Annotated in this window: 194 protein-coding genes and 9 pseudogenes (2 of these 203 running past the window's edge); 119 read left to right on the top strand and 84 right to left on the bottom strand. The window is 62.1% G+C overall.

Features of this window, described 5'->3' with window-relative positions:
• Positions 1-622, top strand: the final stretch of a protein-coding gene (locus tag IWY39_RS20105; protein ID WP_229380835.1) for a hybrid sensor histidine kinase/response regulator. The gene continues 1,277 nt to the left of window position 1, outside the view; 622 of the gene's 1,899 nt are visible here — the last part of the coding sequence; its start codon lies off the left edge, out of view; it ends in the stop codon at positions 620-622.
• Between the two features lie 76 nt (positions 623-698).
• On the opposite strand, the pseudogene IWY39_RS20100 reads toward IWY39_RS20105, so the two are convergent.
• From IWY39_RS20100 to IWY39_RS20085, 3 genes and pseudogenes are all read right to left on the bottom strand, one after another.
• Positions 699-1,969, bottom strand: a pseudogene (locus IWY39_RS20100) (DUF2254 domain-containing protein).
• A gap of 402 nt (positions 1,970-2,371) precedes the next feature.
• Entirely contained in the window at positions 2,372-4,231 is a 1,860-nt protein-coding gene (locus tag IWY39_RS20090) for a response regulator (RefSeq protein ID WP_107126588.1), read from the bottom strand.
• The gene (locus tag IWY39_RS20085; protein ID WP_196871310.1) at positions 4,216-4,500 is read right to left on the bottom strand and encodes a hypothetical protein; all 285 of its coding nucleotides are present in this window, start codon (positions 4,498-4,500) and stop codon (positions 4,216-4,218) included. Before IWY39_RS20085 ends, IWY39_RS20090 begins: the two co-directional genes overlap by 16 nt.
• Positions 4,501-4,605: 105 nt before the next feature.
• On the opposite strand from IWY39_RS20085, the gene IWY39_RS20080 reads away from it, so the two are divergent.
• On the top strand, positions 4,606-5,982 hold the full coding sequence (locus IWY39_RS20080) for an IS701 family transposase (RefSeq protein ID WP_196871309.1): 1,377 nt from the start codon (positions 4,606-4,608) through the stop codon (positions 5,980-5,982).
• 35 nt (positions 5,983-6,017) lie between these two features.
• On the opposite strand, the gene IWY39_RS20075 is transcribed toward IWY39_RS20080, so the two are convergent.
• Positions 6,018-7,394, bottom strand: a complete 1,377-nt coding sequence (locus IWY39_RS20075) for an IS701 family transposase (protein ID WP_145170003.1) — start codon at positions 7,392-7,394, stop codon at positions 6,018-6,020.
• Positions 7,395-7,499: 105 nt separating this feature from the next.
• Between IWY39_RS20075 and IWY39_RS20070 the strand changes: the two genes are divergently transcribed.
• Positions 7,500-7,784 (top strand): hypothetical protein, encoded by a 285-nt coding sequence (locus tag IWY39_RS20070; protein WP_107124883.1) that lies wholly within the window; start codon positions 7,500-7,502, stop codon positions 7,782-7,784.
• Positions 7,785-7,824: 40 nt separating this feature from the next.
• On the opposite strand, the gene IWY39_RS20065 is transcribed toward IWY39_RS20070, so the two are convergent.
• The 4 genes from IWY39_RS20065 to IWY39_RS20050 form a co-directional block, all read right to left on the bottom strand.
• Positions 7,825-8,661, bottom strand: a complete 837-nt coding sequence (locus IWY39_RS20065) for an IS5 family transposase (protein WP_107125139.1) — start codon at positions 8,659-8,661, stop codon at positions 7,825-7,827.
• 83 nt (positions 8,662-8,744) lie between these two features.
• Positions 8,745-10,058, bottom strand: a complete 1,314-nt coding sequence (locus IWY39_RS20060; RefSeq protein ID WP_196871696.1) for a GAF domain-containing protein — start codon at positions 10,056-10,058, stop codon at positions 8,745-8,747.
• A 92-nt stretch (positions 10,059-10,150) separates the two neighbouring features.
• On the bottom strand, positions 10,151-10,513 hold the full coding sequence (locus IWY39_RS20055; protein WP_107126203.1) for a response regulator: 363 nt from the start codon (positions 10,511-10,513) through the stop codon (positions 10,151-10,153).
• Positions 10,510-12,687, bottom strand: a complete 2,178-nt coding sequence (locus IWY39_RS20050) for a PAS domain-containing sensor histidine kinase (protein WP_196871695.1) — start codon at positions 12,685-12,687, stop codon at positions 10,510-10,512. Before IWY39_RS20050 ends, IWY39_RS20055 begins: the two co-directional genes overlap by 4 nt.
• Positions 12,688-12,970: 283 nt before the next feature.
• Here IWY39_RS20050 and IWY39_RS20045 point away from each other — a divergent pair, with 283 nt between their 5' ends.
• A complete protein-coding gene (locus IWY39_RS20045) occupies positions 12,971-13,507 on the top strand; it encodes a DUF305 domain-containing protein (RefSeq protein WP_107126205.1) in 537 nt (178 codons plus the stop codon).
• A gap of 219 nt (positions 13,508-13,726) precedes the next feature.
• On the opposite strand, the gene IWY39_RS20040 is transcribed toward IWY39_RS20045, so the two are convergent.
• Positions 13,727-14,389 (bottom strand): hypothetical protein, encoded by a 663-nt coding sequence (locus IWY39_RS20040; protein WP_181316850.1) that lies wholly within the window; start codon positions 14,387-14,389, stop codon positions 13,727-13,729.
• Positions 14,390-14,511: 122 nt separating this feature from the next.
• Positions 14,512-15,411 carry a S8 family serine peptidase gene (locus IWY39_RS24165; RefSeq protein WP_331274489.1) on the bottom strand — a complete coding sequence of 300 codons (900 nt, stop codon included), beginning with the start codon at positions 15,409-15,411 and terminating at the stop codon, positions 14,512-14,514.
• On the opposite strand from IWY39_RS24165, the gene IWY39_RS24160 reads away from it, so the two are divergent.
• From IWY39_RS24160 to IWY39_RS20015, 5 genes are all read left to right on the top strand, one after another.
• Positions 15,412-15,762 (top strand): hypothetical protein, encoded by a 351-nt coding sequence (locus IWY39_RS24160; protein ID WP_229380781.1) that lies wholly within the window; start codon positions 15,412-15,414, stop codon positions 15,760-15,762.
• Between the two features lie 141 nt (positions 15,763-15,903).
• A complete protein-coding gene (locus IWY39_RS20030; protein WP_107126206.1) occupies positions 15,904-16,392 on the top strand; it encodes an RNA polymerase sigma factor in 489 nt (162 codons plus the stop codon).
• A gap of 4 nt (positions 16,393-16,396) precedes the next feature.
• Positions 16,397-17,119, top strand: coding sequence for an anti-sigma factor family protein (locus IWY39_RS20025; protein ID WP_107126207.1), 723 nt, complete (start codon positions 16,397-16,399; stop codon positions 17,117-17,119).
• Between the two features lie 218 nt (positions 17,120-17,337).
• Complete coding sequence (locus IWY39_RS20020) at positions 17,338-18,072, top strand: alpha/beta fold hydrolase (protein WP_196871694.1); 735 nt, start codon at positions 17,338-17,340, stop codon at positions 18,070-18,072.
• On the top strand, positions 18,065-19,201 hold the full coding sequence (locus IWY39_RS20015; protein ID WP_229380782.1) for a PAS domain-containing sensor histidine kinase: 1,137 nt from the start codon (positions 18,065-18,067) through the stop codon (positions 19,199-19,201). Before IWY39_RS20020 ends, IWY39_RS20015 begins: the two co-directional genes overlap by 8 nt.
• A 303-nt stretch (positions 19,202-19,504) precedes the next feature.
• Here the strand turns inward: IWY39_RS20015 and IWY39_RS20010 are convergent, their stop codons facing one another.
• Positions 19,505-19,816: a hypothetical protein gene (locus IWY39_RS20010; RefSeq protein ID WP_145169831.1), complete on the bottom strand. Its 312-nt coding sequence runs from the start codon at positions 19,814-19,816 to the stop codon at positions 19,505-19,507.
• 405 nt (positions 19,817-20,221) lie between these two features.
• On the opposite strand from IWY39_RS20010, the pseudogene IWY39_RS20005 reads away from it, so the two are divergent.
• Positions 20,222-20,886 (top strand): annotated as a pseudogene (locus IWY39_RS20005) (transposase); the annotation flags it as partial.
• 264 nt (positions 20,887-21,150) lie between these two features.
• The gene (locus IWY39_RS20000; protein ID WP_229380785.1) at positions 21,151-22,320 is read left to right on the top strand and encodes a tyrosine-type recombinase/integrase; all 1,170 of its coding nucleotides are present in this window, start codon (positions 21,151-21,153) and stop codon (positions 22,318-22,320) included.
• Positions 22,321-22,425: 105 nt separating this feature from the next.
• On the opposite strand, the pseudogene IWY39_RS19995 reads toward IWY39_RS20000, so the two are convergent.
• The 4 genes and pseudogenes from IWY39_RS19995 to IWY39_RS19980 all read right to left on the bottom strand — a co-directional run.
• Positions 22,426-22,590 (bottom strand): annotated as a pseudogene (locus tag IWY39_RS19995) (transposase); the annotation flags it as partial.
• 154 nt (positions 22,591-22,744) lie between these two features.
• On the bottom strand, positions 22,745-23,623 hold the full coding sequence (locus IWY39_RS19990; protein WP_107126211.1) for an alpha/beta fold hydrolase: 879 nt from the start codon (positions 23,621-23,623) through the stop codon (positions 22,745-22,747).
• An 18-nt stretch (positions 23,624-23,641) separates the two neighbouring features.
• The gene (locus IWY39_RS19985; protein ID WP_107126212.1) at positions 23,642-24,343 is read right to left on the bottom strand and encodes a nitroreductase; all 702 of its coding nucleotides are present in this window, start codon (positions 24,341-24,343) and stop codon (positions 23,642-23,644) included.
• Positions 24,344-24,606: 263 nt separating this feature from the next.
• Positions 24,607-25,851: an MFS transporter gene (locus IWY39_RS19980; protein ID WP_107126213.1), complete on the bottom strand. Its 1,245-nt coding sequence runs from the start codon at positions 25,849-25,851 to the stop codon at positions 24,607-24,609.
• Between the two features lie 156 nt (positions 25,852-26,007).
• Here IWY39_RS19980 and IWY39_RS19975 point away from each other — a divergent pair, with 156 nt between their 5' ends.
• From IWY39_RS19975 to IWY39_RS19960, 4 genes are all read left to right on the top strand, one after another.
• Positions 26,008-27,885 carry a bifunctional sugar phosphate isomerase/epimerase/4-hydroxyphenylpyruvate dioxygenase family protein gene (locus IWY39_RS19975; RefSeq protein WP_107126214.1) on the top strand — a complete coding sequence of 626 codons (1,878 nt, stop codon included), beginning with the start codon at positions 26,008-26,010 and terminating at the stop codon, positions 27,883-27,885.
• A 10-nt stretch (positions 27,886-27,895) separates the two neighbouring features.
• The gene (locus IWY39_RS19970) at positions 27,896-28,867 is read left to right on the top strand and encodes an alpha/beta hydrolase (protein WP_107126215.1); all 972 of its coding nucleotides are present in this window, start codon (positions 27,896-27,898) and stop codon (positions 28,865-28,867) included.
• Between the two features lie 34 nt (positions 28,868-28,901).
• Positions 28,902-29,732 (top strand): shikimate dehydrogenase, encoded by an 831-nt coding sequence (gene aroE, locus IWY39_RS19965; RefSeq protein ID WP_107126216.1) that lies wholly within the window; start codon positions 28,902-28,904, stop codon positions 29,730-29,732.
• Between the two features lie 95 nt (positions 29,733-29,827).
• Positions 29,828-31,519, top strand: a complete 1,692-nt coding sequence (locus tag IWY39_RS19960) for a carboxylesterase/lipase family protein (protein WP_107126217.1) — start codon at positions 29,828-29,830, stop codon at positions 31,517-31,519.
• Positions 31,520-31,613: 94 nt separating this feature from the next.
• On the opposite strand, the gene IWY39_RS19955 is transcribed toward IWY39_RS19960, so the two are convergent.
• Complete coding sequence (locus IWY39_RS19955) at positions 31,614-32,408, bottom strand: SDR family NAD(P)-dependent oxidoreductase (RefSeq protein ID WP_231377803.1); 795 nt, start codon at positions 32,406-32,408, stop codon at positions 31,614-31,616.
• A gap of 186 nt (positions 32,409-32,594) precedes the next feature.
• Here IWY39_RS19955 and IWY39_RS19950 point away from each other — a divergent pair, with 186 nt between their 5' ends.
• The 6 genes from IWY39_RS19950 to IWY39_RS19925 all read left to right on the top strand — a co-directional run bounded on the left by IWY39_RS19950 (position 32,595) and on the right by IWY39_RS19925 (position 38,124).
• Positions 32,595-33,449: a p-hydroxycinnamoyl CoA hydratase/lyase gene (locus IWY39_RS19950; protein ID WP_107126219.1), complete on the top strand. Its 855-nt coding sequence runs from the start codon at positions 32,595-32,597 to the stop codon at positions 33,447-33,449.
• 132 nt (positions 33,450-33,581) lie between these two features.
• The gene (locus IWY39_RS19945; protein ID WP_107126220.1) at positions 33,582-34,247 is read left to right on the top strand and encodes an RraA family protein; all 666 of its coding nucleotides are present in this window, start codon (positions 33,582-33,584) and stop codon (positions 34,245-34,247) included.
• A gap of 31 nt (positions 34,248-34,278) precedes the next feature.
• On the top strand, positions 34,279-34,602 hold the full coding sequence (locus tag IWY39_RS19940) for a DUF4286 family protein (RefSeq protein ID WP_107126221.1): 324 nt from the start codon (positions 34,279-34,281) through the stop codon (positions 34,600-34,602).
• 75 nt (positions 34,603-34,677) lie between these two features.
• Entirely contained in the window at positions 34,678-36,072 is a 1,395-nt protein-coding gene (locus tag IWY39_RS19935; protein WP_181316851.1) for a CoA transferase, read from the top strand.
• Positions 36,073-36,115: 43 nt separating this feature from the next.
• Positions 36,116-37,126, top strand: a complete 1,011-nt coding sequence (locus tag IWY39_RS19930) for an amidohydrolase family protein (protein ID WP_107126233.1) — start codon at positions 36,116-36,118, stop codon at positions 37,124-37,126.
• A 2-nt stretch (positions 37,127-37,128) separates the two neighbouring features.
• Positions 37,129-38,124 (top strand): protocatechuate 3,4-dioxygenase, encoded by a 996-nt coding sequence (locus IWY39_RS19925; protein WP_107126223.1) that lies wholly within the window; start codon positions 37,129-37,131, stop codon positions 38,122-38,124.
• Between the two features lie 45 nt (positions 38,125-38,169).
• Here IWY39_RS19925 and IWY39_RS19920 read toward each other — a convergent pair whose 3' ends face one another.
• The 3 genes from IWY39_RS19920 to IWY39_RS19910 all read right to left on the bottom strand — a co-directional run bounded on the left by IWY39_RS19920 (position 38,170) and on the right by IWY39_RS19910 (position 39,381).
• Entirely contained in the window at positions 38,170-38,460 is a 291-nt protein-coding gene (locus IWY39_RS19920; RefSeq protein WP_107126224.1) for a YciI family protein, read from the bottom strand.
• Positions 38,461-38,522: 62 nt separating this feature from the next.
• Complete coding sequence (locus tag IWY39_RS19915) at positions 38,523-39,158, bottom strand: RraA family protein (RefSeq protein WP_231377802.1); 636 nt, start codon at positions 39,156-39,158, stop codon at positions 38,523-38,525.
• Positions 39,145-39,381, bottom strand: coding sequence for a hypothetical protein (locus IWY39_RS19910; protein ID WP_186441908.1), 237 nt, complete (start codon positions 39,379-39,381; stop codon positions 39,145-39,147). Before IWY39_RS19910 ends, IWY39_RS19915 begins: the two co-directional genes overlap by 14 nt.
• A 157-nt stretch (positions 39,382-39,538) precedes the next feature.
• Here IWY39_RS19910 and IWY39_RS19905 point away from each other — a divergent pair, with 157 nt between their 5' ends.
• From IWY39_RS19905 to IWY39_RS19895, 3 genes are all read left to right on the top strand, one after another.
• On the top strand, positions 39,539-42,478 hold the full coding sequence (locus IWY39_RS19905) for a TonB-dependent receptor plug domain-containing protein (protein ID WP_196871693.1): 2,940 nt from the start codon (positions 39,539-39,541) through the stop codon (positions 42,476-42,478).
• 238 nt (positions 42,479-42,716) lie between these two features.
• Complete coding sequence (locus IWY39_RS19900; RefSeq protein WP_181316852.1) at positions 42,717-44,384, top strand: alpha/beta hydrolase; 1,668 nt, start codon at positions 42,717-42,719, stop codon at positions 44,382-44,384.
• A gap of 41 nt (positions 44,385-44,425) precedes the next feature.
• Positions 44,426-46,666 (top strand): beta-glucosidase family protein, encoded by a 2,241-nt coding sequence (locus tag IWY39_RS19895; RefSeq protein ID WP_229380784.1) that lies wholly within the window; start codon positions 44,426-44,428, stop codon positions 46,664-46,666.
• Positions 46,667-46,763: 97 nt separating this feature from the next.
• Here IWY39_RS19895 and IWY39_RS19890 read toward each other — a convergent pair whose 3' ends face one another.
• From IWY39_RS19890 to IWY39_RS19880, 3 genes are read right to left on the bottom strand one after another with little or no spacing between them, the layout of a single operon-like run.
• Complete coding sequence (locus IWY39_RS19890; RefSeq protein ID WP_107126228.1) at positions 46,764-48,359, bottom strand: carboxylesterase/lipase family protein; 1,596 nt, start codon at positions 48,357-48,359, stop codon at positions 46,764-46,766.
• 39 nt (positions 48,360-48,398) lie between these two features.
• Entirely contained in the window at positions 48,399-49,727 is a 1,329-nt protein-coding gene (locus IWY39_RS19885; protein WP_107126229.1) for a spinster family MFS transporter, read from the bottom strand.
• Positions 49,728-49,782: 55 nt separating this feature from the next.
• Positions 49,783-50,841, bottom strand: a complete 1,059-nt coding sequence (locus IWY39_RS19880; protein WP_196871692.1) for an aromatic ring-hydroxylating dioxygenase subunit alpha — start codon at positions 50,839-50,841, stop codon at positions 49,783-49,785.
• 384 nt (positions 50,842-51,225) lie between these two features.
• Here IWY39_RS19880 and IWY39_RS19875 point away from each other — a divergent pair, with 384 nt between their 5' ends.
• Positions 51,226-53,340 (top strand): acetate--CoA ligase family protein, encoded by a 2,115-nt coding sequence (locus IWY39_RS19875; RefSeq protein ID WP_186441906.1) that lies wholly within the window; start codon positions 51,226-51,228, stop codon positions 53,338-53,340.
• Positions 53,341-53,386: 46 nt separating this feature from the next.
• On the opposite strand, the gene IWY39_RS19870 is transcribed toward IWY39_RS19875, so the two are convergent.
• Positions 53,387-54,271 carry a LysR family transcriptional regulator gene (locus IWY39_RS19870; RefSeq protein WP_107126325.1) on the bottom strand — a complete coding sequence of 295 codons (885 nt, stop codon included), beginning with the start codon at positions 54,269-54,271 and terminating at the stop codon, positions 53,387-53,389.
• A 94-nt stretch (positions 54,272-54,365) separates the two neighbouring features.
• Between IWY39_RS19870 and IWY39_RS19865 the strand changes: the two genes are divergently transcribed.
• On the top strand, positions 54,366-55,865 hold the full coding sequence (locus IWY39_RS19865) for a CoA-acylating methylmalonate-semialdehyde dehydrogenase (RefSeq protein ID WP_107126331.1): 1,500 nt from the start codon (positions 54,366-54,368) through the stop codon (positions 55,863-55,865).
• Positions 55,866-55,992: 127 nt separating this feature from the next.
• On the opposite strand, the gene IWY39_RS19860 is transcribed toward IWY39_RS19865, so the two are convergent.
• Positions 55,993-56,433: a MarR family winged helix-turn-helix transcriptional regulator gene (locus tag IWY39_RS19860; RefSeq protein ID WP_107126324.1), complete on the bottom strand. Its 441-nt coding sequence runs from the start codon at positions 56,431-56,433 to the stop codon at positions 55,993-55,995.
• A gap of 257 nt (positions 56,434-56,690) precedes the next feature.
• On the opposite strand from IWY39_RS19860, the gene IWY39_RS19855 reads away from it, so the two are divergent.
• From IWY39_RS19855 to IWY39_RS19845, 3 genes are all read left to right on the top strand, one after another.
• Entirely contained in the window at positions 56,691-57,125 is a 435-nt protein-coding gene (locus IWY39_RS19855) for a GFA family protein (protein ID WP_107126323.1), read from the top strand.
• 31 nt (positions 57,126-57,156) lie between these two features.
• Positions 57,157-57,828 (top strand): 4-carboxy-4-hydroxy-2-oxoadipate aldolase/oxaloacetate decarboxylase, encoded by a 672-nt coding sequence (locus IWY39_RS19850; protein WP_107126322.1) that lies wholly within the window; start codon positions 57,157-57,159, stop codon positions 57,826-57,828.
• A 159-nt stretch (positions 57,829-57,987) separates the two neighbouring features.
• Entirely contained in the window at positions 57,988-59,403 is a 1,416-nt protein-coding gene (locus IWY39_RS19845) for an aldehyde dehydrogenase family protein (protein ID WP_107126321.1), read from the top strand.
• Between the two features lie 204 nt (positions 59,404-59,607).
• On the opposite strand, the gene IWY39_RS19840 is transcribed toward IWY39_RS19845, so the two are convergent.
• Positions 59,608-59,919 carry a VOC family protein gene (locus IWY39_RS19840; protein WP_107126320.1) on the bottom strand — a complete coding sequence of 104 codons (312 nt, stop codon included), beginning with the start codon at positions 59,917-59,919 and terminating at the stop codon, positions 59,608-59,610.
• Between the two features lie 98 nt (positions 59,920-60,017).
• Between IWY39_RS19840 and IWY39_RS19835 the strand changes: the two genes are divergently transcribed.
• Positions 60,018-60,749 (top strand): helix-turn-helix transcriptional regulator, encoded by a 732-nt coding sequence (locus IWY39_RS19835; RefSeq protein ID WP_107126319.1) that lies wholly within the window; start codon positions 60,018-60,020, stop codon positions 60,747-60,749.
• A 2-nt stretch (positions 60,750-60,751) separates the two neighbouring features.
• Here the strand turns inward: IWY39_RS19835 and IWY39_RS24155 are convergent.
• Positions 60,752-61,006: pseudogene (locus IWY39_RS24155) on the bottom strand (integrase); the annotation flags it as partial.
• Positions 61,007-61,207: 201 nt separating this feature from the next.
• Between IWY39_RS24155 and IWY39_RS19830 the strand changes: the two are divergent.
• A complete protein-coding gene (locus IWY39_RS19830; RefSeq protein WP_107126317.1) occupies positions 61,208-63,511 on the top strand; it encodes a TonB-dependent receptor in 2,304 nt (767 codons plus the stop codon).
• The gene (locus IWY39_RS19825; RefSeq protein ID WP_410000752.1) at positions 63,512-65,629 is read left to right on the top strand and encodes a PQQ-dependent dehydrogenase, methanol/ethanol family; all 2,118 of its coding nucleotides are present in this window, start codon (positions 63,512-63,514) and stop codon (positions 65,627-65,629) included.
• Positions 65,630-65,661: 32 nt separating this feature from the next.
• On the opposite strand, the gene IWY39_RS19820 is transcribed toward IWY39_RS19825, so the two are convergent.
• On the bottom strand, positions 65,662-65,844 hold the full coding sequence (locus IWY39_RS19820; protein ID WP_145169835.1) for a hypothetical protein: 183 nt from the start codon (positions 65,842-65,844) through the stop codon (positions 65,662-65,664).
• 435 nt (positions 65,845-66,279) lie between these two features.
• On the opposite strand from IWY39_RS19820, the gene IWY39_RS19815 reads away from it, so the two are divergent.
• The 4 genes from IWY39_RS19815 to IWY39_RS19800 are packed head-to-tail and all read left to right on the top strand — an operon-like array spanning position 66,280 to position 71,902.
• Entirely contained in the window at positions 66,280-67,995 is a 1,716-nt protein-coding gene (locus IWY39_RS19815) for an FAD-dependent monooxygenase (RefSeq protein WP_107126315.1), read from the top strand.
• Positions 67,992-69,137 carry an acyl-CoA dehydrogenase family protein gene (locus IWY39_RS19810; RefSeq protein WP_107126314.1) on the top strand — a complete coding sequence of 382 codons (1,146 nt, stop codon included), beginning with the start codon at positions 67,992-67,994 and terminating at the stop codon, positions 69,135-69,137. Before IWY39_RS19815 ends, IWY39_RS19810 begins: the two co-directional genes overlap by 4 nt.
• A gap of 31 nt (positions 69,138-69,168) precedes the next feature.
• Positions 69,169-71,220, top strand: a complete 2,052-nt coding sequence (locus IWY39_RS19805; RefSeq protein WP_107126313.1) for a 3-hydroxyacyl-CoA dehydrogenase NAD-binding domain-containing protein — start codon at positions 69,169-69,171, stop codon at positions 71,218-71,220.
• A gap of 28 nt (positions 71,221-71,248) precedes the next feature.
• Positions 71,249-71,902 (top strand): glutathione S-transferase family protein, encoded by a 654-nt coding sequence (locus tag IWY39_RS19800; protein ID WP_107126312.1) that lies wholly within the window; start codon positions 71,249-71,251, stop codon positions 71,900-71,902.
• Between the two features lie 22 nt (positions 71,903-71,924).
• Here IWY39_RS19800 and IWY39_RS19795 read toward each other — a convergent pair whose 3' ends face one another.
• From IWY39_RS19795 to IWY39_RS19755, 9 genes are all read right to left on the bottom strand, one after another.
• The gene (locus IWY39_RS19795; RefSeq protein WP_107126311.1) at positions 71,925-72,563 is read right to left on the bottom strand and encodes a 3-oxoacid CoA-transferase subunit B; all 639 of its coding nucleotides are present in this window, start codon (positions 72,561-72,563) and stop codon (positions 71,925-71,927) included.
• Positions 72,560-73,273 (bottom strand): 3-oxoacid CoA-transferase subunit A, encoded by a 714-nt coding sequence (locus IWY39_RS19790; protein WP_107126310.1) that lies wholly within the window; start codon positions 73,271-73,273, stop codon positions 72,560-72,562. The genes IWY39_RS19795 and IWY39_RS19790 overlap by 4 nt, the downstream gene beginning before the upstream one ends.
• 1 nt (position 73,274) lies before the next feature.
• Positions 73,275-73,802, bottom strand: coding sequence for a VOC family protein (locus tag IWY39_RS19785; protein WP_181316866.1), 528 nt, complete (start codon positions 73,800-73,802; stop codon positions 73,275-73,277).
• Entirely contained in the window at positions 73,799-74,647 is an 849-nt protein-coding gene (locus IWY39_RS19780; RefSeq protein WP_107126309.1) for a fumarylacetoacetate hydrolase family protein, read from the bottom strand. Before IWY39_RS19780 ends, IWY39_RS19785 begins: the two co-directional genes overlap by 4 nt.
• Positions 74,648-74,652: 5 nt before the next feature.
• Complete coding sequence (locus IWY39_RS19775) at positions 74,653-76,017, bottom strand: MFS transporter (protein ID WP_181316865.1); 1,365 nt, start codon at positions 76,015-76,017, stop codon at positions 74,653-74,655.
• 1 nt (position 76,018) lies between these two features.
• Entirely contained in the window at positions 76,019-77,032 is a 1,014-nt protein-coding gene (locus IWY39_RS19770) for an NAD(P)H-quinone oxidoreductase (RefSeq protein WP_196871691.1), read from the bottom strand.
• The gene (locus IWY39_RS19765) at positions 77,029-78,750 is read right to left on the bottom strand and encodes an FAD-dependent monooxygenase (RefSeq protein ID WP_107126307.1); all 1,722 of its coding nucleotides are present in this window, start codon (positions 78,748-78,750) and stop codon (positions 77,029-77,031) included. Before IWY39_RS19765 ends, IWY39_RS19770 begins: the two co-directional genes overlap by 4 nt.
• On the bottom strand, positions 78,740-79,480 hold the full coding sequence (locus tag IWY39_RS19760) for a GntR family transcriptional regulator (RefSeq protein WP_107126306.1): 741 nt from the start codon (positions 79,478-79,480) through the stop codon (positions 78,740-78,742). Before IWY39_RS19760 ends, IWY39_RS19765 begins: the two co-directional genes overlap by 11 nt.
• A gap of 68 nt (positions 79,481-79,548) precedes the next feature.
• Positions 79,549-81,861, bottom strand: a complete 2,313-nt coding sequence (locus tag IWY39_RS19755) for a TonB-dependent receptor (protein ID WP_107126305.1) — start codon at positions 81,859-81,861, stop codon at positions 79,549-79,551.
• A gap of 154 nt (positions 81,862-82,015) precedes the next feature.
• On the opposite strand from IWY39_RS19755, the pseudogene IWY39_RS24620 reads away from it, so the two are divergent.
• The 11 genes and pseudogenes from IWY39_RS24620 to istB (IWY39_RS19705) all read left to right on the top strand — a co-directional run.
• Positions 82,016-82,252 (top strand): annotated as a pseudogene (locus tag IWY39_RS24620) (Rieske 2Fe-2S domain-containing protein); the annotation flags it as partial.
• Positions 82,253-82,342: 90 nt separating this feature from the next.
• Complete coding sequence (locus IWY39_RS19750) at positions 82,343-83,086, top strand: hypothetical protein (RefSeq protein WP_231377801.1); 744 nt, start codon at positions 82,343-82,345, stop codon at positions 83,084-83,086.
• Between the two features lie 78 nt (positions 83,087-83,164).
• Complete coding sequence (locus tag IWY39_RS19745; protein ID WP_229380797.1) at positions 83,165-84,340, top strand: acyl-CoA dehydrogenase; 1,176 nt, start codon at positions 83,165-83,167, stop codon at positions 84,338-84,340.
• A 27-nt stretch (positions 84,341-84,367) separates the two neighbouring features.
• Entirely contained in the window at positions 84,368-85,564 is a 1,197-nt protein-coding gene (locus tag IWY39_RS19740) for an acetyl-CoA C-acyltransferase (RefSeq protein ID WP_107126303.1), read from the top strand.
• 38 nt (positions 85,565-85,602) lie between these two features.
• A complete protein-coding gene (locus tag IWY39_RS19735) occupies positions 85,603-87,951 on the top strand; it encodes a transketolase (RefSeq protein WP_107126302.1) in 2,349 nt (782 codons plus the stop codon).
• A gap of 2 nt (positions 87,952-87,953) precedes the next feature.
• A complete protein-coding gene (locus tag IWY39_RS19730) occupies positions 87,954-89,210 on the top strand; it encodes a dihydrolipoamide acetyltransferase family protein (RefSeq protein WP_107126301.1) in 1,257 nt (418 codons plus the stop codon).
• A 98-nt stretch (positions 89,211-89,308) separates the two neighbouring features.
• Positions 89,309-90,480, top strand: a protein-coding gene (locus IWY39_RS19725; RefSeq protein ID WP_107124077.1) for an IS3 family transposase whose coding sequence is annotated in 2 segments (ribosomal slippage) — positions 89,309-89,573 and positions 89,573-90,480 — 1,173 coding nt in all. Because the reading frame shifts where the segments join, the coding sequence is not laid out codon by codon here.
• Positions 90,481-90,624: 144 nt separating this feature from the next.
• Positions 90,625-90,771: a hypothetical protein gene (locus tag IWY39_RS19720; protein WP_196871690.1), complete on the top strand. Its 147-nt coding sequence runs from the start codon at positions 90,625-90,627 to the stop codon at positions 90,769-90,771.
• A gap of 80 nt (positions 90,772-90,851) precedes the next feature.
• Positions 90,852-91,019 carry a DUF6771 family protein gene (locus IWY39_RS19715; RefSeq protein ID WP_315850624.1) on the top strand — a complete coding sequence of 56 codons (168 nt, stop codon included), beginning with the start codon at positions 90,852-90,854 and terminating at the stop codon, positions 91,017-91,019.
• A gap of 187 nt (positions 91,020-91,206) precedes the next feature.
• Positions 91,207-92,700, top strand: a complete 1,494-nt coding sequence (gene istA, locus IWY39_RS19710; RefSeq protein ID WP_196871689.1) for an IS21 family transposase — start codon at positions 91,207-91,209, stop codon at positions 92,698-92,700.
• Positions 92,697-93,464, top strand: a complete 768-nt coding sequence (gene istB, locus IWY39_RS19705; protein ID WP_145170006.1) for an IS21-like element ISSsp5 family helper ATPase IstB — start codon at positions 92,697-92,699, stop codon at positions 93,462-93,464. Before istA (IWY39_RS19710) ends, istB (IWY39_RS19705) begins: the two co-directional genes overlap by 4 nt.
• Before the next feature lie 83 nt (positions 93,465-93,547).
• Here istB (IWY39_RS19705) and IWY39_RS19700 read toward each other — a convergent pair whose 3' ends face one another.
• The 3 genes from IWY39_RS19700 to IWY39_RS19690 form a co-directional block, all read right to left on the bottom strand.
• Entirely contained in the window at positions 93,548-94,900 is a 1,353-nt protein-coding gene (locus IWY39_RS19700; RefSeq protein WP_231377800.1) for a TonB-dependent receptor plug domain-containing protein, read from the bottom strand.
• Positions 94,901-94,974: 74 nt separating this feature from the next.
• Positions 94,975-95,976 (bottom strand): FecR family protein, encoded by a 1,002-nt coding sequence (locus IWY39_RS19695; protein ID WP_107126376.1) that lies wholly within the window; start codon positions 95,974-95,976, stop codon positions 94,975-94,977.
• Positions 95,969-96,535 carry an RNA polymerase sigma factor gene (locus IWY39_RS19690; protein WP_107126375.1) on the bottom strand — a complete coding sequence of 189 codons (567 nt, stop codon included), beginning with the start codon at positions 96,533-96,535 and terminating at the stop codon, positions 95,969-95,971. Before IWY39_RS19690 ends, IWY39_RS19695 begins: the two co-directional genes overlap by 8 nt.
• 572 nt (positions 96,536-97,107) lie before the next feature.
• On the opposite strand from IWY39_RS19690, the gene IWY39_RS19685 reads away from it, so the two are divergent.
• Positions 97,108-97,455: a sigma factor-like helix-turn-helix DNA-binding protein gene (locus IWY39_RS19685; protein WP_107126374.1), complete on the top strand. Its 348-nt coding sequence runs from the start codon at positions 97,108-97,110 to the stop codon at positions 97,453-97,455.
• Between the two features lie 300 nt (positions 97,456-97,755).
• On the opposite strand, the gene IWY39_RS19680 is transcribed toward IWY39_RS19685, so the two are convergent.
• The 4 genes from IWY39_RS19680 to IWY39_RS19665 form a co-directional block, all read right to left on the bottom strand.
• A complete protein-coding gene (locus IWY39_RS19680; protein WP_107126373.1) occupies positions 97,756-100,380 on the bottom strand; it encodes an AAA family ATPase in 2,625 nt (874 codons plus the stop codon).
• A complete protein-coding gene (locus IWY39_RS19675; protein ID WP_107126372.1) occupies positions 100,377-101,501 on the bottom strand; it encodes a metallophosphoesterase family protein in 1,125 nt (374 codons plus the stop codon). Before IWY39_RS19675 ends, IWY39_RS19680 begins: the two co-directional genes overlap by 4 nt.
• Before the next feature lie 2 nt (positions 101,502-101,503).
• Complete coding sequence (locus tag IWY39_RS19670; protein WP_107126371.1) at positions 101,504-107,512, bottom strand: DUF3320 domain-containing protein; 6,009 nt, start codon at positions 107,510-107,512, stop codon at positions 101,504-101,506.
• 301 nt (positions 107,513-107,813) lie between these two features.
• Positions 107,814-108,440, bottom strand: coding sequence for a PilZ domain-containing protein (locus IWY39_RS19665; RefSeq protein ID WP_196871688.1), 627 nt, complete (start codon positions 108,438-108,440; stop codon positions 107,814-107,816).
• Positions 108,441-108,671: 231 nt separating this feature from the next.
• Between IWY39_RS19665 and IWY39_RS19660 the strand changes: the two genes are divergently transcribed.
• Positions 108,672-111,194: a PAS domain-containing protein gene (locus IWY39_RS19660; RefSeq protein WP_196871687.1), complete on the top strand. Its 2,523-nt coding sequence runs from the start codon at positions 108,672-108,674 to the stop codon at positions 111,192-111,194.
• Between the two features lie 627 nt (positions 111,195-111,821).
• Here the strand turns inward: IWY39_RS19660 and IWY39_RS19655 are convergent.
• The 4 genes from IWY39_RS19655 to IWY39_RS19640 all read right to left on the bottom strand — a co-directional run bounded on the left by IWY39_RS19655 (position 111,822) and on the right by IWY39_RS19640 (position 115,925).
• Positions 111,822-112,511: a hypothetical protein gene (locus IWY39_RS19655; RefSeq protein WP_107126368.1), complete on the bottom strand. Its 690-nt coding sequence runs from the start codon at positions 112,509-112,511 to the stop codon at positions 111,822-111,824.
• Complete coding sequence (locus tag IWY39_RS19650) at positions 112,508-113,905, bottom strand: Mov34/MPN/PAD-1 family protein (RefSeq protein WP_181316872.1); 1,398 nt, start codon at positions 113,903-113,905, stop codon at positions 112,508-112,510. The genes IWY39_RS19655 and IWY39_RS19650 overlap by 4 nt, the downstream gene beginning before the upstream one ends.
• On the bottom strand, positions 113,839-114,690 hold the full coding sequence (locus tag IWY39_RS19645; protein ID WP_324618474.1) for a hypothetical protein: 852 nt from the start codon (positions 114,688-114,690) through the stop codon (positions 113,839-113,841). Before IWY39_RS19645 ends, IWY39_RS19650 begins: the two co-directional genes overlap by 67 nt.
• 92 nt (positions 114,691-114,782) lie before the next feature.
• Entirely contained in the window at positions 114,783-115,925 is a 1,143-nt protein-coding gene (locus IWY39_RS19640; protein ID WP_107126365.1) for a metallohydrolase, read from the bottom strand.
• Positions 115,926-116,294: 369 nt separating this feature from the next.
• On the opposite strand from IWY39_RS19640, the pseudogene IWY39_RS19635 reads away from it, so the two are divergent.
• The 4 genes and pseudogenes from IWY39_RS19635 to IWY39_RS19620 all read left to right on the top strand — a co-directional run.
• Positions 116,295-117,266 (top strand): annotated as a pseudogene (locus IWY39_RS19635) (IS256 family transposase); the annotation flags it as partial.
• 151 nt (positions 117,267-117,417) lie between these two features.
• Positions 117,418-118,971 carry an IS21 family transposase gene (gene istA, locus IWY39_RS19630; RefSeq protein ID WP_107126060.1) on the top strand — a complete coding sequence of 518 codons (1,554 nt, stop codon included), beginning with the start codon at positions 117,418-117,420 and terminating at the stop codon, positions 118,969-118,971.
• Between the two features lie 42 nt (positions 118,972-119,013).
• Positions 119,014-119,763, top strand: coding sequence for an IS21-like element helper ATPase IstB (gene istB, locus IWY39_RS19625; RefSeq protein WP_231377638.1), 750 nt, complete (start codon positions 119,014-119,016; stop codon positions 119,761-119,763).
• Between the two features lie 103 nt (positions 119,764-119,866).
• Positions 119,867-120,028: pseudogene (locus IWY39_RS19620) on the top strand (transposase); the annotation flags it as partial.
• Between the two features lie 261 nt (positions 120,029-120,289).
• On the opposite strand, the gene IWY39_RS19615 reads toward IWY39_RS19620, so the two are convergent.
• Positions 120,290-121,324 carry an IS110 family transposase gene (locus IWY39_RS19615; RefSeq protein WP_107126479.1) on the bottom strand — a complete coding sequence of 345 codons (1,035 nt, stop codon included), beginning with the start codon at positions 121,322-121,324 and terminating at the stop codon, positions 120,290-120,292.
• 188 nt (positions 121,325-121,512) lie between these two features.
• Here IWY39_RS19615 and IWY39_RS19610 point away from each other — a divergent pair, with 188 nt between their 5' ends.
• The 4 genes from IWY39_RS19610 to IWY39_RS19595 all read left to right on the top strand — a co-directional run bounded on the left by IWY39_RS19610 (position 121,513) and on the right by IWY39_RS19595 (position 125,805).
• A complete protein-coding gene (locus tag IWY39_RS19610) occupies positions 121,513-123,051 on the top strand; it encodes an integrase catalytic domain-containing protein (protein WP_107124880.1) in 1,539 nt (512 codons plus the stop codon).
• 273 nt (positions 123,052-123,324) lie between these two features.
• Positions 123,325-124,287 (top strand): DUF1998 domain-containing protein, encoded by a 963-nt coding sequence (gene drmB, locus IWY39_RS19605; protein WP_107123784.1) that lies wholly within the window; start codon positions 123,325-123,327, stop codon positions 124,285-124,287.
• Positions 124,284-125,048 (top strand): DISARM system phospholipase D-like protein DrmC, encoded by a 765-nt coding sequence (drmC, locus tag IWY39_RS19600; RefSeq protein WP_196871686.1) that lies wholly within the window; start codon positions 124,284-124,286, stop codon positions 125,046-125,048. Before drmB ends, drmC begins: the two co-directional genes overlap by 4 nt.
• A gap of 205 nt (positions 125,049-125,253) precedes the next feature.
• On the top strand, positions 125,254-125,805 hold the full coding sequence (locus IWY39_RS19595; protein ID WP_107123785.1) for a hypothetical protein: 552 nt from the start codon (positions 125,254-125,256) through the stop codon (positions 125,803-125,805).
• On the opposite strand, the pseudogene IWY39_RS19590 reads toward IWY39_RS19595, so the two are convergent.
• From IWY39_RS19590 to IWY39_RS19555, 8 genes and pseudogenes are all read right to left on the bottom strand, one after another.
• Positions 125,799-127,026: pseudogene (locus tag IWY39_RS19590) on the bottom strand (replication initiator protein A). The gene IWY39_RS19595 and the pseudogene IWY39_RS19590 sit on opposite strands and share 7 nt — an antisense overlap.
• A 280-nt stretch (positions 127,027-127,306) precedes the next feature.
• The gene (locus IWY39_RS19585) at positions 127,307-128,422 is read right to left on the bottom strand and encodes a ParB/RepB/Spo0J family partition protein (RefSeq protein ID WP_107123786.1); all 1,116 of its coding nucleotides are present in this window, start codon (positions 128,420-128,422) and stop codon (positions 127,307-127,309) included.
• Positions 128,423-128,496: 74 nt separating this feature from the next.
• Complete coding sequence (locus IWY39_RS19580) at positions 128,497-129,696, bottom strand: AAA family ATPase (RefSeq protein WP_107123787.1); 1,200 nt, start codon at positions 129,694-129,696, stop codon at positions 128,497-128,499.
• Positions 129,697-129,831: 135 nt separating this feature from the next.
• Positions 129,832-130,530 carry an SDR family NAD(P)-dependent oxidoreductase gene (locus tag IWY39_RS19575; protein WP_107123788.1) on the bottom strand — a complete coding sequence of 233 codons (699 nt, stop codon included), beginning with the start codon at positions 130,528-130,530 and terminating at the stop codon, positions 129,832-129,834.
• A gap of 54 nt (positions 130,531-130,584) precedes the next feature.
• On the bottom strand, positions 130,585-131,586 hold the full coding sequence (locus tag IWY39_RS19570; RefSeq protein ID WP_107123789.1) for a hypothetical protein: 1,002 nt from the start codon (positions 131,584-131,586) through the stop codon (positions 130,585-130,587).
• 121 nt (positions 131,587-131,707) lie between these two features.
• Complete coding sequence (locus IWY39_RS19565; RefSeq protein WP_107123790.1) at positions 131,708-133,111, bottom strand: aldehyde dehydrogenase family protein; 1,404 nt, start codon at positions 133,109-133,111, stop codon at positions 131,708-131,710.
• A gap of 112 nt (positions 133,112-133,223) precedes the next feature.
• Positions 133,224-134,270, bottom strand: coding sequence for a hypothetical protein (locus tag IWY39_RS19560; RefSeq protein ID WP_107123791.1), 1,047 nt, complete (start codon positions 134,268-134,270; stop codon positions 133,224-133,226).
• The gene (locus IWY39_RS19555; RefSeq protein WP_107123792.1) at positions 134,267-134,893 is read right to left on the bottom strand and encodes a UGSC family (seleno)protein; all 627 of its coding nucleotides are present in this window, start codon (positions 134,891-134,893) and stop codon (positions 134,267-134,269) included. The genes IWY39_RS19560 and IWY39_RS19555 overlap by 4 nt, the downstream gene beginning before the upstream one ends.
• A gap of 116 nt (positions 134,894-135,009) precedes the next feature.
• Between IWY39_RS19555 and IWY39_RS19550 the strand changes: the two genes are divergently transcribed.
• Together IWY39_RS19550 and IWY39_RS19545 are read left to right on the top strand one after the other, a co-directional pair.
• Positions 135,010-135,894 carry an amidohydrolase family protein gene (locus IWY39_RS19550; protein ID WP_107123793.1) on the top strand — a complete coding sequence of 295 codons (885 nt, stop codon included), beginning with the start codon at positions 135,010-135,012 and terminating at the stop codon, positions 135,892-135,894.
• Positions 135,891-136,859 (top strand): 2-hydroxyacid dehydrogenase, encoded by a 969-nt coding sequence (locus tag IWY39_RS19545; RefSeq protein ID WP_181316593.1) that lies wholly within the window; start codon positions 135,891-135,893, stop codon positions 136,857-136,859. The genes IWY39_RS19550 and IWY39_RS19545 overlap by 4 nt, the downstream gene beginning before the upstream one ends.
• A gap of 9 nt (positions 136,860-136,868) precedes the next feature.
• On the opposite strand, the gene IWY39_RS19540 is transcribed toward IWY39_RS19545, so the two are convergent.
• Together IWY39_RS19540 and IWY39_RS19535 are read right to left on the bottom strand one after the other, a co-directional pair.
• On the bottom strand, positions 136,869-137,612 hold the full coding sequence (locus tag IWY39_RS19540; RefSeq protein ID WP_181316594.1) for an NUDIX hydrolase: 744 nt from the start codon (positions 137,610-137,612) through the stop codon (positions 136,869-136,871).
• 49 nt (positions 137,613-137,661) lie between these two features.
• Positions 137,662-138,306 (bottom strand): TetR/AcrR family transcriptional regulator, encoded by a 645-nt coding sequence (locus IWY39_RS19535; protein ID WP_107123796.1) that lies wholly within the window; start codon positions 138,304-138,306, stop codon positions 137,662-137,664.
• An 82-nt stretch (positions 138,307-138,388) separates the two neighbouring features.
• On the opposite strand from IWY39_RS19535, the gene IWY39_RS19530 reads away from it, so the two are divergent.
• From IWY39_RS19530 to IWY39_RS19485, 10 genes are all read left to right on the top strand, one after another.
• Positions 138,389-139,612, top strand: a complete 1,224-nt coding sequence (locus tag IWY39_RS19530) for an amidohydrolase family protein (protein WP_107123797.1) — start codon at positions 138,389-138,391, stop codon at positions 139,610-139,612.
• An 89-nt stretch (positions 139,613-139,701) separates the two neighbouring features.
• Positions 139,702-140,607, top strand: a complete 906-nt coding sequence (locus tag IWY39_RS19525) for a crotonase/enoyl-CoA hydratase family protein (RefSeq protein WP_107123798.1) — start codon at positions 139,702-139,704, stop codon at positions 140,605-140,607.
• A gap of 88 nt (positions 140,608-140,695) precedes the next feature.
• Positions 140,696-142,225 carry a class I adenylate-forming enzyme family protein gene (locus IWY39_RS19520; protein ID WP_107123799.1) on the top strand — a complete coding sequence of 510 codons (1,530 nt, stop codon included), beginning with the start codon at positions 140,696-140,698 and terminating at the stop codon, positions 142,223-142,225.
• Positions 142,225-143,031, top strand: coding sequence for an SDR family oxidoreductase (locus tag IWY39_RS19515; RefSeq protein WP_107123800.1), 807 nt, complete (start codon positions 142,225-142,227; stop codon positions 143,029-143,031). The genes IWY39_RS19520 and IWY39_RS19515 overlap by 1 nt, the downstream gene beginning before the upstream one ends.
• A gap of 316 nt (positions 143,032-143,347) precedes the next feature.
• Entirely contained in the window at positions 143,348-144,559 is a 1,212-nt protein-coding gene (locus tag IWY39_RS19510) for an MFS transporter (protein ID WP_181316596.1), read from the top strand.
• A complete protein-coding gene (locus tag IWY39_RS19505) occupies positions 144,556-145,815 on the top strand; it encodes a cytochrome P450 (RefSeq protein WP_229380580.1) in 1,260 nt (419 codons plus the stop codon). Before IWY39_RS19510 ends, IWY39_RS19505 begins: the two co-directional genes overlap by 4 nt.
• A complete protein-coding gene (locus tag IWY39_RS19500) occupies positions 145,812-146,285 on the top strand; it encodes a VOC family protein (RefSeq protein WP_181316598.1) in 474 nt (157 codons plus the stop codon). The genes IWY39_RS19505 and IWY39_RS19500 overlap by 4 nt, the downstream gene beginning before the upstream one ends.
• 9 nt (positions 146,286-146,294) lie before the next feature.
• Positions 146,295-147,074 (top strand): SDR family NAD(P)-dependent oxidoreductase, encoded by a 780-nt coding sequence (locus tag IWY39_RS19495; RefSeq protein WP_196871685.1) that lies wholly within the window; start codon positions 146,295-146,297, stop codon positions 147,072-147,074.
• A 12-nt stretch (positions 147,075-147,086) separates the two neighbouring features.
• Positions 147,087-147,893 (top strand): SDR family NAD(P)-dependent oxidoreductase, encoded by an 807-nt coding sequence (locus IWY39_RS19490; RefSeq protein WP_107123802.1) that lies wholly within the window; start codon positions 147,087-147,089, stop codon positions 147,891-147,893.
• A gap of 53 nt (positions 147,894-147,946) precedes the next feature.
• Positions 147,947-148,624, top strand: a complete 678-nt coding sequence (locus IWY39_RS19485; protein ID WP_107124036.1) for a TetR/AcrR family transcriptional regulator — start codon at positions 147,947-147,949, stop codon at positions 148,622-148,624.
• On the opposite strand, the gene IWY39_RS19480 is transcribed toward IWY39_RS19485, so the two are convergent.
• Positions 148,611-149,393: an enoyl-CoA hydratase gene (locus IWY39_RS19480; protein ID WP_107123803.1), complete on the bottom strand. Its 783-nt coding sequence runs from the start codon at positions 149,391-149,393 to the stop codon at positions 148,611-148,613. The genes IWY39_RS19485 and IWY39_RS19480 overlap by 14 nt on opposite strands.
• Before the next feature lie 143 nt (positions 149,394-149,536).
• Between IWY39_RS19480 and IWY39_RS19475 the strand changes: the two genes are divergently transcribed.
• The 5 genes from IWY39_RS19475 to IWY39_RS19455 are packed head-to-tail and all read left to right on the top strand — an operon-like array spanning position 149,537 to position 153,796.
• Positions 149,537-150,688 (top strand): thiolase domain-containing protein, encoded by a 1,152-nt coding sequence (locus IWY39_RS19475; RefSeq protein WP_107124037.1) that lies wholly within the window; start codon positions 149,537-149,539, stop codon positions 150,686-150,688.
• Positions 150,689-150,690: 2 nt separating this feature from the next.
• Positions 150,691-151,065 carry a Zn-ribbon domain-containing OB-fold protein gene (locus IWY39_RS19470; RefSeq protein WP_107123804.1) on the top strand — a complete coding sequence of 125 codons (375 nt, stop codon included), beginning with the start codon at positions 150,691-150,693 and terminating at the stop codon, positions 151,063-151,065.
• 31 nt (positions 151,066-151,096) lie between these two features.
• The gene (locus IWY39_RS19465; protein WP_107123805.1) at positions 151,097-151,996 is read left to right on the top strand and encodes an alpha/beta fold hydrolase; all 900 of its coding nucleotides are present in this window, start codon (positions 151,097-151,099) and stop codon (positions 151,994-151,996) included.
• Between the two features lies 1 nt (position 151,997).
• Positions 151,998-152,801, top strand: a complete 804-nt coding sequence (locus tag IWY39_RS19460; RefSeq protein WP_181316600.1) for an IclR family transcriptional regulator — start codon at positions 151,998-152,000, stop codon at positions 152,799-152,801.
• Between the two features lie 38 nt (positions 152,802-152,839).
• A complete protein-coding gene (locus IWY39_RS19455) occupies positions 152,840-153,796 on the top strand; it encodes an aldo/keto reductase (protein WP_107123807.1) in 957 nt (318 codons plus the stop codon).
• A gap of 11 nt (positions 153,797-153,807) precedes the next feature.
• Here IWY39_RS19455 and IWY39_RS19450 read toward each other — a convergent pair whose 3' ends face one another.
• Positions 153,808-154,488 (bottom strand): nitroreductase, encoded by a 681-nt coding sequence (locus tag IWY39_RS19450; RefSeq protein WP_196871684.1) that lies wholly within the window; start codon positions 154,486-154,488, stop codon positions 153,808-153,810.
• A 152-nt stretch (positions 154,489-154,640) separates the two neighbouring features.
• On the opposite strand from IWY39_RS19450, the gene IWY39_RS19445 reads away from it, so the two are divergent.
• Positions 154,641-156,323, top strand: a complete 1,683-nt coding sequence (locus IWY39_RS19445; RefSeq protein WP_107123808.1) for a GMC family oxidoreductase — start codon at positions 154,641-154,643, stop codon at positions 156,321-156,323.
• Between the two features lie 82 nt (positions 156,324-156,405).
• Complete coding sequence (locus IWY39_RS19440) at positions 156,406-157,353, top strand: SDR family NAD(P)-dependent oxidoreductase (protein ID WP_107123809.1); 948 nt, start codon at positions 156,406-156,408, stop codon at positions 157,351-157,353.
• Between the two features lie 82 nt (positions 157,354-157,435).
• On the opposite strand, the gene IWY39_RS19435 is transcribed toward IWY39_RS19440, so the two are convergent.
• Together IWY39_RS19435 and IWY39_RS19430 are read right to left on the bottom strand one after the other, a co-directional pair.
• Positions 157,436-158,485 carry an NAD(P)H-dependent flavin oxidoreductase gene (locus IWY39_RS19435; protein WP_107123810.1) on the bottom strand — a complete coding sequence of 350 codons (1,050 nt, stop codon included), beginning with the start codon at positions 158,483-158,485 and terminating at the stop codon, positions 157,436-157,438.
• A 41-nt stretch (positions 158,486-158,526) separates the two neighbouring features.
• Positions 158,527-159,417, bottom strand: coding sequence for a crotonase/enoyl-CoA hydratase family protein (locus IWY39_RS19430; RefSeq protein WP_107124039.1), 891 nt, complete (start codon positions 159,415-159,417; stop codon positions 158,527-158,529).
• A gap of 230 nt (positions 159,418-159,647) precedes the next feature.
• Here IWY39_RS19430 and IWY39_RS19425 point away from each other — a divergent pair, with 230 nt between their 5' ends.
• Entirely contained in the window at positions 159,648-161,741 is a 2,094-nt protein-coding gene (locus tag IWY39_RS19425) for a 3-hydroxyacyl-CoA dehydrogenase NAD-binding domain-containing protein (RefSeq protein ID WP_107123811.1), read from the top strand.
• A 45-nt stretch (positions 161,742-161,786) separates the two neighbouring features.
• Positions 161,787-162,782, top strand: a complete 996-nt coding sequence (locus IWY39_RS19420; protein WP_107123812.1) for an NAD(P)H-dependent flavin oxidoreductase — start codon at positions 161,787-161,789, stop codon at positions 162,780-162,782.
• A 16-nt stretch (positions 162,783-162,798) separates the two neighbouring features.
• Here IWY39_RS19420 and IWY39_RS19415 read toward each other — a convergent pair whose 3' ends face one another.
• Positions 162,799-163,617, bottom strand: coding sequence for an enoyl-CoA hydratase/isomerase family protein (locus IWY39_RS19415; RefSeq protein ID WP_107124040.1), 819 nt, complete (start codon positions 163,615-163,617; stop codon positions 162,799-162,801).
• Positions 163,618-163,842: 225 nt separating this feature from the next.
• Here IWY39_RS19415 and IWY39_RS19410 point away from each other — a divergent pair, with 225 nt between their 5' ends.
• The 5 genes from IWY39_RS19410 to IWY39_RS19390 all read left to right on the top strand — a co-directional run bounded on the left by IWY39_RS19410 (position 163,843) and on the right by IWY39_RS19390 (position 169,320).
• Positions 163,843-165,039: an acetyl-CoA C-acetyltransferase gene (locus IWY39_RS19410; RefSeq protein ID WP_107123813.1), complete on the top strand. Its 1,197-nt coding sequence runs from the start codon at positions 163,843-163,845 to the stop codon at positions 165,037-165,039.
• Positions 165,039-165,764: a hypothetical protein gene (locus IWY39_RS19405; protein ID WP_107123814.1), complete on the top strand. Its 726-nt coding sequence runs from the start codon at positions 165,039-165,041 to the stop codon at positions 165,762-165,764. The genes IWY39_RS19410 and IWY39_RS19405 overlap by 1 nt, the downstream gene beginning before the upstream one ends.
• A 111-nt stretch (positions 165,765-165,875) precedes the next feature.
• Positions 165,876-167,105: a CaiB/BaiF CoA transferase family protein gene (locus IWY39_RS19400; protein WP_107123815.1), complete on the top strand. Its 1,230-nt coding sequence runs from the start codon at positions 165,876-165,878 to the stop codon at positions 167,103-167,105.
• Between the two features lie 43 nt (positions 167,106-167,148).
• The gene (locus tag IWY39_RS19395) at positions 167,149-168,354 is read left to right on the top strand and encodes a CaiB/BaiF CoA transferase family protein (protein ID WP_181316602.1); all 1,206 of its coding nucleotides are present in this window, start codon (positions 167,149-167,151) and stop codon (positions 168,352-168,354) included.
• A 42-nt stretch (positions 168,355-168,396) separates the two neighbouring features.
• Positions 168,397-169,320: an NAD-dependent epimerase/dehydratase family protein gene (locus IWY39_RS19390; protein ID WP_107123817.1), complete on the top strand. Its 924-nt coding sequence runs from the start codon at positions 168,397-168,399 to the stop codon at positions 169,318-169,320.
• A 25-nt stretch (positions 169,321-169,345) separates the two neighbouring features.
• Here IWY39_RS19390 and IWY39_RS19385 read toward each other — a convergent pair whose 3' ends face one another.
• The 3 genes from IWY39_RS19385 to IWY39_RS19375 form a co-directional block, all read right to left on the bottom strand.
• Positions 169,346-170,200: an IclR family transcriptional regulator gene (locus IWY39_RS19385; protein WP_107123818.1), complete on the bottom strand. Its 855-nt coding sequence runs from the start codon at positions 170,198-170,200 to the stop codon at positions 169,346-169,348.
• Positions 170,201-170,405: 205 nt separating this feature from the next.
• Entirely contained in the window at positions 170,406-171,320 is a 915-nt protein-coding gene (locus IWY39_RS19380) for a DMT family transporter (RefSeq protein ID WP_107123819.1), read from the bottom strand.
• 20 nt (positions 171,321-171,340) lie between these two features.
• Positions 171,341-172,675 carry an MFS transporter gene (locus tag IWY39_RS19375; protein ID WP_196871683.1) on the bottom strand — a complete coding sequence of 445 codons (1,335 nt, stop codon included), beginning with the start codon at positions 172,673-172,675 and terminating at the stop codon, positions 171,341-171,343.
• A gap of 149 nt (positions 172,676-172,824) precedes the next feature.
• Here IWY39_RS19375 and IWY39_RS19370 point away from each other — a divergent pair, with 149 nt between their 5' ends.
• Positions 172,825-173,628, top strand: a complete 804-nt coding sequence (locus tag IWY39_RS19370; protein ID WP_107124041.1) for an enoyl-CoA hydratase/isomerase family protein — start codon at positions 172,825-172,827, stop codon at positions 173,626-173,628.
• 34 nt (positions 173,629-173,662) lie between these two features.
• On the opposite strand, the gene IWY39_RS19365 is transcribed toward IWY39_RS19370, so the two are convergent.
• Positions 173,663-174,484, bottom strand: a complete 822-nt coding sequence (locus IWY39_RS19365) for an SDR family NAD(P)-dependent oxidoreductase (RefSeq protein WP_107123821.1) — start codon at positions 174,482-174,484, stop codon at positions 173,663-173,665.
• 192 nt (positions 174,485-174,676) lie between these two features.
• Between IWY39_RS19365 and IWY39_RS19360 the strand changes: the two genes are divergently transcribed.
• Positions 174,677-175,906 (top strand): cytochrome P450, encoded by a 1,230-nt coding sequence (locus tag IWY39_RS19360; RefSeq protein ID WP_181316607.1) that lies wholly within the window; start codon positions 174,677-174,679, stop codon positions 175,904-175,906.
• Between the two features lie 6 nt (positions 175,907-175,912).
• Here IWY39_RS19360 and IWY39_RS19355 read toward each other — a convergent pair whose 3' ends face one another.
• On the bottom strand, positions 175,913-176,686 hold the full coding sequence (locus IWY39_RS19355) for a thioesterase family protein (RefSeq protein ID WP_107123823.1): 774 nt from the start codon (positions 176,684-176,686) through the stop codon (positions 175,913-175,915).
• A 187-nt stretch (positions 176,687-176,873) separates the two neighbouring features.
• On the opposite strand from IWY39_RS19355, the gene IWY39_RS19350 reads away from it, so the two are divergent.
• From IWY39_RS19350 to IWY39_RS19340, 3 genes and pseudogenes are all read left to right on the top strand, one after another.
• Complete coding sequence (locus IWY39_RS19350) at positions 176,874-177,623, top strand: electron transfer flavoprotein subunit beta/FixA family protein (protein WP_107124042.1); 750 nt, start codon at positions 176,874-176,876, stop codon at positions 177,621-177,623.
• On the top strand, positions 177,620-178,549 hold the full coding sequence (locus IWY39_RS19345) for an electron transfer flavoprotein subunit alpha/FixB family protein (RefSeq protein WP_107123824.1): 930 nt from the start codon (positions 177,620-177,622) through the stop codon (positions 178,547-178,549). The genes IWY39_RS19350 and IWY39_RS19345 overlap by 4 nt, the downstream gene beginning before the upstream one ends.
• Before the next feature lie 49 nt (positions 178,550-178,598).
• Positions 178,599-179,341, top strand: a pseudogene (locus tag IWY39_RS19340) (2-oxo acid dehydrogenase subunit E2).
• Positions 179,342-179,348: 7 nt separating this feature from the next.
• On the opposite strand, the gene IWY39_RS19335 reads toward IWY39_RS19340, so the two are convergent.
• The 5 genes from IWY39_RS19335 to IWY39_RS19315 form a co-directional block, all read right to left on the bottom strand.
• Complete coding sequence (locus IWY39_RS19335; protein ID WP_107123825.1) at positions 179,349-180,296, bottom strand: FecR family protein; 948 nt, start codon at positions 180,294-180,296, stop codon at positions 179,349-179,351.
• Between the two features lies 1 nt (position 180,297).
• A complete protein-coding gene (locus tag IWY39_RS19330; protein ID WP_229380581.1) occupies positions 180,298-180,819 on the bottom strand; it encodes an RNA polymerase sigma factor in 522 nt (173 codons plus the stop codon).
• The gene (locus tag IWY39_RS19325; RefSeq protein WP_107123826.1) at positions 180,819-182,168 is read right to left on the bottom strand and encodes an MFS transporter; all 1,350 of its coding nucleotides are present in this window, start codon (positions 182,166-182,168) and stop codon (positions 180,819-180,821) included. The genes IWY39_RS19330 and IWY39_RS19325 overlap by 1 nt, the downstream gene beginning before the upstream one ends.
• On the bottom strand, positions 182,165-184,696 hold the full coding sequence (locus tag IWY39_RS19320) for a TonB-dependent receptor (protein ID WP_107123827.1): 2,532 nt from the start codon (positions 184,694-184,696) through the stop codon (positions 182,165-182,167). Before IWY39_RS19320 ends, IWY39_RS19325 begins: the two co-directional genes overlap by 4 nt.
• Positions 184,697-184,846: 150 nt before the next feature.
• A complete protein-coding gene (locus IWY39_RS19315; RefSeq protein WP_107123828.1) occupies positions 184,847-185,839 on the bottom strand; it encodes an amidohydrolase family protein in 993 nt (330 codons plus the stop codon).
• 216 nt (positions 185,840-186,055) lie between these two features.
• Here IWY39_RS19315 and IWY39_RS19310 point away from each other — a divergent pair, with 216 nt between their 5' ends.
• The 5 genes from IWY39_RS19310 to IWY39_RS19290 all read left to right on the top strand — a co-directional run bounded on the left by IWY39_RS19310 (position 186,056) and on the right by IWY39_RS19290 (position 189,806).
• Positions 186,056-186,442 carry a hypothetical protein gene (locus IWY39_RS19310; RefSeq protein ID WP_145169779.1) on the top strand — a complete coding sequence of 129 codons (387 nt, stop codon included), beginning with the start codon at positions 186,056-186,058 and terminating at the stop codon, positions 186,440-186,442.
• Positions 186,439-186,711: an alpha/beta fold hydrolase gene (locus tag IWY39_RS24385; protein WP_107123830.1), complete on the top strand. Its 273-nt coding sequence runs from the start codon at positions 186,439-186,441 to the stop codon at positions 186,709-186,711. The genes IWY39_RS19310 and IWY39_RS24385 overlap by 4 nt, the downstream gene beginning before the upstream one ends.
• Positions 186,708-187,334: an alpha/beta hydrolase gene (locus tag IWY39_RS19300; RefSeq protein WP_107123831.1), complete on the top strand. Its 627-nt coding sequence runs from the start codon at positions 186,708-186,710 to the stop codon at positions 187,332-187,334. Before IWY39_RS24385 ends, IWY39_RS19300 begins: the two co-directional genes overlap by 4 nt.
• 141 nt (positions 187,335-187,475) lie before the next feature.
• Positions 187,476-188,756 (top strand): hypothetical protein, encoded by a 1,281-nt coding sequence (locus tag IWY39_RS19295; protein ID WP_145169780.1) that lies wholly within the window; start codon positions 187,476-187,478, stop codon positions 188,754-188,756.
• 66 nt (positions 188,757-188,822) lie between these two features.
• Positions 188,823-189,806, top strand: a complete 984-nt coding sequence (locus IWY39_RS19290; protein WP_107123833.1) for a LysR family transcriptional regulator — start codon at positions 188,823-188,825, stop codon at positions 189,804-189,806.
• A gap of 8 nt (positions 189,807-189,814) precedes the next feature.
• On the opposite strand, the gene IWY39_RS19285 is transcribed toward IWY39_RS19290, so the two are convergent.
• Both IWY39_RS19285 and IWY39_RS19280 read right to left on the bottom strand, forming a co-directional pair.
• Positions 189,815-190,777: an SDR family NAD(P)-dependent oxidoreductase gene (locus IWY39_RS19285; protein ID WP_107123834.1), complete on the bottom strand. Its 963-nt coding sequence runs from the start codon at positions 190,775-190,777 to the stop codon at positions 189,815-189,817.
• A 100-nt stretch (positions 190,778-190,877) separates the two neighbouring features.
• Entirely contained in the window at positions 190,878-191,525 is a 648-nt protein-coding gene (locus tag IWY39_RS19280; protein ID WP_181316609.1) for a TetR/AcrR family transcriptional regulator, read from the bottom strand.
• A 102-nt stretch (positions 191,526-191,627) separates the two neighbouring features.
• Here IWY39_RS19280 and IWY39_RS19275 point away from each other — a divergent pair, with 102 nt between their 5' ends.
• Both IWY39_RS19275 and IWY39_RS19270 read left to right on the top strand, forming a co-directional pair.
• Positions 191,628-192,830 carry a cytochrome P450 gene (locus IWY39_RS19275; protein WP_107124044.1) on the top strand — a complete coding sequence of 401 codons (1,203 nt, stop codon included), beginning with the start codon at positions 191,628-191,630 and terminating at the stop codon, positions 192,828-192,830.
• Between the two features lie 34 nt (positions 192,831-192,864).
• Complete coding sequence (locus IWY39_RS19270) at positions 192,865-193,665, top strand: SDR family NAD(P)-dependent oxidoreductase (RefSeq protein ID WP_107123836.1); 801 nt, start codon at positions 192,865-192,867, stop codon at positions 193,663-193,665.
• A 26-nt stretch (positions 193,666-193,691) separates the two neighbouring features.
• Here the strand turns inward: IWY39_RS19270 and IWY39_RS19265 are convergent, their stop codons facing one another.
• On the bottom strand, positions 193,692-195,368 hold the full coding sequence (locus IWY39_RS19265) for an MFS transporter (RefSeq protein WP_107123837.1): 1,677 nt from the start codon (positions 195,366-195,368) through the stop codon (positions 193,692-193,694).
• Between the two features lie 341 nt (positions 195,369-195,709).
• Here IWY39_RS19265 and IWY39_RS19260 point away from each other — a divergent pair, with 341 nt between their 5' ends.
• The 5 genes from IWY39_RS19260 to IWY39_RS19240 all read left to right on the top strand — a co-directional run bounded on the left by IWY39_RS19260 (position 195,710) and on the right by IWY39_RS19240 (position 202,053).
• The gene (locus IWY39_RS19260; protein WP_107123838.1) at positions 195,710-196,891 is read left to right on the top strand and encodes a DUF1214 domain-containing protein; all 1,182 of its coding nucleotides are present in this window, start codon (positions 195,710-195,712) and stop codon (positions 196,889-196,891) included.
• 150 nt (positions 196,892-197,041) lie between these two features.
• Positions 197,042-199,315 (top strand): acyl-CoA dehydrogenase family protein, encoded by a 2,274-nt coding sequence (locus IWY39_RS19255; protein ID WP_107123839.1) that lies wholly within the window; start codon positions 197,042-197,044, stop codon positions 199,313-199,315.
• Between the two features lie 31 nt (positions 199,316-199,346).
• Positions 199,347-200,528, top strand: coding sequence for an acyl-CoA dehydrogenase family protein (locus IWY39_RS19250; RefSeq protein ID WP_107123840.1), 1,182 nt, complete (start codon positions 199,347-199,349; stop codon positions 200,526-200,528).
• Complete coding sequence (locus IWY39_RS19245; protein WP_107123841.1) at positions 200,525-201,298, top strand: enoyl-CoA hydratase/isomerase family protein; 774 nt, start codon at positions 200,525-200,527, stop codon at positions 201,296-201,298. Before IWY39_RS19250 ends, IWY39_RS19245 begins: the two co-directional genes overlap by 4 nt.
• A gap of 2 nt (positions 201,299-201,300) precedes the next feature.
• The gene (locus IWY39_RS19240; RefSeq protein WP_107123842.1) at positions 201,301-202,053 is read left to right on the top strand and encodes an enoyl-CoA hydratase/isomerase family protein; all 753 of its coding nucleotides are present in this window, start codon (positions 201,301-201,303) and stop codon (positions 202,051-202,053) included.
• 12 nt (positions 202,054-202,065) lie between these two features.
• Here IWY39_RS19240 and IWY39_RS19235 read toward each other — a convergent pair whose 3' ends face one another.
• Positions 202,066-203,223: a thiolase gene (locus IWY39_RS19235; RefSeq protein ID WP_107123843.1), complete on the bottom strand. Its 1,158-nt coding sequence runs from the start codon at positions 203,221-203,223 to the stop codon at positions 202,066-202,068.
• Positions 203,220-203,591 carry a Zn-ribbon domain-containing OB-fold protein gene (locus IWY39_RS19230; protein WP_107123844.1) on the bottom strand — a complete coding sequence of 124 codons (372 nt, stop codon included), beginning with the start codon at positions 203,589-203,591 and terminating at the stop codon, positions 203,220-203,222. Before IWY39_RS19230 ends, IWY39_RS19235 begins: the two co-directional genes overlap by 4 nt.
• Before the next feature lie 172 nt (positions 203,592-203,763).
• Here IWY39_RS19230 and IWY39_RS19225 point away from each other — a divergent pair, with 172 nt between their 5' ends.
• The 7 genes from IWY39_RS19225 to IWY39_RS19195 all read left to right on the top strand — a co-directional run bounded on the left by IWY39_RS19225 (position 203,764) and on the right by IWY39_RS19195 (position 211,059).
• Entirely contained in the window at positions 203,764-204,942 is a 1,179-nt protein-coding gene (locus IWY39_RS19225) for an acetyl-CoA C-acyltransferase (RefSeq protein ID WP_107124045.1), read from the top strand.
• An 11-nt stretch (positions 204,943-204,953) separates the two neighbouring features.
• Positions 204,954-206,141, top strand: a complete 1,188-nt coding sequence (locus tag IWY39_RS19220) for an acyl-CoA dehydrogenase family protein (protein ID WP_107123845.1) — start codon at positions 204,954-204,956, stop codon at positions 206,139-206,141.
• Between the two features lie 3 nt (positions 206,142-206,144).
• Positions 206,145-207,266: an acyl-CoA dehydrogenase family protein gene (locus IWY39_RS19215; RefSeq protein ID WP_107123846.1), complete on the top strand. Its 1,122-nt coding sequence runs from the start codon at positions 206,145-206,147 to the stop codon at positions 207,264-207,266.
• Positions 207,267-207,298: 32 nt separating this feature from the next.
• Complete coding sequence (locus tag IWY39_RS19210; protein ID WP_145169784.1) at positions 207,299-207,622, top strand: DUF4286 family protein; 324 nt, start codon at positions 207,299-207,301, stop codon at positions 207,620-207,622.
• Positions 207,623-207,700: 78 nt separating this feature from the next.
• Complete coding sequence (locus IWY39_RS19205) at positions 207,701-208,399, top strand: TetR/AcrR family transcriptional regulator (RefSeq protein WP_186443240.1); 699 nt, start codon at positions 207,701-207,703, stop codon at positions 208,397-208,399.
• A gap of 227 nt (positions 208,400-208,626) precedes the next feature.
• On the top strand, positions 208,627-209,967 hold the full coding sequence (locus tag IWY39_RS19200) for an MFS transporter (protein WP_107123849.1): 1,341 nt from the start codon (positions 208,627-208,629) through the stop codon (positions 209,965-209,967).
• Positions 209,968-210,048: 81 nt separating this feature from the next.
• Entirely contained in the window at positions 210,049-211,059 is a 1,011-nt protein-coding gene (locus IWY39_RS19195) for an aldo/keto reductase (protein ID WP_196871682.1), read from the top strand.
• A gap of 103 nt (positions 211,060-211,162) precedes the next feature.
• Here IWY39_RS19195 and IWY39_RS19190 read toward each other — a convergent pair whose 3' ends face one another.
• Positions 211,163-211,972, bottom strand: coding sequence for an enoyl-CoA hydratase/isomerase family protein (locus IWY39_RS19190; protein ID WP_107123850.1), 810 nt, complete (start codon positions 211,970-211,972; stop codon positions 211,163-211,165).
• A 169-nt stretch (positions 211,973-212,141) separates the two neighbouring features.
• On the opposite strand from IWY39_RS19190, the gene IWY39_RS19185 reads away from it, so the two are divergent.
• From IWY39_RS19185 to IWY39_RS19155, 7 genes are all read left to right on the top strand, one after another.
• Positions 212,142-212,912, top strand: coding sequence for an SDR family NAD(P)-dependent oxidoreductase (locus IWY39_RS19185; RefSeq protein ID WP_107124046.1), 771 nt, complete (start codon positions 212,142-212,144; stop codon positions 212,910-212,912).
• Between the two features lie 3 nt (positions 212,913-212,915).
• A complete protein-coding gene (locus IWY39_RS19180) occupies positions 212,916-213,965 on the top strand; it encodes an acyl-CoA dehydrogenase family protein (RefSeq protein ID WP_145169786.1) in 1,050 nt (349 codons plus the stop codon).
• Positions 213,962-216,097, top strand: coding sequence for an acetate--CoA ligase family protein (locus IWY39_RS19175; RefSeq protein ID WP_181316614.1), 2,136 nt, complete (start codon positions 213,962-213,964; stop codon positions 216,095-216,097). Before IWY39_RS19180 ends, IWY39_RS19175 begins: the two co-directional genes overlap by 4 nt.
• The gene (locus IWY39_RS19170) at positions 216,094-217,257 is read left to right on the top strand and encodes an acyl-CoA dehydrogenase family protein (RefSeq protein WP_107123852.1); all 1,164 of its coding nucleotides are present in this window, start codon (positions 216,094-216,096) and stop codon (positions 217,255-217,257) included. Before IWY39_RS19175 ends, IWY39_RS19170 begins: the two co-directional genes overlap by 4 nt.
• Entirely contained in the window at positions 217,254-218,291 is a 1,038-nt protein-coding gene (locus IWY39_RS19165; RefSeq protein ID WP_107123853.1) for an acyl-CoA dehydrogenase family protein, read from the top strand. The genes IWY39_RS19170 and IWY39_RS19165 overlap by 4 nt, the downstream gene beginning before the upstream one ends.
• Positions 218,291-219,526: an acyl-CoA dehydrogenase family protein gene (locus tag IWY39_RS19160; RefSeq protein WP_107123854.1), complete on the top strand. Its 1,236-nt coding sequence runs from the start codon at positions 218,291-218,293 to the stop codon at positions 219,524-219,526. Before IWY39_RS19165 ends, IWY39_RS19160 begins: the two co-directional genes overlap by 1 nt.
• A 72-nt stretch (positions 219,527-219,598) precedes the next feature.
• Positions 219,599-220,159, top strand: coding sequence for a carboxymuconolactone decarboxylase family protein (locus tag IWY39_RS19155; protein ID WP_107123855.1), 561 nt, complete (start codon positions 219,599-219,601; stop codon positions 220,157-220,159).
• 47 nt (positions 220,160-220,206) lie between these two features.
• Here the strand turns inward: IWY39_RS19155 and IWY39_RS19150 are convergent, their stop codons facing one another.
• Positions 220,207-221,373, bottom strand: coding sequence for an acyl-CoA dehydrogenase family protein (locus tag IWY39_RS19150; RefSeq protein WP_107123856.1), 1,167 nt, complete (start codon positions 221,371-221,373; stop codon positions 220,207-220,209).
• Positions 221,374-221,385: 12 nt separating this feature from the next.
• The gene (locus IWY39_RS19145) at positions 221,386-222,141 is read right to left on the bottom strand and encodes an SDR family oxidoreductase (protein WP_107124048.1); all 756 of its coding nucleotides are present in this window, start codon (positions 222,139-222,141) and stop codon (positions 221,386-221,388) included.
• A 221-nt stretch (positions 222,142-222,362) separates the two neighbouring features.
• Between IWY39_RS19145 and IWY39_RS19140 the strand changes: the two genes are divergently transcribed.
• Positions 222,363-223,427, top strand: a complete 1,065-nt coding sequence (locus IWY39_RS19140; RefSeq protein WP_107123857.1) for an acyl-CoA dehydrogenase family protein — start codon at positions 222,363-222,365, stop codon at positions 223,425-223,427.
• An 18-nt stretch (positions 223,428-223,445) separates the two neighbouring features.
• Here IWY39_RS19140 and IWY39_RS19135 read toward each other — a convergent pair whose 3' ends face one another.
• On the bottom strand, positions 223,446-223,952 hold the full coding sequence (locus tag IWY39_RS19135; protein WP_181316616.1) for a VOC family protein: 507 nt from the start codon (positions 223,950-223,952) through the stop codon (positions 223,446-223,448).
• Between the two features lie 195 nt (positions 223,953-224,147).
• Between IWY39_RS19135 and IWY39_RS19130 the strand changes: the two genes are divergently transcribed.
• From IWY39_RS19130 to IWY39_RS19115, 4 genes are all read left to right on the top strand, one after another.
• Entirely contained in the window at positions 224,148-225,305 is a 1,158-nt protein-coding gene (locus IWY39_RS19130; RefSeq protein ID WP_229380582.1) for a sulfotransferase family protein, read from the top strand.
• A 137-nt stretch (positions 225,306-225,442) separates the two neighbouring features.
• Entirely contained in the window at positions 225,443-226,225 is a 783-nt protein-coding gene (locus IWY39_RS19125) for an SDR family oxidoreductase (protein ID WP_107123859.1), read from the top strand.
• A 25-nt stretch (positions 226,226-226,250) separates the two neighbouring features.
• Positions 226,251-227,045, top strand: a complete 795-nt coding sequence (locus IWY39_RS19120; protein ID WP_181316617.1) for an SDR family NAD(P)-dependent oxidoreductase — start codon at positions 226,251-226,253, stop codon at positions 227,043-227,045.
• Positions 227,046-227,084: 39 nt separating this feature from the next.
• Positions 227,085-227,969 (top strand): TauD/TfdA dioxygenase family protein, encoded by an 885-nt coding sequence (locus IWY39_RS19115; protein WP_107123861.1) that lies wholly within the window; start codon positions 227,085-227,087, stop codon positions 227,967-227,969.
• A gap of 8 nt (positions 227,970-227,977) precedes the next feature.
• Here IWY39_RS19115 and IWY39_RS19110 read toward each other — a convergent pair whose 3' ends face one another.
• Both IWY39_RS19110 and IWY39_RS19105 read right to left on the bottom strand, forming a co-directional pair.
• Positions 227,978-230,119: a molybdopterin-containing oxidoreductase family protein gene (locus IWY39_RS19110; protein ID WP_107123862.1), complete on the bottom strand. Its 2,142-nt coding sequence runs from the start codon at positions 230,117-230,119 to the stop codon at positions 227,978-227,980.
• Positions 230,116-230,686 carry the end of a cytochrome P450 gene (locus IWY39_RS19105; RefSeq protein WP_107123863.1) on the bottom strand. The gene runs 656 nt beyond the window's last position, so only the last 571 of its 1,227 coding nucleotides appear in the window; the start codon falls outside the window, past its right edge — the gene reads right to left on this strand; its stop codon occupies positions 230,116-230,118. Before IWY39_RS19105 ends, IWY39_RS19110 begins: the two co-directional genes overlap by 4 nt.

Raw genomic sequence — 230,686 nt, 5'->3', positions numbered from 1 at the left:
CGCTCTGACGATTTCCGATACGGGCCAGGGTATCCCGCAGGATTTGCTCGACCGCATATTTGAGCCGTTCTTTACAACCAAGCCCGAGGGTAAGGGGACGGGTCTTGGTCTCAGCCAGATTCATGGGTTCGCGGCGCAAACGGGTGGACGGACGACGATTGCGTCCCAGGTGGGCGTCGGAACAACGATTACGCTCATCCTGCCACGCGCGAGGGCAATGCCGGCGGATCGGATGAAAAGCGCTGCGACGCAGGTCCGCCGTGACCAACTCGATGTCCTGTTGGTTGAGGACAACGACCAGGTGCGCGAGTTCGCGCGTTCGCTCCTGGAAGATATCGGCGCGCGGGTGACGGAGGCGGATTGCGCCGAGGCGGCCGCTGTCGTTGCCGCGGACCATGATTTCGATCTGGTCTTTTCCGATATCGTCATGCCCGGCAAAAGCGGCCTTGATCTGGCTCAGGAACTGCGCGAGCGGCGGCCGGGCCAGCGTGTGCTGCTGGCGACAGGATTCAGCAGTGAGGTTGCACAGGGCGTTCCTTCCGGCATTCCGGTGATTCAGAAGCCCTATGGAGCAACGGCGCTGGCGGCGGCGATCGACGAGACCCTGACGGGCTCGATCTAGCCACAATGGAATCTCGACCGTTCTTGCGTATCCTTCCTATTCGCTTACCGGCGCGAAATCCGCGCATAGGCTTTGCCTAGCCCCCGAGGAGTGCTTCAGCTTGGCCGACGACAAGCGCCCGGTCGTGCTCCATAGCAAGCGATCGCCGGGCCTGCTCGGCAACAAACCCTGCATGACGCGATGCCGCCGCCCCAAACAGGGTCGGACTTCGGCCCGCGAGCGCTTCCAGAACTGCCAGTACACGCAGTTGCACCTCCGCCAAGGCCGCGCCGTCACGCGTGATCGGGTTGAAGAAGCTAAGGAACAGGTCGTGGACGTCCAGATCGGGCGCATGCACATGGCCGAACGGACAATAATCCGGCTCCTCGTCTGCGTCGGCGAAGGCAAGGAACACGCGCAGCCCTGCGCCGAGCACCTCGATCGCTGTCCCTGGATCGTTCACCGCCGGCGAGAGCGCGCGAGAGGCGATCTCGGAGAGGACGATGACGCCAAAGCATGGATCCTGCTCGAATTCGCGGTCATCCTCGACCGTCACGCAGGAGCGCAGATGTTCCGGCACGCCGTCCGCGGCCATCGGGTGCACGTGCATGATAGGGCGACTCGGATGCACCAGAGATCCGGGCATCGCACTTAGATGAATGGCGAGGTTGTTCTCCTTGGCGATCTCGTCCAGCCTGGCCACATCGATGTGTACAATGATGCCGCATCGCTCGGCATAGATCGGTCCCGCCTCAATGGATTTCGCGACCAGAGGTCGGGCACCGAGCCGGGGCAGCTTTCCAGCCTGCCGAAAGGCCGGCAGGGTCGCCTGCTCGACCCGGCGGATCGTATCACCGACCCGTCCGAATTTTCCCAGCTGCTCTATCCAGCGTAGCAAGGTCGCAACGATAACGAACAAGACGACCAGCGTTGCGAAGAACAGGATGATGCGGCCCTTGCCGCCATAGATACCCGCCGCGAGACCAATCACGCCGACAATGCTGAACAGGAAGCGCCGACGAAGGTTGCCAGCGTGTTCTGCGCTGCCGAATCGGTGAGCAACAACTTGGTCGAGCGCGGCGTCACGTTCGAGGTCGCGGCGGAATAGGCCGCGACCATGATGGAAAGCGAAAAGGTGGTCACAGCCAGCATGCTGGAAGCGAGGATGTTGAGGATATGATCGACCGATCCGGCGGCGAGCGTGAGGTTCGGATCGTAAGGAAGATAGGGCCCGATAAGGGCCGCTAGCAATGCGACTATGACCGCCGCGCCGCTGAACAGCGAAGCACGTACCCAAATCTGCTTCCTGAACTGGCGCAGCAGCCATGCCGTTCCACCCAGCAACGATGCACGCTCATACTTTCCCATGCTCAGCCTCGGTGTTTGCTACGGCCCTTGGAGCCAGAGGATTATCGCCCGCCGGCCAGCCCTCGCGCTGATGCCGTCGGTTGCCATCGGTCGCTTCGGACTGATCGGGGAACAGCAGAACCTGCGTTGGGAACGGCAGGTCGATACCTACGGGCAACTCGTCCCGGCGCGTCTCATACGCCGTGATGACCACGTCCGGCGAAGTACAGATGTCGCAGTTGAAGAGGACCACCCGGCGCCCGCCATAAAATTGATCAGCCTTACTCCTCTCCGGGCGCGGACATTACGTGGCACGCGATGACGAGCAGATCGCGCCTCAATAAACGACAGCGTCTATTGGAATGCTTCTCCGCTAGCCAATGGTGAATGGACCCTCACTGACCAGATCGCATCGACCAATAATCATTCCTCTGCTGTATCATGTGACGGCGCGCATTTGCCGGCGAGCGTGCCGATACCTTCCAGCAGCATCGTCGATGAGAAGGGCTTTCCAAGAATTCTGGTGCAGTCGTCGCTTGCAAAGAGTGCGTCAAGTCGTTCGACATCACTCGTGGACGCGAGCAAGATAGGCAGATCAAGGTGCAGCGCGCGAATTTCGGATGCCACGGCCTGCCCCGTCCGATCCGGAAGATTGTTGTCGAGTACGACCAAATCGTAACGGCCTTGAGCCGAGCGGATTTTCCCCAGTGCCTCGCTACCCGTTGCGGCCTCCTCGCAGGCATAGCCAGCTCCGGAAAGCGCGTCCATCGTCAGCATCCGGATCGTGGGATCAGGGTCGACGACCAGGATGCGCCCTGTGCTCCCGGCATCGAGAACATCCCGGATCTTCTGGGCCAGCGCCGCATAGGTAAACGGCTTGGCGATCATTTCGACCCCAGAGTCGAGCCGGCCGCCATGAACAATCGCATTGCGCGTATATCCCGATGTGTAGAGGATCTTCAATCTGGGTTGGCGTTCGCGCGCCAGATCAGCCAGTTCTGCGCCAGACATACCCGGCATCACCACGTCCGTGAATAGAAGTGCAATAGGATCATCCTGGCGCTCAAGCAGACGCAGCGCGGACGGTCCGTCATGGGCTTCAAGGACGCGGTAGCCCAGCTCACGCAGGCAGTCGACGGTATAGGCGCGCACATCGTCGTCATCCTCGACAACCAATATTGTCTCCCGCTTTTGGCTGATCTCGACGCCCGGAGTGACTGCAGCCGCTTCATTGTCGGCGTATGCTGCTTCGTTCATCAATCTGGGTAGATAGATCTTGATCGTCGTACCCTGGCCTTCTTCGGAATAGACATTTACATGCCCGCCCGATTGCTTGACGAACCCATAAACCATGGAAAGCCCAAGTCCCGTTCCCTTGCCGACTTCCTTGGTGGTGAAGAAGGGCTCGAACACGCGCGCAACGGTATCGCGCGGCATGCCATGGCCTGTATCGGTGACCGAAATCACCACATATTGTCCCGGAGCCACTTCGGCATGGGCGGCAGCATATTGTTCATCGAGGCGGGCGTTAGCGGTTTCGATCACGAGGCGGCCGCCCTGCGGCATCGCATCGCGGGCGTTGACCGCCAGGTTCACCACCGCGGACTCTAGCTGATTGGGATCGGCTTCCACCCGCCACAGACCAGGCGACGTGACAACCTCCAGGCTGATCGTCTCGCCGAGCGACCGGTGCAGGAGATCGGACATGCCCTGCACGAGTTTGTCCACGTCCAGCGGCTTGGGCGTTAGTGGTTGCCGTCTGGAGAAGGCGAGCAAGCGCTGGGTGAGCGCAGCGGCCCGCTCCGCGCCCTTCATGGCATTTTCCAGAGCGCGCCGGGATCGAGCGTCGGCGACACCGGCGGCGTCGAGTGCGCGGGTCGCCATGTCGATGTTGCCGGTGACCACCGTCAGCAAATTGTTGAAGTCGTGTGCCACGCCACCGGTCAACTGGCCGACGGCTTCCATCTTCTGAGCCTGGCGCAGCGCCTCGTGCGCAGTTTCGACTTCGGCGGTCCGCTGCCGTACGCGCTCCTCGAGCTGGTCCTTCGCTCGCTCGGCCGCCTGGAACAGCCGCGCATTGTCGATCGCCACTGCCGCCTGCGCGGCCAACCCAGCCATGAGCCGCTCGGCACGCTCCCCAAATATTCCCGTCTCAGGGTGACCGAAGAACAATCCTCCGATCACTTCACCGGATCGGGACACTACGGGAACCGCGAGATAGCTTCGAACAGGAAGGTGCCCCTTAGCTCGACTTTGTACGTTTTTGGTCAGGTCCAGGTCCAGAAGATGCTGTTTTCAGCGATGTGGTCGAGGGCTTGATCGAGTGGCAAGACGCATCCGCCCATATCGTCGATATCTTCCCATTTCCGCCGGTGTGACCAGTAGCCGAGCCTGACTTCGTCGCGCGAGCCGACAGGCTTGAGGCGGGCGACCGGTGCCTCGGTTTCCAGCAGATAGAGATGGTAAGCGCCCTTGTCCTCATACCATCCGACGCCGCCGCCGTTGGCCGCGTCGAACGTCTCGATGCGCAGAATGATTTCCTCGTCTTTCATGGTGCATCCATAGCTGCCGTCGGGTCACAGCATATTCGAGTCACCTCGCCGCATGGCAACAGCCTAAGCGTTGCAACGTGCTTCAGTCAGGATTCGAAGCATGGAATGCTGGACCAGAACAAGGCCGTTATCGGCGATCCCGTCCCCCAGATCCTGCGCCAATGGCTGCAGGCATGGCGTCCCTGCTTTACGGCTCCCAGCTGGGAGCATGTCCTTGTTCTTGTGATGGGCGGCCTGCTGGCCACGGGCAAACGGACCGTTACGACTTGCCTGCGTGTGACCGGCCGAGCCGATGCTGCCAACTTTGCAACCTATCACCAGATCCTCAATCGCGCCCGCTGGAGTTCGCGTGCCGTTGCCAGGCGTTTATTGGGCATTGTGGTCGAACGGCTCGTGCCCGATGGTCCTGTGGTCATTGGTATGGACGACACCATTGAGCGGCGATGGGGGCGCCGGATCACCGCACGGGGTATCTACCGCGACCCGGTCCGCTCCAGTCACGGCCATTTCGTCAAAGCCAGCGGACTGCGCTGGCTCAGCTTCATGGTGCTCACCCCGGTGTCATGGACCCGCCTGATCAAGGCACTGCCAGTCTTGACGTTGCTCGCTCCTTCGGAACGATCGAACCGTCAACGCGGCTGTCGTCACAAATTGCTGACGGACTGGGCCCGGCAGGGCGCGCTGCAGCTGTCTCGCTGGCTGCCGGGTCGGCGGATCATTTTCATTGGCGACAGCAGCTTTGCTGTCCACGAACTGGCGCATGCGATCGTCCGCCGGGCCACACTCATCAGCCGACTGCGGCTCGACGCCAACTTGTTTGCTCAGCCTGCGGGGCGAACGGCACGCACGATGGGGCGACCGGCGCAGAAAGGGCGAGCATTATCAAAACTCAAGACCCTGCTCGCCAACCCGGCGACACGCTGGACCAGTATTCTCGTCTCTGCCTGGTATGGCCATCTCAACGGCAAGACGCTCGAGATCACATCTGACATCGCCTTATGGTACAGGCCCGGCACTCCGGTCTTGCCGGTCCGCTGGGTCCTGGTTCGCGATCCTGACGGAAAGCGCGGCCCGCAGGCCTTCTTCAGTACCGACATCAGCCTCGAGCCCGCCGAGATAATCGCCCTCTACGTCCGCCGATGGCAGATCGAGGTCACCTTTGCCGAAACCCGCGCGCACCTGGGTGTCGAGACACAGCGCCAATGGACCGACAAAGCCATAGCGCGAACCACGCCGGCTCTGCTCGGATTATACAGCCTCATCTCGCTCTGGGCCTGTGATCTTCTCAACAGTACCAGTACACCCTATGCGGCCGCGTGGTATCGGAAAACCAGCCTGACATTTAGCGACGCCATCGGCGCAATCCGACTCCAACTTTGGGTCGGCGACATTAACTCACACTCCCCGCCCCGCCGGAAACCGCAATATATTCCAACAACCCGCATCGTACGTATGGCCCAAGCGCTATGCTTCACTACCTAATCGTACAAAGTCGAGCTGAGCTCGGCTTTGTACGTTTAGGTGGCGAAGCACAGCGCGTTTGCCATGCGGACCAGGCGAGCGGGAGGAATTATCCGCGGTTCCCGGTGCGGCGGGGAATGCGAATTAATGTCACCGACCCAGAGCTGAAGCCGGACGGCGCCGATGGCGTCGGTGAATGTCAGGCTGGTTTTTCGATACCACGCGGCTGCGTAAGGCGTGCTTGAGGAAGTGAGAAGATCACCAGCCCACAGCGAGATAAGGCTGTAGAATCCGAGAAGTGCCGGCGTGGTTCGAGCGATAGCTTTGTCGGTCCATTGACGCTGTGTCTCGACGCCCAGGTGAGCGCGCGTTTCGGCGAATGTGACTTCGATTTGCCATCGGCGGACGTACAGGGCGATGATATCGGCGGGCTCGATGGCGATGTCTGTGCTGAAGAAGGCTTGCGGATCGCGCTTTTCGTCGGGGTCGCGAACCAGCACCCATCGGACCGGCAACACCGGGGTGCCCGGCCTGTACCACAAGGCGATCCCGGATGTGATATCGAGTGCTTTGCCGCTGACATGGCCATACCAGGCGGACACGAAGATCCTCGTCCAGCGTGTCGCTGGGTTGGACAGCAGGGTCTTGAGTTTCGGCAGCGCCAAGCCTTTCTGCGCGGGTCGTCCCATCGTGCGCGACGTTCGCTCTGCGGGCGGTGCAAACAGGTTCGCATCCAGCCGTAGGCGGCTGATGAGCGTTGCCCGCCGTACGATGGCATGGGCCAGTTCATGGACAGCGAAGCTGCTGTCGCCGATGAAGATGATCTGACGACCTGGCAGCCAGCGCGACAGTTGCAGTGCGCCTTGCCGGGCCCAGTCCGTCAGCACTTTGTGACGACAGCCGCGAGCTCGATTCGATCGCTCCGAAGGGGCGAGCAGCGTCAGGACCGGCAACGCCTTGATCAGGCTGGTCCATGAAACCGGAGTGAGCACCATGAAGCTCAGCCAGCGCAGCCCGCTGGCTTTGACGAAATGGCCGTGGCTAGAGCGCACCGGGTCCCGGTATATTCCCCGCGCGCTGATCCGGCGTCCCCATCGGCGTTCAATGGTGTCGTCCATACCGATGACCACAGGGCCGTCGGGCACAAGGCGATCGACGACAATGCCCAGCAGCCGTCTGGCAACAGCGCGGGAGCTCCAGCGGGCACGGTTGAGGATCTGGTGATAGCTGGCAAAGTTGGAGGCTTGGGCCCTGCCGGTCACACGCAGGCACGAGGTAACGGTTCGCTTGCCTGTTGCCAGCACGGCACCCATCACCAGAACGAGCACGTGCTCCCAACTGGGCGCGGTGAAACAGGGCCGCAACGGCTGCAGCCAACGGCGCAGTATCAGGGGAACGGGGTCGCCGATAACGGCCTTGTCTGGATCCAGCATCCCATGCTTCGAATCCCGACTGGCACGGGTTGCAATGCTATGATTGTTGCCATGCGGCGAGCTGAATCGGATACGCTCTGACCCGAAGGCAGCTATGGTTGCGCCATGAAAGACGACGAAATCGCACGGCAGATCGAAGCGTTCGACGCAGCCAATGGCGGCGGCGTCGGCTGGTACGAGGACAAAGGCGCCTACCACCTTTACCTGCTGACAACCGAGGCGCCGATCGCGCGCCTGAAGCCGGTCGGTATGGGTGACGACGTTAGGCTCGGCTACTGGTCACATCGACGGCGTTGGGAAGATATCGACGACATGGGCGGATGCGTCTTGCCACTCGATCAGGCACTCGACCACATCGCTAACAACAGCATTTTCTGGACCTGGACCTGACGAAAAACGTACAAAGTCGAGCTGAGAGCCTGATTCAAAATTATCGGGCGTGATTTGATGGCCTTGCGATGCGGCGTGCGAAGAGCTGGATCGAGGCGATGAAGAGCCATGCGGTAGCCGATGCGATGGTCTGTTCAAAGTCCTTGGCGAGGCGGCGATTGCGGTTCAGCCAGGCGAGGGTTCGCTCGACGACCCAGCGTCGCGGGAGAATGACAAACCCCTTTGCGGCATCCGACCGTTTGACGATCTCGATGGTCCATTTGCCGATCCGGCGCAGCGCGTCCCTGAGTTTGTCACCGGCATAGCCACCATCGGCGAAGACATGGCGCAGCCACGGGAAGCGCCTGATGATCTCGGCCAGCACCAGCGGAGCGCCGTCACGGTCTTGGATGTCGGCGGTGTGGACTACGGCATGGACGAGATTGCCGTCGGTATCCGTCAGGATATGGCGCTTGCGCCCCTTTGTCTTCTTGCCCGCGTCATAACCCCGTGGCCCGCCGCTTTCCGTGGTTTTGACGCTCTGGCTGTCGATCACGCCGGCGCTGGGCGAGCCCTGGCGGCCTGCAGCTTCGCGCCCGATCAGCAGCAGGGTATGGTTTAACGACAACCACAGCCTGCTGTCCCGCCACAGATAGAACCAACGCCGCACCGTCGAGACCGGCGGAAAACACGGCGGAAGCATCCGCCACGGGAGGCCGCCACGCAACAGATACAGGATCGCCTCGACAATCCGCCTGAGCGGCCACTTGCGCGGACGCCCTACATGCGAGGGCGGCGGAAAGAACGGCTCGAGCAGCGCCCATTCGGCATCGGTCAAATCGCTTGGCAAAGCCAAGTCCGCACGGGCATACTGCGCCCGAGTGGTGTCGGTCCACATCGTTGATTTCCTTTGGTTTGTCGCAAAACCGCTGAATCAACGACAGGGCACGCCGTCAAGCTAACCCGCTGATACCACTCAACTTAATTTCGGATCAGGCTCTTAGGCATCCCCGCATTGGGGCTGTTGCGTCCGTATCGCGCATCCCGCGTGATATCGTCCGATCTGACGACGCCCTCGCCCTGGAATGTGGGCGCGAACACCGCGGTTGCTCGCGGCATGCCGAACTTTTCGAAATCGCCGATATCCGCACCCGCAAGGGAATAGAGCATCAGCCGCTCGCCCTGGTCGTCCTCGACATTGTAGAAGAAGGCCCCAAATTCGGCTCCGGACAGCTCGACGCCGGCATCGACCACCAGCTGCACCAGATTGCCGAGATCAAGTTCTGCGGCTAGTTCCGCACCAGTGCTGTTCAGCACTTCCAGCGCACGGCTTTCGCTGGCGAGACGATCAAGGCTTTCGCGCAGCGCGGCTTCCGCAGCCTTGCGTTCGGAAATGTCCTGGACCTCTATAATCGTACCGATAGTGTTCGAAGTCTCGTCCTGAATCGGACTTGCGGTGAAGGCAACTGGATAAAAGTGCCCGTCCTTGTGGACGAACACCTCCTCGCCTTGGCTGTTCTTGCGCTCCGGAAACGCCCGGTCGATCGGGCATTCCGCAAGCGGAAAAGGGCTGCCGTCCGGGCGGGTATGATGGATGACGTCATGGAGCGGACGGCCCTGCGTCTCCGCGAACGTGAAGCCGGTCAGGCGCTCGGCGGCAGCGTTCATGTAGGAACATTGCTGCCGGTCATCCATCAGCATGACGGCGACGGAAGCGTTGTCGAGAACCGCAGCCAGCTTGCGTTCGGTGTCCCTTAAAAGCTGGGCCTGGGCATCGCGCTCCGCTGCGATCCGCGTCATCTCGGCGACGACCTCGCGAGCCTCTCGGCGCAATTCCATCTGGTCCATCACCAGAGCGCCCAATTCGGTCAGCTGGCGTATCTCCTCATCGTTGACGGGACGAGGCTCCCGATCGATCACGCAGAGGGTGCCGAGGTTGAAGCCGTCATGGGTCCGCAGGGGAACGCCAGCGTAGAAACGGAGCCCGAACTCACCGGCCACCAAAGGATTGGCGAGCGCCCGGGGATCGGTACTGGCATCGGTCAAGACCCAGGCATCATCCTGCAGGATAGCAGAGGCGCACAGGCCCGGCTCGCGATCGATCTGGGTTACATCAAGACCGTGGTGCGCCTTGAACCAGATCCGATCGTGATCGACCAGACTGATGATCGCGATCGGAACATCAAACAGCCTCGCTGCCATCGCGGCAATGCGGTCGAAGGCTCCATCTGGCGGCGTATCAAGAATGTCGTATCTGCGAACTGCGGCGAGGCGGCTATCTTCGCGCGCCTCCAATTGGATATTCGGGGAGTCAGCTGTCATTGTCGTATGTACTGGCCTTGAAGGACGCCACGCGCCTGGAGATTGAGAGAGGAGCGAAGGCCGGGCTAGCGAACGACGGCGAGGGATACCGCGTCGGCTAGTTGCTGGAGCTGAAATGGCTTGCCGATGAACGGCTTGTCTTCGAACCCCTCCGGCAACCCGTCACCGCCGTAACCTGTGGCAAATGCGAACGGTACATTCCGTTCGGCGAGCGCCGCCGCAACTGGAAGGACCCGCTCACCGGCGAGATTCACGTCGAGCAGTGCGAAGTCCGGACGTATGTCGGGAAGCAGACGAAGTGCATCCGCCACGCTTCCCGCAGAGGCCAGGATCTCGCACCCCAGATCCTCGAACATATCCTCGATGAGCATCGCGACCATGCTTTCGTCCTCGACGATGAGGACCTTAAGTCCAGCAAGTTCCGTCATACGGTCTCCGGCACAGGAATAGAAATCGAGCAGGTGATCCCGGCGGCGGCGAAGGTGAGGTCAAACTCGCCTCCGAGGTCTCGCTCGATGCACCGTTCCATCAATCGGGAGCCGAGGCCGCGCCGCGTCGGTGGTGATACGGGCGGTCCTCCCGACTCCCGCCAGTTCAGAATGAGCCTTGGTGCATCCGCTTGCGAGCGAATGTTCCAACAAAGCGCGACACTGCCCGCATCGTTCGAAAGAGCGCCATATTTCGTTGCATTCGTGGCAAGTTCGTTCAGCACCATCGTCAGATTTAGCGCAACCCTGGTGCTGACGTTCACCGGCACTCCATCAAATGTAATCCGGTCGGACGCCCCGCCGGCAAGCGGAAGCAACACTTCACGAACGAGGGAATCGAGAGGAGCATCCTCCCAATGGCGCTGCGTAAGCAGGTCGTGCGCCCGCGACAGCGCCATCAATCGCGCCTCGAGGCGACGATGGAGATCGTCGGCGTTCTTCGCATGCCGGGCTGTTTGAGCAGCGAGTGACTGCACGGTGGCAAGCGTGTTTTTCACTCGGTGGTTGAGCTCGTCGATCAGCGTCTTCTGCCGGTTCTCCGCCTGCTTGCGCTCCGTGATGTCCACGAGCATGTTGATCGCGCCGATGAGATTGCCCTCGGCATCGTGCAGCGGCGTGGGATAGGGAATGAACGGTACGCGGGTTCCATCCGGCCGCTCGGCTATAGCTTCCGCGCCCCGGACTGGACGGTTCTCCTTCAATGCGATCGCCATGGGACATTGATCATGGGGTAGCGGAGTTCCGTCCGGATTGAACAGTCGCCAGGTAACGCACCACAGGTCCCCCTGTTGCGGCGTCCGTCCCGCCATCTCGACCGCGGCGCGGTTGAAGAAGGTGACGTGCCCTTCTGCGTCGGTCGTGTAGACGGCGGCCGGCATCGCTTCGAGCAGGTTTCGCAGATGCCGCTCGCCCTCGCGGAGGCGGTCCTCGAGAAGCTTTGCCGTCGTAACGTCCTGGATTACGCGCACGCCGTACCGGAACCCGGAAGCGTCGTTCACAGACGAACTGTGGATGTCGAGATAGATCGTCGTGCCATCCCCCTTGATGGCGCGCTTGCGCAATATGTAGCTATCAAGCTCGCCGGCGACTTGCCGGGCATATAGGGCCGCATCCTCATTGGCGTCCTCGGGGTGCGTATAATCGAAGAAGGTCATATCCAGGAGTTGGTCGCGCGACCGTCCCAGCATCTCACAGATCGCATCGTTCACGCGGAGCAGGCGTCCATCGGCGCCAGCTTCGGCAATCCCGATCGTCGCCGCCTCATAGGTCGCCGAAAGCCGCTCGTCGCTTTCCCGCTTGGCCGCCTCAGCTTCACGAAGGCTGGTGAGGTCGACAGTGAAACACCGCGTGTTGACCAGCCTATCCTCGTTGAAGCGTCCATTCGACGTGATCACTACATGCTTGATGGAATCGTCTTTTGCGCGCAGGCGAGCCGGGTAGCTTTCGAGCTTCTCTCCTGAGGACAGCCGGTGGAGGATGTCCCCGATAACAGGCGCGTCGACGTGGAACTCCGCGATGTGCCGCCCAATATATTCATCGGCTCCGTAGCCGAGCAGCGACAGCTCTGCCTCATTAGCCCGGACGATGATGCCCTCGCCGTTGACGATGTGGAGCCCAACGGCGCTGTTGTTGAAAAAATCGTCAAGATCCTCGTTCCTGCGCTGAAGTTCCTCAGCCGTCGCGTGGTAGGCTGAAATATCCTGGAAACAGTTGATTGCCCCTTCGATGGCGCCATTCCTGTCTTTGAGCGCACGGATGTTAACCAGGGCAACGAAGCGCGATCCATCCTGACGCTCCATGATCACTTCGGCGTTGCGGGTCGCTTCTCCGGTTCGCAAGGCCGTAGCCATTGGGCAGTCTTCAAAGGCGAGAGGTGTACCGTCGGTGAGGAACAGGCGGTGCGATCCGCATATCCGGATCCCGTTCTTGCCGACCGGTGGTGTTCTGGCCCAAAGTTCTGCGGCCTCGCTGTTGTAGCGGACGAGGCAGCCTTCGTGATCGCAGAGGTATACCGCGCCCGGAATCGCGTCGAGCGCCGTGGGTGACGCGGCGACCAAACTTTCGAACTCGCTCGACGCGCGCGCTGATCTAGGAAAGTCCTCGACATTTGACATCGGCAGCCCCCAAGCCCCTTGCACGAAGCGCAACGTCGGAGAACGTCGTGAACGGGCGATTAGTTCCCGCGCCAAGAGGACTCATTTTCCGATGCCCGTGCGGCATATGGTGCTCGGCGCCGGAGGTGACGGTGGCACTTGATTACGTGATCTGTGCTTCGCTGGGCCCACTTGATTACGACGTGTGGACGTCGTCCTTTGAGCGAACGGTAGCGGTATCCTGCAACGGTCCGGTTGCGAGTGCGTTTCCAGAGTAGAAAATCAGACGCGAGGACATGATGCGATGAAGATGAGCTGGAGCCGATTCGTTGCGATGATCGCCGTTTCGACGACCGTGATGTTCCCGCTCATGTACCAGCTCATCTATGTTCCCGATCACGCAACCTTCAGCCCGACCCGATTGGTCTCGTCGATCGTCATGGGCAGCGCCATGACGGTTATCATGCTCAGCTTCATGTGGAAGATGTATGAGGGCCAAAAGACAAAGATCGCGGTGCTGGTCGGCGCGGTCGTGGTTGGAGCCGTCGCCCTGGGGATCAATAGAGAGCAAGCGCTCATTGGAGACGTGGATTTCATGAAGTCGATGATCCCGCACCATTCTATCGCTATCAACAACGCCCGGAAAGCTGCTATCCGCGATCCACGCGTGCGCAAGCTGGCGGATGGCATCATCAGAGCCCAGGTGAAGGAAATCGCCGAGATGAAGCTTTTGATCGCCAATATTGAGGAAAATGGCGCACGCGGTAACATCCCCTTGCCGCCCCGCACCACCGAGATAACGCAGGACATGCACCCGGAAATCGAGGCTGCGCTCAAGTGAGCCTGCGAAGAGCCTGTTGCTAGGTCCTGCTAGCGCTGGTTTGATGGACATTTTGGATGAAGCTGGGCATTGGGATCGACCGCTTCGTAAAAAGCGGCGAAACTTTTTTTGCAAATCCACGACGGCGCGGAGAGCGACACGCGCGAAACCGCGCGATCGTCTCCGGCGTGTGGTCGGATATGGGCGCCCCTCCCGACGAAGGAGGAGCGCGATGTAAGGTTATTGCGGCGAATTGCCCGCTCCTGCCGCTCCTCGGCCGGAAGCGGAGCCGCTGCCCGAAGCGTTTCCGTTAAGCGAAGGCGACGGCATGCGGCCTGTCGAATTACCGGCCAGCGATCCCGCGCCCGAAAGAGCGCCCTGGCCGGAGCCCTGGGTCTCGCGGCTGGTCTGTCCCGCTGCCGTCGCGGCGCCATTCGCGCTACCCTGAGCCATTCCCGAAGCTTGTCCCGCAAGAGCGCCGACCGCATCGGTTCCCACGCCTTGAGCGCCGACGCTGGCGCTCTTGTTCACCGACTGACTGCCGGAAGCCGAACCGCTGCCCGCAAGCGAATTACCCAGAACGTTCCCCGACGTCGCGCCATTCACCGCGCCGGTCACCGTACCGGCGAGGCCAGCGTCGGCTTTGGCTGAGCCGGACTTGGTATCGACCGACTTGCTCGCCGTGGCGCTGCCGGAGCCGGTCACCGAGCCGGTGACGCTCTGCGTGGCAGATCCGACGGATCCCAAAGTGCCACCGAGCGAACCGGCTCCGCCCAACGTGCCGTTAAGCGTTCCGCCCACGGTTCCGCCGAGACCACCTCCTCCCAGGAGCTGGGCCTGGGCAGGGGATGCCGCGGCCAAGGCGGCCAGGATTAGCGTGTTGGCAATGATCAGCTTCTTCATGTCGTCGCTCCTCAGAATCGGAAGCTTCCGATGCTTCCTTCATTGAAGCAAACGATGCCTTTGGATGCTTTCATCCAGACGCCCGAAAATTTTTGATATCGCGCGGGCAGGCGCAAATTTCTCTATTGCTTGGCCCCAACCTCGCGGGGCGCAACACGGCACGTTCCACACACCACGCCTCTGCCGACTCTGCCGCGACCGCTCACCGCCTCACGCGAAACCGTTTCGATCGCGGATCCGCCGCCACCGGCGATAACAAGTCGCGCCGTGACCAACGGCGCCGCGAACGAAGTGCCGCGAACCGTGGCGTAGCCGCTTCCCGGCAGGGCGGCCGCCATGTCCGCGCCGGGGGCGGCAAAATCGAGATGAAGCGCCTTGCCGGCCTCAGGGAGCGCGCGGTTGCGGGCATCGACGCCTGTAACCGCTATCACACCTGGATAGGATGCCGGAAAGGATGGCGGCGCTGCCGGGCCGTCATTGCCGACCGGGGCGACGACCAATATGCCGCGCGCCCGTGCCGCCGTGACGGCACGCTCGAGCAGGGGATTGGCGGGCCCTATCAGGCTTATGTTGATCACGCGAACGCCGCGCGCCGACAGCCACCCTAGCGCGCGAGCGATGGTAAGGGCAGAACCCTCAGTGGGGTCGCCCCCATAGACATCGGCCACCAGCAGGGAAACGCCCCGGGCCGCGCCCTGGAAACGACCATCGGAACCGACGATCAGCGATGCGACGGCAGTGCCGTGACCGCTCGGTCTGGGACCCTGCGCGGCAAACCCGCGCTGCTCAATCGATGCATTTCTTAGCGAAGGATGGGCCGAAACCCCGCCGTCGATCATGCCAACTGCCGCTTGACTTCGGGGAGGCGTCGCCGCCGCGGCAGACCCGCCCAGCGCAAGCGGTGCCATACCGGCCGGTTCAAAGACGTGGTCGTAGTCGGACACAGTCTGGGGCGCAATCCGGCGCAGTCGCGCCAGGCCTTCACGCGTGTCATCACCGGCGGGAGGAGCAAGGGTTACCACGTGCAGCTCGAGACCCTCGATGCGTTCGTCGCGCAGAATGCGGAAGCCGGCGCCGCGTGCGCGCGTCATTGCCTCTGGCGAGGGGGCGATGGCGATAATTTCGCCCCTGCGGACGGGATTGCCGTCGCGATCCGCATCGAGAACGCGGCGGTGATCGCGGATCAGTCCGCGAAGGCGCGCGCGGCGCAGATCGAGCAGGCCTGCGGTGTCCGCGGTCGCCGTGCCGGCAATATCGTCGAGACGGTCGATCACTGGCGCGACAATTGGAGTATTGCCCGGCGAACCGAGAACGCCTCCGACCACCTGACCCGGAACGCCGCCCAGAGAGGGGAGCAATTGCGCGTTGGCTGAGGACGCTGCAAGAAGGGCCGCACTGCAGGTTATGATGGTGCGCAGGCTGAGGCGGATCACGGCTATTCCTTCTTTATTGTGTCTCGGGGGATTAAACGTGCGGACTATGTCGTTTCATCCGCATGAACACGGGAAAACCATTTGAGCGAATTCGAGAAGGGGTTGGAGGCTCTCCTGCCGCGCCTGCGGCGGTTCGCGCATGGCCTGACGGCCAACCGCGCCGATGCCGACGATCTGACCCAGGTGACGGTCGAGCGCGCGCTGCGCGCCAGGATGCAATGGCAGGAAGGCACCCGGCTCGACGCATGGCTCTACCGTATCATGCGCAATTGCTGGATCGACACGGTCCGAGCGCGATCGCGGACCGGCAAGGTTCTGGCCCCCGAGGAAGCAGGCGAGCATGTCGGGCACGACCCGACCGCGCAGATGGATGCCAGGATCGACCTCGAGCGGCTGATGCAGGCCATGGAAAAGCTGCCGGCCGAGCAGCGCGAGGTTGTCGCGCTGGTGCTGGTCGAAGGATTTGGCTATCGCGAGACGGCCGAACTGCTCGATCTGCCGATAGGAACCGTATCCAGTCGTCTGGTCCGTGGTCGCACGGCGCTTCTCGCTCTGGTCAGGGAGGTTTGAACCAATGACCGATGAAGAGGCCATCTTCGCTTATATCGATGGAGAGCTCGATGGCGAGGAGTGCGTCCGGATCGAAGGCATGATCGAGGCGGATCCAGCGCTGCAGGCGATGGTTGCCGAGCATCGCGCCTTGGCGGGCCGACTGCAGAGCGGGTTTTCGACTATCCTGGAAGCGCCGATCCCCGCCGCCCTTCTGGCGCCACCGTCGGGGGGAGCGGAGGTCAGTTCGCTAGCGGCAGCGCGTACCCGCCGCGAACAACGCCGGGCTGCCTGGAATATGTCCCACTGGGGAGCGATGGCCGCCACCCTCGTCGCGGGTGTGATCGGCGGCGCCATTTTCACGGGCGGCCGCGAAGGGCCGGTAGTCGAACAAGGCCGGAAGCTGGTCGCTTCGGGCCGACTGGAGCACGCGCTGGATACGCAACTGGCCAGCACGCAAGGCGCCAACGCGCCGGTGCGGATTGCGCTGACCTTCAAGAATCACGGCGGTGCGATCTGCCGGTCCTTTACCGGCGAAGCCGCTCAAGGCGTGGCCTGTCGTGAGGGAAAGGCTTGGCAACTGCAAGGCCGGCTGGCGCCAGAGAATGGCCGCACCGGTGACTATCGCATGGCGGCGAGCTCCGGAACCGCAGAGCTCGTTGACAGGCTCATCGCTGGAGACGCGTTCGATCAGGCACAAGAACGGGCCGCACTGGCTGCAAAATGGGCACCGCCGAAGGCGCGCTGAGCTTTTTTGCCATGGGCTGCGACCGAGTGCTCCAGTCGCATGTGCCGAGGGGAATAGATAGCGAGATCAGTGGTGATCGCGGAGCAATCCGACCGAGAGGACGCCCGTCGCTATCCGCACTGGCGAAGGAGCGTTTTGCTCTATAGTCTTGTGGGCGGAGGCCTATGTCCGTTCTGACGCGAAACAATGTCAAGCTGGGTGGCGCCGGGAGCCGCGCGATGATTTTCGCGCACGGGTTCGGCTGCGATCAGCACATGTGGCGCCATGTCGCTTCCGCATTCGAGCAGGGCTTTCGCACGATATTGTTCGACCATGTCGGCGCCGGTGGCTCCGATCTGGCGGCCTATGATCGTCGCAAATATGATACGCTTGCAGGTTATGCCGACGATGTGATCGAGATTGGCCAGGCGCTCGGCCTGAATCAAGCCGTGTTCGTCGGTCATTCTGTCAGCGCGATGATTGGCGTCCTCGCCTCCCTGAAAGCGCCCGACCTGTTCGAGAGTTTGGTCATGGTCGGTCCCTCACCGCGCTATATTGACGACGATGGCTATGTCGGCGGGTTCGCTGCGGATCAGATCGAGGAAATGCTCGGCTTCCTCGTCGAGAATCATCTTGGCTGGTCGGCCCAGATGGCGCCCGTCATCATGGGCAATGCGGACCGGCCCGAACTGGGGGACGAACTGACCAACAGCTTCTGCAGAACCGATCCCGATATCGCCAAGCATTTTGCGCGCGTAACATTCATGTCCGACAACCGGTCGGACCTGCCGCACGTGGCGGTCCGCACGCTGATACTCCAGTGCAGTGAGGATATCATAGCGCCACCTGAGGTCGGACAATATGTGCGGGATCGAATTCCCGGTAGTGAGCTAGTGATGCTCGATGCCACGGGCCATTGTCCTAACCTCAGCGCGCCTGAAGAGGTCGTTGCCGCGATCAAAGCATTTGTCTGATCCGGGCAAAGATGTTCCGAGCGACCTGCCGATCGAGGATCTGGAGGATTTGTACGAGAACGCGCCGTGCGGCTACCTGTCGGTCGCTCCCAATGGCCGGATCGTGAAGGCCAATCGGACGCTGGGGGCCTGGACCGGCTTTGATGGCGCGGAGTTGGTCGGCAAACACTTCTACGACCTTTTGAACATCGCCGGGCGAATTTTCTACGAGACCCATCTCGCACCGCTGCTGCGAATGCAGGGGTTCGTCAACGAGGTCGCCCTGGACGTCACGGCCAAGGATGGCCGCAAGATCCCAGTATTGGCTAACGCCGCGGAAAAGCGCCGTAATGATGGCCGGCTGCTGTTCACTCGTCTGACCGTATTCCCTGCGAATGATCGTCGCCGATATGAGCGCGATCTGCTTTCGGCACGCGATACCGCTAACGAAACGATACGAACCGAACGAGAAACCTCCGAATTGCGGGAGCAGTTCATCGCGGTGCTGGGCCATGATCTCCGCAATCCGCTGGCGTCCATCGCCAGTGGGGTGAGGATGCTGGAACCGGAGACGCTCAGCGAGCGGGGTCGCCGCATACTCGGGCTGATGCAGGGCAGTGTGGTTCGCGCCTCTTCACTTATCGACGATGTCCTCGATTTCGCGCGCGGCCGACTCGGGAACGGTATCGCTCTTTCTCTCCAACGTGATGACGCACTGCAGTCGCTTCTTGAACAGGTAGTCGCCGAACTGCGGTCGGTAACGCCCCATCGAGCTATCGAGGCCGATATAGCAATCGAGCAGACGGTGACGTGCGATTCGGTTCGCATCGGACAGCTGCTTTCGAACCTGCTGGGCAATGCAATCACCCATGGATCCGCGGATCAGCCTGTTCGTGTCGAAGCGCATTCCGATAGTGACAGGCTCGCAATCGCGGTGAGCAATGGCGGCGCTGCCATTCCGCCGCATACTATGGAGCGCCTTTTTCAGCCATTCTTCCGTGGCGAAGTCCGCGGCAGCCAGAATGGGCTCGGTCTAGGTCTGTTCATCGCTTCACAAATCGCCAAGGCCCATGGCGGCGATTTGTCAGTGACTTCGACAATTAAGGAAACCCGGTTTACCTTTTCCATGCCAGCATCCGCAGCGGTGTGAGACTGCTTCCGTTCAACGAATGATTGAGCTTTTGAAGGTGGTCTCACTAAGGGCAACAGAGGAGTACGAGCAGCCTCGGAAGCGTCACCACCATGATCGCCACGAGCGACACTCCGGTGCGGGTGTAATCTGCAAACCGGTAATTACCGGCAGACATGATCAGCATGTTGGTCTGCTGAGCGACCAGCGTCGCACAAAGGTACCAGCCGAACAGGACGGCCAGGACCAGAGGTCGACCTGGATAGCCAGCTGGCGGCCAAGGCTTAGCGCGATTGGCGTACCAACAGCGGCGGCCGTTGTGTTCTACGCAAGATTGGTGAGCACCGTTACGAACAGCATCACGGCGGCCAGCACGCAAGCAAGCGGCAGGAACTGCAGTCCCGGCGTAATGAGCTCGCTCAGCCACGTTGCCTCGAGCTCTCCGGAACTATGAGGCCGATCGCGATGCTGGCTGCAACCGACATGACGAACTTCGCCGAATGCGGACGGCCAATCCGATCGAAGTGGAGGTAACCGGTGACCACCGATTGCGATCGCCCCACCGAGCGCGGAGATCGCGATCGGTACGAGCCCGGTGTTCGAGGGTACCACCGCGCCCGTCATGATCGCCAGCAAGCGACGCCTTGGACGTACGGGGCAGTTCCGTGGGCGCCTTCAAGGGCCAGGATAATCTCGGCCAACGACATGCGTTCAATGCTGCCCAGAGCGCCTGCAAGGAGCAAGATGTCGAGCGCCGCTTGTCTAAGCGGCGCTAATTCGTTCCCTAGGCGGCGGCCTGCAACACGCGACCGATCAAGACAGTAGCGTCATGGACCGCACTCCGATGGTCGCCGCGATGCCTGCTACCAATCTGGGACCTCGCATCTCCGCGCGGCATTCCGGACAACCTAGAGAGGCGCATGCTTGCGCGATTTTGCGCGGACGATCGGCAGTGTCTGGTCGATGCTGTTGAAAAAGTCGGTCTTGCACTCGCGGCGAGCGTCTGATTCAGCATCTGGATGCTGAAGGATGCCAAGCGATGAGGCGAATACGGCGGTGCGCCAGGCGGAGGTCACCGCAGCCCAGCGGATGATCGAGCAGGCGGCAGACCGCCATGGCCTATGGCCGCGCAAGCTGATCGGCGACACCGGCTACGGCTCTGCCGGCGTGCTCGCCTGGCTCGTGCACGAGCGTGGCATTGAGCCGCACGTGCCCGTCTTCGACAAGTCTGCCAGGAGCGATGGCGCTTTCGAGCGCAGCGACTTCACGCTCGATTACGAGGATGACAGCTACACCTGCCCGGCCGGCAAGCGCCTGCGTCCACGCAACCGCAACTTTGCCTCGCCACGAAGAGGCCGACAAGGACGGCTTCATCCGCTACCGAGCCCGCAGCAGGACTGCAGCGGTTGCGCTCGCAAGCCGCGATGCACACCCATCCAGCCGTCTCGCAAGTTGACCCGGTCGATCCACGAAGGCGCACGCGATCTGGCTCGGACCCTATCGCAAGAAGACGCATGGGTCGCCTCGCGCCGCGAGCGCTAGAAGGTCGAGATGCTGTTTGCTCACCTGAAGCGGATTATGCGGCTCGACCGGCTGCGATTACGCGGACCAAACGGTGCCCGGGATGGATTCCACCTCGCTGCCGCCACCAAAACCTGCGCAAGCTCGTCAAGATCAGCCTCGCCGGGCAGCCGGCGATGACATGAGGTCCGGCATCTGCGCTGGTCCGCTTCAATCAGCAACAATCGCATCGACCAAAAAGCGACTTTTCAACGGCATCGGTCGTAAGCTGATGCACGGTCGTGGTCTAAAAGTCGCCCGCGAATTCACAGACGCATATCGAGATAATACAGTTATCACATGTCCGTATTTGACCTTTCTTTATAAGGTGAGGTACAGCTGTGCCCATGGAGCACGCCGCCCCGATCGATAAAGACGCCCTGACAGCGGGGGAAACGGCGCTAGCGCCGATGGCGTCGGCCGACGATCTGTCGTGGGCGGTTGTCAAGATGCGCGCCGGTGAGCGCATCGTCGTCAACGAGGCGCTGATCGCGGCATACCAGGCTGCCTCGTCACCGCACAGCATCCGCGCGCTCAAGTCTGACCTCGAGGCGTTCGACCTCTGGTGCCGTCGCCACAATCGGATATCGCTGCCGGCAACTCCGGAGACCGTGGCAGACTATCTCGATGCGCGCGCTGCGAAAGGAAGCAGGCCGGCCTCGCTCGGCCGCTACAAAGCATCGATCGCCAAGATCCACCTGCTGCTGGATCTGAAGGATCCGACGTCGGCCTCTCTGGTGAAGTTGCGGTTGCAGGTGATCCGTCGGCGGCTTGGCACAGCGCAGAAGCAGGCGCGGCCGCTGCGGTTCAAGGGGCCGGTAAGGAATGTCGAGCGCGACAAACCCCGCGGGCTGAATGTTCGGGCGTTGCTGGAAAGCTGCGCGGAGGATTTGCCTGGCCTGCGCGATCGAGCATTGCTCTCGGCCGGCTATGACACCGGGCTGCGTGCCTCGGAGCTGGTGGCGATTGAGGTCGAGCATATCATCGAGGCGATTGATCCCGATGCGCGGCTGCTCAGCATCCCACGCAGCAAGGGTGATCAGGAAGGGGAGGGGGCGACTGCTTATCTCAGCCCCCGAACCGTTCGGGCCATCGCGGCTTGGCTCGACGCCGCTGGTATCGAAACGGGGGCGGTGTTTCGGCGCGTGAACGTGCGACGATACAAGGCGAAGCCAGCAGTGCGCGGGCGGTCGATCGATAGCATCTCCGGGCGCGAAACATGGGACCTGCGTAAGACGTTGCCGAAGCGGGCCGTGCCGGCGCGGATCGAATTTGATGTGGGGCAGGGGGCGCTCCATCCCGCGTCGGTCGGGCCGATCTATCGCTCCATGATCCAGCGGGCATTCGATTGCGGCGCGCTGGCGGATTTGACGACGGACGACTTTGCCCGGCTGCTCAAGGGGATCAGCGCGCATTCGACGCGAGTAGGGCTCAATCAGGACCTTTTCACAAGCGGCGAAGACCTGGCCGGCATTATGGACGCGCTACGCTGGAAGTCGCCACGGATGCCGCTTGCCTATAATCGCAACTTAGCGGCGGAGCAGGGTGCGGCAGGGCGTCTGATGGCAAAACTACGTTGATACCTCTGAAAACGGTGAACAGCGTGATTGAGTGTGGATAAGCGTCAAAGCGGTACGGGAACCTCAAGCGGCCTGTTCCGCGGTCTTCCCGCCACGCGAACATTTCTTGAAGTTGGCAGGATCCTCAATGGCACTGCTGAACGCTGTAGCCGTTACGTCACCGACGCCTGGGATCGACATGAGAAGTCGGCATGCGTGGCTCTGCCTCGCATCAGTAAGGATCTTAAGTCCAAGCTTTGCAGCTCAAACTCGGACGCCGCGCCACGCCTCAGCCCCATCGACTTCAAACGGGAAGCTGGTGTAGCTTGAATGCGCTTATCTTGGTTTCCGCCAGACCGGCTGCAGTTCAGTATGCTATCTCGCCGGCGCAGACGGGCGGCATAGGGCAGGCCATAATGAAAGGGACGGTTAACCGCGCGGACGATTATAGAAAGGCGCGCAGCGCCGCGATAAACCGGTCGAACTGGTCGTGGTGTAACCAGTGACCGGCATTGTCGAACGTCTGGACAGACGCGTTATGAAATCGCGTGGCAAAGCCGGTTTCCAGGGGGTTTTCTGCCCAGCTGTCTTGGCCCCAGCACAGCAGGATCGGACAGGTGATGTTCCCCCACAGGGCGTGGAGTTCCGCCGGGCTGATATCGACTGGCGGGCCGGGCCGCATGTAATCGTCGAACTTCCAGCTAAAGCTGCCGTCCTCGTTGCGGGCGACGCCATGGATGGTCAGGTGCCGCGCCTGTGCCTCGGTCAAATGCGGATTTTCTCCTTGCATGCGGGCCAGTGCCTCTTCGACCGAGGCGTAGCGGCGTGGTTGCCGGGTAGCGAGGCTGCGCCGCTCTTCGATCCAGTCGCGCCACAGCGTACCGAAAGATTTTTCGACGCCCATGCCGCTCGTGGCTGAGGGCAGTCCAACGCCTTCGATCGCCACCAGCTTGCGCACCCGTTCTGGGTACAGCCCTGCATAGCGCAGCGATATCGCGCCACCCAGCGAATGGGCGACGATCGTAACCGGTGCCTCATCCTGCTGGTGGATCAGTTGCGCCAGGTCGCAGATGAAATAGGGGATGGTATAGGCCCCGTCGGGGGACCAGGCGCTGTCGCCATGACCGCGCAGGTCCGGACAGATGACGTGCCAGTCTTCGCGCAATGCAAGTGCCACCTGATCCCAGCTTCGCGCGTGGTCCCGACCGCCGTGGATCAGGATCAGCGTCGGCGCCTGCGCATTGCCCCAATCCAGATAGTTCAGGCGCAGCCGTTGTGATACGAAGCTGCGCGACGTGGGACCAAGAGGTTCCGGGAAGGGCATGGCGGTGTTCCTGAAAATTCAGTGGTGCAGAATGACGGTTTCGGAAAGCGGTGCCCGCCCGGTGACAGCGGCGGTCGATGGATGATCGTCGTCGGGGTATCCGAAGCTGAGACCAAAAAGGCATATTAGATCGTCCGGCACGCCCAGCACCTGTTTGACTACGCCGGCATAGTGGCTGATCGCCCCTTGCGCGCATGACCCTAACCCATGCGCTGTCAGGGCAAGCATCAGCGTCTGAGCATACATGCCGACATCGGCGGCCTCGCGCAGACCGAAATAGCGCGGCATGAAGAAAAAGGCGGCATGCGGCGCATCGAACAACTGGAAGTTGCGCAGGAAAGAGGCCTGCCGCGCCGCGCTATCATCGCGGCCGATGCCGGTCGCTTCGAACAGCGCCACGGCGGCCCCGATCCGTCGCGCCTTATACTGGTCGACATAGTGGGACGTCAGCGGCACGTCGGGATCGAGCTGTCCGGCCTGCGCTTGCGTGATGAGCGTCGCGCTGATGCGCTTGAGCGTTTCGCCGGATACGACATGCGTTATCCAGGGCTGCGCATTGCAGTTGGACGGCGCCTGACCGGCCACCGTGAACAGTCGCTCGATCAAGGCCGGGTCGAGCGGGGTCGGCAGGAAGGCCCGGACAGACCGGCGGTCCGCGACGATCCCGTCATAGATGTCGGCACGGCTAACGGCCGCGAGCGTGTCAACGACGTCGTTCATAACATCTCCGGAATTTTCCAACCAATCGCATTCGCACATTTCTGCGCCAACGCCCGGTGCCGGGCAAGACAGTGGGGATCGCGCGGGAGGGTTACGATCCGTTCGCGCCCAGCGGACGTAAAACTATCTTTTGTGTGGACCCCGGCTTGCCGCCGAGGCCGTCCCCGCACGATCAGGAATCAGGAGAAGCGGTGCTTCAAGTATAAGGTCCTCGGTGAACATCTAGCAAATCAGCCCGCTGCCATTTGCCTTGCTCTCTCTAATCATGTGTTTGGCAGCGCATGGCGGCGTAGGCGATCCACCGCAAACACGCACGCTGCGCAAAGCAGCAGCGGAACGCAGTAGGCACCGAACAGAAGCGGCAGTGACGCGTTCGCGGCGATCAGATAGCCGCCGAGCATTGGCCCGATAATGGCCCCGCTGCGGCCGACACCGATCGCCCATCCCAGGCCCGTAGCCCGACGATCGGCAGGATAGACCGATGCAGCCAATGGCCATATGCCGTTATATCCGCCCTGCAGAAACACCCCGATCAGAAACGCCACCAGCAAGGTCGTCGGCGCACTCATCGTCATCGAACCGAACACCAGCATAGCAACGCCTGCTATGACCAACATCGTCGGGACGAGCCGCCCCAGCGGCACCCGGACCGCCAAAACGCTCATTGCCATCGTGCCGACGAACGCGCCGAAATTATAGAGCGCGCCGGCATAGATGCCGTTCGTTTCGGACAGCCCGGCCTGTATGGCCAGCTTGGGAATCCAGCTGACGATGAAGTAGAGTACCATCAGCCCGAAGAAAGCTGCGCCCCATAGCGTAATTGTCCGGGCACGGTAATTTGGCGACAAGAGCGCGCCAATGCGAATAGCATCTACGCGGCCCGTCAGAGCCGCAGGAGCCGAAGAGCGGGGCAGGATCAGCAACGCGATCGGGATCAGGATCAGGGTCACCAGCCCGGCGCCGAACAGCATCGCCGCCCATCCGTAAACCGGCAATAGTTGCGCTACGATCAGCCCCGTGAATACCGCCGCAAAGGGATAGCCAGCCTGCACTACGCCCACCGCGAGGTTGCGGTGTTGTTCAGGCGCACTTTCGGCGGCCAGGGCGGCCATTGTTGCTAACACCGTACCGATGCCGGCACCGACCACCACACGCAGGGCAAACAACTGCGACACGCTTTGAGCAAGGCCGCTTGCGAGCATGCCGACGCTCATCAGGACCAGAGCGGCGAGGATGAGCTTGCGCCGCCCCAGGCGGTCTGCGGTCGGGGCGATCAACATCCCGCCAATCGCCATGCCGAGCAGGCCCGCGCTGAACAGATTGCCCATTACATTGGCGCCGATCCCCCAATCCTGCTGAAGTCGGGGAGCGATGAACGACAGGATCGTCACATCTACCCCATCGGCCATGTTGATCGCGAAGCACAACGCAACTGTTGCCAACCCCTGCCGCGTCCAAGACTTGGGTGTCGATCCCGCAGGTGCTTCGGTTAACTTGGCAATGGCCATAGATTAGGTCGCTTTCGTAACGGGCCTGCAAGGAAAGGCAGGATTGGCGAACAGGGGACATCTTCAAAAAGCCTCTTTCGCCATTCTGCGGCTAGTGGTAGCAACATATCAGGGCTCCTTCAATATGTCGGGGCTGAAAGGGTTGTGCAAGCGGTCATGAAAACATCGATTGCGACGGTTTCGATAAGCGGCGCGCTTGATGCCAAGCTGCATGCGATTGCAGCAGCTGGCTTTGGCGGCGTTGAAATTTTTGAGAACGATTTGCTATCAAGTCACCTGTCATCTCGCCAGATCGGTGCGTTGATGGGCAATCTTGGCCTTGCCTGCACAATGTTCCAACCGTTTCGCGATTTGGAGGGCCTGCCAGATCCGCTCCGCCAGCGCGCATTCGACCGGCTTGAACGCAAGTTTGATGTCATGGCCGAACTGGACACTGACCTGCTGCTTGCGTGCTCAAGTTGCTCGCCCGAGGCTGGCGGCGATCGCCAACGCCTGATCGCCGACTTGCACGAAGCGGGCGAGCGTGCCGCCCGGCGTGGTCTCCGTATCGGTTATGAGGCGCTCGCCTGGGGCCGACATGTCAACGACCATCGCGACGCATGGGGTCTGGTTCGCGATGCCGATCATCCCGGGCTGGGTCTGGTCCTCGACAGCTTCCATTCGCTCGCGCGGGCTATCCCTTCGTCGAGCATCCGAGACATTCGCCCCGAGAAATTGTTCCTTGTTCAGGTCGCCGACGCACCTTTGCTCGACATGGACCCCCTTCAATGGAGCCGTCACTTCCGCTGCATGCCCGGTCAGGGCGACTTGCCGCTTGACGACTGGGCAGATGCCATTCGCCATATCGGCTACGATGGCTGGTGGAGCCTTGAGATTTTTAACGACCGTTTCCGCGCCGGGTCAGCGAGCAGTGTTGCGCTCGACGGCTATCGGTCGCTTCAGTTGATCGAAAGCGGAGTGGCGCGGCCTGCAGTCCCTGCCACGCACACATCGCCACGGGTCCGACCGTCGACCGTAGAGTTCGTGGAGTTCGCTGTCAGCCACGAAGAAGCTGAGGCTTTGGGCACCATGCTGCGCCCATTGGGCTTCCGCCCGACTGCACGCCACCGCTGCAAGGACGTAACCCGTTGGAGCCAAGGCAGCATCAATCTGGTGGTCAATTGCGAACCCGAAGGCCTCGGCCATAGCTTTGCCATCGTCCATGGTGCCTCGGTCTGCGCGATCGGGCTGGCGGTTGTTGATTCGGCTGCGGCACTCGCTCGGGCAGATACGCTCCGGATCCCGCGCTTCGCGCATGCGGCTGCCCCTGATGAATGGCCGATGCCCAGTGTGCGCGGGATGGGCGGCAGTCTAATCTACTTCGTCGATGAAGGCAGCCGTGACGCGATGTGGACGCACGAGTTTCCGCATCCTCTGGAACCGTCTTTGACAGCGCCATTGCTGACCGGGATCGACCACATCGCCCATACCATGCAGTATGAGGAGTTTCTCAGCTGGCTCCTGTTCTACGTCGCGTTGCTCGACGTACGGAAGACCCCGCAGCTGGAGATTGCCGATCCGATGGGGCTGGTCCAGAGCCAGGCGGTCGAAACCGCCGACGCCAACGTGTGCTTCACCCTCAATGGGTCGCTTGCCGCGCAATCGCTGTCGTCACGGTTCGTCCAGAATTACTTCGGGGCAGGGGTCCAGCACCTCGCCTTTGCAACGTCCGACATTTTTGCAGCGGCTGAGGCCGCCACCGCAGCAGGCCTGTCTCGGCTTGAGATACCGGCAAACTATTATGAAGACGTCGCGGCGCGTTTCGGGCTGGATCAAGAGCTGATTGATCGGCTCTCGCGCGGCAATATCCTTTATGACCGAGCTAGGGACGCGGACGGCGTCGAGACGGAGTATTTCCAGTTCTACAGCCGTGCGTTCGCCAGCCGCGTGTTCTTCGAAGTCGTCGAACGTCGTGGCTATCATGGCTACGGTGCGGCGAATGCGCCGATCCGGCTCGCGGCCCAGGCGCGCCATAAAGACAAATATGTTGATTGAGAGGAATGTCATGAAGCTCGCATCCGCGCTTGCCGCCGTTATCGCCGCGCTGTCCGTTTCAGCGAGCGCGGCGCCATCGCGAGACTTTGCAGTTGCCGCCGCGCCGGTGCCCGAAGACAATTTTCCGGCACAGCCAGTGATGTTTCCGGGCGGGGTCAAGGCATGGCACGATGTCGTCTATCAACAGGTGGAGGGGTTTACCCCGCAGATTGTCGATATCTACGTCCCGGAGGGCAAAGGACCGCACCCGCTGGTTCTTTATATACACGGCGGACGATGGGCGGTGGGGCATACCCGCCATCTGGCGGCGTTCCAGAATTTTCCCGCGGTGTTGGCGTCGCTTGCCGCCGAGGGATTCACCGTGGCTAGCCTAGAATATCGCTTGTCGGGCGAAGCCAGATTCCCCGCCCAGCTTCAGGATGCGAAGGCGGCCCTGCGCTTTCTCGGCAAGCATGCGGTGGAATACAAGATCGATCCCAAGCGGGTCGGCGTCCTGGGCGCTTCGGCGGGTGGACAACTGGCTGCGCTGACTGCCTTGACATGCCACGATACGGGGCTTGATCCTGCTGCTGCCGACGACGTGTGTCCAACCGCTGCGGCGATCTGGTACGGGGCGTTCGACTACGCCGGGGTGACCGTTTCTCCAGCGGGCAAAGCTGGTGCGACCCTGTTGCTCGGCTGCGACGGCGTCTGTTCCGCCGAGCGCATTCGAACGGCGAGCCCGATCACATATATGGATGCGAAGGATCCTCCATTCCTGCTCATCCACGGTGAAAGCGACAAGCTGATATCGGTCCAGCAGTCGCGCGAAGGCGAAGCTGCGCTGCGCAAGGCCGGGGTGCCGGTCGAAGCGATCTATGTTCCCGGGGTCGATCACAGCTTTATTGGAGCCAATCCAGCGGCAACCCGCGAGGCAAACCTCAAGGCGATCAACGCGACTTTTGATTTCTTCCACGCCAAGCTTGGCGTGCCGGGGAAATAGGGTTGATTTTACTATTGATTTGGAAGGTAGAGCGATGCTCGCTGGTTTGATTGGCCATGGAATAGGCGCGTCTCTGAGTCCGAAGATCCATGAAGCCGAAGCCAAGAATTGCGGGTTCGATCTTGAGTACCGGCTCTACGACCTTCCGGTCGACGCCTCCAAACAAGACCTTAGTCGGCTTCTCGCGGAGATCGAGGGCTATGGTACTCTCGGCGTCAACGTCACGCATCCCTTTAAGCGGACCATCATGGAGTTCCTTGATGAGGTATCGCAAGATGCTCAGGCGATCGGGGCCGTTAACACCATTGCGTTCCGCAACGGGCGACGCATCGGTTACAACACCGATTGGTCGGGTTTCCTCGATAGTCTGCGCCGCGATCTACCGGGGGTCGACACCACGTGCGTATCGCAGGTTGGGGCAGGGGGTGCCGGTTCGGCAACGGCTTTCGGTCTGCTGCAAGGAGGGGTGCGTACCCTCTACATCAACGATGTGAACGCCAAACTGGCTGGGCAACTCGTCGCTCAACTGCAACGGCTTTTTCCGGATCGGATTATCGAACCGGTCTCGGATGCCAACACCATGCTGGCGAATGTGAGCGGCATTGTTCAGGCGACGCCGGTCGGGATGACCGGGCATGAGGGGATGCCTATTTCTCCCGACTTCCTCAAGCCCGAGCATTGGCTGATCGACATTATCTATCACCCCCGGGAAACGCTCCTTCTGCGGGAGGCCAGGGAACGAGGCTGCCAGACCATGAACGGGCTTGGCATGGTGGTTGCGCAAGCCGCTTTGGCCTTTGAGATCATTACCGGCCACGTGCCCGACGTCGATCGTATGAGGTCCCATCTTCGCTCCATCGCTTAGCACTGCCGCTCAGAACAGGTCCTTGGATTGCGGATGGATGGGTCACTCTGGTCCCGTTCGACAGAAGGTCCGAATGGCAATGACAGGAAACAGATATGAAACCCGCCAAAGCGATCTTGGCTTTACCCATTCTCGGCTGCGTCGGCCTTATGACCGTCGCGCTGACGGCGTCATCTGGCCAGGCACAACCTGATGAAGTGGCTCCCACAGTCGTCCATGCCATGCAGCCGATCGGAACGGACCCGGTGTCCACCCGCTCCGGCAGGATTGCTGGCACAAGCCTGCCGAGCGGCATCCGTACTTACCTCGGTATTCCTTTCGCTGCGCCGCCAGTGGGCGCGCGGCGATGGGCCGCGCCTCAGCCGGCCTCATGGACAGGCATCGTCAATGCCGACCGCCCCGGCCCTGAGTGCATTCAGGTGCTTCGGCGTCATGACATCAATCATTATTTCGGCGAGGAGCCGACCTCGGAAGACTGCCTGTACATGAACATCTGGGCGCCAAAGGCCAAGCCCAGCGCCAAATTGCCCGTCGTCGTGTTCATTTATGGCGGGGCCTTCACCATCGGCTCCTCCGGCATGCCCAATTACGGTGGTGAAGCGATGGCGCAACGCGGTGCGGTGTTCGTCAATTTCAACTATCGCGTAGGCGCTTTCGGCTTCCTTGCGCATCCGGAGCTTAGCCGCGAGCAGGGCGGGCATTCTGGAAATTATGCTTTGATGGATCAGATCGCCGCGCTGCGATGGGTTCGCGATAATATCGCCGCTTTCGGTGGCGATCCCGATCAGGTCACGATCATCGGCCAGTCAGCGGGTGGCATGTCCGTCGCATCCCTCATTTTCTCGCCGGAGGCCAAGGGGCTGTTTCGCAGCGCCGCGATATCAAGCTGGTGCATCTATCGTGACCCAATGCCCACGCTGAGCGACGCAGAGGCGATCGGCCTTGCGGCCCAAAGGCGCCTTAAGGCGCCATCGCTGGCCGCCATGCGCGATCTGCCTGCCGACCAGATACTTGCCATCCAGAGTGAAAATCAGGTCGGGGCTCAAGCGGATGGCATCCGCATCGGCGGTCCAATCGCCGATGGTTACATCCTGCCGGACCAGAAACCTGCTCTGCTCGCGGCGGGGAAGATCAATCGCGTTCCGATCATCACCAGCTCGAACACGGATGATCTCGATATTGTGATGAGCCCGTTCGGGAAGGTGAAGACACTCGACCAATATCGGGCGGCAGCGACGGCTGTTTATGGAGACAAGGCAGCGGAATTTCTCAAGCGATTTCCCGCATCAACCGATGCGCAGGCCCGCGAAAAGGCGCGGCATGTCGCGCATTTGGCGGGGTTCGAGCTTGCATCGCGGCAATGCGCGGTCGATCAGGCGAAGGTCGGTCAGAAAACATATATTGCGCAGTTTTCCCGCAAGCATCCTTACACAGCGGGCGTTCGGTTTGCGGATCATGATCCGATGACGATCGGAGCCTACCACACGGGTGATGTGCCTTACTGGTTCGGCACGTTCGATGTCTATAATGCGCGCCGCCAGACGCGTGATTGGACGCCCTATGACCGTAAGCTTTCCGAGACGATGATGGATCATCTGATCGCCTTTGCCCGAGACGGAGCGCCGGGCGGCGGCTGGCAGGCATGGACAGCACGCAACCAGACCGAGCGCAGCTTCGGCGACAGAATCGCGCAACAACGCCTGGAAAGCGAAAATCTGGACTGGCTCGAAGCCAATCGCGTGCCGGCGGCAGCCCGTCGGCCCCGTGCGACGTCACCCCGCGACTGAGAACATCTGTATCATGGTGGCCAGGGCAAATAGATCGAAAGCATAGCCGACCTGACAAACGGCTATGCCCCCGCCATCGCGCTACGCCATCGCGCTATGCAGCGACATGCCCCCCGTCGACTGCCAGAGCATGACCGGTCACATAAGACGCCGCATCGGAGCAGAGCCATATTGCGGCCTCGGCGATTTCCTCAGGGGCGGCTCTACGGCCCATGGGTATTCCAGCCATCGCCTTGTCGTCCCCGCCACGCCGCTCTCTCGCCATGGCTGTCATGGCCGTATCGGTGGCGCCTGGACAGACTGCGTTTATCCTGATGCCCTGCTTGGCATATTGAAGCGCCGCGGCTTTCGTCATTCCAACCACGGCATGCTTGCTCGCCACATAGGCAACAGCGCCAGGTATCCCCACCAGGCCCGCACTTGATGCCGTGTTTACAATGGCGCCGTATCCCGCCGCCTGCATCACGCGCAGCTCATGCTTCATACACCGCATGACACCAGCCGCGTTAATGTCCATTAAAGTGCTGAAGTGCTCGACATCCCATTCCGCCTCACGCGTAGGGAGCACGATTCCGGCATTGTTGAACCCATAGTCCAGCTTGCCCTGTTCGCGTACAATTCTGTCGATCAGGTCGGCGACGTCCTGTTCGGAACGGACATCAAGCGTGACCGGAATTATCAGTGGAGAAGGCTCGTCCGTCTCCAATTCGGCAAGTATGTCCGCTGCATAGACGATAGCGCCCCGTGCAGCAAAAGCACTGGCGGTCGCAAGGCCGATCCCCCGGGCGGCGCCTGTGCATAAAACAACTTTTCCGGCCATGGATGAATTTACAGTCATATTCACTCTCCAAGATGATCCGCAATCGCACGAATGCAGGCCCATCGCCATATATCAGGACACCTGATACCATTTTGCTTTTTGCCGTCAACATCGTATGAATTTATCCCTTGTTTTCAGTAACTATAAACACCCGCATGAAGGTTCTTAGGTCATTCAATCTGCCTGTTACGGATTGACTGACGCTCTTCACTGAGTTATCAAGGCCCCTGACATATATCATGGGGATAGCAAAGCATGGCTGATTCAGATCCAAAGACGAGCGATTACGTGTACGAGAACGTGAAAATCGAGTTTGATGACGGGATCGCCTGGGTCAGCCTTAATCGCCCCGAAAAGCGTAACGCGATGAGCCCTGCGCTCAATGCCGAGATGGTCGAGGTCTTGCGACGCCTGGAAGTGGATGACCGGTGTGGCGTTCTCGTCCTCACTGGCGCGGGCGAAGCGTTTTCTGCCGGCATGGACCTGAAGGAATATTTTCGGAACTTGGAAGGTGCATCGCGGCCTGAAGTGTTGGCTACCAAGCGGGACGCCTATCAGTGGCAGTGGCGCCACTTGAAGACTTTCTTCAAGCCGACAATCGCCATGGTGAACGGCTGGTGCTTCGGTGGCGCCTTTACGCCGCTGGTGTCCTGCGATCTCTCGCTGGCTGCTGAAGAAGCCACCTTCGGCCTGTCTGAAATCAATTGGGGCATTGTCCCTGGGGGCAACGTGATGAAAGCTGTTGCGTCCAAGATGCGGCAGAGTGACGGGCTTTATTATGTGCTGACGGGCGAAGTCTTTGATGGTCGCAAAGCTGCAGAGATGGGACTTGTGAACGAAGCTGTGCCTCTTGCAAATCTCCGGGCCAGAACAGAAGAGCTCGCTCGGAAGCTGCTCAAGATCAATCCTATTCTCCTGCACGGCGCGAAGGAATGTTACCACGGCGTGACCAACATGGATTGGGCCATGGCGGAGGACTACAACAACGCGAAGGTTGAGCAGGCCATCCTGCATGACAAAGAACGCGGCATGAAAAAGGGTCTCGATCAGTTTCTGGAAGCAAAGACCTTCCGCCCAGGCCTTGGGTCATATGACCGCACCGAAGGCTGACCCGCGTTAAGGCACGTCTGCTGCTCAATCGCGAGCGAGTGTGCGTGCCTTGACCCCAAAAGGCCTGTGATCAGCGGTCGTGACCGCATTTCTACCGGACCCAAAGCGCGCGACGTGCCGCTGGAGAGAAGTATGACTGAGTTGGACCCGAACGTCGTAAAGGCTGCTGGTCTTGAGACGGCGACGATAAGCGATGCCCTGGATCGCCTCGGCATTGTCGGCCAATGCTATCGCATCGAGGGGCGGGATCCGCGCTTTAAGCTGTGCGGGCGCGCGTTTACTTTGTTGTTCGGCCCGGCCGGCAGGCCTGCGGGAACGGTCGGTGATTTTATCGACGATGTTCCTCCCGGCCACATCGTTGTCATCGACAATGGTGGTCGAGACGATGCCACGATCTGGGGCGATATCCTGACCGAAGTCGCCTCCCGCCGCGGGGTCGGCGGGACCGTGATCGACGGCATCTGTCGCGACGTTCAATGTTGCCGCGACTTTCAATATCCGATCTTTTCCAAAGGGCACTGGATGCGCACGGGTAAGGATCGCGTGCAATTGGAGGCGACCAATGTGCCCGTGACAATCGGCGGCGCGCGCGTGGCGCCTGGAGACATCATCGTCGGCGATGCAGATGGCGTGATCGTTATTCCGCATGAACATGAGAATGCCGTTCTTGCCGCAGCAACCGAGATTTTCGAGACGGAAGCCGCCATTCGCAAAGCGTGCAGTCAGGGATCGAGCCTCCGCGATGCCAGAGCCCAGCTTGGTTACCATAAGCTGCAGACGCGCCGGACCGATGATTGACGATCGCAAGAACTTGCCGAGAGGGAGCGACGTGCCTGAAGTTCAAAAGACCCTCTATCTCGTCTTCTCCAACTGGGCGCCGGGGAGGGAGGCGGAATTTCATGCATGGTATGCAGAGCATGTTGCGCAAATCCTCGCCGTTGAGGGATTTGAATCTGCTCGGCGCATGACGCGTAGGGAGATCGAAGGTCGACCGTCGCCGGAATATGCGCATGTCGTCGCCTATGAAATTTCGGGCGATGCCGACGAGGCCTTTCGGAGATTGCAGGCCGCCCGAAGCGCAGGGCTCCTCTCCCCATTGGATCCCGAAGTGGTGACGGCGTTCAAAGGCGTGGTTTATGGCCTGCCTGAATGACGACCGGTCGCGCGCCACATTCCAAATACCCGCGCCATAGCTTTAGGGAACGGTTCGATGCGGTTTGATCCAGGCTTGACCGATATCACGGAAGCCGATGTTCGGTATGTTATCAGCGAAATTGGTCTTTCGGACTTCGATCTCCCGGCGAGCGTAACGATAAACGGAACGCCGCCGAATTTGAATAGCCCCCTCAGGGTAATGGATGCCGGCGCAATTGCCCTTGCGGCGCAAGCGATTGCTGTCGCGTCGCTGGCTCAGGCGCGCTCCGGCCCGGCCGAAGATATGACCATAGATGCGCGGCAGATTGTCTTTAACTTCCGGCCATTCTTCCACACGCTGCTTGATGGTAGCCCCACTGGTGACTGGACGGGCCTCGCGGATGCCGCCCCATGTATGGGCCATTTCAAGTGCGCGGATGGGCGTGTAGTTTACATGTGCAATCTCGTCCCCAAACTGCGCGACGATACGCTGCGCTTCCTCAATTGCGCCGGAAATCGGGAAGCGGTGGCGGCGGAAATTGCCAAATGGAATGCCGACCCGCTTGAAACGGCGATGACCGCGCAAGGTATACCGGTCGCTGTCGTGCGCGAGAATGAGGAATGGCTGGGCACCGAACAGGGAATCGCGCTTGGCTCCAGTCCCCTGATCCATATCGACCGGGTAGGGGATGCGCCGCCGATCGCGCTGGAGAAAGCCAGCAGGCCGTTCGCCGGGATCAAGGTGGTCGATATGACCCACGTTCTCGCCGGGCCCATGATCACGCGCGGCCTTGCCGAATATGGCGCCGATGTTCTGCATCTCCGCTCTGCAAATCCCGATCTCGACGATCCCAAGGCGGTCAGCACGGAGTTTCGGCTTGGCAAGAGTACGGCTACGCTTGAACTTTCGGATCCCGCCCACCGGGACAGGCTGACGCAACTGCTGAAAGACGCCGATGTCTTCGTACACTCGTGGCGACCCGGCGTGTTTGAACGATACGGCTTTGGCCCTGAACACATCGCGGCACTCAAACCGGGCATCATCCAGATCGCCGTGAGTTGTTACGGGCCTGTTGGACCGTGGTCCAAACGGGGCGGGTTCGACGGCCTCGCTTTGGCATCAACTGGAGCCACGGCGATCGAGGCCCGTTATGATCGCCCGAAGGTGTCGCCGCCGGGGGTCGTCACCGATGCGCTGGTCGGTTTCCTGGGCACTGCAGTTGTCGCGTCGCTGATGCAGCGCCGCGCGAACGAAGGTGGCAGCTACCGGGCTGAGCTGTCGCTGGCTCGGATTGCCATGTGGCTGCTCGGCTTGGGTCTGGATGCGGTCGACCCGACCACGTCTTCAGATATTGGCGAGCCGCGCATGCGGCAATTGTCGACTCCGCTGGGGCAAATCGATCTCGTCGCGCCGGCGATTTCCTTTTCCACCACCCAGAGCCAACTGCCTTTTGCGGGCGCGATGCCCAAGCCGGGTTGGCCACAGTAAATGATTGAAAACGCAATATGTCCGTTCAGCGGAGGAGAAGCTGGTGATTATTGATTGTCATGGCCATGTCAGTGCGCCCGCCGAGCTATGGGTCTACAAAACGCTGTTACTGTCGCATCGCGGCGAACACGGACGGAAGTTTCCCGAACTGACCGATGAAGAGATTCTCGCCTACACCAACAAGCGCGAGATGGCCCCATGCGGCCATCTCGACATGCTCGACCGTGTCGGCACCGATCTCCAACTGCTCTCGCCACGACCATTCCAGCAGATGCATTCCGAAAAACCCGGCAAGCTCGTTCACTGGTTCACCGAAGAGACGAACAATATCATCGCCCGTCAGGTGCAGCTTCTGCCGAACAAGTTCGTCGGCATAGCCGGGCTACCGCAGGTTGCAGGCGATCCGGTCGAAGTGGTGCTGCCAGAACTCGAACGCGCGATCACCCGGTTGGGCTTCAAGGGTTGCCTGCTCAACCCCGATCCCTACGAGAACAGCGGGATCGAGCCGCCGCCGCTGGGCGATCGCTACTGGTACCCGCTCTATGAGAAATTGTGCGAACTAGACGTACCGGCGCACATTCATGCGGGCAGTTCGCGGTCAACGCGCGCGCCCTACACGCTCAATTTCCTGCTTGAGGAGACGATGGCGGTCTATGGGCTGCTCGAATCCGACGTGTTCAAGGATTTCCCGAACCTCAAGATCGTCATCAGCCACGGCGGCGGCGCAATTCCCTATCATATCGGTCGGTTCCGTTCGTCGGCGGCCCGGCGGGGATTCGAATTCCTCGATTCCATGCGCAACCTCTATTACGACACGGTGCTCTATTCGGAGGAAGCGCTGCGGCTGCTGATCAAAACGGTCGGCCCTGATCGCTGCCTGTTCGGCGCTGAATGTCCGGGCGTGGGTTCGTCGATCAATCCCGACACGGGGACCACGTTCGACGATATCGCGCCCTTCATCAAAGGGTTCGAGTGGCTGTCGGATGCCGACAAGACCGCGATCTTTGAAGGCAATTCACGCAGCCTGTTCAAGCTCGACAAGGCGGAGATTTAACTATGGCAGAGATCGTACTCGGTATCGGCACCAGCCATGGGCCGATGCTCGTCACCGAAACCGAACTGTGGGGCGCGCGGCTGCCTGCGGATCGGGCGGCCATGCATGCCTGGCGTGGTGGACGTTGGAGCTTCGATGACCTCGTGGCCGCGCGTAGCGGTGAGGGGCTGGCGGAGCAGATTACCGAGGCGGCATGGGACGAGCGTCAGCAACGCTGCCAGGCCGCGATCGAGCAGCTGGCCGATGTGTTCGCGGCGGCAAAGCCCGACGTTGCGGTGATTATCGGCAACGACCAGATGGAGATATTCGACGAGCGGTTGATCCCCGCCTTCAGCGTCTTCTACGGTGACGCGATCACCAACTTCGAATTTTCGGCGGAACGGATGGCCAAGCTGCCGGTAGGCATCGCCGAATCCATTCCAGGATATATCCCCCCCGGCGGCGAGACATCGGCGGGCCACCCGGAACTGGCGCTGAAGATCATCGAGGGCGCCATGGAAGACGAATTCGACGTTGCGGCAATGAAGATGTTGCCCAAGCCGGAGACGCCCCATGCCTTCGGGTTCGTATTCCGCCGGATCATGCGTGACAGGCCGATCCCCACCGTGCCGGTGCTCATCAACACATTCTATCCGCCCAACCAGCCGACTGTGGGGCGCTGTCATGCGTTCGGCAAATCGATCTTGCGCGCTATCCAGGCATGGCCCAGCGACCTGCGGGTCGCGATCATAGCATCGGGCGGCTTGACGCATTTCGTCATCGACGAGGCGTTGGATGCGATGTTCCTTGATTCCCTGCGTTCTGGCGACATGGCACGTGTCACTGAACTGGGTGAGGGGGTATTCCAGGACGGTACATCGGAAATTAAAAACTGGGTGCCCGTCGCGGGCGCGATGGCGGAATTGGGACTGACGCCGCATGTCGTCGACTATGTGCCGTGCTATCGCAGCGAAGCGGGCACAGGTAACGCCATGGGCTTTGTGTATTGGCAGGCGTGATCGGCTGCCACATCGCTTTCGCGTACGTAGTGGGGTGAAATCAACTCAGGATTGAGGGGGCTTCATCGCCGCGATCCGGTAGCCGCGCACCGATGACACCTGCAAAACGCCCGCAGAAACATATGGATCACTGGCCGCCAGCCGCCCAGCTGCGGCGCGGTCGTCAGCTTCCAGGATCACAAGGCTTCCAACAGCGATGCCGGCGTCATCGAGGATCGGCCCCGCCAGCCGCATCGTATCGCCCAAGCCTTTGCGATAAGCGATATGCTCGCCGCGATGTTTCTCACGCGCTTCGGCGCTACCAATGTCGCTATATTCGACTAGAAAATGCGCCATGCGGTCTCTCCTGCACTTGCGTATTCGTTAAATTGTACCGCGTCTGCACGGTGCCTGCCCCGTCAATCGCGCTCCAGCATGTGCTCGTAGTTTCCGCCAAGCACCTCGCTCATCCGCACATCCTTGTCGATTTCCAAGATCATCAGTGCCTCACGCGCCACGATAGCCTCTGCGGCTTCGAGCACCGCGTCCACTTGGTCCGGCGCGATCACGATGACGGCGCTACCGTCGGCAATTACATAGTCGCCCGGCGAGACCGTGATGTCGCCAATCTGCACCGGGACATTGGTCGCTTTCTCGACCACGCGCCCGCGCGCAGTCAGGCAAGTCAGTCGATTGGTAAATATGGGAAAGTCGAGTTCACGGGCTTCATCGATGTCGCGCACGGGCCCGTCGGCGACGACCGCGCGCACATTGGCATGGATCGCACCGCGGGTCAGCATCCCGCCCCAGCATCCCGCCTCGACACCGGTACGCTGTTCGACGACGATGATCGTGCTGTCGTCTGCTGCCTCAATGGCTTTAGTGCCAAGATGCGTAGCCTTGCCCGCTGGCGGTGCACCTGTTCCCAGCTTCACCGTCACAGCAACCCCGGCCACCCGCCCTTGGCCGGATTCGCGACGCAGACTAGTGACTTGTCCGGCAAGTCCCAATTTGTCGAGCGCATCGGACAAGGCACAGGTGTCAATGGCGCCCAAGCGAGCGAGTAGTGTGTTTACGGCTGTCATTGAAAAATCCCATGGCGCTGACGGTCTTCGTGCCGTGGACGCTGGCTGTAGGCGAGCCGTCACGAACACGATGCACTTTAACATCAGGCTCCTTGATAAATAGCGGCAAGTTGCGTGTCAACGCACTCTCGTAATTCAGGGCGCTTCCGACGGCTGTTGCCCTAAGCCGTTTTACCAGAAATATTTCCAGCATTTTCTACGCTTTTCGGCATCTATGGTCTCCAAAGTTTCATACAAGCTGGGACGATTTACGTATTGAGACATTTGCGGATTGACGCTTTCAGGGTCACGTTGTATCAGGGTCCTTGATATATGATACGTCGGTGTCAATACAAGTTGGGGAGGAAGTCATGCGCTTGAATTCAGGTCCGAAAATTCGCGAGCAAAACGCGCGTCAGAAGTTCGTCCGTCGCGGCCTGATGGGCGCCACCGCGCTGAGCATGCTGTCGATGGGCGCACCAGCAATGGCGCAGGACGCGCCCGGCCCAGACGCCTCTGCTCAAGGTGCTCCCGTTCAGGATACCCCCGCTGAAGGTGCGCCTGCTCAAGATATTATCGTGACGGCCTCGCGCGTCAATCGCACGGGCTTCACCGCACCTACGCCCACGACGGTGTTGAATGCCACTGAGTTGCAGCGTCGCGCGCCTAACAACGTGTCTGAAGTTCTCAACGAACTGCCGTCGTTTCGCGGAGGCAGCTCGCCCAATAACCAGTCGCTTAGCCTTTCCCTGAGCGGCCAGACCTACCTGGACCTGCGCGGGATAGGGAACCAGCGCACTCTGGTTCTGGTCAACGGTCGCCGTGTAACGCCCTCGTCACTGGCGGGTCAGGTGGATGTCAATGTCATTCCCTCAAGTCTCGTCGAGAACATCGAAATCGTCACCGGGGGCGCCTCTGCTTCCTGGGGTTCTGACGCGGTAGCCGGCGTCGCCAACATCATCCTGAAAAAGAAGGTTCAGGGCGTCGAAGCATCGGCCCAGTATGGCATCTCCGAAAGGGGCGATAGCGAGAATTACACGTTCAGCGGCGCTGCCGGCACGGGATTTATGGGCGGTCGCGGCCACATCACTATCGGCGGCGAATATAGCAGGGATAAAGGCATTGGTTACGAAGGCGTTCTGAAGCGCCAGGACTGGATCAAGAACCGCGGCGCCGTTGCCAATGGCGCTTGTGCGACAAATGGTCTGCCCTGCACGATCTATACCGAAGATCTCCAATATGCCGACCAGGCACCAGGCGGCCTGATTAATCGTCCTGTTTTGCTTGGTGGAGCCGCGAACGCGGCCGCGGACGCGGCTACCACTTTGGCCTTCAACAACTCTGGTCTGCGGGGAACCACCTTCAACGCCGACGGGAGCACCGGGCGTCTGCAATATGGCCAGGTTTTCGGCGGCTTCATGATCGGCGGCGGCCAGCCCGGAAATAACCCCGTAGCGTACCAGCCGTACCGGGCGCCAGTCGAGCGCTGGAACGTGCTGGCTCGCCTGGACTTTGAGGTCACCGACGGGTTGAACTTCAATATCGAGGCTTCCGATGCCCACTCCACAGCCGAATATGTGGCTGTGCCGCCCCGAGATACGTCGCTGGTCGCCCGGGTCGACAATCCGTTCCTGCCGGCGTCCGTTCGGGCCACCATGCTGAGTTTCGGCCTGAACGCCGTGATCATGGGCCGCGATGGTTATGACCTCGACGGCAACATCGAAAACATTGAACGCGTCCGTTCCGCTAACCACAATCAACGCATAACAGTAGGATTGGATGGTGAGCTTGGCATCGGCAACTGGAAATGGGACGCCTATTATCAATACGGTCGTAATACAGTCGATGAGACGCGGTCCGGCAATAACCGGATCATGGCGAAGTACCGGCAAGCGATCGATGTCGTCGCTGGCCCGAACGGTCCGATCTGCCGATCGACCCTGACGAATCCTGCCGATGGGTGTGTGCCATTCAATATGTTCGGCGTTGGCGCACCTTCGGCTGCGGCGCTCGCCTACACCACAGGTGTTGGCAAACTCGACAGCAAATATATTCAGCAGGTGGCTTCGGCGAGCGTCACGGGCGATTTGTTCAACCTGCCCGCCGGTCCGATTTCTGCGGCCCTGGGCGCGGAGTATCGCAAGGAACGCGCTAACCAAGTGGTTGATGCGGTCAGTCAGGCCTTTGGCTTTGAATTCGCCAATCAGCAGCCTTTGAAGGGTGGTTTCTCCGTCAAGGAAGCCTTTGGCGAACTCGTCTTGCCGATCCTGAAGGATTCGCGCTTCGGGCGTGCAATGGATCTTCAGCTTGCCGGTCGATACACAGACTATTCGACATCAGGCTCGGTGGCGACTTGGAAGGCAGGTCTCACCTGGGACGTGAACGACCAGTTCAAGCTGCGCGGTGCGGTTTCGCGGGATATTCGGGCTGGCAACATCAACGAACTGTTCACGCTCCAGGCCGCGTCGCCCTTCCAGCCGGTCGATCGGGTCCTGAATATCCCGACGGGGCCGATCTCGTCTATCGCCGGTGGCAATCCCAATCTCGATCCGGAACGCGCGACGACCTTTACGGTGGGGATGGTGCTGAGGCCTGAATGGCTGCCCGGCTTCCGGTTCTCGGTGGACTATTTCAACATCAGCATCGACGACGTGATCGCGCGGGTCGATGGTCAGACGATCATCAACCGGTGTGCGGAAGGTTTGACGGAATATTGCAATCAGATCGACCGCAACCCGGACAGGAGTCTTCGCCAAGTCCGCAGCCCATTCCTTAACCTGAATAGTTTTCAGACGAACGGACTGGACTTCGAAATGGTCTATGCCCGGCCCGCCGCGTTTCTGCCCTGGGGCGGCGACTTCGTCCTGCGGGCACTGGCCACCTACACGAATGAACTTTCGACGACCGATCCCGTCACTACCATCGACCGGGCAGGCCAGCTTGGCAGCGCCTTTGGCGGCGCCAACGTGCCCCATTGGTTGGGCAGTGCCACACTCACGTACAACCTGAAGAACTTTTCGACCTCTCTTCAGGGCCGGTATATCGATGGTGGCAATATCGATAATCTCGCCATTCCGGGAACCCGTACGAGTGCCAACATCTATACCGTACCGGCCAAAACGATCTGGAGCCTCGCAGTGTCCTATGACATCGTGAATTCCGGGGGGCGGAAAGTTCAGATTTTCGGCAATATCAACAATCTGTTTGACTCAAATCCGCCGTTCCCACTCCAGCCTTCTTCGGCTCTTACCGGGCCCTATTATGACGGGATCGGTCGGGCATTTCGCTTCGGCATTCGCGTGAAGGGGTAATCCGACGGGCAAGTTTTGGTGATCGTAGAAAATGGTCACCAAGTTTGCCTGCCGAAGGGTTGCATATGACAGGAACGTTGCGTGCCGCCCGGATCCTTTCGGAAATCCGCCGTCGCCTTGCTAAGAAGGGACGGCGGATTTGTTTGGATCAACGGCGAACGATCCGCGCTTGGCCGTCGCCTCCAAACGATGTGGGATTGGGAACATGGCGTTTGCATCTATGAGAAGGTCGACTGCTTTGGGCGTCACTGCCGTGGCGTTCGCTTTCTCAACGACCTTTTGTCAGGCGAGCCAAGCTCAGACCCCGACGCTGCCTGCCAGCGCAACGCCCACCGAGGGGCCACGTCAACAACCCGGCCCAGAGTTGAAGATAAGCCTGGACCTCGTCTATTCGCGCGACGGCGACAAGGCTCTCGGCCTTGACCTCTACCGGATCGAGCCTGCCCCTGCGAAGCCACCTGTCGTCATCTGGATCCACGGGGAAGGGGCACCCGGTGGCAAGATCGCCTCGCCTGCGGTGGGCATGATGCGGCCCGGCGGCATCGCGGTGGCGAGCATCGATTATCGCAGCGGCCCCGGCGTCACGCTTGCAATGCAACTGGACGACGTGAAGGCGGCGGTTCGCTGGCTGCGCGCCAACGCCGCCGACTATGATCTCGATCCAGCCCAAATTGCTGTAATGGGCTTTGGTGTGGGCGGGCAACTCGCCGCCCTTGCCGGAACCACTGGCGATCGGGCTTCCCTGAACCGCGAATTTGACTCGGCTGTTTCAAGCCGTGTGCAAGCCGTGGTCGACCTCGCCGGACCGGTGGCGAGCGGAGGACTGGATGCGATCCGCTATGTCACTGCCGACGATGCGCCTTTTCTCATCGTGCATGGCACGGCGGATCGTGACGTTTCGACCCGTCAGAGCCAGATGCTGATTTCGGCGCTCAAAGTCGCGAATGTCGATTCAACGCTGACGTTGCCGATGGCGGCTTCTCATGATCTGGCCGACCTGCTCTCGCCGATAGTTGTTCAGTCGATCTCCCGCTTTTTCGATCAGTATCTGCTGCAGCAGCCTGCTCCGGCAAGCCTCTCCGCCTTTGTGACGACCCCGCGCGACAACTTCGTCGATCCGGTGGCCCTGTCTCTTGGCGGAACAGAATATCAGCTGTATCCGACCCCCGCGCGTGGGGAAGGGAGCTTCGGCAGCTACCGTATTTACCTGCCGCCGGGTTACAGCGCGGAACCCAGGCGCCGCTATCCGGTGATTTACTTCCTGCACGGCATGAACGTCGATTCAAAGCGCGCGATTACCAGCGAATATATCTCCCGCGCGGACGCAGCGATCCGCAGCGGCGTCATGCCGCCTGCGATTATCGTTTTGGCAGAGAGCCCTAACACCGGATGGTATCTGGACCGGGAGGACGGGGGGCGGCCAGTTGAAACTGTCCTGATCGAAAATTTGATCCCCTATGTGGACGGCCATTACCGCACGATCGCGTCCGCAAAAGGTCGCGCCATCGAGGGGCATTCGATGGGTGGGTATGGCGCTCTTCGGCTGGGCTTCAAATATGCTGACATGTTCGCCGCCGTGACCGGTAACGCTCCCGCTATCTTCGATAAGCCTGCAAAGGGTATCTCGCAGACCTATTGGGACGCCCAGTCCATCGCGCACTTTGCCATGACCAATTTTGCTGCGCTGAAGCATAAGAAGCTCCGAATTATCGTCGGAGACCGGGACAGTCTGTTTTCAGCGGCGACCAAAACCCATGAATTCCTGAACGGCCTCGGCTTGCCGCATGCGTTCATTACCGTGCCCGGTGCCCCGCACAATTTCGATCAAATACTTCAGTACGAACCCTTCGACACAATGGCGTTCTACGGAAGAGTATTCAGCGGAACTAAGGCAAAAACCCAATAAAAACAGAATTATAACCGTATAGAGCAGGGGGTTCGCTCATTATGTTTGGTAGCAAGGAACGTCTCTTGGCAAATCGAAAACTGCGCGTCCTGACCTTTGCGCTGATGATCGGCTGTGCCGAGCCGTCCTTAGGCCAGAATGCGGTCTTCCCTTGGTCAGATCCTGCCCTGTCGCCGGATAAGCGTGCCGAGCTTGTGCTTTCGCAGATGACGCCTGATGAGAAGATCGCGTTGGTGCACGGCCATAGTCCGAGCAAGGTGGACAAGGTGCCGACCGGGGTGATCTCCTCAGCAGGCTATGTCGCCGGAATACCGCGCCTTGGCATTCTAATGCTCAAGGAAACCGATGCGTCTCTCGGCGTTTCCAATGCGCGGCGTACAGGTGACGACGCGATTGCCTTACCCTCGGGCATGGCGCTGGCCGCAACCTGGAACCCGGATACTGCTTTCGCCGGTGGGGCCATGATTGCAAAGGAGGCGCGGCATAAGGGCTTCAACGTCCTGCTGGCCGGCGGCGTAAATCTGGCGCGCGATCCGTTCAACGGTCGCAATTTCGAGTATCTGGGCGAAGACCCGCTGCTAACGGGCGCTATGGGAGGGTCTTCAATCCGCGGTGTCCAGTCGCAACATATCGTCTCCACCGTCAAACATCTCGTGCTCAACGCGCAGGAAACGGGCCGTAAAATTCTTGATGCCCGAATTTCGAATACCGCCCTTCATGAATCGGATCTGCTCGCCTTTGAGCTTGCCATAGAAAAGGGTGATCCGGGCGCGTTAATGTGCGCCTACAACAAGCTTAATGGCAGCTACGCGTGTGAAAATCAGCATTTGCTGACGGACGTGCTGAAGAAGGATTGGGGCTTTAAGGGCTGGGTCATGTCCGACTGGGGCGCGGTGCATAGCGTGGACACCGCCACTGCCGGCCTTGATCAGCAGTCAGGCGCAGAGCATGACACGGAAATCTTTTTCGATCGACCCCTGCGTCAGGCGCTGGCTGACGGACGGGTGAGCGAAAGCCGCGTCGACGACATGGTTCGCCGCATCCTTAGGAGCATGTTCGCCAACGGGCTGATGGACCCTCAACACGCGCCCGGCCCTTGGGACCCGCAGGCTGAGGCTGCAGTCGCGCAGCAGGTGGCCGAATCCGGTATCGTTCTTCTGAAGAACGAGGGCAATGTTTTGCCACTGGCCGCGACCGCAAAGCGCATCGCCGTCATCGGTGGGCACGCCGATATTGGGGTTTTGTCAGGCGGTGGCTCGTCTCAGGTCGTTCCAAAAGGCTCGTTAGTGCTTCCGTCGCCGGCGGGCGTGCCCAGCTGGATTGAAGGTGTGGTCTATCACCCTTCCCCGCCGTTGCAGGCCATCCGCGTCCGCGCACCAAAAGCCGACGTCACTTTTGACAAAGGCGATGACATTGCGGCCGCAGTGGCCCGCGCTAAAGCGGCTGATGTCGCCATATTGTTCGTAGAGCAATGGACGACAGAGGCCGTCGATGCATCGCTTCGTCTGTCCGAACATCAAGAAAATCTCATTCGCGCCGTGGGTGCGGCCAATCCGCAGACCATCGTAGTGCTGGAAACGGGAGGCCCGGTGCTCATGCCTTGGATCGATTCGGTGAAAGGCGTCGTGGAAGCCTGGTATGCCGGCAGCCGCGGGGGCGTAGCGATCGCAAGGATACTGTTTGGAGAGGTCAATCCTTCCGGTCGCCTTCCGGTCACTTTCGCGCGGAGCGCCGATCAGTTGGTCAGATCATCGCCAGCTTGCTTGATCACTCCGGGACAGGAAGAGCTCAAGGCAGGGTCAGAAAAGGTCTGCACGGTGGACTATATCGAAGGCTCGTCCATCGGTTACCGCTGGTTCGCCGCAAAACGAACAAAGCCGCTTTTCCCGTTTGGCTATGGGCTGTCCTATGCTCGGTTTCGCTATGGCACCATGAAACTGACCGGCGAAGCAGGGCTGACCGCGACAATCACAATTACCAATACCGGCTCGCGAGCCGGTCTGGAAACCGCGCAACTCTATCTGCGCAAGGGGCCGACGCGGAACGAGCAGCGTTTGCTTGGCTGGGTGCAGGTCGCCTTGCAGCCGGGGGAAAGCAAGACTGTCGCTATTTCGGCCGAGCCAAGGCTGTTGGCCAACTGGGACGAAAACGGTCGCGTCTGGCGCATCGATGCCGGGACCTATGAAGTCGTTGTCGGTTCGGACGCTTCAACGGTCGCTGCCCAAGGGCATACAATGATACAAGCTGCCGAGTTCAAGCCCACAACATCGCCCGTTAACTGAATGCAATAATGTGGTGTGAGAAACGCAGGTCGTCGGCGCGATAGCAGATAGGCGCTCAACGGTGGGGTTCAGTACCTTGCCGATGTTGTACGGAATGTTACTGTGATCGCCGGAAAGGCTCGGCAGCGGTTTCGGTCAGATCCAGCCGCGCCTTTAGCGGGTCTGCAATGGCCTGCGGGCCGCTTGGACTGAAATTGAGGATCAGATCGCGCGCGACGTCGTAGCGCGGCCATTTGGGTAAGTCGGGCCTGTTCGGATCACCATTTTTCGCAAAATTGGCCCAGTACGTGTTTGTCGCCCGTGCAGTCGCGGCGTCTCGCTCCGTGAGTGCCTCGCCATATTTGGCTTTCAAAGTGTCGAAAACATACGGCAGTTCGCTCGCATGGGGTGCGCCAAGCGGCCATGCTTCGCGCTTGGACTCTGCGACGTAGGAGAAGCGAAACTCATAGGCTGGCATGCTGCGACCGGCGAAAGTCTTTGCCGTGAAGCGGGCCGGTTCGATCATCGTCGCATCCATGGCAGCCCTGGATGCGACGGTTCGGAAATTCCCTGCGCCATCCGGATCATACACTTTCCGGGCTTCGGTCGCACGCGGGCCAAAGGGCGCGAATACGTCATCCATCGTACGGGCGGTGACAAAGCCGATGTCAGCGCTGGTAGCGCCGGTCATGACTGGCACCTTGGCGACACGGCCTGCCAGGTAAGCCGCATAGGGTGACTCGACGACGATCGCGCCGTCCTGCAGTGGACCGCCGACATAGGTTGCGGCAGCGGCGGAGCCCAGGCTCGCCATGTTCAGGCCATCGACCAGCTTCTCCGCAGGCAAGGCGCGCAACGCCGCCAGCGCGTCTGGCCCATCCCCTTCGATGCCGTTCGCCTTCGCAAAGGCGAAGCCGATGCTATGGCCTGTCGGCACCCCCGGTTCACCTTCCGCAATCTTGCGCATCGGGTTTTGCGGACTTGGACCATAGCCGGATTGGACAATGGCCTTCTGAAACAGCCCCCGGGCGGCGGGGGACGTCAGCAAACTGAGTACCGAAGCGCCACCAGCTGACTCGCCGAAGACGGTGACATTGCGCGGATTGCCGCCGAAAGCAGCGATGTTTCGTTGCACCCACTTCAGCGCGGCGATCTGGTCCATGTACGCATAGTTGCCAAGCGGCTCGCCGGCCGGTTTGGCTTTGGTCAACGCCGGATGCGCGAAGAAGCCGAAGCGGCCCAGCCTGTAATTGAAGCTGACGAGGATCACATCCTTGCGCGCAAACTGGCTGCCGTCGTAAATGGCCGACGAGGAACCGCCGTTGACGAAACCGCCGCCGTAGATCCAGACCATGACAGGCAGATTCCTGGCCTTGGTGTTGGCAGGGTGCCAGACATTGAGCACCAGACAATCCTCGGCTGGGCCAGTTCCCAAAGGCGCTGCGTCACTCGGGAAAGGCTTTTGCATGCAGTCGTGACCGAAGGTGGTCGAGGCCCGAATACCCGACCATTTCGGCGCGGGCTGAGGCGCACGCCAGCGCAGGGGGCCCAATGGTGGGGCGGCGTAAGGAATGCCTTTGAACGAAAGGATGCCGTCCTCCACCGCGCCGGCGACCGTACCGCTCTCAATCCGCACTTCAGTGGCCGGTTTCGCGAAGACTGGCGTGACAAAGACTGCTCCAGTGGCTGCCGCGATGGCCATTCTTCCGATCATTTTATGTCTCCATTGCCATCGCCTGGATCGTCAGGACCTCTAGCGGGCTGCTTTAAGAGCGCGCAGCATAGGTGCTCGGCCCAGATTGAGCAGCGTGAATGCCAAAACCCCTCCGATGCCAATAAGCGTGGCGACTGACCACCCGACTTTGGCGCGGTCATAGAAAATAAAATCCGTGATAGCCCCGACCGCTACCGGACCGACCGACAACCCAACCAGCGAAACAACGAATAGATAGATTGCCGAGACCTGGCCGCGAAATTCATTCGGCGTGATGAGCTGAAGCGCACCGACGCCTGGCCCGGTAAAGAACATCAGGAAAAAGTTCATGATGCACAAGAACGCCACCGAATACATCGGTGAGTGCGACAGAAACGCCGCGATCCCAAATGGCGTGGCGCAGGCAATCGACCAGGCGACGACATGCAGATGCGCGTTCTCTACACCGCGACGCACGAACATATCTACGAGCCGGCCGCCGACAAGCGCGCCCAACGTACCGAAAACGCCCGTGTAGGTCGCCAGTGCAATGCCGATCTGAAAAGGAGTCCATCCGAATTGCCGACCATAGAAAGCCGGTGCCCAGCTGCTAACGGAAAATGCCATCAGACCGATCGCTGAAAAGCCTCCGAAGTGGCAAATCAGGAAACTGCGGCGCTCGACCATGAATTTCAGCACTGCTCCACGTTCCGGACCCGCCTTGTCCTTTTGTGATAGCCCCATCCGGCGGGGTTCGGGGATGGTGAAAACCAGAAGTGACAACAGCAGCCCTGGCAGACCGACGATGACAAAGGCAATTTGCCATGCGTGAAAAGAGCCGAACCACCCCAGGTTGATTGCGTCGGCCGCCGCAACGAGCGTGATGATTGATCCGCCCATGAGGAAAGCAAAACTGCTGCCGATGGAGACGCCCAGCCCGTAAACAGACAGGGCCGTCGACAATTTTCCCTTGGGGAACAAATCACTTATCATCGAATAGGATGCGGGGCTGAGCGTTGCTTCACCAACACCAATGCTCATTCTCGCGACAAAAAGCGCCGCGAAGTTCTGGGCAAAACCGGACAGTGCGGTTGCAAGAGACCAGAAAGTGACGCCGATATACATGATCAACCGACGCGGATAGCGATCTATAAGTCGCCCGATCGGAATGCCGGCAAGGGCGTAAAGCAGCGAAAAGGCAAAACCCTGCAACAACCCAAACTGGAAGTCGGATATTTTCAGATCATTCTGAATTGGAATGATCATTAACGACAGTATTTTTCGGTCGGCATAGGAAAGAATGTAAAGGATAGTAAATATCGTAACAGCGCGCCACCCCACCGAGGAAGGCGGATAAACGGATGCATCTTCTGCCTTCTCGATAGTCATCTGAAATATCCTATTACTTCGCAGTTCGCGTGGTCAATGCCAGATAAATCGTATATCAAGACAAATCGGAGGCGCTGTTCGTAAGGTTTTCGCGGTCGATAATCTTCTTCAGTAAGATACGCGACCTGACCCCGCCAGAATCGACGCTGAAAGCGCGCAGCTTTCTATCGGCTAACAGCTCGATGTTCCGCTGCTGGGCTTCCAGAATCTCCACGTCTTCCATGAAGACTGCGCGTTGCTGAGCCGTCGCGGAGCGAATTTGCTCTTCGTTGGAAAGGTCCCCGATCCGGGCAGCCCCCCAGAAGTAATGGCAAGTGTTCTCGGTCTCGGGCGTAATGAAGTCGAGCACGAAGCCCCGAATGCCTCCCTGATCGTGTTTTTCCAACGTAGCGCCAAGCGCGACAGGGGTGACACCAACATCGATCACGATGCCGCTGGGCGGTATGAAGCGACATATCTGCCATCGGTCGACGAGCCCCGAAGTTCCCTCAAGCGTGTTGCCCAAAGCCGCCCGGTACATCGGAGCGGGCTCGATTGCGGGCATCCAGCGTTGGGTGATAACCTCACCGTCCACTACCGTCGTCTCGATGGGGAAATCGTGGATCTCCTTTTGACCGATGGAGCTGGCGTGCACGTAGGTCTCATGCGAAAGATCCATCAGATTATCGATCACCAGACGATAGTCGCATTTGACATGCAGGACACCGCCGTCCGCGCGCCAATCGGGGTGCTCGTTCATCCACAGGTTCGGCAAGGAGGCTTCATCGCTCAGCGCGGGGTCGCCCATCCAGACCCATACAAAACGGTATCGTTCCACCACGGGGTAAGCGCGCGCTTTGACGTTTGCGTTGATCGGATCGCCTCCTGGCATTTCACGGCACCGCCCACCGCCGTCCACAAGAAGACCATGATAGCGGCAACGGATCGCGTCGCCTTCTAGGGTGCCCAGCGAAAGCGGCACTAATCGGTGTGGGCACACGTCCTCAAGCGCGGCAACGCGGCCTTCGGTATCGCGAAACACGACCACGGGTTCACCACAGATCATGCGGGCGAGTGGCTTTTGCTCCACTTCGAAATCCCAGGCCACGACATACCATTGGTTTTTTGCAAACATATCAAGCTCCCTGACATTCATTACAACTGCGGTTGGATCTATGCAACCGTCCATGACGTCCGATCTTCAGGGGATGCGCAATTTCGTGGCTCCAGACCGAATAAGCCTTTGTCGCAATGACCTAACTGGTTGATGCGAAATATTGTTAAGGGTCGTCGCAAGCGCATCATTGAACCGTTCGTCTTTTTGACGCCGACAATGTCCGCATCGCCCGAATCTCGGCATTGACGTGTCGACAGGATTTGTTATCAAGACCCCTGATATATGTCTATACGGTCTATGCCAAGAGGTGCTGTGCAGTACCGGCTATTGGGAGGCCGCATAGGCGCGCCCTGCTCGCGCGGTTGCGAGATGCGGTGTTCCAATTTTGATGGCCGGGAGACCATGATGACCGATCAAGCTACAAATGTCGAACTCCTGCTTCGCCCAACATCGGTGGCTGTCGTCGGCATTAGTTCGGCGGGAGGGTCGATGGCGGAACGCACGCTCATGAACCTTATCAGATTTGGTTTCCCGGGTACTCTTTATGGGGTCTCGAAAAGCCGCACCGATGTCGCTGGCGTGCCCTGCGTTCCGACCATTTCCGACTTGCCTCTCGGTATCGAAACCGCTGTTCTTTCGGTCCCGCGGGAGGGAGTGGAAGCAGCCATCGCGGCGTGCGTCGATCGTGGCATAAAAGCGGCGGTCATCTATTCCGCAGGATTTGCCGAGGAGGGCGACGAGGGCAAGGCAGATCAGGAACGTATCGCGGAATTCGCGCGGCGCAACGATATTACACTCGCGGGGCCAAACTGCCTTGGGCTGATCAACTATGTCGATAACGTCCCGCTCTCATTCGGGCCGTTGAAGCCTGAGCCATTGGAAGGACGACCGGCCGTCGCCATCATATCGCAGAGTGGCGCGATGATGGCGAATGCCATGATTTCGCTCCATGCGCGTGGAGTGGCCGTCAGCTACGCCGTTTCTACCGGGAACGAGGGGAGTGTTTCCATTGTCGATTACATGGACGCCCTCGCGCGCGATCCCCATACGAAAGTGTTCTGCATCTGCGCGGAGCTTATTCGACAATCCCAACAGTTCATCGCCGCGATCCGCGCGATTTCAGACGCCGGCAAGACGATCGTCTTGCTGCATCCGGGCCGGGGGGTGGCCGCGCGTGAAGCCGCGATGTCGCACACCGGCGCGCTTGCGGGCGATTATGACGTGATGTCTGCGATATTGGCGCATGAGCCACTCCACCATGTAGAGACGATGGAGGAGTTTATTGACGTTGCTGAACTCCTGGTGCGTAACGAACCACTTTCGACCGGTGGCCTCGCTATTCTGACAGACTCAGGCGCGGCTAAGGCGCTCATGCTTGATTATTGCGAAAAGCTGGGCCTGCCCCTCACCAAATGCACGTCCGAAACGGATGCCCGCCTGCATAAGTTGCTTCCTCCCTTTGCATCGATCAGCAATCCGCTTGACGTCACGGCGATAATTCTTCGCGACGATGCCCTCCTTGGTGAAATTGCCTCCGTCATGATTGCTGATCCGGGCGTGGCTGCATCGCTGATTTCAGTGATGCCGGATCCGGTGGGCTATCCACTCTTCAAGACCGAGGGCGCTGCTGCCGCCGCAACGAAAGAGGGTAAGACATTAGCCTACGCTGTCGTGGGGGGTGAAGCGGCATTGAGTGACGGGTTCGAGGAGGCGGTCCGATCGGCGAAAGGGTCCTTCAACCGGTCTCCTGAGCGGGCGCTGCGTGCCTTATCCATATTGTTCCAACGGCGTGATCAGGCGCAGCAGGCTGGCGCGCGGGGCGTGCCGGTGGGCGGCGTGCTTACCGCCGACGACCTGGCCTACGAGGCGTCTCTCAAGGCAGCGTTAAGCCGCCTCGGCATCGTTGTGCCGGAGGGCAGTTTTGTGCGCACGGTTGAAGAGGCGCGCCAGACTGCAGAGCGGATTGGGTATCCTGTGGTCCTGAAAGTGCAATCGTCCGCCATTCAGCACAAAACCGAGGTCGGCGGCGTGAAGGTCGGCATTGCTGACTCCGATGCCCTTGCGGTGGCTTGGACGACGATGGGCGAAAGCCTTGCGGCGCGGGCTGCGGGGCTGCCGATCGACGGTTATCTGGTCGAAAAGATGGGACGCTCAGGCATCGAACTCGTTGTTGGTGCGAAGCGTGACCCCGATTGGGGGGTGACGATGATGGTGGGGCTGGGCGGCGTCTGGCTCGAAGTTATGCGCGACCGGCGATTGTTTCCTTCGGACCTTGGGCGTGCTAGCATCCGGGCTGAACTTGAGAAGCTCAAGGCGGCGCCGATGCTGCACGGAACGAGGGGCCAGCCCGGGTGTGACATCGACAGCCTGATTGATGTCGTCATGGCACTCGCTGGGCTCATGGAGGCCAACACGCAAATCCGCGAATTTGAAATCAATCCGCTGGTTCTCTACCCCGAAGGGCTTGGACACGCAGCCCTTGACGCATTGGCTATTGTCGAAGCTGACGAAGGATAAGTTCCCAACCCCCCGCTGCAAACTGCGTCCTCGATGACTCAGTCGTTCAAAGGCGCGTGCGGTATCTGGCCAGCAGGTCGTCGATGAAGTCGATGACGGCGCGGGTGCGGGGAGACTTCTGGTGCTCAGGGCGCAGGACGAGCCAGTAGCTGCGGGTGATTTCCACTTGCTCGGGCAGGATGCGGACAAGGCCCGGTTCGCTGTCGGCGGAAAAGCGGTGGAGCAAACCCAGGCCTACGCCGGATGCCACCGCCTTTTGCTGGGCGACGATCGAACTGGAGCGGAACACAGGGCGTGTCTCATCCGCCACTTCGGACAGGTAGCGCAGGCCATGCATGTCGATCATCTGGTCGATATAGCCTACAAAGGGCTGCGCAGCGACGTCCCGCGCGTCGCGAATAGGCGGGTGAGAGGCGAGATAATCAGCCGAAGCGTAAAGGCTGAGCCGATAATCGCATAATTTGCGCACCACCAGCTTGCCCCGTGGCGGTCGATCGACCGTGATGGCGATGTCGGCTTCGCGGTTAGCGAGGCTGACGGCGCGGGATTCCGGCATCAGTTCCAGTAGCAAATCGGGATAGCGGGTGCGGAAATCGGCGATGTTGGGCGCGACGATATAGGTGCCGAAGGCTTCGGGCGTAGCGAGGCGGACTTCGCCCGCGATCGCTTCGGCCCGGCCCGACAGGGCGGCGGCGGCGGCATCGAACTCGCGTTCGGCGCGCTCGGCATGGTCGAGCAGCAGCGCGCCCGCCGCGGTCATCGCGACCCCGCGCGAGGTCCGGTCGAACAGGCGCGCGCCAAGCGCCTCCTCCAGCGCGGTCAGGCGTCGGGCGACGGTGGTGTGGTTGACGCCGAGCGCCTGCCCGGCGCTGGTCAAGCGTCCGGCGCGGGAGACGGCGAGGAACAGGCGAAGATCATCCCAGTGAAGCATATGCACCCATGCACAACAGATACGCAGATATGATCATTTTTGCGCTCGACGCCATAGGCTAATGGCCGCGTCAGGCATTTATCGCGAGGGCATCATGCGCATCATCGACAATTTCATCGGCGGCCAACATCAGGCATCGGCATCCACCCGGCTGGGCGACGTGTTCGATCCCGCAACCGGCAAGGTGCAGGCGCAGGTCCGCCTGTCCGATCCCGCCGAGCTGGACGCCGCCGTCGCCAATGCACAGGCGGCGCAGCCTGCCTGGGCAGCGATGAACCCGCAGCGCCGCGCGCGGGTGATGTTCAATCTCAAGGCCCTGATCGAAACGCATATGGATGAACTGGCCGAAATGCTGTCGGCCGAACATGGCAAGGTGCATTCGGATTCCAAGGGCGATATTCAGCGCGGCCTCGATGTGGTCGAATTTGCCTGTGGCATCCCCCATCTTTTGAAAGGCGAATATACGGAAGGGGCAGGGCCGGGGATCGATGTGTATTCGATGCGTCAGCCGATCGGGATTGCGGCCGGTATTACCCCGTTCAACTTTCCGGCCATGATCCCGCTTTGGATGTTCGCACCCGCGATCGCGTGCGGCAATGCGTTCATCCTGAAGCCGTCCGAGCGCAATCCTTCCGTGCCCGTGCGGCTGGCTGAACTCGCCATGAAGGCGGGGCTGCCGGCGGGTATCCTCAACGTCGTCCATGGCGATAAGCAGGTCGTGGACGCTATCCTCGACAATCCTGCGATCCGCGCGGTCAGCTTTGTCGGATCGTCCGATATCGCCCAATATGTCTATGGACGGGGCGCATCGAACGGCAAGCGGATGCAGTGCATGGGCGGGGCCAAGAATCATGGCATCGTCATGCCCGACGCCGATCTCGATCAGGCGGTCGCCGACATTCTGGGCGCTGCCTATGGCTCGGCGGGCGAACGGTGCATGGCGTTGCCGGTGGTCGTACCGGTTGGCGAGGCGACCGCGGTGGCGCTGCGGGCAAAGCTGGAGACCGGCATCGCGGGCTTGCGTGTCGGCGTGCCGAGCGATCCTGACGCCCATTACGGCCCGGTGGTCAGTTCGGCGCACAAGGCGCGGATCGAAAACTATATCCAGCTGGCGGTCGATGAAGGGTCCGAATTGGTTGTCGACGGACGCGGTTTCGCACTCCAAGGCTATGAGGATGGCTTCTTTCTGGCGCCCACGCTGCTCGACCATGTGAAGCCGGACATGCACAGCTATAATGAAGAGATTTTCGGCCCGGTGTTGCAGATGGTGCGGGCGCAGACGTTCGAAGAAGCCCTGAGCTATCCGACGAAGCATCAATATGGCAACGGCGTGGCGATCTTCACTCGCAACGGTGATTATGCGCGGAAATTCTGCGCCAATGTCGAAGTCGGCATGGTCGGCATCAACGTGCCGATCCCGGTGCCGGTAAGCTATCACAGCTTTGGCGGATGGAAGCGGTCGGGCTTTGGCGACATGAACCAATATGGCATGGACGGCGTGCGTTTCTACACCCGGGTCAAGACGATCACGCAGCGTTGGCCCAGCGGTGGCGCGGTGATGGACCAAAGCTTTGTCATTCCGACCATGGGTTGAACACCGAATATATAAAGGGCGTTCGCGCCTTTTTGGGGTGCATATGGTCGATACCGTTGGCCGCGCGCTAATGCGCGGGGCCAACGAATGGCCGGACATAGAGACAACAAGATCAAATCAGCGCGATCTACAGCGGGCCTTCAGATAGACGATTGAGAAGTGCGATCATCGATGACCGGATGATGTTCACCTCGGTGGGGGTGATAACAGAGAGCAGCGAATCTTCGAGGCGGTCTATCTCTGCCTCTATTGTTGCAAGTGTTTCAATGCCTTGCACCGTCAGCGCGATCCGCTTCACGCGCGGATTTTTGTCCACTGCCTCACGGACTATCATGCCCTTTTTCTCGATCGCCAACACCAGCTCGTTCATGGACTGGGCACTCACGCCTGTTTTGCGGGCGAGTTCCGCAGCAGAATACTGATGCTTGCTGCGCAGATGGCTGAGGGCGATGTATTGGCCCGGCGTCATGTTGAACGCAGAAAGAGCATTCTCCATGTCCCGTTGAAGGCGGACGTTCATTTGCCAAAACAGATAGATCGTTCGCGTTCTTCGGTACATATCCATCATTCTTATCCCTGGGGCGAACCCAAAACAGGCGCCAAGTGCCGTGATAGCGCCTCGGTCGTACTCCGCAACGCCCCTTTCTCATATATCAAGGGACATGTCAGGGTGGTTGACATATAAGCACGCGCTTCTTAATGATAGAATGATCGGCAGCGTAACTGCGTCCTCGTCTGGCGACGAGTCTGGAAGATGGCCAATGCGCGGCACGTTGCACTATCGCCCGATGGGTTGGCTCCGCGTGAGAATGAAGAGGATTCATCATGGTCGCTGAAGGAATTAAGCTGGAAGGCGGATGCCTGTGCGGCACGATCCGGTACGTGTTGACCGGTCCCAGCCTGCTCGTCTGCCAGTGCTGCTGCAGGGATTGCCAGAAGGCGACCGGGACTGGCCACACGACAATTATTGGCATCCACAAGAGGCAACTTGAGGTGCAGGGAGAGACAACTTCGTTCACAAACAGCGGTGATACTGGCGGCAAGGTAACGCGGCATTTCTGCAGCACGTGCGGGGGCAGGATCTATACATCCGGTGATCTGCCCGGCGATGTGGTCATGGTGCAGGCGGGATCGCTCGACGATCCGAATGCGATCCGGCCGGAGCGTGTGATATACTTCAAGGACGCGCCGGACTGGGATCGTTTTGACGAAACCCTGCCAAAGTTCGACGCAGGACGCGAGCGAGCGCCCCTCGCTTAAAAACGCGCTTCTTGAAGGGAGATTGCACGCTATGGCCAGGGTGGTCACGCAATTTGAACGCGCCGATGCGGCGCTGATCGACGGCCTCGGCGCAGCGGGTGTCGCCACCGTTCACGAGGCGCAGGGGCGCATCGGACTGCTCGCCAGCCGGATGCGGCCGATCTACGCCGGTGTGCGGATTGCCGGGTCCGCCGTTACGATCTCCGCTCCGCCAGGCGACAATTGGATGATACATGTCGCGATCGAACAGCTTCAGGCCGGGGACATTCTTGTCCTCGCGCCATCCTCGCCGTGTGAAGATGGCTATTTCGGCGATCTGCTGGCGACCGCAGCCATGGCGCGCGGTTGCCGCGGCCTTGTCATCGACGCCGGCGTGCGAGACGTGCGGGACCTGACAAAAATGGGCTTTCCCGTCTGGTCAAGGGCGGTCTTTGCGCAGGGGACTGTCAAGGCAACGCTGGGCTCGGTCAACGTGCCGATCGTCTGCGCAGGCGCAGCGATCGATCCAGGCGACGTGATCATCGCAGACGACGATGGCGTATGCGTGGTTAAACGCGACGATGCTGCCGATGTGTTGCAGAAAGCGCAGGCGCGAGAGGCGTTTGAGGAAGCAAAGCGTCAGCGGCTCGCTGCGGGTGAACACAGCCTCGACATCTTCGACTTGCGCGGCAGGTTGGTAGAAATGGGTCTGCGTTATGAATAAACGTTTCACGCCGCGAATGTGGTGCATTGTAACGCATCAAATCTAGCAATTGCGCTCCTTCTACTTACGAAGGCGACCAAAATATCGAGGTCAACATCGCAGTATCCTGAGCGCTGGATTGTCAATTTCAGGATCGTTTGGCCAGCATAAGAGGATAATATGGCACATAACTTCAACATGCTGATTAACGGGCGGTTCGAAAGTGGTCCTGCGTCGTTCGATGTCATCAATCCCGCCACCGGCGAGGCCTTTGCAAGTTGCCCCCGGGCTGACCTGTCACTCCTCAATGAGGCAGTCGCTGCTGCCAAAATGGCTTTTCCGGCGTGGGCAGCGACGCCCATCAACGAGCGCGCGGCGCTGGTTGCAAAGCTTGCCGACGCGCTTGAAGCGCGGGTCGATGAGTTTGCCCGGATCTTGACCGCAGAGCAAGGCAAGCCGATTCATCAGGCCGCTTATGAGGTCATGGGCAGCGTCTTCACTCTTCGCGCGTTTGTCGGCATGCGGCCTGAGCAGCGAATTTTGCGCGAGGACGGCGAAAGCCGGGTCATTGAGCATCGCACGCCACTTGGCGTGGTCGCAGCTATCACGCCCTGGAATTTCCCACTCATTCTGCTGATGAACAAGCTTGGGCCTGCGCTCGTCGCTGGCAACACGATGGTGGCCAAGCCAGCGCCGACGACACCGCTGACGACACTTTTGTTCGGCGAAATCTGTCGCGAGATTCTGCCTGCTGGCGTCGTCAACATAATCTGCGATCAGAATGATCTGGGGCCTGCGCTCACCGGCCACCCGGACGTTGCGAAGGTAACGTTTACCGGGTCCACCGCGACGGGTAAGAAAGTCATGCAATCGGCGGCCGGGACGGTCAAGCGCGTGACGCTGGAGCTGGGCGGCAACGACGCGGCGATCGTACTGGACGATGTCGATCCCAAGGCAATTGCCAAACGCGTATACGAAGGCGCGATGTTGAACGCGGGCCAGATCTGCGTGGCAGTCAAGCGCGCCTATGTCCCGGCGACGATGTACGATGAATTCTGCGACGAACTCGCGACGCTGGCTAAGGCAGCGGTCGTTGACGAAGGAACCAAGCAGGGCGCGCAGATCGGTCCCGTCCAGAACCTCGCTCAATTCGAAAAGGTGAAGGAATTCCTGGCCGATGCGCGGGAGAATGGCACGATCTTGGCTGGCGGCGATCCACTCGACCGTCCGGGTTATTTTATTCCGCCAACGATCGTGCGCGATCTGCTCGACGATGCGCGGCTGGTGCGCGAGGAACAATTCGGGCCTGTCCTGCCCGTGTTGAAGTATACCAACATTGAAGACGTGATAACGCGCGCGAATGATTCAGAGTTCGGGCTGGCGGGGAGTGTATGGGGTCGCGACCTGGTGCGTGCGACGGATGTCGCCATGCGGATTGATTCCGGCACAATTTGGGTGAACCAACATCTTGCGATTGATGCGACCATTCCGTTTCGAGGCGCCAAGCAGTCGGGCTTCGGCGGCGAACTCGGCCTCGACGGGCTTCATGAGTATACGCAAGCACATATCGTCAACGTTGTGCCGCTATCCAATTAATGTAGCTTTTGAAATCTAGATTCCTGCGTGAGATTCGGCGCCGCAACGGACCCTTGCCTTGGTGTAACGCAACTATCTGAAAAGACATGGTGAAGGGGATATTGGCGGGGTCCTTATCCGCGCCTATCAGGACCCCGGCTCCGGATATTTTCTTATTGAAATACAATGGTATGGAAATAATTCGAAGGGGGTTCGCTTCGGCGCCTATCCACAGCCCCAAGGCATCGTCTTGACATCGTGCACCACGTCCACCCTGTCCTTCAGTCGCTCGAATTCAGCGTCAATGTCTTCAACCTGGAATTCCAGAAAGGCGGTGCGGTTTGCCCCTGCTTCTCCGCTTCCCTCTTTCCAAAGGGCGACGGTTTCAGATGCGCCGATTGCCAGCGTTGCGCCGGGCGTAACGATTTCGGCAAACACCGGGGCGAGCCATTCGGCCTTGAGGTCGAGAATCATCTCATAAAAAGTGACCATTTGGCTGATATCGGCAGCGATAAGGCGGACTGATGCGAGTTTCATTTCATTCCCGTTTTATAAGAGCTGTTTTCCTGTAGTCTTGATAATGGGCTTGTCGCACAACGCTGTTGCCACCGTTATGGCAGCAGGAGTCAGTGGCGATGCGTCGAGCGGACCGTTTGTTTCAGATCATCCAGATATTGCGTCGTTCACAGCAGTCGGTGACAGCCGCCGCGATCGCTGAGGAACTGGAGGTCTCGAAGCGTACGGTCTACCGCGATATCAACGACCTTGTCGGTCAGCAGGTGCCGATCGATGGTGAAGCAGGTTTCGGTTACGTGCTTGATCGAAGCTATGACATGCCACCGCTCATGCTGACCGCTGATGAAATCGAGGCGGCGGTATTGGGCGCGCAATGGGTGTCCGCCCATTCCGAGCGCCCGCTTGCCAATGCCGCGCGCGACTTGGTCGCGAAAATTGCCGCGTCGATCCCTGAAGATCTGCGGCCCTTCATTGTCGAACCAAGCGTCACCGCGAGACAGCCATTGCGAACCGAACCTTCGGACACGCTTGCCACCACTCTTCGACAATCCATTCGCGATGGGCACAAGCTGCGGCTCATCTACTGTTCTGCGGAAAAACAGACGACGGAACGAGTGGTTTGGCCGGTCACCCTGGGTTATGCAGAGACCAGCCGGCTGCTCATTGGCTGGTGCGAACTTCGCCAGGCATTTCGTCATTTTCGCAGTGACAGAATCCAGTTCGCAGAGATTGTTGATGAGCCGATCGGGCTGCGTCCAGGTGAACTTCGGCGGCGCTGGCAGCGTTGGCGCGAGGAGGAGTTGGCATCGCTCCAAGCTGAACCGTCCTTCAAGCCTTGGAATGAACTCTGAAGCTCGAGCCATTTGAGCAGGCTCGCACCAGCATCGTCCATCAGTTCAAATTGAACAGGTCTGCCTGTCCTTTACGACAGCGGCTCGGGTCCAAATTTTTGATCGGAAACGATATCGCTAATCTTGATCTTCAACAAGTCACAGCCACGCAGCTTGCTATCGATTGCGAGATCGAAAAGCGCACGATTCCGGAGCCGTGATTTTGATCTCGATCGTGAGGGTCGAGATTCTGCCGCATTGGCGGCGAAGTGAAACAAACCTGTCTCCAAACCTACGTTTCTCGATACCACCAAATCCATGACGGCATGCCATATATCCATTATCTCTCAATAATCTTGTAAAAATACGAGTTGAATCTTAATATGGCATGCCATATTGTTGACGAGTCGAAACGTTGGCCGGCAATCAGATCACCGGACACAACAAGATTTCTTGCATAAGCAAGATATGGAGGGGAAATGATCAGCTATTCTCGCGCCCGAACGCTCGCGATATTTTTAGCCAGTGCCAGCATCTATGCAAGCGGCGCCTCTGCGCAAATCGCCCCGGTGGCGAATGTATCCGCTGCGGATCAAAACGTATCGGGTGGCGCGGAAATTTCTGACATCATCGTCACAGCTCAGCGGCGTGAGCAGAACCTTCAAAAAGCATCGCTGACGATCCAGGTGCTTGGTGGTGGTGACCTGGAAAAAGCTGGCGTAACGGATGTGGCTGCCCTGCAAAAGCTTGCGCCGGGCGTTAGCATCAGTAATGGGGGAGGCAATGGGCAGATCTACATTCGCGGCGTTGGTGACTACTCGGTAAGCCCGCTTTCGAGTCCTGGCGTAGCCTTTAACGTCGATGGCGTTTATGTAGGGCGACCCGACGGGTTGAACGGCAATTTCTATGACCTTGCCCGCATCGAGGTCTTAAAGGGTCCGCAAGGTACGCTCTATGGCCGCAATGCGAACGGCGGTTCGGTAAACGTCATCACTAACGACGCCAAGTTGGGCGCGCGCACATTCGACCTTAACCTTCAAGTCGGCAATTATGACATGCGCCAGGCGAGCGGCGCGGTGAATCTGCCGATCGGCCGGACGGCGGCGCTGAGAGGTGCATTCAACGTCGTTCACCGGAACGGTTATATTTCCGATGGATCCAACGACGATATTCAGCAATCCGGTCGTTTGCGCTTTTACTGGGAGCCATCTCCCGATGTTTCGCTCCGGCTTAATGGTGACTACTCCCACCTTGGCGGCAAGGGAAACAATGCCGTGTACCTGCCAAGGCGTCCTGGCTCCAGCCCGTACGAGGCGCAATCTTCAGCTGCGGCGAATGCATATCTTGATTCATTTGGTCCTCTTGGCCCCCTTCTGAAGGACATAGCCCCAGACACATACCGAGATACAACATTATATAATGTAAGCGCACAGCTCGACTGGAACTTGCCGTTCGCGACTCTGACCGTCCTGCCGGCCTATCGCTATCTCGACTCCAATTATGCCAACCATTTCGCGGAACGTTATGAATCGCAGGTTGTTACTCGGCAGCGCTCGCTTGAAGCGCGTTTTGGGAATTCGTCCAGCGCTCTGACGTGGGTGGTTGGCGGATACTATTTCAACGAAAGTTCATCGGACGGCCTTATTCTTGTAGATGGGGGAAACATACTCCAAAACTACCGGATCATTTATTCGCCCAAGAGCATTTCTTATGCGGCATTCGGGCAGACTACTATTTCTGTTACTGACGCATTGCGCATCATTGGCGGGATTCGCTACACGCATGAAAAACGATCGCTCAGCGGATCGATAACGGATCAAGCGCAGCAGCCACCGGCACTATTGGAAAATTTCGGCGGCCGGAAATCCTTCAGCGGCGCGACCTACAAATTGGGTGCTGAGTTCGATCTCAGCCCGCAAAACATGCTGTATGTCACCTATAGCACCGGGTTCAAATCGGGCGGATTTTCACAAACTATAGAGCCGCTCAACGTGTACAAGCCCGAGAAGCTTGGCGCGTTCGAGATCGGGTCGCGCAACCGCTTTCTCGACAACCGCCTGCAGGTCAATGTCAGCGCATTTCACTGGACATATAAGGCCATTCAGGATTCCCGTGTCAATTTCGACGCGCTGAACAACGTAAACTTCATTACCTTTAATTCCGGCGACGCGACGCTGTACGGGGGCACATTCGATATCGTGGCGCGCCCGACCGAAGCCGATACGATCAGCCTGACCGGCGAATATGTCCACAGTCGTTACGACAGCTTCTTCTTCAGGACCCCAGTCCCGTTTCTTCAGCCTGGGAGCACGGGATGTCCACTAAGTGGGCCCTATGCGCCCGGCGCAACCCTTCCCTACGCAGATCCCAGTGGAAGCACGACCAACAACGGCCCACTTCCCGTTATCGTCGGCGATTGCAAAGGGTTCCAGGTTGCGCGCGTCCCGAAATTCACGGGCGCAGCTTCCTATCAGCATGCTTTCACGATGCCTAACGATGCAAGCCTGACTGTCGGTGGCACGCTCACCTATTCCACTGGAAAATGGCTGAGCATCGATTTCATTAAGGCGGCTCGGCAGAGTAGCTACGCAGTCGTCGATGCAGACCTCACCTATCGGGCTGCAGGCGATCGCTGGTCTATCGGCGTCTTCGCTCGCAACCTCACCAAGACAGTCTATTATAATGGTGGAATACAAGCGAGCTTTGTCGGCGGCCTCTTCACAGCCGATATCGCCGCACCCCGCACATATGGCGTCCGGGCGAACTTCCGGTTCGGATCCTGAATGGCCATGCGTGACCGTCCAGACGCCAATAGCATGCCGTCTGATCGATCCGGGGCAGCAAAGCAGTCGAGAAAGGCGAAGGCGGCTCTGATCATTTTGATGATATGGGTGTCGGCCTGCGGGAGCGATGGAGGCGATAGTGATTGGGCGGAACATGGACGCACGGCCGACGAGCAGCGCTATAGCCCATTGAGTGACATTAATGCCCATACTGTCGGGCATCTGGGGCTGGACTGGTATGCCGACCTCGACAGTGATCGGGGGCAGGAAGCGACGCCAGTTGTGGTGAGCGGCAAGCTCTATGTCTCGACCGCATGGAGCATGGTCAAAGCCTATGACGGCGCGTCGGGTAAGCTGCTTTGGAGTTACGATCCCAAAGTCCCGCGCGAATGGGCGGTCAACGCCTGTTGCGATGTCGTGAACCGGGGCGTGGCCGTCGCAGATGGGCGTGTGTTCGTCGGCACGCTCGATGGACGACTTGTCGCCCTCGATGCCGCGACGGGTCGTCCGCTCTGGTCCGTGCTGACCATCGACCCGACCAAACCATACACTATTACCGGAGCGCCCCGCGTCATAAAGGGCAGGGTCATCATTGGCAATGGCGGCGCGGAATATGGCGTGCGCGGCTATGTATCAGCCTACGACGCCAAGACCGGCGAACGCGCTTGGCGCTTCTACACCGTACCTGGCGATCCATCCAAGCCATTTGAAGCGCCGATACTGGCGAAGGCCGCGAAAAGCTGGTTCGGTCAGTGGTGGAAGCTGGGCGGGGGCGGCACCGTCTGGGATTCCATGGCCTATGATCCCGTTCTCGACCTGCTGTATATCGGCACGGGCAATGGATCGCCGTGGAACCGTAAGCTGCGCAGCGCAGGTAAGGGCGACAATCTGTTCCTGTCGTCGATCGTGGCTCTGCGGCCGAGCACGGGGGCCTATGTTTGGCATTATCAGGTAACACCGGGCGATGAATGGGATTTCACCGCGACCCAGCCCATTATCCTGGCCGACATCAAGATCGACGGCAAAGACCGAAAAGTCCTGATGCAGGCGCCCAAGAACGGGTTCTTCTATGTGCTCGATCGGGCGACGGGAAAGCTGCTTTCCGCCAAGGCCTTTGCGCCGACCAGTTGGGCGAGCGGCATCGACCTGAAATCGGGGCGTCCAATCGAAAATCCTGCGGCCCGGTACAGCGAAACTGGCAAGCCATTCCTGCAGGTGCCCGGTCCGCTCGGCGCACATAGCTGGTATCCGATGTCATACAGCCCCAAGACGGGGCTCGTGTATCTGCCCACGCAGAACTTTCCGTTTTTGTACGCTCCCGACGGTGCGTTCCGTTATCATCGCCGCGGCTGGAATGTGGGCGTATCGATGGGCAGCCCGCCCCTACCCGACGATCCTGAGAGCCTGGCCGCCATCCGATCCTCGATCAAGGGCTCGCTGGTAGCCTGGGATCCAGTGCGACAAAAGGCGGTATGGCGCGTCAATTTCGGTGAAGCGTTCAATGGCGGCACGCTGGCCACGGCTGGTGATCTGGTCTTTCAGGGCAATGCATCCGGTCATATCGTTGCCTATCGTGCCGACAATGGAGCGAAGCTGTGGGCGTTTGACGCACAAAGTCCGATCATGGCCGCACCGATCAGCTATGCAATCAAGGGGAGGCAATATGTAGCGGTGATGGTCGGCTATGGCGGGGTGGCGGCCTTTGGTCCGGGCGCGTTGACGAATGCCGATCGCAAGAAGCGCAATATCAGCCGGTTGATGGTGTTTAGCCTCAATGGAAAGGCTGCATTGCCTCCGGTCTCCCCCCTTCCCGCGCTTTCCCTGCCAAATCCGCCTACCGATGCGCCGATCGGACCCGGCATAGAGCAAGGCCGCCAACTTTATGAGCGCAGTTGTGCGACCTGCCACGGGACAGGTGCGGTGACGGCCGGCATCGCGCCTGATCTGCGGCACAGCCAGGCGCTTTCCAGGGATGTGTTTTGGGCGATCGTGCTGGATGGGGCTCTGAAAGGCGCGGGGATGGCCGGGTTCGCCGGAACGCTCTCACCCGACGAGGTGGAGGATATTCGCGGTTATCTGGGCCAGCGAGCGCGACAGGCCCTCGCCGCTGGGAGTTGAGGATCAGCGACAAACTGAAGGATTGTGCGAGGTCATTCAAACTGCATATCAATGGCGATCTGATCGATGGCGTGGGGACGATCCCGACGCTCGATCTGGCGACGGGCAACGTCTTCGCATATGGCCCGACGGCTCACGGCGCAGCGGAACCCGGCCGTGGCCGGCGCCAAAGCCATCTTTCTCAATTGGGCGGAGAGCGGCGTCGAGGTCAACATGACCTGCTCTTGGGGGATCGCCCGCGCGATTGGGGCAGAAATCGGGTCATTGCCACGCTGCTGACCCACGGGCAGGGGCCGCATCGCTAGGGGAACGCGATGTCGAACGCGTCTGCGAAGTCGCACCTCTACTTGCGTGCGGCACCGTCTGGGTCAACCAGCACATTGCGATGGTTCTGTCGATCCTGTTCCGCAGGGCGAAACAATCGGGGCTGGAAGGCGCGTTGGGAATATATGCGGGCCTGGTCGCCAATCCGCTGCGTGCGCCCTCGACGGAGGCCACCATCTGACGCCCTTGTTATGGCATGCCATTCATAAATATATTGCATTTATCCGCAGAAATATCTTGATATAATCGCATATGGCATGCCATCTATCTTGCAACAGGTCGTGCGGCGGGGACCGTAGCGACGTTGGCAACGTTAAGGAATAGACATGTCTATGGAGAGCCTGGATCTTCTCATCGTTGGTGCTGGTCCGGCCGGGCTGCTTGCTTCCTCCATTGCATCGACCATCGGACTGAAGCATCTGGTTATCGAGCAAAGGCCGGGATTGCACACCGAGCCATCTGCGCATGTCCTCAAGACACATACGATGGAAGTCTATGGACGCATCGGCGCGGCCGAGGAAATTTTCAAGCTTTGTACGCCGCCCGAACTCCAGACCAGCATCTCCTGGTGCGAGAGCATAGGCGGGCTGACCTATGGCCGGCTCGATCTGACCGGCAGGCGGGGTAAGACGCCGCGTTTCATGAATATCAGCACCGTCCATTCGGCCAACCTGCCGCAGAATATCGTCGAGCCTATCCTGCATGAACGGGCGACGATTTTGGCGGGGCATGATCCAATATCGTTCGACACATCCTTTGTCGATTTCGATCAGGACGATGATGGCGTCACCGTCACGATCGGCGCAGGCGCCGCACAGCGACAGGTGCGCACGCGATACCTGATCGGCGCCGACGGCGCGGCTAGCCTAGTACGACGAAGCGCAGGCTTGCGAATGGAAGGGCCGCAGGCGCTGGCCCATTTCCTGGCCATTCATATCAAATCGGACATGATGCCGTTTCTGGCGCGCAACCCCGCGCTGATCTTCTTCATCCGGTCCACGTCCTTCGAAGGCTTCTTCATCGTCCACCAGCCGTCTGGGTCGCAGGTATTCATGATGCGATACGACCCCGAAGCGACGCCCTATGAAAGCTTCGACGAAGCAACCTGCCGCGGCATCATGGAGCAGGTGTTCGGACGCCCTCACGATTTTTCCCTCGCGGCGATCGATCGATGGGCCATGTCGGCCCAAGTCGCGTCCGGCTATCGTAACGAACGGGTCTTTTTGGTGGGGGATGCCGGTCATCGTTTTCCGCCGACGGGGGGACTGGGTCTCAATACCGGGGTTGAGGATGTCGAGAATCTAATCTGGAAATTGGGCGCGGTCTTACGCGGCGAGGCGAGTGACGCCTTGCTCGACAGTTACGAACTGGAATGCCGCCCGACCGCCGTGCGCAATACCAATCAGTCCGTATCGAACCATTCCCGGATGAGCGAAGTCGACAAGGCGATAGGCTGCGATGGGGACAGGGCGCAATTTCAGGCAACCATCGACGCGCTGAAGGCAGACCCCGATCATCCCCGCTTTGCGCAGATCCAGAGGGCCATCAACAACCAGATGCCGCATTTCTCATTCCTGAAGCTGGAAGTGGCCGCGTCGCCGGAGGCGGGCGCGTTCCTGCCGCCCGCGCGCATGATCGCCTGCCCCGTTCCACCGAACGAAGGCTATATGCCCAGCCTGCAACCGGGAGGGCATATTCCCCATGTCTGGATCGATGCGGATCTTGCCTCGATCGATATGTTGCGGTTCGATGGCATGACATTGTTCGCGCCGCGCGAAGACCTCGCGTCGTGGCAGGCGGCGGTGGATGCGCTGCCGTGCAATCGCATAGCGGTACATATCGTTCCGGTCGATCCGCAGATGCGCAGCCCGGTTGCCAGCATGGGCGATTTCTGGGGTGGCACGCCCTTCGCCGTCCTTGTACGGCCCGACGGGCGGATCGCGTGGGTCGAGCCTGAGCATGTCTGTGACCGGATTTCCGCGTTGGCGGAGGCGATCGATCAGGTGATGGGCTGGCGGGTCGGCGAGACGATGGCGTCATGAGCTTGGACGCGGAAACATTTGGCCTGCTGCTCGACACGGTCCAGCGCTTTGTTGACGAACGACTGCGCCCGCTGGAGGCGGAGGTGGAGGAGCGGGACTCCGTTCCCGAGGCGATCGTTGCCGAGATGCAGGCCATGGGCCTGTTTGGCCTGTCGATCGGACAAGAATATGGCGGGCTGGGCCTCACCATGGTCGAGGAGGCACATCTTGCCATTGCGTTCGGGCATACGACGCCCGCCTTCCGATCGGTGTTCGGTACTAATGTCGGTATCGGCAGTCAGGGTCTGGTTATGGCCGGGTCCGACGCGCAGAAGGCGCTATGGCTACCTCAAATTGCCAGCGGCGAGATCATCACCAGCTTTGCGCTGACCGAACCGGATGTGGGATCGGATTCCGGTTCCGTCAAAACCGTCGCGCGGCGGGAGGGCGACCTATATCGCCTGACCGGTACGAAGCGATTTATCACCAATGCTGACAAGGCATCGCTGTTCACCGTAATGGCCCGGACGAGCGAAACCCCCGGAGGACGTGGGGTTTCGGCCTTTCTGGTGCCGCGAGACATGCCAGGCGTGTCAGTGGGCGAGCCGGAACGGAAAATGGGCCAGCGTGGTGCGAAGGTCGCCGATGTCATATTCGATGACGTGCTCGTGCCTGTCGCGAACCGGCTGGGCGAGGAAGGGGAGGGCTTCAAGATCGCGATGCGGGTGCTTGATCGCGGGCGATTACACATTGCCGCACTCTCGGTCGGCATCGCCCAGCGATTGATCAAAGACAGCGTCACTTATGCGACCCATCGCCAACAGTTCGGCAAGTCCATTGCGGAGCACCAGCTGGTCCAGGCCATGATTGCCGACTCCAAGACGGAGGCATTGGCTGCACGGGCATTGGTGCTGGAGACTGCTGCGTTGAAGGATGCAGGGTGTGAGCTGACATTGGAAAGCGCCGCCGCCAAGCTGTTCGCCACGGAAATGGTCGGGCGTGTCGCCGACCGCGCCATGCAGATATTCGGCGGAGCCGGTTATATCGCCGATTATGGCATCGAAAGACTGTATCGAGACGTCCGCCTGTTGCGCCTGTATGAAGGAACGAGCCAGATCCAGCAGCTGATCATCGCGCGCGAGACGGTGCGTCGTGGCGGCTGATATGACGCACCGCCCCGCTGCTGCCCCAGCCATGATGTCGCCTGTGCTGTACGCATGCGATGGTGCCGTGGCGATTGTGTCGATCGACAATCCGCCCGTGAACGCCCTTTCGCTGCCTGTCCGCAGAGGCCTGCGCGAGGCCCTGGGAAGAGCGGTGGCAGACCCCGCCGTCAAGGCGATCCTGATCGTTGGGACCGGCAGGATATTTTGCGGCGGCGCGGATATCCGCGAGTTCGATCGTGCCGCAGCTGCGCCATCGCTGACCGATGTGCTTGATGCGATCGAAGCATCGCGCAAGCCTGTGGTCGCCGCAGTTCATGGTGCTGCGCTGGGCGGCGGGCTGGAACTGGCGATGGCGTGCCATGGCCGCCTGTGCGCGACTGGCACCAGATTGGCGCTGCCCGAGGTGACGCTGGGGCTGATACCCGGTGCAGGCGGCACGCAACGCCTGCCGCGCCTGATCCCGCTTCGCGATGCGTTGCCGATGATCGTCATGGGTAAGCCGATCGATGCTGCGCAGGCCGACCGGTTGGAACTGGTCGATCAGGTGGTCGCACCGGATGCCCTGATAGACAGCGCGCGCGATTATGCGCTGGGTCTGGCGGACCGGGAGGTGCATCCGGTGCGGTCGCGTCCTGTGAACGCCGATGGCGACGCATTGGCGATCATCGACGGATTCGCGCAGGAGCATCGAGCCCGCATCCTGGGGCAGGAAGCGCCTGCCGCAGCGCTGGACGCGCTGCGCAACGCTATACGGATCGGGTTCGATGAGGCGGTCGCGAACGAACGGACCGTGTCCCTCAAATTGCGCACTGGTCCCCAGTCCGTGGCCTTGCGCCATCTGCATTTTGCCGAACGAGAGGTGTTCAAGCTTCCCGGACTGGACGGCGTCGCGGCGCGGCGGATGGAACGGGTAGGCATCGTTGGTGCTGGAACGATGGGGACGGGGATTGCCCTTGCGATGCTGTCGGCCGGGCTATCAGTTATGCTTGTCGAGCAGCAGCCCGCCGTCCTGTGCAGAGCGCGCGATGCGATCGAAGCCCGGCTGGTGCGCGATGTTGCCAAGGGGAGCATGGCCCGGGCCCAGGCGGACACCGCATTGCGGCAGCTTGAACTATCCGATGCCTATCAAGATTTGGGCGAGGCGGATCTGATCATCGAGGCCGCCTATGAATCGATGGGAGTGAAGCAGGATATTTTCGCCATGCTGGATCAGGTCGCACGGACAGGCGCGATCCTTGCATCCAACACATCCTATCTGGACATCGACGCGATCGCCGCTGCTACGCGACGCCCACAGGACGTAATGGGGCTGCATTTCTTTTCGCCAGCCAATATCATGAGATTGCTGGAGGTCGTGCGGGGCAGGGAATCGGCACCCGACATCATCGCTAGCGGGCTTTCGCTGGCGCGCAAGATCGGGAAGGTGCCAGTAGTAGCGGGCAATTGCCATGGGTTTATCGGCAATCGCATGCTGGCCGTTCGCCGGATTGAGGCCGAAGCGATGCTGGCCGAAGGCGCGACCCCACAGGCGATTGACAGGATCATCGAAGCTTTCGGTTTTCCCATGGGGCCATTTCGCATGGCTGATCTTGCGGGATTGGATCTCGGGTGGAGCGCGACGACGTCGAGTGGCGCAACAATTCGGGAACGGTTGAACGAAGCAGGCCGTCATGGGCAGAAGGCGGGTGCGGGCTTTTACGATTACGACATAGCAGGCAAAGCCGTACCCTCCCTCGCTGCGGACGCCATCGTCCGGCGCTACGCACAGGATCATGGTATCGCCCAGCGGCTGATCGACAGCGAAGAGATGCATGACCGGCTGTTCCTGCCGATGATCGACGAGGGCATACGCATTCTGGCGGAGGGCGTGGCGCTCCGGCCGGGTGACATCGATGTCGTGTGGGTCAACGGTTATGGCTGGCCGCGTCACACCGGCGGCCCGATGCATTTCGCGCGGGCTATGGGGCTGGGCAACCTGGCCGACGGCCTGCGCTCCATCGGGGTGGCGCCGTCCCCGGCCCTGCAGAAGCTGGTTGCGAGCGGGGCATCACTGGACACGCTGGCACAGAGTATCGGCTGACAGCATCGAAAAACCGCGGAGACACAGCATGACGATCACCCTCTATCATTTTCCCGCGGCTTGTTCGCGCGTCACCATGAATGCGCTCGAAGAGATCGGCCTCTCCTACGATGATGTCAGCGTGAACATGCGCGCGCTGGGCCAGAAGGCGCCCGAATATCTGGTCGTTAATCCCAAGGGCAAGGTGCCCGCGATCGACTTCAAGGGCCATATCATGACCGAAAATGCCGCGATCCTCTGGTTCCTGCATAGCCAATATCCCGCTGCATCCTTGTTGCCAGCGCAGGACGATCCTTTGCAGGCGTACCAGGGTTTGTCGGATCTAGTCTGGTGTTCGGGCACGATCCATCCGATCGTGCGCCAGATCCGCATGCCAGCGAAATGGACCAGCGGCGATCCCGAGGGCGTGCGGGCCGACGGAATCGACAAAATGTTGCAGGAGTGTATCACATTATCCGAGCGGATCGCGCAGGGCTGGTGGTACGGCCCCTCCTGGTCCATCATCGACACCTATCTCTACTGGGCGTTCAGCACGGCGGAAAAGGGCGGATTTCCGCTCGACCAATTCCCTGTCTTGGTCGCTCATGCGGAGCGGGTCCGCGCCCGGCCGTCCTTCGCGCGCGTCCTGGCGCGAGAGCAGGCAGCGCTCGATGCCATGGGCATCGCGGATATTGTTCTTTAAGCGCCCACCCTGCCGGTGACGATCAGCTTGCGATCATCACCGGTGCGTCGGTCATCGCGCAGAGACGGTCCGCGGTGACGCCCGGGGCGAGTTCGATCAGGCGGAAACGATCGCCCGCTGTGTCGAGCACGGCCAGATCGGTGTAGATCCTGTCGATGACACCACGCCCGGTCGCCGGGAGCGTCAGTTGCGCCAGCAGTTTCGGTTCGCCCTTGCGCGTGACATGCGAGGTGATGACACGCAGACTTTTTGCGCCCGCCGCAAGATCCATGGCCCCGCCGACCGCAGGCACGCCCCCCGAACCGCTAGACCAGTTGGCGATGTCGCCATTGCACGCGACTTCGAACGCGCCAAGAATGCAGACGTCCACATGGCCGCCCCGTATCATGGCGAAACTGTCCGCATGATGAAAATATGCGCCGCCAGCTACAAGCGTTACTGGCTTCTTTCCGGCATTGATGAGGTCCATGTCCTCCTCCTCTTCCGAGGGCCTGGCACCCATCCCCAATATGCCGTTTTCGCTATGCAGGATCACTTCCCGGTCGGCCGGAATATGATCGGCCACCCGTTCGGGCTGGCCGATGCCGAGATTGACGAACGCGCCATCTTCAATGTCCTGTGCAGCGCGCGCGGCGATCTGGTCCAGCGTCCATCCGATCATGCCCGTTCCCTTTCCAATTGTCGCAGATAGTCACGCTCGCTGATGGGGTTGGGCACGCAGACAATCCTTTTGACAAAGATTGACGGCGTCACGACCGTTTCCGGGTCGATTTCCCCGAGTGCCCGGAAATGACGGACCTGCGCGATCGTGCGATCGGCGGCCATGGCCATGACCGGCCCGAAATTGCGTGCGGCCTTGCGATAGACCAGATTGCCCCAGCGGTCGCCTGCCTCCGCCTTGATCAGGGCGATGTCGCCGCGAATGGCGCGCTCCATCAGGAAGGCGCGGCCGTCAAATTCGCGCACTTCCTTGCCCTGCGCCAGGTCGGTGCCGACTGCGGTCGGTGTGTAAAAGGCCGGGATGCCCGCGCCGCCTGCCCGGATTCGTTCGGCCAGTGTGCCCTGCGGGACGACCTCCAACTCGATTTGCCTCGCGCGGTACAGATCGTCAAAGACATAACCAAGCGGGCTGCGCGGGTAGCTGCATATCAGTTTGCGCACCCTCCTCTGCTGGATCAGGCGCGCCAAGCCGACATCGCCATTACCTGCATTGTTGTTGACGACCGTCAGGTCGCGCGCGCCCTGATCGATGAGCGCGTGAATGAGTTCGGTAGGATTGCCCGCTTCGCCGAAGCCGCTTATCAATATCGTCGCGCCATCGGCTATGCCTGCCAGCGCAGCCTGCACGTCGTCGCAGCGTTTGTCGATCATATCACCCCTCGTCCGCGCGACGCATGATGGAGTCGAAGGCTTCGCCCGATTCCAGACGCCGTCGGATGTCGACCGGGTCGATTTCCATGCCAATGGGATTGTTGGAGAAGGCCTCCCCCATCATCCATTGCTGCGCGTCGAGCGCGTCGGCAAAGCGATCCACCTGAAGTTCCACATCGTTGCCGTCCGGGTCGGCATAATAGAAGGACATTGTCGGGCCGTGATTGATGGTGCGCCAGGGCTTGATGTCCTTCGCGAGCAACCGGTCATAGGTATCAAGCAGTTCCTGCAATCCCGCATAAGTGAAGGCAGCATGGTAAAAGCCGACAGTCTTGACCAGCGGGGGCGGCGCGAAGGGTTCAGTCGCGATCAGGGCGATGCGATGATGTTCCTCATCATAGGTGATGAAGGCGATATGCGCGTTGCCGAATACGACATGGGCATCGAGCACATCGCAATACCATTTCTGCATGGCGGGCAGATCGTTGGTGCGAAATACGATGTGCGCCAGTCTTATGGGAGAGGTCATGCCGCATCCTCCTCCTGGGCGATCGGGTTGGACAGGGTGCCAAGCCTGTCGATGGCGACTTCCACCCGGTCGCCCGGCTTCATCCACAATGGCGGTTCGCGCCGGGCGCCGACGCCGCCGGTGGTCCCCGTCGCGATGACATCGCCGGGCTGGAGTTCCCAAATCTGGGACATGTAAGCGATCAGCGCTTCTACGCCAAACAACAGGTCATTGAGGCCGGTTTGCTGGACGATTTCGCCGTTGAGGGTCGTCCTTAACTGCAGCGCGTTAACATCACCCGCTTCATCCGGCGTCACGAGCCAGGGGCCAAAGCTGCCCGAGCGATCGAAATTCTTGCCCGCCATGAATTGCGAGGTATGTTTCTGAAAGTCGCGGATCGATCCGTCATTGAAGCAGGCATAGCCAGCGACATGATCAAGCGCGCTCTCTGCCGCGATATGGCGGCCAGGACGCCCGATCACGACCGCCAGTTCACCTTCGAAATCAAACCGTTCCGACAGCTTGGGCCTGATCAGCGGCGCGCCGTCGGCCACCAGCGAGGAAGGATAGCGGGGAAACAATATGGGATATTGCGGCGTATCGCTTCCGGTTTCCGCGATGTGCGACTTGTAGTTGAGGCCGATGCAGACGATCCGGCCCGAGTTGGGAATGGGGGGAAGCAGCGTCACGTCCGCCAGCGCCATGTCGGCGGGCAGGTCAGCCAAGTGCCTCAGCGGTGTGACATCGGCGAGCAGCGAGGCCAGATCGGGATAGTCTGGCAGGCGCTTCGCCGCATCGACGATCCCGTCGTCTTTCAGGATGCCGTAACCAGCTTTACGATGCTGTGTGTAACTGACGAGTTTCATGACCGCTATTCTCCCTCACAAGGCTTGTTCGATAGATGGATCGCCGCGTAGCGGCGCGCATAGGCGGGACGACCCGCGAGAAAGAGGATGATCGACAGGATCGCGACGACGCATATCGTGAGCATCAGCGCCTCCCCGATGCGCGTGGGCGAATGGAGGATATGATCGCTGATCAGCGGGGGGGCGACGGGTCCGATGGTCAATCCCGCTAGCGAGATGGAGACGAGATAAAAAGCCGATACCTGGCCACGATAGCGGTTGGGGACGACCAGTTGCAGGGCAGCAGACGCCGGCCCGATCGGCAAGGCGACGAAGACCATCGTCACGCCAAACGCCCATGCGGCCGCCTGCGGACTGCCAGCCGAAAGGGTGAAGGCGGCGCCGATGGCGATGCCGACTGCGCTCACGATAGCGACGATGAGCGGCGCGTCGCAGCGGCCAGACTGAAACAGCCGATCGCTCAGCAGGCCTCCCAGAACCAGGCCGACCCCTCCGCCTGTCATGGTGGAAAGGCCCAGCATCAACCCGACGTCTGCTGGCGCAAGGTAATAATGCCGGCCCAAAAAGGCCGGTATCCAGCTCAGCAGCGCGTAAAGGGACGTGTTGTGACAGGCGAAACCGAGAATGAGCCCAGCGAATAACTTGCGTTCCGATGCGATGAATCGCACTGTTTCCATGACGGTGGGCATGGCCTTATCGGCCCTGGCGTCGAAATGCGTCCGCGCTGGTTCGCTCAAGAGTGACATCAGCAACGCCATGATGAGACCCGGCGCTCCGACGCACAGGAAAACCATGCGCCAGGGGTGCGGTGAAGCAAGAGGCAGGCCTGACAAATTCATCGTGGAGAGCCATTTGAGCAAAGCGCCGCCGGCCAGCAACGCCGCGCCTGATCCGAGGTAAACGCCCATATTGTAAACGCCGAGCGCCAGTGAGAGTCGGCGCTTGGGCACGGCGTCGGTAATCATTGAATAGGCCGCCGGCGATAAGGCAGCCTCGCCGATGCCGACGCCTGCGCGCCAGGCAAAAAGCGAGACAAAAGAGGTGGCCGTGCCGCAGGCGATCGTCATCACGCTCCACATGATGATGCCGAATATGATGAGATTGCGCCGGTTGCCCCGATCCGCCTGCCGCCCGAGCGGGATGCCGAAGCCAATATAGAAAAGGGCAAACGCCACGCCCTGCAAAACGCCAAAGCGAGTGTCGCTCAGGCCCAGTTCGCACTTTATCGGGTCGATCAGCAGGGCCAATATCTGCCGATCAACAAACGAAAGCGCGAGCGCGAGCATGAGCGTGATGACCAGCAGGCTGGCGCGCAGGGCCGTAATTGCAGACGGCGTAGGGGCTGTTGGTACAGGAATATGGTTGGCCATGTCAGTTGTCGCTGACGAGCAGAGCGACTTTGCCGACATGATGGCGTTGTTCCAGACATGCGATCGCAGCGGCTGCGTCCGCCAATGGAAAGGTGCGATCCAGCATGGGCTGGATCTGACCGGATGCTACGAGCGGCCAGATCCGTTCTTCCAGCGCAGCAGCGACCTGCGCCTTGAAAGCGTCGCTCCGGGGCCGCAGCAGGCTGCCCCCGATGCGCAGGCGTTTGCGCATCAGCTGGCGCAGATCGATTTCCGATCGAAAGCCCCGCGCGCCGCCGATAAAGACCAGCCGTCCGCCTTCGGCAAGAGCAGCGATGTCCTTCTCCAGATAGTCGCCCGCCACGATGTCCAGGATGACGTCCACCCCCCGGCCGCCCGTCTGCGCCATGATCACATCGGCGAAATTCTCGCTCTCATAATCGATGCCACGCACGGCACCCAGCGCTTCGCAGATGGCGGCCTTTTTCGCGCCCCGCGCGGTCGCGAAAACCTTGTGACCCAGAGTGGACGCTATCTGGATTGCCGCGACACCGATGCCGCTCGTGCCGCCATTCATCAGGAAGCTTTCGCCGGATGCAAGACCGGCATCGACGAAAATATTGCTCCAGACGGTGAAAAAGGTTTCCGGGAGGACCGCCGCCTGTGCCCAATCGAGATTGGCGGGGATCGGCAGGCAATTGCCTTGGGGCGCTACCGCATATTCGGCATAACCCCCGCCGCGCAGCAAAGCGGTGACGCGATCGCCGATGGTCCACCGGACCACATCCTTGCCCAAGGCGATGATCGTACCGGCGACCTCGAGCCCGGGCAGGTCGGTTTCACCCGGTTTGATGGGATGCCCGCCATTGTGGATTTGATGCAGGTCATGGCCGTTGACCCCGGCGGCGCGCACTGCGATCAGCACTTCATTGGGCTGGGGCTGGGGGACTGGCCTGCGTGTCGGCGACAGACCGAAATGGCCCTCCTTCTCAACGATCTCGACGGCATGCATATCTGTATCGATCTGGTCGGTCATACCGCCTCCACGATGTTGGTGACGGTGCCCGACAAGAGCGATGTCAGCGCCTGAGCGAGTTCAGTTTGAGCGCTCTTCATATTGTCCGGCTCTACCCAGCCTATCCGGCCATCGGGCCGGACGAGAAAGGCGAAAGGGGTATCGCCCCAATAGTCCTGAGCGCTCGCACGCGGCGAGCAGGCACGTTCGTCCAACGGCACGACTGTGGTGCGCATGGTGCCGGGCGGCAAGGCTGCGATGGCCCGGTCCCATATATCAACGGCATTTTTGGGCACGAATAGCGTGAATCCATCGAATGACAGGCAGTCGAGCGTGGACCGGCCCGGCTCCAGCCAAAGATGTGGGACGTGATGACCAGGGCGAAGACAGGGTTGGTAGCCTTCCTCGCTGGGCACCGGCAATGGGATGCTTCGTTCAGCCTCGATGAACACACCGCTTGTGGCTACGGCAGCCATCTCCAGTTCCAAAAAGGCGAAATGCCGAATTTGGGCATTGATCGCTGACTGCACTTCTGCGTGACGCATGTGCGTTGGCGAAGAGGCCAACTGGTCGATCGTCGCCTGAAAGGCGTCATTGCCGTCCTCAACTCCCAGCGCCCGTTCGACTTCTTTGGTGCGGCTGTGGTTCCTGACCGATTGTTCGCTGTTGCGGATCGCAATGGGTCGGCATTCCAGTTCGTAGCTGTCTAGAAGGGCGTCAGCGGCCTGCCCACGCAGAACCGCACCCAGCTTCCATATGAGATTTTCGACATCCTCGACGCCGGTATTGAGGCCAAGTCCGCCGGTCGGCGGAAAGCGGTGCCCGGCGTCGCCGATCAGAAATACGCGCCCCTCGCGATAGCGCGCCGCAATCTGCGCCGACATTGCCCATGTGTCGATGGCGGCCAGTTCGTAGCGGTGCGGTGCGCCCATGACTTCGTCCATGATGGCCGTGCAGCTTGCTTCATCAAAGCTGTCGAAGGGCGTCACGGCGGGATCGTGGCGCATCATGAACACCTGCGATCCGACCGGCTGGTGCATGATGAAGAAGCCTTCGCGCTTGACCGAGCGAATGAAGAAGACCACGCCGGGATTGCGCGCGAGAAAGGGGCGCATGTCGGATTTGATGTGGATTGCCAGAAACTGGGCAATAAGTTGTGGCCCCTCCATCGCGATCCCTGCTGCCCGACGAACGCCACTTGAAGCGCCATCAGCACCAATCAGATAGCGCGCACGAATGTGGGCTTCCTTGCCATGGGACGAGACGGTTGCGGTAACCTTGGTCCCATCGTCGCAATAGGATTGAAATGTGGTGTCGAAGGACACTGGATCGACACCCCCTGCCAGTTCCTTCGCCCGCGCGTGCAGCAGCGGCTCGAGTAGGCTTTGCGGCAGATTTTCCGAATGGACGGGACTGATGTCAGTGAAACGGGCGACCCGTCCTTTTTTGCCCGTCAGGTCAAGGCGGCCATAAGTAAGCCCCCCGATCGTTTCGCACCAGGCGATGCAGCGTTGCAGTTCGACCGGCGTGCCCAATGGGGAAATCCTGTCCGCCGCGCCGATGCGGCGGTAGACTTCCATCGCATGCGTTTTAAGGACATGTGCAGATGGTTCGGTGTGAAGCCCGGGCCGCTGCTCTATGACCCTGTGGGTGAGCCCGAGCTGGGACGCGATACAGGACGCAAGAAGGCCGGCAGGGCCAGCTCCGGTAATGAGCAGATCCAGCGTTTCATTCGACATCGTTCTTGTGTTTCCTCAATCGTCTCCGCTTGGGGGCGGGGGCTTCTGGCGTAGCGGCAGATTTCAGCAATCGAGCCAGGTGATCGCGCGACCTGTGCGCATGTTCGCGCATCAGATATTCAGCCCGGCTGGCTTCACGCGCCTTGATAGCGGTCAGTATGTGGACATGATCGCTATGGGCGTCGACCATGCGGGCATACGCATCATCATGCTTGTCACTGGTGAACAGGATCGCAATTGGCGCCACGAGCGGCATTCGGCCCATGAACGCATGAACGCTTTCGAGCGCGCGAAGACCTGCTGCCTCGATGATGGCGCGGTGAAATTCCCCGTTGGCGACGGACCATCTGCGCATGTCCTCGACATTGCAAAGGCCGGTAGCGACCAATTGATCGCCCTCGTCGACGCAACGCTGCAACGTCGCCAGCGTATCTTCACTGATCCCGCCTTCCACGGCGGTGCGCACCGCCAATCCTTCCAACGCCCCGCGCACATCGAACCCCGACAGAACATCCTCGACGCTGAATTCATTGACGACGAACCCCTTGTTCGGTTCACCCCGGACGAGCCCTTCGGCTTCCAATATGCCAAGTGCAACACGAACCGGGGTCCGCGACACGCCCAGCGCGGCGGCGATATCTCGTTCCGGGACGCGCGACCCAGATGGCAATTGGCGATTGACGATCATTTCCCGCAACTGCAACGTAACTGCCTCGACGCGCGTAGACATAACTTCACTCCTGTCATGATCATCCAATATGGATGACCATGACGTCTCTAGCGGAGGAAAGTGCAGGCTCAAAACTTCCCCGACAGTTGCACGCCGACCCGCCGTTGCGCTTCGTAGGCTGGCAGTTGGTAGAAGCTGTTGAAGTTCTGTCGAACGCGCGACACGAATTGTTCCTTGAACAGATTTCGAGCGTACAGGCTTACTGTCCAACCTTCGTCCAGCGCACCTGCGCCGACTGACAGGTTGAAGAAGCCATATCCATCCTGCACTTCGCCGGGATTGCGATTGGCCTCGTAAACGGTCCGGCTCCTGTACGAATAATTGCCACCGATGAAGGCTTTCAAATCTTCCCCGATCGGCGCTTCATACCGGGCTGAGATATTAAAGCTCCACTTGGGCGACTGGGCGAGCGGGAATCCGTTCATGGTCTGTACGCCACCCACGCAGAAGCCGGGTTGCAGCGGACTACCTACCGGCAGCGTCGGTTGCGTAGGGTAACAGGCCGCATTGTTGAAGTCGGTATAACGCGCGTCTACATAGGCGCCGTTGATGCCAAAGCTGAGACCCGTCACCGGACGCGCAGTGATTTCAAATTCCACACCGGTCGATTTCAATTCTCCCGCATTCTGGATGACGAAGACCTGCGGCGTTACCGGCAGCCCCACCGTTGTCTGGAAGTTACTGAAGATGGAATTGAAGGCCGTGACATTCACGGTCAGGCGACGATCGAAAAATTGCGACTTGATGCCGATTTCGTAGGACTTGGCGATTTCCGCATTGACGCGGGTGTCGTTGACGACGGTTCCTGCTGCGAGCGTCTGAGTGAGATTGAAGCCGGGCGCCTTATAGCCGCGCGATGCCGTCGCATAGAGCATCACATCGCGCGCCAGATCCATCTGTGCGCCGAAGCGGTAGGACAGAGCGTCATATTTGATGCGCTTGGGCGTGTAGGCGAAGACCGCATTGCTGGCTGGCACCACGCCATTGTCGATCCCGGCCAGGGCACGATCGAAAGACCCCGAGGTGCGGTCATTCGACACCCGGATGCCGCCGATGACCCGGATGGCAGGGGTGATGCGGTAGGTGGCTTCACCGAAAGCTGCGATATTGCGCAGTGTGTTGGTGACAGTGTTGCGGCGCGCGTATCGCGAACTTCCAGGCACCGGAACCCCGAAGAATTCCTGCACCTGTACGTCCTTCACGTTGAAATCATAGTAGAACAATCCCGCGACGAAACTCAGCGGCTGGTCAATGGGCGACGCCACGCGCAATTCCTGCGTGAACTGGTCATATCTCTCCTCGTCGGAAAGCTGAAGCAGGCGGACCAGCGGCGAAGTCGAAAGAAATGGGTCCATCTGCCCTGACGTATGGACCTTGCGATAGGAGGTCACGGACGAGAGCGTATACCCTCCACCCAGCTCAAGGTCAGCCAAGCCGGTCAGATAATGATTGGATGCGAAAGCGCGCGGCCTGGGGCCGGGATCCGCAACCAGATTATCCTTCGAGGGCACAATTCCCCGCGAGGTTTCCCATGCCTCAACGATCGATCCAAAGGGCGGCGTGCCGTTAAACTTGCGATAAGTGAAAGCGGTGCCGTTTTCGTCACGGCCGTCGAATTGGCCCATCACGGTTATCCGCAAAGCCTCGGTCGGCTCCACAGTTAGCCCGATACGCCCGCCATAACTGTTCTTGTCGACATAATCGCGCCCGTCCAGTCCCTTGACAAATCCGTCGTGGCCAAAGCGCCAGCCCGTTATGCGCAGTGCAGCCGTCTCGCCCAAGGCGATATTGACCGCTGCATCGACATTGATTTCGTTGAAGGAACCATAAGACAGGTTCACCTGCCCACCATTGACCCCCAGTTCAGCCCGACGCGATACGACGTTGATAAGACCGGCCGTAGCATTCTTACCAAACAACATGCCCTGCGGCCCTTTGAGAACCTCTACGCGCTCGAGGTCTACGAGATCGGAAATGCTGCCGCCGACCCGCGCCAGTGGCACGCCATCGACGGCGACGCCCACGGACGATTCCAGCGTCGACGCGAGCGCATAGGTGCCTACTCCGCGCACATAGAAACTGTTGAGTTTGGCTTCGCCCGACGGAGAAAAGGAGATGCCCGGCACCGTTTGCTGAAGCTGGATCGTGCTGACCACGCCGGTTTGCCGGAGCAGTTCCGGCGCAACGGCGACGACCGAAATCGGTACCTTCTGTATGCTTTCCGAGCGCTTATTGGCGGTTACGACAATATCTGCTGTCGACGCGCCCGGCGCCGGTTCGGCGTCACTATTTGCCCAGGCAATCCCCTGGCAGCTTCCTATCCAGGCCGATCCGGCCATCAGCAAGCAGAGCGCGCGCGCAACCGACCGTTTCGTTGCCATTGTCCCATCCCTCCAAATATTGCCTCGCCTCTACGGGCGATGGACCTATATGGCATGCCATTTGACGATTAAGCAATAAAAATCTTGCATTAATTCGGAATATATCAAAATATGGCATGCCGAACGAGGCGCCTGGTGGTTTGGGAGAGCAGGAATGTACATAATGAATGCTTGGTATTGCGCAGCATTTGCCAGTGAACTTATCAGGCCAATCGCCCGTCGGATCCTCGACCAACCCATCATGCTGTTGCGGGACGCTAATGGCATGCCCCATGCGATGGGCGATCGTTGCCCGCACCGCTTCGCACCGCTGCATAAAGGTAGACTAGCCGACGACCGGATCGAATGCCCCTATCATGGCCTGCAATTCGGCATGGACGGGCGATGTGTGCACAATCCTCATGGGGACGGACATATTCCCGCCGCCGCCCATGTTCGGACCTATGGCGTAGCAGAGCGCGGCGCGCTGATCTGGATCTGGATGGGCAATCGCGCCGACGCCGATCCGTCTCTCATACCTGACCTGCTTTTGCTGGATCAGGCGGGGGGCTCTCTGGTCGCCGGGCATATCATGATGGATGTCGATTATCGTCTGGTACTCGATAACCTGATGGACCTTAGTCATGCCGCCTATATCCACGCTGGCACGCTTTCGCCCTCCCGCGCAAAACGCGATTCCACTTATGAAGCACGCGACCGCTCGGTGGCCGTGCATACCGTTATGCGGAATGTACCGACGCCATCCAGTCAGGCATTGTATTTCGACGGAATGACGGGGGATTATCATTCCGATATCGAGTGGATGGCACCAGGAACAGTCCGCCAACGATTGGCCATGACGGAACATGGCACAGACCCTGATTCAGGAGCAGTCACCCGGAACGCGCATCTAATCACGCCGGCCACAGCGACATCGACCCATTATTTCTGGATTCATACACGCAACCGACGGATGGATGATCACGCGATCGACGAACAGACCAAGGCGATCCTCACCAATGCGTTCCTGACCGAGGATGAGCCGATGATGGCGGCCTGTCAGGATCATATGGAGGGTCGGGAGTTTTTCTCGTTGAAGCCGCTTTATCTTCAGACCGATTTTGCTGGCACGCGATGCCGTCGTATCGTCGAAAGGCTGATCGCGGATGAAACCGGCCATGGCCAGGAGCACGCGGTCCTGGATGGTGAAAATATGAGCGCCAAAGCAGTGTTTTCACAGGTCTGAGGTCGCGCGCATCTGGCGGCCTTTACATGTTTGCGGTGTTTGCCGCCATTTCCTCCTTGTTAAAGGAACGATATTCACGTGTTTGACTTTGACCATGACGACGCTCTTTTGCTCGATGATCAGTTGAGCGACGTTGAAAAGATGATCCGTGACACGGCGCGCGCTTACGCGTCCGAAAAGCTGGCGCCGCGCATTGTCGACGCCTTTCAGGCGGAACAGACCGACCCTGCGATATTTCGGGAAATGGGTGCTTTGGGACTGTTGGGTCCGACACTGCCCGCAGAATATGGAGGTGTAGGCGCGAACTATATATCATACGGACTGATCGCGCGCGAGGTGGAGCGGATCGATAGCGGTTATCGTTCGATGATGAGTGTGCAGTCGAGCCTCGTCATGCACCCCATCTACGCTTATGGCTCGGAAGCGCAGCGGCTCGCCTATCTGCCGAAACTGGCGTCCGGAGAATGGATCGGCTGCTTTGGCCTGACCGAACCCGAGGCTGGTTCCGATCCCGGAGGCATGACTGCCCGCGCCGGGAAAATCGATGGCGGCTACATCTTGTCGGGCAGCAAGACCTGGATTTCCAACGCGCCGATCGCCGATATCTTCGTCGTGTGGGCGAGGTCCGACGCGCATGGCGGCGCGATCCGCGGATTCCTGCTGGAAAAGGGGACGAAGGGCCTGTCAGCTCCGAAGATCGAAGGCAAATTGTCCTTGCGCGCGTCAATTACCGGAATGATCGTTCTGGACGATGTGGAGGTCGGGGAAGACGCGCTTCTGCCTAATGTTCAGGGTCTTAAAGGTCCTTTCGGCTGCTTGAACCGGGCGCGCTACGGCATAAGCTGGGGCGCTATGGGAGCCGCCGAATTTTGCTATGGGGCTGCACGCCAATATGGACTGGATCGCCACCAGTTTGGCCGGCCGCTGGCAGCAACCCAGTTGTATCAGAAAAAGCTGGCCGACATGGCCACCGAAATTGCCCTTGGCCTGCAGGCCTGCCTGCGCGTGGGCCGACTGATGGACGAAGATTGCGCCGCGCCAGCGATGATTTCGCTCATCAAGCGCAACAATGTGGGCAAGGCGCTCGACATCGCGCGGATGAGCCGCGACATGCATGGCGGCAATGGCATTTCGGCCGGATATCAGGTGATGCGTCACCTGATGAACCTGGAAACAGTCAATACCTATGAAGGGGCGCATGACGTGCATGCGCTTATCCTGGGCCGCGCGATCACAGGCATCGCAGCTTTCTGAGGCCATAACCGGAATTGGAGTTGTTTCATGCGGGAAGCCGTTATCGTTTCCACCGCCCGTACCGGAATCGGAAAGGCCAATCGAGGATATTTCAAAAACACCGAGGCTCCTGTTCTAGGCGGACACGTCATGAAGGCGGCCATAGAAAGAGCCGGGATAGACCCCGAGCGCATTGATGACATATTCTATGGTGCTGGCAATCAATGGGGCACACAAGGCACGAATATTGCCCGCATGTGTGTGTTCGCAGCCGGCCTGCCAATCCAGTTGCCCGCGTTCAGCCTGGATCGCAAATGTGGTTCGGGCCTTACTGCCCTCGCAATGGCAGCGCGCGGAATCATGGCCGACGACATCGATGTCGCGTTGGCAGGAGGCATGGAATCGATCACGCTCACCGCTTTGCAGGGACCCAAGGCCTATCAGAACAGGTCCGTGACCGAGCAGAAACCCTATGCCTATATGCCGATGATCGAAACGGCCGAAGTCGTTGCTCGCCGCTATGGCATCAGCCGGGCGGCACAGGACGAATTTGCCGCGATGAGCCAGCAGCGCGCCTATGCTGGTCTGCAAAAGGGAGCCTTTACAGAGGAGATCGTGCCGATAACGGTTGAAAAGATAATCCATGACAAAGAGGGCAACCAGGCGGGCACAGAGCAGGTTACGGTAACACAGGACGAGGGTATCAGAGGGGGCACGACAGCCGAAATCCTCTCGACCCTGCGCCCCGTTTTTAAGGACGGGATGGTCGTGAAGGAGGGCCAATATGTCACCGCAGGCAATGCCAGCCAGCTTTCCGACGGCGCATCGGCCCAGATCGTGATGGAACGCCGCACAGCGGAGGCTGAGGGCAAGGAGATATTGGGCATCTATCGCGGCTTTCAGGCGGCAGGCTGCGAGCCGGATGAAATGGGGATCGGCCCGGTGTTCGCGATCCCCAAGCTTCTCAAGCGCGCAGGCTTGAGGATCGAGGACATCGGGCTATGGGAACTGAACGAAGCCTTTGCCAGCCAATGCCTCTACTGCCGCGACCATCTCGGCATTGATCCTGAAAAATACAATGTGAATGGCGGCGCGATCGCTGTCGGGCATCCTTTTGGCATGACCGGCAGCAGGCTGGTGGGTCATGCGCTGATCGAGGGTCGCAGACGCGGGGTCCGATATGTCGTCATTTCGATGTGTACGGCGGGCGGCATGGGGGCTGCGGGGCTGTTCGAAATTCCCTGAAGCCAGAGGGACAACAGGAACAATTTTGGAGAGATTTCATGCCGAAAGCCGTCGTTTCCGGTCCTGAGCAGGACATTGTTCACGCGCTGGAGAAACTGGACAGGCAGTTGCGGTGGCTTTCGTCCTGGACGGTGCACAATGCCAATCATGTGCGCGAGAAGCGCGACGGTATGAAGGTCGGCGGGCATCAGGCCAGTTGCGCATCGATGACGACCATCATGGCCGCGCTCTATGGCCACGCGCTACGCCCGCAGGACAAGGTGGCGGTCAAGCCTCATGCAGGCCCGGTGCTGCACGCGATCCATTACATGCTTGGTAATCAGAGCCTAGACCAGTTGCAGCGCTTTCGCGGGCTGGGCGGCATGCAAAGCTATCCTTCGCGCACGAAGGACCAGATCCCGGTCGATTTCTCGACGGGGTCTGTGGGCCTTGGCGTCGCGATCACGGCCTTCGCCAGTCTGGTGCAGGACTATCTGATCGCGCACGGGCAACTTGCAGAGGCCGATAGGGGCCGCATGATCGCGCTGATGGGCGACGCGGAACTGGATGAAGGCAATGTCTACGAATGCCTGATCGAAGGCTATAAGCACGACATCCGCAATTGCTGGTGGATCGTTGACTATAACCGCCAGTCCCTCGACCACACCACCGCCGATCGCATGTTCCGCCGGTTTGACGATATTTTCGAGACCTGCGGATGGCGCGTCCTGACGCTGAAATATGGCAAGCTGCAACGCGCCGCTTTCAAACGGCCCGGCGGCAAGAGCTTGGAGGAATGGATTGACAATTGCCCCAACGCTGACTTCGCCGCGTTGACCTATCAGGGTGGTGCAGCGTGGCGCAAGCGGCTGATGGCCGACATCGGTGACAAGCCACACACCGCCAAATTGCTCGAAAGCCTGGACGATGAAGCTCTGGCCGCGTTGATGACCAATCTGGGCGGGCATTGTGTCGAGACGCTCACGCAGGCATTCGACAGCGCATCGGGCGACGATGTTCCCACCTTGTTCATCGCCTATACGATCAAGGGCTACGGCCTGCCGCTGGCGGGGCATAAGGACAATCATTCGGGCATGATGAACGCCCCGCAGATCGCGGAACTACGCAACAGCCTGGGCATATCGCCAGGCGATGAATGGAATCCCTATGCCGGGCTTGGCGATAACGTCGCCGCCGAACTGGACGCTTTCCTAAAACAAAGCGCCTTCGCCGCGACGCCGCCCGAACGGTTGGGCGAAGCGGTCCCGATCCCATCCCGTCTCCCCGTGCTCGATGGTGCGGAGCAATCGACCCAGTCCGCGTTCGGTCGCATCCTGATGGATCTGGCCCAGTCCGGTAACCCGATCGGCGACCGGATCGTCACGACCGCGCCGGACGTAACGCAAACCACCAACCTTGGCGGCTTCGTCAACCGGCGGGGGCTGTTCCGCCGACAGGAACTGGCCGACATATTCCATGCCGCCAAAATCCCCTCCGCCCAGAAATGGTCCGGCCATGCGGCAGGCCAGCATGTCGAACTGGGGATAGCGGAAAACAATTTTTTCTTGATGCTGGCGGCGCTGGGGCTGGCGGCGTCGCAATTTGGCACGCGATTATTGCCGATCGGCACCGTCTATGATCCGTTCATCGCGCGCGGCCTCGATGCGCTAAACTATGGCTGCTATCAGGATGCGCGCTTCCTGCTGGTGGGTACGCCATCGGGCCTGACCCTCGCGCCTGAGGGCGGAGCCCACCAGTCAATCAACACGCCCCTGATCGGCATGGGCCAGCCCAACCTCACCTATTTCGAGCCGGCCTTTGCGGACGAAGTGGCGCTGACCATGGCCTATGCTTTAGATCATATGCAAAAGCCCGACGGCAGCTCGGTCTATCTGCGGCTATCGACCCGCACGATCGCGCAGGTTGAGCGCGCCGATGACGATTGGGAAGAAGATGCTCTGAAAGGGGGTTACTGGCTGCGCAAGCCCGATCCCAATGCCGAGATCGCGATCATATTTACAGGCGCAATCGCGCCTGAAGCGATGGCTGCGTGGGAGCAACTGGCCGAGGACGTGCCAGGTCTTGGCCTGCTCAACGTCACTTCACCTGACCTGTTGCATCGCGGCTGGTCGGCCCAAAGGTCAGCGCGCTGGACTGGAGGCATAGCAGTGCCATGTCATGCCGAGCAGCTCCTTTCGGCGCTTGCGCCAGGTACGTCGTTGGTCACGGTCATCGATGGAGCGCCCGGTGCGTTGTCCTGGCTGGGCGGGGTAATGGGCATGCGGGTCAGCCCTCTGGGCATCGACCGTTTCGGCCAGACCGGCGACCTGCCAGACCTCTATCGTACATATAGGCTCGACGCTGACGCCATCGTCGAAGCTGCCGCCGAACTCTTCGTTGGGATCTGAACATGGCAATCGAACTGAAAATGCCCGCTCTGTCGCCCGCAATGGAGAAGGGCACGCTGGCGAAATGGCTGGTGAGGGAAGGGGATGCGGTAAAGCCTGGAGACCTGATCGCCGAGATTGAGACCGACAAGGCGACGCTGGATTTCGAAGTCACCGACGAGGGCGTGATCGCGTCGATCACTGTGCCCGCAGGGACAGAGGATGTCACGGTCGGCACGGTCATCGCAATAATTGCCGCGCCCGGCGAGGCGAACGCGCTCCCCTTGGTGGAAATGGCGGATGCCGCACCTCTCGCAGCGCCCGCGACGCCTATGACGTTTTGTGAATTTACCGTCTCAGCACCCGATGCAGTGGCCAAGGCTGAGGAAGGCGACATCACGGCAACCCCCTTGGTGCGCCGTATAGCGACGGCCAAGGGGCTGTCGCTGCTGGGGATTTATGGCACTGGTGTGCGTGGCAGGATCGTCAAGGCGGACCTTGGACTCCCGCCGCCAACGGCCGCCCCGGTGGTGGAACGGGGCGTGGCCGGCATACCGGCGGTCGCGACCGTGCATGCGCCGCCTGTCGGCCTGCCAATGGAAAAGGTAAAGCTCGGCAGCATGCGCAAGACGATTGCTCGCCGAATGAGCGAAGCCAAGCAGACGGTGCCGCATTTCTATCTGACTGCCCATTGCCGCATCGACGCGCTGCTCGCGCTCCGCCACGATTTAAACGCCAATCTTTTCGCGCGTGACGTTAAACTGTCGGTCAATGATTTGGTGATCAAAGCCATGGCGATCGCAATGACGCGCGAGCCGGACGTCAATGTGCAGTTTGCAGACGAGTACATGTATCGCTTCAGCCAGGTCGACATCGCGATGGCGGTGGCGATCGATGGCGGTCTGATCACGCCGATCATTCGCGACGTAGCGACCCTGTCGCTATCGGCGGTGGCGCAGCAGAGCCGGCAGCTTGCCGCCAGGGCGCGCGCGGGCAAACTATCACCCGAGGAATATCAGGGCGGCACGGCGTCCATATCCAACCTTGGCATGTATGGGATCGATGAAATGATACCGGTCATCAACCTACCACAGGCTCTGGTCCTGGGCATCGGGACGGGGATCGAGAAGCCTTGGAAAGTCGATGGACAACTGGGCCTGGCAACGATCATGACCGCCACGGCCAGCTTCGATCATCGCGCCATCGATGGCGCTGCCGCGGCGCGCTTCATGGCGGCATTTCGAAATGCTCTGGAAGAACCTCTCCAGATCATTTGTTAAGGTGCGAAACCCGATGAAAAGAAAGTTTGGGCTGGTGATCTGCCCCCTGCTGAGTGGCCCAGAGACTATGATAGTCTGGACCACGAAGGGGAAAATGAATGCCGAGCAAGAAGCACAAGCCGGAAGAGATTATCGGCAAGCTGCGTGAAGTTGAGATTGTGCTGGCGCAGGGGGCCTCGACAGCGGAGGCCTGCCGGCGGATCGCGGTCAGCGAGCAGACCTATTATCGCTGGCGGAAGGAATATGGCGGGCTGAAGACCGACCAGGCGCGGCGGATGAAGGATTTGGAGAAAGAGAACCAGCGTCTTCGCCGGGCGATTTCGGACCTGACGCTGGACAAGTTGATCCTGCAGGAGGCTGCCAAGGGAAACTTCTGAGCCCTGCGCGGCGGCGGCGCTGCATCGATCATTTGCGACAAGAGCTTCCGGTGTCCGAGCGACGGATATGCCGGGTGCTGGGTCAGCATCGATCGACACAGCGCAAGGTGCCGCGCGGGGCGGATGACGAACAGGCACTGACAGAGGATATCATCGCTTTGGCGAAGCAATATGGTCGCTATGGCTACCGCCGGGTGACGGCATTGCTGTGCCATGCGGGATGGACGGTGAACCATAAACGCGTTGAGCGGATCTGGCGGCGTGAGGGGCTGAAGGTTCCGCTGCGCCAGCCAAAGCGCGGACGCCTATGGCTCAACGACGGATCCTGTATCCGCCTGCGGCCCGAATATCCAGGTCATGTATGGGCCTACGACTTCGTCGAAGGGCGCACGCATGACGGGCGCAAGTTCCGCATTTTGACGATCATCGACGAGGCCAGCAGGGAGTGCCTGGCGCTCATCGTCGCGCGGCAGCTCAAGCATGAGGATGTTCTGGCAGCGCTCGCCGACCTGTTCATCTCGCGCGGGCCACCGGCGCATATACGGTCCGATAATGGCAGCGAATTTATCGCGACTGCCGTCCAGAAATGGTTGGGGCAGATCGGCGTGAAGACGCTCTACATCACGCCGGGTTCACCATGGGAGAATGGCTATAACGAAAGCTTCAACGGGTCGCTTCGCGACGAACTGCTCAACGGCGAGATCTTCTACAGCCTTGCCGAGGCCAAAGTGCTGATCGAAGCCTGGCGGCGGCATTACAACACCGTCCGCCCGCATAGCAGCCTGGGCTATCGACCACCGGCCCCGGAAACGGCGACACCGCCATATCCGGCCTCCGGTTCCGCTTCGCTCCACCTCCACCCGGATATGGCGGCGATGAGCTTAATGCACTAACAAACCAATCGGTCCACTCGGTGGGGGCAGATCAATACCTTGGCCCTGTTGCCCGACCATCCACCGGTTCACTTTGTGTGGCGCGGCATACGTCGGAAGGTGAAGCGCGCGGACGGGCCCGAGCGTATTTATGGCGAATGGCATGTGAGCGAGGAGGAGTGGCTGAGCGTCCGCGATTATTTCCTCCTCGAGGATGAGACCGGGACGCGATACTGGGTGTTCCGTCAGGGCGATGGCATGGACAGCGCGACCGGTAGCCAGGGCTGGTTCCTGCACGGGTTGTTCGCCTGACAACCAACGGCGTTTATAGCCGGAGCTGGGCGCTGCAGCTCGATTGCGCTGCCAGGCCCAGGCAGTCATAGACTGCACGCATGGACGAAAACATGAATTTGACCATTCTGCGTGTCATCGAACGTGCGCCGCAATGGCTTCGGCACGATCTGGAGGCCAAGGAGGCGGTCGTACGGGCACGGGCAGAAGAGACGCTGGCCGCGATGATAGTCGATGCTTTGGCGTCAAACGCCCCATCGTCAGACTGAGCCTGGGAGGCCGCTGAGCAAGCTGCGATGCTACGCTGCTGATCTCGCACGATTTTGGGTGAAGCAGGTGAGAACGGCGGTGGAATACTCGGCCACGGTAGCGGCGGGATAGGTCCGCTGCGGGCGGCGTAAAAGTCGTCCACCTTGAAGCCTTTCTGCTTGGCAGGGAGGACTGGGGATTTTCAGCGTGGAACTCTATCTGAAGGTACGTCTGGCTTGTGCGGAAGGGCTGAGCCAGCGGAGCGCTGCAAAGCGTTTCAATGTGTCGCGCGACACGGTGCGCAAGATGTTGTCTTACTCGTCGCCCCCGGGTTACCGGCGCCAGACGACGCCTGCCCGTCCAAAGCTGGACGGGTTCATCGCGACCATCGATGGCTGGCTTGATGGGGACCGTGGCGTTCCGCGCAAGCAGCACCATACGGCGAAGCGGGTTTTCGACCGCCTGCGCCAAGAGCATGGGTTCACCGGCGGCTATACGATCATCAAGGATTACATCCGGGAGCGAGAGCAGCGCAGCCGGGAGATGTTCGTGCCGCTGGCCCACCCGGCGGGCGATGCGCAGGCCGATTTCGGGGAAGCGTTGGTGGAGATTGGCGGGGTTACGCAGAAGGCGCACTTCTTCGTGCTGGATCTGCCGCACAGTGACGGGTGCTACGTCCGGGCGTATCCGGCTGCCGTGGCCGAAGCCTGGGTCGACGGTCACGTCCATGCTTTCGCCTTTTTCGGCGCGGTACCCCGCTCAATCGTCTACGATAACGACCGCTGCCTGGTGGCGAAGATCCTGCCCGACGGTACGCGCAAGCGCGCATCGCTGTTCAGCGGGTTCCTGTCTCATTACCTGATCCGCGATCGCTACGCGCGCCCAGGCAAGGGGAACGAGAAAGGCAATGTGGAAGGGCTGGTCGGCTATTGCCGGCGCAACTTCATGGTGCCGATCCCGAAGTTTGAGACCTGGGAGGCGTTCAACCTGTGGCTCGAGGAGCAGTGCCGCAAACGCCAGAGCGACAAGCTGCGCGGGGAGAGCGAGACGATCGGCGAACGCCTGGTGCGTGATCTGGCCGCGATGCAGCCCCTTCCAGCTTCGCCCTTCGAGGCTTGCGACCAGACCAGCGGACGTGTCTCGTCACAGTCCCTGGTGCGTTACAAGACCAACGACTACTCGGTGCCGGTGGCTTGGGGGCATCAGGAAGTCTGGGTCCGGGGTTATGTCGATGAGGTGGTGATCGGCTGCCGCAGCGAGGTCATCGCCCGGCATCCTCGTTGCTGGCAGCGCGAGGAGGTCATCTTCCAAGCACTCCATTATCTCCCGCTGATCGAGCAAAAGATCAATGCGCTGGATCAGGCGGCGCCGCTACAGGGATGGCAATTACCCGAGGTGTTCGAGACGCTGCGCCGATTGATGGAAGCGCGCATGCACAAGCACGGCAAGCGCGAGTATGTGCAGGTGCTGCGCCTGCTGGAGAGCTTCGATATCGCCGATCTCCAGGCGGCCGTTGAGCACGCCGTCGATCTGGGCGCCATCAGCTTCGATGCCGTCAAGCACCTGGTCCTGTGCCGGGTGGAGCGTATACCGCCCAGGCTGGACCTGGACATCTATCCCTTCCTCCCCAGGGCAAAGGTCGAGAAGACTATTGCCAGAGCCTATCTGACCCTGCTGTCTGACGGGCAGAAGGCAGCATGAGCGGCCAGCCTCCCGAGATCCTGCTCGCCCACCATCTCAAGGCGCTCAAGCTGCCCACCTGCCTTCGTGAGCATGAGAAGCTGGCCCGGCAATGCGCCGCCGAAGGCGTCGACCATATCCGCTTCCTCGCCCGGCTCATCGAGATGGAGATGATCGACAGGGAGCGTCGCATGGTGGAGCGGCGCATCAAGGCGGCGCGCTTCCCCGCCGTCAAAAGCCTCGACAGCTTCGACTTCACCGCCATCCCCAGGCTCAACAAAATGCAGGTGCTCGAGATGGCGCGATGCGAATGGATCGAGCGCCGTGAGAACGGCATCGCTCTGGGTCCATCGGGCACGGGCAAAACGCATATCGCTATTGGGCTCGGATTGGCAGCATGCCAGAAGGGGCTGTCCGTCGGCTTCACCACTGCGGCCGCCCTGGTCAGCGAGATGATGGAGGCCCGTGACGAGCGACGCCTCCTGCGCTTCCAGAAACAGATGGCGGGATACAAGCTGCTCATCATCGACGAACTCGGCTTCGTGCCACTCTCCAAAACCGGCGCTGAATTGCTGTTCGAGCTGATCTCACAGCGCTACGAACGCGGCTCGACTTTCATCACCAGCAACCTGCCCTTTGACGAATGGACCGAGACCTTCGGATCCGAGCGTCTTACCGGCGCGCTGCTGGACCGGCTAACCCATCACGTCAGCATTCTGGAGATGAATGGCGAGAGCTACCGTCTCGCCCATAGCCGCGCCCGCAAGGCCAAAAGCAACCCCTGAAAATCAGGCCAACGCCCGGGGGAGTGGCCCTCGGGCTACGCCCTCACGCCACTCCCCCGGGCGCGCGCCACAATGGCCTGGTTTTACTCCGCCCCGTGGCCGACTTTTGCGCCGCCGTTGACAGCTGACCAAAGGTCATTTCTATAACGGACATGATTGACGGCCGATCGCGAACCGCCCGAGTAGATTTCAGCGATGATATGGCTGTCGCTGACGGCGCGTGTGGCCCTTGCTTCAACTTGCCATCCACCCGGGAGCTTGAACTCTATCGTGGGGCTGATGGAATAGGCTTCAATATCAGGACGGCTGATCGTCCCGAGCTGCGTCACATCGCCCGTCGCGGTGAAGGGCAGGGCGGCAACTGACTTATGACGGTTGTAATGCGCGTCAATTCCAAATTCGACGACATCTCCCAGCGCTTGATCTGCGGCAAGGACCGCGCTGGCCTGACGCTGTGAGGGCAGAAGCGTCATGCTGCCCTGACGCGAACGCATATAGGAACGCTGCGAAGCCGTAATGTCCGTCGCTCTGTTATAGTCGCCCGCGATCATGAATCCGCCGTCCGACCAGCGCCTGCCGGTCACGGCGCTGAACTGATGTTGAACATCGCCTCCATCTGTGGCGGCGCCCAAGCGTGCGGTCGCCAGGAGGCCATCATAGTCGCGCCGGAGCAGGATGTTGGCGACGCCGCCCACAGCGTCCGAGCCGTACAGTGCAGACGATCCGTCAGCGACGACCTCGACACGTTCGATGGCAGCAAGCGGGATGGCCGAGATGTCGATCCCCTGGCTCACTGCATCATAGGCGACCCTATGCCCGTTCAGCAGGGTCATGGTGGCATCAGCGCCGAGGCCGCGGAGGTTGAGGGCCGACGATGAGGTCGTGTTTTCGGATCCGGTCTGAAGGCTGGAGATGACACCAGGATTTTGGCCGCCGCTGAAATTCTGCGGGATATTGCGGACGTAGGATCCCAGGTCGCTATGTCCCAGTTCACGAATTTTTTCGCGCGAGGCGGCGATTACTGGCGAGGTGGGTTGCGCCCCGCGTATGCGTGAGCCTGTTACGAACAGTTGATTGTCCGCCGCGCTGTCTACCTCTTCCGAGCGCGACGGTGCAACTCGCCCCCGCAAGATGATGGTTTGCCCCCTGACCTCAGCCTCAAGGCCGGATCGCGCTAGAAGCGCAGTGATCGCCTCTTCCGGCGTAAACTCCCCATTGATGGCTGGCGAGCGGCGGCCTTCCAGGGCTCTGGGGTCTGCGACCAGCTGATAGTCGTTGGCCTGGGCGATTGCGCGCAACCCTTCGCCCAACGACTGCGCAGGCAATTCATAGTGGCGTCTTGTATTCTGCGCCGCCACCGGCATTGCAGCCGCGCACATGCATAGTGCGGCGCTGCCGAGAAATACGTTCCTAGCCAAACCCATGTCTGCCCCCATCTTTCAAACCGCCCCTTTTCGAGGTTCGGTCGGGAAAGACAGGGCAGGAGCGATTTGAAGCTAACGGCCCGAGATTATTTTTTAGAGGTGAGGATTAGCCTGTGCTTTTGCGAACGATCGATGGAGAGGTCGAGATAGAAGCTGATCGCGTCGGCGACCCGTTCAATATCCCTGATGTCGATCTCGCCGAAAATCTCTCGCTCGCCAAGGCTGATCGGCACGAGTTCGATCTTGGTATCGCTATAGCCGTTCGCCTCGGCGATCACTTCCCTGATCGGCACATTGTCAAAGCTCTTCACGCCGCTCACCCACTGCTGGTCTGACCGTCGTGCAGGAATGACAACAGATTGCGGCCCTTGTCCATGGCGCAGCGCCAGAATCTGACCGGGCTTGAGGGCGATAGTCTTTGGCGGCTGTGCGGCGTTCGCCGAAACCTGGACCACTACGCTACCTTCTATCAGATGCACCGCGACATTGTCGCGAAACAGAACGTCAAAGACGGTGCCGGTTGCATGCACCTGAATGCCGCCCGCTCGAACATAGAAGGGGCGTCCGTTGTCATGGGCCACGATGAAGCGTGCCCGGCCGCGTTTGAGGCTGATAGTCCTGCTGTCGGCTGCCATGGACACTCCGATGACCGTGTCGGTATCAAGGATCGCGCGGCTTCCGTCGGCCAAGTGGACTGTACGCACTTCGCCCAGCTTTGTGACAAAGGTGGGGGTAGGGCCGGCTTCTTGCACCTGTGGGGCGACTTGAGGTGGGGTCCGCCATACCATTGAGGCCGAAGCCAGCAGGCCCAGGATGGATGCTGCAGCCAGTACTGGAATAGGCTTGGTCCACCAAGGGCGTTGCCGCTGGCGAGAGGGCTGGGCTTGGGTTTGAAACGAGGCGGCCGCATGTCCAGCGGCCTGAACATCATCCATAAAGTCGGCATAAAGGGCTCGCCGGGTCGGTTTTTGCGCGATCCAGTCGGCGAGGGCCTCGGCATGGAGGTCGGGTTCATCCAGCATGCGCAGCACCCAGATCTGGGCGTCCTGCTTGTCCTGCGCCGTGATTTGTTCATGGACGTCAGTCATTGTCCGCCTCCTTATGGGCGGTGATCAGGCGAATGGCCTTCAACATATGTTTCTGAATGACCCAAAGGGGCTCCTCAAGATCGGTCGCGATCTGGCGATAGCTAAAGCCCTCGACGCGATTGAGAAGAAAAATTTCCAGCGTTCGGGGCGGGAGTTGCTGGAGGATCGCCGTCCAATGGGCAAGTTCTTGGCGAGCCTGCAGTTCGCGATGCGGGTCGATCCGGGAAACGCCGTGCACGCCGTCGTCCAGTTCAGTTGATCGGCGCGACATGCGTGTCGAGCCGCGCGCGGCGTGATTGCGTAAGAGATTGGTGGCTATTCGTGTGAGATAGGCGCGGGGGCTGACTAGGTCTGGGTGAGGGGCTGCTCTCACGAAGCGTGTCAGCGTTTCCTGGCTGAGGTCGTCGGCATCCGCCGTGTTGCCGAGCTGGCGATTGAAGAAGCGCAACAGGCGCGGCTTCTCTCGTCGGTAGAAATCGGAGAAGCTGAACCGCTCGCCGCTGTCTTTACTCGTGATCTGAAGATCGATCCTTCGACCTTCGCGCTCGCCTTGGCCCATTCGTCGCACCTATGTCCACTCGGGGCGACGGCCAAAGCCGGATGTTGAGAACCTGTTCACCACAGGCGCATGCGCCTTTACCGTTGCCGGCTGGACATGCGCGCATGCCACCCGGCCCCAGTGAAACTGCGACCGAGCTAATGGTGAAGGGGTTCTCACGCCCCACTTCCGGGCTTTTTCCGGAAGCGGTTCCATTGTGCCGGAATGTCGGGGGAGCGCAACCCTAAAGAACGGATTTGTGACATATTTGGGCATGCGCTCTGGGAGATTTGGAAAGAAGCAGAAGGGGTGGGTGGGCTGCCCGCTGTGGCGGCATCGCGCTCTGGCTTGCTTGGTGTGCCGCTGCACAGGCCAGGCTCGGCTTCGCCGGTCTCGGCCCTTCGGGCTGTGATCGCTGCCGCGAAACGACATGCTGCGAAGGGTTGGAGATGTGATGGCGTCAGTCGTGCAAACACATGCTGCTGCATCGCAGATCACGGGTGCGACATCTCTCTCAACTGCGCCATTCGGACGAAGCGAAAGGGAGGGGAGGATTGGAGAGGGAAAGAAATCCCTTTCAAGGAGTGTCCGTCATGTCCATCTTCCAGCATGCCAGCCGGTTTGCCGCTTATGTGGTTATTGAGTTACGAAACCTGGCTGGCGACGAGCGCTGTGCAGCGCGGATCGACCGATATCTTGCACGCTGCGTTCCGAGGGAGATAGCCGAGCCGATCGGGCTGGGAGGCGGCAAGGCAGGCGCGCGGGTAAGGCAAGCCTTGGCGAAGATGCCGCCGTTGACCCGGGCTGTCCTGGCAGTAGTGGTCGGCCGCAAAATGACCGTGAAGCAGGTCTCGCGCAGGTTTGGTATAAGTGAGGAGCGGGTCTGCTGGCATTTTCGTCGTGCGGTCTCGATGGTGGCAGAACATCGAGATATGAGCTGAGCTGCTCTTGGAGGGGCCGGTACGGATCGACGGCACATAAACGAGCGCGGCCCACGCCTCTCTTTTATTTTCAATTGGGGGCTAGGTGGGCTTGTCTAAATTCGGCAAAGACTGGGACATTTGAGACGGTCAGCTTCGGAGCAACAATGTTAGGATATTTGCCATCCCGGGCTTCCGGCGCGGGCGTCGGTGGTCGCCAAAATTGCCGACGGTCACCGTTCCGAAGCTTGTCGTTCAGACCTGCGGTCATTCATCAAACTAATAATGACAGGCTAGGCAATCGGATACTCCTGCGCCCATTCACGGCTGCCAGTCCGTCATTTTCAGCACATTCCCGCCGAGGGCCTGAAACGCACGCTGGCGACAGGAGAAAACGATGATCTGCTGATCGCGCGCCTGCTGGTGCAGGGCGTCGAACATGCGTTCAATCCGGTCGTCGTCCGAGTAGACAAGTGCGTCGTCCAGGATCACGGGAGCAGGTCGCCCATCCCGCGCCAGCAGACGTGCAAAGGCTAATCGCGTAAGGACCGACAGCTGTTCGCGCATGCCACCGCTCAGCCGATCGACATCCTCCTGCAGCCCGGCGCGTACGATGGTCTGCGGTAGCAGTGTCTTGTCGTCGAAGGTGATAGTGACATCGGAAAAAAGCATGCCGAGCAGTGGGCGCAGCTCGTTCATAACTGGCTTCAGGTACAGGTCGCGCGCGCCCGAACGCGCCGCTTCTAACGCCTGCTTTAACCGCGTAAGTACCGCGACCTCCCGTTCGAATGCCTTGATGCGATCCTCGGCCGCAGAAAGCGCATCGACGGTCTCGCGCCATTCCTCCTCGACCGCCTCGTCCGATCGAGCGGTGATGCCGGCGTTCAATCCGGCGATCATCTCCCGAAGCTGCTGTATCTCAGTTGCGGCTGCCTCCTCGACCGAACGCACACGGCGTAGCTTCGCATCCGCAGCGTCCATGTCTAGCGATTCGGCGCGCCGTGCCTCAAGCGTCAGCTGAGCGTCCTTCAGCACGGCTTCGCGTTCAGCGAGGTGGGCGGCCAACCGTTCACCCTTTGTCTGCCGCTCTTGGACCGGACCAAGTATCGCTACGATCTGCTCCTCGCGTGTCTGTAGTCTCGCCAGGGCGGTTTCGGCCTTGATGAAGGCCTCGTTGGCCAAGTCGCGAGTAGGTTCGACCGCGCGGACCGCCAGTGCAGCCTCGCGCCGCGTCTGCTCGGCAGTATCGCGGCCGGCGCGTGCTTCGTCCAGATCTATCGTAGGCTCTGTCGCGGATGGGCCCGCCCCCGCCAGTGCGGCCACGGCTCGGCGCAGCGCGTCCAGGCCATCCGGCGCGATTACCTTGAGTTGAGCACGCGCCTCGTTGGCCTGAGCTTCGATTGCCTGCGTCTGGACCTGCTGGGCCCGGGCCGCCGCCAGATCGGGCACTCCCATAGAAGCAAGCAAGGCCTCCCGCTGCGCCTCCGCAGCTGCGAGCCGACCGTCCTCGACGCCAGCGGTATTCGATCGAAGCGTGATCGTGCCGATGCCGGGCGCGACGAGTTGCACATGTCCGATATAGCCGCGCTCCTCGCCATCACCGAGCATAGAGCCGCCCATCGTTATACGTGCGGCAGCGTAGGCATCATAGGCGACTTGCACAGAAGGACGTGCAGCGTCCTGTACAGCGCGAATGCGGGCGATCTCCACGTCCAGCTCACCAAGCTCGTCGATGGCGCCACCGGGCAACCTCAAACCGGCAAGCTGCGCTTCACAGGTTTCGATCGTGCTGCGAACTGCCTCGGCGTCATCGAGCCGACCCTCCCACTCAGCGCGTCGCTCCGCCGCCTCGCGAGCCTTGGTCGACGCCTCAATGAGGACAAGCAGCCCGCGAGCCTTCGTCTCATCGCCTTCGGCAGTCTCAAGCTCGACCTGCGCTCGAGCTATCGCCTCGCCAGCACCGCGACGCCGCTCCACCGCTTCATCGCGGCGGCGACTTGCATCGCGGGTGTCATCAGCCAACTGTCGCGCCTCGGCCAGCGTCTCAACGAACTTTTCATGTTCGCGCAAGGCTGTCTCGCGCTGTTCACGCGCAAGACCGAGTTCGGCCTGAATCGCCTTCAACTGCTCGGCCTGCGCGCGCGCTGCATCGAAGGATAACTGCGCCGCTTCAACCGCCTGCCTGCGGGCATCACGAGCATCTGCGTCCTCCAGCTCGGCAAGCCGACGGAGGGACTCGCCGCGCTGATCAAGCGCAATGCGCAGGGTGGACACCTCCCCCGCCAACCGCTGCTCTTCAGCCGCCAGCCGATCACGAGTATCTATGGCAATGGCATACCGACCGCCTGTCTTGGGTCGTCCGCTCGCGGTGACAAGCTCTCCGGCCGCCTGCACGATAGCGTCCATGATCTCGGCCATGCGCCTGCCACCGGTCATCGCCTCGACCTCGCCCTGCACCGATTCCAACAGACTGGTGCGGACCTGCCGATCGCTGTCCTCCTCGGACTTGCTGCGCTGCTCGATGCCCGTGATGCCCTGCCGAACCCAAAGAAGCCCCGCCGGGCCGCCGGCGCCGCCATGTATCAGCTTGGCGATGAAGTTCTCCGCTTCATCCGCCTGCGCGATGAGACGTCCGGACCCTGTATCCAGCACCTTGGCGAACTTCCCCGAATAGAATTGCTTGGTGATCCGGTAGCGAGCGTCGCCGACCTGGATATCCGCCTCGATTAAAGGATTGCCACCACTATAGGGGCGCAAAGCCCGTACGCCCCCCGCCGTGCTGGAATGCGATTGGAAGAAGAGCCCGTGCAACGCCTCGAAACTAGTCGACTTTCCGAATTCGTTTGCGGCGCAAAGCACGTTCACGCCGTCACCTATGCCTTCGATCGCGACACCGCGCCCAGCGAACCGCTTGACGTTGTGGAAGCGGAGCGCTGCTACCTTCATTGTGATACCCTCTCCGCATAGCCATAGAGCCGCGCCAGGGCGGACATGGCAATCTCCCTTTCTAGGGATGAACGACCTGCATCCTCGCCTTCGGCGAGGAGGACGTCGGCCGCGTCCCGGAGGGCGCCGGCACGATCGATCCGATCGAGATCCCCGATCTCGCACTCCGTTGCCAACGCTTCATCGTTAAGGTGAAGCCAGGCGAAATCGGGAGCTGACCGCTCAATGCCGGCAATGAGCGCCGTACGGGCAGCGAGCCCGGCACGACCAGTGGCCACCACCCGGGCGAGCGTGTGCCTGCGATCCCTCAGGTCCGGCAGCAGCGTCTCCAGCCCCACGTCCGGATCATCTTCCGCCAGTAGATGAAGATCAAGCGTGCGCCAGGCAAAGGTTCCCGTGGGGACGGACGTCACCGACGGCACCGCGCCGGCTCCCGAGATGTCGACCAGCAATGCCGTGCCGGATCGATCATGCTTGAACCGATCCTGCTCGGGAGAGCCACTGTAGTGCGTGCGGGAATCTACCTCTATCGCGCCATGCCAGTCGCCCAGCGCGAGATAGTCCAGGCCGGCGCGGCGCGCCCGATCAGGGGCGATCACCTCAGCGCCGACCGAATCCTCTGAGAAGCTCTGGATTGCACCATGGGCGAGGCCGATGCGGATAGCGCCGTCGGTGGTCGTCGCACCGTCCATCCATTCGCTGAGATCTCGACCTGGTCGCCTCGAGGTGCACGGCGCAGGGAGCAGGACTGCACTGCCCGTCAACTCGATCGGTTCCGTCCGGGTCGCGAGCACTACATTGTCAGGTGATTCGCTGCCCAACAGATTCCATAGCTCTGTAGCCTGCAGAGAATCGTGGTTGCCTGGCAGGATTACCCAACGGAGTGGTGCGTGATGGGCCATCTCGGTGAGCGCCTGTCGGCGGACATCGGCTGCGGGCGTCTCGGTGTCGAACGTGTCACCGGCTAGCAGGATCGTGTCCACGCCATTCAGTCGCGCCTGTTCGGCCAACTTGCCGAGCACCGCGTGGCGCGCTTCGCGCAGCCGGCCCGGAAGGTCACCGGAGAAGTTCCCAAAGCGCTTGCCGAGATGTAGGTCGCTGGAATGGATGAAACGCACCATGCTTACTGCACTCCCGGCATTGCGGCATCGTTCGGCACTGATGCGCCCTCTCCCCGACCGCGAGCGATCGCCTCATCGAGCCGGGCTCGTGATCCGGCCGCCAACCTTTCGACGCCGAGCATCCGCGCAAGCTCGCGGGCTGGATCAGGCTCGTCGAGCAGACCTGGATGGTCCCCGACAACTGCGGATAGTTCCGCAAGCGGGATGTCCGGGATCGCCCGCCGCCCTTCATCTCCGTGTGGGGGGCGATAGGGATGCAAATCCGCAATGGCTCCTGCCTTCCAGATAAATTCGCCGCTCGACTCCTGCGTACGGCCATAGTCACGCAGGTGCATGTCGATGCGATCTCGGATCTTGCCGCCCGTGCGCAGCCAGCCATGCGCGCGAGCGACACGCTGGCATAAAATATCGGTGCGCAGCGGGCTCTCGGTTTCGATGACGGCAGCCACCATTGAACGCAGAGTATCCCGATACGCGAAGTCGTAGAACTGGTCCGGATCTGCCGCGAACCCTGTCAGATCCGTGATGCAATACCGGCCCTGGCTTTCGCCCGGCACTGCAGACGCGGAAACAGGAGCTTGGATCGCGTCGGCTGCCCGAACGGGCATAAGGGGGGCAGAGACGTCCGCAGAGACCAACTCGATGTCCATTGGCACAGGTGCTGGAGCTACCTCGTCCGTGTGTGCTGCCGCCTGATCGTCGCGGATGCCTTCGATCCCTTCGACCTCGTGTCCCATGTCCCAATGTGCGGTCCCGCCAACGGCCGGTTGGGCCGCGCGGCTCGCCTCCAAGAGGGTTTCCAGCGCTCCATGAAGCCGATCGGCGCAACCAGCGGCATCGTACCACCAGTCGGTGGACCAGACGCGCAGCATGTTCCAGCCGAGCCCCCTCAGCACCTGCTCGCGCACCTTGTCGCGGTCCCGCGCGGTCGCTGCGCTGTGATAGGATGCGCCGTCGCACTCGACACCTGCGAGATACGCTCCCGGCAGATCAGGATGACGGACGCCCAGATCAATCCTGAAACCGGAGATGCCGACCTGCGGCACAATCTGCCACCCCCGATGCTCGAGCTGCGCAGCCACCGCCTCCTCGAATGGAGACTCGAAGCCACCGACCGAGCCCGCCGTCTGAGCCGGTAATGCGATCGCGCCCCGCTCCGCATAATCGAGGAAGGTCTTGAGATGATGCACCGCCAGCGCCTTGGTGCGCGTCGGATCGATCTGATCGGCGGTGAAGCCAGAGAAGACGATGAGCTCCTGACGTGCGCGGGTTACCGCGACATTCAGCCGTCGCTCGCCGCCGTCACGGTTGAGGGCGCCGAAGTCCATTGTCAGCTTGCCCGCCGCATCCTTCCAGAAGGTGATCGAGAACAAGATGACGTCACGCTCGTCGCCCTGCACATTCTCCAGGTTCTTCACGATGGTCGCTTCGACCCGTTCGTCTGCAAAGAACCATTCGAGGGCAGGCTCGTCACGCCGCGCAACGTCCAGCAGATCCAGGATCAGCGACTGCTGCTGCGCATTGAAGGTAATGATGCCCAGGGTTGGTCGACTCTTCTCGGGCAGGTCTAGCCAAGCCTGCATGCGAGCAACCGCCTCGTCAGCGACGGCCTGCGCTTCGATCCGATTGGTCCGGCTCTTGCCACGGTCATAGACGCCGCTCGGTACCTTACGCAGCCTCACCGCCCTGTCGTCCACCTGGGGCGAAGGGAAGGTCACGAGCCGGTTCTGATAGTAATGGCTGTTCGAGAAGGCGATCAGCGACTCGCTGCGGCTGCGGTAATGCCAGCGCAGGTCGCGCACGGGGATGCCGGAAGCTTTCGCCTCGTCGAGGATGCTTTCCATGTCCCGCTCGTGGTCGGCTACATCCTCGTCATCGTCGTTGCTGCCGAAGAAGTTTGTCGGCGGCAGCTGCTTGGGATCGCCGACGATGATCGTCTGCCGCCCGCGGGCGATTGCGCCGACTGCATCCCAGGTAGTGATCTGGGACGCTTCGTCGAAGATCACGACATCGAACAAGGCCTGATTGGGCGGAAGATACTGCGCAATCGACAGCGGAGACATCAGCATGCAGGGAGCGAGCTTCGAGAACGTCTCGGGCATCTTGCCGATCATGTCGCGGATCGACTGGCTGGGGCGCTGCAGCTCCATCTGGTACCGAAGCAGACCAAGTTCGGAATTCCGCGGCACGCTCTGAACGGGAGGCAGATTGTGGGCGAGCGCACCGATGACGTGGGCCGTCGCATGGGTGCGGACAAGATCGTCGATCTCCCGGAACTCGGCGATAGAATTCTCATGCTGGAAGCGTCGGAATTCGCGCAGCACCGGATCGCCATCCAGCACCATGGGCAGCCACCAGCGTGCATAACCCACTCGGAACGCTTTTCGCGCCTGATCCGGAGAGACGTCCCCCACCTCGATCCGCTCGACAAGCGCACCAAGCCCGGAGGCAATCGCCCGCTTGCGCACGCGGCACCAGGCCGACCAGTCCCGCAATAAGTGACGCGCGTCCACGAGCTCCGTCAGGGATGCCGAGAGTGTGCCCAGCGCATCTGGCGCGGCTTCGAGCACGACTTCCCGGTCTGCCGCCTTGGCGAAGCGGCTACGGGCGTCTTCGTAGCCCTGACGCGCCGCCAGCAGCTTGGCAGCAGCCTGCCAGATACGATCACCTTGATCACGTTCTTGGATTGTTGAGGCGACACGCCGGGTGGCGGTCTCCACCGCATCCGCGTCGCGGCCACCTAGACGCAGCGCCGAACGCAACCGCTCTGCACGTGCCAGGATGTCGGAAATGGCATGCACATCGGTGTCGAGGCCAGCGAGCGGGAGTTGCCGCCCTGCCAACGGTGTCTGATCGATCTTCGCCAAGTGCTCCTTCATCCTACGGAGCTGAGGCAGGTCGCTTTCGGGGTCTGCCGTGCCGCCGCTGGCATAGGTCTGTAGTAGACGCGACACCTTGCGCTTGCCGATCGCCGAGAGCGGCCAGAGCGATGAGGCCGCCTCACGCCATTGCCGATCGAGCGTATCGGTGTCGATCGCGCGCGCGTTCTCGATAGGATACGAAGCCGAAAGCTGCCCTTCGGCATTCCGGTAGCTGCCTATCGCGGCGGTGAAGGCGGCCAGGTCGCTTGCAGCCCGGACGAACCCCGGATCGAAGGCGATCGAGATGTCGCGGTCGCGTCCGGCCTCCATCGCCTCAGCCAGGGCGGTGAACGTCTCAATCTCGACACTCACCGGCTGCTCGTCGGCGCTCAGCCCGATGGGGGTCCGAAACCCATCTAGCGCGGCGATCAGGAGGTCGGCGGCGTTGCGAAGAGACTGGGCAGCAGAAATTAGCTCGTCCTGCCGTGCCGTCCCAGGTTCCTCGATGTCGACAAGATCCAGTGCTGGCCGCCTCTCGACCGACGCGAAGACCACACCAACCTCGCCGGACAGTTCCTCGAGCGAGGCCAATGTCTGCATGTCGTGCATCTGGTTGCGGGGCCAGTCGAAGTCGGGTGCCGGGGCGTCGGCTTCTCGCAGGGCAACGCCCAAGGCAAGATAGGGCGTCCAGCCGCTGGGCGATGGCCTGTGGAGCGCCTCCACATAGGCGTTGAGGGTATCTCGGCGCAGCCTCAGCCGTTCGTTGACGGTGATCCATTCGGCAGGGTCGACCCGCTCGCTATGCTCCCATGCAGCCTTGAGCTGCGCCAGGAAATGACGGCGATCGGCCTTGCTGGAATGCAGCTCGATGCACTGGTCGCCAAGCCCATGTTCACGCAACCGGCGATAGACGACATCTAGCGCGGCCGTCTTCTCCGCCACGAACAGCACCGTCTTCCCGACACCCAGGCAGTTGGCGATCATGTTCGCGATGGTCTGGCTCTTGCCCGTCCCGGGGGGGCCCACGATCACGAAATCCCGGCCCTCCGCCGCGGCCAGGCTTGCGGCGGTCTGGGATGAGTCGGATGGTAGAAGGCTTATGATGTCCGCCGGCGCGTAGACGCGATCAAGTTCACGCTCGTCATGGATCGGCGGCTCGCCACCATCCGAACCGAACGGCCTGTCGGGCGTATCGATGAGATGGCGGACCACCCGGTTCTCGCGCAGTGCCTCCGTCCGCTCCACCAGATCCTTCCACATCAGGAACTTGGCGAAGTTGAAAGTCGAAAGGGCGGTGTCGTCCACGACCTCCATGCCGGGTACGTCCCGCACCGCCTGCCGCATCATCGCCAGAACCCGCGGCACGTCGACGCCGCTGTCGTCAAGCGGCAGATCACCGGCGAATTGAGGTAGCTTCAGATCGAAATCGCGTTCGAGAAACTGAAGGAGCGTCGCGTTGAAGCGCGGCTCATCTTCGTGGAAGCGCAGGCGGAAGGGAGCGCTCGCGCTACGCCGCTCCAGCTTCACGGGCACCAGCAGCAACGGTGCGCGATAGCTGCGTTCGTCCTCCGGCTTCTTCTTCCAACGCAGGAAACCCACGGCAAGGAACAGGGTATTGGCCCCGCCTTCGGCAAAATCGTTGCGCACCTGGCGATGGAGGTCGATCAGGCGAGCCTCGAGCTGGGGGCCGTCCAGCGGCGATGGCAGCTCATCCCGCTGCAGGGCCTCAGCGGCGAAGCCGCGCTGGAGATCACGGCCATGCACCTCGCGATACAAGGCCGCGTCACGCTCACCGAGTGGGTTCTGCTGGGGCAATGAAACGATCTGGATGGCGGCACCGTCCGCCAACCTGTCCTCCACATATGCGACATCGGTGCATAGGAACGGTATCGTTTTCTTCGATTCCGGGAAGTTGAGCAGCCGGTTGCGGAGCGTCAGGTCCAGCAGCTTCTTCTGCCACCGATCTATGCGGCCTGCCGCGGTCGTGGGCTTCTCATCGACTTTAAGGTCTGGAAGCTCGTTGAACGAAGGGGCTGCAGGCAATGAAAGCGCCGTTGCCTCAACGCCGCTGTCATCTTCCGGAGCTTCATGTCGGGAGGCGGCGTGCGACGCTAGCGGGGTAATGCCGCCGCTGCGGGCTCGGCGCACGTCTATCGCCGCCACAAAGGCGTGTGCCTCCTCCTCGCTCATGCGATGATCCAGAGCGCGCTGAGCGGCGTCCAATGCCATCGGCGGCCGATGTGTGACGCCGGTCGTCTCGAACACGATCAGTTCGCGCGATGCTAGCGCCTTGCGGACCTCCATTTGGTCGGTCTCGATCGTGTTCCCCAGCGTTCTCTTCGTCAGCCAGACTCCGACTGCAGCATGTCCATGGAACATCAGGATGACGGGATAGAGCCCGGCCCCTTCAAGGGCGGCAGCGATTAGAAGGGTCGTGTCGAGGCAAGTGCCGAGCCGCTCCTCCGCGATCGTGGCAGGCCGCCGCACCTTCTGGCCGCGATCTTCGAAGCTGGCGGGCGGTTCTGCGTAATGGATCGCCATCGAAGCCACAGCGGAATAAATCGCCGCAGCGAGCATGTAGCTGCGCTGGGGATCTCCCGACTGATAGCCATCAAGCCCGCTGGAGTGCCCATGCTCAGCCAGCGTATCCGCCGCGCTACGAAGGATGCGGGCGACCGCCGGGTCGTTCGGCATGACGAACGCCGGCAGCAGTTGTGCCATGTCGGCGACACCGCCCCATTCATCGCGTGCAAGCAAGCGGACCGGAAAGCGTTGCTCATTGAGGATCGCGTCACCAGTCGACAGCCTCAGCGTGATCTCTCCACGCTCGGCCTCGTTCAGCCCAGACAGATAGTCAGCATCGAGATCGACCTTGCGATCGCCCAGTGGGAGGTTGTCACCGGGCGCAAGGCGATCGATGGTCCAGGACTTGGCGCGAAGAAACGCAGGCGACGAGGTAAGATCGACGCGGATGCTCTCATGATGCCGTCCGTCGGCATTCTCTATCAGGATGGAGCGTATTACGGGTATCGCGTTCTGGTAAGAAGCGTAGGTAAAGCTTGCCGCGATGTCCGCAACAATCTTGGGATAGCTCATACTCGCGTGATTGAGTTGAACGTCATTGGCATTTTGGTCATCGGAATCGTGCATGAAGCCCCCAGTCGAAAGGCAGGCTAGCGAAGCACGCACGCTAAAAATAGATAGAATTATAGCCTATACGATTCAATCATTTCTTGAGGCAAGGGGCAGCGCCTGCTTAGCAGGCCGTTGGCGCGGTGCATTCAGTACGGGATAGCTTTTGCATCGTGACGACCGGACAGCGGACGGTCTGCACCTGGGGAGCGAAGTGCGAGTGCTGAACGTCTGCGTTGGGTCGATTTTGCTCCGGCTGCATTCTCATCCTACCCTAAAAGACCTGGGCTCAAGGCTGACGGTCGGCCGACGACGGGCTTCAGTTCATACCTCTGCCAAGCTCACTAATAGCACCTAATTCATTGACGGACAGGATATCAATCAACTCCAGTCCAGCAAAGTCGTCTTTTGCCCATCGCACCACACCTCGGCACTCGCGTCCATTTGGCAGCTGGACCCAGACGCGCAGCCCTTCCTGGAACGACCCGTTATGTCGAACCATCATGCCGCGCTGCGAAATGTTGCCAAGTTCAAGTTGGTGAAGGCCGTTCGTGCTGCGTCCCACCGCCGGCGTGGCTGGGGTCGTTAGACGCAAGGGCCGCGCCCGAGCGGAACGCGCTTCCGCGACCAATTCCCGCAGCAACTCGGCGCAGTCGATCTGATGCTGAAACAGCAGTGTATGTCGACCGTTATCGCTTGCGACGACGGTCGCGCGCTTTGAAATTGTTTCCGAGAGATCGACCTGGATTATGTGCCCGATCTGCAAAATCATGATCGACGAGAGTTCTACTGCGGCATTTGATAGTCTGTGCAGTCTGGCGAGGCCTGTCTCCCCATCTACGACCAGGCGCGCAACGCGGTTCACGGTGGCAAGTCTGGCATCGCAAACCTGATCAACGCGCCGCACGTCCGTCCGTCCCAGCCCGGTATTCATGTTCGTTGCCATGCGCCGCTCCCTTGGTTGTTTGACCCAAGGTGCGCATGGAGCAGCTCGACGTGCAATTCGTAGCGGTTACGGGCGCCAACGTAAGAAGCTGTTTACGCTAACGCGGTCGATAGCCCACGCAGGGTTGGTTGCATCGGCCTTTGCCGGGCCGTACCGGGTAACTACGGTATGTCCATTAATCGAACATCAGACGAAGACCGGCTAAAGGCCGTCTGTTCCAGTTAGGTGATCATGTTGCCCCTAGTCCATATTGTCGACGACGACGTCCATGTGCGCGCTGCCACCAGCTACCTCCTTGCAAGTCATGGATTTCCGACCGAAGTCTACGCAAGCGCCGAGGAGTTTCTGGATCAAGCCAATCTGGAGCGCGGCTGCGTCCTGTTGGACCTGCGCATGCCAGGGCTTGACGGTCTTGGCACCATGGTACGGCTTGCGGCTCGGCGCGTCACGATCCCGACGATCATGATGACCGGGCATGGGGACCTCGGTACGGCCGTGCAGGCCATGAAGCTTGGTGCCATCGATTTCATCGAGAAACCCTATCAGGAAGAGCAACTGCTCGCCGCCATCACCCGAGCGCTTGATCTGCGAGCCCAGGAACGCCGCCGTACGGAAGGCCGTTCGGACGCGCTGGCTCGGACTGCAAAGCTCTCTCCGCGCGAACTTCAGGTCCTGCAAGGGCTGGTGGGCGGCCTCAGCAACAAGGGGATTGCGCGTCGCCTGGAGCTCAGTCCCAGGACAGTGGAAATGCACAGAGCGCGCATGATGGAGGATTTGGGCTGCGGAAGCCTGTCCGAGGCGGTCCGCATTGCCATTGACGCCGGCCTCTCGCCACTCGGCGCAAAATGTTCAGAGCCCGCCGGCATCAGGGCCGCTATGCTTCCACCGCCAGGAGACCCTTGCCCTAAGCTCAGCACGATCGAACCCGTGCCCCCGGCCGAAGAATTGCTTGAAGGAGCGATCGACTGCATCTTCCTGCTCGATGACGCGTGGCGCTTCACCTATCTGAACAGGAACGCGGTGGAGAAAATCGGCCGCGGTCGGGATTTGCGCGGCACCATCATTTGGGACAGTTTTCCGCTCGCGATCGACACGCTCGGCTGGGCGGAACTTCATCGCAGCGCCGCCGAACGTACGCTCGGACGCTTCGAGTTCTTCGAGCCCGACGTCGACTGCTGGTTCGACGTGAATGTCCGTCCGGTTGCGAGCGGGCTCCAGGTCGCGTTTCGCGATATCACGGCCGAGCGGCAGACCAACGTGGCGTTGCAGATGAGCGAGGAAACGCTCCGCATGGCGCTGGAGGCGACCGGTGATGGTGCATGGGATTGGAATATCGAAACCGGCAAGATCACGATGTCAGGCCGGTTCGTCCAGCATCTGGGCTATGCGCCAGGGGAATTGCGGGACGATATCGATGCGGTTCGTGAACTGGTGCATGCCGATGACTGGCGGGTTCTCGATGAGCGGTTGAGGGATCATCTCAGCGGCAAAAGCGATACTTTCGCCTGCGAGTATCGTTTTCGGCGTCGCGATGGCAGCTGGTGCTGGAACTTCGACCGGGGGCGCGTCGTCGCCCGCGACGCACTCTCGGGAGCGCCGTTGCGGATGGTCGGCACGGCTTGCGACGTGAGCGACCGCAAAGCTGCGGAAGCGCGCGCTAGGGAGGCACTGGAGCGACTGGCGCTCGCCCAAGGCAATTCCGGCGCCGGCACATGGGACCTGGACCTTGAGACCTACCGCCTCCAGCTTTGCCCTCGAAGCCTCGAAATGCATGGATTGTCGCCAGACGGTCCGACGGAGTTGAGCGACGAGCAATGGCGCGCCTGTTTGCATCCAGACGATGTGGCAAGCACGCGTGAAGCGCTCGACACGGCAGTGCGAACGAAGACAGGGCTCAGTATCCGCTATCGGACCGTGGTGGGGCAAAAGTGCAAATGGGTGCACGGCTTGGGCAGCCTCGTTCCCGGGTCGCGTGACCAAGCGGCCCGCTTCGTCGGCTTGAACCTCGATGTCACGGACAGCATGGAGGCGGAATGCGCGCTTCAGCGTATGCAGTCTGAAATTGTTCACCTGTCCCGCGTCAGTGCGATGGGTGCGCTGGCAACCACGCTGGCCCACGAACTCAACCAGCCCTTGACGGCGATTACCGGATTTGTCGGCGGGGTCCGGCGTTATGTCGAAGCAGGCGAACCCAATGACCGTCCATCTGCGCTGGAAGCGATCGAAGGCGCCGAGCGCGGTGTGCATTATGCGGCCGAGATCGTCCGCCGCCTCCGCGAGCAGACGAGCGACGCCGTGCCCGAGCGAAAGCCTGACAGTCTCAGCGCTACGATTAGTGAAGCGGTTCAGCTATGCGGCCCGCGCGGCAAAGGGCGGCACGGGATCGATCTCGAGATCGATGAGGCGGCAGACCGTGTCGTCATCGACCGGATCCAGATCGAACAGGTTCTGCTGAACCTCCTTCGAAATGCCATCGACGTGTGTGAGACGTCGGGCTCGACCAAGCAGATTGTCGTCTCAGCGGTGCCGTTCACCGAGAGCATGGCTTTGGTCCGGGTAAGCGATAATGGCGGCGGCGTCCCGGACCTGCTGAAAGACGAAATCTTCAAGGTAAGCTTCACGACAAAGCCTCAAGGTATGGGACTTGGTCTCTCGATCTGCAGGACCATTGTCGAAAATCACGGCGGAGAAATGTGGGTGGAAAACAACCAAAGCGGAGGCGCTGACTTCTGCTTCACCGTTCCTTGTCAGTGATGCCGTTTCATGGATGGTTGTGGCCTGCGCCTAGAGAAGAAATATCCGCTGCGAGATAGGAATTAGTGCCTGGGCATCTGCAGCCGCCGGCCTCGTCTACGCTTTGCAACTCGACCCAAGAACCGGGCGGCAGATCTGGCAAGCTAACTCGAATGCTGACCGTCCGCTCTTGAGGAGCGAACGGCGAGCGCTCAACGGCCGATAAGGGTCGTTTTCACCGGGGGGCGAACGCCGAGTCGTGGGACGAAGCCGACGCTCGCGAGCCGGGCCGGGAATGACAGCTCCCTATCCAAAACCGGCCATTTCTGAAGCCCCGGAAGGTCGCTCCAGGAATGCACCGGGACTGGCCGTTAGGCGAATGCCCGGATCGGAGTTGGGTCGCGGGGATAGCTGACGCTCTCGCGGCGGCGGCGGCCGACCAAAACTGATAGATAGTCTTCATTCCGGTGGACATCTGCTCCCGACAATAGCTGTCAGTCGCTTTAGTCAAAGCCAACCAATGGAACTCGCTGCATGGGAGGCTCCAGAGGCATGTGCGGCCGGGACTCGGCCCCCCGGGCTTACGGCCTTGCTCGAAACGGTCGCTACGTGGGCCGCGCTTTTCGCGGCGCGCTCATTCCGACGCCATCAAGAGACTACTTTGTCATACGTTCTAAAGACTTCTCGCGTATAGGCGGCATAAAACTTTAAAAAACGCAGGAACAGGCCGACCGCAAGGATCGCCGCACCGATCGTCAGCGTGATTGTCATGCGATCGTGGGTCTGCCACGATGCGTAAGCCAACATAGCGGCCGCTATGATCGCAGCCATCGAGACGTTGCGGCACATGCCATATTGGTTCATGAAGTTGTCGAGGCGTGACGCCGTATCCGCAACTCCGCGCGCATGAGGAAACGCGGCGATGAACGCGGCTTCGCCATCCATCGCGGTAGATGCGACGTTCAGCCCTGTCGCGAGCTTCCCTATGATCCGCGCCTGGTTGAGAACGGGAAACGGTTGATACTCCCGTGCGCCCGACAACGCCGCAAGCCAGCGTTCTCGGCGACGCGGTGGATGGATGCCAAGCACGATCTCTGAAGGCGGCCGCAATATGCGCCGGGCCACCACGTGCTCCAGCAACGCTGCCGATGGCATGGCAATAATCTGCCCCACAAGGTACGCTACAACGACCCAAAAAACCCCGGACACGATCGTCCAATGCTGCTCGTGTGCGAGAGCGGACCCCATGAACACACGATCATATGCCGCAAGCGCGACCATACCGGTCGTCAGGAAAGCATAAAACTCATAGCTGGCGAGTGGAAACCAGTCCTTCATGGCTCTTCGCCCCCTCCAACTTCAATCGCATGTTGCGAGTATACCCGCTCCGCAATCAGCTTAGCATAGCCCCCTGGAGTACGGATGAGAAGCAAAGCGGGGCCAAATTGGCGCATGGCAAGAATACTGCCAGCGATGGCGTCGGTCATCGAGGGACCGCTGTCCGTTAGATGATTGTGCCATGTCCCAATCACTTGCAGCGCACCGCCGGTACGTCGCGCAATGCCGAGAACTGCGGCTTTCAAACCCTGCGTGCCAAGGACGAACTCGGCAGCGCTGCGGGTGCTGTCAGGCGGGGCAGCGATCAGATCGACCACCTGGAAGAGATTGCCGATCTGAGAGAAACGACCCACCAGAACTCCGCCGGTTTCGACGCCTGGGTAGAGCGCGATATCCGCTTCGATCGCCGCGTGGACACGGGGATGTATCCGTATGCCCGGCTCGTCAGGGGCCGATCGGTCGACATCGATCCACGCATCTTCCTTCTCCACCGACCAGGCCAAGCCGCCGTCGGCGTCGGTTCGGCCGATACGTACCTCCCCCCTTGCCGGCAGGCCATCGCGCGCCCACCCCGTAATCGGTCGCGCCATTGATGCTGCTAGCATCGACAGATCGCTATCTGGCATCGGGAAGGTAACGGCCGAACAGCCCTGCCCGATAATCACTTCCTCCGCTTGGGCGCCGAACGCGATCACCGCATCATCGGCATCGACTGCCAGCGTTCGATATGCTTCCGCAGCTAGGTCGCTAATGCTCGGGTTTGCGTCCGGTCCCTCACACGCGACATACGCCATGCGGCCGGCGCCCAGCAGGCACGCCTCGACGATACGCGGGCGATCGGGCCAAGGGGCGTGCGCCAACGCCTCCCGCGTGACGAGGCTCGCCGTGGTATCGACCAACATCGCACACCCCTCCTGGGCGAGCTGTGCTCGCCCTTCGGCAGAGCCGATCAGCGAGACGGCATCATCCGACACGGCCGCAGCTTTCTGGTCGAGCTTAGCGACCTGATCGACGACGAGATCGGCCTTGGCGCGCAGGAAGAGCCTTTCCGCGATGCCGATCGGCATTGCAGTGTGACGCGCATAGTTGTGGGCGCTCATGTGGCCACGATCGACGACGATCGACGGTGCCCGACCGGCACGGGCCGCGTGCAGCGCTATTTTTGAACCGACGCTACCAGCGCCAAGCATGGTCCAAGGCAACGTCGCCGTACTGGAACCGTCACCGGACGTCCTTCGGAGCAATCCCGCGTTGATCGTCTCCCGGTGCGCAGCCAGCCGTACCGGCGTCGCGGTATCGAGAAAGTCCTGCCCCGGCGCTACCTCGATCAGATATGGGCAAATCTCGATCGTGCTGTCCGACCCCACCAACGGATAGGGCCGACGGGGGAGCAACAGTATCGCGAGCGGGATGGCCTGCGGTGGGGGGTGGCGATCAGACCATCCCGAACGGCAACCAACCTAGCCAGCAGATCATCCCGGCAACCGTAAAGGTTCGCGCGGTCGATGAGATCGCCGACAGTGGCAACCGTCTCAGGCAGGTAGAAGTCGGCAACGATCGGCCCCTGTGGTCCCGAGCCGGGCCAAGCCAACAACGTCAGTCCGCTACCGATATCGTCATCGCGCGTCAGGATCGGGCCTATCAGGGCAGGCGGCAAGATACAGTTCGAGCCGAGCAACAACTTGAACATGTCGGATTTAGGATAGTGGATATAGCTTGTAGTGAAGAGCGCCGTACCGCCGGCCAGGGTAACGTGGCTTCGTACCCGATCAGGATCACACGCGATGATGTCGGAGATCGTGTCGCGCCGCACTGGCTCCCAACCGTGAGCAGGATCGTTGAGATCAAGTTCTGCGGCCCGATCCAGCCACTCGACGAGTTGCTCTACCAAGCCAACAAACCCGCGCGCCTGAACAACCTCACGGGGGCTGCCCAAGACCAGACATGGTTCAACAAATGAGCCAGCCTTACCGGGCTGGATATGCGGGTGGATGCGCGGGAAATCGTCCCGTAGCCTAATCCACGGCGACACCAACGGAAAACGATCATGCAGTGCGATCGTGACCACTTCATCCATCTGGACGCCGAACGGGCTTTGCCCCGCTGCGCGCCAGACCGCTGGCAGTTCAGTATGAATGACCATCCGACATAGCGTCCAATCGCCCGTTCTGCCGGTCACAGAGACGCTGCGAACTGACGGGTGCGCTTCAGCCTGTCGAAGCGCCCGTGCGACGGCTATCGGCAGGTCGGACCGTACTAAGGATATTTCGCTCACCCGTGCGCCAATGCTTCGCTGCCGACCCCCGTCGCCGCTGCCGTAGTAGCAGCCAGCGCAACACGCTTCAGCTTCGGACCGTTCCGTCCGATCTCGAACATAACCGGATCGTCGCCCTCTACCTCACCGACGCATTTGAACTCGCCGCTAAAATCGCCGGCCATATCCTCATATTCGCGCTTGGCGCGGATGCACGGCGGGTCTTTATCATCGTCACTGATCGGGCAAGAGCTGGCGACGATCATGGCACCGGGGCGACCTTGCGCGAGCGCGCTCCGTGCATTCGGCGAAACCTTGGCATCTTCGCCCTTTTTTGACCAACTATCGCACGATAGGCTATGCCAGGAGCAATGATGCGGAGCGACCAAAAGATCATACGCCAAATTGGCGGGTTCGTCCTGCCATCGATCCCATAGCTTCTCCCAGATCACAACTTCGGCATCGCCTCCAAATAGAAGATAAGCTGCATCCTCTTTACCGCCGGCTCCAATCCGCATCTGAATGATGACGCTCGAATTGTTCTTGGTGAGAATATTAGCCTCGTCTTCAGTTTCGGCGAGCCGCGGCGCCAGCAACAGCGCATCGAAGAGTTCATCTTGAATGCCGTCTACGTTGGCGAACCGCTCACCGGCACGGACAAGGATGCCCTCCAGATCATCGGTTTTGGCATTAACGTCCTCGCCCAACACGAGGATGCGATCCCCTTCGCCGAGCGTCTTGTTCTTACGAAACAACGCGACGCGCCGACGAGCTTCATCCTGCCACGCCTCGGCATCGGGCGACAAAAGATCGTCTTTGCGGCGACGGCGGAAAACCAGCGGTGAGGACCACATCGTGCGGATCACGATCTTATCGTCCGCAGCCTTATGTGACGAGAGGGGGCCGAGATGGAAGTGGTTCTGCAATCCGCGAACATGGTCCGCATCGGGATGTGTCAGCAAGAACGCATCGACGAACAACCGGTCGTCATCGTCGCGATCAAGGATTTCGCGCAACTGCGCCGCCACATCTGGTGTATCGTCATCTGGATTGTTCGCGGCGCTGCGAATGTTAATGTCGATGAGAATACGTTGACCGTTTTCGAGTTCGACCAACGCCATGTCGCCGTTGCCCACCTTGAAATGATAGGTCTTTGCCATATCTGTGCCCCGCCCACTTGGTTAGAAATTGGAAATAGGTGAAATGCTGCGGCTTTCAAGGACGCAACTTTATTTCTCGCGCGGGTATGCTTAGAGTTTAATGCTATAGCGCGCGCATACATCATGGAAATGCCAACATTTTGGCAATACATAGGTGGCAAGCGAGCAAATGTTGGCTTCCGTTAAAGCCGTCATTCATCATGCGGATTGGTCGTGTCCCTGGTGGTGGTGTAGGTTTTGAGGGTTAGCGAAGCTGACCGGACGCGCGCTCATCGATAAAGCGCTGTAGCGGCCGGTCAGTTTCGCGGGTGGTCATCGGTGAACTTCGGATAAGTTGGAGTTGCGAAGCTCAACTTACGGAGACCACCGATGACCAATGACAAGATGGACCTGCACGCCCTGGTTGGGAAGACAGCCGATGGCGATTTTCTACGCGACATGATCGGCTTTGCCGCGCAGCGGCTGATGGAACTGGAAGTGGGCAGTGTGACCGGCGCTGCCTATGGTGAGAAAGATCGTGAGCGCCTGGCACAGCGCAACGGCTATCGGGATCGGGACTGGGAGACGCGAGCAGGCACGGTCGAGCTGCGGATCCCCAAGCTGCGCAAGGGAACATATTTTCCCGGGTTCCTGGAGCCCCGTCGCTTGGCGGAGAAAGCGCTGACGGCCGTCATTCAGGAAGCCTATATCCAAGGCATTTCAACCCGCTCGGTCGACGATTTGGTGAAGGCCATGGGGATGAGCGGTATCTCAAAGAGCCAGGTTAGCCGTCTGTGCGTGGAGATCGATGAACGCGTGAAGGCTTTTCTCGATCGTCCGATTGAAGGCGACTGGCCCTACCTGTGGATGGACGCGACCTACATCAAAGTGCGGCGGGCCGGTCGCATTGTCTCGGTCGCCGTCATCATCGCCGTTGGCGTCAACAGCGATGGCCGGCGCGAAGTGCTCGGCATGGCGATCGGTCATTCCGAAGCGGAGGTCTTCTGGACCGACTTTCTACGCAGCCTTGCTCGTCGCGGTCTGCGCGGCGTGAAGCTGGTGATCTCCGATTCCCACGAAGGCATAAAGGCTTCCGTCGCCAAAGTGTTCAGCGCCACCTGGCAGCGATGCCGGGTTCATTTTATGCGCAATGCGCTGGCCCATGCCGGCAAGAGCGGACGCCGGGTCGTATCAGCTTTTATCGCCACCGCCTTCGCTCAGGAAACTCCGGAGGCTGCAAAGGCCCAATGGCGCAGTGTAGCTGATCAGCTCAGGCCAACCGTGCCAAAGCTGGCTGCTCTCATGGATAGTGCTCAAGAAGATGTGCTGGCCTATATTGCGTGTTTCGGAAAATTCCGGACAGTTATTTCACTAAATCGCGGACAGGCATTTCAGTAAATACGGGACAGTGATTCCGCTAAATCCCGGACAGGGTTTGGGACAGGATCAAGGTTAGGTTTTGTGATGCGCCGCTCTGGCATTGTTGCTCCTCATCGTTGCGATGGGAGGGGTGATGCCAAGGCGGAAGCAGACGAGACGAACCGACGTGAAGGACATGCGATCGATCCTCCGGCTGACCTACGATCAGGGTTTGTCGGTACGGGCCGTGTCAGAGCGGCTGAAGCTTAGCAAGACGACGGTGTCGACCTATTTACTGCGGGCGCGCGAGGCTGGGCTGACAGGCTGGCCGTTGCCGGCCGGCTACGACGACGACGCAGCGATCGAACGGCTGGTGTTCCGCCGTGTCGGCCGCCCTCCTCAGGATCTGGGCGAGCCGGACTGGCCAGTGGTTGCGCGGGAGATCAAGCGCAAGGGCGTGACGCTGGTTTTGCTGTGGCAAGAATATCGGGCTGCCCATCCCAATGGCTATGGCTATACCTGGTTTTGCGATCGGTTCCTGTCCTTCCAGCGGCGGACCCATGTCAGCTTTCGCAATCGGTATGAGGCGGGCGCCGTCCTGCAAACCGATTATGCCGGGCAGACTGTGCCGCTGATCGATCCTGTGACGGGCGTCATCACCCAGGCACAGATCTTCGTAGCGGTGCTGGGTGCTTCATCCTTCACCTTCGCAATGGCCAGCTTGAGCCAGCAGTTGCCGGACTGGATCGACGCGCAGTGCCGGGCATTGGCCTTTGTTGGCGGCGTTCCGCGCGCGATCGTGTGCGACAATCTGAAAGCGGGCGTTGCCAAAGCGCTATGGTTCGAGCCCACGCTCAGCGCGACCTTTGCGGCGATGGCCGAGCATTACGATACGACGATCCTGCCTACCCGGAGCCGGCGGCCGCGCGACAAAGGAAAGGTCGAGGGCGCAGTGTTGATCGTGGAGCGCTGGATCCTGGCGCGGCTGCGCAATCGGCGCTTCTTCAGTCTGGCGGATCTCAATGCCGCGATCGCGGACTTGCTGGTTGATCTCAATGATCGGCCCATGCGCCATGTCGGCAAATCCCGTCGCGCAATCTTTGACGAGATCGAACGGACGGCATTGGCGGCGTTACCTACGTCGGTGTTCGAATATGCCGAGTGGAAACGCGCCAAGGTCCATCCTGATTATCATGTCGAGGTCGACAAGACCTTTTACTCCGTGCCGCACGGACTGATCGGCCGGCAGGTCGATATCCGCCTGACGCATCGAGTGGTCGAGATCTTCTACGATCATGCGCGGGTCGCCAGCCATATGCGGACATCGCAGCGCCGTGGGCACGTTACCGTGAATGAGCACATGCCCAAGGCGCATCAGCGCTATGCGAATATATCGCCAGCGAGCCTGATCGAGCGCGCCAGGAAAACCGGTCCTAACACAGCGACGTTCGTGGAAAGGCTGATGATCGACAAGCCACATCCCGAGCAGGGCTATCGCTCCGCCATGGGCGTCCTCTCGCTGGCCCGGCGCTACGAGCGCGATCGGCTTGAAGCCGCCTGCGATCGAGCGCTGGTGATCGGCGCCGTTACCTACTCATCCCTCAACGCCATCCTCAAGGCCGGGCTCGACAAGATCCAGCCGACAGCGGGGCCGCTCAAACCAACACCGGCGCACGACAACATCCGTGGCGGGTCCTATTATCAATAATGAAAGGACGATCTTGTGCTGACGCATCCTACCCTTGATCAAATGCATAGCCTGGGGCTAGCGGGCATGGCGGCCGCGTGGCGCGACATTGCCGAGCAAGACACCGCTGGCGATCTGACCCGAGACGAATGGCTCGGGCTCATGCTGGACCGCGAGATCGCCACTCGCGCCGATCGACGGCTGACTAATCGTCTTGCCAGCGCGAAACTGCGCTTTGTCGACGCCTGTGTCGAAAATATCGACTTCGGGGCGCATCGCGGACTGGATCGCCGCAATATCCTCTCGCTCGCACAGGGTGCCTGGCTCAAGGCAAATGAGAATCTCATTATCACCGGCCAAACCGGCACGGGAAAAACGTGGCTGGGATGTGCGTTCGGGCGACAGGCGGCGCGCCAGGATCACTCCGTCTTATATCTGCGCATGCCGCGCCTGTTCGAGGATCTTGCACTCGCGCGCCTCGACGGTCGCTTCCCACGCGTCGTCGACAAGCTTGCCCGCGTTCAGCTGCTCATTCTGGACGACTGGGGTACCCATAGTCTCAACGATCAGCAACGCCTTGATCTGCTCGAAATCTTCGAGGAACGGTATCGCCGCAGATCCACGCTCATCACCGCCCAGCTCCCCGTGGCGGCCTGGCACGAAATGATCGGCGAGCCCACGATCGCCGATGCTATCCTCGACCGCATCGTCCACAATGCCCATCGCATCACGCTGAAAGGAGACAGCATGCGGCGACAAAAAGCTCCGCATGGCTTGACCCAGGAAGCAAATATCGAAATCACTCAACCCTGACAGCAACCAGGCATCCACTGCCTACACCAGCTGTCCCGGATTTACTGAAGCGCTTGTCCGGGATTTAGCGAAGCAGCTGTCCGACTTTTGCGAAATACGCACCTATATGACGTTCCCGGCCCAGCATCGCACAAAGCTCCACAGCAACAATCCGATCGAGCGGCTCAATGGCGAGATCAAGCGGCGCACCGATGTCGTCGGCATCTTCCCCAACGAAGAGGCAATCACACGACTTGTCGGGGCTATCCTATTGGAACAAAATGATGTGTATGGACCACCCCCACCTTGCAAGGCTTTTCAACAGATTTCGACGATTTCGGATCTTGCGGTCGTGTATCCGGCCTTGTTGTGCGGCATTACACACCGCAGGCCCCTATGGTTTCCGCGGATCGACGGCCGGACAAATGGACGAACTCAAATTGGTTCGCATCATTTCAGTGACCTTTGTCGATCCCCGGTGATACCGGTTCGCCATACTCTGTCGTTGCCCTCGCAAGTCGGCACCATCACATCGGCGCCGAACTGGTTAGGCCGCCATCGGCAAAGGCGATGGACGGCGGTATACCTCATTCCTGGTCAACATGGCCCAGATCGAGCGAGCCGTCTTGTGAGCGACGGCTGTTGAGGCCACATTCACGGGCCTCCTGTCGACCAAAGCTTTAAGCCAGGGCCGAGGTGTCACGTCCTTGCGGAACGTTGTTCCTACAACGGCCCGAGCTCCATGGATCAAGAGCGTTCGGAGATATCGATCGCCGCCTTTGCTGATCCGACCAATCTTCTCTTTTCCCCCGCTCGCTCGAATCCGCGGCGTCAGGCCAAGCCAAGCTGCAAAATGACGGGAAGACTTGAACTGACTGCCATCGCCGACGGCTGCCACAATCGCTGTCGCCGTAATTGGGCCCACGCCCGGAGCAGTAGCCAGACGCTGGCTGTCCGGGTTTGATTTGTGCCAGGCGACGATCCGCTTCTCCATCTCGCCAAGCTTATCGGTTAATGTGTCGATGTGCCGGAAAAGACATCGCAACGCTTCTCGCGCTTCGTCCGGGACGACGGTCTTGTCCGAGGTTGCAAGACGCTCGCTCAATATCGCGAGCTGTCGCACGCCCTTGCCCGCGATAAGCCCGTATTCGCCCAGCAGTCCGCGCAGTGCATTGATCGTCGCCGTTCGCTGTCGGACCAACAGGCTGCGGACACGATGCAAAGCCAGAACCGCCTGTTGCTGCTTCGTCTTGATAGGAACAAACCGCATGTTCGGCTTGGCGACGGCCTCGCATATGGCCTCCGCGTCGGCGGCGTCCGTCTTGTTCCGCTTCACGTACGGCTTAACGTACTGAGGTGGAATGAGCTTGACCGTGTGGCCGATCTCCACAAGCAAGCGCGCCCAGTGATGCGCGCTAGAACACGCTTCCATTCCGACTAGGCACGGCGGCTGCTTTTTGAAGAAGGCCGCCATATCGGCCCGAGAGAGCTTTCGGCGAAGCACGGTTAAGCCGGCCTCATCTACACCGTGAACTTGGAAAACCGTTTTGGCCAGATCAAGGCCAATCGTAACAACTGACATCGCGCTTCCTCCACTTTAATGGCACCACATAATATGATCGTTTGCATGGGGGTGGTCCATGCCATCAAATGGGCCGTCCTGCCGCGCGACAATCAGGATGAGAGAGCGCATTGCCTCGCCTGAATTGCTCCTGAGTGTTGTCCAGTTGCCTCATCTAAAATGCTCCCGGCGGTGGCAGGGAGGAAACGATGAGGAAGGTGAGCATGGCAACGCGGAGAGAATTGGTTGAAGCGGTTGGCGAGCGGTATCGGGCGGCCGATCGCACGAGCAAGGGTAAGATTCTCGACGAGTTCGTCGCGGTCACGGGATTGCACCGCAAGCATGCGATGCGGATTTTGCGAGAGAAGGCGCCGTCGCGACAGACGGCGCGTCCCGAGCGCAGGATTTATACCGAGGCGGTGCGAACCGCGCTGATCCTATTGTGGGAGGCGAGCGATCGCCTCTGCGGTAAGCGGTTGCGGCCACTCATACCAATCCTGATCGAGGCCATGGAAGGCCATGGCCATCTTGACCTGGATCCGGAGATCAAGGCCAAGTTGTTGCAGGTGAGCGCAGCAACGATCGACCGGGCGTTGAAGACCGTGAGGGAAAGCAGTCCGAGGCTGCGGCGGCGGGGTGTGGCAGGATCAGAATTGAGGCGCAGCGTTCCGATCCGAACGTTCAGCGACTGGGGGGACCCGGCTCCGGGACATATGGAAGCAGACCTTGTGTCACACAGCGGGCCGATTGCGAAGGGGAGCTGGGCCTGGACGCTTACGCTGACCGATATCGCGACAGGTTGGACCGAGTGCGCACCGCTACTGGTTCGCGAACAAACGCTGTTGGTTGCCGTACTTTCCGAACTACGCAAGTTGATGCCGTTCCCGTTGCTGGGGTTCGATTCTGACAATGACAGTGTGTTCATCAATGAGACCGTACGCGACTACTGTGCCGCGACTGGGGTCACCTTTACCCGTTGCCGGCCCTATCGGAAGAACGATCAGGCCTGGGTTGAGCAAAAAAATGGCTCCGTTGTGCGTCGCCTGGTGGGATATCGTCGGTTCGAGGGACTGGAAGCGGCCAGGTCGCTGGCGGAGTTGTACGCCGCATCCCGTCTTTTTGTGAACTTCTTCCAACCTTCGTTCAAACTGGCCGAGAAGCAGCGGAACGGAGCCAGAGTGTATAAACGCTATCATGCCCCGGCGACGCCGTTCCAGCGCCTGATGGATGAGCCCCGGACCAGCGAGCAGACACGTCAGCAGCTTCGGCACATCGCTGCCGGGCTGGATCCGGTTCGGCTGCTGCGCGACATCCGCATGGCGCAGCAAAAACTGGTGATCCTCGCTGATGCGGTGGCCTCGGCGACACCGGCGGGGACAGCGTCGCCCCCGCCGCTGGATGCGTTCCTGTTGAGCCTGAGAACGTTATGGAAAAACGGCGAGGCGCGGCCTACGGCGACAGCGAGACCGCCGCAGAAACGGGGGCGTCGCCGACCAGATCCGCTGGTCCAGGTTGCCGACCAGTTGGAAACCTGGTTCGAGGAAGAACCCTGGCGCACCGGACGGGAGTTGTTGGAAAGGCTCCAGGCCGAGCAACCGGGAAATTACCCCAATGGTCTCCTTCGGACGGTCCAACGTCGGCTGAAAGGCTGGCGCACTGAAAAGGCACGTGCCCTCGTGTTCAGTCATATGCCTGCGGTAACCAGCGAAGGCACAGCAGGCACGATGGCCATGATAAGCGCTGCGTGACGGGTGGCCGCTCCGCCTCGCCTACGGCTCGGCTGCACGGCCACCCGTCACGCAAGTATCGCCATGACTGGCTATGTCCTGTAGGGAACATTTACGTGAGGCAACGATCACTCCATTCGGGAGCATTCCTCCGTGAGGCAATACGGACCTTCGCGACAATCAAGTCCAACGAGGAAATGTCGCGCAGCGACAATCAAACCTGCGAGTAGCGCTTGCCAGCGTCAATCAAAGCAGGCACCACTTGAAAACCGCGACGATCAGTTCTCATCCTGATTGACGGAAACTTCTCATCCAGATCGCCGCGCCATAGAGAAGTTCACGAGCGATCAGATTTGGTCCGCCATTCAAGTTCATCGCAATGGCGGTGGCGATGTCGAGCAGCGTGACCTGAAAGAGCCCGAATGGCAGATTCTGACAGCTCCGGAACCCCCCACCGATTATCCCCACTTCCTGAGCAAGAAGGTCGAAGTACCCAAGGGCTTCGAAGCCGTTGTCACCCGCGTCCTGCTGCTGGAACGGTTACGCGAAGTGAATGCGCTATTGGGCTTCACACGCGTCGAATCCCCCGACGAAGGATCGGGCGATGAGGCCGCTCCACGCGCGCCTCTGGGGCGGTCGGTTCCCGACTGGATCCCTGCGACGCAGGTCCATGGCGAGGGCATTTTCATCCAATTCGATGTCGATGCACTGAAGGAATGGGCCGAGCGAGACGCGGTCAAGGAAGTCGATGCCCGCATGCACACGGGCCATCGTGGGTGGCGCCAGAAGCGCAACCTCGATCCGGCCCAGGGACATCCCGGCCCCCGTTACGCCTTCCTCCACACGCTCGCTCATATGCTGATTAGGGAATTGGCGCTCGAGTGTGGGTACAATGCCGCCAGTATCCGCGAGCGAATCTACGGTGATGTGGAGGACGGGAAGGATCAAGCCGGCTTCCTCATCTATACCGCCGCTGCAGACTCCGATGGCACTCTCGGCGGTCTGGTCGAACTGGGAAAACCGGAAAATCTCGGGCGTCTGCTTCGCCAAGCTTTGGATCGAGGGCACGTCTGCGCTTCCGATCCGCTATGCTCCGAGCATGATCCCAGCAAAGATCAGTCGTTGCACGGTGCCGCGTGTCACGCCTGCTCTTTCGTATCCGAGACATCTTGCGAGAAAGGCAACCGGAATCTCGACCGTGCGCTCGTCGTGCCCACTCTCGAAAACGCGGAAGCCGCGTTCTTCCAGGCCAAGTGACGACCATCCTTTTGGACGCGGTCGCGGAACTCGTGGCGCTATTGTCACCGTCGAAAGTCGAAGCGATCGCATCGCGGCTCCGCGGGACCTGTCCCGCCGATCGAGTGAAAGAGTTCATTGGCATCGTCGGAACGCCGCCAGCGCGTGCCGCTTTGTGGTCACTTTTGGCGGTGTGGCGAAAAACGACTTTGTCCGGTGATGTCGTCGCCGGAATGCTGATGGGCGCCGCTCATGGCCGCCTCAGATCTCAACAGGAACAGAGCGTCGAATTTGTATGGACCGGCCCCACGACCCCTTTCGTCGCGACGCGCCGTACTGAGCAGGTGCTTTTAGATGTCATAGATCGCGCCGAGCGCGAACTGTTCATCGTGAGCTTCGTGGCCTACGACATTCCATCGGTGATCGCAGCGATCACTAATGCCATCGCTCGTGGCGTTGATACCCGCATTCTCGTCGAAGCTTCCGTGAGCCAAGGTGGAAGCCTTCTCGTAGATCCGGTTGCAACGATGAAAAAGGCAGTCCCGGATGCAAGTTTGTACGCCTGGATCAATCGCGTCCCTCCGTTCACGAATGGCCGCGTTCATGCCAAAGTTGCTGTCGCCGATGCCGCAAGGGTTTTCCTGACTAGTGCGAACCTGACCGGGCACGCGTTGGAGAAAAACATGGAAGCGGGCTTCCTCCTGACTGGAGGCGATCTTCCGCACTTGCTGCGCGATCATCTCCACGCGTTGATACGAACGAAAATCATACAGGCGGTCTGATCTCAGAACCAGCTCGCATACGGAACTCATCTCGTGCCGGGTTTGGTTTCAAAATGGGGCATGCGGTCTTGGCCAGCGTGCACGCGACTGTAACCGTGTCACCAGTGTCACTTTACCGGCCGGGTAAAGTGACACTGGTGACTTTTCCGGCAACGAGATGATTTTGGGGGATTCGCAGCCGCATTGCTTGTGCTAGATTCTTGCTATGTTCCACCAAGCCGATCTCTTTGATTACATCGAACCAGCTACGCCGATTGCGGCGCCGCCGTCTGTCGCACTTCCAGATCTCGTCGGCCGAGTATCGCAGGTATCCAAACGTCCTAGATACGTGCTGCTCGTTCTCAATCTGATCGCGAAGGCCGCTGGAGAGAATGGCAGTCTCGGGCCGTATGTTCGATGCGGAGCCGGCCAGGTTCCGGTACGCGATTGGCTATGCCAGGCTCTAGCGCCGCTGGCCAATCGCGACTGCCGCCGCACGGCCATGATTGCAGCTGTTCGATCAGAGCTGACGGCGAAGGCTGACGCTTCCGAAAACGCTGGAGATCTAGCTCAGCAGGAGAACGAAGAGATCGAGGCGCGCATACTGCGATCCGGGCGCACGAACGTCAGCCGAGCCGTCTCGGATCTTGTGCGTGCTGGATTGTTGCATCGCCACTATCAGGGATACCGTGTCGATCATCCGAACCGAGGAGCACAGCGTGAAGCGGTCTACACGATCGCTCCGGATGTACGGCTCGCGTTAGCTGGCGGTTATTGAGACGCCTGCATATTTGCTGCGCAGTGACGAACAAAGCCGAGAAATGCATTCTGGTAATTGACCGGGGTGCGGGCGGCATCTGCGCCGATCCACTCGCGAAATCCCTGATGCAGCACCTGATAGTCCCAGCCAGGGCATTCTGCGCGCAGGAGGGCAAGAGTCGCATCGGTAATCTCCCCCGCGGTCGCACGGGTCGAAAGACTGGTGATGCTGCGACGGACCAGAGCGCGAGCGTCGATCAGCGGCGCGTCAGGCAAAGGGGCAGAGGGGGACGCGGAGGGTGACGACGAAGCCAGTGTCTTTGCTACCGTCGAGGACACGCTCTTATCGCCGATCGGTGCAGCGTTGCTCGTCAGAGCGGCGACAGGGCCCCTCCCCTGGCCTTCGGCGTCGGGACGACGGCGCATCCGCAATGAGGGTTCACGCTTACCCGTCTGTTCGACGCTGAGCGCATAACCCGGCAGCGCATCGCGCTCGGCAATTTTGAGCAATTCAAACTTAAATCGGCGATATTGCCCCTCAGCACCCGATTTTTCAAACAGGGTCGGCATCGATATCGCGAAACCGCCCTCCCCTGCCCCACCGGCATGTTTGCGCGCGACGCGGTATAGCCAGCGCTCGCGCCCGCCGCAGGTCGAAATAGGCGCGGTCGATGCTGAGCACCCCGCCCTGCATCAGCACCCCCTCATAGAACCAGTTGCTGAGTTCGATCGTCATGCCGCGCGACCTTTCAGTCCTTTCGTCGACGAGCTGCGTCCAGCCATCGAGCCAGCTGAAGGTCGCTTCTCGCCGGTTTTCGGCCCGGATATTGGTCTTGATCGTGGTCGAAACCAACCGGTCGAGCGACTGGCCTAGCAATTCATAGGCACGGCCGGTGGTCGGCCGATGAATGGCGCGCAGTAGGTCATAGGGCATAAGGTGCAGCTTGCGTGGAATGTCGTTCACGCCGCGCCGGGCCATGTCGGCGAGGGTGGAGGCGCAATAGATGAGGATATCGGCGTCCCAGATCGTTGCCATGCCATAATCGGGATTGGCCGAGACATGGACCCGCGCCTTGCCGTCGGGGGAACGATAATCGATTGGTTTGACGCGCTTGGGTTTGGCGAGGCTGAAAAACGGCCGTTCCATCATCTCGCGTTGGTCGCGGACCGGCAGGTCCGCCAGATAGGGCAGGAACAGATTGAACTGGTCGTTGATCACCTGCTGCGAGGCGTTGGTCATGGATGCTGTGTCCGGAATAGGGTGAATCGGTGCATGGGCGTCGGGACTTGCCGGACTGGGCTGCGCTTCGCCTCGTGGCGTTTCCCCGGGGAAACGGCGTGGATCGGTGCGGCGAAATCCCGCAGAGGGAACGACGGTCGCGGACCTGCATCTCCTATGGCGCGGGGAAGGGAAGGGGGGCATAATCGGCGAACCGCGCGCCCAGACACGTTGCGCTTCGCTGCGTTTCCCTGGGGAAACAGGGGAAACCGACGGCGTTCCGGCGCAAAGGCTGCGCCTGTCATTTCTGCAATCCCAAGCCCTGCCGCTCCAGATGTTCCAGCGCTTCACGAAGCGCATTGGTCAAGAGGCCGATATCTGCGCCCGACCCGGCATGGATGCGAACAGTGACGCCCTGACGGTTAACCGACTGTATGCTGAGGCCGGGGCGCCCATTGGGCATGGACCAGATGAACGGGGCAGGGGCGATGTCGCGCGCGTTTGCGCGGGGCGCATTGAGCAGCCGGCGCAATACCTCTGCCGCGGGAAGGGCAAGGGTCTCTCCCGCGCGCGCCGCCCTCTGCTCGGCAGCGATACGCTTTGCTTCGGCGGCGATGGCGGGGGCTGAGCGGTCATCATCCAGCGCCTGCGCCAGCGCATAAGCCGGCTTGAGCTGAACATCGGCGGGCGAAGCGAAGGCGGCGAAGATCGTGTCGGAAATACCCGCGACCTTGATCATCTTGCTTAGCCAGCCTTTGGACAATTTCAGCCGCTCGGCCATGCGTGTCAGGTGATTGCCATAATGGTCGGTCAGCGCGGCAGCATAATTGCGCGCGCGTTCTAGGTCCGACACATCCTTGCGTGCGCGATTTTCGAGGTCGGCCAGACGAAAGGCAGCCTCGTCATCCAGCACCGCGACCTGGGCGATGAACATCATTTCTGGATAGCTGTGGCTACGCAGCCAACTGATCGACCAGTGACGACGGGTGCCGGCAATCACTTCATAATCATGCGCCGCATCACCTTCGACCCGGCGGATCACGGCTGGAACTTTCTGTCCGCCCTCAGCGATGATCGAATCGATTAGTTCGCGGCAATTTTCTTCGCTCAGATGTGCATAGGCCCGCGCATTGCCGGGCCAGATGCGGACGCGCGCGGGATCCAGCAGCAATTGCGTGACTTGCCGCACTTCGCCGCTGGCCACACGGGCAAGTGCGGATTCGCGGCCCAGCAGGGTAGACGCGCGGGGCCGCTCGGTCGGCGGCGCATCGCTGGCGGACGCTGCCGGCGCGCGCGGCGGGGCAGGGGAGGCCGATATCGAGTTAGAGGGGGTGGACGCAGCTATGGTAGCTGCGGGCGCGTCCGCCGGCTCGTCGGCGAGCAGCGACGCCAGATAATCAGATTGCTTACGCGCCATAGAAAACTTCCTCGATCCGCGACCGCACGCGAACATATAGAGAACATGAAGTGTAGGAAAGGCATCGGCGCGAGTCAGGCGGCGGCATGGATCACATCCTCTTCGCGCGCTGGCGCGACGCGGCCCCAGCCTTGTCGCACTAGCTGCTCGACCTGGCCCATCGCCTCGTCGAGATTGGCCTTGCAGCGCTTGTGCGTCTTGGGGGTGCCGACCGGGCGCTCCAGTTCGTAGACTGTCATCATGCGGAGCGCCGCATGGCTGATTTCCGCGCTTTCGAGGATGGGGACGGGGAGCAGGGCAGGGCCGAAACTCTGTTCCATGATTGCGCGCACCATCGCATGGCTGGGGTCGTTGGCGTCGAATTTGGAACAGATCAGGCGGACGAAGCTATAGTCCACGGTTATGCCGGCATCCTGTAACTGGGCGATCACCTGATCCATCATCGAGAGGAACTGGACGGTCGAGCAGAAGTCCGGCGTGGTCGCCGCCATCGGCACCAGTAGCGCATTGGCCGCCTGCATCACCGCCAGGCTGATCGTGCCGAGCGCCGGCGGGGGATCGAGCAGGACGATGTCATAATTGCGCGCAAGGTCGATAAGCCCTTGTTTCAGCTTGCGAAACCGCGCGGCCAGCACACTGCCGCCGTCGCTGCCCGCTGCCGCAAGCTCATATTCGACGTCGAACAGTTCGAGGTTGGACGGGATCAGATCGACATTGGGCCAGGGCGTGCGCTTGACCGCGTAAAGCAGGTCGGCCTGGGTCGGGTCGATCGACAGATAGGGATAGAGCGTCTCCTCCCGCTTGATGTTGAAATGCGGGTTGAAGCCGAACAGGGTGGTGGTGGTCGCCTGACTGTCGCAATCGACCACCAGCACGCGATAGCCCTGTACCGCGAAATAATGGGCGAGATGCGTGGTAACGGTCGATTTGCCCACCCCACCCTTGAAATTCTGCACGGCAATGATCGCAGGAATGTCGAGCGGGGCGCGTTCCGGGCTGGCGCCGAGCACATGGCGCATGTTCAGCATTTCCTCAACCGTGTAGCCGGGCCGGCGGCCATTTTCGGTGGGCGGGGCAGGGGGCAGGCGGCCATCCCCCTCCGCCATGCGGATGCGGTTGGTTGAACAGCCCAGAAGCTGCGCCGCCTCGGCGATTCCAAAGCGGACCTTGAGGCCCTTGCGGCTCTCTGGCAGAAATGCCTTGCGTCGCAGCCGTTCGATCATACGCTCGCCCGATTGCGCAAGATCGCCGATCTGACTGACGATTGAATCCATGTCATGGCCCCGATATGCAATTGAAGTAGAATTGGGCGGTTTATGACATGTTTCATTCAAGCGGGGAAGGGCTTCATACTTATCGCAATGTGCGAGCTGTCTAAGTTGCGGAGGAGTGCGGGAAAGCGGGCGCGTTTACCCGGAACTGAGGCTTCCGCGTGTCACAGGAATGAGCGCGCCGGTCACCGCGCGCGCGGCGGGGGAGGCGAGCCAGATTATGACATCGGCCAGCGCAACCGGTTGAACCCAAGTAGCGAAGTCGGCATAGGGCATGTCGGCACGATTGGCGGGGGTGTCGATAATGCTTGGGAGCACGGCGTTGACAGTGATCTGCTTTCCCGCCAGTTCCGCGGCCAGACTTTCGGTCAGCCGGTGCACGCCAGCCTTTGAGGCGGCATAGGCGCCCATGCCCGCATCGGCCCGGATAGCCGCGCCGGCGCCGATATTGATTATCCGTGCGTCGGGCGAGGCAAGCAGGTAGGGCAGCGCCGCCTGCGTCATGGCGACTGTGGTCCCAAGGTTCATCCGGTACAGCCGATCCCAGCTGTCGATGCTGCCGGTCGCCACGCTTTCCCATGCAAAGCCTCCTGCGACATTGACCAGTATGTCGATGCCGCCGAACCTCGACCTGACGGACTCGGTGATATGGGCGACCGCTTGCGGATCGGTGAGGTCGGTGCCCCCCAGATCCAGCGCGCCGGGCAGTTCGGCCGCGCGCGCCGGTGCGGGAGCGAGATCGACCCGCGCGACCCGGGCGCCCTGCGTCAGAAAGGCGGAGGCGACGGCGGTGCCCAGCACGCCGAAGCCGCCAGTGACGAGGATCGAACGGGACATGGAGGCCGCGCCTTTCGCGAGAGGGATGGACGGGATGTTGTAATTGGAGCCGGATCAGGCGTCGCGCGCGGCGCCGGCGATCATTTGCGCCCAGCTGTTGAGGCGCGCCCACAGCTTGGCCCGACTCGATGCGAAATTGTGCATATGCGCCATAGTGGGTGCGATGAAGAGCGATATGTCGGGCGACGCGGTGAAGGCGGCAGGCTCCCTGTGCGGCTCCGGGCACACGTCGCGTTCGCCCATCGCCAGCAGCACCGGCACGTCGATCTGCGACACTTCGGCGGCGAAGAAATGCGGTGAATTGGAGCCAATCACGCAGGGCGGCAGCGTCAGGCTGCCCCAGGCCGGCGCGGTTTTCCGCGCCGGATAGCCGGCTTCCATGTCGGCCTTCAATATATCGGCGGGAACATCCTCCCAGTGGAAAGGATAGACCCAATCGGGATTGGCTTTCTGGCCACGCTGTTGTACCAGTTCCGCATTGGGGGTGCCGCGCGTGAAGACATAAGTTGAGCGCGTCAGCCGGGCGAGTTCCGCATTGGGCTGGGGCAGGACGGTATGGGTGCCGCTGACGCCGAGCGGGGCGATGGCGTCGAATGTGTGGTGGCGGCCCTGCATGATCATCGTCAATCCACCGCCCAGTGACTGGCCGCTGCCCACCACGAACGGCTTTTCCACCGGCGGGAAACCCGGTGCGAGCGTTCCTTCGGCAAGCTGCGCCAGGATCTGGCGGACGGCGGCGTCATTGGCCGCCGCGATCGTTTCCATGCGGATGTCGGCATTATAGCGCGTCGTACTGTCGCCGACGCCCAGATGATCATAGGCGATGTAGATGAAACCGCGCGCCACATGATATTCGGCTTCGCTATAGCCTACATGACCCTCGACATGAATGTCGAAATAGCCGCGCGCGTATCCGCCGCCCGGACTGGCGAACAGGACGATCGGCGTATCGGGAAGGCGCTGCGGATCGGGCAGGAAGACGCTCATCGCGATTTGCGCGTCGGCAAGGCCGATCGCGTCGGACACATCGATGCGCATGTCGAGCGGCGCCGTCATGATATTCTCCTCTCCTGTTCCCGCATCGCGCGCGGCAGCACCCCGGAGAACATCGCCCCTCTCGTGTGACAAGAGTGATGCCGACCTCATCACATATGCATTGGCCGCTAGGGCCGGAGCGTCATTTTGCGATATTGACGACATGTACCTGCGTGAATTCGTGCAGCCCCTCGACCCCATATTCCACGCCGAGCCCGGAACTTTTCGCGCCGGCGAACGGAATGGTCGGACCAAGGTCCAGCGTCTTGTTGACCCATGCCGTGCCGGTGTCCATGCGCGCGGCCAGCGCGGCGGCGCGGCCGGTATCCGACGACCAGACCGATCCGCCCAGGCCATAGGGCGAAGCATTGGCGCGGCGCAGCGCATCTTCCGCATCCTTGACCTTGATCACCGGCAGGATCGGGCCGAATTGCTCTTCATCCACCAGTCGGGTTCCGTCTTCGATATCCCTGACGATCGTCGGGGTAATGAAATAGCCCTTGCCGTCCGACGCTTCGCCGCCGGCGACGATCGTGCCGTGTGAGCGGGCATCCTCGATCAGCGACTTGATGCGCTCATATTGCGCCTTGTTCTGCAACGGGCCGAACTGCGTTCCCTGCTCCAGCCCGTCGCCGACCACCGCCGCGTTGGCGAGAGTCGCCAGTTCCTCCACCAGCGAATCATAGACGCGCTCGTCGGCATAGACGCGCTTGATCGCGAGGCAAACCTGGCCGCTATTGGCGAACGCGCCCTGGAACAGCCCTTGCGCCACTTTCTTGGGATCGGCGTCGTCCAGCACGATCGCCGCGTCGTTGCCGCCCAGTTCAAGCGTCACGCGCTTGAGGTCGCTCGCGGCGCTTGCCATCACTTTCTTGCCGGTTTCGGTGGATCCGGTGAAAGTGATCTTGCGCACGTCGGGATGGTCGGTCAGCACCGCGCCCAGATCATTGGCGTCGGACACGATATTGAGGACGCCTGCGGGCACGACGTCGCGGATCAGCGCCCCGATCCGCAGCGTGCCCAGCGGCGTCGTCGCGGCAGGCTTCACGACGACCGTATTGCCCGAAATCAGCGCATTGGCGATCTTCGTAGCGAACAGGGCGAGCGGGAAATTCCACGGGATGATCGCCGCGACCACGCCCAGTGGCCGGCGATGCAGTTCTACCCGGCGGTGCGCGCTGTCCTCCAGCAGTTCGACCGGAAGATCGACGCTAGCATAATATCGCAACATTCCCGAAACGCCGCGCACCTCGAACTGTGCGTGGGGGAATGGCTTGCCCTGTTCCAGCGTGGTCAGCCGCGCCAGTTCGTCCAGATTGGCCTCGACAATGTCGGCGATGGCGCTGAGGACCGCCGCGCGCTCGGCGATCGGGCGGGCCGACCATGCGGGGAAAGCGGCCTTGGCCGCTGCAACCGCCTCGCCGATCTGCGCGGCGCTGGCGTGCGGAGCCTTGGCGACGACGCCTTCGGTCGCGGGGTTGATCACATCCTGCTCAGCCGCGCCTTCCACCATTGCGCCGCCGATCAGCATCGGAAACTCGCTCATATTCCTCTCCCTCATCTTTCGCCGCGCTCAGGACGCCGTGACTGTCTACAGGCAATAACCTATTATGGGACGCATGATAACATAATTATGCGGACGAAGAAGGGAAGGTCGGTCAGCGCCGCTCGATCGCGACGGTCGCCGAGCGGGTGATGCCGAAACTGTGGATCGCCATCGAATGTTTGCCCGCGCCGCCCGCCACGATCACGACGACATCTTCGGGGCTGTTGACCAGCGGCACCATCTCGTCGGGATCGTCGATATTGATCTGCCTGGGATCGATGTGGCGCAGCTTGTCGACCGCGCGCAGCTTGGCCGCGGGATTGCGCGCCTTGGCGAACAGATATTCCTGCACCTTGCGCACGTCCCAGCCCGACCGCGCAATCGTCTGCGCATGTTCGGGGCCGAGCACGAGCACGATCTCGCCGCCCGACAAATAGGCGTTATTATTGCCGATCGTCGCGAAAGTGTCCGCGCAGGTGGTGAGCACCGAGGCGGCATGGGTGCTGCGATGGTCGTTAATCTCATGCGGAGCCTCTGCGCCGAAGATTGTGACCGTGCTTTCCTCCGCCATGTACCCCCGCCGGACGTGCAGCGGGGCGAAGGGACTGGCCGCCTCATTCTCCGCGATGCAAAAGCTGATCTTGCCCGGATGGCCGTGGGTCGCGCGGTCGCCATGGCCGGGCGTGCCGCCGCCGATATTGACCATGCACAGCCGCACCGCGCGGCCGATGGTCTGGTTCGCGCGCCACCCCTGGCCAAAGACATTATAGCCCGAATTGAGCTTCAGTTCCTGCACGATCGGGCCGTTGACGACGAGCATGGCGGTAACGGGATGCGTGGTCGTGTTGATCGCGTAGCAATTGACCTGCGGGTCCAGCAGTGCCTGAATGGAGGCAAGGATCACTGGGAAATATTCGGGCAGAGCACCCGCCATCACCGCATTGACCGCGATCGACGCGACGGTGGCGTCGCAATAAGCGGGCGGGAACGCGCCCAAATTGGTGTCGGGGGCAAGATGAGTGGCGGCCAGCATCCGCTCGACGCGCGCGCGGGTGGGCGGCACCACCGGCAAGCCGTCGGTCAGCCCCTCGCCATAGAGGCGATCGTTGCAGGCTTCGAAATCGGCGGAAATGTCGAGGACATCGAGGGGCAGGGTCATAGCGCGCACACCAGCCCTTCCTTGCGATCGGCGGCGTCGCGGGTGATGTAACGGTTGGTGAAGCTCTGTTCGACGTCGCGGGCGTCGCCGGTCAGCGCGGCGACGATGCCGCCGGCGGCGTCGCGCGCCTTAGCCCGTGCTTCGGGTTCGAGATTGTCCCCGATCGGATGCGGCACGGTGACGATCGGCAGGCCGGGCAGGCCCTTGGCGATTGCGTCGAACTGGCCGAGCGAGGCGAATTCGTCGGTGTTGATGGTCGCGACCGGGATTCCGCGTTTCTCCAGGTCCACGCTGTCGTGAATGCACCAGGAGGTGCAGGATCCGCAGTCGCCATAGGCGTTGATCACCGCGTCGACGCCGTCCACCAGCCGGTCGATATAGCCATAGCCGCTGGCGGGCCGCGCCGTGTCGGGCTTTTGCAACCGCAGCACCACGGTCGCGCCATATTCGGCCTCCAGCACCCGGCCCAGTTCATCGAGCACGATGTCGGCGTTCGCCTTCTTGTTGTCGAGCAAGCCAATGCGCTTGCCGCGCAGGTCGGTCAGACGGGGCGCAATAGGGGAAATACTATAGTTGGCGCGTCCCTTTGGGCTTAGAATATCGTTAGCGGCGCTGTCAGCCATATCCTGCTCCTTGGCCTTTTCGGCGTTATTCAGAGGGTCGGGTACCGAAGCTAAAATCGATCCGATAATTTGTCAAACGATCGATTGGATAATTCGGCGTGCGTAACATATGCGTGATGACTGATGCGTCATGCTGGTTCCGCCGATGGCGCTCCGCCTATCACGCAGAGATGCGGATCATCGACAGCCAAATCCACATCTGGGGCGAAGACCGGCCCGATCGCCCCTGGCCCGCCGAGCGGGCCGGGCATCCGCAGCGCGACCAGCCTTTCTCCGCGGCCGACGCGCTGGCGGAAATGGATGCGGCGGGCGTCGATGCGGCGATTCTGGTCCCGCCATCCTGGGAAGGGGATCGCAACGATCTCGCCCTTGCGGCGGCGGCGGCGCACCCGACGCGCTTCGCGGTCATGGGCCGCTTGCCGCTTGAAAGCCCGGACTGGCGCGACAGCCTGTATGCGGCGAGCGCGATCCCGGCCATGCTGGGCTTTCGCCTGACCTTCCACACGCCGGCGCTGGCGGCGCGACTCGCCGATCCCGACGATCCGCTCTGGTCCGCCCTGATCGCGGCGGGCAAGCCGGTGATGCTTTCGCTGCCGGGTATCGGCGAAAAGGCGGCGGCGATCGCCGCGCGCCACCCCGAGCTGCGCATCGCGATCGATCATTGCGCACTGCCGTCGGGCAGCAAGGGCGCGCAGGCGATCGCCGCGCTGGACCGACTGACGGCGCTGGCCGGCTTCCCCAATATCGTCGTGAAATTATCGGCGCTGCCTTGCTATGCGGATGACGGTCCCCCGTTCCGATCGCTGGTCGATCCGGTGCTGCGGCTGATCGATGCGTTCGGACCGCACAGGCTGATGTGGGGGTCCGACCTGACCCGGCTGCCCTGCGCTTATGCCGCATGTCAGCGCTTCTTCGCGCAGACGCTGCCGATCGACCGTCAGACGCGGCGGCTGATCCTGGGCGGTGCGCTGCTCGACTGGTCGGGATGGCGGCTGCCATGAGTCCGACGCCGGTCGCCTGGCTGGCGCCGGCATCGGCGGCGATGGCAGAGTTCGTCGCTGCCCGCTGTCCACCGGAGCTGAGCCTGCTAACCGCCGCCCCCGGCGATGACGTGGCGCGGCGGGCGATGCTGGCGCAGGCGCAGGGTGCGATCACCGGGGGGCATTTGTTCACCGCCGTCGAATTGATCGAAGCGTCGGCGATGCGCGCGGTGCAACTGGTGGGGGTGGGCTGGCAGGACCGGGTTCCCGTGGCCGCGATGCGCGACCGGGGTGTTCGCCTGGCCATTTGCCCGCTCGGCAGCGCGCAGGCGGTGGCTGAACATGCGGTGATGCTGATGCTGGCGGTGCGACGCGGGCTGGTGCAGGTAGATCGCGCGATGCGGGCAGGCCGGTTCGATTCCGCTGGGCAGCGACTGACCGCGCACCGGCTGGCGGGAAGTATGATCGGCCTGGTGGGCATGGGCGCGATCGCGCGGCGTCTCGCGGCGTTGCTCGCGCCGTTCGATGTGACCTTGCTTTATTGGAGCCGCACCCGGCTTGCGGCGGAGCAAGAGGCGGCATTGCGCCTGCACTTCGTTGCGCTGACCGACCTGCTGGGTGCGGCCGATATTGTCAGCCTGCATCTTCCCGGCGGTGCGGAAACACGCCATCGGATCGGCGCGCGGGAAATCGCGGCGATGAAGCCGGGGGCGGCAATCATCAATACCGCGCGCGGCGCATTGATCGATCAAGACGCGCTGGTCGCCGCACTGCGGGCAGGGCGGCTAGGTGGCGCCGGGCTGGACGTGTTCGATCCCGAACCACCTGCGCCGGACGACCCGCTGCTCGCGCTCGATAACGTCATTGTCACGCCGCATTGCGCCTCGGCCCAAGTCGAAACCTTTGCCGACAAGCTCGACTTCTGCTTTGCAAATCTCGCGCGGCTGTTCGCGTCCGGGGACTGGAACGCCGAAATCACATTATAGGCGAGGGATTCAGCCGGGCAGGGTGCCGGTGCGCGCCGTTTCGGTAATACCATAGCCCGCCTCGGCCGGGATGCAGACGAAGGCGCCATCTTCGCGTTGAACAAATTGCGGCAGGACGGTGAAGCGCGGGCGGGCGCTGGCGGCTTCGAGCGCGTGGGCGAGACTGTCGCTTTCGGCGAGGCGCGTGAGGTTCAGCCGGGTGGCGAAAGGCAGCGCCGGCTCGGCATCGAGGACATCGCGCGGGCCGCGCCATTCCAGCGCGACGGTTTCCGCGCCGTCGCTACAGGCATGATCGCAATCCGGCGCGGCCAACAAGTAAAAATGCGTGTCGAACCGCTTGGGCGCCTTCTCCGGCGTGATCCAGTGGGCGAAATGCACTAGCCGGTCGAGCGGCAGCACGCCGCCGGAGGCGCGCACCACGTTGATGAACGGCGCATTTGCGGTGTCGGGCTGGAACGTCGTTACTGCACCGTCAGCGTCGAGGATCGCCAATATGCCGGTCTCCTCGAACGTCTCGCGCAGCGCCGCGATGCGCAGGTCGCGCTCCGCGCCGTCCGCGCCGGACCAGTCGATCAGGCCGCGCCACGCATCCGCGCCATCTTCGTCGGACAGGACGCCGCCGGGGAATACCAGTGCGGAGGCGAAAGTGCCCCGGCTGTTGCGGCGGACCATCAGCACTTCGAGCGGCGCTTCGCGCAACAGCAGCAAGGTCGCGGCGGGGCGCGGTGTGGCGGGTATGTGGGCTTCGGTCATGGCGCGAGCATAGGGACCGTATCCGGGCCTTGCCACTCCACGCCCCATATCATCCGATGCATGATGACAGGCCCCGCAGCATCACGCGGGTGAGGCCATCGGCAATGCTCGCATAATCGCGCGGCGGCCCCTCGACATAGAATTGGGTGAGCGCGCGCAAGGTCGCGACGAAGGTCAGCGTTGCCTGGCGCGGCGTGAGGTCAGGATGCAGTTCGCCCGCCGCCGCGCCCTGCTCGAACAATGCGACCAGCTCGCTGCGTACACGGCGCGACACCGCATCGATCAGCGCGAGCTGCTCTGGCGACAAATTGCTGCGCTGCTCGAAATAGACGTGGCGATAATCGCTATAGACTTCCAGATCCTGGACATGGCCTTCAAGGATCGCCGACAGCCGCGTCGGCATCGCGCCATGCGTCGCCATCACCCGCTCGATGCGGATGGCCGATTGTTCCGCGCCGGCCAGGCAGACTTCAAACAGCGCGGCCTGTTTGGAAGGAAAATAATGATAGAGGCTGGCCGCGTTGATGCCGGCGCGTTCAGCGAGGCCGCGGATGCTGGTGCCGTGATAGCCATCCTTCGCAAACATCGCCGCCGCCAGATCGAGCATTTCGCCACGCCGTGTCGGCGAGACCGGACGCCCCCTGCCGCGCGGTGGTGCGGCGGCATCGGACAGGGGTTCACCGGACTTTTGCATAATTACCCAATCGATCGTTTGACAAAATAGCCACTCCTTCTATCATCGGGGCACGACATGGCAAAATTGCGAGGATTCGACGATGGCAACGATGCTCAAGCAGGATAGCAATATCCAGCCAGCCTATACTGGTCCGATTTTCGACTGCGACACGCATCTCTATGAAGTCGAGGATAGCTGGAGCCGCTATCTGCCCGCCGAATATCGCGATCGCTGGTCGGTCCGCTTCCGCACCGGCGAGGATGGGCAATATGCCCTCTATGTCGGCGACAAGAAGGTTCATGTCTCTTCCGAAATCTACACCGAGGATGGCCGCGTGCCCCCGCCTGGCAAGTTGCACGAATGGCTGCGCGCCATGAAGGAGGGGAATGAGAATGTCGATATGCGCATTCCCCGCACGCCCGACATGTACGAGCGCGACGCGCGGATCGCGAAGATGGATGAGTTCGGCGTCGAGGGTGCGATCCTGTTCGTCGGGTCGATGATCGCCTCGATTAGCTATCTGGACGAGTCCATCCCCGCTTATGAAGTGACCCAGGCCTATAATCGCTGGTTCCTTGAGGATTGGGGGTTCGCCTACAAGAATCGCATCTTCGCGACACCTTTGCTATTGCTCGAAGATCTGGACCGCGCCGTCGAACAGGCGAAATGGGCGGTGGAAAATGGCGCGCGCGCGGTGTTGATCCCGATGGGTCCGATCAACGGGCGCTCACCCGCAGACACTTATTTCGATCCGGTGTGGTCGATCCTGAACGAGGCGGGTGTGGGCATCGTTTTCCATGTGTCCGAAGCGATCTATATGAAACATCATATGAATGTGTGGGGCGAGAAGGTGCAGCAGTCGCGCGTGCGACAGACTGCGTTCGTGTGGATGCACGGTTATTCCGAACGGCCGGTGGTGGAGACCATCTCAAGCTTCATTTTCTGGAATTTCTTCGCGCGCTTTCCGAAGATCAAGCTGATGTCGGCGGAAAATGGTGCCGAGTGGGTGCCATCGATGCTGATCAAGATGGATAAATGTCGCGGCATGGCGAAGAACGGCTTCTGGCCGGCGGGGCAGCTCAAGGACCGGCCATCGCGCATCTTCAAGCAGCATGTGTCGGTCGTCGCCTATCCGGAAGATGATTTGAAATCGATCATCGAGCAGACCGGTTCGAGCGAATATCTGGTCATGGGGTCCGACTACCCGCATCAGGAAGGGGTGGAGCGGCCGGCGCTGTTCGCGGAGGAAGCGTGCGGCGGACTCGATGGCGATACCGTTCGACAAATCATGTATGAGAACGGCAAGCGCTTCATCTTCGGCTGAACCCTCACTAGAACCCAAAGCGATCCGGCGCTCCGCGATATGCAGGGCTGACGGCGCATTCCCATAAGCTGGCGAAGAGGGGCTTTCTGATGACGCAAACGCGCAAATGGCTGAAATCCACCGAGACCATTACCTTCGACGTGCGCGATCATGTCGCATGGATCACGCTCAACCGGCCGGACAAGCGCAATACGCTCAGCAAGCAGTTGCTGACCGAAGTGCATCAGGCGCTGCTGGAAGCCGACGACCTGGCCGATGCGCATGTCATCGTGTTGCAGGGCGAGGGCCGGGATTTCTGCGCGGGCTACGATCTGGGCGGCAGCTATGGCGGGGGCAAGGATGAGGAGCCGGAATATGATGCCGCCCTCTATCGCAGTCGCAACGGCACGATCGACGATGATTGCTGGCATCTGGAGCGGCAGCAGGCGCTGACCGCGATCCTGCTGGACCTGCACAAGCCGATGATCTGCAAGGTGCAGGGCTATTGCCTGGCGGGCGGTACAGACCTTGCTTTGTCCTGCGACATCATCGTCGCGGCGGACGACGCCAAGATCGGCTTCCCGGCGGCGCGCGCCAACGGCACCCCGCCGACGAACCTGTGGCTCTATCATGTCGGGCCGCAATGGGCGAAGCGGATGCTGTTCACCGGTGACACGCTGAAGGGCGCGGACGCCGCGCGCATCGGCCTGGTGCTCGACGCCTATCCGGCGGAGGAACTGGACGCCGTGGTGGCGGAAATGGCGCGCCGGATCGCGTGCGTCGATGCGGAAATTCTCTCGACTCACAAGCGTGTCGTGAACATGCAGCTTGAGTTGATGGGCGCCAAGACCAGCCTGCGCTTCGCTGCGGAAGCCGATGCGCGCGCGCATCTGGCGCAGGGGCCGCTGCGCACGCAGTTCCGCAAGGATGTCGGCGAGGTCGGCCTGAAGCAGGCGCTCAAGAATCGCGATGCGCTGTTCGGCGACAGCGTGGTAAAGCTCAGCACATTGGGCTGAGGCGGTGGTGTCCATCACAAGAGTGATAAGCATGACCGAAGCGGGCGTGAGCATATTGCGCCCGCTTCCGGTCGGCTAAGGGTCTGGCATGGAAACCATCGGCGATCTGATCGAACATAATGCCCGTTATTTCGGGCCTCTCGAAGCCTTTCTCTACGAGGGGCGGCGTCTGACCCATGCGCAGTTCGCGGACCGGTCGCGCCGGCTAGCGGCGCAGCTTTACGCCGCCGGTATGCGGCGTGGCGACCGCATCGCGATTCTGGCGATGAACTGCCAGGAGACGTGGGATATTTTCGGCGCGGCCGAGATTGCCGGCTTCGTCGCGGTGCCGGTCAATTTTCGACTCGCCGCCGCCGAAGTCGATTATATGCTGCGCGACATCCAGCCCAAGGTGGTGGCGGTGGAGCCAGACCTGGCCGGGCTTGCCGAAGGGTTTCGCGCGGCGCATCCCGGCCTGACCTGGCTCGAACTGGCCGGCGGTAGCAAGATCGAATGGGCCAAGCCATTCGAGGCGTTCGTCGCGGCGGGCGACCCGGCCGGGCCGCCGATCCGGTCGCGGCCGGAGGACATCGTCTATCTTTATTATACCAGCGGCACGACCGGCCGGCCTAAGGGCGCGATGGTTACCCAGCGCGCGGCGCTGGCGGGGGCGGAACTGACCGCGACCGAGACCGAGATCATCAAGGGCGGCAGCTGGCTGGTGCATTCGCCGCAATTCCACAACGGCGCAAACGGCCCGCGCCTGGCCCAGCAATTGCGCGGCGGGCGCACGGTCCTGCATCGCAGCTTCACGCCGGAGCGCGCGCTCAAGGATATTCAGGACGAGAAGATCAACGGCACGATGACGGTCGGCACGATGTTGCAGGCCGTGCTCGACGTGGCGGGCAATTACGACCTGTCGTCGATGCAGGCGTGGATGGTCGCTGGTGCGCCGGCCTCGCCCGAACTGATGCGACGGGCGATCGCACAGCTCGGCAAGATTTTCGTGATCCAGTACGGCATGACCGAGGGCCGGGTGGCGGGCATGTATCGCTATGAGGTCGATCCCGACGCCGGGCCGAAGGCGGCCACGCGCCTGCGTTCGGTGGGGCGTCCCTCGCCGCATGTCACGGTGCGGATCTGCGACGATGACGGCAACGATTGCCCGACCGGCGTGTCGGGCGAGGTGGTTTTCCGATCGCCCAATCTGTTCTCCGGCTATTGGAACAACAGCGCCGCCACGATCGAGGCGCTGCGGGACGGCTGGATGCATTCGGGCGATGTCGGCTATTTCGACGAGGATAATTTCCTCTATCTGGTCGACCGCAAGAAGGACATGATCATATCGGGCGGCGAGAATATCTACAGCCGCGAGGTCGAGGACGCGCTGCACAAGCATCCCGACGTGATCGAGGCGGCGGTCATCGGCATTCCTGACGAAAAATGGGGCGAGGCGGTCAAGGCCTATGTCATTCTGGCAGCGGGCGTATCCGCCACCGAAGAGGCGATGATCGAACATAGTCGGTCGCTGATCGCGCGCTACAAATGTCCAAAATATGTCGAGTTCGTCACTGTGCTGCCGCGCGTGGCGAACGGCAAGATCGACAAGAAGGTGCTGCGCGCGCAGGTCGCGGGCTGATGGCCGGGCGGCTGGAGGGCAAGGTCGCCATCGTCTTGGGCGCGTCGCGTCGCGACAATATGGGACAGGCGATCGCCGCGCGCTTCATCGCCGAGGGCGCGAAGCTGGTGGCGGCGGGGCGGACCGCTGGGCAGGAGTCCGAACTTGCCGCCTTCGCCGCGCGCCACGGATGCGAGGCGATGGCGTGCGACGTGACGCGCAAGGCGGATCTGCGCGCGCTGGCGGGCTTCGCGCGCGAGCGATTTGGACGGCTCGACATTGCGGTGAATGCGGCGGCAACCGGACAGTCCGCGCCATTCCTCGAAACCACCGAGCGCGAGATTGACGAGATGAACGCCATCATCGTCAAGGGCGGCATATTCTTCTATCAGGCGATGATCGAGGCGATGCCGGAGGGCGGCGCTCTGCTCGTCATTTCGTCCGCTGTGGCCGATATCATGTTCGCCAACCATGCGCCCTATATGGGTGCGAAAGCAGCGCTGAACCAGATTACCCGCGCAGTCGCCAACGAGTTTGGTGCGCAGGGCATCCGCGCGAATATCGTGTCGCCCGGCTTCACCGTGACGCCGATGTCAGCGAAGATGCTGCGTCCCGGCACGATCGAGGCGTTCGCGCGCGAATATCCGCTGGGCCGCATCACCACGATCGACGACATCGCTAATGCCGCATTGTTCGCGGTGAGCGACGAATGTTTCATGACCGGCGAGACCTTCCATGTGACCGGCGGGCTGCGTTTGCGGCGCAATCCTACGCTGCCGGAGATTGCGGCGTCTGTCGCAGCGGCGGCCGGGTCTTCCGCCGACTGATTTTCCCTGTTTGTCGTGATTTCCGAGCCGCCAGATGAGTCCATCTGGCTCGAAATCATTTTAGCGATCACGCATGTGATGATGGCGCGCGTTGCGCCGCAGCCAATGATCTGCCATTCATCCTTTTAAGACATCTGTCTCAAAAATAAGATGAATGATCGGAGAGGCTGTGATGAAGTTCGCGTCCGACGAGGATGAGCGTTTCCGCGATCGGCACCGCCGTTCGCTGTCACGGCCGTAAGTTCTGATTATGGCGGCAAATCCTGATATGCTGAACGGCGCCGTGCCGGCAGGTTCCCGGCCCAAGGACTCAGCAATGCGCGCCGAATGGCGCGCGCATTGGCCTGCGGCGCTGACCGCGTCGATCGGTGTCGCGACCGGCTATTCGATGTTCCAATATAATGCGAGCCAGTTCATCCAGCCCTGGCAGCAGGCGTTCGGGTGGAGCCGGGGCGAGATCGCGATCGCCCAGAATGGCTTGATCGTGGCGGCTTTGCTCTCGCCCGTGGCGGGTATGCTGCTCGATCGCTATGGCGTGCGCCGCCCTTTGCTCGCAGCGATCGTGGCGACGGTGCTGGCTTATGGCGCAATGGCGCTCAATAATGGCAGCCTGGCGCTGTTCTACGGCACATATTTCATTCTCCAGATCGTTGGCCTGCTGACGACGGGCCTGGCGTTCACCCGCGTGGTCGCGGAGCGTTTCGACGCATCCTGCGGGCTGGCGCTGGCGAGCACGCGCATCGGCCTGTCGCTGTTCGGCATTTTCCTGCCCAGCCTGCTGCATTCGGTCATTGCCGGCTATGGCTGGCGCAGCGGCTTCCTGCTGCTCGCGGCCATCTTGCTGCTGGTGGGATTGCCGGTCAGCTTCTTCGGGGTCAGGCCGGTCAAGCGCGCGGCGGGTGGTGTTCCGGCCGCCGATCATAGCCGGCCGACCCGCGTGATTGGCGGAGCAATCGGCTGGCGCACGATCATGATCTGTCTGGCGGCGGGTTTCGGCTATGCGCCGATCACCGCGATCCTCAGCCAGCTTCAACCGCTGCTGACGGGCAAAGGGCTTGCCGGAAGCGAGGCGGCGATGCTGACCGGTCTGCTGGCCGGATCGGTGATTCTGGGCGTGGTCATCACCGGGCTGCTCGTCGATCGTATCTGGGCGCCACTGGTCGCAGCGGTCGTGACGCTGGCGCCCGTGGGTGGCCTGCTGATCCTGCTGCTGGATGACCCGTCGCTGACTCTGCTGGCGGCGGCGGTGACGTTGATCGGCATGGCGCAGGGGGCGGAGATCGACCTCGTGGCTTTTCTGGTGCGCCGCTATCATCCCCTCAATCATTATTCGCGCATTTATGGCCTGACGATCCTGTGCAACATCCTGTTCGGCATCGTCGGACATGTCGGCATGGCCTTCGTCTACGATGCCACCGGTGACTATCGCATCGGCCTGCTCGCCTGCATCGGTTCGCTGATCCTGTCGGTCGCCGCCTTCCTGGCGCTCGGACGCTATCCCCAACTCCAGACGCAAAGGACGCCATGATGACAGAGCAGATAGCCTATGGCGATGCCGGCCCGAACTTCGGCAGCGTGCCCAAGCCCGATCATGTGCCGGACGCGCATGTCGTGGATTTCGACTATCGCAATCCCGAAGGGATAGAGGAGGGGGTCTATAACGCTCTCGCGCGGCTCAAATCGGGGCCGGACATCGTCTGGACGCCGCGCAATGGCGGCCATTGGGTGGTGACCCGCGCCGACGACATTCGCTGGGTGCAGGAAAATTTCGCGACCTTCAGCCATGAGGTCTTCAATATTCCGCGCGGCCTGACGCCGATGATCATGCCGCCGCTGACGGTCGATCCGCCGAACCATGCGCGGTATCGCGCTATCCTCAATCCTGCCTTCACGCCCAGCAAAGTCGCCGGACTGCACGACAAAATACGCGCGCTGACCGTCGAACTGATCGAACAGATCAAGCCACACGGCGGCTGCGAATTTGTGAGCGAATTCGCGCGGGTGATGCCCGTCAGCATCTTCCTTGGCATCGTCGATCTGCCGATCGAGCGCCGCGCCGAATTCGTCGAATGGGCGGTTCGCTGGATGCAGGCGGAGAATATGGAAACCCGCTTTCGCTATCTCGGCAAGATTTCCGCCTATCTGCGCTCGGTGCTGGATGAGCGCGCCGCCGCGCCGGGCGGCGACCTGCTCAGCCGGATCGTCAAGTGGCGGGAAAATCCCCGCTTCGCCAAGGAGGAAGAGGTTATGGGCATGGCCCTGCTCGTCTTCTTCGGCGGACTGGACACGGTGGCGAGCATGATGTCGTTCATCACCATGCATCTGGCGCAGCATCCGGAAGATCGGCGGAGATTGATCGCGGAACCGGACCTTATCGAACGCGCGGCCGAGGAATTTCTCCGCCGTCACGGCCTGTCGAACACTGGCCGACTGATCCTCCACGATGTCGAGCGCAAGGGAGTGACGATGAAGAAGGATGAGATGATACTGGTGCCGATCGGCCTGTCGGCCATCGATGAGCGTAAGCATCCCAATCCCTTCACAGTCGATTTCGACCGCGCGGAACTGTTCGACGATGCCGGGCAGCCTGCGCACAACACGTTCGGCAACGGGCCGCACAAATGCGTGGGCGCCCCGCTCGCGCGCGCGGAGGTTCGCATCTTCCTGGAGGAATGGCTGGCCCGCATCCCCGATTTCCGGCTCGACCCGGACAAGCCGGCGGCAACCCATGCTGGCAGCGTCAATGGCGTGACGACGCTCAATCTGCTGTGGGACGTCGCATGACTGCGCCGGCGCATTTGCCGCTGGACGGCCTCTATCAGCTTGGCTTCACCACCCGCGACCTGGAACGCGCGCAGCAGTTGCTCGGCGAACGCTATGGCATCAGCCGCTGGCGCGTGCGGCAGCCCAATCCCCGGATGCGCACGGCGCACGCTTATGCCGGGGAAAGTATGATCGAACTGATCGAACCGAGCCCGGAAGGCGACCGCCTGTATCTGGACCATATGCCGCAAGGCGATGGTGTGGCGCGATTGCACCATCTGGGGCGGCGGATCGCCGATGCGCAGGCATGGGAACGGCTGGAACAGGGCATTGCCGCGCTGGGCCTCGCCGTGCCGATGGGCGGGTCGGTGATGGAGGGCGACCTCCATTATGCCTATGTCGATACCCGCGCGGATCTTGGCATTTATTCCGAATATGTCTGGCTGCAGGGCAAGGCGCTGTCGCTTTACGATGACATTCCGCGCGACTGAGGGATCATCATGACCAAAAATATCGAAGGCAGCGCTCAGGTCGCGGCCATGTTCAACCTTGCGGGAAAAGTCGCGCTTATCACCGGGGGCTGCGTGGGGATGGGGCGGGCGATTGGCGCGGTGCTGTCGGCGGCCGGCGCGATGGTGGTGCTGGCGGATGATGCCGACCGGGTCGCCGCGTTCGTACCGCGCGAAGAGGAAGGCGATACCGCCCGCGTCGCGCTGGATGTGACGGATGAGGCGTCGATCCGGCGCGCGATCGCCGAGGTCGCAAGCGGGCACGGTGGCATCGACATTCTGGTCAATGCTGCCGTCATCAACCATAATCGCCCGACGCTCGACATCGATGTCGCCGAATGGGACCATGTCCAGGCCGTCAACCTGCGCGGCGCCTTCCTGACCACCAAGGCGTGCGTGCCGCTGATGCAGGCACGTGGCGGGGGCCGGATCATCAATGTGACGACGATCGGCAGCCGTCATCCGGTGCTGCATGGCAATGGCGCCTATTCCGCTTCGCGCGCGGGCCTTAATCAGTTCACGCGCAATTGCGCGCTCGATTTCGCGTCGGACGGCATCACCGCCAATGCCGTGCTGCCCGGCGCGATCATCACCGAAACCGTCGACGCCAGCGCGCCGCGTTCCGGACCCGGCAAGGATCCGAAGCGGCAGATCGGCGGTTATGGCAAGCCTGCCGACATTGCCGGGCTGGTCCTGCTGCTGGCCAGTCCCGCCGGACGCTACATCAGCGGCCAGCTGATCGCCGTCGATGGCGGCTTCCTCGTTTCCTAAAAAGGATTATCCATGCCCGTTTCCGATCCGACGCTCCGTTCGCTGTTCGCGATTCCCGACAAGGTGGCGATCGTCACTGGCGCGGCGTCCGGCATCGGCAAGGCGACCGCCCGCCTGATGGCGGATGCCGGCGCGAAGCTGGTTGTCGCCGACCTGGACGGCGAAGGCGCGGATGCCGTCGCGCAAGCGATTGTCGCCGAAGGTGGCGAAGCGATTGGCGTGCAGGTCGATGTGTCGGACGAGGCCGGGGTCAAAGCAATGGCTATAGCCGCCGTCCAAGCTTTCGGCGGAATCGACGTTTTGGTGAACAACGCCGCCTACCGCCCGAAGGCCGAGTTCATGACGATGGCGGTCGAGGATTGGGACCGGATGCACGCGATCAACACGCGCGGCACATTTCTATGTATGCGCGAAGCCATCCGCGTGATGGCGGCGCAAGGCAAAGAACGGGGCGGCGCGATCGTCAACATATCGACGATCGGCACGGCGCATCCGACCATTTTCAATAACACCCATTATGACTCGTCCAAGGCCGGCGTGAACAGCATCACGAGAACGGCGGCGGCGGAGTTCGCCCCGCTCAGCATCCGCGTCAATGCGGTCATGCCCGGCGGCGTCGATACGGAGGGGTCGCGCAAGATGCGTTCGGGCGCGACGCCGTTCGTCGCCAAAGGCCCGATCATGATGCCGGGGCGGATGGTGCTGGGAACCGCGCAGCCGATCCAGCTCGCCAGCGCGATCCTGTTTCTCGCCAGCCCCGCCGCCAGCTATATGACCGGGCATATCATGGCCGTCGACGGCGGTTATCTCGTGGGGTGACCATGCCGGGGGTCGGGGCGCTTTTGACCTTTGCACGCCACGCCGGTTCGGGCATGAGCGTCGCCAGACCGTCGCGCCGCAATGCATCGGCGCAGGATCCCCGCAGCCGGGAAACTACCGACCGCATCATGGATGCAGCCGAGCGATTATTCGGCCTCTACGGCATCGACGGCGTGTCGATGCGGCAGATCACGGCGGCAGCCGGGGTCTCGAACAATTCGGCGATCGCGTATCATTTCGGCGATCGCGATGGCTTGATCCGGCACATATTGCGGCAGCGCCTGCCGACGCTGGAGCCGCGACGGCGCGAACTGCTCGATCGCGTGCTGGCGGACGGCGGCGGCGAGGCCGATGCGCTCGCCGCCACGCTGGTGCTTCCAGTCTATGAGCTGGTCGATCAGACGGGGCGGCGCAATTATGCCGCGTTCCTGCGCCAGATCCTGCGCTCGCCGATCGGGCGCGATCTGCGGTCGGAATATATGGAGCTATCGCCCGCCAGCGCTACGGCGTTCGCGGCATTCTATGAGCTTTTCCCCGATGTGCCGCGCGCCCTGTTCCGGTGGCGGCTGCGCGCGGCGACCGGGCTGTTCTTCGATCTCGTCTTCGATCGCGATTGCGAAATCGCCGCAGGGCGGGCGTCGATGGATGAAGCGGCGTTTCTGGACGAGGCGATCGCGATGATGGTCGCCTGCTGCGCTGCGCCGCTTGGCCGCTCGGTCAGCTGCCGCTAAACACCGGCTTGCGCTTTTCCGCCCAGGCGGTGCGCGCTTCCTTATGATCTTGGGTCATCGCGCAACGGCTCTGGCTCAGCGCCTCGATCTCCAGCACTTCGGCGAGCGAGCGGGTTTCGGCGGCGAACAGGTTGCGCTTCATATAGCCCCAAGTGACGCGCGGCCCGTCGGCGATGGTGCGGGCGAAGGCGGTCGCTTCGTCGAGAAAGCCTTCATCCTCGACGATCTTGGTCACCAGTCCCAGCTTGTCCGCTTCCTCCGCGGTCAAGCGCGGATTGAGGATCATCAGTTCGCGCGCCTTGGCCGGGCCGACCAATTGGGTGAGGAAATAGCTGCACCCGAAATCGCCCGAATAAGCGACAGCGGCGAACGCCGTGCCGAGCTTTGCCGAACGGGCGACGACGCGGAAATCGGCGGCGAGCGCGAGGCTGAGGCCTGCGCCCATCGCCGCGCCATTGACCCCGGCCACCACGACCTTGGGACAGGAACGGATGGCGAGCGCGATCCGCTGTTTCCACAGCAGATCCTGCACCCGTTCCTCATAATTGCGGTCCTTGCGGTTCGCCATGCCCTTGACGTCGCCGCCCGCGCAGAATCCGCGCCCCGCGCCAGTCAGCAGAATCGCGCCGACATCGCCGTCCTGGCCCAGCCGCTCGAACGCCTCCAGCAAGGCGCGGATCATGGCGTCCGACACCGCGTTCATCGCGTCGGGCCGATTGAGCGTCAGGGTGACCAAGCTGCCGTCGCGGCTTTCGAGTAGTTCGGACATCGTCGCTCCGCCATCTATTTGGATATGCGCGGATGTTTAGCATGTCGGGGCCGGCTGTGTAGCGGCACAGCGCCTTATCCAATATGTGCTGATTGTCCGGCAGCCTCTGGCAAGCGCGCCGGTTGCGGGATTAGATGGCGGCCATGAGCATCAAGAGCCAGGCCTATATCGCAGGCATTTTCGAACATCCCACGCGCAAGGCGACGGATCGCACCGTCGCCCAGCTTCACGCCGAATGCGCCGCGGGCGCGCTGGCCGATGCCGGCCTGTCGCTGAAGGATGTGGACGGCTATTTCTGCGCCGAGGACGCACCGGGGCAGGGCGCCTTGTCGATGCTCGATTATATGGGGCTGAATGTCCGGCATATCGATGCGACCGAATTCGGCGGCTCATCTTATCTGATGCATGTCGCCCATGCGGCCGAAGCGATCGCGGCTGGGCGTTGCAATGTCGCCTTGATCACGCTCGCCGGACGGCCGCGCACCGAAAAGGAAGCGATCGCCCGCGGCGCGATGCCGGAACTGACTTGGGAAGCGCCGTTCGGCGCGCAAACGGTCGCCAATTACGCGCTATGCGCGCGGCGGCATATGTATGATCATGGCACGACGTCCGAACAGCTCGCCTGGATCAAGGTCGCGGCCAGCCATCATGCCCAGCATAATCCCCACGCCATGCTGCGCGACGTCGTGACCGTCGAGGATGTGCTGGCATCGCCGATGGTCGCCGATCCGCTGCATCGCATGGACTGCTGCGTCGTGTCGGACGGCGGCGGCGCGCTGGTCGTCGTGCGGCCCGAAATCGCCAGGGCGCTGAACCGGCCACAAGTGCGGATGATCGGCGCGGGCGAAGCGGCGAAGGGGACGGCGGGGGGGCGCGTCGACCTTAGCCATACCGCCATCGCCAAGGCCGCGCCGCCCGCCTTCGAGATGGCGGAGATCACGCCCGCCGACATTCAATATGCCTCCATCTACGACAGCTTCACGATCACCGTGCTGATGCAGCTGGAGGATATGGGTTTTTGCGCGCGGGGCGAGGCGGGGCGCTTCGTGTCCGATGGCGGGCTGATCTCCGGGGTCGGCCGCCTGCCGTTCAACACCGACGGTGGCGGGCTGTGCAACAATCATCCCAATAATCGCGGGGGCATGACCAAGGTGCTGGAAGCGGTGCGGCAGCTGCGCGGCGAGGCGCATCCTGCGGTGCAGGTGCCCGGCTGCGCGCTTGCGAGCGCCAGCGCGATCGGTGGTCAGCTTGCCGGCCGGCATGGCGGCGCTGTGCTCATCATGGAAAGAGTGTGACGATGACGATGCCCGAACCGCGCGCCGACCTGGAATCGGATGCCTTTTATGCGGCGGCCGAAGAGGGGCGTTTCCTGATCCGCCGCTGCGTGGCGTGCCATGAAGCGCATTGGCATCCGCGCGCTTTATGCCCTTTCTGCTTTGGCGAAACACAGTGGGAAGAGGCGAGCGGCAAGGGTACGCTCTACAGCTATACGATGATGGGCAAAGGCGATGCGCCGCAGATCATTGCCTATGTGACGCTGGCGGAGGGGCCGACCATGCTGACCAACATCGTCGGCAGTGCGCCGGACAGGCTACGGATCGGGCAGGCGGTGACTTTGCGCTGGGAGGAAGCGGGCAGCCGCAAGCTGCCTTGCTTCACGGTCGCGGCATAGTCGTGGCCGGGCCGGTCGGGAGCGTGGTGGCGTGAACATCGGCCCCTTTTCCCAGACCTATACCTCGCAGCGATTACAGCTGCATTATGTCGAATGGGGAAGCCGCGACCGTCCGCCCTTGCTGCTGCATGGATCGCGCGACCATTGCCGGTCCTGGGACTGGGCCGCACGCGCGCTGGCGTCACGATGGAATGTCATCGCGCCCGACCTGCGCGGGCATGGCGACAGTCAGTGGTCGGCGGAGGGCAGCTATTCGGTTAGCGCCTATCTCTATGATCTGTGCGAGCTGGTCCGTATCCGCGAACTCGACCGCATCCCGATCGTCGCACATTCGCTGGGCGGCACGATTGCCGCCCGTTATGTCGCGCTGTTTCCGGAGCGGGTCAGCCGCCTGCTGCTGGTCGATGGCGCGGGTATTCCGCGCAGCCCCGAAAGCGACAGCGCGCCGGTGGCCGATCGCCTGCGGCAATGGCTGGAGGATCGTCGCAGTTTCGCCATGCGGCCATCGCACCGGTATGAGAGCTTTGCGGCGGCGGAAGCACGGATGCGCGCGGAGAATGCCCATCTGTCGGATGAGCTGCTGCGCCACCTGACGCTGCACGCGGTCCGCCGCAACGAAGATGACAGCTATAGCTGGAAATTCGACAATCTGATCCGGCTGCGGCCGCCACAGGATGGCAGCGAGGCCGAACTGATCACGCTGTTTAACAGCATCACGGTGCCGACGATGATGATATGGGGCACGCAAAGTTACACTCCGCCGCCGCGTGAGAGCAGCCGCGTACAGGCGATCCCCGGCATCGACATCCGCGAAATCGAAGGGGCGAGCCATTGGCCGCACCATGATGCACCCGAGCTTTTCCTTAAATTGCTTGACGAATTTCTCGATCCCGCCATTGATCGCCCGCTTTCCGACTCGGTGGAGGCTTAGCGTGCCAAAGGATCTGGCCTTGCCGGATAATGTTTCAGCCACGGCGGCCAAGGATTCGCCACGCAGCATCGGGCGGGTGCTGAACGTGCTGGATGCGCTGACCGATTCGCCGCGCGGCGCGTCGCTGACCGAATTGTCGCAAGTGTTGCAGATTCCCAAGAGCAGCCTGCTGGTCATGCTGAAAGGTATGCAGCTTTCGGGGCATGTAAAGGAACTGGACAAGCGCTATCGGCTTGCGGGTGGGGCTTTCGACCTGGCGTTCAAAATCCTGGCGACGCGGCCTGATGCCAGCACCCTCAAGGAAGCGACTCAGGAACTCTGGGCGCGAAGCCAGGAAACTGCGGTCCTCACGACGATCGATCGGGAACGCCAGATGGTGACCTATATCGACGCGATCGAAAGCCCGGAAAGCGTGCGCTACACGGTCCGGCTGGGGATTACGCGCGGCCTGCATTGCACCGCCGCCGGTCTTGTCAGCCTGGCTTTTCAGGACGACGCCTATATCGATTATTTCCTGAGCACCGCACATCTGCAACGCTTTACGCCCAACACGATGACCGACCCGGACGCGCTGCGCGATCGGCTGGAGAAGATCCGGCGCGATGGGGTGGTGATCAGCCGGTCGGAAGCGGTGCTCAATTCGATCGGCATAGCGGCGCCGGTAATCAACGCCGCCGGCCGGGTCGATCATGCCCTGCTGATCGCGGGTCCGGTCGAGCGCATGGATCGCCGCGCGAATGAATTGGTGGCGGTGGTGCGCGACGTCGCCGCCAAGGCTTCGGCCGTGCTGAAGAACAGCGGCTGAGAGGCCAGGGTCTCTCCGTCGTACATGGAGGGATAGTTATGGAATATCGCAGGCTCGCACCGGGGCTTCCGCCGATCGCCCCGCTGATTTTCGGCGGCAATGTCTTTGGCTGGACCGTCAGCGAGGCGGATGCCTTTCCCTTGCTCGACGCCTTCGTCGATCTTGGCTTCAGCGCGATCGATACGGCGGACATTTATGTCCGCTTCCTCGGACAGCCGCATGTCGGCGGCGAATCCGAAGCGATCATCGGCCAGTGGATCGCCCGGCGCGGGCGCAGCGACGACCTTGTCATCACCACGAAGGTGGGGATGGACATGGGATCGGGCGCGACATTGCGGCGCGACCATATCCTGACGTCCATCGACCAGTCGCTGGCGCGACTGCGCCGCGATCATGTCGATCTGTATCTGGCCCATTGGGACGACCCCAAAACGCCGGTCGAGGAAGTGCTCGAAACACTTGGCGGGTTGATCGACGCCGGCAAGGTGCGGGCGATCGGCTGCTCCAACTATTCTGCCGAGCGGCTGGAAACGGCGCTTGCTGTGGCGCGCAAGGCCGGGCTGCCCTGCTACGCGGTGTTGCAGACACCCTATAATCTTTACGCCCGCGAAAGTTACGAGGCGGCGCTGGAGCCGCTCTGCCTGCGGGAGGGCATAGCGGTCACGCCTTATTACGGGCTGGCGAGCGGATTTCTGACCGGCAAATATCGCAGCGCCGCCGACGCGGGCAAGAGCAGCCGGGGGCGGGGGATCGCCAAATCCTATCTCAACGATCGCGGCTTTGCGATATTGGCGGCGCTGGACGCGGTCGCTGCCGGGCATGGCGCGACGCCGGCGCAGATCGCGCTCGCTTGGCTGATCGCGCAGCCGGGTGTGGTCGCGCCGCTGGCGAGCGCCACCAGCCTGCCGCAATTGCGCGAAATCGCGGGCGCGCCGTCGATCGCTTTGACGCCCGGCGACATCGCCCGACTGGACGCGGCGTCTGCGCCCGCCTGAGCGGCGAGGCTTCAGTCGTGGAACGTTACGGCCTCGGCGACCGACGCCCGGTCGGTGCGCGCCTTGTTGGCGGGATGGCTGACATCCGCGTAGCCGAAACTGATGCCGAACAGGCAGACGAGGTTGGGATCGACGCGCAATATGTCGCGCAGAATCGGGCCATCATGGCTGAGCGCCCCTTGGGCGCATGATGCCAGGCCGTGGGCGGTCAACGCGAGCATGAAGGTTTGCGCATAAGCGCCGCAGTCGGCGGCCTCACGTAAGCCGAAGCCGCGCGGCAGAAACAGGAACAAGGCGTGCGGCGCGCCGAACATGCTATAATTGCGCAGCGCGGACGCCTGGCGCGCCGCCAGATCGTCGCGCGCCACGCCGGTCGCCGCGAACAATGCCCTGGCCGCGCCGATCCGGCGTTCGCGATGGACGCCTTCATAAATCTCTGTGCGCGGAACATCGGGCGACATGCGTCCAGCCCGGCCGGCGGCGAGCAGCGCGTCGCGCAAACGGTCGAGCGTCGCGCCCGAGGCGATATGAAGCGCCCAGGGCTGGACATTGCAGTTGGAGGGGGCCTGCTGCGCCATGTCCAGCAACCGCGCGATCAGCGCCGGCGGCACCGGATCGGGCAGGAAAGCGCGCACCGAACGGCGCGCACGTACCACTATGTCGAACATCTCTGCCCGGTCATCCATCTCCATGATCTAGCCCCTGATCCGGCAGGGGGGAAGCCATGCAAAATTTCTGTTATTCAGAGTCACATTAAATGCTATCGAGAAGTGTAGGCTTTGACGGCCGCCGCAAGCAGCTTCGCAAAAGAAGGCGCGGCGACAGTCCATCAGGAGAGACTTGCATGGCATCCCATCATACCGATTCCGTTGCCGACTATATCATCGTCGGAGGCGGCTCCACCGGTTGCGTCCTGGCGAACCGGCTGAGCGCCGACCCGGCGAACCGGGTGATCCTGATCGAAGCGGGCGGCGATGACCGGCCATTGCACAATCTCCGCAATTTTTCCGCCAATCTGAACATCTATATCCCGGCCGGCTATTTCAACCTGCTGAAGGATGCGCGCGTCAACTGGAACTATATGACGCAGGTCGATCCTGGCACCGGGCGACCGCATAGCTGGCCGCGCGGCAAGGTGCTGGGCGGCTGCTCCTCGATCAACGGCCTCATGTATGTGCGGGGCTTTCCGACCGATTATGACCGCTGGCGCCAGATGGGGTGCACCGGCTGGGGCTGGGACGATGTGTTGCCCTATTTCCGGCGGGCCGAGGATGCCGAGCGCGGCGGCGATGAATGGCAGGGCAGCGGCGGCCCTCAGCGCGTCTCCAACTATCCGGGGCGGTGGGAAGCGATCGATGCGTTCATCGAGGCCTGCGTCGAATATGGTATGCCGCGCCCGGACCATATCAACGGCGCGATCCAGGAAGGCGTCTGCTACACCCAGCAGATCACGCGCGACGGCAAGCGCGCCTCGACTGCGGCGTCCTATCTCCATCCTGTGGAACGGCGGCAGAACCTCACCGTCATCACCAATGCGATCGCCACGCGCATCCTGTTCGAGGGCAAGCGCTCGGTCGGCGTGCAATATGAGCAGGGCGGCAAAATCCGGCAAGTCGCTGCGGCACGGGAGGTCATCGTGTCGGGCGGCGCTGTCAACTCTCCGCAATTGCTGGAACTGTCGGGCATCGGCGATGGCGAGCGGCTGCGCGCTTTGGGGATCGACACGATCGTGCACAGCCCCGGCGTTGGCGAGAATCTGCGCGATCACCTTAATGTCGCGATCCAGGCGCGGCTGAAGGATGGCGTCGCCAGCGTCAACGGCGTGGCGCGGGGGCTTCCGCTGCTAGGTCAGGTCGCCCGCTATGCGTTGACGCGCGAAGGGCTGCTGTCGGGCGCGGCGGGCGTCGCGACCGGCTATATGCGCTCGCGCCCCGAACTCGATATGCCCGATCTTCAACTGTTCGCGACCGCCGGGTCGGTCGATATGGAAGCGACGATGAAGGAGGGGCGGACCGTTCTGGAAAAAAAGCCCGGTTTCACCGTTGGCAGCTACACGATGGACCCGCAGTCGCGGGGCTCGGTCCATGCCATAACGCCCGATCCGCGCGCGCATCCCGCGATCACGCCCAATTATCTGAGCGATGTGCGCGACCAGATCGGCATGGTCGCTCAGGTGCGCGCCTTGCGCCAGTTGCTGAAACAGCCCTCGCTGGCGGCGATCGTCCTGCATGAACTACCGCCGATCGCTGGCGTGCCGGACACGGACGAGGCGTTGCTGGAGTGGAGCCGGCAGACCAGCTTCACCGCCTATCATCCCGTCGGGACGTGCCGGATGGGCGGCGAGGACGGCAGCGTGGTCGATCCGCAGTTGCGCGTTCGCGGTGTGGAAGGGCTGCGCGTCGCCGATGCGTCGATCATGCCGACGCTGGTGTCGGCCAACACCAATGCGGGCTGCATCATGATCGGCGAGAAATTGTCCGACATGCTGTTGAAGGAAGCGGGTCGCGGATCGGCCGTGGCGGCGTAGCGCAATCACATATGCGAACATCCCGCGCGCCGGTGGTGCGGTCGCCCGGTCCAGCTAGGATGGCGGCATATAGGAGAAAAATATGGAAGTCGATTTTACCGGACGCACGATAGTCGTGACTGGGGCGGGCGGCGGCCTTGGCCGTCAATATGCGCTGGATATCGCGGCCCGCGGCGGCAATGTCGTCGTCAACGACCTGGGCGGCAATGTCGATGGCGACAATGGCTCGTCCAGCATGGCTGATGCGGTCGTGCAGGAAATCCAGGCGGCCGGCGGCAAGGCCGTCGCCAATTATGACAGCGTGGCTTCTTCGGACGGCGCGGCCGCGATCGCCGATGCGGCGCTTTCCGCCTTCGGCCGGATCGACGGCCTGATCAACAATGCCGGCAATCTGCGCAATTTCTGGTTCGAGGAATTTTCCGATGCCGACCGCGATTCGGTGATCGGTATTCACCTGATCGGCACCTGGAACGTTACGAAAGCGGTCTGGCCTCACATGAAGAAGGACGGTTATGGCCGCATATTGTTCGTGTCGTCGGGCGCGGGCATGTTCGGCAACCAGACCCAGTCGGCCTATGGCGCGGCCAAGGGCGGCGTCGTCGGCCTGATGAACGTGCTGACGCAGGAAGGCGCGAAGCACGGCATATTGTGCAATGCCCTGCTGCCCAATGCGGCGAGCCGCATGGGAGAAAAGATGAAGCCGGAAGAGCTGGCGCCGATGGCTGCCTATACGCCCAAATATCGCTCGGCGATGCTGCCCGAATTTGTCGGGCCGCTCGGCGTCTATCTGGCGAGCGAAGCGTGCATCACCGGGCATGACATGTATTCGGTGCTGGGCGGGCGTATCGCACGCGCGTTCGTTGGCGTGACCGAGGGCTGGCTGGGACCGCGCGACGCGCCGCCGTCGGTGGAGGACATCGCCGCGCATATCGACGAGATTCGCGACGAGACGCGCGGCATCCACATCCCCTCTTGCCTGATCGACGAATTCCGCATCGTGGCCGAACAGGTCGACGCGCAAAAAGGCTAAGGATTACAGGGCCAAGGGGGAGAAAGGCCCGCCGTCCGGTTCCGGATGGCGGGCCTTTTTTGATCAGCGCAAAAGCGCCGTTTCAGGGCCGCTCGATCTTGCCGCCCAGTTCGTCCAGCACGTCATAGGCTTCGTTGACGATGCGCTCGATCACTTCCTTGATGGTCGGCAGGTCGTGGACGAGGCCGACCGACTGGCCGGCGCCGACCTGCCCCTTGCTGAAGTCGCCGCTCTTGCGCGAGGCTTCGACCATCGTGAGCATCCGCGCCATGCGGATCATGTCGTATGTGCCGCGCGGACCACGCTTGATCACGTCCATGAACACCTTGGAATAGGGTTGGCCCATTTCCTTGGCGATTTCGAACGAGTTCAGGAAAACCTTGAAGATATTGAGCTTTTCCGCGCCCGACGCGATGCCCGCCGGTCCGGGGGTATTGCCCACGCGCAGCCAGTAGCCGTCGAACTTGGTCGAAAACAGCGTCCCGTCCACATCCGCCTTGACCGCCCAGTCCTTGAAATTCTGGTGCATGACGCCTTCCTGGGTCGTCCACATGCGCGTGCCCATCGACACGCCGTCCGCGCCCAGCGCGAGCGCCGCGGCCAAGCCCCGGCCATTGGCGACGCCGCCCGCCGCGATCAGGGGAATGTCGATGACTTCCTTCAGGCGCTGCAACAGGATGAAGGTGGTGATCTGGCCAGCATGGCCGGCGGCTTCATGGCCGGCGACGATGACCGCATCCGCGCCATGCTTCTGCGCGCTTTGCGCCAGCTTCACGCTGTTGACCGATGCCATCACCTTGCCGCCATATTTCCTGGCGCGCTCGACGATCCAGTCACCCTTCCCCATCGAATAGTTGATCACCGGCACTTCCATGTCGAGAGCCAGCTTCACATTGTCCATCGCGTTGGGCAAAGCGAGAGGGGCATTGAGCGCGAAGGGGCGATCCGTCAGCTTGCGGATTTCCTCGATATGCTTGCGCGTTTCCTTCGGGTCGTTCGATCCGGCGCCAAGGTTGCCCAGCCCGCCCGCATTGGTGACCGCGACCACCATTTCCGGAAAGGCCACGCGGCCCATGCCGGCATTGAGAATGGGGTATTTGACCCCGAACAAGTCTGTGATTCTGGTCTTCATGCTCGTTTCCCGCTCTATCTAATGTCTGATCCCGATGGCGCTCACTTGTAGGTCGGCTCTTCCCACCACGGGAAATAGTCGGGCATGTCGGTCGAAACCTTGCCCGGAAATTCCGGCGGGCGCTTTTCCAGGAACGACCGCACGCCTTCCTTCGCGTCGGGCGACCGTCCGCGTGAACAGATGCCGCGGCTTTCCACCTCATGCGCTTCCATCGGGTGCGACATGCCAAGGCCGCGCCACAGCATCTGCCGCATCAGCGCGATCGAGACGGGCGATGTGTTGTCGATGATCTCGCGCGCGATCTCGCGGGCGCGGGGCAGCAATTCCTCGGGCGCGACCACTTCGCTCAGCAGGCCGGCGGCGAGCAGTTCCTGCGCGGGCACGACACGCCCGCTAAAGCTCCATTGCAGCGCGCGCGAAATGCCGACGACGCGCGGCAGGAACCAGGACGAGCAGCATTCGTGCACGATGCCGCGCCGCGCATAGACAAAGCCCATCCGCGCCTTGTCGCTGCCAATGCAAATGTCCATCGGCAGCGTCATCGATGCGCCGACGCCTGCCGCCGCGCCATTGATCGCGCCGATCACCGGTTTGAGGCAATTATAGATGCGCAGCGCCATGATGCCGCCGCCGTCGCGCGCGGCCGGGTGCGAATAATCGAACGTGCCGTCGTCGCGCATCGCGGTGCCGCCGGGCTTATTGTCCTTGTCGAAGATCGACGCGCCCTTCGACACGTCGGCGCCGCCGCAAAAGGCCTTGCCGGCCCCGGTGATGATCACCGCGCCGACATTGTCGTCCTGATCGACCAGATCGAGCGCGGCGGTGACTTCCAGTCGCAGGACGCCGTTGAAAGCGTTGAATACCTCCGGCCGATTGAGAGTGATGGTCGCGATGCCGTCGGTGACGTCATAAAGGATGTGCTGAAATTCCACGTGCGCTGTCCCGTCCTGACGACAGGCCATATGCCCGTCGATGGTGATTGCTGACTGATTGCGCACATCATGAAGGGGGACGCGCCCCCCTATTGTCAAACGATAACCCCTGTCCGAACCCTCACGACCCGCTGCCGTCATATATATGATGGAATCGGCCTCCGGTTGATCGCCGGCATCGCGCCTGCGAAGAGAATTCGACCCTTTCCGTTCATTTTCGGTGGCAGCGCATGACAGAGTTTAATTCGGCGATCGACTATGTGATCGAGGACGATATCGGCATCGTCACGATCGATTCCCCGCCGGTCAACGCGCTCTCCGTCGCGGTGGTCGAAGGCATTTATGACATAGTGCCGATCGCGATGGCGGACCCGGCGGTCAAGGCGGTGGTGCTGATCTGCGCTGGGCGCACGTTCATCGCTGGCGCGGACATCAAGAATATCAATAATGCCGACGCACAGGCGCGGATCGATTTCCCCGAATTGCAACGCCGCATCACCGGCGCGACCAAGCCACTGATCGCCGCGATCCACGGCACCGCGCTGGGCGGCGGGCTGGAGCTGGCGATGAACCTGCATTACCGGATCGCGGTGCCGTCGGCCCGCTTTGGCCTGCCCGAAGTGAAGATCGGCCTGTTGCCCGGTGGCGGCGGCACCCAGTTGCTGACCCGGCTGGTCGGCGCGCAGGCGGCGCTCGATATGATGACCACCGGCGACATGATCGGGACGGACGAAGCGCTGAAGATCGGCCTGATCGACGCGCTGGCGCCAGAGGGCGAGCTGCGTGCGGCGGCGCTCGATTTCGCGAAGGGCATCATCGCCGATGGCGCGCCGCTGAAGCGGATCGGCGACAAGGATGACAAGATCGCCATCGATCGCGCCAATCCTGGCCTGTACGACGCTTATCGCAAGGCGAATGCGAAGCGGCTGCGCAATCTGGACGCGCCTGAACGCATTATCCGCTGTGTCGAAGTCGCGGTCAACGCCCCATCCTGCGCGGAAGGGTTGCTGGAGGAGCGCGAAATCTTCCTGCCGCTGCGGGGCAGCGCGCAGAACAAGGCGCTGCTGCACAATTTCTTCGCCGAGCGTGAGGCCGCGAAAGTCGCGGACTTGCCCAAGGACACGCCCGTCCTGCCGGTTGAATCCGTCGGTGTCATCGGCGCGGGCACGATGGGGCGCGGCATCGCGCTCGCCTTCCTCAATGCCGGTCTCTCCGTGACTTTGGTCGAGGCGGATGCGGGCGCGCTCGACAAGGCGGTCGGCATGATGCGGTCTAGCTATGACGGCCAGCTGAAACGCGGCAAGATTACGCAGGACGCCGTCGATGCGGCGATGGGCAAGCTGTCGCCGACCGCCGACATCGGCGCGGTCGCCGAGGTCGATCTGGTGATCGAAGCCATTTACGAAGATATGGCGGTCAAAAAGGAACTCATGGCCAAGCTCGACGCGATCGCCAAACCGGACGCCATCCTTGCGACCAACACCTCCTATCTTGACGTCAACGAGATCGCGGCTGCCACGGCGCGGCCGGACAAGGTGCTGGGGATGCACTTCTTCTCGCCCGCCAACATCATGCGGCTGCTGGAAGTGGTGCGCGGCGACAAGACGTCGAAAGAGGTCATCGCCACGGTGATGAAGCTGGCCGTGCGGCTGAAGAAAGTGCCGGTGCTGGCGGGCGTATGCTTCGGTTTCATCGGCAACCGCATGTTGCGCGTGCGCCGCGATTGCGCGGAAAATCTGGCGCTGGAAGGGGCCGATCCCGCGCGCGTGGACAAGATACTGTATAATTTCGGCTTTCCGATGGGGCCGTTCGCGATGCAGGACATGGCGGGCCTCGACGTCGGCTGGTCGCGCGACACATCGACCGGATCGACCACCAAGGAATTGATGTGCGAGGCGGGCCGCCGGGGTCAGAAGGACCAGGCGGGCTATTATGACTATGATGACAAGCGCAACGCCACGCCGTCGCCGGTCGCGCTCGGGATCATTCGCGGCCTTGCCGAGCGCAAGGGCGTGGCGCGCCGGGAATTCAGCGACGAGGAGATATTGGAAATCCTGCTGTTCCCGATGATCAACGAGGGCGCGAAGATATTAGAGGAGGGCATTGCCCAGCGCAGCTCCGACATCGACGCCACCTGGATCAACGGCTATGGTTTCCCCGCCTATCGCGGCGGTCCGATGTACTGGGCGGACCAGATCGGCCTTGACCGCGTGCTGCGCCGGATGGAGGAACTGGAGGGGCGCTATGGCGCATGGCTGGCGCCCGCTGCGGCGTTGCGGCGATTGGTTGCCGAAGGCCGGACCTTCGGGCAGGCTTATCCCTGAAATCCGCTCCATCCCTGAAACCTGTCAACAAGGCTGGCCGCGTTCATGAGACCGCAGATATTCGATACGCGGATCACGCGCCTGCTGGGGATCAGGCATCCGATCCTGTTCGGCGGGCTCGGCCCCGGCGTGTCCGACGGCCGCTATGTCGCGGCGGCGGTCAATGCCGGCTGCATGGGCTTCGTGGTCGCCGCCGGCTATGACGAACCGGACGCTTTTCTTGACGAATTGCGCCTGTGCCGCGAACTGACCGGCGGCAAGCCGTTCGGCGCGAACCTTTATATCTCCCGCCTGACGGGGTCGATCGAGAAGATATTGGCGCTGATCCCCGCGCTGGTGGAAAATGGCGTGAAGGTCGTGGAGACTGCGGGACAAAGCCCGGAACCGCTGATCCCCGCGCTGCACGCAGCCGGCATCCTCGTCCTGCACAAGTCGCCCGGCGTCCGCTATGCGCGCACGGCGTTGCGGCTGGGGGCGGACGGCGTGATCGTCGTCGGTGCGGAATGTGGCGGGCATCCCGGCACGATCATGATCGGGACGATGGTGCAGGCGGCCCATGCGCCGCTTGAGCTGGACGTGCCGATCGTCATCGCCGGCGGGATCGGCAATGGCGGGCAACTGGCGTCAGTGCTAGCGATGGGCGGCGATGCGGTGCTGATGGGCACGCGCGGGCTGGTCGCCAGCGAATTATGGATTCATGAGGATCACAAGCGCCGGGTGGCGCGCGGCAACGGCAGCGAAGGCGTAGTCATCAAGCAGGCGCTGCGCGACAATCATCGCGTTCTGCGCAACAAGACCGCCGAAGCCGTGCTGGCGCTCGACGCGCAGGGCGTCACCGATTTTGAAGCCTATCGCCCGTTCGTGAACGGGCGCGTGACGCGGCAGGGCTATAAAAGCGGCGACAGCAGCGAGGGGACGTTCGACTGGGGGCAGTCGGCGATCTTCGCCGACCGGATCGAGCCGATGGAGGCGATCGTGGACCGTATTCTCGACGATGCGGTCGCGGCGCGGGCGCGCCTGCTCGGGGTCAGCCGCGACTGACCCCGGCCGGCGTCTTTTAGCAGACGTCCTTGGGATAATCGGGCTCGCGCTTCTCCTTGAGCGCGGCCAGGCCCTCGGCGACTTCGGGGCCGGCGAACTGAAAGAATTCCATAGCCAGCGACGCATCGAAGGCCGGTCCCATCTGGCGCAGCCAGTTGTTCAGCGTATATTTGGTAAAGCGGATCGCCTGCTGCGAACCGTTGGCGAGGCGTGAGGCGATCTCCACCGCCTTGTCGTCCAGCTCGGCATCCTCGACCGCCAGGCTGATCAGCCCTGCATCGGCGGCTTCCGCGCCATAGACGGTGTCGCACAACAGCAGCCAATATTTGGACTTGGCCATGCCGCACAGCAAAGGCCAGATGATCGCGGCATGATCGCCGGCAGCGACGCCCAAGCGCGTGTGGCCGTCGAGGATGCGGCATTCCTTGGTCGCGATCGAGATGTCGGCAAGGATGCCGCAGACCAGGCCCGCGCCGACCGCGACGCCGCGCATCGCGCTGATCACCGGCTTCGAGCAGTTGATGATGTTGTAAACCAGGTCGCGCGCTTCCTTCATGCCCAGCGAACGCTTGCGATAATCGGCCATCAGGTCGTCGATCATGCCGAAGTCGCCACCGGCCGAAAACACCTTGCCCTCGCCGGTGATGATCGCGGCGCGCACGGTCGGATCGGCGTCGATGTCCTGCCAGATGCGTCCCAGTTCGGCGTGCATCGTGTGATCGGCCGAATTCATCTTGCCGTTCGACATGGTGATGCGCAACACATGGGGGTGCGGTCGGTCGAATTTCAGGCGGGTATAGGCGGCATAGCGGTCGGCTGAGACTGGTTCTGACATGGGATACGCTCCTTGGCGGGCCGCACGCGGGCGCACGGCAATCTGCTGCGTCCCGATGGCCACGGCGCTCCCCGCCTGTCAATCGCGGCCGGGGCGGGCGTGGGCAAGCCAGCACATCCTTGATGGCGCGCGCCTTCCTTCACGCCTGTGAAACGCCTAAATCGACGCGCAACGGCGGCGCTGCCGCGCCCCTATCGCCAATTGGCAAAACGAAGGAACTCTTTCATGCGCGCTGCTTATATCGTCTCCCCCGTGCGGACGGGCGTCGGCCGTTTCCTCGGCAGCCTGACCGGCTTCGCTGCCGAGGATCTGGCCGCCACTGTAATCAGGGCGGTGGTCGAGCGCAGCGGCATCGACCCGGAGCGTATTGACGAAGTCGTCTTCGCGCAAAGCTATGCCAATAGCGAAGCGCCGTGTATCGGCCGCTATGCGGGGCTTCAGGCGGGCCTGCCGATCTCCGTGCCCGGCCTTCAGATCGATCGCCGCTGCGGCGGCGGGCTCCAGTCAGTCGCGACTGCGGCGATGATGGTCCAGACCGGCGCGTGCGACGTGGTGCTGGCCGGCGGCGCGGAAAGCATGAGCAATGTCGAATATTACACCACCGCGATGCGTGGCGGAAAGCGCGCGGGCAACGCGATGCTGTATGACCGGCTGGAGCGCGGGCGCGAGCGTTCGCAGCCGGTCGAGCGCTTCGGCGTGATCAGCGGTATGATCGAGACCGCCGAGAATCTGGCCACGCAATATGGCGTCACCCGCGAGGAATCGGATGCCTATGCCGCACGCAGCCATCAGCTGGCGGCCAAGGCATGGGCGGAAGGCAAGTTCACCGAAGAGCTGGTCGAGCTGTCGATCCCGCAGAAAAAGGGCGATCCCAAGATTTTCGCCGCCGACGAGGGCATTCGCGGCGAAGCGACGGCGGAGACGCTCGCGCCGCTCAAGCCGTTGATGAAGGGCGGCACGGTCACCGCCGGCAACAGCAGCCAGCAGAGCGACGCCGGCGCGGCGTGCCTGGTGGTGGGCGAGGACAAGCTGGCCGAGCTGGGCCTGACGCCGATGGGCCGCTTCGTGGGCTGGGCGGCGGCGGGCTGCGAGCCGGGCGTTATGGGCATCGGCCCGGTGCCGGCGGTGGCCAAGCTGTTCGCGCGCACCGGCCTCGGCTTTGCCGACATGGATCTGGTCGAACTGAACGAAGCCTTCGCCTGTCAGGTATTGGCCGTGCTCAAGGGCTGGGATTGGGCCGATTATGACAAGCTCAACGTCAATGGCTCGGGCATTTCGCTCGGCCATCCGATCGCCGCAACCGGCGTGCGCATCATGACCAGCCTGTTACACGAGATGCAGCGGCGGGGCTCGCGCTATGCGCTGGAGACGATGTGTGTCGGCGGCGGGCAGGGCGCGGCGGCGATCTTCGAGCGGGTCTGATGGTCGCCGGGCGCAATGGCATGTTCCGGCGGCGGCTGATCGCCGTCGACGACGCGCGCCGTTGCGAGGCGGAGATCGAGGATGATTTTCATCATATGCGCGTCTGGCTGGAGCATGACGGCGCGCATGTGCTTGCGATCGGCGGCGACCTGCCGCGCCACCCTTGGAACACATGTCCCGGCGCGGTGGCGGTGCTGGAGCGGGAACTGACCGGGATCGCGCTTTCGACGCGCATCTGGGACTTGCCGGATACGCTCCATAGCAAGCTGCACTGCACGCACATGCTCGACGCCGCCTTGTTCGCTATCGCGCAGGCGGAGCGCGGAGGCGAGCGGCGCTATGAGTTGCGCGTGCCCGACGCGGTCGCCGAGCGTAGCAATCCTGAAGCACTGCGCGATGGCCGCCCGATGCTGCGCATCGACCTCGACGGCGACCGGATCGTCGCACCGGCGGTCATGGCCGGGCAGGATATACGTGCGATCATGCCGTGGGCGCGGGGCGCGCTGGACGACGACATGCTCGAAGCCCTGTCGATCATGCGCCGGGTGATCAGCGTGGCGCAGCGGCGCAAGCGGAACGATGGCCCGGTGGTGGCGGATCGCGTCTTTGCCCGCATGGTCGGCGCCTGCCATACGTTCCAGTCCGTCAACGAAGGCAATTTGATCCTGACCAGCGATCATCGCGCGGTCAGCGACCATCCGGAGCTGTTCTCCCTGCCTCTGTAAAGCGGGCGGGCCTATCACAAGCATGAAGAATTGCCGGCCGCGTCAATTGCCGTTCGACGCGCCCTATCCGCCTGTGCCATCCGGTGAGTGAAGACAAGGAAAGATGTGAATATGGCCGATCTGCCGCTGTCCAATATCCGGGTGCTGGACCTGACCCGCGTGCTCGCGGGGCCACTCGCCGCACAGATGCTCGGCGATCTGGGGGCGGAAGTGCTGAAGATCGAGCGGCCCAATGTCGGCGACGATGCCCGCATTTACGGCGGCCCTTATTTCCTCGACGAAAATGGCGCGGAAACGCGCGAGAATGCGTTTTTCCTGTCGGCCAATCGCAACAAGAAATCGATCACGCTCAACCTGTCCAAGCCGGAGGGGCAGGAGATTATCCGCGAGCTGGCGGCGCAGTGCGATGTGTTCATGGAGAATTACAAGGTCGGCGATCTCAAGCGCTATGGCCTCGATTATGAATCGCTGCGCGCGATCAATCCGCGCCTGATCTATTGTTCGATCACCGGCTATGGGCAGGAAGGCCCCTATGCCAAGCGGCCGGGTTATGACGCGATCTTTCAGGGGATGAGCGGGCTGATGAGCGTCACCGGCCTGCCCGATGGCGCGCCCGGTGCGGGGCCGATGAAGGTCGGCCCGTCGATCGCCGACGTGCTGACGTCGCTCAACGTCACCTCGGCGATCATGGGGGCGCTGTATCACCGCGACATCAATGGCGGCACGGGCCAATATCTCGACATGGCGCTGCTCGATTCGACGATCGCCGCGCTCTCGCATTATGCGCAAATCTATCTGGTTTCCGGTGAAGCGCCGATCCGGCGGGGCACGCAGGGCAATGGCGGGATGCCCGCCGCCATGTTCCCGACCAGCGACGGGGCGATCATGGTCACGGCGGGCAATGACGTGCAATATGCGCGGCTGTGTGACGCCATCGGTCGGCCCGACCTGCTCACCGATCCGCGCTTCCACACCAACAGCGCGCGGGTGGCCAATCGCGACGAACTGACTGTGGTATTCAACGCGATCTTTGGCGAGAAGCCCAAGGCTTACTGGCTCGATCTGCTGGACAAGGCGGACATACCGAGCGGGCCGATCAATAATCTGGACGAGGTGTTTGCCGACGCGCAGGTGAAGCATCGCGGCGTCGAGGTGAAGGTCGCGCATCCGCTGGGATCGGACGTGTCGCTGATCCGCAGCCCGATCCGCTATTCGGAAACACCGTTGGATCGCTATCAGTCGCCCCCGCTGCTGGGCCAGCATACCGACGAAGTGCTGGAATCGTTGCTGGGTTATGACGACACCCGGCGGCAGGCGCTGCGTAGCGGCGGCATCATCTGATGCCGCGCGCGTCGCGATAAGACGAAAAGGGGGGAGACGGCGAATGTTTCATGGCATCCGGATCGTCGAACTGGCGCAATATATCTTCGTGCCCGCCGCGACTGCCCTGCTGGCGGATCAGGGCGCGGAAGTGATCAAGGTCGAAGCGCCGGGCGGCGATCCCTATCGCACGCTCAAGGTAGGGGACGGACGGGAAACCGCATCCGCCAATCTCGCGCTGGAGCAGAATAATCGCGGCAAGAAGAGCATCGTCCTCGATCTTAAGCGCCCGGAGGGGCGCGACGCCCTGTTGCGCATACTCGATAGCGCGGACGTGTTCGTCACCAGCCTCCGGCCGGCGGCGTTGGAGCGTCTGGGGCTCGACGCCGCCGCGCTCCGCGCCCGCAATCCGCGCCTGATTTACGCGCGTGCCAACGGCGTAGGCTTTCGTGGGCCGGATGCGGGCAAGGCCGGATTCGACGCCTCATCCTTCTGGGCGCGCGGCGGCTTTGCCGACCTGCTGATGCCCGACGGCGCGCCCGCGCCCGCGCGCACCCGGCCGGCGCTGGGTGACCATGCCAGCGCCATGTCCTTCGCCTTCGGCATCGTCGCCGCCTTGTTCTACCGCGAACGGACCGGCGTGGCGCGGCTGGTCGAAACCTCGCTGCTGGCCAATGCCGCTTGGATATTGTCCGCCGATCTCGCCGTGGCCTGCGCCAAGGGCGGCGCGCCCGGTGCGCCGGCGGCGGGGAAAATGACGCCCTTGCCTCTGCAGCGCGCCTATCGGACCGCCGACGATCGCTGGGTACAGGTGATGATCCTTGCGCCCGATCGGCATTGGCCGAGCTTCTGCCACATGATCGGGTTGGAGGCGGTACTCGACGATCCGCTGTTCATGACGATGGAGGGACGGATCGAGAATGGCGCGGCGCTGGTTGCGCGGATCGCCGAGCGCATCGCCATGCGGCCGTGGAGCGAGTGGCACCCCTTGTTCCTCGCCTGGGACGGCGCGTGGGAATTGGTGCAGGGGATCGCGGAGCTGAGCGCTGACCCGCAACTGCGCTCCAACGACATGCTGTTCGACGTTAAGGCGGATGACGGCACGCCGGTGACGCTCGTGTCCGGGCCGGTCGCCTATGACGGCCATGCCGCGCCGCCGTCACCGCGGCGCGCGCCGCGGCTGGACGAGCATGGCGCGCAACTGCTGGCCGATGCCGGCTATGCCGAAAGTGAGATAGTCCGGATGCGTTCGGCCGGGGTCATGCGATAAATCTGCCTCTTGCCGGGGCTTGCGGTTCGGGAGGAGCGGGGAATGACGCGAAAGATACTGATCGTTGGCGGAAATGGCCTGATCGGCGGCGCGGCGGCGCTGCATCTTGCCGATCTGGGTCATGCGGTGACGATCTGTGGACGCACGCCCCCGCGCACCGGACCACTGGCTGGCCTGCCGCTGCTGCGGGGCAGTTTCCTCGACGACAGTATCGGCATGACGGATTTGCGGCAGTTCGATACGCTGGTCTTCGCGGCGGGGAATGATCTTCGCCAATTGCCCGCGGGCGCGGACGAACGTGCTTATTTCCATGCGGCCAACAGCATCGGCATCCCCGCTTTCTTTCGCCGCGCGCGGGATGCGGGGATCGATCGCGCCGTCTATGTCGGCAGCTATTATTCGATCGTCGTTCCGCAGGAACAAGTGGACGCGGGCGGCTATATGACCTCTCGCCGCGCCGCCGATGAAGGGGTGCGGGCGCTGGCGGCGCCGGGCTTTTCCGTCTGCACGCTGCAATCGCCCTTCACGATCGGGCATATTGAAGGGATCGGCGCGCGCCAGCTGGAGGCCATCACAGCCTATTGCCTGCGCAAGATCGATCCGGAAGGACCGCGTTACGCGCCGCCGGGCGCGTCCAATTTCATGTCGACCCGTTCCTTTGCGCAAGCTATTGCCGGCGCGATCGCGCGCGGAGAGTCCGGGGCCTCCTATCTGATGGGCGACCGGAGCTGGTCCTATGCGCAATATTTCGATGAATTTCTGAAAGCGTTGGGATCGGACGAGCGCGCAGTGCCGCGCGATGCGCCCCATCCGGCCATGCCCGACATCAGCCTGTTCGCGGGCCGGGCGACAAGTATCCGCTATGAACCCGATCCGGCGATGGTCGCGCTACTCGATTATGACCTGGACGACGCCGGGCGGGCCATCCAGGACATGGTGCCTTATTATGCCAGCCTGATCCGCTGAGCAGGCCGGCCTTTGCGCTGCGCCGTCAGCGCCAGCCCATCCGCATCGGTGCGGGCTTGTGCGGAACCAGGGTGGGGCGTGGCATACGCTCGACGCCAGGCATCTCGACGGAGCAACGTTCGGTGACCCGCGAGATGGTTTCGCGCACGATCGCGATGATCTGGTTCATCTGGCCGGCGATCTCCCGGGTTTCGGCGAACAAAGTGATGACCACCTGTTCCTGCGACTGAACGAAGGGCAGCGGCACCGACACCGTCGTGCATTCGCCGGTCTCCATGCAGGCATAGCCGTCGCGGCGGGCTTCATCGACGCGCGCGACGACTTCGCTAGGGCGAGTGACCAGCGTCAGGCTATCGACTTCTGAATTGATGCGCCGCACCAGCCCCTGAATGTCGCGTTCACCTAGGCCCGCGAGCAGCATATAGCCGGTCGAGGAGCGTAGCAGGTCGGTTTGCTCGCCCAAGCTCGGATCGGATGCCGCGTCATCGGCGGCGATGGTGTGGAGCCATTGCACGCGAGTATGATTGCGCCGGAAGATGCCGACCGGAAGGCCTGCTTCCTCTGAAATCTGCCGGGCGATCTCCAGCACCGGGCCTTCGTTGAAGAAGGGGTTGGACTGCCAGCCGCCCATGAAAGCGACGCGCTGCGTGGGCACGAATGTACGCTTGTGGATGTCGTAGGTCAGATAGCCGATCTTCACCAGGCTGCGCAGCAGCGCCGAGGTACTGGACTGCGGATATTGCAGCGCGGCGGCGATTTCTCCGACCATCAGCGCACGGCGATGGCGATCGAACAGCTCGAGAATTTCCAGGACGCGGACCGCCGACTTCACCAGTTCGGGGGGACGCTTGCGCGGGGACGTCTGACAAACTTCGGCCATTGGATCCTGCTCCTGATTTCGCGCCCTGTCGCGCCTTTATCCCGTTTTCGGAACAAGATTTATGTATCTGAACTTTCTCTACGCTGTCAATGGGTCAGGCACGACACGCGCATCTTTTCGGACGACTTATTGTATCGCCTGAGAAATGGGCCTTTTGGCCGAACAGAGTGTGGAATGCCCGCGTCTGACGGTGCGGGTCTTTGCCCTAATAATCGAGCGTCGTTGCCGATTCGGTGCTATCTGTGCCGGATGCTGCCGCGCGAGCGCGCCGATGCGCCCTGATCGTGATATAGATTGCGGCGAGGATGATGATCGCCGAGCCGACCACCGTCGGCCAGCCCGGCACTTCGTTGAAGAGGAAGAAGCCAAAGCCGGTGGTGAAGATGATTCGCGTGTAATCGATCGGTGCCAGCACGGTGGCGTCGCCCAAGGTCATGCCCCGAATATAGAGCGCCTGCGTGATGGTGCTGAAGACGCCGAGTACGACCAGCAGCGCCAGTTCCGTCCAGCCCGGCGTCCGCCACACCATCAACGCGGAAGGGAGGCTGAACAGTGCGCCGAGCACGACCGACCAGGCAAGCAGAGTCATCTGGCTATGGTCGCGCGCCATTGCCTTGACGCCGATCACCGACCAGGCGGTCAGGAACGCCGCGAGCAGGCCATAGAAGGCGTTGACGCTGATGAGATCGCCGCCGCGTCCGGGTTGCAGGATGACGACGACGCCGGCAAAGCCCATGATAGTTGCGATCATGCGCTGCCATTCCACCTGTTCGCGGATGATCATGATCGCCAGCGGCACCATGAAGAGCTGGCGGGTGAAGGACAGCGCGTTGGCCTCCGCCAACGCGAGATGCTGGTAGGACGTGTAGGCCAGGATGATGCCCGCGCTCGTCGCCGCGGTGCGCGAAAGCATGTACCAGGGGCGGGACGTCCGCAATATCTGGACGGGATTCTTCAGGATCAGCGGGGCCAGGATCAGCAGCGAGAAAAGCTGCCGGAAAAATGCCTGGACCGATGGCGGCACATCCTTGCCGAGATATTTGATCAGCGACACCGACAAGGTGAAAGTCAGTGCCGATGCGAGCACGAAAAGCGCGCCTTTCCCGTTGCGGGTCATCATGACGTCCTTATCACTCCGGCTTAGGCCGCCATGTTGTCCTCGGCTGCGAGCACGGCGCGGCGCATCGGTTCGCGCCCCGTCAGGAACAGCAGGACTGCGGCGGAACCCGCGACGAACATGGTGATGGCCAGGCTCCAGGTCGTGAGCGCCGGATCCTTGAACAGTTTGTCGGTCAGAAGGGCGGGAATGAGCGGCCCGATCGCCGTGCCGAGCAAGTTGCCGACCATCAGATAGATGGCCGACACCTGGCCGCGCAGATGCGGCGGGGTGGTCAGGGGGATGGCGGCCGCCAGCGACGGAAAGCCCGAAGAGACGAACATGCCGAAGACCGCGACGATCGCCAGTTCATATGTGTGCGCCATTGCCAGCAGCAGTCCGAAACCGATCTGGCCAAGGGCGACCACAGCGAAGATGCGCATCTGGGCGTCCTGAACGCCCTTTGCGACGAAGCGATCGGAGAGCCAGCCCACCAGCAGCGCGCCGGTGGGAACGCCGATCGCGGCGGAAATGGCGAAGGCGACGCTCAGTTGCGACATCGATACGTCGAACCGGCGGACCAGCGCCGTCGCGCCCCATACGCTGAAGGAATAAGCGCAGGTGAGCAGCAGCCCATATCCCAGGAACAGCCGCAGGAAGAAGGACAGGCGGCTGCGAATGAAGTGCAGCGCGGCGGCGGGATGCATCGCGACGCCTTCCTTCCGCGTGCGCCGGGGCTCGCGGAAGGTGAAGACCAGCGGCGCGCAGATCAGTGCGGGAAGCGCCACAATGACGAAAGTGGCCTGCCAGGGCGCCAACAGGCCGAACGGACTGGAGACGCCCTGCGCCGGCAGCGCGTCCAGCAAGTGACCGCCAAGCCCGTAAGCGAGCGCGGTGCCAAAAGTCGAGCCGATCCCGAATATCGCCATCGCGCGGCCCAGCTTATGTTTGGCGAAGGTGTCGCCCATCAACGAATAAGCCGCCGGGGACAGGGCGGCCTCGCCCGTGCCCACCAGGAAGCGCGCGATGATGAGATGCTGGTAGCTGCCGGCTATGCCGCAGCCAATCGTTGCCAGCCCCCAGACGATCACGCCGAAGAAAATGATCACGCGGCGCGAATAGCGGTCGACCAGATAGCCGATCGGCAGCCCGGCGAAACAATAGAACAGGCCGAATGCGGCCCCCGTCAGCACGCTCATCTGCACGTCTGTGATTTGCAGATCGGCCTTGATTGCCGGGATCAGCATACCGATGACCTGACGGTCGATCATCGAGACGAGGTAGAGCGCCGTCAGCACCGCCAGCAGCCAATAGGCCGCGGCTGGCTTTGTGCCATGATCCCGCTTGTTCACATCCGTCTCCTGTCCGATCAACGCCATTCTATTGAGCAATGCGCCGCAAAAAGCTCCGCAAATCCGCCATGTGTGGCGCGTATCATGTCCATGATTAGTCCCGGCATCGGCATCGTGGGATCGCCCGATGCCGCTTTCGTCGCTACACCGGCACGACGAAGCAGAGGGAGCAGGGCATGAACGAGATTTTGGTCGACACTCCGGTGGAAGGCGTCCGGCGGCTGACATTCAATCGGCCCGATGCGCTGAATTCCCTCACCTTCACCATGTATGAACGGTTGCTGGAACTGCTGGCGGAGATCGAGGTCGATCCCACCGTGCGGGTGGTGGTGCTGACCGGCGCGGGCCGGGGATTCTGCGCGGGGCATGATCTGCGCGCCGGCGGCAAGCCCGAATGGGTCTCGGACGATCTGGGCCGGGCGCAGCGCAATCGCGCGGTGATGTTGCGGCTGGGTCAGATACCGCTGCGGATGCGCGCCTTGCCCCAGCCGATCATCGTGGCGATCAATGGCACGGTGGCGGGAGCGGGCTATTCGATCGCGCTGGCGGGCGACATGTGCCTCGCCGCACAGTCGGCCAAATTCGTGAACGCCTTTCATAATGCGGGAACGGGGCATGAACTGGGCCTCAGCTACATGCTGCCGCGCGCCGTCGGGGCGCAGCGGGCAGCCGAACTGCTGCTGACCGGCCGCGCGGTCAAGGCCGACGAAGCGGCGCAGATCGGCCTGGTGCTACGGACCGTGGCGGACGACCAGCTGGAGGCCGAGGCGCTTGCCCTTGCCGAATCCATCATGGTCAACAGCCCGATCGGCGTCCAGCTTACCAAATCCTCGATGTGGCTCAATGCCGATGCCGGCAGCCTTGCGGCAGCAATCGAGCTGGAAAATCGCGGGATTTTCATCAGCCAGACAACCGAGGATACGGCGGAAAAGCGCAAATCCTTCATCGAGAAGCGGCGCCCGGCCTTTACCGGCCGCTGATTGCCCGCCCCTCCGCCGGTCCCTTCATGCATCATCAGTGCGGTGGCGGCGGCGCTTCGCCGCGCTGGATCGCCTGGAACCGGCGGTCGACCTGTTTCATCGCGGCGGGATGCGTAAGGATGTGGAACCGCCCGGCGCGAATGGCGTCGAGCGTGATCCGCGCGGCTTCGTCGGCATCCATGCCGCTCGCCAGCCCCGCATCGACCTTGTCGCAATAGCTGCGTTCGCGCGCGTCGAGCGTCGTCGGCCCATCCCCTTGATGGCCGTCGCCGATCGCGGTCGAGACGAGGCCGGGGCACAGTACCGATACGCCGACCGCGCTGCCATGACTGGCAAGGTCGAGCGCAAGCGCCTCGCTTAAGCCGACAATGCCGAATTTGGCGGCGCAATAGGGTCCGTTCATCGGCGTCGGGATCAGTCCGGCCATCGAAGCGGTGTTCAGGACATGCCCTTCGGGCTGATCGATCATGGCCGGCAGGAACGCCTGGAGCCCGTTGATCACGCCGCGCAGATTTACGTCGATCATGCGTTGCCATTCCTCGGGACGGAAATTCCAGAACCAGCGATGGACGCCCGCAATCCCGGCATTGTTGCACAGTAGCTGCACCGCCCCGAACTCAGTGCGCACATGCGTCCCCAGCAGAAGCATGGCGTCGGTGTCGGCGACATCGACGCCATAGGCCACGATCCGGCCAATCTCGCCCAACCGGCGGGCGGCATCGTCAAGCCGTTCGCCGGGCAGATCAACCAGCGCGACCGCGCCGCCGCCCAGCAGGATCGCGCGGGCGAGCGCGAAGCCGATGCCGCTAGCCCCGCCGGTGACGACTGCGTTCCGTCCGTCTAACCCTTTCAGCATCAGCCCGCTCCCTTCCTGGTTCTCTCATCCTGTCGCTACCGTCTTATGGAACGGTTCCGCACGCGGCAAATCGCCTGTGTGATGCGGGGAAATAGCCCGCATCCATAAAATGCTGGCGCTTCGTCAAATTATGATATTATACGTATCATAACTAAACGGCGGCCGTGCGCGCCGTATATGAGGAGAGAATGGATGCATGAGGCTCTGGAGCTGCGGGTTCCCTCGCATGTCCCCCGCGAACTTGTGGTCGAAGACTTCGATATCTACAATCTTCCGCTCCCCGACGGGATGGACCCGCAGGCATCCTATGCGATGTTTCGGGATCGCGGTGACATATTCTGGTCGCCTAATCATGGCGGGCACTGGGTGCTTACGCGCGGCGACGACATCAAGCAGGTCCAGAATGACTGGCAAAACTTCATTCGCAGTCCTCAGGTTAGCATTCCGCCGGTGGAAGGCGTTGGTATTGCCTATCCCATCCAGCTTGACCCACCCCAGCACGCCGATTTTCGGCGTCCGCTGACCAAGGCGCTGCTTCCCAAAGTCGTCGATACGATGGCGAACAAGGTCGCGGACGTGTGCGCGGAGCTGATCGACGCATTCAAGGACAAGGGCGAATGTGACTTCGTCGCGCAGTTCAGCCAGATCTTTCCGATCATCATCTTCCTGGATCTCGTAAATCTGCCGCGTTCGGATCGCGAATATCTGCTTCCCTTCGCCGAAACATCTTGTCGTGGCGCGACGATCGAGGACCGTTACGCGGCGTTTGTCGGAATCAGCCAATATCTGACGCCTATCATCGTCGAGCGTCAGGCCAATCCGGGCGACGATCTGTTCAGCGCGATGGTCAATGTGGAAATCGACGGCGCTAAAATCCCGTTCGAGGCCGCGCTGCAATTCTGTTCCACCGTGATCGTCGCGGGATTGGATACGGTCGCGGCGATGCTGGGCTTTGTGACTCGCCACTTCGCGCTTCATCCCGATCAGCGCCGCGAAATGGCGGAGCGTTATCAGGACGACGCCTTCATCGATCGCGTGGTGGAGGAATTGCTGCGCCGTTACGCAATCGCGAATTCCAGCCGTGTTTCGGCTCATGATCAGGAATATCGGGGCGTGAAATTCGCCAAGGGGGATATGATATTGACGGCGAATGTCTATGTCGCTCTGGACGACCGACAGATCGATCGGCCGATGGAGGTCGATTTCAATCGATCTCAGAAGATGCAACATGCTTCCTTCGATGTCGGTCCCCATACATGCCCCGGGGCGACGCTGGCGCGGCGGGAACTGCGCGTATTCCTTCAGGAATGGTTCCGGCGCATCCCCGATTTCGGGATCAAGCCCGGCACCACGCCGCGCATGGCGACCGGCATGGTGTCGAGCGTGTTGGAACTGGAACTGGTTTTCCCGGCGCAGGACTGACGCTGGTCAGTTCTGTGGCCCGCTCCGCCGTTCGATGAACAGGGTCTGGCGCGCCATCGCGTAAAGTCCCTGCTCGTCGTACAGATCGCTCATGGCAAGGGCGGTTCCCTGCCCCATGCTTGTGGCGCGGGCATCGACATAGTGCCAGCCGGGGCGGGGCGGGCGCAGGAAATTTATGTCGAGGTCGAGATTGGCGAAGGACCATATGGTCTTTGGCGCCTGCGCCGCCAGGCCGCTGCCGAAATCCGCGATGATCGCGGCCTGGACCAGCGGGGAGGGGGGCACCCCCTCTATCAGACGTCCGCGCATCCTGGCCCAGGTGGCACCCGGCCCCGGAACTTCCGGGCCGCCATGAACGAGGCGGGTTTCGACCACGTCGCGGATCGCGACTTTGGTCATCGCCGGCAGCGTTTCCCGTCCGTCGATCGCCGGTAGGGCTGGGCGCACGCCATAGGCGGGGCTGTCCTGTCTGCGCACGTACAGTGCCGTTGCTCTGGCATAAGGTCGATCCTGACGCAGTTCGGCGGTGACGATCGCCATTTTGCGCCCGGCGCGCACGACATGGCGGTCGGTCGTGACCGGCCGCATCAATCCGGGGCCGAGGATAGTGCAGGACAAGCGCGCGATCTGCTGATCCTCGCGCCCCTGGTCTTCCAGCAGATGGGCGAGCAGGCCGCAAAAGGCCGCGCCATTCTGATGATCGGGATGCCAAGGGCCGATGGCGGACGGCAAAGGAATATAGCGCTCGCCCGCGCGCGCGTAGAAGGCATGATCGGTCATGCGCTTTCCTGCGCCGCGCGCGTGACGATTGTCCAGAAGAGCGCGGGAGCGTGCGCGGCAGGCCGACAATCAACGCATCCATGATGACTGCCGACAGGCGGCGATCCGCTATGTGATGAGCGGGAGCGCCGGCTTGCGCGCCGCAGCCGGTCGAATAGGAGGACTGGGTGCGACGGAGGCAAGTGCCATGAAGATATTGGTGCCCGTGAAGCGGGTGATAGATTATAATGTGAAGCCGCGAGTGAAGGCGGATGGTTCGGGCGTCGATCTTGCGAACGTCAAGATGAGCATGAACCCGTTTGACGAGATTGCAGTCGAAGAAGCCATTCGCCTCAAGGAAAAAGGCGCGGCCACGGAGATCGTTGTGGTGTCGGTGGGTCCGGCCAAGGCGCAGGAGACGCTACGCACGGCGTTGGCGATGGGCGCGGATCGCGCGATCCTGGTACAGACCGATGAGACTGTAGAGCCGCTGGGCGTCGCCAAGCTACTGGTGAAGATCCAGGAGGAGGAAAGTGCCGGCCTTATCATCCTTGGCAAGCAGGCGATCGACGATGACAGCAACCAGACCGGCCAGATGCTCGCCGCCTTGCTGAACCTGCCGCAAGGAACTTTCGCGTCCAAAATTGAACTCGCGGGAAACACGGCCAATGTGACCCGCGAAGTCGATGGCGGGCTGGAGACAGTGCAGCTCTCCATGCCCGCCATCGTCACCACCGACCTGCGGTTGAACGAGCCGCGCTATGCGTCGTTGCCCAATATCATGAAGGCCAAGTCCAAGCCGCTGGCGACCAAAACGCCGGATGATTATGGTGTCGATATCGCGCCCCGTCTGGAGACGCTCAAAGTTGTCGAGCCTGCGCAGCGCAGCGCCGGCATCAAGGTCGCCGATGTCGATGAACTGGTCGCGAAACTGAAAGCTTTGGGAGTGGCGGCATGAAGACGCTCGTCTGGGTCGAACATGAAGGCGGCGCGGTCAAGGACGCGACGCTGTCGGCCGTCACCGCCGCCGCCAAGCTGGGCGACGTGCATCTGCTGGTCGCGGGCAAGGATGTCGGTGGCGTCGCTGCCGAAGCCGCGAAGATCGCCGGCGTGGGCAAGGTCCATGTCGCCGACGACGCTGCCCTCGAACATGCGCTGGCGGAGAATGTCGCGCCGCTGATCGTGGCGCTGATGGGCCATCATGACGCCTTCGTCGCGCCCGCCACCAGCCACGGAAAGAATATCGCCCCGCGTGTCGCGGCCTTGCTCGACGTGATGCAGCTGAGCGACATCCTCTCGGTCGAGAGCGAAGACATGTTCACGCGCCCGACCTATGCCGGCAATGCGATCGCGACCGTGCGCAGCAGGGACGCGAAGAAGGTCATCACCGTGCGCGGCACCGCGTTCGAGAAGGCCGCCCGCGAAGGCGGTAGCGGCACGGTCGAAGCCGTGTCGGGCGCGGGCGACAAGGGCATTTCGTCCTTCGTCGGCGCCGAGATCGCCAAGCAGGAGCGCCCCGAACTGACCAGCGCGAAAGTGATCGTGTCGGGCGGCCGCGCGCTGAAGGACGGGCCGACCTTCGAGGAAGTCATCTACCCGCTCGCCGACAAGCTGGGCGCGGCGGTGGGCGCAAGCCGCGCGGCGGTGGATGCGGGCTATGTCCCCAACGACTATCAGGTCGGCCAGACCGGCAAGATCGTCGCGCCGCAAGTCTATGTCGCGATCGGCATCTCCGGGGCGATCCAGCACCTTGCCGGCATGAAGGACTCAAAGACCATCATCGCCATCAACAAGGACGAGGACGCCCCGATCTTCCAGGTCGCCGACATCGGCCTGGTCGGCGACTTGTTCAAGATCGTGCCCGAACTCACCGACAAGCTCTGAGCGATCGCGCTATTGCCGGCTCGATGCAGGACAGATATGGAATTAATCGATGACTGAACTGCTGGCCAATCTCGCGCCCTGGCCGAATATGGACTTTGCCGAATTTGGTGAAGTTGAACGCCGGCCGATCAGTCGCATCCAGAAGTTCGTAGCTTCGTTTCTCGGGCGCAACTGGGTCGCCATCCCGCATGTCACCCATAATGACGATGCCGACGTCACGGCGCTGGAAAGCCGACGCAAGGCGCTCGCCGCACAGGGCGGCGCAAGCTGACCCCGGTGCCGCTGCTGGTCAAGGCGCTTGCCGATGCGCTGGACGCCATGCCGCAGTTCAACGCCTCGCTCGATCCGGCGAGCAGCGAACTGGTCATGAAAAAATATGTCCATGTTGGTGTTGCCGTCGATACACCGGGCGGCCTGCTGGTGCCGGTCATCCGCGATTGCGACCGCAAGTCGGCGGGCGAGATTGCCGATGAGATTGCCGCCCTGTCTGAAAAGGCGCGAACCAAGGGCCTCTCGATGGCCGAAATGTCCGGGGGATGCATCACGCTCACGTCGCTCGGTCATATTGGCGGCACCAGCTTCACGCCGATCGTCAACGCGCCCGAGGTCGCCATATTGGGCGTCACCCGGGCGCGTCCGGTAGCCGTGCCGGACACCGATGGCGGCGTGATGTGGCGGCAGATGCTTCCGCTTTCACTCAGCTACGACCATCGCGTCATCAATGGCGCGGATGCTGCGCGCTTCTGCCGGTTCATCGCGGATCGGTTAGCGAGCGAAGAGCTGTTCGCCTGATCGACGCTTATATCGCAGGCAGCGGCGGTTTGCGATCGGCGAGATAGATAGTCCCTCCCTGCTGGGTCACTTCTACGTCGAGCAGCGTGGCGGCAGCGCGTGCGAACGCCGCGGCATCCTCGACCGCGAAGTTTCCACTGACCGCCTGTGCTGCCAGATCATGGCCGATCACTTCGATGCGCGGCCCGCCATAGGGTAGGAACGCCGCCGCTGCCTGCTGGAGCGGAGTGTGGTCGAAGATGATCTGCCCCTCCTGCCATGCCGTGACAATGTCGGCAGGCGGGCGGTCGCGTATCCCCTGCGGCGCATTGGTCGTGAAGCGCACGCGGTCGCCGGGCGCGAGGTAGAGCGGGCCGCTTTCCTTCGACCGCACGAGCAGCTTTCCTTCGATCAGGAAGATATTTACCCGCGCCGCCTCATGCGCGACGTCGAACGCCGTTCCCAGCGCGACGGCCTCGCGCGCTCCGGCTGAAACGACGAAGGGGCGCTGCCGATCATGCGCGACCGCGATGTTGACGCGGCCTGACAGGAGTTCGACCTTGCGCAGATCGGCGCGCATCTGCACGCGGACATGCGACCGGCTGTCCAGGATCAGCCGGGAGCCGTCATACAATGTGATGCGCCGTTGCTCCCCGGTCGTCGACACATAATCGATATGGTCTTCGTGATAGAACCAGGCGAGGCCACCGCCCGCCGCGACGATGCTGGCGAGCGATGCGGCGATGGCAAGCAGGCGCCGCCGATCAGGCGCGTGCGCAGGTTCGGGCGCGGACATGTCGCCCACGCCGCCGGCCAATTCCCATGTCTGGCTCAAATGGCTGAAGGCGCGCCGATGGTCCGGATCGGCGGCGAGCCAGCGTCTGAAACCCGCCTCATCCTCTGCCGTGCGGTCGTCATTGCGCAGTCGCGCGATCCAGGCGGCGGCATCGGCAAGTGCTGTAAGACGATCGCGCAACTTACCAGCCCTCCGACCATTGCGCCAGGAACAGGCTGGCGCGCGCGATATGCTTTTCCACGGCGCTGATGCTGATGTGGAAATCCTGCGCGATCTCGCGATATTTGCGATGCTCCAGCCGGTGGGCCACGAAAATCGCGCGCGTGCGGTCGGGCAACCGGTCGATGCCGGCGCGCAGCCGTTCCAGCCGCTGCCGCGCGATCAATTGCTCGTCGGCCAGCGGCGTCGCATCGGCTTCCTCGATGAAACCGCGCAGGCCTGGTGCTGCCTCATAGAAACGATTGCGGCGGAATTCATCGATCGCGCTGTTGCGGGCGGCGTGGATGACGAAGCCCACCGGATCATGGACCGGCTTGTCGCGCTGATACAGCTGCAGGCGGATGAAGGCATTGTGCAGATGATCCTCACCCCGGCCATCGCCCGCGAAGCGATGCAGGCGCGCGACCAACCGCCGCCATATCGCCTGATCTTCGATCGATGCGCCGGAACCCGCATCCGCGCGGCGCTTCCGACCCACCATCATCAATTGGTCGGCATGTCGGGCGCGCCCCGAACGCCTTCCCGCATCGGTCTGGCCGCGAACAGCAGGCAAAGGGCGGCGGCGATCGAAAAGATGATGAAGGTCGCCATGATCGATTTGTTGATCGCCTTGTCGTCGGCGAACACGAAATCGGTGAAGATCGCCACCATCGATGGACCAAGACCGATCCCCAGCAGGTTGAAGACCAGCAGATAAATGGACGAAATCCGGCCGCGCACCGGCGGCGGCGTGAAGATCTGGAGGCTGGCGGCCGAGACGCCGGTGAAGGGGATCAAAATCTGTTGCAGGCCGATACACAGGATGGCGACGCGGACGTCCGCCGTCGACATGGCGATGCAGATCAGCACCGCCTCGACCAGCATATTGGCGGCAAAGAACAACAGATGCGCGTCGCGACGGCCGCGCGCATACCATGTGTCGACCAGCCACCCCATCAGCACACTGCCGAACAGGCTGGTGACAAGCGTGATCGACCCCGCCGTATAGGCTGCTTCCGACAGGCTATAGTCGAAGCGGCGAATGAAGAAGGTCGGCATCCAGGCGAGCAGCGCATAGCCGCAGAGCGAAACGAAGCCAAAGCCGACGAAATGCCCGGCATAGAAGCGGGCATTGGCCCGCAGAATGTGTAGCGCCGAACCTTGTCCATGCACCACCGCCGGCTGATCGGGAACAGCCCGCAGCGCGCGCGGATCGCGGATGGTGAACACCAGGGGCGCGATCAGCAGGCCGGGTATGCCGGTCAGCAGCAGCGCCACCTGCCATTGCGCATAATGGCCGATCAACGGCAACTCCATGCCCTCGCGCGGCAGGGTCGCGATCAGAAAGCCGCCGATCAGCGTCGCCAGCGCGCTGCCCAATTTGGTGCCCGCACCCATCACCGACATGGGCAGCGTCAGCTTCGATTTGGGGAACAGGTCCGACAGGATCGAATAAGCGGCGGGCGCGAGCGCGGCTTCCCCCGCGCCCACCCCGACGCGGCTCAGCGCCAATTGCCAGTAACGCTGGGCAAGGCCGCTGACCGACGCGGCGGTCGCCCAGATCAGCAGCCCGAAGAATATGACGTGCCGCCGCGAGAAGCGATCGACCAGCCAGCCGACGGGCAGGCCGAACAGGGCGTAAAAGACCGCGAAACTGAACCCCTGGATCAGGCTGACCTGAAAGTCGGAGATCAGGAAATGGTCGCGGATCGGCTGCACCAGCAGGCTGATGATCTGCCGGTCGAGAAAGGATACGATGTAGAGCAGCAGGAAGACCAATACGGCCCACCAGCCCACCGCCGACGAGGGTGGCGGCGCAGGCTCGCCGCCGCTTTCCGCCACCCGTTCGCTCATCGCGCCGCGCGCCCGAAATTATAGCGTAGCTCCATGCCGTAGGTGCGCGGCTGGCCGATCTGCACCGTCTGCGTGCCGGACGAGCTGTAAATCACCACGCCGGAAGTGACATAGCGCCGGTTGGTCAGGTTCTTCGCAAACAGCGACAGGTCGAAGGGCGATCCGCCGATATGGTTCCAGTTCGCCCCGGCTTCGAGCGTGCCATAGCCGGGCTCGGCAAAGCCGTTAATGTCGGCCAGCTGGATTTTAGACTGATGATAATAAGACAGGCGCACCCCCGCCTCCCCCATGTCCGGCGAAATCGGCAGCGAGACGCGAGCGCTCGCATTCACCGTGCGCGCCGGCGCTTGCGAGAAGCGATTGGCCGACAGGTCGCCCAGGCTCAGGCCATTGAAGCTGCGATAGCGGGGATGGACATAAGCGAAGGCACCGCGCAGCTCCAGCCAGTCGGTGGGATGCGCGGTCGCCTCGACCTCTCCGCCCCAGATGCGCGCCCTGGCGGCGTTGAGGATGACGGTCTGCACCGGCGTGCCGAAATTCACGTTGCGCTGAATGTCGTTATACCATTGATTGTACAGCGCCGCGTTGATGCGCAACTTACGGTCCAGCAGGTCGGCCTTGAACCCCAGTTCAACGTCATAGACCGTCTCGGGCCGGAAAGGCACTTGCTCGCCCGGCAGATTGGCGCGTAAATTCCATCCACCCGAACGATAACCACGGCGATGCGACAGATAGAAGAGCAGATCGCGGCTGGGCTTGTAGTCGAGGCTGACCAGCCAGCTTGGCGAGGAGAAGTGGGTGGAATAATCCTTGACGCACGGCACGGGCGTCGTGCCGTCGCTGTTGCGCAGGCGGCAATTGCCGTTCAGCAGATTGCGCGATTGATTGTCACGCTCGTCGCGGGTGTAGCGCAGGCCGGCGGTCAGCTTGAGCGTATCGGTCAGCCGATAGCCGAGCTGGCTATAGGCGGAATAGCTGATGTTGCGGCCAAGCCCGTCATTGACGCGCGTGCCTCCCAGCACCGAATATTGGATATCCCGGCCCTTCTCGCGGAAATAGAAAAGGCCGACGATATAATCGATCCGATCGTCGAACAATTTTCCATAGAGCTGGAGTTCGTTGCTGAACTGCGTGGTTTGCAGCGTATTGCGGGTGTGGAAGAAGACTTGCGTCGTGCCGTCATAATCGAGCGCGATATCGGAATCGACCTTGCGATAACCGATAATATTCTTGAGCGTATGCTCGCCGAGTTCCAGCGCGCTGGTGTTGGACAGCGTATAGACCTTGACCTTGGCATAGGGTTGCAGGTCGTTATTGACGAAATCAAGGCCGTTCGCCTGCTGGAGCGCCAGCGCCGCGCGCAGGGCCGGCGTGTCGGCGGAGCTTCCCGGTCGGATATATTGCAGGCGGAACGACGATCCGGGACTATTTTCGTGATAATAGCTGCCGACGGTGTTGGAGGTGAAGCGGTCGCTCGGCTCCCACAGCAGCGACAGCCGCGCATTTTCGGTGCGCTCGCCATCGGTGCGCAGGCCATTGAAGGCGTTGCGATAAAAGCCGTCGCGGCGCGTGATCTTGCCCGCCGCGCGGACCGCGAGCGTCTCGCCCAGCGGCACGTTGAGCATCCCTGTGAAGGAACGCAGATCATAATTGCCCAGCGTGACGCTGGCAAAGCCCTCGGTCTCGAAAATCGGTCGTGCAGGATTGATCAGGATCGCGCCGCCGGTCGTGCTGCGGCCGAACAAGGTGCCCTGCGGCCCTTTGAGCACTTCGACCGAACCCAGGTCGTACAGCGCCTGATTGGTGCCGTGCGGACGCATTTGCGCGACTTCCGCGAAATAGACGACGACCGAAGGATCCTGCGTAATCAGCGATTCCTGAAGCCGTTGCGCGCGGATCGTATAGCCCGGCACGCTGTTGCCGAAGGAAGAAGGCGTCACTTGCAGCGCGGGCGCGACGAAGCGCAATTGGGTGACGTCCTGAATCGCGCTTTGGCGCAGCTCCACGCCATTGATCGCGGTGACGGCGAGGGGGACGTCCTGCAACCGCTCTTCACGGCGTGTGGCGGTAACGACGATGTCGTCAATCGACTCGGCCGCCTGCGGCGGAAGCGGGACGGCGGGCCGTGCATCGCTGACCGCTTGGGGCAGCGCGGCATATTTGATCGGCCGTGCATTGGGGCGGGCTTGCGCGGTTTCCGTCCTGCGGCGGATGACGAGCGTTCCCGAAGCGTCGGCGAAGACGTCCAGCTTCGCCTTGCCGATCATCGCGCGCGCGGCATCCCGCGCCGAGCGCGCATCGCGGACCGGGCGCGATTGCAGGCCCGCCACCGCGTCGGGCGCGAACAGGATATTCACGCCGGTCCCGTCGGCCAGCGAGCGCAACGCCTGCGCCAGCGGCTGGGACGGCATGTCGATGCGCCCCTCCCGCGCCGCGACCGGGCTGGCCGTCACAAGCGCCAGAGCGGATGCCGCCAGACCGACGGATCGGGGCATATGCGTGATCGGATGCAGGAAATCGCCTTTCATTTCTTCTCTCCCTCAGCGCGCCTGATGGTGGCGCTTGGGAAGAGGACGCCCGAACCATGCTTTTCCTCATCGCAGGCGAACAGCCTTTCCGCCCAGCCATCACATGGGTGATGATGCAAAGTCGAAGCCGGGTGATGACCGGCGAGCACTTCAGCTATCGGGCAGAGCGATGCGGTACCGCCGCGCCGCGTTGCCGGCAAAGATCGCCCGCTGGTCGGTGCCCGGAAGACAGGCGAGCGTCTGCACATGGGCCGCGATCAATGTCGCAGCGTCGCAATAAGCACGATCAACCGGGAAATTGCTTTCGAACAGGCAGCGCTCAGGCCCGAACGCCGCGATCAGCGCGCGGAGATAGGGATCGAGCGCCTCGGCCAGTGCTTCGACCGTCCAGGCATCGAGACCTAATGCTCGCCGGCGCTGATCCACCGCTGTCCAGGGGCCCGCGAGGCCGCCGATCTTCACCAGCATATAGGGCCGTTCGCTCGCCCGCCCGATCGCGGCCAGCCAGTCGCGCCAAGTCCGGTCGGGATCGCGATGGCGACCGATGCCCAACGGAGTGCCGGCGTGATTGAGAATGATGATGGCGTGCGGTACGCGCGTCGCGAGCGCGGTCAGTTCATCCAGTTGCGGGTGGAACAGCCAGGTTTCGAAATGCAGGTCGTGCGCAGCCAGAATATCGAGCGCCGCGTCGAACCGTGGATCGGCCAGCATCGACGGGGCCGTGCGGAGCACCGGGATCTGAAGGGCGGGGTCGGCATCCCAAGCGACCACGCGCCGGATGCCCCGCAAGCGGCCCTGTCCGGCGGCGACATGCGCGGCGAGCAGGCCGGCGAAGTCGTCTTCGATCATATCCAGGCGCGCGACGATCGCGGCGACGGCCATTAGTGGCTCTTGTGCTTGGCCACCGATCGCCGCGGCGAAGCGGGTCTCGCCCAGCGCCTGCGCCGCGGCAGGCAGGCTGCGATCATAATGGGTGTGACATTCCATGAAGACGCTGGCGCGCAGCCCCAGCGGCGCGAATTCGGCCAGATAATCCTCGAGGAGGTAGGGCGACCGCTCCGGCTCGGCCGCTCCGCCCCACAAATGGTGGTGACTGTCGATGAACTGAAAAGGCGCGAAGGGCGTGGGCATATCGTCGGTCATGCGCTTCTTTCAGGTGAGAGCCGAGGCTTTGAGGTCCGGAAGATATCCGGTTTGATCGGTCGCCGTCGCTATGCCCCCCGCTTTTCGACCCAGCCGGCGCGCCAATCTTCACATATATGTTGTCTCTCGCCGGTCGCCCTTATCGCGCGACTTCGCTTTGATTGTGCCGCAGTCTTGTCGCGAGCCGCAAAAAGCGGAGTGAACGGGGGGAGCGCTATGCCCAAATTGGGCCCCGACTTGCCAGAAATCGCCGCCATGCGCGAACGGGCGCCTGCCGGGCGGATCGCGGTCGTCAATCTGTTGAAGTTCAAGCCGGGAGCCGAAGCGCGGCAAGCCTATGCGCGCTACATGCGGCACGCGCATCCCGCAGCGCATCCCGACTGCACGATTCTCCATGCCGGCCCCGCTTTCCACGAATTCGGAACCGGCGAGGAATGGGATTATATCATCATCGCGGGCTATCCCTGCTTCGAGGATTTCGCCGCCACCGTCAGCCATGACGCCTGGCAGACCGACGGTGCGCGCCATCGCCCCGATGCGCTGGAGCGGACGCTGATGATCGTCAGCCCCGCCAGTGACCTTAGCAGAGATTTTCCGGCATGACCCCGATCCGACACCATCGCGCGCGGCTGAGCGGAGTGACGATGCATTATGTCACGGCTGGCGATCCCGACGCGCCGCCGCTCCTGCTGGTGCATGGCTTTCCCAAAAGCTGGTTCGAGTGGCGACGGATGATCCCCTTGCTGGCGCCGCATTATCGGGTGATCGCCCCCGACCTCCGCGGCGCGGGCGACAGCTCCAAGCCGGCAGGCGGTTTCGACAAAAAGACCATGTCGGGTGATCTGGTGGAACTGCTCGATCTGCTGGGGTGAAGGACGCTCCGCATGTCGTGGGCCGCGATTGGGGTGCGCCGACCGCGCTGGCGCTGGCGCTGCACTGGAAGCGCGCCAGGACGCTTACCTATATCGACAATCTGGTGCCCGGCTTCGGGCTGGAAGAAGCGATCGCCCCCATTCCGCCGCGCGAGGGTGAAGATCCCTTTTTTCAGGGCGGGGGCGTCAATCACTTCACGTTCCACCTGATGCCCGATGTCGCCGAGTTTCTGATCGCGGGGCGCGAACAGGTTTACTTCGACTGGTTTCTGCGCCGGCTGGCCTATAACGTTGGGGCGATCGACCGTGAGACGGTCGACGAATGCGTGCGCTGCATGGCGCAGCCGGGCGCATTGCGCGCGACGCTCGGATGGTCGCGGGCCATGTGGCAGGACGGCCGGGACAATCGGCAGGCCGTGGCTGCCGCGCGGCTCGCCATTCCCGTCCTCGCCCTGGGCGGCGCGCAAAGCGTGGGCGCGCGCACCGCGGAATCGCTCCGGCGCATGGCGGATAATGTCGAAGGTGATGTCATCCCCTATTGTGGCCATTGGGCCAGCGAGGAACAGCCCGAATGGATCGCGGAACGGCTCCTGCGTTTCCTTCAGCCGCATGGCCGGACCTGAAAATCGCGGGTAAATCAGCATGTATGTGGAGATTGGCGCATGGAAATTGACAAGCGGACATTGCTGGCATCTGCAGGAGCCATAACAGTTGCGAGCGTCGCGCGTGCGTCCTCGGGAAAGACGGCGAGGGAGAGAAGATCGATGCAGCGACTGATGGACGACAGCGGTTATTTCCTGTCGCGAACAAATCCGATCGCCAATATCGACCAGCGCGACATCGAAGCCACGGCCATTCGCATTTTCGCCCGCTCAGATGTTCAGGTCGCGGTAAAGCGAGCCGAGCGCATGTATCAACTGGTCACCGACCGGCGGCTGAGCGCCGAGCAAATGGCGATGTGCGGGCCGGCGGCGCGCGACTTCAGTTTCAAATCCGTGATTATGGCGGTGAATAGCGACCCTGCGCGCCCGCGCGTGGTGCGGAAAAATTGCCCTGCCGGGAAATGGCTGGGCAATGATGTTCCACCGTCGAAATGGGGCGGCGACAATCCGGACAATGCCTATCGCATCATTCCGCTGGCGCATTGGATGCGCTATGAACTACGGGGGCAGCGGCAGCCCAATCCGTCGACCTATGTCACATTCCAGCAGGTGGGCGACAGCAACACGACGGTGACACTCGGTTCTCTGGAGCAGCAGGACGTGAAAATCGCTGCCGACGGAAGCTATGTCATCACGCTGGATGGGGATCCGGCCAATGGACGCACCAACCATTTCACACTGCATCGGGACGTCAAATATCTGTTCATCCGGGATTCGCTGGGGGACTGGCGGCAGGAACCGGATGCGTTGCGCATCCACAAGCTCGATGGGCCAACGCACCCGGCGCTCGATGATGAGGAACTGGCGCGGCGCGCCATCCACAATATCATCTACGATGTCTATCAGGCTTGGTATTACAGCCAGATTTTCACCAACGTAGATCCCGACGAAATGGACGAGCCGCGTGGCGCCGGTCCTTCGGGCGGGCTGGTGTCGCAACTGGGCAGCCACGGCCATTTCAAGCTGAACGACGATGACGCGATCCTGATCACGGCCGAGGGCGGTGGGGCGAATTATCGCAATGTCGTGTTGCACGACATGTGGTTACGCAGCCTGGATTTTCGCAATTACCAGTCGCACCTTAACAATGTGCAGACCGCCCCCGATGCCGACGGTCGCTTCACCTATGTCATCTCGATCAAGGATCCGGGTATCCAGAACTGGCTCGACCCGGCCGGCACACATGAAGTGCTCGTCTTATATCGGTGGCAGGGTCTGCCCAACGGGAGTGCGACCAAGCCCCCGGCGATCAGCACGCGCCGGGTCAAATTGAGCGAACTGGCCGCCGCCTTGCCGCCCGGCGTGAAAAAAGTGACCCCCGAAGAACGTCGGGCTTTGCAGGCGCGCCGGGTGGCCGAATTCGACCGGCGCTTTGCGGTCTAGGCCGGCTGCCGTGAGCGCGCGCCATCAGGATCGTATTGGCGGCGCTGTCGAGGCGCGGGTGGCGCGGTGACGAATATTCCCGATACCCGCTCGCTCGTCACCTTGCGTACAGTGGTGGACAGCGGCAGCTTCTCGGCCGCGGCGCATGTGTTGCGTGTCACCCCCGCCGCCGTCAGCAAGCTGATCGCGCGGCTGGAGCTGGAACTGGGTATCCGGATTTTCAACCGCTCGACCCGCCAGATCAGTCTAACCCCCGAAGGCGACGCCTTCTATCGCGCGGTGGTCGCGCACTTGGGGGGATTGCAGGATGCGATTGACAATGCCCGCGAACAGCTCCGCGCTCCGGCGGGTGTCGTCCGCGCGTCGATCGCGAACTCCTTCGGCAAGATGTTCCTGATCCCCAAGCTGGGGAAATTTCTGGAAGCCTATCCTGGCATCAGCCTCGACCTGTGTTTCGACGATGTGCCGCGCGATCTGATCAGCCGGGGATATGACGTCGAAATCCGGTACGGGGCGCCGTCGGATTCGCGTTATATCTGCCGTCGGCTTTGCGGCTTGCCGCTCGCGTTGGTCGCCAGCCCCGCTTATCTGGCGCGGCGGGGAACGCCGCGCACCCCGCATGATCTGGCCGCGCATGATTGCATCACCACGTCGATCGGCACGCGGCGCGCGGCGTGGCGTTTCACCCCCGGCAGCGGCGGCAAAAGCGTGATCATCCATCCGACCGGGCATTTCAACGTCGCCGACCAGCTTGACGGTGTCATCGACGGGGCGTTGGCCGGCCTTGGCATAACGCTGGCGCATCGCGGCGCGGTGCGGCACTTTGTCGAGCGCGGCGATCTGGCGACGGTGCTGGACGACCATGTCATCACCAGCAGCGCGCGGGGTGGGTCGGCGGTCTATCTCCTTTATCCGCACCGGGAATTTCTGTCGAACCGGGTGCGGCTGTTCATCGATTTCCTGTCGGACTGTTTTAGTGACAGCGAATATCAGGAGGTTGCGCCGGACGAACTGGAGGATGGCGAGGTCGATCTGGACGCACTGACCTGACGGGCTCGTTACAGCCCGGCACGCGCCCGCGCCGCGATCACCGTGTCTATCTCATCGAGGCCGCTGAGCGGCACGTCATAAGCCGCCTGATCGTCAATCTCGTCCAGATGGGCGGCGATATCCTCGCAACGCGGTGCGTCCGGCCCGGTCGCCAGCCATCCGTGCGTGAGTCCAACGAAGATGCGCGAATATTTGCCGCCCGCGACCGAATACATATTCTGCGACGTTCTGCACGCATTGCTGGCGAGGTAACAGGCGAGGGCGGAGACATGTTCGGGTGTCATCGCTTCGGCAAAGCGCGCCGTCCGTTCGCCCGCCGCCTTCAGAAATTCCTTGTCAGGACGCTCGGCCAGCGGCGTTCCGCCCAACCGCCCACCCCGCGCATTGGGAAAGAGGCAGTTGACGAGGACGCCGTCCGGCGCTTCCTGCGCGATGACGTTCATCAGCCCGATCATCGCCGTCTTGGCCGCGCCGTAATTGGCGCGGATCGGATTGCCGAAAATGCCCGATTGCGATCCGACCAGCAGGATGCGGCCATAACCCTGGCGCGTCATCACGCGATAAGCCGGCTGGCAGAGGAAAAACGCGCCCTTCACATGCACGTCTAGGACAGCGTCGATGTCGTCCGCGGATAATTCACCGAAGCGGCCGTTGCGCTGGTTGCCGGCATTGCTGATGACGGCATCGACCCGCCCGAAATGACGGAGCGCGGTGTCGATGATCGCCTCTCCGCCGACTTCGCTCGCCACGCTGTCATAATTGGCGACCGCCCGCCCGCCTTCCGCGACGATCGCGTGGACGACCCGGTCGGCATAGTCTGTGGTGCCGCCCTGGCCAGTGGTATCGCCACCCAGGTCGTTCACGACCACGGCCGCGCCCCGACGCGCCATGTCCCGGCAATACGCCGCGCCTAAAGCGCCGCCACCGCCGGTCACCACGGCGACCTGACCGCTGAAATCGATTCCTGCCATGCAGCCGCTCCTCAAAGCCGTATTCTTGCGCCGTCAACCGGCGATGAGGCTCGTATTCTACAACGGTTTGCCTGCGTTGGGATGCGGCTGTGCATCACGCTTATGATCGATGAGGTCGTTCGTCATTGTAACCCCGGCCCTTCAGGAAACGGTCGGTAATGGCAGTCGCACGGCCCGGCGTCGCCAGATAGGCGGGATCGTCGATCATCATGCGGAAGCCGTGATTCACCATCGCCACAAGCTCGAACGCGGCCTCCATCGGATCGGCTGGTTCGATCAGCCTTGCGCGCATCATCAGGTCGATATGATCGGCGATCGGCTGAAAAGTCACCCGCGTATGAGCGATCGCCAGATCCGCCAGTTGCGGGAAGCGGACGCGCTCGCTGATCGCCAGCCGCAGCAGCGCCTGCCCCAGTTCGACTGTCGCAAAACGGGCGGTCGTCTCGACGAAGCGCTCGACGGTCGCACGGGCGTCATCGCCGCGGGCACAGGATTGCAGCGCGTCACGAATATCCATCCCGCTATAGTCGAGCAGGCTGAGAAATAGCCCCTCCTTGTTGCCGAACCGGCGCATGATCGTCGTCTTGCTGACACCGGACAAGTCGACAAGGCGATTGAGGCTGGTCCCGCCAAAGCCGCAGGCGGCAAATTCCTGCAAGGCGAGCGTCATCAACTGGTTGACGCGCTGATCCGCCTCTTCGCGGGGTAATCTGCCGCGCCGCACTTCCGTGCTTGCTTCACGGGTCATATCGCTCACCTGGCCTTGACATATCGATACCGAATGGAACACATAAAATATAGTCGCATAAGGATCGCGCAGAGAAGCGATTTTTATCTGGGGAGAAAAAGGATGACGATTGCGCCGCTGGCAGAGCGCCCCGCGCATGTGCCCGAAGATCTGATGTTCGATTTCGACATGTTCGCGCCGCCTGGACTGGAAGAAGATCCGCACATCGCCTGGAAGCATGTGCAGGACAGTCATCCCGACATTTTCTGGACTCCGCGCTATGGTGGACATTGGGTCATGACACGCGCTGACGATATCGGCCATGTCCAGAAGACCTATTCGGAATTTTCCAGTCGCGAACCTTTTCTGCCGCGCAATGTCGTGCCCTGGTCGATTCCCGTCCAGTTCGATCCACCGGAACACACGCCCTTCCGCCGCCTGCTGATGCCGGCCTTCCTGCCCAAGTCCGTCAAGCGGATCGAGGAAAAGGCGCGGGAGGTCGCGATCGCGCTCATCGAGCAAGTCGCGCCGCGTGGACATTGCGAATTTGTGAGCGAATTCGCCGGTGTGATGCCGATCGTCGCGTTTCTGACGATGATGGGTCTGCCGATCGAGGATGCGGCCATGCTGCGCGAAACGGTCGTCCCGGCAAACTCGCCTGAAAGCAAGGCCGCCTGGGCCAAGCGCGATGCCTATATCCGCGAAAAGATCGCGAAGCGCAGGGAAAAGCCGCGCGACGACCTGATGAGTCAGGTCATTCATGGCGAGGTCGAGGGACGGCCGCTGACCGAGGATGAGGCATTCCGAACCTGCCTGCTGCTGCTGGGGGGAGGGCTGGACACAGTCGCGTCGATGACGTCCTTCATAGGGCGTTTCCTGGCGGAAAGCCCCGCGCATCGCCACCAGTTGCGGGACGATCCCAAGCTGATGACGAAGGCGATCGAGGAACTGGCCCGGCGTTTTGGCACATCCAACCTCGCGCGGATCGTGGTCGAGGATATGGACTATAAGGGCATCGCCCTGCGCCGGGACGATATGGTCCTGCTCCCCTTTCCGCTTTTCGGTCTGGACGAGCGCATGAATCCCGATCCGCTAACCGTGGATTTTACCCGCACCGCGCGTCATGCCGCCTTCGGCACCGGACCGCATACCTGCATCGGCGCGGTGCTCGCGCGTGCGGAGATCCGCATCTTCCTTGAGGAATGGCTGAAGCGGATTCCCGATTTCCGGATCAAGCCGGGAAGTCATCCCGTCAACACGACCGGTATCGTCAACAACGCTGTCGAGCTGGAGCTGGAATGGGATCCGATGCCCGTCGCGGCATGACATCACTGTACGAACATGTGACAGGAGAGAGCGGATGGGACGGCTAAGCGGGAAAGCGGCGATCGTAACAGGCGGCGCGCAGGGCATGGGTCTGGCGACCGTGCGGCTGTTCGCGCGGGAAGGGGCGCAGGTCGTGCTGGCCGACGTTCAGGAAGACAAGGGGCGGGCGGCCGCCGAAGCGAGCGAAGGCGACGTCCTGTTCGTCAAGCTGGATGTTACTTCGGAAGAAGACTGGGCGCGGGGGGTGGCGGAGGCCTCGGCCCGCTTTGGTGGCGTGGATGTGCTGGTCAACAATGCCGCAATCGCCCGGTCGGTGGCAATCGCGCAGGAGAATAAGGCCGGTCTGGAACACTGCCTTGCGGTCAATGCCGTAGGGCCGTTCCTGGGCATTCAGGCCGTGATGGCGACGATGGCGGCACGGGGCCGGGGATCAATCGTCAATATCTCTTCGACCGAAGGTCTGTGGGGTACGGCGGGCATGGCCTCTTATTGCGCGAGCAAATGGGCGATCCGGGGCCTGACAAAGGCGTGCGCGATCGAATTGGGCGCGATGGGCATCCGCGTCAATTCGGTGCATCCGGGCCTGACCAACACGCCGATGGCCAATCCCGGCGGCCTGTCGATCGAGGCGCTGGGCCGCAGCGAACGCTTTGCCCATCGCGTGAACCGCCAGCCGATTGCCCGCGCGAGCGATCCGTCCGAAGTCGCTTATGTCAGCCTCTTCCTGGCCAGCGACGAATCCTCATATGTGACGGGCGCGGAGATCGCGGTCGATGGCGGCATGACCGTCGGTGCGGACGTCGACGCGATGATTCCTCGTCCGGTTGCGGCCTGAAGATCGCAGCCGCGATCTTCGGGGTTTCACGGGTGGTACAGGCCGCCCAGATTTTCGTCGTGACGATCCGGGGTATCGGCGCGCCAGCGTACCGATCCGGTAGGGCGCTCCAGACGCCGTCTCACGCGATTGTCGAGGCTGCCGATGTGGAAGGCATCGGCGGCCCCCTGCAATTCGCGATCGGCCTGAGTCATGCGGTCGCGCTGGCGCAGATAATCGCCCCAGGTGGGACAGCTATAATGTTCGGTCCATAGCTGCGGATCGGCAATGTCGCGCGACAGGGTCCAGCCAAAGGCGCCGCTGCGCAGCCGGGCGCTGCGCAGCCGCTGCATCGCGACATAATAGTCGCGCGCTTGTTCCACTGCCACGCGATATTCCAGCTCGATGATGATCGGGCCGCTCCGGGGCGTCAGCGCCAGGTTGACCAGCGGCTGATGCGCAAGCTCGCTTTCTTCAAGGCCCGTCGGAACATCGATAGGCAAGCGCAGGAAAAGGCCTAGGAGCGGCGTCGCCGCCAGCACGGCGCCCGACAGCATCATGGTGGGTCCGACGCCCCATTGCCCTGCCGCCGCCCCCCACAACCATGCACCGATCGCGATACCGCCAGTTATTGCGGAACCATAGCAGGCGAGCGCCCGCGCGGTCACCCAGCGCGGCGCGGCGAGCTGTACCGCGACGTTGAATTGCGCGATCAGCACCATCCACGCCGCGCCCGCGATCAGCAACGCCGCAAAACTCAGCACGATATTGTCGCTGCTGCCAGTGATCACGATCATCGCGCCGGTGATGATGGCGAGCATTCGCGCTGCCTGTTCGGGGGCAAGGCGCGTGCGCACCGCGTCGAGCATCATCGCCCCGATCACGGCGCCCACGCCATAAGCGCCGAGCAGCAGGCCGTAGGTGCTCGCGGTGCCGTGGAGCAGCTGCTTGGCGACCAACGGCGTCAGCGCCGCGACCGATGCGCCCGCCAGCCCGGTCACCAAAGTGCGGATCAGCACAGTGCGGATTGGCGGCGAATGAAAGGCATAGCGCACGCCCGACACGATCGCCCGGTCGATCCGTTCGGGCGGCAGGCGGGATGGCGCATGTTTACGATCCCAGCGCAAAAATGCGATGATGAGAGGGAGGTAGAAAAGCGCATTGGCGGCGAAGGCTGCGACCGCGCCCAGCGCGGCGACCACGACGCCGCCGACCGCCGGCCCGAAGCTGCGCGCGACATTATAACTGATGGTGCCAAGCGCGACCGCGGCGGGCAGATGCTCCCGGCGCACCTGTTCGCCCACCGATGCCTGCCAGGCGGGGCTGTACAACGCGACACCGCTGCCGATCAGGAAGCAGAAAGCGAGCAATATCCACGGGCTAACCAGGTCGGCCCAGGCGAGCGCGGTCAGGCAAGCCGCCATCACGCAGGCGAAGAAGAGTCCGGTCAGCGCGATCTTGCGGCGATCGAACATGTCGGCGATCGCCCCGGCGGGAAGCGCCACCAGCATCAGCGGCAGCATCAGCGCGGTCTGTACCAGCGCGACCATTTGGGCGGAGGACGACAATTTCGTCATCAGCCAGGCCGCGCCGACCCCCTGGATCAGCTGGCCAAAATTGGAAATGACGCTGGTGATCCAGATTGTGCGATAGGTCCGCTCACGCAAGGGTTCGAGCAGGGTGAAGCGTGCCGCGCTCCCGGCCTGGTCTTCGTCCTGTCGCATCCTGCTGCTTCCCCGTTGCCCCATTCTTCTGTCGCTGCCCATGAGGGAAAAGGCAACGGCGTCATGCGGCGACAAGCTGTCGGATAGATGTTCCGCTGCCGTCTGGGATGCGCAAATACACGGATGTGATAATGTTCGGCGGAAGCCGCTTTGGATTGGCACGCGAGCCGCCGGCCTTATCATCAAAGATCACGACGCAGTGCGTCGGTGACGTGCGGGCAGGACAACTGGACGCGCGCGCCTGCAAAACGGATGACTTTTCTCTGTGCTTTGCGACGGCAGCCCCCGAACGCGCGCGTTGCGCCACCCGATGACGCCGCACTTATGAGAGGAATATGTTAATGACCCAATTGCTCAAATCGTGGGACCATTATGTCGATCTGCTGAAGCCCGCCGCCGAACTGGTCGCCAAGACCTTCGATCCGGACAGCGAACAGGTGCGTGCCGAACTTTACCGGCAATTTGTGATGAATATCGCGCAGGCCTATATCTGGTACTTCCAATCGACGCCCGAACATCCCGACTGGATGCCGTTCGAAAATTCGATCTTCATTCTCCAGCCCAATCCCGATGCGGTCTATCACATCGCACCCGTCGAAGGGTCGGGCATCTATCGCATTACCGGCAAGCGCGGCGGCAACAAGGTGATCGGCCTTGCCACCGGCCGAGGGATGTTCGGCACGCACGAACCCAAGGGCAGCCTGCATAATTACGATGTCGATGGACTGACGCTGGGCGAGGATGGTGCGTTCGAGGTGATTTTCAGCGGTGAACGGCCCAAGAACTGGACCGGGGACTGGTGCTATCTCGACCCGCAGGCCGGCAATATCCTGATCCGCCAGTTCGCCTATGACTGGGGCGTGGAGGAAGAGGCCCGCTTCGCGATCGAACGGCTCGACCGGCCGGCGGCCAAGCCCCGCCTCAGCATCGCGCAGATCGAGGAGAAATTGGATGCCGTGCTGGGCGGGTTCGTCAAGCGCTTCAGCCGCATCTGCCTCGATCATCAGAACAAGGTGCTGGATGCCATCGGCTGGAACGTGATGGAACTGACCGGCTTCGAGGATCTTGGCAACAGCCCGCAATGGCCGCAAAAATATTATCGCTGCCTTTATGATATCGCGCCCGGCGAAGCGCTGGTGATCGAGACCGACCTGCCGGAAACCTGCAAATATTGGAACGTGCAGCTTAACGATACACTGTGGCAGCAGATCGAGTTCGGCTACCGGCAGAGCAGCCTCAACGCGCATCAGGCGCGTCTGGATGCCGATGGCCGCTTCCGCATGGTCGTGGCGCTGGAAGATCCGGGCGTACCGAACTGGCTCGACACCAACGGCTATCGGCGCGGGATGCTGGTGGGTCGCTGGCATGGCGCCAGCGATTATCCCCTGCCAACCATCAAGAAGGTGAAGCTGGATGAGGTAAGACAGCATCTGCCCGCCGATACGCCCCATGTGTCGGCGGCCGAACGCGAAGCGGCGCTCCGCAAGCGAAATATCGGCCTCCAAATGCGCCGCCGCTGGTAGCATGGGGCCGGCGCGCGCAATGCGCATATCAGGCATATGTTCATTGCGCACGCTACGCTTGCCGCGCCAGACCGCTCAGTCTTAGTGCATTCATAACTGTCTGGTGCCCATCATTCTCGCGCCGGATGCTGACAAAGGGATGTGCACCGGATGCGTGACTGGAACGCGATGTCGGACGATGAATTTCGCCGCGCTGCCATCGACTTCATCGAAACTCATTGCCCGGCCAGTCTGCGCCATCGCGAGGATCAGCCGCGCTGGTCGGAAGCCGGCATCTGGTATCATAAGATGGCCGAGCATGGCTGGCTCGCGCCCAGTTGGCCGGTCGAACATGGCGGCATGGCGCTCAAGCCGTCCAAGCACATGATCTATCTTGAGGAATGGAACGCGCGCGGCGTGCCGACGGTGATGCAGCAGGGGCCGCTGAACGTCGGGCCGGCGCTGCTGGCCAATGGCACGCCGGAACAGATTGCAGAATATCTGCCCAAGATCCTGTCGGGCGAGCATTTATGGTGTCAGGGCTTCTCCGAACCCGGCGCAGGTTCCGACCTTGCCGGCGTGCGGACTGAGGCGGTGATCGAGGGCGATGAGTTCGTGATCAACGGACAGAAGATCTGGACGTCGGGCGCGCTCGATGCGAACCAGATTTACGTGCTCGCGCGGACTGACAAGACTGTGTCGAAGCAGAAAGGACTGAGCTTCATCCTGGTCGATATGGCGCAGCACGGCGTGACAGTGAAGCCGATCCACACCATCAAGCATGATGCGGAATTCGGCGAAGTGTTCCTCGACGATGTCCGCGCGCCGGTGGCCAATCTCGTAGGCGGCATGAACCGCGGCTGGACCGTCGCCAAGTCGCTGCTGGGCTTTGAGCGCATCTTCGCCGGATCGCCCCATTTCGGGCGCAGCGCGCTGCGTCAGCTGGTCGAGATGCTGCGCCTGACCGGAAAGGATAATGATCCCGTCATTCTCGACCGGGTCGCCGAGGTGAAGCTGGACATTGAGGATATCGCGGCCGCTTTCGAGGCGCTGGCGCAGGAAGTGAAGCAGGGTCACAGCTTTGGCTTCGAGGTGTCGACGCTCAAGGTCATCAATTCCGAAAGCTATGCCCGCGTCACCGACCTGATGATGGAAATTGCCGGCGAGCGCGGCGCGACGTTCGGCCCGGCGGCGCTGGGCGAAGGTTCGCCGGACCTGTTCAAGAGCTTCCTTTCGGCGCGCGCGCCGATGATCTACGGCGGCACCGCGCAGATTCACCGCAACATCCTGGCCAAGAATGTCCTTGGCCTGCCCGACACGCCCGATGCCGCGCCCCGTCCCAGCACAGCGACGCCTGCGCCCAGCGGGGACAGCATGGCGGCCGAACTTCAGAACGCGGCCGACCGCATCGTGGCCGACATGGGCGACATGGCGCGGACGCGCGGATTGCGGCGCAGCCTGCCGGGCCATGATGCCGGGCTGCTGCAAACCATCGCCGAACTCGGCTGGTTTGCGATATTGGTGCCCGAAGCGGATGGTGGCATCGGCCTTGGCCTGGAAGAGATGGGCGCGGTGATCCGTGCCCTTGAAAAAGGCTTCATGAGCGAACCTCTGCTGCCGATCGCGGTGCTGGGCGCGCGGGCGCTGGTCCAGGCCGACGGAGAAGCGCGCGATGCTTTGCTGGCTGGCATGGTCGACGGCGAGGTCCGGCCCGCGCTGGCGCTGGGTTTCGACGGGGCGTTGCCCGATGTCCGGATGGTCGATGGCCGCCTGACGGGGACATGCGACATGGTCGCTGGCGGTATGGCCGCGACGCATTTCCTTGTCCCGGCGCGCGGCGATTGCGGCCTTGGCCTCTATGTCATTCCCGCCGGTGCCACAGGGGTCACGCTGACGGCCCGCTGGCGCGCCGATGAAAGCCCGGTAGGCGTTCTCGCATTGGACGGTGTTCCTCCCGAAAGCTCCGTGGCGCATGGGGATGTCGCGGCGCGGGCGATCGAGACCGCGATCGATGAGACCCGACTGGTCGTATCGGCCGGACTGATCGGCCTCAGCGAGCAGCTGGTCGATATGACGGTCGACTATATGAAGGTGCGCAAGCAGTTCGACACGCCGATCGGCGCGTTCCAGGCGCTCCAGCACAAGATCGTCGATCTCTATATTCAAAAGGAAATCACACTGGGGACGTATGGCTACGGCCTGCGCCTCGCGTCCGAAGGCGAGCTTGAGATGGGTGCGCTCAGGGCCAAGGGGCGCGCAAGCGGCGCGGCCAGCCGGATCGCGCGCGAGGCGATCCAGCTTCATGGCGCGATCGGCTTCACCGACGAGCATGATGTCGGCCTGTATCTCAAGCGCGTGATGACGCTGGCCGCATGGCTGGGCGACGCCAGCGCACATCGCCGCCGCTTCGTGGAAACGGGCGCCGTCGTCGCCAGCGAAGGATAAGCTGGTCTCTGGGTTTTAGTAGGAGGGTTGCATGACTTTCGCCGGCTTCGCATTGCCCGATGATCTTGCGATGCTGAGCGACGCGGTGGCACGCTTCGTGGCGGAGGAGATACGTCCGGTCGAAACGGCGCTACCGCCCGACGCGCGCGCCATTCCGCACGATGTTTTGCAGCCCTTGCAGCGCAAGGCGCGGGAGGCGGGCTATTGGTGCTTCGACGCGCCCGAGGAATATGGCGGCGGCGGCCTGTCCAGCTTCGCTTTCGTGGTAGCGATGGAGCAGGCGAGCAAACATCGCTTCTGCTTCCCGCAGCCGGGCGGCGGCGTGTTCGGCCATCCGCCGCCAATCGTGATGTATTCCGCCTCGCCTGAACAGATCGAGCGCTATGTTCGCCCGTCGATCGAACAGGGCCATTATGGTTTCACCGCCATAGCCGAGGCGACCGGCGGCAGCGACCCGGCCAACGCGATCCGCACCACGGCGTTGCGCGATGGCGACAACTGGGTGCTGAACGGCACCAAGATGTGGATCACGCATGGCCAGTACGCCCGATATGGCGTGGTCTATGCGCGGACGGACAACGGCATCAGCGCGTTTATCGTCGATGCCGGGACGCCGGGCATGGAGGTGACGCGCGAATTGCCAGTGCTGCGCGATCACTGGCCGACCGAAATCCGGTTTGATGACTGCCGTATCCCGGCGGAGAATCTGATCGGCGCAGAAGGCGGGGGCCTCGCCTTTGCCGGCAAATGGGTGCTGCGCGCGCGGCTGCTCTATGCCGCTCGCGCGGTTGGCGTCGCCGAAGAAGCGCTGCGGATCGGCACCGAATGGGCAAGGGAGCGGCAGATTGGCGGATCGGTGCTCGCCACTCGGCAAGCGACGCAGTTCGCCATCGCCGAGAGCCGGGCCGAGATCAACGCCGCGCGCTGGCTGACATGGGACGCCGCCTGGCAGCATGATGAGGGCCGCGACGCGCGCACCGCCGCGAACATCGCCAAGCTGAAAGCAGTGGCGGCGGCAGCCAATACGGTCGATCGCATGATGCAGATCATGGGCGCGATGGGCATGTCGCGCGAAGTCCCGCTGGAAGGCTGGTATCGCGACTTGCGCGTCGCGCGCATATTGGAGGGGGCGGACGAGATGCTGCGCATTTTTATCGCCCGTGCGGAAATCGGTCCGCTGTCCAAGACGGTCCGGCAAGGGAGTGCAGCATGAGCATCCATTATAACGTTGCCGATGGCATAGCGCGGATGGTGATCGACCGGCCGGAGCGGAAGGGCGCGCTGGACGCCGATATGCGCGTCGCGATGGTCGAGTATGTCGAGGCGGCTGCGGTCGATGACGCCGTGCGCGTGCTGGTGATCGAGGGGACGCAGGGCAATTTCTGCTCTGGCGCCGATCTCGGACAATTTTCCGGCGAAACCATAGCGTCCTCGCGGCAGCGGATGCGGCGCGGCGGCCTGCGGCTGGCGCGCGCGATCTGGGAAATGGAAAAGCCGGTCGTCGCCTCGGTCGGCGGTCCCGCCATCGGCCTTGGCTGGGCGATCGCGCTGGTCTGCGATCAGATCGTGGTCGCCCGCTCGGCGCGCTTCGCCTTCACGCAGGCGAATATCAGCCTCGTCCCCGATTGCGGCGCGGCCTATATGCTGGTGCGGCATCTGGGGCTGTTGCGGGCGAAGTCGCTGCTTTTCTCCGGTCGGATGGTAGGGGCGCAGGAAGCCTTCGATCTTGGGCTCGCTAGCGATCTGGTCGATGATGACGCGCTAGCCGATCATGTCGCGGCGCTGGCGCAGAGACTGGCTGCCGGCCCGACCTTTGCGCTCGGCATGACCAAGCATCTGCTGCATCAGGCGCTCGGCCCCTCGCTCGCCGATTTTCTGGAGCTGGAGACGATGATCGCGCCGCAATTGCGTTTCACTGAGGATTTCAAGGAGGGCACGAGCGCCTTCCGCGAAAAGCGCAAGCCGCAATTCAAGGGATATTGATCATGGGTGTACGGACGGAACGGCATGGAGCGGCGGCGGTCGCGATCCTCGACTGGCCCGAACAGCGCAACGCGATGGGGCCGGATGAATGCCGGGAACTGAGCGCCGCGCTTGCTGGCATCGCCGATGATCCGTCAGTGCTGGGAGTCGTGATCACCGGCGAAGGCGCATTTTGCGCGGGCGGCAATATTCGCGGCGCCAAGTCGCGCATCGACATGTCGCCCGAAGAACGGCGCACGGTCGTCTATAGCGCGTATCAGGGCATGATCCGCTCGATCATCGACATCCCGGTGCCGACCGTCGCAGCGATCGACGGCGCGGCGGTGGGGATGGGCCTGGACATCGCGCTGGCATGTGATAGCCGGTTCTTCGGACCCAGGGGCTGGTGTATGCAGGGCTGGGGCCGCGTCGGCCTGATCCCCGGCACGGGCGGCGAATGGCTGTTGCGGCTGACCGCGCCGGGCCTGTTGTGGCGGCTGCTGGAAGAGCAGGAGCGCATTTATGGCGAGGCGGCGGCGCGGCTCGGGCTGGGCGAAGTGGCGGGCGAGGAAGGCGCGCGGGCGCGGGCGCTCGCCCGCATCGAAAAGCTGAGCGCGATGGGGCGACCCGCGCTGGAGGGCTATGCCGCGCTGTATCGCGGCGACCTGCGCGCGGGGATAGAGAGCCATTTGACCGCGGCGGTCGATCGACAGATCGCGCTGCTGCAAAGCGCGCGCTTTGGCGAGAAAGTGGATGCGGCGCTCGGCAAAAGCTGAGCGCCGCTGCCTTCAGAGTGTAGCGGACGTCCCCAGCACGACCGTAGCCTGGCTGGACAAAACTCCGCCATTGCCATGCGCCAGCGCGATCTGTGCGTCCGCGATCTGGCGGTCGCCAGCCTCGCCGCGCAACTGCCGCGTCGCTTCGACCAGCAGGAACAGGCCGTACATGCCGGGATGGACGCAGGACAGGCCGCCGCCATTGGTGTTGACCGCGAGCCGCCCGCCGGGCGCGATCGCGCCGTCCTCGACAAAGCGCCCGCCTTCACCCTTGGGGCTGAAGCCCAGATCCTCGAGGAACAGGATCGGCGTGATCGTGAACGCATCGTAGAGCATCGCGACATCCACGTCTGCGACGCTTATGCCCGCCTGCGCGAAGGCTTGCGGGCCGCTGATCGCTGCACCGGTCACGGTCAGGTCGGGCATTGCATTGATTTCGCGATGCGTCGCGACCGATGCCGCGCCCAGCACGGCGATCGGCGCTTTGGCGCAATCGCGCGCACGATCGGCGCGCACCATCACCACGGCGGCGGCGCCGTCATTGAACAGACAGCAATCGCGCACGCTGAGCGGATCGGACAGCATCCGCGCCGACAACACATCCTCGATCGTCAGCGGATCGCGCATGGCGGCTTCGGGATTGAGCTGCGCCCAGCGCCGGGCCGCCACCGCGACTTCCGCCAGCTGGCGGCGGGTGGTGCCGTAGAGATGCATGTGACGGCTCGCCGCCAGCGCATAAGACGATGCCGGGACGATCGGCCGATAAGCCGCCTCCCAGGGACTGAGGCGTGACATGCCGACCGCGCCCGGCGGATTGCTGGCCGGATTGGCGCCATAAGCGATCAGCGCGCAGTCGATCAGCCCCGCCTCCAGCGCCAGCGCGGCCTGCTGAACATAAATTTCAAAGGCCGATCCGCCGGTACGGTTGCAATCGGTCACCTTGGGTTGAAGGCCAAGATATTCGGCCAGTTCCAGTCCGCCCAGCGCTTCATAGGGTGCCGAGGTGTAGATAGCATCGACGTCGCTAAGCGAAAGCCCGGCATCGGCGAGAGCCATCAGCGACGCGCGCGCCGCCATGTCCACCGCCGACACGCCGGGGCAACGTCCGAGGCCATAAGTGCTGGCGCCGACGATCGCGGCCTTGCCGCGCGGAAAGCCGTGCCCGCTCATGCCGCGACGAAGACGAGCCGCGGCTCGCTTCCCTGCCGGTCGATACGCGCCTTGACGGCCATGCCGATACCTACCTTTTCCGGTGCCATATCCACGATTTCGCTCATCATCCGCGGACCTTCGACCAGCTCGACCAGCACGACGCTGTAGCTGGGATCGGGCGCTTTCTTGCGCACGACGGTGGTCGCATAGACGATGGCCTCGCCGCTTGCTTCCACCCATTCCAGATCGGTCGCGCCCGTGCCCGGTGCGGCCACGCGCGGGTAGAAGACATACGCGCCGGTCGAGCGGCTGCGCTGGATCATGAACCGGCCTTCATCAAGATAGGCCCGCCATTCTTCCAAGGGGCGTAGTCCGGCGTCGGCCATGTCAGTTCTTCTCGATGTAGTGCGTCAGCGTGCATATAACCTTCCGAGGCGGAGCGGCAGCCCGCCGGCCCAATCCTTCACGCATATGATCAAGTCGCTGCGGGGGAATGGCACGGGATGTGATGCCTTGAGACTGATGGTAGGTCTGCTGCGCAGATTTGAAGAGGACATCATGCCCGAAGCCGCAATCGTCTCCACCGCCCGCACGCCGATGGGAAAGGCGTTTCGCGGCGCGCTGAACAATGTTCATGGCGCGACACTGGGCGGGCATGTCATCCGCGCGGCGATCGACCGCGCCGGGATCGATCCGCACGAAGTGAGCGACGTGCTGATCGGCGCGGCGCGGCTGGAGGGCGCGACCGGCAATAATATCGCGCGTCAGGCGCTGCTGCGCGCCGGCCTGCCCGATAGCGTGCCGGGCGTGTCGCTGGACCGCAAATGTGCGTCCGGATTGCAGACAATTGCCTTCGCCGCCCAGCGCATCCGTGGCGGCGAAGGCGGCATCATGGTCGCCGGCGGTCTGGAGTCGATCTCACTGGTCGAACGCACGCGCAACATGCTGCATTATGAGGATGAATGGCTCGCAGCCCACCGGCCTGACATTTACATGCAGATGATCGACACGGCGGACAATGTTGCGCGCCGTTATGGCATCAGCCGCGAGGAGCAGGACGCCTATTCGGCCGAAAGCCAGCGGCGCACCGCCGCCGCGCAGGCAGAAGGCCGGTTCGATGCCGAAATCGTGCCGATCACGGCAGTCAAGGCGATCGTCGACAAGGCTGGCGAAGTGACCGGGCATGAGGAAGTGACCCTGTCGCGGGACGAGGGCAATCGCCCCGGCACCACTTATGACGATCTGGCGAAGCTCAAGCCGATCCGTCCCGACGGCTTCGTGACCGCCGGCAATGCCAGCCAGTTTTCTGACGGCGCGAGCGTATGCGTCGTCATGGATGCGGATGAAGCAAGCCGGCGCGGCCTGCCGATCCTGGGGCTATATCGTGGCATTGAGATCGTGGGCTGCCCGCCCGACGAGATGGGCATCGGCCCTGTGCTCGCCGTGCCACGTCTGCTCCATCGGCTGGGGCTGGGGGTCGGCGACGTCGATCTGTGGGAACTGAATGAGGCGTTCGCGAGCCAGGTGCTCTATTGCCGAGACGCGCTGGGGCTGCCGCATGATCGCCTCAATGTCGATGGCGGGGCGATTTCGGTCGGGCATCCCTATGGCATGTCGGGGGCGCGGCTGACCGGCCATGCGCTGATCGAAGGTGCGCGGCGCGGCGCCAAGCGCGTGGTCGTGACGATGTGCATCGGCGGCGGCCTGGGCGCGGCCGCATTGTTCGAACTGCCCTGAAGGAAGACGGCATGGATCTGGGTTTCACGCACGACGAATTGGCGTTTCGCGCCGAGGTGCGCGGCTTTTTTGCCAAGGCTCTGCCCGCCGACCTGCGCGCGAAGATGATCGATCGCGGGCGCCTGACCCGCGATGATTATATTCGCTGGCAGCGCATCTTGAACGCGCAGGGGTGGGCGACGATCAACTGGCCGGTCGAATATGGCGGCACCGGCTGGAGCCCGGCGCAGCGTTATATATTCCAGGAGGAGATGGCGCTGGCCCATGCGCCGGAATGGCTGCCCTTCAACGTCAACATGATCGGGCCGATCCTCTGCCGCTTCGGGTCGGACGCGCAGAAGGAGACGTTCCTCAGGCCCACCGCCAATCTCGACATCTGGTGGTGCCAGGGCTTTTCGGAGCCCGGATCGGGATCGGACCTCGCCGGCCTGCGCACGGCGGCGGTGCGCGACGGCGACGACTATGTGATCAACGGGCAGAAGATCTGGACCACACTGGCGCAATATGCCGACTGGATGTTCCTGCTCGCGCGCACCGATCCGACTGTCAAGAAACAGCATGGCATCAGCTTCCTGCTGCTGGACATGACGACGCCGGGGATCACCATCCGCCCGATCCGCTCGATCGACGGCGTGCACGATCTGAACGAAGTGTTTTTCGACGATGTGCGCGTGCCGGTCGCGAACCGCATCGGCGAGGAAGGCAAGGGCTGGACCTATGCCAAATATCTGCTGGGCAATGAGCGGACCGGCATCGCGCGGGTCGGGCTTTCCAAGGAAAGACTGCTGCAATTGCGGGCGGTCGCGGCAGACCTGACCGCGAAGGAAATGCTGACCCCGGCGGAAAGCGCGCGTCTGTCGCGCAAGCTCGCCGAGTTGGAGGTCGACTTGCGCGCGCTTGAACTGACGCAGATGCGCGTGGTGGCCAATGCGCTGGACGGTGACGGCGCGGCATCGCTGCTGAAGATACGCGGGAGCGAAATCCAGCAGCGCGCCACCGAATTGCTGCTCGAACTGGCTGGCCCCGCCGGTCTCGCAGTGCCGCCCGATTATGGCAAGGGCGATCATTGGGACGGGCGCGAGGATGGCTGGCGCGCGTCGGCCGCGCCCTTTTATTTCTCGAAGCGGGCCGTCTCCATTTATGGCGGCGCGAACGAGATCCAGAAGAATATCATCGCCAAGACCGTGCTGGGGCTATGACACATGGATTTTGACTTTAGCGAGGAACAGCGCCTGCTGGGCGAAACCGTCGACCGGTTCGTCGCCGATCGTTACGACTTTGCGCAGCGCGAAGCGATATTGGCGCAAGGCGAGGGGTGGAGCGCGGACGTGTGGTGCGCGCTGGCCGAACTCGGATTGCTGGGCGTGGGTTTTGCCGAAGCGGATGGCGGCTTTGGCGGCGGCGGTATCGAGCGGATGATCATTGCCGAGGCGTTCGGGCGCGGCCTGCTGCTCGAACCCTGGCTGGCGACCGTGGTACTGGCGGGCGGAGCCTTGCGCCGTGCCGGCACGGCGGAGCAGAAGGAAGCGCGGATCGGCGCGATCATCGCCGGCGAACGGATCATGGTGCTGGCCCATGTCGAGCCGCAGGGCCTGCGCCATACGCGCGATGCGCGCGCGCTCGCGGTGGCGCACGGCGAGGGCTATCGCATCACCGGCGAAAAAATCGCCGTGCTGCATGGCGGATCGGCGCATGAGCTGGTCGTCAGCGCGCGCGTGGGGGACGAAACCGGCCTGTTTCTGGTCGATGTCGACAGTCCGGGCGTCAGTCGCGAAACCGTGCGCGGCTATGACGGCGTTCCCGTCTCGACGATCCGGTTCGAGGATGCGCCTGCCGAGGCGCTAGGCGCGGCGGATGAGGGGCGGCGCGTCCTAGCGGCGGTGCTGGACGATGCGATCGCAGTCCTGACGGCCGAGGCGGTCGGCGCCATGACCGAAACACTCCGGCTGACCGGCGACTATCTGAAGACGCGCGAGCAGTTCGGCGTCGCGCTGGCAAGTTTCCAGGCGCTTCAGCATCGCATGGTCGACATGTACGTGCAGGTCGAATTGTCGCGATCGGCTGCGATCCATGCCGCGCTTGCCTGCGATGACCCGTCGGGCGGCGGTACGCTCCATATAGCGGCGGCCAAGGCGCAGGCAGGGCGGGCGGGGCGTCTGGTGGGCCAGAATGCGATCCAGTTACACGGCGCGATCGGCTTTACCGCCGAGCATAAGGTCGGCCATTTGTTCAAGCGGCTCGCGGCGATCGACGCGCTGTTCGGCGATGCCGACCATCATATCGACCGTATCGCCGAGGCAGGCGGTCTTCCGCCCTTGTCGTGACGCCCGTGAAGTCCTGAACCGGAGGAAAAGCGATGGCCCGTTTCGTTCTCGTGGTCCTGTCCAATGCCGTCGAAGGGCACGAGGCGGAATATAATCGCTGGTATGATGCCGTGCATCTGCCGGAAGTGCTGACGGTGCCGGGCTATCAGGCGGCGCAGCGCTTCGAGATAATGGACGAAGGGCCGCATAAATATCTCGCTCTTTATGAGATCGAGGCGGAATCGGCCGCGCAAGCGCGTGCCAGTCTGGCCGCGCGGGTGCCCGGCATGGACATGTCGCCGGCGATCGATCGGGCGGGTGTAAAAGTCTTGATGGCACGCGCGATCAGTGAGCGCGTGGCACAATATAAAGGCTGAACCACAAGGGCCGCGCCAATTGCGGTTCTGTGTCGTGCCGACTATGCTCTTCCCGAAGCGGCCGTAACGAAAGCAAAATTGCCCAGTTCCGCCGTCAGTGCGGAGAAACTTTTGGAAACGCCGACGACACGCCCGGTAAAGCGGCGCTCCAATTCGAAGCGGACCGGAGAGCAGTTGCTGGAGGCCGCAGTTTCGCTCTGGTCGGAAAACGGACTGGCTGCTGTCACGGTCACCTCCGTAGCGGAACGCGCAAAGCGGACCCGGCGCACCGTCTATCAGCATTTTCCGACCCGTGAGCTGTTGATCAAGGCGGCGGAGGAGCATCTAGACGAGCAACTCGCCAAGCTCGCCGACGGCCATGCGGGCATGTTCCAGGATCCTTATGGCTTGGTCGCGGGGCTGGCCGTCGACAGCCCGGACCTGGTGCGCACCCGTGTGCTCGCGCTGCTGGGCGATGAAAACGGCGACAATCCGCTGATCACGGAAGCGCGGGAATGGTTCAAGATATTGGCGCGGCGCGGCGCGTTGAAGGACGGAATCGACCCTGATCATGCTGCGGTCATGACCTTGTCGATGTGGTTTGCCTCGATCCTGGCGGTATCGCTGGGCAAGAGTCCCGCGGAAAGGCGGGAGCAGGCGAAGCGGTTCAGTCAAAGTTTCGTGGACATTTTGTCGCGCGGCGCCTTCGTCGAAGGCTATCGGCCCGGGTCGCACGAACCGCCCGCGCCCGCCGCACCGCCATCAGGGCGAGGCCGGGGGGCCAAATCGTCCGCCTGATCGCTCATCAGCGCGTCTCCACGTTATCCGGCTGTCATCATCAGACATGTAATGTCCTTGGTTCCGGTCTATCGTCGAATTGACCGCCGATAGTTTCGTCGCGATGTTCGCCGCCTTCCAGACGGTTCAGAAGGATGCGACATGAGGGAAAAGACGCGGCGTGGGCATGATCGCACGCGCGCCTTGCGGCAATCCTGTCCGGTGTCGATCGGCAGGGCACGTCGTTCGTGACCGTCGCGCCATCCGCCGTGGATCGGTCGCCCGCCGTAGTGTCACCGGTATCACCCGGCAAGGCTAACTGGACACTGATCGTCCTGACCTTGCTCTATCTCGTGTCGATGCTCGACCGGGGCATTATCTCGCTGTTGATCCCTTCGTTGAAGCGCGATCTGCATCTGTCCGATTTCGAGATCGGACTGCTCCATGGGCCTGCCTTCGCGCTCTTCTTCTGCCTGATGGGGCTCCCGCTCGGCTATATCGTGGATCGCTTTCCGCGCCGGCCCTTCATCGTGGGCTGCGTCCTGCTATGGGGGACGGCGACTTTATTCTGTGGCTTTGCCCAGCGCTTCATCCACCTGATCGTCGCCCGCGCGATGCTGGGTGCAGGCGAAGCGATCCTGTCGCCGGCGGCCTATGCGATCCTACCCAGTGTCTTTCCGCCCCGCCGCACTGGTCTTGTCCTCGCTGTTTTCGGGACAGGCGCGACGTTCGGCAATGCGGTCGCCTTTGGCCTGGGGGGCCTGATCCTCGCGAACATTCCAGGTGGCGGCATGACCCTGATGGGGATGCATTTCGCTGCATGGCAACTGGTGTTCATCTGCGTCGCGATTCCGGCTTTGCTGGCCGCGCCGCTGGCCCTGACCATCGCCGATCCGGCGCCCGTCCGTGCATCCTCCGACACCGCATCGGCGCACGGCATCGGCTTTCGTCAGTTTGTGAAGACGAGAGCGCTGTTCCTCACCTGCCTGTTCTTGGGCTACGGCTTCCTGTGCATGGGCGCCTATGCCTGGCTGAGTTGGCTGCCGACCTATCTCAACCGGCTGCACGACATGCCGATGCAGATAGTCGGTCCCCGCATCGCCCTGTTTGCGCTGATCGCCGTGCCGCTGGGCCAGATCGGAACGGGCATGGCGACCGATCGTCTGTTCAGCAAAGGCTGGACCGATGCCCCTTTCATCGTGTTCGGCGGAGTCGCGCTCGGCATGTTGGGCGGCGCTTATCTGGCGCTCTTCGGCGATAGCAGTCTAACCTTATGGATCGGCGCCACCATCGTCTTCCTCTGTTTCGGGTTCAGCCCGCTGGCCACCGCTATCTCGCTCGCGACCCCGCCTCATCTGCGCGGCCGCATCTCGGCGATTTTCCTGCTGGTGAGCAATCTGATCGGCGTTGCGCTGGGGCCGATGCTGGTCGGCCTGATCAACAATTTCTACTTCGCCGACGAAAGCCGGCTGGGGGCGTCTATGGCGATCACGATCGGCCTTGGCACGATCCTGTCGGCCGTGGCGCTGCTGGGCGGCCGGGGGGCGCTGCGCCGCACGGCGCAGATGAACACGCCGTCCATGCAATAAGGGAAGCTTGACGATGGCGCTCGACGATTATGTCACGATGGGGCGATCGGGGTTGAAGTAAGCCCGTTGACGCTGGGTGCGATGACGTTCGGCGAAGACTGGGGCTGGGGCGCAAGCGTCGCAGAATCGCGCGAGATGCTCGACTGCTATATCGATCGTGGCGGCAATATCGTCGACACCGCCGATGGATACACGCTGGGCCATTCCGAAGCGATCATCGGCGATTATCTGCGCGAACGGCCCGGTCGGCGCGATCGTCTCGTCCTGTCGACCAAGGGCGGCATGTGCATGGCGGCGGGCGATCCCAATGCCGGCGGGGCGAGCGCCAAGACGCTGGTCCGCGCTTGCGAGCAATCGCTGCGGCGGCTGGGGACCGACTATATCGATCTCTACTGGATGCATCAGCCCGATCCGTTCACGCCGATCGAGGAAACGCTTCGCGCGCTGGACGACCTCGTGCGGGCAGGCAAGATACGCTATGTCGGCTTTTCGGACGCGCCCGCCTGGCGCACCGCGCGGGCGCAGACGCTGGCGGAATTGCGCGGCTGGGCGCCGGTCGTCGCGCTGCAATTTGAATATTCGCTGCTGGAGCGCAGCGTGGAGCATGAATTGCTGCCGATGGCGCGCGAACTGGGCATTGGTGTGATGCCGTGGAGCACGTTGAAGGCGGGCATATTGTCGGGCAAATATGCCGATCCCGCCGCGTCCGCCCAAGGCCGTGCGCGCAAGTTCGGCATGGCGATCGGTGAGCGGGAAAGTAGCGTCGCCGCGCTGGTCGGGGAGGTCGCGGCGGATCTGGGCACGACCAGCGCCGCCATCGCCATCGCTTGGGTGATGGCGCGTCAGGGCGTCACCTCCGTTCTGATGGGCGCGTCGTCGCGCGCGCAACTGGAGTCCAATTTCGTTGCGCTCGACGTGACGATCCCGCAGGAGCATCTGGCGCGGCTGGACGCGCTGTCGGCGCCGGCCGATATCTTCGTGTCAAGCTATGCCAGAACGGCGCTCGTCGCCCGGCAGAACGGCTGTACCGTCAACGGGGTGACGGCGCCTGCTTCACCCTACGCGCCCGCGCGAGCCGGATCGCCTTACTAGAAGCTATCCAGTTAAAATCGAACCGAACGCCTCCAGCTTCCCTTATTGGCCGTCATTTCCGAACCGCCAGATGATAACATCTGGCTCGAAATCACACCAATGGTCAGCGGCCCTTGAAGGCGGGCTTGCGCTTTTCGAGGAACGCAGTGACGCCTTCCAGATGATCGGCGCTGCCGACGCATTCGGAGATATATTCCGCCTCGCGATTGAGCTGCGCGTCCCAGCCGGTGTCAAACGCCTCGCCGACCAGCTTCTTGCCCCGCGCCAGCGCCATCGTCGGCCCGCGCGCCAGCCGGGCCGCGATCGCCAGGGCGCGCTCCTGCAATTCGGCCTTGGGCACGACCCAGTTGGCGATACCCCAGTCGAGCGCCTTCTGCGCGTCGATGGTTTCCCCGAACATCACGATTTCCTTGGCGCGCCGTTCGCCCACCAATCGGGGCAGCGCCCAGGTGATGCCGGCGTCAGGCGACAATGCGATGTGCCGATAGGCGAGCATGAATTTGACGTCGTCGGCGGCGATCACGAAATCGACTACCGACGCCATGCAGAAGCCGACTCCGACCGTATGCCCCTGCGCGGCGAGGATCACGGGTTTGGGCATACGGTGCAACAGGTTGAAATAATGATTGAACTTGACCACGCGCTGCTCGAACAGCAGCGCATGTTCGGCCTGGTCATGGTCAAGCTCGGCCTTGAAGCGCTTGAGATCGGCGCCCACCATGAAGTCGTCGCCGACGGCGCTGATCAGCACCGCGCGCACTTGCGGGTCGCGCTCAAATTCCAGCGTGGTGCGGGTCAGCAAATCCTTCATCTCGGGCGAGAGCGCGTTGCGCGCGTCGGGCCGGTTTAGGCGGATATGACCGATCCCGTCGACAATCTCGACGATGACATGATCGCTGCGCGCCTGACTCATGATATGACTCCCTGATTCTCAAGTCCGCCGAATAGGGGCTTTCCCGGCCCGTTGCATGGCGCGTCGCCGATCCTTCACAAGCGTGATGAGGTGCGCCGCAGGATTGTCTGGCAGGCTGGAGATGATAGGCGCTTCCTTCGAACCTCGCCATCGTCAAGGTATGCGCTACATGAAAAACCTCCTCGATCTGACCGGCCGCACCATCGTTATCACCGGCGCGAGCCAGGGCATCGGCCGGGCCGTATCCGATCTCTGCCTGGACCTCGGCGCGCAGGTCGCGCTGCTCGATCTTCAAGAAGAGCCGCTGCGCGAGTATGTCGACCAGATCGGCGCCGATCGCGCTGTGGGCGTGGCGGGCAGCGTGACCGACCGCGCCAAGGTGGACGAGCTGGTCGCGGCTGCGGTGGCGAAGTTTGGCCGCATCGACGGCCTCGTCAACAATGCCGGCATCACCCGCACCGCGATGGCGCTCAAGATGACGATCGAACAATGGCAGCAGGTCATCGACGTGCATCTGACCGGCTCGTTCCACTGCATCCAGGCGGTCGGCGCGCAGATGGTCGCGCAATATGAAAAGGACCAGATCGGCGGCGCGATCGTGAACATCTCGTCCGACGCCGGACGGCGCGGTACGATCGGCCAGATCAATTACGGCACGGCCAAGGCGGGCACGCTGGGCATGACGATGTCGGCGGCGCAGGAATGGGCGCGCTATGGCATCCGCGTCAACACCGTCGCGTTCGGCGTCGTCGAAACGCCGATGACGGAGGTGATCCGCTCTGACAAGTTCCGTGACAAGTCGCTGGCGAAAATCCCGCTGGGCCGTTTCGGTTCGGCCGAAGAAGTCGCCCCCCCGATCGCCTTCCTGCTGTCCGACGCTGCCTCCTATATTTCGGGCCAGCATCTGTCGGTCAGCGGCGGCGCGTTCATGGCGAGCTGATCGATGACCGACGATCGCGCCGATATCCGCCAGGCAGTGGTGGACACCGCCAACGGCCTTTTCGCCGAACGGGTGACCCAGAAGATGCTGGAGGAAGCCGAGGCCGCCGGTTTCCCCCGTGATTTCTGGGAAGAGGTCGTGTCACTGGGCCTGACCGCCGCCGCTTTGCCGGAGGAAGCGGGCGGCCTTGGTTCGCTGCGCGATGCCGGCGCGCTGTTGCGGCCGCTTGGCTTTCATGGCGTGCCCTTGCCGCTGGCGGAATGTCTGCTCGCGGGCTGGCTGCTGTCTACCGCCGGGCTTGCCATGCCGGAAGGCGTGCTTACCTTCGTGCCCCAGTCGATCGGTCTGTCCGCGAAAGGCGCTGACCTGGCGGCGACCGGGCTTTTGAAAAATGTGCCCTGGGGCCGCTACGCCGATGCCGTGCTGGCGATCGCAGAAGAGGAGGGAGAGGCGCGCCTCGTCCTGCTGCCGGCAAGCAAGTCAGTCGAAGCCGGACAGAATCTGGCCGGTGAGCCGCGCGATCAACTGCGCTTCGATGCTGTCTCCATCCTCGCCTCCGCGCCGCTTCCGTTGCCCGTCGCCCGCATCCGCGCGATGGCGGCCGGGCTGCGCGCGGCGATGATGGCGGGCGCGCTGGAGCGCATCCTCGAACTGACCGTCACTTATGCCAAGGACCGGGTGCAGTTCGGCAAGCCGATCGGCAAATTCCAGGCGATCCAGCAGCAGATCGCGATCCTCGCCAATCATACCGCCGCGTCGGTCATGGCCGTGGAGCGCGCCATCGCGCTTGTCGAGGATGAAGACGGCGGCAAGCTGGCTGCCATCGCAAAGGTGCGCGTCGGCGAAGGCAGCAATGACGGGGTGCGCATCGCGCATCAGGTGCATGGCGCGATGGGCTTCACCCATGAGCATATCCTGCATCATTTCACGCGGCGCTTATGGGCGTGGCGCGACGAGCAGGGATCGGAGGCGCATTGGGCCTACCGGCTTGGCGAGGATGCAATCGCGGGCGGCGCGGACGCGCTTTGGACCTTCGTAGGCGAGACTATATGACCCACCCACTGCATTCCCTCATCTGGCCGCAGAGCGTCGCGGTAATCGGTGCGTCGGAGGATCTGTCGAAGATCAACGGCCGTCTGCTCGCCTTCCTGCGTAACTCGGGCTATACCGGCCGCATCATTCCCATCAACCCCAAGCGCGCCGAAGTGTCCGGACTGCCGGCTTTTCCGTCAATCGACGCGGTGGGTGAGCCGGTCGATATCGCGCTGATCGCGATCGGCGCGGACATGGTGCTGTCGGAACTGGAGCGCTGCGCCGCTGCTGGCGTGCGTAACGCCATCGTCATCACCTCCGGTTTCGCCGAAGAGGCCGGCGGCGAGGGCGCGAAGGCACAGGCGCGCATGGGTGAAATCGCGCGCGAAACCGGAATGCGCATCGTCGGCCCCAATACGGTCGGCATCTATAACGCGATCGCGCCCTGCGCCGCGACCTTCAGCCCGACCGTCGAAAAAGCGAGCGAAAAAGTTGCGGAATTCAACAGCGGTCGCGTAGGCATCATCGCCAATTCGGGCGGCGTCGGTTTCGCGCTCTACAGCCACGGTCGGCGGCTGGGCATTCCGTTCAGCCATGTGATCGCCAGCGGGAATGAGGCGGACCTGTCGATCGCCGACTATCTCGATTACCTCGTCGAAGACGACGATACTTCGGTGATCCTGCTGTTCTGCGAAGCGATCCGCGACGCGCAAGGCTTCCGCAAGGCGGCGGCCAAGGCTGCCGACAAGGGTAAACCGATTATCGCGATCAAGGTCGGCCAGTCCGACGCCGGGGGCCGCGCGACCGCGTCGCATACCGCGTCGGTCGCGGGCAATCATGCCGCCTATCGCGCGCTGTTCGCCGAATATGGCATCATCGAAGCGCTGTACCTGAGCGAAGCGATGATGATGGCCAGTCTGCTCGTCACCGGCGGACGGCCCAAAGGCAATCGTGTGGGTGTGGTCACCGTGTCCGGCGGCGCGGGCGCATGGGCGGCCGATGCGCTGGAACGCGCGGGCCTTGACCTTCCGATGCCGAGCGAGGGCACGCGCGCGGAACTAGGCAAGCTGTTGCCCTCATATGGATCTGCGATCAACCCGATCGACGTCACCGCATCCGGCGCGCGCAATGGCGGGGTCCAGGCCGCGCTCGAAACGCTTGCGGCGTCGGGGGAAGTCGATTCCATCGTTCTTGTCCTGTCGGCAGCGGCAAGTTTCGTGACGCTCGATCAGGACAGTCTGGCTAAGGTGGTGGCGAAGATCGGGGTGCCGGTGTTCGTCTATTCCTACACCGTGATTTCCGAAGCCTGGCGCGAGGGCATGATCGCGTGCAATCTGCCGCTGACCAATGACGTGAACTCAGGTGCGATCGCGCTTGGCTTGCTGGCGCAGCCGGTGCCCGAACGGAGCATGACGCCGCCTGTCGCGGTGCCGCCCGGCGTTGCAGCGGCAGTTACCGGAGCGCGCGAGAGCCTGTGCGAATATGAGGTGAAGGCGATCCTGAAGGCTGCCGGCATCGACACCGCGCCCGAAATGCTGGTGAACAGCGCTGACGAAGCCGAAAAGGCGGCGGAGTCGCTGGGCTATCCGGTCGTCATGAAGATCCAGAGCCCGCGCATCCAGCACAAGACCGAAGTCGGTGGACTCCGCCTCAACCTCAAGGATGCGGCGGCGGTGCGCGAGGCGTATGACGCGCTGGCCGCCGTGGGCGAACGCCATGCGCCCGGAGCGGTCGATGGCGTGCTGGTGCAAACGATGGCACCGTCCGGCACCGAGATCATCGTCGGCATGGTGCGCGACGACAGCTTCGGCCCGGTCATGATGGTGGGCTTCGGCGGGGTTGCGATCGAGCTTTATAAGGATGTCGCCTACGGCCTTGGCCCGGTATCGCCGGAAAAGGCACGGGCGATGCTGGACGAGCTGAAGTCCGCGCCGCTGTTGCACGGCTATCGCGGTCGTCCCGCGCTGGCGGTTGATGCGCTGGCGAAGCTGGTGTCGGACGTATCGCGGCTCGCGGTCGCGGTGCCGGAGATTGGCGAGATGGAAATCAACCCGGTGATCCTGCACGCCGACGGCAGCGGGCTCACCATCGCCGACGCGCTGCTGATCCGCGCTGAGGCGACCACCGATCACGCGCTGGAGGCAGCGGAATGAGCTATCGCTTCGCATTGCAGGATCGTTCGCCCGCGCTCGATGCGCTGCGGCTTGAGGTTCGCGAATTCCTCGCCAGGGAAATGCCCGCAATCTCGGTCGCCGAGCAGGCGCGCAGCTGGCACAGTTTCGACCGCGATTTCAGCCGCAAGATCGGTGCGCAGGGCTGGATCGGCATGACTTGGCCCAAGGAATATGGCGGCCATAACCGTTCCCTGCTGGAACGCTATACCGTGATCGAGGAATTGCTGGCGGCTGGCGCGCCGATCGGTGCGCACTGGACCGGCGATCGCCAATCCGGCCCGATGTTGATGCGTTACGGCACCGAGGAACAGAAGCGCACGCTGATCCCGCGTATGGTGGCGGGCGAAATCTTCTTCTGCATTGGCATGTCCGAACCCAATGCCGGTTCCGACCTTGCCGGCATCAAGACCCGCGCCGAACGGGTGGAGAATGGCTGGAAGGTCAATGGTCAGAAGATCTGGACCACCTACGCCCACAAGCGCGACTATATGATCATGCTGGCGCGCACCAGCGAGGAGGAAAGCCGCCACGCGGGGATGAGCCAGTTTCTGGTCGACCTGAAGGGGCCGGGCATCACGGTTCGCCCGATCATGAACATGGCCGGCGAGGAGAATTTCAACGAAGTCTTTTTCGAGGACGCCATCCTGCCGGCCGACGCGCTGCTGGGCGAGCAGGGCGATGGCTGGCATCAGGTCACCAGCGAACTGGGTTATGAACGGTCGGGGCCGGAGCGCTTCCTGACCGCTTATATTCTGCTGCGCGAACTGGTCCGCGTGCTGGGCGACAATCCGTCCGACCGGGCCAAGATCGTGATCGGCCGTCTCGCCGCGACGCTGTCCACGCTGCGCGCCATGTCCTTTTCGCTCGCGGCGATGCTGGCGAGCGGCGACGACGTCACGGCCGAGGCGTCCGTGGTGAAGGACATGGGTTCGGTGTTCGAGCAATCGATCCCCTATCTCGCGCGCGACCTGATCGAGGTGGAAGCGGTGCGCGGCGAGACGGGCGATAACGCGGATCTGATGTCACGCTATATCGACGCGCTGTCGGTCGTCATGCTGCATTCGCCATCTTTCTCCATCTATGGCGGCACGCGCGAGATATTGCGCGGCATCACGGCAAGGACATTGGGACTGCGATGAGCGACGAGGCGATCGATCCGAGGGAGCTGCAGCTTTCGATCCGTGAGGTGATGGACGCCGAAGCGCCATCGGATCATGTGCACAAGCTGTATGATAGCGGCGCTGCCCTCGACGTGGCGCTTGTGCGGACCGCCGCCAGTTTGGGCTGGTATGCTCTAGGCGTGGGAGAAGAGCAGGGCGGCCTGGGTCTCGGCCTGGCTGGACTCTGCGTGCTTTATGAGGAACTGGGCCGAGCGCCCGCCACGCTGCCCATGTTGCCGACCATGGTCGTCGCCGAAGCGATTGCCGCATCGGGCGATGCGAAGGTCCAGGAGGCATGGCTCGGCCGCCTGCTGGCGGGCGAAGTGCACGCCGCTTGGGCGCACGGCTTCAACGTCATGCTGGACGAAGGAAAGTTGTCCGGGACGCTGCATGTGGTGCCTGACGGGGTGCAGGCCGGACTTTTCCTGATTTCGATGCCGGGCGGTGCGGCATTGGTTGTGGCCGATGCGCCTGGGCTGACCGTGACGCAGGTGGGCGCGGTCGATCGGACGCGGACGCTTGCGACGTTGGCGTTCGCGGGCGTCGCTGCGACGCCCATTGCCGTGAACCCCGACATGCTGGACCGCCATGCCTGGCTCGGCATCGCCAGCGACAGCATCGGTGGGGCGGCATCGATCCTGGAACGGACGGTCGAATATATGAAGGTCCGCACCCAGTTCGGCCAGCCGATCGGCTCTTTCCAGGCGCTCAAGCATCGCGTCGCCAATCATAAATTGCGGCTGGAGCAGGCCGCAGGCATTGTGCGCGAGGCGGTCCATGTCGGGCAGGATGATCCCAAGGCGCCGGGCCTTGCCGCACTGGCCAAGGTCATGGCGGCGGACGCCTATGCCGCTATCGCCGACGATGCGGTGCAGCTGCATGGCGGCATCGGCTACACCTGGGAACAGGATTGCCACATCTTCCTGAAACGCGCGCGATTGAACCAGATGCTGTTCGGCAGTGCGGAGCAATTGCTCGATATGTCGGCCATGTGCCTGACGGAGGCCGTGTGATGGACGAGGTGAAGAACCAGGCGTTCGCGCCGCTCGCCAAGCTGGACGATCCCGACGCTTTCCGCGCCGAAGTGCGCGCCTGGCTGGCGGCTACTTTGCCGGCCGACTGGCTGACCAAGCTGACCGGCGCCAGCGAGGACGAGTATGTCGCGTTCCAGCGCTGGTGGTTCGAGGAACTGATGAAAGTCGGCCTCGCCACCGCGCACTGGCCAAAGGCGTGGGGCGGCGAAGAATTGCCGATGCGCTATGCGGTGATCCTGAACGAGGAACTGGCGCGTGCCGACGCGCCACGCCCGACCCTGTTCACCATCTCGCTGTTCCATCTGCCCGCGACGCTCTTTTCCTACGGCACGCAGGAACAGCGCGACCGCTATCTGACTGGCGTGCGCGAGCGTGGCGAAATCTGGTGCCAGGGCTTTTCCGAGCCGGGCGCGGGGTCCGATCTCGCCTCGCTCCGCGCCCGCGCGGAAAAGAAGGTGAAGCCCGACGGCTCCACCGTCTATGTCGTCAACGGGCAAAAAGTCTGGTCCTCTTTCGGCCTGCACGCCAATCACTATCTGCTACTTGCCCGCACTGATCCCAATGCGCCCAAGAAGCAGGCGGGGATCAGCTTTTTCCTGATGGATCTGAATTCGCCCGGCGTGACACGCCGTCCGATCAAGCAGATCAATGGCGAAGCGGAATTTTGCGAAGTCTTCCTGGACGATGTCGAAATTCCCGCCGAAAATCTGATCGGTCAGGAGAATGAAGGCTGGAAGATTGCGCAGTCGACACTGTCGGCCGAGCGCGGCTTGATCATCATTGATCTCGCCGAGCGGATGGGCTATGAAGTCGACTCCAAGCTGCGCGAAGCCAAAGCAGGCGCGCTCGACTGGTGGAACGACAGCGCATTGCGCCGCGACTTCATGCGGCTTTATGCCCGCACTGTGTCGGTCCGCGCGATCGTGCGCGGCATGGCCCAGGAGCTGATCGACAATCCGTACGTCGCCGGATCGCCGACGCCGACCTATGTGAAGCTGCTCTATTCCGAACTGCTCCACGATTATTCATCCTTCATGCTCGCGCGTGAAGGGATGGCGGGACAAGTCTGGCAGCCCAAGGTGATGGGGGCTGGCAAGCATACGACCAACAAGTTCGACGATTATCTGTCGAGCTATAGCTGGACGATTTCGGGCGGCACCAATGAAGTGCTCAAGAACATGCTGGCCGAACGGATATTGGGCCTGCCGCGCTGACGGCTTCGATTCATTGACAATACAAATGTGGATATCTTAGCTTCTCCGTCGAGAACATGATGGAGAGGATATATGCCACGCATCGATTTGCCGCCCAGCGAGGATTACAGCCTGTCGCGCGTCGCGTTCACCACCTATGCGCCGGAGATCGGAGCCACCGCTTCGGCTTTCTCGCTCAAGGTCTATGAAAAATCCCTCCTGTCGCTCCGCGAGATGGAGGGCGCACGCTATCGAACGGCGCTGATCAACGGGTGCAACGTCTGCACCAATACGCGCGCGGGCCGCGACATGGCGGGGCATATTGGCCGCAATGGCGGCAGCATCACCGAAGGGCCGCTCAGCCGCGGACCGGCGCCGGACGAGGCGTTTTACGAAGCGGTCGCGCAATGGCAGACATCGCCTTTGTTCAGTGAACGCGAACGTATCGCTATCGAGCTGGCGGAGCGGATGGGCGAGCGACCTCATTCGATGGCGGATGACGAGACCTTTTGGGAACGCATCCATGCGCATTATAGCGACGCGGAAATCGTCGACATGACGCTGTCGATCGCCAGCTGGATCGGCTTGGGGCGGGTCGTCCATACGCTCGAGCTGGACGCGGTCTGTATGCCGACCTTCGCCGACGCCGCCTGATCGCGCCTTTGGGGATAGCGCCGACCGGGTCCGGTCGGCGCTATATCTTATTTCGCCGGCTGAGCCATGATCGTGCGCGCGATGATGTTGCGCTGGATCTGGTTGGTGCCTTCGATGATCTGAAGCAGCTTCGCATCGCGGAAATAGCGCGCGATCGGGAATTCGCCCGAAATGCCGGATGCGCCAAAGAGCTGCACCGCATCCGTGGCGACCTTCATCGCATTGTCGCTGGAAAAGCATTTTGCGACCGCTGCCGCGCGCGCCATCGGATCGCCGGTGATGCCTGAATCCACCATTGCCGCCGCGCGATAGGTAAGGTTGCGCGCGGCTTCCGTGCCGATCTCCATGTCCGCGACCATCCAGCGCAAGCCCTGGAAATCGGTGAGCGTCTGGCCGAACGCCCTGCGGCCCGCCAGAAACTCGACCGAATGGTCGATCGCGCCCTGCGCCAGCCCGACGCCACGCGCCGCCACGATCGGCCGCGACTCATTGAGCGCGCCCATAACTTTCTTGAACCCGCCCTCTTCGGTTCCGCCCAACAGGTTGGCACGGGGGATGCGGACATTGTCGAAATAGATGGCGCTGGACGGCACGCCGCGTCCGCCCATCTTGTCTTCCTTGCGACCGACCTCGAAGCCCTTCATGCCCTTTTCGACGATGAAGAAAGAGATCCTGCCCTTTTCATCATCCTCGCCGACACGCGCGGCGACCAGTATATAGTCGGCGAGCGCAGCGTTCGTGCACCAGATCTTACCGCCATTCAGAATATAATCGTCGCCGTCGCGCCTGGCGCGGGTCTTGATGCCCGACACATCCGAACCGCTCTGCGGCTCGGTCAGCGAGAAAGCGCCGCGCAGCGCGCCCGACGCCGTGCCGGGCAGGAAGCGCTGCTTCTGTTCCTCGGTGCCGCTCGCCATCAGCGAGCCGATCGGCAGCCACTGGATGAACAGCACATAAGCCGTGTTATAGCAGACCCGTCCCAGCTCCTCGATCGCGAGGCAGGAGGAGAGCAGGCTGTTGGTGCCGCCAAACTCTTCCGGAAAGGGCAAAGTGAAGAGGCCGAGGTCGCGCAACAGCTCGAACATGTCCTCGGGGAATTCAGCCTTTTCGTCGATCTCGTTGGCGCGCGGTGCGACGCGTTCGATCGCGACGCGGCGCACCATGTCCTGAATCTGGCGATGCTCGTCGGTGAGCTGGAAAAAATGTTCGGTCATGTCATTCGCCCCTTAGGACATCGTCAAACCGCCGGAGATGCTGATCGTCTGCCCGGTCATGAACGCGGCGTCGTCCGACAGCAGGAAAGCGATCAGGCCTGGATAATCATCCGGCTGGCCCAGCCGGCGCAGCGGAATGGCCTTGGCCAGCCCCTCGCGGATGCGGTCGCCGCCTGCCATATCCTTGGTGAAGTCGGCGAACAGCGGCGTGTCGGTCGGGCCGGGGCACAGCACGTTGAGCGTCACATTCTTGCGCGCCAATTCGCGCGCCATCGTCTTTGTAAAGGCGATGATGCCGCCCTTGCACGCCGAATAGACGCCTTCGCCCGAAGACCCCACCCGCCCGGCGTCCGACGAGACGTTGACGACACGGCCCGCGCCGCGCTCCGCCATGCCGCGCACCACGACATGATGCATGTTGAAGCTGCCGAACAGGTTGATGCGGACGATCTTTTCCCACAGCGCCGGATCGGTATCGAGGAAGTTGGCTCCCTGGTCCCAGCCCGCGACATTGGCAAGGCCGTCGGCGGGGCCGTTCGCCCCCTCGAATGCCGCCACGGCCTGCTGCACATTGGCATAATCGCTGATGTCGACCTTATAGGCCGATGCCGCGCCGCCGATCCCGTCGGCGACGGCTTGTGCAGCGTTGATATTCAGGTCGAACAAGCCGACCGTGCAGCCTTCCTCGGCCAGGCGAATAGCGGTCGCCTTGCCGATGCCGCTGCCGGCCCCCGTGACGATGATCTTACGTCCTTCCAATCCGCGCACCGCGAAATTCCCCCAAAGCAAATCACACTCTCAAGCTTGGCATTGGGGCCAGCAGGCATTCAACTCAACCGGACATGGGAGCACGCGCGGCCTTATCACATATGAGAAGGTCGGCGCGCGACCAGTCGCGACCTTGACGCACCGGCCGCGCGGCTTCACCCGCAGAGTCCTGGAATCTTCTTGAGAACCCGGCACGCGCCGGGCTTTGACAGGTGGCGGACATGGATGAAAATGACGATCTGCTGCGCATGATCCGCGACAGCGCGAATGCGGTAGGGACGCGCGGCGATCTGACCCGTGTGCGATCCTTGCGCTTTGCCGCGCCCGGTTTCGATCGCGCGATGTGGCGGCAGATGGCGGAGCTGGGCTGGGTCGGCCTGTTGGTGCCCGAGGAGAAGGGCGGCCTTGGACTGGGCGTAGAAGCGCTGGCGGCGATCGCCGAGGAACTGGGCGCGCGTCTGGTGGCCGAGCCGCTGATCGAGACGGCGGTGGTCGCCGGCCTGCTGGACGGCGACGATCTTGCCGCGCTGCTGGCGGGTGAGCGCCTGATCCTGCCCGCATGGCAGGACCGTGCCAATATCCTCGTCCCCGACGACGCCATGACGATCGCGGAGGGAGCGGCCACCGGCAGCCGCCGCTTCATTCTTGGCGGGGAGGGTGCCGATGGCTTCCTGCTGCTGACCGGGTCTCAGGGCGCGCTCATCCGCGCCGATGCACCGGGCGTCGAAATCGAAACGGAGGCGACGCAGGACGGCGGCCGGTTCGCGACGCTGCGCCTTGATCGCGCCGCCGCCACGGCAGTAGCGCTGACCGAAGCGCGCATCGGCGAGGCGCTGGATGTCGGCGCGCTTGCAACCGCGGCCTATCTGACCGGACTGAGCGAACAGGCGTTTGAAATGACGCTAGATTATCTGCGCACGCGCGAGCAATTCGGCAAGGTGATCGGTACGTTCCAGGCGCTGCAACATCGCGCCGCCGACCTGTCGGTCCAGATCGCGCTGAGTCGTGCGAGCGTTGCCGACGCCGTGCGCATCCTGGCCGGTGGGGCAAACGCCGATGACTGCGCGCGCGCAGTCAGCCGGGCCAAGGCACGCGCGGCGGAGACAGCGATGCTTGTCACGCGCCAGGCGATCCAGCTGCACGGCGGCATCGGCTTTACCGATGAGCATGACATCGGGCTGTTCCTGCGCCGGGCGATGGTGCTGGCCAACGCCTATGGCTCGGCGACCGTGCATCGGCAGCGCTATGGCGCGCTGTTGGGGGCGGCGCTGTCCGATGCGGCCTGAGGCAAGTGATTGAAGCGCCTATAGCGTGGCGGAGAGGCCTGACGGATTGCGCGGAACCGCCGCGAACATCTGCCGGCCCTGTTCGCCCAGCCGGATGAATTCCGAATAATGACCAAGATCGGCGCGCGTATCGGCATAGCTATAGTCGAGCACATCGCCGAACGATCCCGCAGCCGGCACGGCATAGCCCAACGCGGCCATGCGATCGACCGTCGCCTGATGATCATCGACCAGAAAGCCCAGATGATGCAGCGCGATCGCGCCCGGCGCTTCGGGCACGGCATCGTCATAAATGGTCGCCATGCTGCTTTCCGGCTCGATCAGCTCAATCATCACATCGTCGATATAGGCAAGGCCTATGCGCCGGGTGGCCGAAAGGCTGCCGTCAGCGCGCGGCGGTGGCGCATTGATCATGAACTCGGTCGCGCCAAAACGCTCGCGATAGGCGGCGATGGCCGTATCCAGATCGCGCGTCACATAGCCAAGCTGGAAAAACCGGCCGTAAAGATGCGGTATGAAAGTCATATTCTCTCCCATTTTTCTGGAACTTTGCGGAACTGGCGCGACAAGCGCGCAATCCCGAGGCGGCAAATAAGTGTTCCATCGGGTATCGAAATGTCAAGTCGGCAGCCCGATCGCCACCGGGCAGGTGCAATTCCGGACCCTTGACACCCTGATTAAGTGACCTAATCGGTACACATAATGATGAGGAGACAGGATATGATGAAGGAAAGCATCGCCGGATCGCTGGGGGACGTGCCCGCATGGGCTGCTGGTCTGCCGGACGCGGCGCGGGCGCGGATCGGCTATGCCGACCTCGGCACCGGCTGGGAGGAAGGCTTCGTCCGGCTTACGCAGGCGATCGACCGCCTCGACCTGCCGAACGATCGCATCGCCGTCAGCGCCGGTCGCCTGCAGGCGATGCTGGAGGCACGCCTTCATGCCCGCAAGGGCTGGAACGCCCATCCTGAGAGCCTGTCACGCAAGATCGAAAAGCCGATCGTTATCGCGGGCCTGGTTCGGTCGGGGACGACCGCTCTCCACAAGCTGATGTCGATGGACCCGCAGTTTCAGGGTCCGGAAAACTGGCTGTCAATGGCTCCCAAGCCCCGTCCGCCGCGCGATCAATGGAGCCAAGATGCGGACTATCGGGAAACGAAGGCCCGTGTGGATGCCGTCATCGCGCGAGCGCCGGAACTGTTCAAGGACCATATGATGTCGGCCGACGAGGTCGATGAATCCATCTATTTCCTCGCCCAGAATTTCCATTATAATTATTTCTCGTCGATCTGGGGCGTGCCCGAATATGATGCTTGGCAGCGGCAGCAGAGTGAACGGCCCAATTATGAATGGATGCGCGACTGCCTGAAGCTGATCGGTCTCCACGACGACCGCACCTGGCTGCTCAAGAATCCGGGCGATCTCTACGGTATGGGGGCGTTGCTCGAAGTCTTCCCCGATGCGCGCGTCATCCAGACGCACCGCGACCCGGTCGATGCCATACCGTCGATAACGCGCCTTCTCGTCTCTTCGCAGCGCGGTACGCTCGGCTATAGCGACCCGGCGGCGGTGGGCGCGCGCGAGACGAATTTCTGGCGCGATGCGCTGGCGGAGGCGGAGCGGGCGAAGCAAAGCGCCCCCGACCAGTTCATTGATATCGAGTTCCGCGCCTTCGTGGCCGATCGAATGGGGACGGTCCGTCGCATCTACGATCATTTCGGCATCACCCTGTCGAGCGAAGCCGAAGCGGCGATGCAGGATTGGCTGGATGCGCATCCGCATGACGGCGGCGGCGGATCGCGGCGAGCGGATGGGGAGCCGCCGCGCGAGAAGCTGGCGGAAGCCTTCGCAGATTATCGCGTGGGCCGCGGTTACTGATAGACCCGCCACGAATATCTGTTGTTCCGTCCAGGGGCGCGCGCGTCTTGCGATAATGTCCTACTCTTCTTGACGCCGCCCGACACAGGACGGCGACAAGGAGGAGGGATGATGCGCGTGGCGCAAGAGGCACGGCCGTGAAGCTGGAGCTTGAGGGCAAGCTGGCGCTGGTGACCGGCGCCAGCCGGGGCATCGGCTTCGCCTGCGTGGAGGCATTGCTGGCCGAGGGCGCGCGCGTCGCGATGGTGTCGCGCGATCCCGCCCGGCTCGAAGCCGCCGCCGCCGGGCTGGGGGGCGGCGACGCGGTTCTCTACGCTGCGGCCGATACGTCTGACCCCGCCAGCGCACGACGCGGCTATGACAGCATCGTTGCGCGGGCAGGCGTGCCCGATGTGCTGATCTGTTCGGCGGGCGCGGCGGCTTTCCATGACCCGCTGACGATCGCGTCGGACGACTGGCGCAAGGCGTGGGACGCCAAGTTCCTGGCCGTCATGACGATGATCGATTGCGCAAAGCCCGACATGATCGCGCGCGGCAGCGGCGTGATCGTGCCGATCATCGGCACCGGCGGCAAAGTCGCGCAGACCGCGCATCTGTGCGGCGGGGCGGCCAATGCCGCGCTGATGCTGGCGACGGTGGGGCTGGGTGTCGCGCTCGCGCCCAAGGGCGTGCGCGTGGTCGGCCTCAATCCGGCAGCGACCGCGACCGATCGCGCGGTTTCGGCGCGACAGGATTATGCCCGCATATTGGGCGTCACCGTGGACGAACTGACCCGGCAATATGCCCGAACCTTTCCGATGGGACGATCGGCATCGCCGCGCGAAATTGCCGAAGTTGCTATTTTCCTCGCGTCCGCGCGCGCGGCCTATCTCGCCGGCACCATCGTCAATGTCGACGGCGGCCAGACCCCGGCCTTGTGACCATCACCATCATGGGAGACGCGAAGTGAGCATCACGCCTACGGAAAGCCTGTTCCAGCTTGTGGGCAAGGTCGCGCTGGTGACCGGCGCGGCGCGGGGCATTGGCGAGGGTATTGCGCGCCGTCTGGCCGACGCCGGCGCGCGGATTGTGGCGACCGACATCAACGCCGACGGCATAAATGCACTGGCGCGGGAACTGGGGGAGGGCGTCCTGCCGATCGCCGCCGACCTCACGCAATCGGAGGACCGCGCGCGGCTGGTGCGCGATGCGCGCGCGCATTTTGGCGGCATCGACATATTGATCAATAATGCGGGCCTGCGCGACTGGTATACGTGGGAGACGCTGGACGAAGCCCATTGGGACAAGTTCATGGACGTCAATCTGCGCGCGCCGTTCTTCCTGTCGCAGGCGGTGGCCAAGGACATGATCGATCGGAACGTGCCGGGTAGCATCGTCAATATTGTATCGACCGCCGCGGCGCAGCCGGTGCGCTGGAAAGTCGATTATAATGCAGCCAAGGCCGGGCTGGCGCAAATGACGCGCTCGCTTGCCAAGGAACTGGGGCCGCATATGATCCGCGTCAATGCGGTGGGGCCGGGCGGCACCCGGACGCCGGGCGGATCGGGATCGATCCCCGACAGCTTCGCGCCCGATGAACTGCGCAAGATGGGAGCCGACTGGCGCGAGCGCATGGCGCTGCCGATCGACCTGATGGAGCCGGACGACATCGCCCGTGCCGTGCGGTTCATGGCGTCCGACGCCGCGCGGTCGATCACCGGCCAGATACTTTATGTCGATGGCGGCTTCCTGGTGGGATGAACGTCAAGCACGTCACAATTCATATATGGGAGACGATAGATGAGCGCGACCGCCGTTGCTGAACCCCGACCTGCCGTCAAAAGCGGCTTCACCGTTCGCCGTCTCGGCGGATCGCTGGGCGCCGCGATCGAGAGCATCGATCTTGCCGCGCCGATCAGCGACACGACGATGGCGGGGCTGCGCGCCGCCTTTATCGACCATCTCGTGCTGGTTTTCCCAAGCCAAGGACATTTGAGCCCTGCGCAGCATCTCGCCTTCGCCGAGCGCTGGGGGCCGCTGCTCGACATGCCGGGTGGCTGGATTGGGGACAGCAAGGCGCTGATCGAGATCGCCTCACGCGGCGGCAAGGGGCGGGGCGGCGGGCAGTCCGAGGATGAGCATGAAACGCTGAGCGTCGCGCGCACCGACATCTGGCATTCCGACCTGTCTTTCTACGCCGAACCGCCGATGGGATCGCTGCTACTGGCGCGCGAAATACCCGATGCCGGCGGCGACACGATATTTGCGAACCAGTATCTGGCCTATGAAACGCTGTCGCCCGCGATGCGAAAGATGCTGGAGCCGTTGCGGGCCGTGCATTCGGGTGAGGGGCTGTGGCGGATCAACGGCATGGACCCCAGACTGGCGACGCGTTCGGCCCATCCGATCGTGCGGACCCATCCGGAAACCGGGCGGAAGGCGCTGTACGTGAACAAGGTGTGGACCAAGCAGATCGAAGGCATGACCCTGGCCGAGAGCGCGCCGCTGCTTGACTTTCTCTACGCCCATGCGTGCGAACCCAATTTCACTTTCCGTCATCGCTGGACTGCTGGCGATCTGCTGATGTGGGACAATCGCAGCGTCCAGCATTATGCCGTCCGCGATTATGGCGCGGCAACGCGGGTGATGAACCGGGTGACGGTGAGCGGCGACGTGCCGGCCTGAAAGTTCGCTCAGGCCCGACCCGCAGCGCGCTCCACCCGCACCGGAAAGCCGGTCATCACCGGCATGGCGTTGATCGGGTCCGCGCCCTTTACCGCGTCGATCAGCAGGTTGACGTTCACGCCGGGCGCGTCGCCACCCGACGGCAATGGACCCCAACCGTGCGCCATCGAAAGGACACCTGGCCTTACGGCATCGTCACCCTGCGCGACGGCCTCGATCCGCCCATGCGCCGAACGGATCAGGACGGCGTCGCCATCCGCCACGCCAATTGCCGCCATGTCGTCGGGGTGAAGATAGGCATGGTTGGCGGGAACGCGGCAGCTGATCGCCGGAATGCGATGCATGGTCGTGTTCAGCACTTCGCGCAGCCGCCGCACGGCAAAGCGATGCGTGAATCCCGCATCGGCTGGTGATTCCGCCATAAGTTCTGCCAGTTCGGCAACGATGTCTGGCGGTGCTATGGCGAAACGCGCGTTGCCCTCGCCTTCCTCCACCGACATCGGTGCAACATCGAATATATGCCCGCCAGGCGCATTTTTAAGCACATCGAATGGCACGTTGCTCCGCCGCAGCAGAAACGCCATCAGCGCTTCGTCCTCTGGCGGGCGGTTCATGTCCATCTCCACGCCGTCCAGCATGATGCGCCGGTCCATGCGGCGGGCCAGTTCCCAGAAGAACAGCCAGTCATCGATCACGTCCGAATCCGCCGGCGGCTCGATCACCTTGGCGTTATAGTGGGAATAGGGGACGAACAGCGTGAACGGTTCATAATCGCGGCTGTTGGCGTCGAGCCGCTCCAGCATCATGCGGGGCGGAATAACATAATCGGCGAGCTGCGCGGTGGTCGACAGAAAGGGATCAATCACCACCAGCAGGTCGAGCGCGGAGAGCCCCTTTTCCACCCGCGCCGTGTCGGGAATGGCGTTGGCGGGATTACCGCCGTCGACGATCAGGGCGCGCACGCGATCGGGGGCGTCGGACAATATCTGATCGGCGAGTACCGCGGTCATGCGTTCGCCATAGATCATGCCATGCCCGCGGGCATCGCGCGGCCCGCTTTCCCACGGTCGGGTCGGCGCGATCACTTCCGCCCGGCGCGGACGCGGGGCACCGAGCACGCCGGGATTGGGCACTGGGTCGCCCGCGCGCGCGAAGCGGCCGCACACCACGTTCAGACATTCCAGAAGATGCTCGGCAAGGTTCGAGTGCGGTCCCATATCCGGCCCGGTGCCCGATCCTGCAACGCCGCGCCGACGGCGAACGATGCCGTCTTCGACGATCGGCTCCGCGAACATCTGTGCTGCTTCGACGAGCAGGTCGGGATCGATACCCGCGCGGGCATCGACGACGTCGAGCGTGAAGGGGGCGACCGCCGCGCGAAGGCCGTCAAGTCCATCGACATGCGCCGCGCAAAAAGCCGCGTCGTGCCAGCCCTGCTTCAGAATCTCGCGCAATATGCCGGCCAGCAGCACGCTATCCTCGCCGGGAAGTGGTTGCAGGAACAGGTCGGCATGACGCGCCGTTTCACTATATCGCGGGTCTATGACGATCAGTTTCAGGCCGCGCGCCTTGGCATCGCGCATCGCCTTTACCGGATTGTGCGATTCCACCGAAAAAGAGCTGAGCGACACGAACGGGTTGTTGCCGACCAGCATGGAGACATCGGCGTGCGCGAAACTATCCTTGTCGGCTGCCCAGCTTCCCAGTCGACCCGCCGTGACCCATTTCGCCGACTGGTCGATCGTCATCGTTGAATAAAAGGCCCGCGAGCCGATCGCCTGCATGAATGCGGGCATCAGCGCGTTGGCGAGGAAATTTCCATAGCTCAGCGTGCCCTTGAAGCAGGCGACGCTGTCAGGCCCGCTTTCGTCGATCAGTCCGTTCAGTCGCTCCGCAATGCGATCGAGTGCGGTATCGAGCGACACTTGTCGAAAGCTGCCGTCAGGCTGGCGTTCCAGCGGATGGAGCAGCCGGTCCGGGCTATAATGCATCGCGGGCAGATTGAGGCCCTTGATGCAGGTATAGCCGCGCGTCAGCGGATCGTCCTTGTGCCCGCGCACGGCTTCGATCCGGTCGTTCTCATCCAACGTTAGTTCGATCGCGCAGCGACCGGCGCACAGGCGACAGGCGCTGATCGCCGTGCGCGTCACCCGCTAGTTCCCGCCGGGTTCCAGCGCAAATGCAGTTCCTGCACCCCGTTCACCGGGCCACTGGCGATGCGGGGCGTGCCGACAATCTCGAAATCGGGGATACGCGGCAGCCATTCCTCAAGGAATATCTGGATTTCACGGCGCGCGAGCACGGCGCCCGGACAGGTATGCGCGCCAAAGCCGAAGCCGGTATGGGGAATGGGAAAACGGCGAGAGAAGTCGACCCGCAACGGATCATCGACGAAGCGATCGTCCAGACCACCCATCAGAATCGGAAACAGCACCATCTCGCGCGCGCGGAAAGGCACGCCCTTATAGGTCCAGTCCTCGCGTACCACGCGCCCCACATTGGGCACGCCGTGACGGCGGATCAACTCCTCTACCGCATTGCGCACGAAGGCGGGATCATCGATCCGCTCGACCAGTTCGCGGCGATGTTCCGGATGGGTCGCCAGGAAACGGGCGATGAAGCCCAGCGTCGAAGCGACCGTGTCTAGCCCGCCGAACAACAGCAACATGCATACGCTCATGACATCTTCGGGCGTGATCGGCGCGCCATTGATGTCC

This window comes from Sphingobium sp. JAI105 (genome assembly GCF_015752145.1).
Taxonomy (GTDB): Bacteria; Pseudomonadota; Alphaproteobacteria; order Sphingomonadales; family Sphingomonadaceae; genus Sphingobium; species Sphingobium xenophagum.
This window is presented reverse-complemented; position numbering and strand designations above follow the sequence as displayed.

What these genes read in the sequence shown, in the direction of transcription:
- IWY39_RS20085 (WP_196871310.1), bottom strand. Translation starts at nt 4,500, where the DNA reads ATGAAAGACGAGGAAATCATTCTGCGCATCGAGACGTTCGACGCGGCC.
- IWY39_RS20080 (WP_196871309.1), top strand. Translation starts at nt 4,606, where the DNA reads ATGCTGGACCAGAACAAGGCCGTTATCGGCGATCCCGTCCCCCAGATC.
- IWY39_RS20075 (WP_145170003.1), bottom strand. Translation starts at nt 7,394, where the DNA reads ATGCTGGATCCAGACAAGGCCGTTATCGGCGACCCCGTTCCCCTGATA.
- IWY39_RS20070 (WP_107124883.1), top strand. Translation starts at nt 7,500, where the DNA reads ATGAAAGACGACGAAATCGCACGGCAGATCGAAGCGTTCGACGCAGCC.
- IWY39_RS20065 (WP_107125139.1), bottom strand. Translation starts at nt 8,661, where the DNA reads ATGTGGACCGACACCACTCGGGCGCAGTATGCCCGTGCGGACTTGGCT.
- IWY39_RS20055 (WP_107126203.1), bottom strand. Translation starts at nt 10,513, where the DNA reads ATGACGGAACTTGCTGGACTTAAGGTCCTCATCGTCGAGGACGAAAGC.
- IWY39_RS20050 (WP_196871695.1), bottom strand. Translation starts at nt 12,687, where the DNA reads ATGTCAAATGTCGAGGACTTTCCTAGATCAGCGCGCGCGTCGAGCGAG.
- IWY39_RS20045 (WP_107126205.1), top strand. Translation starts at nt 12,971, where the DNA reads ATGAAGATGAGCTGGAGCCGATTCGTTGCGATGATCGCCGTTTCGACG.
- IWY39_RS20040 (WP_181316850.1), bottom strand. Translation starts at nt 14,389, where the DNA reads ATGAAGAAGCTGATCATTGCCAACACGCTAATCCTGGCCGCCTTGGCC.
- IWY39_RS20025 (WP_107126207.1), top strand. Translation starts at nt 16,397, where the DNA reads ATGACCGATGAAGAGGCCATCTTCGCTTATATCGATGGAGAGCTCGAT.
- IWY39_RS20020 (WP_196871694.1), top strand. Translation starts at nt 17,338, where the DNA reads ATGATTTTCGCGCACGGGTTCGGCTGCGATCAGCACATGTGGCGCCAT.
- IWY39_RS20000 (WP_229380785.1), top strand. Translation starts at nt 21,151, where the DNA reads ATGGCGTCGGCCGACGATCTGTCGTGGGCGGTTGTCAAGATGCGCGCC.
- IWY39_RS19990 (WP_107126211.1), bottom strand. Translation starts at nt 23,623, where the DNA reads ATGCCCTTCCCGGAACCTCTTGGTCCCACGTCGCGCAGCTTCGTATCA.
- IWY39_RS19985 (WP_107126212.1), bottom strand. Translation starts at nt 24,343, where the DNA reads ATGAACGACGTCGTTGACACGCTCGCGGCCGTTAGCCGTGCCGACATC.
- IWY39_RS19980 (WP_107126213.1), bottom strand. Translation starts at nt 25,851, where the DNA reads ATGGCCATTGCCAAGTTAACCGAAGCACCTGCGGGATCGACACCCAAG.
- IWY39_RS19975 (WP_107126214.1), top strand. Translation starts at nt 26,008, where the DNA reads ATGAAAACATCGATTGCGACGGTTTCGATAAGCGGCGCGCTTGATGCC.
- IWY39_RS19970 (WP_107126215.1), top strand. Translation starts at nt 27,896, where the DNA reads ATGAAGCTCGCATCCGCGCTTGCCGCCGTTATCGCCGCGCTGTCCGTT.
- aroE (WP_107126216.1), top strand. Translation starts at nt 28,902, where the DNA reads ATGCTCGCTGGTTTGATTGGCCATGGAATAGGCGCGTCTCTGAGTCCG.
- IWY39_RS19960 (WP_107126217.1), top strand. Translation starts at nt 29,828, where the DNA reads ATGAAACCCGCCAAAGCGATCTTGGCTTTACCCATTCTCGGCTGCGTC.
- IWY39_RS19955 (WP_231377803.1), bottom strand. Translation starts at nt 32,408, where the DNA reads ATGGCGATGGGCCTGCATTCGTGCGATTGCGGATCATCTTGGAGAGTG.
- IWY39_RS19950 (WP_107126219.1), top strand. Translation starts at nt 32,595, where the DNA reads ATGGCTGATTCAGATCCAAAGACGAGCGATTACGTGTACGAGAACGTG.
- IWY39_RS19945 (WP_107126220.1), top strand. Translation starts at nt 33,582, where the DNA reads ATGACTGAGTTGGACCCGAACGTCGTAAAGGCTGCTGGTCTTGAGACG.
- IWY39_RS19925 (WP_107126223.1), top strand. Translation starts at nt 37,129, where the DNA reads ATGGCAGAGATCGTACTCGGTATCGGCACCAGCCATGGGCCGATGCTC.
- IWY39_RS19920 (WP_107126224.1), bottom strand. Translation starts at nt 38,460, where the DNA reads ATGGCGCATTTTCTAGTCGAATATAGCGACATTGGTAGCGCCGAAGCG.
- IWY39_RS19910 (WP_186441908.1), bottom strand. Translation starts at nt 39,381, where the DNA reads ATGCTGGAAATATTTCTGGTAAAACGGCTTAGGGCAACAGCCGTCGGA.
- IWY39_RS19905 (WP_196871693.1), top strand. Translation starts at nt 39,539, where the DNA reads ATGCGCTTGAATTCAGGTCCGAAAATTCGCGAGCAAAACGCGCGTCAG.
- IWY39_RS19895 (WP_229380784.1), top strand. Translation starts at nt 44,426, where the DNA reads ATGTTTGGTAGCAAGGAACGTCTCTTGGCAAATCGAAAACTGCGCGTC.
- IWY39_RS19890 (WP_107126228.1), bottom strand. Translation starts at nt 48,359, where the DNA reads ATGATCGGAAGAATGGCCATCGCGGCAGCCACTGGAGCAGTCTTTGTC.
- IWY39_RS19885 (WP_107126229.1), bottom strand. Translation starts at nt 49,727, where the DNA reads ATGACTATCGAGAAGGCAGAAGATGCATCCGTTTATCCGCCTTCCTCG.
- IWY39_RS19880 (WP_196871692.1), bottom strand. Translation starts at nt 50,841, where the DNA reads ATGTTTGCAAAAAACCAATGGTATGTCGTGGCCTGGGATTTCGAAGTG.
- IWY39_RS19875 (WP_186441906.1), top strand. Translation starts at nt 51,226, where the DNA reads ATGATGACCGATCAAGCTACAAATGTCGAACTCCTGCTTCGCCCAACA.
- IWY39_RS19870 (WP_107126325.1), bottom strand. Translation starts at nt 54,271, where the DNA reads ATGCTTCACTGGGATGATCTTCGCCTGTTCCTCGCCGTCTCCCGCGCC.
- IWY39_RS19865 (WP_107126331.1), top strand. Translation starts at nt 54,366, where the DNA reads ATGCGCATCATCGACAATTTCATCGGCGGCCAACATCAGGCATCGGCA.
- IWY39_RS19860 (WP_107126324.1), bottom strand. Translation starts at nt 56,433, where the DNA reads ATGATGGATATGTACCGAAGAACGCGAACGATCTATCTGTTTTGGCAA.
- IWY39_RS19855 (WP_107126323.1), top strand. Translation starts at nt 56,691, where the DNA reads ATGGTCGCTGAAGGAATTAAGCTGGAAGGCGGATGCCTGTGCGGCACG.
- IWY39_RS19850 (WP_107126322.1), top strand. Translation starts at nt 57,157, where the DNA reads ATGGCCAGGGTGGTCACGCAATTTGAACGCGCCGATGCGGCGCTGATC.
- IWY39_RS19845 (WP_107126321.1), top strand. Translation starts at nt 57,988, where the DNA reads ATGGCACATAACTTCAACATGCTGATTAACGGGCGGTTCGAAAGTGGT.
- IWY39_RS19840 (WP_107126320.1), bottom strand. Translation starts at nt 59,919, where the DNA reads ATGAAACTCGCATCAGTCCGCCTTATCGCTGCCGATATCAGCCAAATG.
- IWY39_RS19835 (WP_107126319.1), top strand. Translation starts at nt 60,018, where the DNA reads ATGCGTCGAGCGGACCGTTTGTTTCAGATCATCCAGATATTGCGTCGT.
- IWY39_RS19830 (WP_107126317.1), top strand. Translation starts at nt 61,208, where the DNA reads ATGATCAGCTATTCTCGCGCCCGAACGCTCGCGATATTTTTAGCCAGT.
- IWY39_RS19825 (WP_410000752.1), top strand. Translation starts at nt 63,512, where the DNA reads ATGGCCATGCGTGACCGTCCAGACGCCAATAGCATGCCGTCTGATCGA.
- IWY39_RS19820 (WP_145169835.1), bottom strand. Translation starts at nt 65,844, where the DNA reads ATGTTGACCTCGACGCCGCTCTCCGCCCAATTGAGAAAGATGGCTTTG.
- IWY39_RS19815 (WP_107126315.1), top strand. Translation starts at nt 66,280, where the DNA reads ATGTCTATGGAGAGCCTGGATCTTCTCATCGTTGGTGCTGGTCCGGCC.
- IWY39_RS19810 (WP_107126314.1), top strand. Translation starts at nt 67,992, where the DNA reads ATGAGCTTGGACGCGGAAACATTTGGCCTGCTGCTCGACACGGTCCAG.
- IWY39_RS19805 (WP_107126313.1), top strand. Translation starts at nt 69,169, where the DNA reads ATGATGTCGCCTGTGCTGTACGCATGCGATGGTGCCGTGGCGATTGTG.
- IWY39_RS19800 (WP_107126312.1), top strand. Translation starts at nt 71,249, where the DNA reads ATGACGATCACCCTCTATCATTTTCCCGCGGCTTGTTCGCGCGTCACC.
- IWY39_RS19795 (WP_107126311.1), bottom strand. Translation starts at nt 72,563, where the DNA reads ATGATCGGATGGACGCTGGACCAGATCGCCGCGCGCGCTGCACAGGAC.
- IWY39_RS19790 (WP_107126310.1), bottom strand. Translation starts at nt 73,273, where the DNA reads ATGATCGACAAACGCTGCGACGACGTGCAGGCTGCGCTGGCAGGCATA.
- IWY39_RS19785 (WP_181316866.1), bottom strand. Translation starts at nt 73,802, where the DNA reads ATGACCTCTCCCATAAGACTGGCGCACATCGTATTTCGCACCAACGAT.
- IWY39_RS19780 (WP_107126309.1), bottom strand. Translation starts at nt 74,647, where the DNA reads ATGAAACTCGTCAGTTACACACAGCATCGTAAAGCTGGTTACGGCATC.
- IWY39_RS19775 (WP_181316865.1), bottom strand. Translation starts at nt 76,017, where the DNA reads ATGGCCAACCATATTCCTGTACCAACAGCCCCTACGCCGTCTGCAATT.
- IWY39_RS19770 (WP_196871691.1), bottom strand. Translation starts at nt 77,032, where the DNA reads ATGACCGACCAGATCGATACAGATATGCATGCCGTCGAGATCGTTGAG.
- IWY39_RS19765 (WP_107126307.1), bottom strand. Translation starts at nt 78,750, where the DNA reads ATGTCGAATGAAACGCTGGATCTGCTCATTACCGGAGCTGGCCCTGCC.
- IWY39_RS19760 (WP_107126306.1), bottom strand. Translation starts at nt 79,480, where the DNA reads ATGTCTACGCGCGTCGAGGCAGTTACGTTGCAGTTGCGGGAAATGATC.
- IWY39_RS19755 (WP_107126305.1), bottom strand. Translation starts at nt 81,861, where the DNA reads ATGGCAACGAAACGGTCGGTTGCGCGCGCGCTCTGCTTGCTGATGGCC.
- IWY39_RS19750 (WP_231377801.1), top strand. Translation starts at nt 82,343, where the DNA reads ATGGGCAATCGCGCCGACGCCGATCCGTCTCTCATACCTGACCTGCTT.
- IWY39_RS19740 (WP_107126303.1), top strand. Translation starts at nt 84,368, where the DNA reads ATGCGGGAAGCCGTTATCGTTTCCACCGCCCGTACCGGAATCGGAAAG.
- IWY39_RS19735 (WP_107126302.1), top strand. Translation starts at nt 85,603, where the DNA reads ATGCCGAAAGCCGTCGTTTCCGGTCCTGAGCAGGACATTGTTCACGCG.
- IWY39_RS19730 (WP_107126301.1), top strand. Translation starts at nt 87,954, where the DNA reads ATGGCAATCGAACTGAAAATGCCCGCTCTGTCGCCCGCAATGGAGAAG.
- IWY39_RS19715 (WP_315850624.1), top strand. Translation starts at nt 90,852, where the DNA reads ATGGACGAAAACATGAATTTGACCATTCTGCGTGTCATCGAACGTGCG.
- istB (WP_145170006.1), top strand. Translation starts at nt 92,697, where the DNA reads ATGAGCGGCCAGCCTCCCGAGATCCTGCTCGCCCACCATCTCAAGGCG.
- IWY39_RS19700 (WP_231377800.1), bottom strand. Translation starts at nt 94,900, where the DNA reads ATGGGGGCAGACATGGGTTTGGCTAGGAACGTATTTCTCGGCAGCGCC.
- IWY39_RS19695 (WP_107126376.1), bottom strand. Translation starts at nt 95,976, where the DNA reads ATGACTGACGTCCATGAACAAATCACGGCGCAGGACAAGCAGGACGCC.
- IWY39_RS19690 (WP_107126375.1), bottom strand. Translation starts at nt 96,535, where the DNA reads ATGGGCCAAGGCGAGCGCGAAGGTCGAAGGATCGATCTTCAGATCACG.
- IWY39_RS19685 (WP_107126374.1), top strand. Translation starts at nt 97,108, where the DNA reads ATGTCCATCTTCCAGCATGCCAGCCGGTTTGCCGCTTATGTGGTTATT.
- IWY39_RS19680 (WP_107126373.1), bottom strand. Translation starts at nt 100,380, where the DNA reads ATGAAGGTAGCAGCGCTCCGCTTCCACAACGTCAAGCGGTTCGCTGGG.
- IWY39_RS19675 (WP_107126372.1), bottom strand. Translation starts at nt 101,501, where the DNA reads ATGGTGCGTTTCATCCATTCCAGCGACCTACATCTCGGCAAGCGCTTT.
- IWY39_RS19670 (WP_107126371.1), bottom strand. Translation starts at nt 107,512, where the DNA reads ATGCACGATTCCGATGACCAAAATGCCAATGACGTTCAACTCAATCAC.
- IWY39_RS19665 (WP_196871688.1), bottom strand. Translation starts at nt 108,440, where the DNA reads ATGGCAACGAACATGAATACCGGGCTGGGACGGACGGACGTGCGGCGC.
- IWY39_RS19660 (WP_196871687.1), top strand. Translation starts at nt 108,672, where the DNA reads ATGTTGCCCCTAGTCCATATTGTCGACGACGACGTCCATGTGCGCGCT.
- IWY39_RS19655 (WP_107126368.1), bottom strand. Translation starts at nt 112,511, where the DNA reads ATGAAGGACTGGTTTCCACTCGCCAGCTATGAGTTTTATGCTTTCCTG.
- IWY39_RS19640 (WP_107126365.1), bottom strand. Translation starts at nt 115,925, where the DNA reads ATGGCAAAGACCTATCATTTCAAGGTGGGCAACGGCGACATGGCGTTG.
- istA (WP_107126060.1), top strand. Translation starts at nt 117,418, where the DNA reads ATGCCAAGGCGGAAGCAGACGAGACGAACCGACGTGAAGGACATGCGA.
- istB (WP_231377638.1), top strand. Translation starts at nt 119,014, where the DNA reads ATGCATAGCCTGGGGCTAGCGGGCATGGCGGCCGCGTGGCGCGACATT.
- IWY39_RS19615 (WP_107126479.1), bottom strand. Translation starts at nt 121,324, where the DNA reads ATGTCAGTTGTTACGATTGGCCTTGATCTGGCCAAAACGGTTTTCCAA.
- IWY39_RS19610 (WP_107124880.1), top strand. Translation starts at nt 121,513, where the DNA reads ATGAGGAAGGTGAGCATGGCAACGCGGAGAGAATTGGTTGAAGCGGTT.
- IWY39_RS19595 (WP_107123785.1), top strand. Translation starts at nt 125,254, where the DNA reads ATGTTCCACCAAGCCGATCTCTTTGATTACATCGAACCAGCTACGCCG.
- IWY39_RS19585 (WP_107123786.1), bottom strand. Translation starts at nt 128,422, where the DNA reads ATGGCGCGTAAGCAATCTGATTATCTGGCGTCGCTGCTCGCCGACGAG.
- IWY39_RS19580 (WP_107123787.1), bottom strand. Translation starts at nt 129,696, where the DNA reads ATGGATTCAATCGTCAGTCAGATCGGCGATCTTGCGCAATCGGGCGAG.
- IWY39_RS19575 (WP_107123788.1), bottom strand. Translation starts at nt 130,530, where the DNA reads ATGTCCCGTTCGATCCTCGTCACTGGCGGCTTCGGCGTGCTGGGCACC.
- IWY39_RS19570 (WP_107123789.1), bottom strand. Translation starts at nt 131,586, where the DNA reads ATGACGGCGCCGCTCGACATGCGCATCGATGTGTCCGACGCGATCGGC.
- IWY39_RS19565 (WP_107123790.1), bottom strand. Translation starts at nt 133,111, where the DNA reads ATGAGCGAGTTTCCGATGCTGATCGGCGGCGCAATGGTGGAAGGCGCG.
- IWY39_RS19560 (WP_107123791.1), bottom strand. Translation starts at nt 134,270, where the DNA reads ATGACCCTGCCCCTCGATGTCCTCGACATTTCCGCCGATTTCGAAGCC.
- IWY39_RS19555 (WP_107123792.1), bottom strand. Translation starts at nt 134,893, where the DNA reads ATGGCTGACAGCGCCGCTAACGATATTCTAAGCCCAAAGGGACGCGCC.
- IWY39_RS19550 (WP_107123793.1), top strand. Translation starts at nt 135,010, where the DNA reads ATGACTGATGCGTCATGCTGGTTCCGCCGATGGCGCTCCGCCTATCAC.
- IWY39_RS19545 (WP_181316593.1), top strand. Translation starts at nt 135,891, where the DNA reads ATGAGTCCGACGCCGGTCGCCTGGCTGGCGCCGGCATCGGCGGCGATG.
- IWY39_RS19540 (WP_181316594.1), bottom strand. Translation starts at nt 137,612, where the DNA reads ATGACCGAAGCCCACATACCCGCCACACCGCGCCCCGCCGCGACCTTG.
- IWY39_RS19535 (WP_107123796.1), bottom strand. Translation starts at nt 138,306, where the DNA reads ATGCAAAAGTCCGGTGAACCCCTGTCCGATGCCGCCGCACCACCGCGC.
- IWY39_RS19530 (WP_107123797.1), top strand. Translation starts at nt 138,389, where the DNA reads ATGGCAACGATGCTCAAGCAGGATAGCAATATCCAGCCAGCCTATACT.
- IWY39_RS19525 (WP_107123798.1), top strand. Translation starts at nt 139,702, where the DNA reads ATGACGCAAACGCGCAAATGGCTGAAATCCACCGAGACCATTACCTTC.
- IWY39_RS19520 (WP_107123799.1), top strand. Translation starts at nt 140,696, where the DNA reads ATGGAAACCATCGGCGATCTGATCGAACATAATGCCCGTTATTTCGGG.
- IWY39_RS19515 (WP_107123800.1), top strand. Translation starts at nt 142,225, where the DNA reads ATGGCCGGGCGGCTGGAGGGCAAGGTCGCCATCGTCTTGGGCGCGTCG.
- IWY39_RS19510 (WP_181316596.1), top strand. Translation starts at nt 143,348, where the DNA reads ATGCGCGCCGAATGGCGCGCGCATTGGCCTGCGGCGCTGACCGCGTCG.
- IWY39_RS19505 (WP_229380580.1), top strand. Translation starts at nt 144,556, where the DNA reads ATGATGACAGAGCAGATAGCCTATGGCGATGCCGGCCCGAACTTCGGC.
- IWY39_RS19500 (WP_181316598.1), top strand. Translation starts at nt 145,812, where the DNA reads ATGACTGCGCCGGCGCATTTGCCGCTGGACGGCCTCTATCAGCTTGGC.
- IWY39_RS19495 (WP_196871685.1), top strand. Translation starts at nt 146,295, where the DNA reads ATGACCAAAAATATCGAAGGCAGCGCTCAGGTCGCGGCCATGTTCAAC.
- IWY39_RS19490 (WP_107123802.1), top strand. Translation starts at nt 147,087, where the DNA reads ATGCCCGTTTCCGATCCGACGCTCCGTTCGCTGTTCGCGATTCCCGAC.
- IWY39_RS19485 (WP_107124036.1), top strand. Translation starts at nt 147,947, where the DNA reads ATGAGCGTCGCCAGACCGTCGCGCCGCAATGCATCGGCGCAGGATCCC.
- IWY39_RS19480 (WP_107123803.1), bottom strand. Translation starts at nt 149,393, where the DNA reads ATGTCCGAACTACTCGAAAGCCGCGACGGCAGCTTGGTCACCCTGACG.
- IWY39_RS19475 (WP_107124037.1), top strand. Translation starts at nt 149,537, where the DNA reads ATGAGCATCAAGAGCCAGGCCTATATCGCAGGCATTTTCGAACATCCC.
- IWY39_RS19470 (WP_107123804.1), top strand. Translation starts at nt 150,691, where the DNA reads ATGACGATGCCCGAACCGCGCGCCGACCTGGAATCGGATGCCTTTTAT.
- IWY39_RS19455 (WP_107123807.1), top strand. Translation starts at nt 152,840, where the DNA reads ATGGAATATCGCAGGCTCGCACCGGGGCTTCCGCCGATCGCCCCGCTG.
- IWY39_RS19450 (WP_196871684.1), bottom strand. Translation starts at nt 154,488, where the DNA reads ATGGAGATGGATGACCGGGCAGAGATGTTCGACATAGTGGTACGTGCG.
- IWY39_RS19445 (WP_107123808.1), top strand. Translation starts at nt 154,641, where the DNA reads ATGGCATCCCATCATACCGATTCCGTTGCCGACTATATCATCGTCGGA.
- IWY39_RS19440 (WP_107123809.1), top strand. Translation starts at nt 156,406, where the DNA reads ATGGAAGTCGATTTTACCGGACGCACGATAGTCGTGACTGGGGCGGGC.
- IWY39_RS19435 (WP_107123810.1), bottom strand. Translation starts at nt 158,485, where the DNA reads ATGAAGACCAGAATCACAGACTTGTTCGGGGTCAAATACCCCATTCTC.
- IWY39_RS19425 (WP_107123811.1), top strand. Translation starts at nt 159,648, where the DNA reads ATGACAGAGTTTAATTCGGCGATCGACTATGTGATCGAGGACGATATC.
- IWY39_RS19420 (WP_107123812.1), top strand. Translation starts at nt 161,787, where the DNA reads ATGAGACCGCAGATATTCGATACGCGGATCACGCGCCTGCTGGGGATC.
- IWY39_RS19415 (WP_107124040.1), bottom strand. Translation starts at nt 163,617, where the DNA reads ATGTCAGAACCAGTCTCAGCCGACCGCTATGCCGCCTATACCCGCCTG.
- IWY39_RS19410 (WP_107123813.1), top strand. Translation starts at nt 163,843, where the DNA reads ATGCGCGCTGCTTATATCGTCTCCCCCGTGCGGACGGGCGTCGGCCGT.
- IWY39_RS19405 (WP_107123814.1), top strand. Translation starts at nt 165,039, where the DNA reads ATGGTCGCCGGGCGCAATGGCATGTTCCGGCGGCGGCTGATCGCCGTC.
- IWY39_RS19400 (WP_107123815.1), top strand. Translation starts at nt 165,876, where the DNA reads ATGGCCGATCTGCCGCTGTCCAATATCCGGGTGCTGGACCTGACCCGC.
- IWY39_RS19395 (WP_181316602.1), top strand. Translation starts at nt 167,149, where the DNA reads ATGTTTCATGGCATCCGGATCGTCGAACTGGCGCAATATATCTTCGTG.
- IWY39_RS19390 (WP_107123817.1), top strand. Translation starts at nt 168,397, where the DNA reads ATGACGCGAAAGATACTGATCGTTGGCGGAAATGGCCTGATCGGCGGC.
- IWY39_RS19385 (WP_107123818.1), bottom strand. Translation starts at nt 170,200, where the DNA reads ATGGCCGAAGTTTGTCAGACGTCCCCGCGCAAGCGTCCCCCCGAACTG.
- IWY39_RS19380 (WP_107123819.1), bottom strand. Translation starts at nt 171,320, where the DNA reads ATGATGACCCGCAACGGGAAAGGCGCGCTTTTCGTGCTCGCATCGGCA.
- IWY39_RS19375 (WP_196871683.1), bottom strand. Translation starts at nt 172,675, where the DNA reads ATGGCGTTGATCGGACAGGAGACGGATGTGAACAAGCGGGATCATGGC.
- IWY39_RS19370 (WP_107124041.1), top strand. Translation starts at nt 172,825, where the DNA reads ATGAACGAGATTTTGGTCGACACTCCGGTGGAAGGCGTCCGGCGGCTG.
- IWY39_RS19365 (WP_107123821.1), bottom strand. Translation starts at nt 174,484, where the DNA reads ATGCTGAAAGGGTTAGACGGACGGAACGCAGTCGTCACCGGCGGGGCT.
- IWY39_RS19360 (WP_181316607.1), top strand. Translation starts at nt 174,677, where the DNA reads ATGCATGAGGCTCTGGAGCTGCGGGTTCCCTCGCATGTCCCCCGCGAA.
- IWY39_RS19355 (WP_107123823.1), bottom strand. Translation starts at nt 176,686, where the DNA reads ATGACCGATCATGCCTTCTACGCGCGCGCGGGCGAGCGCTATATTCCT.
- IWY39_RS19350 (WP_107124042.1), top strand. Translation starts at nt 176,874, where the DNA reads ATGAAGATATTGGTGCCCGTGAAGCGGGTGATAGATTATAATGTGAAG.
- IWY39_RS19345 (WP_107123824.1), top strand. Translation starts at nt 177,620, where the DNA reads ATGAAGACGCTCGTCTGGGTCGAACATGAAGGCGGCGCGGTCAAGGAC.
- IWY39_RS19330 (WP_229380581.1), bottom strand. Translation starts at nt 180,819, where the DNA reads ATGATGGTGGGTCGGAAGCGCCGCGCGGATGCGGGTTCCGGCGCATCG.
- IWY39_RS19325 (WP_107123826.1), bottom strand. Translation starts at nt 182,168, where the DNA reads ATGAGCGAACGGGTGGCGGAAAGCGGCGGCGAGCCTGCGCCGCCACCC.
- IWY39_RS19320 (WP_107123827.1), bottom strand. Translation starts at nt 184,696, where the DNA reads ATGAAAGGCGATTTCCTGCATCCGATCACGCATATGCCCCGATCCGTC.
- IWY39_RS19315 (WP_107123828.1), bottom strand. Translation starts at nt 185,839, where the DNA reads ATGACCGACGATATGCCCACGCCCTTCGCGCCTTTTCAGTTCATCGAC.
- IWY39_RS19310 (WP_145169779.1), top strand. Translation starts at nt 186,056, where the DNA reads ATGCCCAAATTGGGCCCCGACTTGCCAGAAATCGCCGCCATGCGCGAA.
- IWY39_RS24385 (WP_107123830.1), top strand. Translation starts at nt 186,439, where the DNA reads ATGACCCCGATCCGACACCATCGCGCGCGGCTGAGCGGAGTGACGATG.
- IWY39_RS19295 (WP_145169780.1), top strand. Translation starts at nt 187,476, where the DNA reads ATGCAGCGACTGATGGACGACAGCGGTTATTTCCTGTCGCGAACAAAT.
- IWY39_RS19285 (WP_107123834.1), bottom strand. Translation starts at nt 190,777, where the DNA reads ATGGCAGGAATCGATTTCAGCGGTCAGGTCGCCGTGGTGACCGGCGGT.
- IWY39_RS19280 (WP_181316609.1), bottom strand. Translation starts at nt 191,525, where the DNA reads ATGACCCGTGAAGCAAGCACGGAAGTGCGGCGCGGCAGATTACCCCGC.
- IWY39_RS19275 (WP_107124044.1), top strand. Translation starts at nt 191,628, where the DNA reads ATGACGATTGCGCCGCTGGCAGAGCGCCCCGCGCATGTGCCCGAAGAT.
- IWY39_RS19270 (WP_107123836.1), top strand. Translation starts at nt 192,865, where the DNA reads ATGGGACGGCTAAGCGGGAAAGCGGCGATCGTAACAGGCGGCGCGCAG.
- IWY39_RS19265 (WP_107123837.1), bottom strand. Translation starts at nt 195,368, where the DNA reads ATGCGACAGGACGAAGACCAGGCCGGGAGCGCGGCACGCTTCACCCTG.
- IWY39_RS19260 (WP_107123838.1), top strand. Translation starts at nt 195,710, where the DNA reads ATGACCCAATTGCTCAAATCGTGGGACCATTATGTCGATCTGCTGAAG.
- IWY39_RS19255 (WP_107123839.1), top strand. Translation starts at nt 197,042, where the DNA reads ATGCGTGACTGGAACGCGATGTCGGACGATGAATTTCGCCGCGCTGCC.
- IWY39_RS19250 (WP_107123840.1), top strand. Translation starts at nt 199,347, where the DNA reads ATGACTTTCGCCGGCTTCGCATTGCCCGATGATCTTGCGATGCTGAGC.
- IWY39_RS19245 (WP_107123841.1), top strand. Translation starts at nt 200,525, where the DNA reads ATGAGCATCCATTATAACGTTGCCGATGGCATAGCGCGGATGGTGATC.
- IWY39_RS19240 (WP_107123842.1), top strand. Translation starts at nt 201,301, where the DNA reads ATGGGTGTACGGACGGAACGGCATGGAGCGGCGGCGGTCGCGATCCTC.
- IWY39_RS19235 (WP_107123843.1), bottom strand. Translation starts at nt 203,223, where the DNA reads ATGAGCGGGCACGGCTTTCCGCGCGGCAAGGCCGCGATCGTCGGCGCC.
- IWY39_RS19230 (WP_107123844.1), bottom strand. Translation starts at nt 203,591, where the DNA reads ATGGCCGACGCCGGACTACGCCCCTTGGAAGAATGGCGGGCCTATCTT.
- IWY39_RS19225 (WP_107124045.1), top strand. Translation starts at nt 203,764, where the DNA reads ATGCCCGAAGCCGCAATCGTCTCCACCGCCCGCACGCCGATGGGAAAG.
- IWY39_RS19220 (WP_107123845.1), top strand. Translation starts at nt 204,954, where the DNA reads ATGGATCTGGGTTTCACGCACGACGAATTGGCGTTTCGCGCCGAGGTG.
- IWY39_RS19215 (WP_107123846.1), top strand. Translation starts at nt 206,145, where the DNA reads ATGGATTTTGACTTTAGCGAGGAACAGCGCCTGCTGGGCGAAACCGTC.
- IWY39_RS19210 (WP_145169784.1), top strand. Translation starts at nt 207,299, where the DNA reads ATGGCCCGTTTCGTTCTCGTGGTCCTGTCCAATGCCGTCGAAGGGCAC.
- IWY39_RS19195 (WP_196871682.1), top strand. Translation starts at nt 210,049, where the DNA reads ATGACGTTCGGCGAAGACTGGGGCTGGGGCGCAAGCGTCGCAGAATCG.
- IWY39_RS19190 (WP_107123850.1), bottom strand. Translation starts at nt 211,972, where the DNA reads ATGAGTCAGGCGCGCAGCGATCATGTCATCGTCGAGATTGTCGACGGG.
- IWY39_RS19185 (WP_107124046.1), top strand. Translation starts at nt 212,142, where the DNA reads ATGAAAAACCTCCTCGATCTGACCGGCCGCACCATCGTTATCACCGGC.
- IWY39_RS19180 (WP_145169786.1), top strand. Translation starts at nt 212,916, where the DNA reads ATGACCGACGATCGCGCCGATATCCGCCAGGCAGTGGTGGACACCGCC.
- IWY39_RS19175 (WP_181316614.1), top strand. Translation starts at nt 213,962, where the DNA reads ATGACCCACCCACTGCATTCCCTCATCTGGCCGCAGAGCGTCGCGGTA.
- IWY39_RS19170 (WP_107123852.1), top strand. Translation starts at nt 216,094, where the DNA reads ATGAGCTATCGCTTCGCATTGCAGGATCGTTCGCCCGCGCTCGATGCG.
- IWY39_RS19165 (WP_107123853.1), top strand. Translation starts at nt 217,254, where the DNA reads ATGAGCGACGAGGCGATCGATCCGAGGGAGCTGCAGCTTTCGATCCGT.
- IWY39_RS19160 (WP_107123854.1), top strand. Translation starts at nt 218,291, where the DNA reads ATGGACGAGGTGAAGAACCAGGCGTTCGCGCCGCTCGCCAAGCTGGAC.
- IWY39_RS19155 (WP_107123855.1), top strand. Translation starts at nt 219,599, where the DNA reads ATGCCACGCATCGATTTGCCGCCCAGCGAGGATTACAGCCTGTCGCGC.
- IWY39_RS19150 (WP_107123856.1), bottom strand. Translation starts at nt 221,373, where the DNA reads ATGACCGAACATTTTTTCCAGCTCACCGACGAGCATCGCCAGATTCAG.
- IWY39_RS19140 (WP_107123857.1), top strand. Translation starts at nt 222,363, where the DNA reads ATGGATGAAAATGACGATCTGCTGCGCATGATCCGCGACAGCGCGAAT.
- IWY39_RS19135 (WP_181316616.1), bottom strand. Translation starts at nt 223,952, where the DNA reads ATGACTTTCATACCGCATCTTTACGGCCGGTTTTTCCAGCTTGGCTAT.
- IWY39_RS19130 (WP_229380582.1), top strand. Translation starts at nt 224,148, where the DNA reads ATGATGAAGGAAAGCATCGCCGGATCGCTGGGGGACGTGCCCGCATGG.
- IWY39_RS19115 (WP_107123861.1), top strand. Translation starts at nt 227,085, where the DNA reads ATGAGCGCGACCGCCGTTGCTGAACCCCGACCTGCCGTCAAAAGCGGC.